Below are 230,686 nucleotides of genomic sequence, written 5' to 3' on the forward strand. Positions count from 1 at the left end.
GCCAAGGCCCTCAAGGCCGTCCCCGGCACCGCGACCTCCGCCGAACTCGACAACGCGGACAGCAACGGCTCCCTCATCTGGGAGGTCGACGTTCTCGGCAAGGACCACAAGAACCACGACGTCACCATCGACGCCGGCAACGGCAAGGTCCTGAACAAGCACACCGACCGCGACGACGACGCCGCCCAGGACGCCGCCGAGACCCAGGCCCTGGTCAAGGCCGACAAGATCGGCCACGACAAGGCCATCGACAAGGCCCTGAAGGCCGTCCCCGGCACCGTCGTCTCCTACAGCCTCGACGACAACGACCGCAACGGCTCCGCCGTCTGGGAGGTCGACGTCCTCGGCAAGGACCACAAGAGCCACGACGTCACCATCGACGCCGCCGGCGGCAAGGTCCTCAACCAGCACGTCGACCAGGACGACCAGGGCGACAACGACGGCGACGACGACTGATCCGGTCATCAGGCCGCCTGCCTGAAGCTCCCCCAGAGCCCGAAGGGGCCGCGCCCGCCACTGTCCGGCGGACGCGGCCCCTTCGTCCGTTCCGGACGCCCCCACCGAGCAGCGCAGTTGCCATGGCGCCTGCTGCCCCCGTGCCGTCGTGACCGGCTCAGCCGGCCACGTCCTCTTCCTCAGGCCAGTCGCCGAGAAAGTCGACTTCCGGCGTGAGCCGCACGCCGGTGCACTCCAGCACCCGATTGACGACGACATCGATGGCTTCGGTGAACCCCGCCGCGCTCGCACCCTCGTCGGCCACCAAGGTGTGGTGCAGGGACGAGACGCGCACCCCCTCGGCAATCGGGCCGCCGAGGGCGAAGCCCGCCCGCCGGATCAGCCAACTCGCACTCACCCTGGCCGAGCCGTCGGGGAAGCGGTTGATCGACGCGCCCTCGTCCCGCAGCCGCCTGGCCTGGGCCGGGGTCAGTTCGGGGCTGAAGAAGACGCTGCCGACCGACCGCCGGTCCGCGCCGGAGCACCCCAACACCATGCCCTTGCCCCTCCGGACGGCCAGCACCGCTCGGGCCGCTTCGATCGGCGGCACCCGGCTGCCGACCGGCACATCGAGCCGATCGGCGACCACGCGGTAGGTGAGGGGAGCGCAGAGCGCGGACTTCCGCAAGGCGAAGACCAGCGTCAGCAGGGTCCATCGGCCGGCCCCCTTGAAAATGCTGGTGCGATGCCCGAGCCCACAGGCCGCCGCGCCCAGCGTGACGCGTCGGCTCAATACCCAGTCCCACGCCGTCACTTCGACCAACGTCTCGGAAATCTCCTGCCCGTACGCGCCGACGTTCTGAACGGGCGTGGCACCGACGGTCCCAGGAATGCCCACGAGCATCTCCATACCGATCAGCCCACGCCGAACGACGGTGTCGACCAGTTCGTGCAAGGAGTGGCCGGCCTGCACCTCGACCAGGGTCCGCCCGTCGGCCACCTCCCCCATGAACCGGACGCCCTGCGTGTTCATCCGCAGCACCGGCGACGAACAGCCCGCGTCGGAGACCAGCACATTGGTGCCGTCCCCCAGACAGGTCGGCACGCCCGGGAAGTCTGCGGCGAGTGCGACGAACTCGGGTAAGTCGGCCAGGTCTTGAAGATCGACGAAGACCGCCGCCGGGCCGCCGATCCCCAGGGTCGTCTTCCGGGCAAGCGGTAACCCGTGCGTCACTCGCATGGACATCGCGTCCCCCCAGTGGTGTTGAGCGTCTGGTGTTGAACGTCTGGTGTTGAACCTTCCGTTGCGGCCCGGCCGGTCTCCGACAGCGATGTCGTCGGCGGCAAGCGCACTGCCCAGCGTCACTGCACCGCATTAGCCGTCCGTTAGTCGAACGCCAACCCGATCTTCGAAGCTGGTGATCGTCCGGGAGCGAAACGAGAGAACAGAGCAACAGGAGTACACGATGAACACCGCCACCAACCGCCTCCGCGGCCGCGCCGGCCGCCGCTTCGCCGCCGCCATCGTCGCCGCGGCGGCACTGGGCCTGGGGGCAACAGCCTGTGGACCGGACTCCGGGACTGCGGGCGCCGCCGGCTCCTCGGACTCTTCGACCGCGTCCGACTCGCAGCACGCCTCGGACCAGCCCACGGGCGGCTCCTCCTCGGACAACTCCGGCTCGCAGGGCCAGGACGGCGGCAAGTCCACCACGGCGCCGTCCGCCACCGCCGGGGGTGGCGTCGCCGAGGCCGGTAACCACCGCACGATCGTCGGCACGCTGGAGTACCTCGCGCCCGGCAAGCTGATCGTCAAGCCCGAGGGCGGCGGCACGGATCAGGCGTTCTTCGTCGCCAACGCCACAAAGATCCTCGGCGCGGCCTCGATCTGCTCCGACGACCCCGGCAGCGTGTCCCTCGGCGACGACGGCTACGGCACCTCGAAGTGCACCGTGGACCAGTTGGAGAAGGCCGCGAAGACCGGCAGCGTGACCGTCCGCGTCACCATGAACCCCAAGTCCGGCGCCGGCGAGACGGTCGAGGAGAAGTACCACCCGTAGGCCCGCGCACCACGCGCCACCGCCACGCGCCACGCGCCACGCGCACCCGGAGCCTTGATCGAGCAGGAGCCGGGGGCGAAGCGCCTGCCATTCTCGAAATCCGGGCCCGCCGCCGGCCCGAACGCCCTGACCCGTGGCGGGATATGGGCGACCCGAGGTGAGACAGAACGAACGCACCGAAGGGTGCCCGATCCACTCGGGCACCCTTCGGTGCGTGGAGGGCCGCCACACATCGATACCGCCCACTCATGGCCGGCCTCCCCCTCGATGAGCAGTCCTCAGCAAGCGCCGAATCGCGAATCGACGGCCGACAACTCGGCTCGCCGTCCCAACGCTTCGGCGCAATGGTGGCGATGGTCGCCCCGGGGGACGGTCGTGCGTGAGTTGCGCCGCGGCCGGCTTCGACGAGCACCCGGCATCGGCTGGCCACGCCCTGTGCGCACACCGATCCACAGTTGATCAAATCGCTGTAAAGTACACCCCGGCGCATCTAAACCACTGATAATTTACGGTAGTTGGACCTACACGCACCGGAACTCACACAGCAGCTTCACCACGGGGGACGAAGGACAGTGAGCGGTACCACAGAGATAGATCCGAGAGCGTTACGCTCGGCAGCAGCACCCGCCTCAGACATGAAGTCCGGTATGAGCACGGGACGCAAACAGCTGGAATCCGGACACCACGGAATCATGGCGAGTGGCCAGGGATTCACCTACCTCACGCAAGTCCAGCTGGCCCTTGAATCCTGGATGGGACGTCTGGACGACATAGGCAAAGAGAGCGGCGAGATATCCGAGCTGCTCAAGGCCACCGCAAAAAGCCATGAGAGTAACGACGAATCGGTCGCGCAAAGCTTCAGCGCACCAGCGTCCGGAATCGACGGGGGCTCGGGGCAGGTCCACACCAAGCCCGCCCATACCGCCATGGCTCCCGGCCTCATCGGGTCCGAGAATTCCACCACGCCGGTCCGTACGCGTGAGGAATGGACGGCCGATGAGATGCAGAATGCCAAACCGGCCGCTGGGGGCGTGTACCAGGACCCGCGAGAGGCCATTCGCATCCCCTCCGTAGAGGGTGGCCCAGGTCCGCGCCCGGAGAGCAGCATCCCCTCGGTAGAGGGCGGCCGAGGTCGGGACGCAGGCATCAGCATCCCCTCCGTAGAGGGCGGCCCAGGCCGGAACCAAGGCATCAGCATCCCCTCCGTAGAGGGCGGCCCAGGCCGGAACCAAGGCATCAGCATCCCCTCCGTAGAGGGCGGCCCCGACACAGAGGGCTCTCTCGGCAGGTCGATCTCCCGTCCCAACCCGTTCGGTTGATGCCCCATGGTCACGATGCGCCAGCTGCAGAGCTACAAGTCCGAGCCCAGCCATAGGGCCAGTGAAGAGTGGGGCGTCATGATGAGCCGCTGCTCGAATTACATGGACTGGGTCGATACCGTCATCCGCCGCCCCCTCCAAGGCTCCTGGAAAGGCCGCGACGCCAACGCCGCACAGGGCCGCATGGACAGGCTGGGACAGAACTTCCAGTACGCCGCCCAGCAGACCAGCCTCATCCGCACAGCCCTGGACGGCGCAGCGACCGGGCTGGCGGCCGAGCGCCGCAAGCTCATCGAGGCACTGGAGGAGGCCGAGTCCCGCAAGTACACGGTGCATGACGACGGCACCGTCGAATATTCCGGCGAGGGCACCGACGATCCCCACGCGGGCGGAAACACCGGCCCGGACCCCAATATCCACTGGGCCCAGGAGATCCAGGAACACATCACCCAAGCGGTGAAGAGGGCCACCGAGATAGATCAGGAGTACGCAAGCACAATAAACCGCCTCCAAACAGGCCGCGGACTGACAATCGACGACCGCATGTGGCTCGACGCGGCCCGCGACTCCAAGGCGGTCAGGAAGGCCGCCGGCCGTGATCTGGGGCTCGACTCCATTCCCAAGAAGGGAACGAAGCCCAAGGACGTCAATTCCTGGTGGCGGGGCCTCAGCCACGAGGAACAGCAGGAGTACCAGGCCCTCTACCCGGGGCAAATCGGCGCGCTCGACGGAATCCCCTCAGACGTCCGTGACGAGGCCAACCGCGGCCGCCTGCGTCAGTCCCATGCCGACACGCAGATGAAGCTCAACCAGCACCTCCAGGACGAGCCGGACAAGTGGATAGCTATCGACCAGAGCGTCCGCAGGCCGAACCCGGAGTGGGAAGAATGGGACGAGAAGCGGAAAACCCTTCAAGGGCTTTCCGACGGCACCGACGCCATCCAGTCGAATCTGGACAAGGGTGGCGAGAAGGGCCTGCCGGACGGGTATCTCCTCGGCTTCGATGACAAGGGGATCGGCCGCGCGATCGTCGCCCGCGGCAATCCGGACACCGCCGACCACACCGCCGTCTACGTCCCTGGTACCGCGACCAATGTCCCCACCATCGGAGGCGACCTCGACCGCTCCGACGCGCTGTGGCGGGAGACTTCGAAACTCAGCGAGGGCCAGAAGGTCTCGACCGTCACGTGGCTCGGTTACGAAGCGCCCCAGGAGATCATGGGTGACGCCAGGGAGAGCGACAAGGCGAACGCAGGCGGGCCACTCCTGAATCAATTCATCGACGGCACCCGCGCCACCCACGACGGCGACTCCCCCAGCCATACGACGCTGGTCGGCCACAGCTACGGGTCCGTGGTGATCGGCTCGGCAGCACGGCAGGGAGACGTCCACGCCGACGACATCGTGGTCGCAGGGAGCCCCGGGATGCAGGTCGGCCGGGCCAGCGAACTGGACGTGGACAAGGGCCACGTCTGGAACGAGACAGGCACCAACGACTGGGTCCCCGAACTCGGCGGCGCCACACCTCATGCCCCCCGCGAGTGGCGGTGGTGGGGCGAGTACGACGGGGTGACCCCGGACCAGGATCTGTTCGGCGCGAACCAGATGGAGACCGACACCAGCAGCCATACCGACTACTGGAATTACAAGGACGAGGCGCAGACGGACCCCTCAGAAAGCCTCCGCAATCAAGCCCGCGTGATCGCGGGCCAATATGACGAGGTGTCACGAGATGACTGAGGCGCTTCAACGCTACCGACGCAGGCTTCCCGCACCACGACTGGCGTGCGGTCTCCTGCTCGCTCTATTGCTCAGTGGATGCTCACTGTTCGGCGGAACCGACGCGGAGGACCTGCAGACCATGAAGCCCGAAGCGGCAGAGCAGACGGCCGGCGAGGTCTCTCACGGCCTCCTCGAACTCACCGCCGTTCGCGGCCAGACGGGCTCGCCCGGCGCTCTCATCACGACCATCGACAGCGCGGAGAACACCTTCCACACGAATGACGCGTGGTCGATCGCCGATGCCTCACCCGACGAGCTGCGCAGCGGCATGAAAAGGCTCGTCGACAAGATGCCTGCGGCGGGCTGGGAGATCGAGAGTTACGAGCCTGCGAACTCCGAGGCCAAGCAGCCTCAGCTTCGAGCCGTACACGAGAAGACCGGATACAAGGTCTTCGCCGAGCTGCTGATCAGGAGCGAACGCAAGAACGCGAACCGCCACCCGAGCGCATCGCGGAAGGATCTCATCAGCTTCACCGTCACCTCCCCGGCCTACCAAGCGCCCGGAGGGACAAAAATCGACGACCACGCCTACGCCCCAACAGCGCCGCAGGTGGTGGCGGAGCAGCTCCCCGGCGCCACGCCCCATCCCGGCTCCACCCCATTCGGCTGACCTCCGATACCCCTCATCGGTCGGCCTTCAGGGCCGAATGTCGCTCGCAAAGGATCAGCCATCTTTGCGGCTCATGGGCAGGCGCCAAGTGCTCCCGCTCGTCACGGCCATCTCGGTCGTGGACGGCACGGCTCAGCCCCGACGTCGGGTCCGTCGGGGCTGCCAAATCCACTGCGCTGGGTTCGGATGCACCATGCGCCCGGTCTGGCAACAGCACCCCGCCAGGCCGCGCGCACCGGGCACGCAGCACGACGTGTGACTGCGTTGTGAGTTCAGGGCCGCATTCGCTGACGTTTGCCTGGGTGCATGGCCGTTCTCCGGCCCCGGGAAACCCGCAGCGCGTACGGCCGTGAACGCAAAAGGGGTGCCCGATCCCCTCGGGCACCCCTTCTGACCAGCTAGTTCGCTGACCTCGGCGGAGGCTGTGGGATTTGAACCCACGGTGGCGTTGCCGCCACGACAGTTTTCAAGACTGTTCCCTTAGGCCGCTCGGGCAAGCCTCCCCGCGACACCGGCGGGCGGTGTCGCGGGATCAGCCTAGCGCGTCACTTGTCGCCCGTGCGCTGCCCGAGGGTTACTTCGGCCGTCTGCTCCTTGCCGCCGCGCTTGTAGGTGAGGGTTACCTGGTCCCCGGGCTTGTGCTGCCAGATCTCGCTGATCAGGGTGGGGCCGCTGTCGATCACCGTGTTGTCGAGCTTGGTGATGGTGTCGCCCGGCTTCAGGCCCGCCTTGGCGGCAGGGCCGTTCGGGGTCACCGCGTCGGAGCCGTCGTTGCCCGTCTGGGCGATGGTGGCGCCGTTGCCGGTGTCCTTCATGGCGACCTGGACGCCGATCTGCGGGTAGATCGGCTTGCCCGTCTTGATGAGGTCCTGGGCGACCCGCCGGGCCTGGTCGATGGGGATCGCGAAGCCCAGGCCGATGCTGCCGGACTGCTGGGGCTCGCCCATGCCGCCGCCGCTGCCGGCCGACTGGATCGCGGAGTTGATGCCGATGACGTTGCCGCCGGCGTCCATCAGGGGGCCGCCGGAGTTACCGGGGTTTATCGATGCGTCCGTCTGCAGGGCGCTCATGTACGAGGCGCTGGTGCCGCCGCCGTCGCTGGAGGCCACCGGGCGGTCCTTGGCGCTGATGATGCCGGTGGTGACCGTGCCGGAGAGGCCGAACGGGGCGCCGATCGCGATCGTGGCGTCGCCGACCCGGACGTTGGAGGACTTGCCCAACGGCAGAGGGTTGAGCGCGGCCCCCGAGGCGTTCTTGAGCTTGACGACGGCGACGTCGTAGCCCTGGGCCCGGCCGACGACCTCGACGTCGTACTTCTTGCCGTTGGAGAACGTCGCGGTGAGCTTGCCGCCGCCCTCGGCCGCGCCGGCGACGACGTGGTTGTTGGTGAGGATGTGGCCCTGCTTGTCGTAGATGAAGCCGGTGCCCGTGCCACCCTCACCGGTCGCACCCTGCGCCTCGATCGTCACGACGCTGGGCAGCGCCTTCTGCGCTATCCCCGAGACCGAGGTGGGTTTGCGGTTCAGCGCCTCGGGGTCGCCGGATGCGGTCACCGTCGTCGAGGTGCCGTCGTCGCGGCCCGCGGCCCAGAAGCCGATGCCGCCGCCGACTCCGCCCGCGACCAGCGCGGCGGCCAGGACGGCCGCGATCAGTCCGCCGTTGCGCTTCTTGGGCGGCCCACCGGGCGTGCCCCAGGGGTCGCCGCCCCCGTAGGGCGGCTGCGTGCCCCAGCTGCCGCCGGACGAGCCGTGTCCGGCCGTCGCGTAGGCGGGAAGCGGGGCGCTGGGCTCACCCGGGGCGCCGGGGGCGCCGGGACCGGTGGCGTGCGGATGCCCCCAGCCCGGGGCGCCGGAGGCAGACGATCCGCCGGGCGTCGTCGGCATCCGGGCCGTGTCGGACGCTGCGCGGTCGGCACCCGGATACGCGGCCGCCGGCATACCGCCACCAGGGGCACCGTGGGCACCGGCGGCGTTCGGTGCGAAGTCCGGCGGCGGGGGCGCCGCGGGAGGAGCGGACGGCGCGGGCGGGGCATCCGGAGTCTGGGCGCCGGAGGCGGACGCGGGGGCGCTGTCCGATGCCTGCGGCCCCGTCGGCGGCTTGGCCTCCGACGGGCCGGGGGCTCCCTCGTTCTCGGTGCTCACAGCTCTCTCCTCAGCTTCACGACTGTGCCGGCCGACGGCCCGGGGCCTCGTCCGGTTCCTTTGTCCACAGGGATGCGGAACCTGGTACTCCAGGATTGGGGATCCCGGCGATACAGGCGAGTCTCGGTCTCCCAGCCTTTCCCACGCCGCGTCAGGACGCCGTAAGCCGAGGCTGTGACTGTGACCTCATCCTTTATGCCGGACAAAACCGGCGCATCCTCGGTAGTGCGCATCACCCACCGGCCGGGCGGCCCGGAGGTGGTGGGTGGCACGATAACGCGGTGACCTATGCACGCCCCGCCCAGGACGCCCGTCCGGGTCCTTCCGCCATTTCTGTCGTAGCCCATCGAGGTGCCTCCGAGGAGGCTCCGGAACACACGCTTGCCGCCTATCGCAAGGCGATCGAGGACGGCGCGGACGCGCTGGAGTGCGACGTCCGGATGACCGCCGACGGCCAATTGGTCTGCGTCCACGACCGGCGGGTGAACCGCACCTCCAATGGCCGCGGTGCCGTCTCCGCCCTGGAACTCGCCGACCTGGCCACGCTCGACTTCGGCTCCTGGAAGGCCGGCCCGGACGACACCGAGGCCCCCGACCGCCAGCACGAGGACCCCGAGCGCACCTCCGTGCTGACCTTGGAGCGGCTGCTGGAGCTGGTCGCCGACGCCGACCGGCGGGTCGAGCTGGCCATCGAGACCAAACACCCGACCCGCTGGGCCGGTCAGGTGGAGGAGCGGCTGGTCGAGCTGCTCGGCCGGTTCGGGCACACGAAACCGGCCATGGCCACCGATCAGCCGCCGGCGGTCCGCGTCATGAGCTTCTCGGCACGCTCCCTGCACCGCGTACGCGCCGTCGCGCCGGACATTCCCGGCGTCTACCTCATGCAATTCCTGACCCCGCGCTTCCGCGACGGCCGGCTGCCGCCCGGGGTGGGCATCGCGGGCCCGGGCGTACGGATCCTGCGCGCGCACCCCGACTATGTCGAGAAGGCGCATCGCGCGGGCCATCGCGTACACGTCTGGACGGTGAACGAGGAGGCCGACGTCGAGTTGTGCCGCGAGTTGGGCGTCGACGCAGTTATTACAAATCGCCCTAAACAGGTACGTAAGCAACTCGGCTTTAGCTAAAGGTCATCACAGGGTGTGCACCGGCGCATTCGGCCTGTATCCGATTGTGTCGAGTGCGTCACTGCATGTCGTCTGGCCGGTTTCCGGTCCAGTCCATTGGGGCATTCATCCCGTGGCGTGGGGCAAAGGAGGTCTCGGGGGTGACGTTGGTGGTGGCACAAGAGGTGCCGACGTCGTCGATCATGGCCGTACCCCATGGTGCAGTGGGTGTAGGCATGGCCAGGCGGCGCATGCGAGAAGAGCTGTTGGCAAGTGGAGTTCAGGACACGGTCGTCGATGACGCGGTCCTTATCCTTTCGGAACTACTGAGCAATTCGTGTCGGCATGCGCGTCCGATATACGAGAACGGCTCACCGGATTACGTAACGGACCCCGCGGACCCCTTTTCCTCCGGGTCCATCCGGGCCTCGTGGCAGATCGACGGACACGGCAGACTGACCGTCGCGGTCACCGACGGCGGCGGCCCGACCCGACCGATTCCGGCCACTCCGTCAATAACAGCGCGTGGCGGCCGAGGTCTGGCGATCATCAGGTCGCTCGCGAAGGACTGGGGAGTCCGCGAATCCGTTCCGGGCGAGGTGACGGTCTGGGCCGTCCTCACCCTGGCGGACGCCTTCGCCACACGTCTGGACCTGTCATCCGCGCTACCGCCCTCACTCGTGGCGGGACTTGCCTCCGGCCTGCCGCCGGAACTGGCCTTCGCGGACTTCGACGACCCGATGTAGCACGCCTGCCCCGGAGTCGTCGGGCGCGCGCGTCCGTCCCGGAGTGCCGGTCCGTGTGGCTCCGCACACCGCGCAGCCACACCGCGCAGCCACACGCAGAGGACGCGGGACGTTCACAGGACGCAGCGCTGTACGCGCACAGGGGCACACGTTCGCCTGACCACCCCTGCCGTACGGCCCGCCAGACTCCGAGCCGGTACGACAGGGCACCGGCGATTGCTCCTTCCGAGGGAGCCCGCGAGCGGCAACTCCGGTGTGGACGCGCCCGCCTGACGGCTCCCGCACACCCACGGGCGGCCCGGCTCCTCTAGGCTCGCGCCGAAACGCGTCCGTACGCCCAGGAACGACCAGGAGACACCGTCGCATGGCCAAGAAGCGCCGCCCCCAGACCCAGGCCGCAGCACACGGCACAGCCGCCGATGGGAACTACCCGGTCGTCGGCGCCCGGGAGCCCTGTCCGTGCGGCTCCGGCCGCCGTTACAAGGCCTGTCACGGCCGGAACGCCTCGCACGCCGTCACCGAGCTGGTGCAGCGGCCCTTCGAGGGCCTGCCCGGCGAATGCGACTGGGTGGCGCTGCGCGAGCTGGTGCCCGCCGCCACCGTCGAGCTGACCCTCAAGGACGGGCTGCCGGAGGGCGTCCCGTCCGTGACCCTCGCGACGGTGCTGCCGATGGCCTGGCCCGCGCTGCGCCGCGACAACGGCACCGTCCTGCTCGGCCTGCAGAACGACACCGCCTCCGGCGACATCAGCCGCGACCTCGCGGACACGCTCCAGCGGGCGCTGGCCGCCGAGCCCGGCACTCCGGTCACCTCCCGCCGGCCCTCCGCCGACGGACCGCGACTGCAGGATCTGCTCGACCCGGGCGCGGCTTTCGAGCCGACCGTGCACAGCGGCTTCGAGTTCTGGGTGGAGGACGCCGAGAACGCCACCGGTGATGTCGCCGCCTCCCTGGAGCGGGCCAACGCCGCGGCCATCCCGACGGCCCGGATCGCCGGCCTGGAGGGGGCGTACTGGTGCGAGGCCCCGGAGAAGAACCACCTGCGCTGGGTGACGTCCTACCCGGAGGAGCAGCTGCTGGACGCGCTCGCCCGGCTGCACGCCGCGGGCACCGCCTCGCTCGGCGAGGGCACCCGTCTCGTGGGCTCGTTCCGGGCGCACGGCCTGGTCGTGCCGGTCTGGGACCTGCCCTCGGCGATGACTGCCGAGGAGGTCGCGGGGCCGGCCGCCGCGTTCGCCGAGCGGCTCACGAAGGCGCTCGCCTCGGACGCTCCGCTGACCCCGGAGGAGCGCAGGTCGCGTGGCGGGCTGACCAACCGCCAGGTCACCCTGAGCTGATCGCGCGGCTCCGGGCGCCTGGGAAGTGAGCCCTGTCACAACTCCCTTACCAGCCGGTAAATAGGCGTCCGGAAATCCACGATCGAATTTGCGAACCGCCGATCTCTTGTTACGGTTCTAAAAGCCCGGTCGCTGGTGCATCCCCCGTCGCCAGCGACCGGGCGTTTCCATGCCCGGAGCCGGACGTCCTTCCCGGCCGGGCCGCCTCGCGGCCGCCGTGCCCGCCCCTGCGCCGCACCGCTGCACTCGCCGCGTGAACCCCCGTCCGATCGCCGGGGGATTGCCTGTCGGCACGCTCGGAGCCGACGCCGCCCGTCCGCGCTTCCCGGCCCGGCGGCCTCCTGATCACCGCTTTCACCGGCCCGGATCGGTGCCGCGCTACGCGGAGTTGCTCCCCGTGCGCAGCAGCAGCCGCTCGCCCGTCGCGTCGGCGAACTCCGCGACCGCGCCGTACGGCACCCCGCGCTTGTACACGGTCGCGCCGGTCGGCGTCTCGCACATCCCCGGCTGGTCCGCCACCGCCACCGCGCAGTGCACCTGGAGGGTGCTGTCGTCCGGCCGCAGCAGTGTCAGCACGGCGCGCAGCGGGTCACCCGTACGGTTGCGGTAGTACGTACGCGCCCAGGTCAGGCCGTCCTCGGCGAGCACACAGGTCTGCGCCTGGACCCGCTGGGGAGAGGTGAGTTCGGGGCCGCAGCGGGAGATGCGCCGGTCGTCGGAGAGCAGGGGCAGGCCCAGGTCGGCGAGGGCGCCGTCGCGGGCGTCACGGTTCGCGGCGGAGCCGGGATCGCCGCTGTCGCTCAGGGCCCGGGACCCGGCGGGCTTCCCGGCATGCCCGGTCTTTCCGGCCTTTTCGGCGTGCACGGAATGTCCCGACTCGCCGGGCGGGACGGCGTCTTCGGCCGTTTCGGCCCGCGCGCCCGGCGTGAGGGTGCCCGCCGGGCCTGCGGTCGCCGCGGCCAGCGGGATGGCGATGGCTGCAACGGCTGTGCCGGCGAGCGCGATCATGCGGAGCTTCGGGGCGCGCTGCAAGGGGACCACCTGCGATTGATGTGCCACCGGTGGCGGCTTGACGGTCCGCCGAACCTACCGGGAGGTGGGGGTGGTCCCCGGGCCGCAGACACCCGTTTCCCGTAGTGGTCCGCGCCGCTCACACCCGGACGGGTGAACCGCCCGCGTGTTCTTTCCGGCCATGCCGCTCAACTCTCGCGGCACGGCCCGGCCCGGATGTGGTCCGGATGGCGTCCGGCACGCGTCAGTACGCGAGCCGGCTGCCCCCGTCGGGTGCGCTGGTGCTCGCCGTGACCAGCGCGTCGACGATCGTGGCGACCTTCGGCAGCCAGGGCGCGGCCGGGGTGGCGGCCGGCGGCCGCTCCCAGTGCACCGCGCCGGCACCGATCTGCGACGGCGGGAGCATCACATAGCCGCCCTCGCCGTGGAAGCGCAGCGAGCTGGGCACCCAGTCCCGGGAGTGCAGCAGCTCGCCCAACTCCGGGAGGTCGTACGGCGATACGAGCAGCGACCAGCGGGTGGGCGTGGCCACCACGGGGCCGAGGCGGACGCCGAAGTGGTCCAGGGCCGCCAGCGCGCGGGCGCCGGCGACGGCGGGCAGGCTCACCGCGCAGGGCGCGCTGCCGCCGGTGGCCAGCACGATCGGGGCGTCCGGGCGGTTCGTCCACCACCAACGCACCATTCGCGCGTCGGTCGTGGCCGCCAGGAGGCCGGGGTCGAAGGGGTGCGCTCCGGGCACCACACAGTCGGGGTCGGGACAGCTGCACTCTCTTGCGCCCCGCTCTCCGAGGCCGAGCCGACCGCCGGCCGACTGCCGGCCTCCGGACCGCATTCCCACACCCGGGAGCACCGGCCACTGCCACTCGGTGGCGCAGTGGAGCGCCGCACCGAGCAGTGCCGACCTTCCGCCGCGCCGAAACAGGGGCTTGCGTCGCCTTCCGAGGATCTCGCGCATGAGCGCTCGTTCCTTTCCGTTAACGCCGAGGGCTATGTCCATCGCACTACATACCGGTTCATGCCGCTATGTGGCGTTTCATGCGACCTGGTCAAGCAACCCGGGGTCGAACACGCCACGTGGATCATTGGTCACCGCGTGTACAAAAGCAGCGCATCACGCCGTACGCCGAGCGTGGAACGTGGCGGGGGGTGGCGCGCGCATGGCGCTTGCTGTGCGGTGGTGCAATCCCGCCACTCGGGAGTGCGTCGCGGTCGTCGTCGTGTGAGACGTCCGCGCCCGCCGGAGGGTTCCGGTGCGGCCCCAACTGGCCCCGCACCTTTCCGAGTACGTACCCGCCACTGTGGATATGACGCGCTGTCGATCGCCGCCAGTCGACCTCAAATTGACGGTTGGGGGGCTATTTTCAGGCCAATCTACAGACCTGGTTGACACCGCAAAGCCCTTCGGGACAATGCTGGACATCACGTCGTCGGTGCGTGTAGATGTGGAGACATTGATAGCGGAGCAGCATGACATGGGGGTTTGCAATGCTATTGAGGAAATTGAGCGGTCGAACAAACCGCACAACATCACTCAACAAAACGCTTCACTCCCAACCAAATTCTGCTCTGACCTGCGGCAATACTAGATACAACGATAGCCGCCGGCCATGACCTCCTCCCACGTGCCGAAAGTGGCTGGAATCGAACCAGGACTTCCCACCCCCGCGCACACTGCCGATCCGCTTGCCGCAAACGGCGCGGATTCCCCGGATACCTCAGGCTCTTCAGCGGCCTCCGAGGCCGCCGCGGATGCCCGCTCGGACGCCGCCGGCGACCTCACACCGGACATCTCGCCCGTCGATCAGCTCGCCGCCGTCCAGGACCGGCTCGCCGGCTGGCTCTCCGACCTCACCACGCTGCACGACCTGACCGAACAGCTGGCCCGCACCCGCACCTTGGAGGAAGCCCTCCACGAGATGCTGCGGGCCGGCGCCTCCCTGGTCGGCGCGCGGCGCGGCCTGGTCGTCCTCGAACCGGCCGACGGCCTCGGCCCGGAAACCTCGCTCGGCCTCGGACTCGGCCACGCGGACATCGGCCACATCGAGACCATCCCGCGCCGTGCCCTGTCGTACGCGCGGATACTGGACGGCCTGCCCGAGCCGGGCGCGGGCGACGACGTCCGCACGGGAGGCGACGCCGACCCCCGTACCGAGATCGCCGAACCCGACATCCCCGGCGAGAAGGACCTCGACCCCCGCCTGCGCGAGGTCGCCGCCCGCCTCGGCTACGCCGCCAGCTACGCCGTCCCGATCACCGCCGACCCGATCGGCAGGATCGGCGCGGCCGTCTGGCTCTACGACGAGCCCGCCGAGCCCACCGAACGGCAGCGGCACCTCATCGGCCTCTTCCGCGCCCACGCCTGCGAACACCTCGCCCGGCTCCTCGAACTCCACCGCAGCCAACAGGTGGCCCGGACGCTCCGCGAGGAGTTGCTGCCCAGCCGGCTGCCGCGGGTACCGGGCGTACGGCTCGCGGTACGGCACAGCACCGGCCCTCGCGGCGGCGGTGACTGGTACGACGCGCTGCCGCTGCCGGACGGCGCGCTGGGCCTGGCCGTCGGATCGGTCACCGGCTCAGGACCGAGTGCGGTGGCCGCCATGGGACGGCTGCGCGCCTCGCTGCGCGCGTACGCGGTCATGGAGGGCGAGGATCCGGTCGCGGTGCTCTCCGACCTCGAACTGCTGCTGCGGCTGACCGAGCCGGCCCGCAGCGCCACCGCCCTGTTCGCCTACGCCGAGGCGCCGCCCGGCGCCCCTGGCGGACCGCCCGCGCCCCCCGTGCCGGCAGGCACCCCCGCCCCCCGCAAGCTGGTGCTGGCCGGGGCCGGCCACTGCCCACCGTTGATCATCGGCGATACGCGCACCGAGTTCGTCGAGACCTCGCTGTCCGCACCGTTGGGCATGCTCGCCTGCTGGGAGGCGCCGAGCGTGGAGATCGGCCCGGCACCCGGCGAGACCCTGCTGCTCTACAGCGACGGTCTGCTGCACCGCACCGGCGATCCCATGGACCGCGCCTTCGCCCGGCTGCACGCCGCGGCCGCGGGCGTACCCAAGGGGAGCCGCCACGACCCGGACGCGGTCGTCGACCACATCCTGCGCACGATGCTCCCGCAGGGCCTGGACGAGCCCGACTCGGAGGAGGACGTGGTGCTCCTGGCCGCCCGCTTCGACGGCTAGCCGGGGCGGCCGTGGACCCTATGGCCGGATCGCCGGAGAGGTCACACCTTCCTGCCCCTGGACCGCATTCGATCCGCACATACGATGGAAGGCGGTTCAGTCTTAATAGGAGGCATCGTGACCGACGAGCTCACACCGGAGACCCCGGACGAGGACGAGCAGCCGATCAAGCAGCGCAAGAACGGCCTGTACCCGGGCGTGTCGGACGAGCTCGCGGAGTCCATGAAGAGCGGCTGGGCGGACACCGAGCTGCACGACCTGCAGCCGATCGAGCAGGCCCCGAACGCCGCACGGCGTCGGGCCGCCCTGTCCGCGCGCTTCCCCGGCGAGCGCCTGGTGATTCCCGCGGGCAACCTCAAGACCCGCTCCAACGACACCGAGTACGACTTCCGCGCGTCGACGGAGTACGTCTACCTCACCGGCGACCAGACCGACGACAGCGTCCTGGTCCTTGAGCCGCGTGCCGGTGGCGCCGAGGGCCATGACGCGACGATCTACCGCCTGCCCCGCTCCGACCGCGAGAACGGCGAGTTCTGGCTCAACGGCATGGGCGAGCTGTGGGTCGGCCGCCGCAACAGCCTCCAGGAGTCCGAGGCGCTGCTCGGCGCGCCCTGCAAGGACGTGCGCGAACTCTCCGAGGCACTCACCGAGGCCACCGGCCCGGTCCGCGTCGTGCGCGGGCACGACGCCGGCATCGAGGCCGCGCTGACCGACAAGGTCACCGCCGAGCGCGACGAAGAGCTGCGGGTGTACCTCTCCGAAGCACGCGTGATCAAGGACGAGTTCGAGATCGGCGAGCTGCAGAAGGCCGTCGACTCCACCGTCCGCGGCTTCGAGGACGTCGTGAAGGTCCTCGACAAGGCCGAGGCGACCAGCGAGCGCTACATCGAGGGCACGTTCTTCCTGCGCGCCCGCGTCGAGGGCAACGACGTCGGCTACGGCTCCATCTGCGCCGCGGGCCCGCACGCCACCACCCTGCACTGGGTCCGCAACAACGGCGAGGTCCGCTCCGGCGACCTGCTGCTGCTGGACGCCGGCGTGGAGACGAACAGCCTCTACACCGCGGACATCACCCGCACCCTGCCGATCAACGGCCGCTACACCGACCTTCAGCGCAAGATCTACGACGCGGTGTACGAGGCCCAGGAAGCGGGCATCGCGGCGGTCAGGCCCGGCGCGAAGTACCGCGACTTCCACGACGCGTCGCAGCGGGTGCTCGCCGAGAAGCTCGTCGCCTGGGGGCTCGTCGAGGGCCCGGTCGAGCGGGTACTGGAACTGGCACTGCAGCGCCGCTGGACCCTGCACGGCACCGGCCATATGCTCGGCCTGGACGTCCACGACTGCGCCGCGGCCCGCACCGAGGCGTACGTCAACGGCACTCTGGAGCCCGGCATGGTGCTGACCGTCGAGCCCGGCCTGTACTTCCAGGCGGACGACCTGACGGTGCCGGAGGAGTACCGCGGCATCGGCGTCCGGATCGAGGACGACATCCTCGTCACCGAGGACGGCAACCGGAACCTCTCGGCCGGCCTGCCGCGCCGCTCCGACGAGGTCGAGTCCTGGATGGCCGGCCTGCTCGCGAAGTAGACGGGCGGCAGCACGCCCGTAGCCGCGCCACAGACGGCCGGTGGCCCCTTCTGGGGACCACCGGCCGTCGTGCGTCTCCCGAAGGGTTCAGTCCGCCCTCGGCGGCGTGCCGCCCTTCCTCGCGTAGGCGCCCGCGCGGACCGCCGCCCAGACCGCGGTTGCCGTGGACTCGGCGACGGCGGGGTCGACGGGCCGGCGAGCGATCAGGATCCGGTAGTAGAAGGGCGCGCCGAGGGCCGACATCACCTCCTCCGGGTCCGTGTCCGCGGGCACCTCGCCACGCTCGACGGCCCGCTGCACCATCCGGCCCGCCAGCCGCAGCCGGGCGTCGAAGAAATCCCGCAGCACCGTGGCGGCCTGGGGGTCACGGCCCGCGGCGGAGACCACCGCTTCGATCATGCTCTGCATCCGCGCGTCCGCGTAGAAGGCAGCGATCGAGCGGGCGAGCGTGCGCAGGTCCCCGGGCAGCGTGCCGGTGTCGGGAAGCGGCACCTCGGCACTCAGCTCCGTCAGCAGCTCACAGACCACGCCCTCGACGCTGCGCCAGCGCCGGTAGAGCGTCGCGGGATGCACGCCGGAACGCTGCGCGATCTTCTCCATCGTGAGGGAGGCGTACCCGCCGGAGCCCAACTCCTCGAAGACGGCGGCCATTACGGCCTGCCGGGTCCGGGCCGTGCGGCCTCCGGGCCGGCTCTCGCCCGGGGGTTGGTGCGCTGTCACGGCGGCTCCGTATTGCAGTGCAGGTTCACGCCAAGTATTGTCCGAACAAGATTAACGCGAGCAACTTCGCGTTAATCCTGGTGCGCGCCGGTCTCGCAGGCCCAGGGGACGCCGCGGGGGAGGTCCTCTCGTTGCGAGACCGCGCTGCTCACCTTCCACCGGAAGTGATTTCCGGCCAGCTTTCCGCGGCCGATGTTCACTCCGGGACTGCCCTTCGGCCCGGGTTGCACGCCTCCGTGCGCGGCGATCCGCCGTATCCGGCCGCCCTGGCGCTCAACCTCCGCACCGCTGACGGGCTTTGACGCTGCGTCATGCCGTTGACCGCCTCACGCGACGACACGGCGGGGGCGGCACCTCGCAGCGGACCACGGGCGCCCGGTCGGACTGCCCTCTGCGGCTAGGCATCGGGGGTGCCCGCAGGGTTGGCGGTGAGGGCGGGCCGGGCGTCCCCGTCGCCCTCCTGGGGCGGATGCTGCGCGAGCGCGGTCCAGGAGCGCAGAAGCAGGTCGAAGGCGTCGACGACGACGTCGCCCGGGATGCCCTCAGGGGCCAGCAGGCGCTGGATGAGCAGGCCGTCCTCCAGGGCATGGACGATCAGGGCGAGGAACGCGGGGTCTGCGGGCGATTCGACGCCGCGGGCGGCGAACGCCTGCTCCAGACCGCCGGCATGGGCATCACGGGCGAGGAGTTCACGTTCGGCGAGCAGGGGACGCAGCTCCTCGTTCCGCAGCGCGTGCAGGACGAGTTCCATGCGCAGGGCGAGCCATTCGGGCAGGTGGCGAGCGCGGTCGCGGTTCCAGGCCCGGAGCCGGTCGAGGGCGTCGGCGAAGGAGGTGGCGCCCTGGGTGAGGGCACGGACCTCCTCCAGTTCGCGGCGCGTGCGGTGCTGGAGCAGCTCGGCGACGAGAGCGTTCTTGTCCTCGAAGTTCCCGTAGAAGGCGCCGCGGGTGTAGCCGGCGCGCTCGGCGATCTGCTCGACGGATGTGCCGTTGACTCCGCGTTCGACGAACAGCTCGGCGGCGGCGGCCAGCAGGCGCTCACGGGTCTGCTGTCGGCTCTCTTCGCGGGTCAGGCGCTTGCGTTCGGGGCTCACAGCGACATCCTACGGCGCACCCCGGCTGAAATATTCAGTTCCGTATCCAGATCCATGTCTGTATCTTGGTTGTCGGAGCGAGGGGAGAGCTCGATGGAGAAGACCGAGAAGACCGAACTGTGGGCGCTGGAGGCGTCGGAGCTGGCGGAGCTGATGGCATCCGGAGAGGTGTCCGCGGCGGAGGCCGTGGAGGCACACCTGGAGCGGATCGCCACGGTCAACCCGCGGGTGAACGCGGTGACCCGGCTGCTGGAGGACAGCGCCCGGCAGGCGGCGCGGGAGACCGACCGGCGCCGGGCCGCCGGAGAGCGGCTGGGCCCGCTGGCCGGGGTGCCGTTCACGGTGAAGGAGAACATCCACGTCGCCGGATCGGCGACGACGCACGGCGTGCCGTACTTCCGCGACCGGGTGGCGCAGGCGGACGCTCCCCCGGTGCGGCGACTGCGCGCGGCCGGGGCGATTCCGATCGGGCGCACCAACATGCCCGACCTGGCGATCGCCGGAGTGCACACGGTCAGCCAGCTGTTCGGGGACACCGTGAACCCATGGGACCCGCAGCGGACACCCGGCGGCACCAGCGGGGGTGACGCGGTCGCGGTGGCTACCGGCATGGCGGCGCTCGGCCTGGGCAACGACTCCGGCGGATCGGTGCGCAACCCGGCGACGTTCAACGGCGTCGCGGGGCTGAAGCCGAGCTATGGGCGGTTCCCCGCCGACCACCGGATGAACGACCAGGAGCCGGTCCTGGGCCACCAACTCTTCCCCGTGGACGGGCCGCTGGCCCGGTCGGTGGCAGACCTGCGGGCGGCCTACGAGGTGCTGGCAGGGACCGACCCGCAGGACCCTCGGGCGGTCCCGGCCCCGCTGTACGGGCCGCGGCCGGACGCGCCGGTGCGGGTCGGCGTGGTCACCGACCCCGGCGGCCGGGGCGACGTCCACCCGGACGTGCGCGCGGCGATAGAGGCGGCGGCAGCAGCCCTGGAGGACGCCGGACACCCCGTCGAGGAGGTGGAGGTACCGCACCTGCAGGACGCCCTCGACGGCTACGGCGCACTGCTGCGGACCGAGTTCACCCTGGCCTGGCCCGTGCTCAGGCGACTGCTCACCGACGACAGCGCCCGCCACATCGAGCTGGACACGCAGCGCCACCCCGCCGTCGGCCTGGAGGAGTACATCCGGCAGACCGGCGTACGCCTCGGCGTCCAGCGCGCCTGGGCCCGCTTCTTCGAGCGCTGTCCGCTGCTGCTCGGGCCGGTGTCCACGCAGCCGGCGCCGGCGCCCGTGGTGCCACGGACCCCGGAGGAGCGCGACGCGATGATGACGCCGATGCGGCTGCTGACCGCGACGACGTATGTCGGGGTGCCGGCCGTGGCCGTGCCCACCGGACTCGCGGCCGGGCTGCCGCAGGGCGTCCAGGTCGTGGCGGGGATGTACCGCGAAGACCTGTGCCTGGACGCGGCACAGCGGATCGAGGAGCGCCTCGGCGTACTCGCCCCGCTCGATCCGCGCCCGCACCGGTTCGACGGAGCGGAGAGGGTACGGGGGTAGCGGGGTAGGGGCGAGCAACCGAGGTCGGCACGACTGCCCGCTGGTTCAGCAGCTCAGGGCCCGGTTCCCCTGGCTCTACCGGTCATGACGCCATCGGCAGTGCCGCGCCCTCGCGCCACTTGAGGATCTTGTCGAAGCTGACGACCGCGCCGCGGCGGCCGGTGCGGTTGCGGTAGCGGACGTGGTCGGTGAGGGCCTCGATGAGGAAGAGGCCGCGGCCGTCCTCGGCGTACGGGGAAGCCTGCGCGGGGGCCGGGGCCGGCAGCGGGGCAGGGCCCTCGGCCGCCTGGCCGGTGGGCGGGGACTGCGGGCGGCTGAAGCCGGGGCCGGAGTCGGTCACCTCGATGCGGCAGGTGTCGCCGTCGATGAAGGCCGTGACGCGATAGTCCTCGGTCGCGGCGTCCCCGCCGTGCTCGACGGCGTTCGCGCAGGCTTCGGACAGGGCCACCGACAGGTCGTAGCAGATGTCGGGGTCGACGCCCGCCGCTTCCATGGTGCCCAGCAGCAAACGACGGGCGAGCGGCACGCTTGCCGCCTCGCGCCGCAAGTGGAGGGACCACCAGATGCTCATCGCTCCAGCCTCCTGGCCGCGGCTCGACATACCGATACGTATTGCCGCACCGTATGGTCCGTAAGCGTGTCCGGGATGTGACACCGCTCATTCGGCGGATGCGGCACCAAGCGCACCGGTGTAGGCGCACTCTGCGGCGCGCGCCCCCGTGCGCCCCGCCGGGCGCCGATGCGGCCCCCGCACGCGGCGCTGAGCGGCGCCCTGCCGTAGGCAGCCGAGGGGCTCAGTGGGATGATGACGCCGCCATGACTGCCTCGCCAGCCCCCACAGCGCGCGCAGCTGCCGATCTACGGCTGCTGCGTGCCGCGGTGTTCACCGCGGTCTGTGTCGTGCTGTCCGCGGCCGGGCACATGGCTGCCTCGTTGACCGCCGTCCCCCTGTGGACCCTGGGTGTCGCCGCTGCCGCCGTGTTCGCGGTCGCGGCCCCGCTGGCCGGGCGGGAACGGTCGCTTCCGGGGATCGCCGCCGGACTGGCCGTCGGTCAGGTGGCACTGCACGCGCTGTTCGCGATGAGCCGGCAGCCGGCGTCCGCCGTGGCGGAGACCGGCGGCAAGGGCGTCGCGGGCCTCTCCGACCACGCGGCGATCAGCATGGCCCGGCATGCGGTCTGCGGCCTGGGCAGCGGCCGGCTGGACGGCGACGAAGCGCGCCGGATCCTCGGCTCGGGCGGCTTCGACACGGCCCTGGCGGCCGGCTCCGCCGGACACGCCGGGCAGCGGATGCCGACCGGGATCGCCGCCGACCCGGCCATGGCGCACTGCCTGCTGCCGTCCCTCCCGATGCTGCTCGGACACCTGCTCGCGGCGCTCGCCCTCGGGTGGCTGCTGCGCCGGGGCGAGGCGGCGCTGTGGCGGCTGGTCCGGCTGTCGGCTCCGGCAGCGCGTGAGGTCGCCGCGCAGGCGCTCATCGGCGCGCTGCGCGGGGCGCTCACGCTGGTCGGCGCCCTGATCGCCGGGCTGGACACGGCGCACGACAGTGGGATGCGCGCCCCCGTTTCGTACGGGGATGACAAACCGGGCCCGCAGCACCTCACGCTCCACCACAGTGTCGTCAGGCGGGGGCCACCCACCCTGGCCCTCGCGGCCTGACGACACGCGAAGCACACCCCCACAGGACGGGTACGGGCTCTCGCGCCGTCGCCGCATGCGCGCCAGAGCAACTCATCCGAACCGTTCTCCTGTCTGTGGAGTGTTTTCTACATGTCGAAGATGTCGCACCTCTCGCACCCGGCGCCTGCCCGTACCTCGGCCGACCCGGCCGACGGCCCCACGGTCCCCGCGCGCCGGTTCGCCCGCCGGCTGCCCGTCGTGGGCGCGATCGCCGCGGGCGGCGTGCTGCTGCTCGCCGGCCCGGCCTTCGCGCACGTCAGCGTCCAGCCCGAAGCGGCCGAGAAGGGCGGCTACGCCACCGTCAATTTCAAGGTGCCCAATGAGCGTGACGACGCCTCGACGGTGAAGCTCGAAGTCAACCTGCCGACCGACCACCCGCTGGCGTCCGTCATGCCGCAGCCGGTGCCCGGCTGGAAGGTGGAGGTCACCAAGTCCAAGCTCGACAAGCCGCTGGAGATGCACGGCGAGAAGATCAACGAGGCGCCCTCGAAGATCACTTGGACCGCGGACGGCAAGGGTGTCGAGCCCGGCCAGTTCCAGCAGTTCCCGGTCTCCGTCGGCCAGCTTCCCGAGGACGCCGACCAGCTCGTCTTCAAGGCCCTCCAGACGTACGACGACAAGGAGGTCGTGCGCTGGATCGAGCCGGCGAAGGAGGGCGGCGCGGAGCCGGAGAACCCGGCGCCGGTGCTGAAGCTCACCGCGGCGACCGGCGACGGCCACAGCGCCGGCGCGGCCGGCGAGGACGCCAAGGGCGGCGAGGACGGCGGCAAGCACACCGCGGCCGCCGAGGACATGGCCGACAGCGACACCACGGCACGCGTGCTGGCCGTCGTCGGCATCGTCGTCGGCCTCACCGGAGTCGGCTTCGGCGTCCTCGCCGGCCGGCGCCGCAGCTCCTGACCTGCGACCGGGCCGATGCCGACGCGCGCCGGCCCGGCGCCCCATCCCCTGGTTATACGGATATCTCTGCAATGCGTAGAAGGACCATGCTGGCGTCCGCCCTGGCGGCGGCCGCAGCCCTCACCCTGACCGCCTGTGGCACCGAGGACGGCAAGCCCGCCGCCGATGTCTCCGGCTCGACCTCCCGGCCGATCGTCACGCTCGACAGTCCGCTGGAGAAGCCGGACCTTCAGCTGACCGACTCCGACGGCGAGAAGTACGACCTGTTGGAGAAGACCAAGGGCCACCCGACGATCATCTACTTCGGCTACACCAACTGCCCGGACGTCTGCCCGCTGACGATGGCCAACATCGCCGTCGCGGTGAAGCAGCTGCCGAAGGCGGAACAGGACGACCTGCGCGTCCTGTTCGTCACCTCCGACCCCGAGCGCGACACCCCCGCCGCCCTCAAGAAGTGGCTCGCCGGCATCGACGCGGACTTCACCGGTCTGTCCGGCTCGTTCGACGCCATCCAGCAGGGCGCGCGCAGCGTGAACATCGGCATCGAGAAGCCGGTCAAGAAGAAGAACGGCGATGTCGTCTCGACGCACGGTGCCCAGGTCCTGATGTCGTCCCCCAAGGACGACCGGATCCACTGGATGGGCATGCAGGAGGCGACCGCCGACAACTACACCAAGGCACTGCCGAAGATCATCAAGGGACAGAACCCGTGAACCGCCGTACAGCCCTGACCGCCGCTCTCGCTCTCACCGCAGGTCTCACGCTCGCCGGCTGCGGCGGAGGCGACGACGAAGCCCCGGAACTCGAGGTCTCCGGCGCGTACATGCCGCAACCGATCACGCAGGACATGGCCGGCGCGTTCCTCGTCGTCAAGAACACCGGGGGCGCGGCCGACAAGCTCACCTCGGTCACCAGCGACCTGTCCAAGGACATCACGATCCACAAGACGGTCGGCAGCAAGATGGAGGAGGTCCCCTCCCTGAACGTGCCGGCCGGCGGTGAGCTCACGCTCGCCCGCGGCGGCAACCACCTGATGTTCATGGGCCTGAAGAACAAGCCCACCGAGGGCGACACCGTCACCATCGAGCTGCACTTCGCGAGCGCCGACCCGATCAAGGTCGACGTCCCGGTGAAGTCGGTCTCGTACGCGCCGAAGAAGTAGCGGCGGTGGACGCCACGGCTGCCGAGCAGAAGTAAGGGAGCACCACTATGGCCATCACCGGCTCCTGGCCGCGGCGGTCCGCCGCGCTGCGCCTGCTGGTCCTCGCGGCGGCGCTGCTGGGCGCGCTGCTCGGCGGCGCGGCCCCGGCCGACGCGCACGCCGCGCTGACCGGCAGCACTCCCGCCCAGGGGTCGGTGGTGGACCGTGCCCCCGAGCAGGTCACGCTCACCTTCTCCGAAGGTGTCGCGATGGGCGACGACTCCATCCGGGTCCTGGACCCCCAGGGCAAGCGGGTGGACCGCGGCAAGCTGCGCAACCTGTGCAGCGGCAGCGTCGTCAAGTTCGGCGCCGGACTCCCGCCGGGCCTGGCCGACGGCACGTACACCGTCGCCTGGCAGGCGGTCTCGGCGGACAGTCACCCCGTCTCCGGCGCCTTCACCTTCTCCGTCGGCGCACCCTCCAAGACCACCGCCGCGGTTCCCCAGCAGGAGGCCGGCGGCGGGCTGGTGGGCGCGCTCTACGGCATCGCGCGCTACCTCGCCTACGCCGGTTTCGTGCTGCTGGCCGGTGGCGCCGCCTTCATCGTGGCCTGCCGTCCGGCCGCCGCCCGGGTCCGCTCCGTCCAGCGCCTGGTCGTCCAGGGCTGGGCCGTGCTGACCGCGACCACCATCGCGATGCTGCTGCTGCGCGCCCCGTACACCGGGTCCGGCGACCTCGCCGACGTCTTCGATCTCGGCGGTCTCCGGCAGGTCCTGGCGACCAAGCCGGGCGCGGCGTTGGTCTCCCGGATCCTGCTGCTCGCCGCCGCGGCGCTGTTCGTGGCGGTGCTCTTCGGGGCGTACGCGCGGGCACAGGAGCCGGAGCAGGGGGAGGACAGCACGGAGGCGGCCAGGCGGCGCACGGACCTCACGAGGGGGCTGGGCATCGGCGGAGTGATCGTCTCCGCCGGGCTCGCCGCGACCTGGGCGATGGCCGAACACGCCTCGACCGGTCTGCAGACCGCCGTCGCCATGCCCGTCGACGTGCTGCATCTGCTCGCCGTCGCCGCCTGGCTCGGCGGGCTGGCCGCCCTGGTCGTGTCCCTGTACTGGGGGCCGGCCGTGGAGCGCGCCGCCGTCCGCCGCTTCTCGCGGATCGCGTTCGGCTCCGTGGTGGTGCTGGTCGTCACCGGCATCTACCAGTCCTGGCGGCAGGTCGGCAGCTGGGACGCCCTCACCGACACCTCTTACGGGCGGCTTCTGCTGCTCAAGGCGGGCCTTGTCGTGGTGCTCGTCGGCATCGCCTGGGTGTCCCGGCGGTGGACGGCCCGGCTCTCGGAGCTCCGTACGGAGACCACGGAGGCCACCGAGGCCACGGAGGCCACGGAGGCGGCGACGAACGCGGCCCCGGGCCTGTCCGAGGCGGCGCCCTCGCCCGCTTCCGCAGCCGATCCGGAGCCCGAGCCCAAGCGCACCCCGGTGGCGGTCACCGTCCCGTCCGCGTCCACGAGCGGCTCCGGGACGGACGAGGCGTCCGACGCCGCCTCGGGCTCCACGTCCGACGCCACCTGCGTCTCCGCGTCGGACGACGAGGTCGACCCCTACCGCGCGGCCCAACTCGCCCGCCAGCAAGCCGCGTTGAGCACCGCACGCACCAAGCGCATCCGGGACGCCGATCCGCAGCGGCTGGGGCTGCGGCGGTCGGTGCTGGCCGAGGCTTCGGTGGCAGTCGTGCTGCTCGCGGTGACCACCGTGCTGACCGCCACCGAACCGGCCCGCACGGAAGCCGCGGTCAAGGCCGCCGAGGCCGGGCAGTCCGCCGACGCCAACCAGCCGCGGGTGCTTTCCATCCCGTTCGACACCGGCGGCCCGCGGGGCAAGGGCACCGCGCGTATCGACCTCGACCCCGGGCGCAGTGGCAGCGCCAACGAACTGCATCTGCGGATCTCCGATCCGTCGGGGGCGATCATGGACGTCCCCGAGGTGAAGATCTCCTTCACCCTGAAGACCAAGAAGCTCGGGCCGCTCCCGGTCGCTCCCGACCACCTCAGCGAGGGCCACTGGAGCGCGAGCGGCGTCCAGCTGCCGGTCCCCGGGAAATGGCAGCTCTCGCTGCTCGTGCGGACGTCCGATATCGACCAGGTGACCGAGACCAGGAACGTGAAGATCGACTGATGAGCAAGCAGGCCCCGGGCAGGAAGTCGCCCGGCAAGAAGATCCCCGAGCCCGGCCGCGGGCCGCGCCCCGGGCCGGCCGCCCCGGCGACCGCCGACCGGGCCGCCGCCCCCGCACCGGACGGCGCCGACGTACCCACCGTGGAGCTGTCCCGCCGCCGCCTGCTCGGCACCGTCGGTGCCGTGGGCGCGGCCGGGCTGGTCGCGGGCGGCGCCGGTGGCGCCCTCGCGGTCACCGCCGCGCGCGACGACGCCCCCGCGGCGCTCACGAGCATCGGCTCGACCGAGGTCGCCTTCCGCGAGGAGCGCGCCGCGCACCAGGCGGGCATCACCACCCCGCTGCAGGCCAACGGCCACCTCCTCGCCTTCGACCTGGCCCCCGGCACGGACCGCAAGGGCGCGGCCGCCCTGCTGCGCCGCTGGTCACGGACGGCCGAGGAGCTGATGGCGGGCCGGACGCCGGACGCCGACACCGCGGTCGCGCTCGACGCGGGCCCCTCCTCGCTGACCGTCACCTTCGGCTTCGGCCACAGCTTCTTCGGGCGTACCGGCCTGCAGAAGAAGCGCCCGGTACAGCTCGACCCGCTGCCCGACTTCTCCGCCGACGCCTTGGACCCGGGCCGCGGCAACGGCGATCTGTGGATCCAGATCGGCGCGGATGACGCCCTGGTCGCCTTTCACGCGCTGCGCGCGCTGCAGAAGGAGGCTGCGGGACGGGCACGGCTGCGCTGGCAGATGAACGGCTTCAATCGCACCCCGGGCGCCACCGCCCACCCCATGACCACCCGCAATCTGATGGGGCAGGTCGACGGCACCAACAATCCCCGGCCGTCGGACTCGGACTTCGACGCGCGCATCTTCGTGGGGCGCGACACCGACCAGGAGTGGATGCGCGGCGGCTCCTTTGCCGTCGTCCGCCGGATCCGGATGCTGCTGGACGACTGGGAGAAGCGGTCACGCCGCGAACAGGAGCGGGTCATCGGCCGCCGCAAGGACAACGGTGCGCCGCTGACCGGCGGCTCGGAGACCACCCCGATGCGGCTGGACGAGACCGGCGCCGACGGACTCCCGGTCATCCCGGCGAACGCGCACGCCAGAATCGCCGCACCGGAGTCCAACCAGGGCGCGGCGATGCTGCGCCGCCCGTTCTCCTTCCACGACGGGTTCCGCGACGACGGCGCCCCGGACGCGGGTCTGCTCTTCATCTGCTGGCAGGCCGATCCGCTGCGCGCCTTCACCCAGATCCAGCGCAAGCTGGACCGCGGCGACGCGCTGTCGCCCTTCCTGCGGCACGAGGCGAGCGGTCTGTACGCGGTGCCGCCCGCCGCGGCGCCCGGGGACTACGTCGGCCGCCCCCTGCTGGAGGGCTGAGGAAAGTGGCCGCTGGGCCGGGAAACGGCTCGGTATCGTGACAGGGCAGGGAGATCGGCGGGTTGCCCCCGCAATGACGCGAGGGAGTCCTTTGTGATGTCGGCCAGTCGCTATACGTATCTCGGCCCCGCGGGCACGTTCACGGAGGCCGCCCTGCGCACGCTTCCCGAGGCGGCCACCCGGGAGCTGGTGCCGATGGTGTCGGTGCCGGCCGCCCTGGACGCGGTGCGCAGCGGTGAGGCCGCCGCCGCCCTGGTGCCGATCGAGAACTCCGTCGAGGGCGGGGTGACGACCACCCTCGACGAGCTCGCCTCCGGCGAGCCGTTGATGATCTACCGCGAGGTGCTGCTGCCGATCGCCTTCGCGCTGCTGGTGCGTCCCGGTACCGCCCTGCACGACGTGAAGACGGTGACCGGCCATCCGGTCGCCCAGCCGCAGGTACGCAAGTGGCTGGCCGCCCATCTCCCGGAGGCGGTCTGGGAATCCGCGGCCTCGAACGCGGACGGCGCGCGGCTGGTGCAGGAGGGCCGCTACGACGGCGCCTTCGCGGGCGAGTTCGCGGCCGCCACGTACGGTCTGGAGCCGCTGGTCTCCGACATCCACGACGCGCAGAACGCCGCCACCCGGTTCGTGCTGGTGGGCCGGCCGGCCCGGCCCGCGTCGCCGACCGGCGCGGACAAGACATCGGTCGTGCTGTGGCTGCGCGAGGACCACCCAGGCGCGCTGCTGGAGCTGCTGCAGGAGTACGCCGTCCGGGGCGTCAACATGATGCGGATCGAGTCCCGGCCGACCGGCGAGGGCATCGGCCGCTACTGCTTCTCCGTCGACTGCGAGGGGCATCTGACCGACCGCCGGGTCAGCGAGGTCCTGATGGGCCTCAAGAGGGTCTGCCAGGAGGTGCGCTTCCTCGGCTCGTATCCGCGGGCGGACAAGGTGACGGCGACCGTGCGCCAGGAGATGACGGACGCGGCCTTCACCGAGGCGTCGGACTGGCTCGGGCGCTGCCTGGACGGGCGGGCCTGACGGGCGGTCCGGCCCGTGGGACCTGCGGCTTTGAGCGGGTCCCAAGGTTGTCCACAAAGTTATCCACAGGGTCCGTTCTCGACCTGTGGGTAAGTCGACACGAGAGTCGGACAGAGTCGACAAATCCCTCTACCGACCCCACACCGCTCCACAGTGCCCCACAGCGCCTCACGAGGTGTCGCGTCAGCACAATTCCCGTGATCAATCCTTTAGGGCTAGTCAATCCCACACGAAAGAGTGTGGGAAGAGGGTTTGGGCAAGGAATCCATAGCCGAGCATTCGAGGGTCGGAATGATCAGTTCCGACTTCCACAGATCTCACACACAGCCTGTGGATAAGAATCCCTCAACCCCCTCCCCCTGTGGAAAACCGAGGCGCCCGGCCCACCCGACCGCCCACCCAACTCCCCGCCCCCGCCCAGTGGATCACTCGTCACGCACGCCGCGAATGCCCCATACCGGGGAATGCCCGCGAATTCCCCGGCGGCTTTCCGTGGACTCCCGGAGGCACCCTTTCTCGCATTCCACCCCGCAGCCACCCCACGCCCACTCAAGAATAAACTTCCCCAAACCGGACAAAGCGGAACGTGGGGGAATATGACGTCGAGGTCCGCGGCCCGTCCCCGGTAGCCTGGTGGGGTGATTGACCTTCGCCTGCTCCGTGAGGACCCCGACCGTGTGCGCGCCTCCCAGCGCGCCCGTGGAGAGGACGTCGCGCTCGTCGACGCGCTTCTCTCCGCCGACGAGCGGCGCAGGTCGTCCAGCGTCCGCTTCGACGAGCTGCGTGCCGAGCAGAAGTCGCTCGGCAAGCTCATCCCCAAGGCTTCCGGTGACGAGAAGGCCGAACTGCTGAAGAAGGCCGGCGAGCTGTCCGCCGCCGTCAAGGCCGCGGACGCCGCGCAGGACGAGGCCAAGGACGAGACGCAGGCCCTGCTGCGCAAGCTCGGCAACCTCGTCCACCCGGACGTGCCGATCGGCGGCGAGGAGGACTTCACCGTCCTCGAAACCCTCGGCACCCCGCGCGACTTCGCGGCAGAGGGCTTCACGCCCAAGGACCACCTGGAGATCGGCGAGCTGCTCGGCGCGATCGACGTCGAGCGCGGCGCCAAGGTCTCCGGCTCGCGCTTCTACTACCTCACCGGTGTCGGTGCGCTGCTGGAGCTCGCGCTCGTCAACGCCGCGATCGCGCAGGCCACCGCGGCCGGCTTCACGCCCATGCTGACCCCGGCCCTGGTGCGTCCGCGCGCCATGGAGGGCACCGGCTTCCTCGGTCAGGCGTCGGAGAACGTCTACCACCTGGAGAAGGACGACTACTACCTGGTCGGCACCTCCGAGGTCCCGCTCGCCGCCTACCACATGGACGAGATCGTCGAGGCGTCCAAGCTGCCGCTGCGCTACGCCGGTTTCTCGCCGTGCTTCCGCCGCGAGGCCGGCACGTACGGCAAGGACACCCGCGGCATCTTCCGGGTGCACCAGTTCGACAAGGTCGAGATGTTCTCCTACGTCGCGCCGGACGACGCGCAGGCGGAGCACCAGCGGCTGCTGGACTGGGAGAAGCAGTGGCTGACCGGCCTGGAGCTGCCGTTCCAGGTGATCGACGTCGCCACCGGCGACCTCGGCGCCTCGGCCTCCCGCAAGTTCGACTGCGAGGCGTGGATCCCGACCCAGGGCAAGTACCGCGAGCTGACCTCCGCCTCGAACTGCGACGAGTTCCAGGCCCGCCGGCTGTCGGTCCGGATGCGCGAGACCGTCAACGGCAAGCAGCGGGTCTCGCCGCTGGCGACCCTCAACGGCACGCTCTGCGCCGTACCCCGCACCATCGTGGCGATCTTCGAGAACCACCAGCTGCCGGACGGTTCGGTGCGCGTCCCCGAAATGCTCCGCCCCTACCTGGGCGGCCGGGAGATCCTGGAGCCCGTCTCCAAGTGACCGCCGCAGGTTCAACGGTGCCCGCCCCGCGGGCGCTGCCGTACAAGCTCATCGCCACGGATCTCGACGGGACGCTGCTGCGGCACGACGAGACCATCTCCGAGCGCACCCGCAATGCGCTCGCCGCGGCCACCGCGGCGGGCGCGGCGCACATCGTCGTCACCGGGCGCTCGGTGCCCTGGACGCGGCACATCCTCGACAGCCTGGACTACCACGGGCTCGCGGTGTGCGGTCAGGGCGCGCAGGTCTACCACGCCGGTGAGCACCGGCTGCTGACGTCGGTGACGCTGGACCGGCAGCTGGCCGGGCTCGCGCTGTCCAAGATCGAGGCGGAGACCGGCCCGCTGCTGCTGGCGGCGAGCCGGGACGGTCTGGAGGGCGAGGTGCTGGTGGCCCCCGGCTACCGCATCCAGGAAGGCCCGCTGCCGAACGTCATGATCGACGACCCGGGTGAGCTGTGGGCGGCGCCGCTCAACAAGGTCTACCTCCAGCACCCGACCCTCGGCGACGACGCCCTGGCCGGGGTCGCGCGCGAGATCGCCGGGGATCTGGTGGGCGTGACGGTCTCCGGCGAGGGCATCGTCGAGCTGCTGCCGCTGGGCCTGACGAAGGCCACCGGCCTGTCGCTGGCCGCCCGCCGCCTGGGCATCACGGCCAAGGAGACCCTGGCCTTCGGCGACATGCCCAACGACATCTCGATGTTCGCCTGGTCCGCGTACGGCGTGGCGATGGCCAACGCCCATGACGAACTCAAGGCCGTCGCCGACGAGATCACCGCCTCCCACGAGGAGGACGGCATCGCGCACGTCCTGGAGCGGCTCTACCCCTGCGCCGCCCCCGCGGGCGCCGAGGGCACGACAGTCTGAAGCCCCTCCACGGGAGGGCTGTGCCTTCGTGGTCCGCAGCGCCTCCCGGGTACGTCTTCCCGGTGATCACCCGGGGTTCGACGTCAATTTCCTTTGCCGCAGGGCACCTTGGACCGCACAGAGCGGTCCAGGACCGACAGGCCGGCACCTGGGCCGCGGGGCCCGCGTCAAGGGCGAGGAGCTCGGTTCACGGAAGGCGGACGCGGCGGCAGGTGTCCGTCCGGGTGCCGTGCAGGGGCCGCCCGTCGGCCACCGCGCGGCAGCATCGCGTCAAGTCCCGTCCGTTCGCCGTCAATGACGCGTCAGCGGGCGGAGGCCGACGGATTTCCCGGGCATAGCGTCAGTGTCGAGCCCCGGCACCTTCTTCCCTCCGGTCGGGGCCACTGTCCTCTGCGAGGAGCATCGCCGTGTCCCACATCCTGTACGCGGAAGATCCCGAGCCTGCCGAACGCCTCCCGGCCGGGCCCCTGTTCGTTCCCGTCCGGCCGGGCCCCGCGGGCTGCACCGCCCGCCTGTTCCGGACGCCGCTCGGTGGCCGTACCGCTGTCGGCTTCACCTCGGCCCAGCGGCTGACCGCGGCGCTCGGCGGCGCCCAGCCGTGGATCAGGCTCTCCGTGTCCGCGCTGCGCGCGCTGGCCGAGCCGGTCGGGGTGGCGGTGGTGACCGTCGACCCCCGGTTCCGCCCCGAAGCTGCCCCCCGGCAGCACCTACGGGCCGTCTGAGGGAGCAGTCACACCATGACTCACCGCACTCTGCCCCCGGCCGGCCCCTCGCCTGTGCCCGCTCCCTCCGCCGGCCGGCCGACCCCGGCCCCGGCCGTCCCGTCAGCCACTACGCCACCGGCCGCCGTCTCCCCGGGGCCCGGCCGGGCGCCCGCCGTCCCCGGACCGCGGGCGGCCGAGCCCGACGCGCCGGCCGCGCCCACGGAGACCGCGCCGCTGTCCGTCTGGCCGACGTCCACGCTGCCTCTCGCCGACGGCGACCTCTCCGTCGGCGGCGTCCCCCTCACACAGCTGGCCGACCGCTTCGGCACCCCCACCTACGTTCTGGACGAGGGCGAGGTCCGGCTCCGCTGCCGGGCCTATCTGCGGGCCTTTCCCGAAGCCGATGTCTTCTACGCGGCGAAGGCGTTCCTCTGCCGCGCCATGGCGCACTGGGTCCAGCAGGAGGGCCTCGGCCTGGACGTCTGCTCCGCCGGCGAGCTGGAGCTGGCCGTCACCACGGGCTTCCCGGCCGAGCGGATCCTGCTGCACGGCAACGCCAAGAGCCCGGCCGATCTACGGGCGGCGCTCCGGCTCGGCGTCGGCCGGATCGTCATCGACAGCACCTCGGAGATCGCCCGGCTGGCCGCCCTCGTCCCGCCGGGCAGCCGGCAGAAGGTGCTCATCCGGGTCGTGCCGGGGATCGCGGCGGGTGGCCACGCCAAGATCCGCACCGGAACCGACGACCAGAAGTTCGGCCTGTCGCTCACCGACGGGTCCGCCCAGCACGCCATTGCCAGGGTGCTGGGGCAGCGGAGCCTCGAACTCGTCGGCCTGCACTGCCACTTGGGCTCGCAGATCACCACCGTCAAGCCGTTCCTCTCGGCCGTACGGCGACTGGTCGGCCTGCTGGCCCGGATCCACGAGCAGCACGGCAGCACCCTGCCGGAGCTGGACCTGGGCGGCGGCCACGGCATCGCCTACCGCCCCGGCGAGCCCGCGCTGGACCTCGCCTGCCTCGGCACGAAGGTCCGGGCCGAGCTGGCCCGCGGCTGCGCGGCGGCCGGACTGCCGGTGCCCCGGCTCGCCATCGAGCCGGGCCGCGCCATCGCGGGGCCCGCGGGCATCGCCCTCTATCGGGTGCTGGCCGTCAAGCAGACCGGCGCGCATCGGTTCGTGGCGGTGGACGGCGGCATGAGCGACAACCCCCGGCCCGCGCTGTACGGGGTGCGCTACGCGCCCCTGCTGGTCGGCCGGCGCACCTCCGCCGCACCCGAACCGGCGACCGTCGTGGGACGGCACTGCGAGGCGGGCGACATCCTCGCCTCCGATGTCGCGCTGCCCGGCGATATCCGCCCCGGTGACCTGCTCGCCGTCCCCGTCGCCGGCGCGTACCACCTCTCCATGGCCTCCGGCTACAACCTCGTCGGACGGCCACCGGTCGTCGCCGTCACCGCGGGCCACGCGCGCCTCCTCGTCCGGCGCGAGTCCCTGGCCGACATCCAGGAGCGGGACATCGGGCTGTAGGGAGGCGGAACGCGGCGGGCCCCGGGGCGGGCCGGTCGAAGGGCCTGCCCTCGACCAGGCCGCCCCGGGGCATGCGCCCGTCTTCGGCCACCTCCCGTCTTGCGTGTACGCTGAACGCATCAGTTGTAGGATGACTGGGCAACCGGACAGAGCGCGTCGCAGGGACCGCAGCATCGCGGGCAGCGGCGCGGGCAAGGACAGAGAGGCGGCCGGACGGCATGGCATTGCAGGCAGCGGGGCGGCAGTCCCTGGTGGACACCGTCGTCGAGGCCCTGCGGTCCCAGCTGGCCGCCGGCGAGTGGCAGGTGGGGGCGCGCATCCCCACCGAACACGCCCTCGCCGAACAGCTCCAGGTCGGCCGGAACACCGTCCGGGAAGCGATCCGGGTCCTCGTGCACGCGGGGATGCTGCGCTCGCGCCAGGGCGAGGGCACCTTCGTGGTGTCCGCAGCCGACCCCGGCGACATCATGCGCGGCGTCCAGCGCGCCGGTATCCGCGACGTCCTGGAACTGCGGATCGCGCTGGAGGCGGAGGCCGCCCGGCTGGCCGCGCTGCGGCACGAGCCCGCCGACCTGGAGCGGATGCGGACCGCCCTGGACGCCCAGGCCCAGCTCGCGGACGCCGCCGGACAGCCCGCCTCCGGCAGCCTCGAGCTCTACGCCGACCACGACATCGCCTTCCACAAGGCCGTCGTCGAGGCCGCGCACAACACCGCGCTCACCGCGACATACGGCTGGTTCAGCAGCTCCGTACGCGAGGCGCTGGTCAGCGCGCTCGACGACCGGGCGATGCCGAAGGTCGTGCACGGTGACCACCGTGCCGTCCTGGACGCGATCGCGGCGGGCGACCCGGAGGCCGCGGAACGGGCCACCCGCGAGCTGCTGGACAAGCCGAAACGGGCCGTGGAAGCCCTGCTCGCCGCCCGCTGAGACGGAGTCCGCAAGACCGCGCACGCACACGGGCACCCTCCGCGCCTCGTCGCACTCCCCGCAGCGGCGCAGCAGCTGCCCGCCGCGCCGGCACACACCCGCACGGCCCCCAGATACACGGCAATCGATTGGCGAGGTACGCACCCATGTCAGGGCCCAGGTTCGAAGCACCCTTGATCGACGCGGAGGAGGAGACGGTCTCGGCACCGGAGGCCACCGCGGTCCGCCGTCGGCTGCGGGAGCACCCGGCCCTCCTCCTCGTCGGGATCGTCCTCGCGGCGCTCAACATGCGGGCCGCGCTCGCCGGCGTCTCACCGCTGCTCGGTGAGATCGGTGCGCACTTCCACCTCACCGCGACCGCCAGCAGCCTGGTGACGACGATTCCGCTGATCTTCATGGGCCTGGGCTCGATCGCCGCGCCGAAGCTGGCCCGCCGCTGGGGCACCGAGGCGGTGCTGTGCGGGGCGCTGGTGCTGCTGTGCGGCGGCATCGTGCTGCGCATCGCCCCGCCGGTGATCGCGCTGTTCGCGGGCTGTGCGGTGGTCGGCACCTCCATAGCCCTGCTGAACGTGCTGATGCCGGGCCTGATCAAGCGCGACTTCCCGGACCGGGCCGCCGGCATGACGGCGCTGTACTCCACCGCGATGATCCTTGGCGCGACCGTGTCCGCCGCGACCGCCGTGCCGCTGGAGAGCGCGCTGGGCGGCTGGCAGGGCTCGCTGGTCTCCTGGGCGCTGCTGGCCGCCGTCGCGGGGGTCGCGTGGATCCCGCAGACCGTTCTCAGCCGCCGCGGCCGGAGTGCCGCGCGCCCCGGCGGCCCGGGGGAAGGCCACCGCGGCAACGCGCCCGCGCACACCGCCGAGAACGGACCGAAGCTGAGCCGTTCCCCGCTGGCCTGGCAGGTCACGCTCTTCATGGGGTCGCAGTCGCTGATCGCGTACGTGACCATCGCCTGGATGCCGACGATCCTCACCGACCACGGCATGGCGAAGGGCGAAGCCGGTCTGGTCTTCGCCTTCAGCACGCTGGTGCAGATGGCCGGTTCGTTCGTGGTGCCGATGCTCGCGGGCCGGATGCGCCGCCAGCGCCTGCTGGGCGTCACCGTCTCCTCGCTGATGGCCTCCGGCGTCGCGGGACTGCTGGTGGCGCCGGCGGCCGGGGCCTGGCTGTGGGCCGCGCTGCTCGGCATCGGGCAGGGCGGCGCGCTGGGCCTGGCGCTGACGATGATGGTGCTCCGGTCCGGCGACGCGCACACCGCGGCCCGGCTCTCCGGCATGTCCCAGACCGGCGGCTATCTCCTCGCCGCGGTCGGCCCGCTCGCCCTCGGCGCGGTCCACCAGGCCACCGGCGGCTGGACCGTCCCCCTCCTGCTCCTCCTCGGCGTCTGCGCCGGACTCGCCCTCCTGGGACTCGGCGCGGGCCGCGACCGCCGGATCGGGGACACGGCCTGAGGTCACCGGCCGCGGGCTGACCCGAGGGGCCCGGTGCGTACGGCAGCGCCCTGTTCGTCGTCGGCTGTTGGTGGTCGGCTGTCCGTCTTCGGCTGGTCATCCTCGGCGATGATCAGGGGGGAGGGCATCCCGTCCGGCTGCGTACTGGCTTACGGTGCCCTCATGAGCGATGTTGAGCGCACCGTTCGCCGGCCACGTCCGCGGTTCTCCCGCACCGGCCGGCTTCTTCTTGTCGCCGGGCTGTGTGTCCTGGTGGTCCTCGCCGTACTCCTCGTGCCCCGGTTGCTGCGCGGCGGGCCGGAGCGGGCGGAGACGCTGACCGTCCCGGAGGGCATGCGGGCCAAGCAGATCTACGCCGCCGCGGACAAGGCCCTCCATGTGGCCGAGGGCACCACCGCGAAGGCGGCCAGGACCGCGCGGCTCGAGCTGCCGGACGAGGCGAAGGGCAACCCGGAGGGCTATCTCTTCCCAGCCACGTATCCGATCGGGGCGGACACCACCCCGGCCTCGCTGCTCTCCTACATGGTCGAAACCACTCACGACCGGCTCGCCGCGGACGGCATCGCCACCTACCGGACCGTCGTGATCGCCAGCATCGTGCAGGCCGAGGCGGACCGGCCGGACGACATGGGCAAGGTCGCCCGGGTCATCGACAACCGGCTCGCCCGGAAGATGCCGCTGCAGATGGACTCGACGATCAACTACGCGCTGGGCCGCAGCACACTCCACACCACCCACTCCGACACCAGGACCGACAGCCCGTACAACACCTACAAGCAGCAGGGCCTGCCGCCCACCCCGATCGACAGCCCCGGGGCGGACGCGCTGAAGGCGGCGGGTGCGCCGCCGGCCGGTGACTGGCTGTACTTCGTGACCGTCAAGCCGGGTGACACCCGCTTCACCGCTGACTACCAGGAACACCTCAAGAACGTCCGGGAGTTCAACGCTCAGCAGCAGAGCGGGGACGGCGAACAGGAGGGGTGAGGCGGGGCGGGCCGCGCCTCACCCCTCCTCACGCCCGCTCACTCCGGCACTCCCTCGCCCTTCCGGCTGCTACTCCTCGCCCGCCAGGGTCAGAGCCTTCAGCCGGCGCCCGGCGTACCAGGTGGCGAGTCCCGTGACAGCCACCAAGAGGCATACGGCGAGAGGCAGTTGCACCTCCGAGGTGATCGCGCCTTCCGCACCGAGCCGCTGCCCCAGCGCCAGCGCCCACTGCTGGACACTGAGCGTCCGCGCGCCGGGGACGAGGTTCCCGAAGAGGGCCTCCCACACCAGGGCGTAGACCAGGCCGAAGACGACGGCGTGCCGTGTGATCGTGCCGAGGAAGAGGAACAGGGCGCTGTAGGCGATCGAGGCGATGGCCGCGGCGAGGGCGTACGCCACCGCGATCTGCTGGCTGTTGCCGTTCAGGACGAAGCCCGCCACCAGGACCGGGACGGCGGAGAACACCACCGTCACGCCGATCGCGACCAGCAGCTTGGTGAAGATGATCGTCGGTCGTCGCACCGGCTTGGCCAGCAGATAGACCACCGAGCCGTCGTCGATCTCCGGGCCGATGGCGCCCGTGCCGGCGATGACGCCGATCAGCGGCACCATCGTGCCGAGCGCGAAGCCGCCCAGGATGCCGCTCGCGGTGGCGTCGTCGGCGCCGGCCAGCATGCGAATGGCGAGGGCGATGACGATGAGCAGGGCGGGCAGCGCGAAGAGGATTCCGGCACGCCGCCGGCCGAGCAGGGCGCGGTAGGTGAGCCGGGCGACGGTCGGGTTGAACAGCGAGAACTTCGGAGGGGTCAGGGAATTCGACGGGGCCGTCGGGGAGGTCGTGGACATGCGTCAGGCTCCTTTCAGGCCTCAGGCCGCTACGAGGTAGGAGAAGACGGATTCCAGCGACTCGTCGGAGGGCGAGACCGTCAGGAGGCGGATGCCGTGGTCACGGGCGACCCGCGGCAGGAGTGCGGTGAAGCGGCCGAAGTCGATGGCCTGGATCCGCAGTGCGCCCTCGACGACGTCGACCTCGATGCCGGAGGTCGACGGGTCGGCGATCAGCGCCCCGGCCAGCGCCCGGTCGTTGTCAGACCGGACGAGATAGCGGTGCGGGCGGTCCGTCATCAGCCGCCGGATCTTGCGGAAGTCACCGGACGCGGCGTGCCGGCCGGCGACCACCACCTCGATGTGCGAGGCCAGTTGCTCGACCTCTTCGAGGATGTGCGAGGAGAACAGGACCGTACGGCCTTCGTCGCCCATCCGCCGCAGCAGCTCCATCAGCTGCATCCGCTGACGCGGGTCCATGCCGTTGAACGGCTCGTCGAGCAGCAGTACCGACGGGTCGTGGACCAGCGCGGACGCCATCTTCACACGCTGCCGCATGCCCTTGCTGTACGTCGAGATCTTGCGGTCCTGGGCGTACTCCATGGCCACGGTGGCCAGCGCCTTGGCCGCCTCGGCACGGCCGAGACCGTGCAACTCGGCGTTGGCCACGACGAACTCGCGGCCCGTGAGGAAGTCGTACATCGCCTCCCGCTCGGGGACGATGCCGAGGTGGCGGTAGATCCCGGCGTTGCGCCAGATGGTGGCGCCGTCGAGGGTGACGGAGCCGCCCGATGGCGCGAGGAAGCCGCCCATCATGTTGATCAGCGTCGACTTGCCGGCGCCGTTGGGCCCCAGCAGGCCCGTCACTCCGGGGCCGATGGTCATGGTGATGTCGTTGACGGCGACGACATTGCCGAACCAGCGCGAGACATGGTCGATGTGGAGGGTGGTCATGGCCGCAGCCCCTTCCTTCCAGGGGTGGTGGTGGGCTGGGGGCAGCGCCCAGCGGTGGCCCGCGGAGAGCGGACGGTCACGGTCGCAGCGGTCGGAGCGGTCACAACCCCGCCTTCCGGTAGCGGCGCATCAGCAGGGCGTAGCAGCCGACGATGACGGTCAGCGAGACGAGGAGATAGACGAATCCGGCGGCGGTGGACGGCCCCAGACCGTTGGGGAAGGAGGTGCTTCCGCCGAGGAGCGCCGACTGCACACCGTCGATGAGCGTGATGGGGGAGAACAACCCGAGCCAGCCGACGGCGGATTCGTTGCCCTGCACTGAGGCGATGCCCTGGACGGCGCTCACGGCGCCGTACGGAATCGTCAGGACGGCGATCACGGCGGCGACGCCGAAGCCGCGGCGCGGCGTGAGGGCCGCGCCGACCAGCCCGATGCCGGCGAACAGCAGCGAGAGCAACGCGACGGAGACGAGCCCCTGCCCCAGGCCCTTGGTCTGGTCGAGGAAGTCCAGCTTCGCCAGCAGGGCCCCGACGTAGAGGACCACCAAAGGAGCGGCGGTCAGGAGGAACAGCGCGCTCGCCATGGCCGCGAACTTCGCCACGACGTAGTCGACGCGTTCGATGGGGCGGGAGAAGTAGAGCGGGACGGTCTTGAAGCGCAGGTCGCGGGAGACGGACTGCGGGGCCTGGGCCGCCAGGTAGAGGCCGATGACGGCCTGGAGGTAGACGGCGTAGCGGGTGTAGTCGACGGGGAGGCTGCCGGCCTTGGTGAACACGGCCACCGCGACGATGATCCCGGCCGGCAGGCACATCACCGCGAAGAGCAGCATCGGCAGCACCTTGGTCCTGGCCGAGCGGCCGAGACCGTAGGCACCACGCAGGCTCTGCGAGAAGAGCGAGCGGCGGGCGTAGGCGCGGCCCTGACGGGGGCCGTCGTAGTGGCGGTAGCCGATGTTGTGGATGAAGGCGCCCGCGGGCGCTCCCTGCGGCGCGACGGGAGCGGAGCCGGGCGTGGACGTGGTGGGCTCAGGCGACATCGGGGGCGCCTCCGTCCTTGGTGGGGTGCGGGGCGCTCGGGGCACCTGCGGGAGCGGCGGGCGTGGCTCCCGCGGCGCCGGGGTGGGGCTGGGTCGGCACCTCGGCAGCCGCCTCGGCGGCGGCGTCCGCGTCGTGGAAGACCTCGGCGATGTGGTGCCTGCGCTGTTCCATCCGGATCAGACCGAGCCCGAGGCCGGCGACGGTGTCCCGCACCAGGTCGTAGGTCTCCTCGCCCGCCGCCTCCACATTCAGCAGGTGCCCGGCGGTGACGCTCCCCGGGCCGGCCGCGTCGGTCGTCACCGCGGCGCCGGCCGCGGTCAGCGCCGCCCGCAGCGCGCCGGCGCCGTCCGGATGCGCGTCGGTGTCCGTGACCTCGACCGCCAGCGAGGCCGTGACCTGCGTGAACTCATCGGTGGAGGAGGAGCGCAACAGCTTGCCGCCGTCGATGACCACGACGTGGTCGCAGGTGCGCTCCAGCTCTCCGAGGAGATGGGACGTCACCAGGACCGATATCCCGAAGTCGGTGTGGACCCGCCGGATCAGGCCGAGCATCTCGTCCCGGCCCGCCGGGTCCAGACCGTTGGTGGGCTCGTCGAGGAACACCAGCTGCGGGTCGTGGACGAGGGCCTGGGCCAGCTTCACGCGCTGCTTCATGCCCGTCGAATAGCCGCCGATGGGGCGGTAGCGCTCCTCGTAGAGGCCGACGTGGCGCAGGGTGTCGGCGGTGCGCTCGCGGGCGGCGGTCGGCGGCAGGCCGGACATCCGGGCCATGTGTACGACGAACTCCGTCGCCGAGACATCCGGCGGCAGGCAGTCGTGCTCGGGCATGTAGCCGACCCGCTCGCGGATGGCGCCGCCGTCCTTCGTCACATCCATGCCGAGGACATGCGCCGTCCCCTCGGTGGCAGGGGCCAGTCCCAGGAGGATCTTGATCAGGGTGGACTTGCCGGCGCCGTTGGCACCCACCAGGCCGGTCACGCCGGGGGCGATGTCAACGGAGAGCCGGTCCAAGGCGGTAACCCGCGGGAACCGCTTGCTCAGGCTTTCGGTCACGATCACAGTCACGGCAACGACGGTAGTGGCGACCGCCAGGCCCGTCGTCAGACCTGGCGGTTGGATATCCCTACCTCTACGGGACTACGGCCCCGTAGGGGAATCATGCCTCCAGCGGTCCTGGGCTCGGGGTTCCGCACGGCGGGCGGTGGCCGCGGAAGCGGAGGGGTCCGGGCCCGGGGAGCAGGGAACCTGTGGATAACGAGCCGGGGATCGGGTGGCGTTCTTCTCGCTCCGTGCACACCCCCTTGACGCAGCCGCCGGTCATTGTCACATTCATCAGTGTCAAGTTACGGGCACGTACCGCGATGGACCGCTTACGGACGGACGGTTGGCGATGGCCTCAGTCACTTCAGCGACCTCGGCAGGAGCCGGCGAACTCACCGCCGAGCTACGGGGATTCCGGGAGGTGCAGCGCCTCGCCTACGCCTGCGCGGAGGCGGTGGCCGCCCAGCTCAAGCCCGGCGTCACCGAGCGCGAGGCGGCGCGGATGCAGCGCGAGTGGCTGCGCGAGCGCGGGGTGCGGGACTGGTTCCATCTGCCGTTCGCCTGGTTCGGCGACCGCACCGCGTTCGCGAACTTCCGCATCCCCCTCCAGTTCTTCCCCACCCACCGCGAGCTGGAGCCGGGGATGGCCTTCATCCTCGACATGGCACCGGTCCACCAGGGCTTCACCGCCGATATCGGCTACTCCGGCTGCCTCGGCCTCAACCCCGTGCACGACCGGCTGCTCGCCGACCTCGAGGCGCACCGCGAGCTGATCCTGCGCGAGGTGCGCGAACGGCGCCCGCTGCGCGAGATCTATGAGGACGTCGAGCGGCTGATGGTGCGGCAGGGGTACGCCAACCGCCACCGCGCCTATCCCTTCGGCGTGATCGCGCACAAGATCGACCGGGTCAAGGAGCGCCGCTGGTCACCCACCCTTTTCGGCTTCGGCACCCAGTCCCTCAAGGGCCTCGCCTCCGACGCGCTGCACGGCCACCGTGACGGCTGGTCCCCGCTGTGGAGCCCGTACACCTTCTCCGACCACCCGCCGCAGCCGGGACTGTGGGCGGTGGAACCCCACCTCGGATTCCGGGGCACGGGCGCGAAGTTTGAGGAGATCCTGGTGGTCACGGACTCCAAGGACCCGCAGGAGAGCGCCTTTTGGCTGGACGACGATCTGCCGCATGTGCGGCGTTGGCAGGAGGAGAAGGCCGCATGAGCACCGGACGTGAACAGGGTCGTGGGCAGGGCCGGCGACAGGGCAAGAGGCAGAACAAGGAGCAGAGCGAGGGGCAGGCGCTCGTGGTCGGTCTCTCCGGCGCCCGGGAGCGCCGGGTGGCCACCGGTGGGGTGGAGCTGTGCGTCGCCGAGCTGGGGGATTCCGCCCGGCCGACGGTGATGCTGGTGCACGGCTACCCGGACAGCAAGGAAGTGTGGTCGGAGGTCGCCCGCGGCCTGGCGGATCACTTCCATGTGGTGCTCTACGACGTGCGGGGCTGCGGCCGGTCCACCGCCCCCAGGCCGCTGCGCGGCGGCTTCACCCTGGAGAAGCTGACGGACGACTTCCTGGCCGTCGCCGATGCCGTCAGCCCCGGCCGCCCGGTGCACCTCGTGGGGCACGACTGGGGATCGGTGCAGGGCTGGGAGTTCGCCACCGCCCGGCGCACGGAGGGCCGGATCGCGTCCTTCACCTCGATGTCGGGCCCGTCGCTCGACCACTTCGGCCACTGGATCAAGCAGCGGATGACGCGTCCCACGCCTCGTCGCACGGCCCAGCTCCTCAGCCAGGGCGCCAAGTCCTGGTACGTCTACATGCTGCACACCCCCGTGCTGCCCGAGCTGGCCTGGAAGGGCCCGCTCGGCAAGCGGTGGCCCGACATCCTGCGCCGGGTGGAGAAGGTGCCGGGCGACGGCTATCCGACGTCGTCGCTGCCGACCGACGCCGCCCACGGCGCCTGGCTCTACCGCGACAACGTCCGTGCCCGGCTGCGCCGCCCCCGCGCCGACGCCTACGCGCACTGCCCGGTCCAGCTCATCACCCCGACCGGCGACGCGTTCCTCTCCCAGCGGCTCTACGACGACCTGGAGCAGTGGGCGCCGCAGCTGGTGCGCCGCACCCTCCCGGCCAAGCACTGGGTGCCCCGCACCCGTCCCGACCAACTGACGGCCTGGATCGGCGAGTTCGTCACCGCCAAGGAGGAGGGCGATCCGACGAAGCAGCTCGTGGCCCGCGGCCCGCACGCCGACCGCTTCGGCGGCCAGCTGGTGCTGGTGACCGGCGCGGCCGGCGGCATCGGCCGGGCGACGGCATTCGCCTTCGCGGAAGCCGGCGCGCGGATCATCGCCGTCGACCGCGATGCGGAGGGCGCGGCGCGGACCGCCGACATGGCCCGGCTGATCGGTGCCCCGCAGGCCTGGGGCGAGGTCGTCGACGTCTCGGACGAGGCGGCCATGGAGAAGCTGGCCGACAAGGTCGACGCCGAATACGGCACCGTCGACGTCCTGGTGAACAACGCCGGCATCGGGCTGTCCGGCTCCTTCATGACGACCTCCTCCGAGGACTGGAAGAAGGTGCTGGACGTCAATCTGTGGGGCGTCATCCATGGCTGCCGGATCTTCGGCAAGCGGATGGCGGAGCGCGGGCAGGGCGGCCATATCGTCAATACCGCCTCGGCCGCCGCCTTCCAGCCGTCCAGGGTCCTGCCCGCCTACAGCACGTCCAAGGCGGCGGTACTGATGCTCAGTGAGTGTCTGCGCGCCGAGCTGGCCGGCCAGGGCATCGGTGTCTCGGCCATCTGCCCCGGGCTGGTCAACACCAACATCACCGCCACCTCCCGCTTCACCGGAGTCTCGGCGGACGAGGAGAAGCGCCGGCAGGCCAAGGCCGCGCGGCTGTACGGCATGCGCAACTATCCGCCGGAGAAGGTCGCCGACGCCATCCTGCGCGCGGTGGTCCGCAACCAGGCGGTGGTGCCTGTGACCCCCGAGGCCCGTGGCGCGCACCTGATGTCCCGCTTCACCCCGCGAGCGCTGCGCGCCCTGGCCCGGATGGAGCCACCGCTGTAGCGCGGCGGTCCCCTTCGCAGTCCCCCGCTGCCTCGGGCCGGGCGGCCCGTCCCGGGGCGCCCCGGGCTCGGAGGTGGGGGGACCGGCGCCGGTGGTGGCGAAACGACTGCATCCGCGGCGGTCGTACCATCCCTCGCAGGAAGGGCCGCCGCGCACGGCCGTCGCCTGTCCGGCGTCATCGCCTGGCGCACGGGCCGCGGCGGGCGCAACCGGCCGCGCGGACCTCTCGTAGGACGCGGCCAACCGTAAGGAGCACCGCAGTGACCGAGCAGCCGCCGTCGGCCGAATACCGCATCGAGGACCTGGCCCACCTCAGCGGCGCCACGGTCCGCACCATTCGCGCCTACCAGGACCGCGGTCTGCTCCCCCGCCCGGAGCGCCGCGGCCGCGCCAATGTCTACGGCGACGCCCACCTGGCACGGCTGCGGCAGATCGCCGATCTGCTCGACCGCGGCTACACCCTCGCCAGCATCAAGGAGCTGCTGGAAGCCTGGGACGCGGGGCGGGGCCTCGGCGGGGTCCTGGGCCTGGTCGCCGAGATCGACGGCCCGTGGACCGACGAGGAGGCGTCCCGCATCAGCCGTGCCGAGCTGGACTCCACCTTCGGCGGCACGTCCGACGACGCGGCGGTGTCCGAGGCCGTCGACCTGGGGGTGCTGGAGCGCATCCCCGGCCGCGACGACGAATTCCGCGTCCCGAGCCCGCAGGAACTCGCGGTCGCCGCCGAACTGCACTCCGCGGGCGTCCCCCTGCCCGCGATCTCCGGCCATCTGCGCGAGCTGCGCGGCCAGGTCGAGCACATCGCCGCCCGCTTCCTGGACTTCACCACCGAGTACGTCTTCCAGTCGTTCCTCGACCACCCGCCCACCGAAGCCGCAGCGGTGGAGGCAGCTTCCCTCGTCCGCCGGCTGCGTCCCCTCGCCCAGCAGACCGTCGACGCCGAACTCGCCCGCGCCATGCGCACGTTGGCCACCCGGTACCTGCGTCACCACCTCATCGAAGGGCTCCCGTCGGACGTTGAGGGGGAGCCGGGCGGAGCGGTGTACGCAGGGGCCTCCGGTCCCGGGGCGCTACGGGGCGATGGCGGGCCGACAACAGCAACAGAGACCACGACAGCAGAGACAGCGATAGCCGCGGCGGCAGGGCGAGAGGATCGACAGGATCGCGGGACGGTCCCGGGCCATGCCGGGGCCGAGGCCCCCGGGGCGTCAGCGCAGGGCGGTCCCGTGGCGGAAACTCCGGCCGCGGGCCCCGGGCCCCTGCCCGGCTCCGAGCCGGTGGTGCTGCCCGCCGAGGCCGTGCGTGCCGTGCGGGATCTCGTGGGCGCGCAGAACACGGCAGCCTTCATCGCGGCCGCGGCACAACGCGAGGTACACGCACGCGCAATGGACGCCCTGACCTCGGCAGCCCGCACCGAGTCCTGATCCTGCCCGGAGACGAGGCCCAAAGCGTCCCCGTGAGGCACTCAGCGTTCGGTGAGGCATTGCCCTAAGGTGCGGCACGTAAGCCTCCCCCTCACCCGGGAAAGCGCAGAAATTCCGGCGGTACGCGGCTGGTGAGCCAGACCCCGTTGGCGCTGACCCGGAACTCATGGCCCGCCCCGTACATCGCGCCCGCGTCGACCGTCAGCACGACGGCCCGGCCGCGCCGGGCGCCCACCCGCGTCGCGGTCTCCCGGTCGGCCGAGAGATGCACGGCGTGCCGGGCCATCGGCCGCAGCCCCTCGTGCCGGATGACCGCGACGGTGCGGGCGACCGTGCCGTGGAACAGATGGGCGGGCGGTTCAACCGGCGGCAGACCCAGGTCGACGCGCACGGAGTGACCTTGGTTGGCGCGAATCCGGTCGCCCTCGATGGCGTAGCGCTGCTTGTCGTTCTCGGCGACCACGGACTCCAACTCGGCCCGGGTGAAGCGGAAGCCGTGCCGGCCGGCCGCCGCGATCAGCTCCGCCACGGGCACCCAGCCCTGGGCGTCGAGGGTGAGACCGATCCGTTCCGGATCGTGGCGAAGATGCTTCGCCAGATACTTCGAAATGCGCACGGAGCGCTGGACGTTCATGCTCCCAGGGTGGCGCGTGGGGTGCCGCAGAGCATCCGAATTGCGTACGGCGCAGGTCAGAGCCCCGGAGCCCCCCACACCGGGAACCACCGCGCAAGATCCTTCTCGACGGTCAGGTCGTCCGCCAGCATCGCCCGCACCTGAAGCTCCAGTGCGCTGTCACGCTTCTCGCCACCGTGGGAGTGCGGCGCGAAAGGGTAGAACGTGCCGCGCTTGTAGAGGTAGACCAACGCCAGTGGCCGCTGCCGGTCGTCGCGGAAGCCGACCAGCGAACACAGCAGCTGCGGTCCGAAGCCGGAGTCCGCCAAGGACGTGTTGACGGCGTGCAGGTCGTTGACCAGACCTGCGGTGTCCTCCGGCGGATGGCGGACGAGTAGCCAGGTGTAGCCGTACCCGTCCTGGGTGAACTCCACCGAACCGTCCAGCAGCGAGCGTGCCTCCTCCTGGATGCGCGAGAAGGCCCCGCCCTCGACGCTCGCGAAGCACACCGAACCCAGCCCGGTGGGCACAAAACCGGCTGCGGCCTGCAGGGTCACCGCGGCGGACGGCAGCGCGAAGAGCTGGTCGAGGTCGGGGCGTACCGGCTTGCTGCGGCCGAGGATGGCGTCGAGGAATCCCATGCGCGACGTACTCCTTGATCGATTGTTCCGCCGGGCCCGGTGACGCGGCGCGGAAGACGCCCGCCCTCACGGCCGCCCCAGCTGCGTCGCGATGCGCGCCAGCTGGTCGAGCCGCTGTTCCAGGGTCGGGTGGGAGGAGAGCAGCCGGCTGAAGCTCTGCTTGCTGAAGGCCGGGGCGAAGTAGAACGCGTTGAACGGCTCGGCCTTGCGCAGGTCCCGGGTGGGGATGCGCGCGATCTGCCCGGTGACCTTCGTCAGGGCGGACGCCAGCGCCGACGGACGGCCGGTCAGCATCGCGGCGGCCCGGTCGGCGGACAGCTCCCGGTAGCGGGACAGCAGCCTGGTCAGCAGGAAGCTGATCGCGTAGACGACCACGCTGACGGCGGTGACGATCAGGACGGCGATGGCCGCGTTCTGGTCGCGGCTGTCGCGCCCGACACCGCTCCACAGGGCGGCGCGGGTGATGATCCCGGCCAGCACGCCGAGGAAGGACGCGATGGTCATCACCACGACATCGCGGTGCGCGACATGCGAGAGTTCGTGGGCGAGCACACCCTCCAACTCCTCCGGCTCCAGCCGCCGCAGCAGCCCGGTCGTGGCGCACACCATCGAGTTCTTCTGGTTGCGGCCGGTCGCGAAGGCATTGGGCACATCCGACTCGGCGATCGCGACCTTCGGCTTGGGCATGTCCGCCAGCGCGCAGAGCCGGTCGACGGCGCCGTGCAGCTCGGGGGCCTGCTCGGGCGTGACCTCGCGCGCCCCCATGCTGAACGCCGCGATCCGGTCGCTGAACCAGAACTGCGCGACGAACAGCGCGCCCGCGATGAGCAGGATCACCACCCACGCGCCCTTGAGCAGCACCACCAGCACGCCGACGACCACCACGTACAGAAGCCCGATCAGGAACATCGTCGTGACCATGCGGGAGGTCAGCCCGCGGTCGGGGGCGAATCGGGTCCGGGCCATGGCATCCTCCGCAACGCCGCGATGTCGCGCAGTGCGCCGGACCCGGCTCGCGCGCTCACCTCACCCGCGCGCCGCGCCCTGCACACTGCGCCGCTGCACCAATTCTCCCTCTTGTTCCCTATATATGGGGTAAAGCCCAGGCCAGCGGGCTATGAGGCGGGTCTGTCGGCCGGGCGACACACCGACGGGCGCCCCACCGGCCGCGAAGCCCGCCGCGCGGGCCGTCCGCCCGCCTGCCGGCCGAACGGGCGGTGCGCCTACTCGCCGGCCAGCTGGGCCGCCCCTTCGGTGGCGATCCGCTCGAAGACCGCGAGATCGGCCTCGAAGACGGAATCGGCGATCGGCCAGTGAAGGACGAGTTCGTCGAAGCCCAGCTCGGCGTAGGCGCCCGCGAAGTCGACGAAGGCGTCCACCGAGTCCAGCGGCCGGTCCGGGGTGAAGCCGGACAGCATGATCTTGCGCAGTTCGCCGGGCTCCCGGCCGAGTTCCGCGCACGCCTTGCCCAGGCGCTCGATCTGCCCCCGGACCGCGTTCCGGGAGTCGGCCGACGTGCCGCCCTGGGCGACGACCTTGGGATCGCCCGTCGTCACCCATGCCTGACCGTGGCGCGCAGCCAGCTTCAGGCCGCGCGGTCCGGTGGCCGCCACCGCGAACGGCAGTCGGGGCCGCTGCACGCAGCCGGGGATGTTGCGCACCTCGTCCGCGGAGTAGTGCGTGCCCTCGTGGGAGACGACGTCCTGGCTCAGCAGCTTGTCCAGCAGGGGCACGAACTCGGCGAAGCGGTCAGCCCGTTCCCGCGGCGACCACTGCTCCTGGCCGAGCGCGGTGGCGTCGAAGCCGTTGCCGCCGGCGCCGATGCCGAGGGTGATCCGGCCGTCGCTGATGTCGTCGAGGGAGATCAGTTCCTTGGCGAGGGTCACCGGGTGCCGGAAGTTCGGGGAGGTGACGAGGGTGCCCAGGCGCATCCGCGACGTCGCGGCCGCGGCCGCCGTCAGCGTCGGCACGGCGCCGAACCACGTCTGGTCACGAAAGGTCCGCCAGGAGAGGTGGTCATAGGTGTACGCGGTGTGGAAGCCGAGCTCCTCGGCGTGCTGCCACACCGCCCTTCCGCCTTCGGACCAGCGGCGGACGGGGAGGATCACGGTGCTCAGTTGCATACCTCCGAGCCTACGGCGGCGCGGGCGCACCCTCGCCGCCTCGCCTGACGGCACCTGGCCGAAGCCCGGGCACGGCGGCCGTCTGCCCACGCCACCGGTCGCCGCGGCACCGTGCGCCACGACGCATGAAAGCTCATGCGCGCGCCCCACCGCACGCCTGTGCACCCTCGTACGGGAAGATGGCCCGGTGACTGATGCCTCTGCCACGCCACCCCGGGCGCCCGAGCCGGCCGTTGCGCCCCGGCTGATCGCCACCGACCTCGACGGCACGCTGCTGCACGACGACAAGACGGTTTCCGACCGGACGATCGCCGCGCTCGCCGCCGCGGAGCGGGCCGGCATCGAGGTCTTCTTCGTCACCGGCCGCCCGGCCCGGTGGATGGATGTGGTCAGCGACCATGTGCACGGCCACGGTCTGGCGATCTGCGCCAACGGCGCGGCCGTCGTCGACCTGCACCGCGGCCGCCGCATCGTGGAGGTCAGCCCGCTGGAGCGCGCGGTCGCCATCGACGTCGTGGACATCCTCCGCAGCGCCGCGCCCGGCACCTCCTTCGCGGTCGAGCGCACCGGCGGCATCCACTACGAACCGCACTACCCGCCCTTCCACCGCGACCCGGCCGCGGTCATCGCCCCGGCGGAGAAACTCCTCGCCGAGGACTTCGCACCGCCGCCGGCTCCGGACACCACCGGGATCGACGCGACCGGCATCGAGGTGACCGGCATCGACGTGGGTGAGGGCGACGCGGGTCGGATCGGCGCCGACGCGCTCGGTGGCGTGAACGGCGCCGCGCCCGGCCCCGCGGCCACGGGCGTCGACGACATCTCGGATACCCTCACCGCCCCCGCGCGCGGGAGTGCCACCGCGCAGGACGCGGCCGGCGGCACCGAAGCCGCTGTGTTCGTCAGCAGCACCTCCGGCATCGACACCCCTGCGGGCCACATCAACACCACGGGCCCCAACCAGCCCGTCCTCAAACTGCTCGCGCACCACCCCGAGATGGACCCCGACGCCTTCCTCGCACTGGCCCGGTCGGCCGCAGGTGGTCTGGCGTCCTTCACCCGGTCCAGCCCCACCGCCCTCCTGGAGATCAGCGGTCCTGGCGTCAGCAAGGCCGGCACTCTCGCCCGCTGCTGCGCGGAGCGCGGTATCGCCCCCGCCGAGGTGGTCGCCTTCGGCGACATGCCCAACGACATAGAGATGCTCACCTGGGCCGGTACCGCGTACGCCATGGCCAACGCCCATCCGGACGTGCTGGCGGCCACCGACCACCGCACGGAGTCCAACAACAACGACGGTGTCGCCGCCGTCATCGAGCGGATCGTTCAAGGGCGTTGAGCCCGCGCAGGCGCCGGCGCCTCACAGCCCCTGACCCGGCCGGGGTGAGGGACCCGGCCGGGCGCACGGCACCTCGCGGGTAGCCCCGGGCGCGCCGATCCGCAACGCGGACCCACACGTCCCCGCGCGTCAGAGCCGTACCCCGTGCCGCCGCAGCCACGGCACGGGATCCACACCCGACCCCAGGCGGGGCGTCCGCCGCACCTCGAAGTGCAGGTGCGGGCCGGTGGAGTTGCCCGTGTTGCCCGACAGCGCGATCCGGTCCCCGGACCGCACCCGCTGACCGGGCCGCACCATCGCCGCGGACAGATGCGCGTACTGCGAGTACAGACCGTTGCGATGCCGGAGGACCAGGCTGATCCCGAAGCCGTCCCCGCAGGTCAGGCTGGTAACCCTGCCCGAGCCCACGGCTCTTACCGAGGTACCGACGGGTACCGCGAAATCCTGCCCGGTGTGGCCGCCGGCCCAGCGGGTGCCCGCGCCACCGAAGGGCGCGGAGAGTTCGTAGCGCTCCACCGGGCGCGTCCACCGTCCGCGCGGGGCAGCCGCCCGGTCGCCGGAGCCCGCCTCGGTGGACACCGCACGCGGCAGCCTGCCGCAGGACCCGTCGCGCAACGCCTGCTGAGAGAGCGCCTGCAACGTGCCGCGCGCCGCGAGCAGTCCGGTGTCGGCGTGCGTCCGCTCCTCCTGGAGACGGTCGGTGCGGGCGGTGAGGGCGGCGGTGCGGTTGGCCGCCGTCGCGCTGTCCTCCGCCATCACGCGACTCTCGCGGCCCGCGCCACGCAGCCGCGCGGCCAGTGTCCCCTCCCGCTCCTCCGCCTCCTCGAGCACCGCGGCCAGTGGCCTGCGCGCTTCGGCCCCCGCCTGGCGCACGGTGTACGCGATCATGCTGCCGGTGCGGTACTGCTCACCCGCGATCGCACCGGCCGACCGGCGCAGTGCGGCGACCAGCCGCTGCTCCCTGAGCAACGCGGTCCGCAGCCGATCATGCTCGGCCCGCTGAGCCCGCGCCGCACGATGCCCCTCGGCGTACGAGCGGCTCGCCCGGCGCGCCACCTCGCCCAGCCGGATCACCTCCAGGCTCACATCGGCCAGCCGCCGACCGGGAACACGCGCCGCCTGCCGTGGGGCGGACAGCTGCGGTTCCGCGGCGGGCCGCCCGCCGGGCGCCACCGGGCGGCCCGGCCCGCGGCCCTGGCGATCGACGCGTGGGCCGGGGAGCCGGCCTCCGGCCTGCACGCCGCTCCCTGAGGTGTCCCTGGTGGCCGGCCCGGTGGGATCGAGCGGGCCATCGGCCCCAGAAGGCCCGGCAGGGCCGGTGGGTGCTCCGGAGAAGCGTGCGCCCGCACCGAGCACCATCGACACGACGAGGGCAAAGGCCCCCACCGCGCACATCGCGCAGGCCCCGGCCATACGGCCGCGCCGTACGCGCCGGCGGCGCAGGAGCCCGGCGAGGCGGCGGAGGCGGCCGTGTCCGCCCCCACCGGGACGACCGGGCCGGCCGCGGCGCCGGGCCTCGGTGCACCTCCGTTTTCGCCACCATGGGTGTCTCCACGCAGATGAACACATAGACAGATAATTGCCCGAAATGGCAGCGAACTGCCTGATTCAGTGCTCCGAGGTGCCGTCCAAAGCCCCGAACGGCCCAATTCCGCACCCGCCCGGCGCCGACCCGCAGCCCCCGATCCCCCGGCCGCCGGCAGCGCGCCCCCCCTCAGAGCGGCGCTTCCCAGATCACCCGCGTCCCGGCCCCGCCCTCGCCCAGGCCGGGGCCGTACGTACTCGATCCCCCGAGCGCCTCGGCCCGTCGGGCCAGGTTCTTCAGGCCGCTGCGGCGACCTCCGGCCGGGATTCCGACGCCGTCGTCGGCGACCGACAGCCGCACGCCGTCGGCCCCGTCCGGCAGGGTGACCGTCGCGTCGACGGTCACCTCGATCCGGGTGGCCTGCGCATGCCGGAAGGCGTTCGACAGCGCCTCGCGCACCGCCGCGATGAGATTTTTCCCGGTCAGTTCGCCGACCCGGGAATCGACCGGGCCGACGAAGTGCGCCGACGGCTGGAAGCCGAGCGGTACGGCGGCCGTGCCGATCTCCCGCAGCACCCTGGTCCGCAGGCCCGACGGCGCCTCCACCGGCCCCTGTTGCAGCGCGAAGATCGCGGTACGGATCTCCTGGATGGTGACGTCCAACTCGTCGACGGCGGTACGGATGCCCTCGGTCACCTCGGGCACCACGGCCTTGCGCTGGGCGCTCTCCAGCATCATCCCCGTCGCGAACAGCCGCTGGATGACGAGGTCGTGCAGGTCCCGGGCGATCCGGTCGCGGTCCTCGAAGACGGCCAGCCGCTCCCGGTCCCGCTGGGCGTCGACGAGTACCAGAGCCAGCGCCGCCTGGGCCGCGAACTGGGTGGCCAGCGTCCGTTCCGCACCGGTGAAGGGACGGGCGCCGCGGTGGCGCGGCGTGGCGAGCGTGCCGAGCACCCGGCCGTCGCTCTTGAGCGGCAGCATCATACTGGGGCCGAAGCGCGGCGCGATCGGCGTGATCATGCGCGGGTCGCTCGCCGAGTCGTCGACGAACACCGGCTCCCCTGCCAGGAGTTGCTCGGCCACGGGGCTTTCGGGCGGAATCCGCGTGCCCAGGATCCCGGCGGGATCGTCCGCCGATGCGGCGACGATCTCCAGGCCGCCTTCGTCGTCGGGCAGCAGCACGATGCCCGCGGCCGAGTCCGCCAGTTTCCGCGCCTGCTCCGCCACGACCGCGAGCGCGTCGTCCATATCGCCGCCGGCGAGGAGTTCGGTGGTCACCGCGACCGAACCGTCGATCCACCGCTCACGCTGCCGGGTCAGCGCGTAGACCCGGGCGTTGCCGATGGCGATACCCGCCTCGGTGGCGAGCACCCGCACCATGTGCAGGTCCTCCTCGCTGAACTCCCCGCCGCCGCGCTTCTCCGTCAGATAGAGATTGCCGAAGATCTGCCCCTGGACGCGGATCGGCACTCCCAGGAAGGTCCGCATCGGGGGGTGCCCCGACGGCAGCCCGGCAGAACGCACGTCCTGAGCGAGGTCGGCGAGCCGCAGCGGCTTCGGGTCGTGGATCAGCGCGCCGAGCAACCCCGTGTGACCGTCGGGCAGCGCGGCGATCCGTTCACGCTCCTGCGGGCTCACGCCGTACGTCACGAAGTCCGACAGCCCCTCGCCGGCGTCGTCGATGATCCCGATCGCGGCGTACCGGGCGTCGGCGAGCTCGGCCGCCGTCTGCGCGATCCGGTCGAGGGTGACATGCAGGTCGAAGCCGGCGCCGACCGTACGCATCGCCTCCAGCAGCTGCGGTAGCCGGGCGGTCAGCTCCAGGGACAGCCCCCGCAGACTTCGGGTGGCTTCGGTGGCGACTTCCATCGGGTCGGAACCCGTGCCGCCGCCCGTGCCCGTCGGATCCGAGGGTCCTTCCGTGACTGCCATGCCCTGAGCCTAATAAGGGCCCATTTCTGACGAAAGTCCAGTTATGCGGGGAGCGCCGGCACGGGGACGGACGTGGAGTCCGCCGGACCGCCCGGTGCCGTGGGGAGGCCGTGGGCCGCGTCCACCGCCCGTTCGCGCTCCAGCATCCGCCGGAACGGGCCGTCGGCGACGGCCAGCTCCGCGTACCCGCCGTGCTGCACGGCCCGGCCGCCGTCGAGCACCAGCACCTCGTCGACAGCGTCCAGACCGGTGAGCCGGTGGGTGATCAGGACCGTCGTACGCCCCTCGGTCGCGGCCAGCAGGTCGGTGGTCAACGCGTCGGCGGTGGCCAGATCGAGGTGCTCGGCGGGCTCGTCGAGGACAAGCACCGGGAAGTCCGCGAGCAGCGCGCGGGCCAGCGCGAGCCGCTGCCGCTGACCGCCGGACAGCCGGGCGCCGTGCTCCCCGACCATCGTGTCCAGACCGTCGGGCAGCCCACGCACCCAGTCGGCGAGCCGCGCGCGGCCGAGCGCGTCCCACAGATCCCGGTCAGCGGTGGCCGCCGGTTCGTGGGCGTCCGACGGATGCTTCGCCGCGGGCGCCGGGCGTCGTCGGGCGAGCTTGAGGTTCTCCCGCAGCGAGCTGTCGAAGAGATGCGCGTCCTGGGCGCACAGCCCCACCAGGCGACGGACCTCGTCCCCGGCCATCGCCTGGGCGTCGGTACCGCCCAGCGTGTACGTCCCCGCCTCCCGGTCGAGGAAGCGCAGCAGCACCTGCGCGAGGGTCGTCTTGCCGGAGCCGGAAGGACCGACCACGGCGAGCCGCCGCCCCGCCGCCAGGGTGAACCCGACACCGTCCAGCGCGGGCTCGACCTGCCCCGGGTGGCGCGCGGTCAGATCGGCCACCTCCAACGGGAACGGAGAATCCGGAGCAGCCACCGGGGCGGCCGGCTCCGACACCGGCTCCGGCGCGTCCAGCACCTCGAAGACCCGCTCGGCGGCACGCCGGGTGCGCTGGCGGTACTGCACGGCGAGCGGCAGCCCCGTCACCGCCTCGAACGCGGCGAGGGGGGTGAGGACCACCACCGCCAGCGTGACCCCGTCCAACCGGCCCGCGTGCACCGCCTGGACGCCCACCACCGCGGCCGCCGCGACGGTCAACCCGCACAACAGCGCGGAAAGACCGGCGCCGACGCCGGCCGCTCCGGCCGAGCGGGACGCGATCCGGGTCAGCTCACGGTCCGCCCGCCGCACCGCGCCGACACGGCCCACGACGGCACCGGCGACCGTCAACTCGGCCGTTCCCGTGAACAGTTCGACGACGCGAGTGGCGAGTACACCACGGGACGGCGCCAGTTGGCGCTCCGCCCGACGGGCCAACGCACCCGACAGCACCGGCACGCCCGCGCCCGCGAGCAGCAGCCCGGCGGCGAGAATCGCGCCGGCCTCCGGCAGCAGCCACGCGGTGAAACCGACAGCGCCCGCACCGACCAGCACGGCCGCTCCGACCGGCAACAGCCAGCGCAGGAAGTAGTCCTGGACCGCGTCCACATCGGCCACCAGCCGCGACAGCAGATCGCCGCGGCTGCGCTCCTTGAGCCCGGCCGGCGCGAGCCGCTCCAGCCGGCGGAACACGGCGACCCGTACGTCGGCGAGCATCCGGAAGACCGCGTCGTGAGCGACGAGCCGCTCGGCGTACCGGAAGACGGCACGCCCGATACCGAACGCCCTGGTCGCGGTCACCGCCACCGCCAGATACAGCACCGGCGGATGCTGGGCGGCCCGCGAGATCAGCCAGCCGGAGGTCGCCATCAGGCCCACCGCGCTGCCCAGCGCGAGGCTGCCGAGGAGCAGGGCGAGCGCGAACCGCGACCGACGGGCACGGGCGGTGCGCCGCAGTCGGTTCAACGCCGAACCGCGGGCAGGGACCACGGCATCTTCCGGGCCGTCGGTGACGTCCACGGGGGAGGTGGGGTCCGTGCCCGCCGCCGGGCCGGCTTCCGGACGGGGCTGCGGCACCGGCCCGGCCTCGACAACGACATCGGCCCGGGTGCCGGCCTCGCCGACACCGACCCCGACACCGGCTTCGGCTTCGGCTTTGGCGGAAGGCGCCACCGCCGGGCCCTCCGGATTCTCCGCGCCCGCCGGGTCCGGCAGCCGCACCGTGCGGTCGGCCACCGCCAGCAGCGCCGGCCGGTGCACGACCAGCAGGACCGTACGGCCCACCGCGAGCCGTCGGACGGCCGCCACGACAGCTTCCTCGGTCTCGCCGTCCAGGTTCGCGGTCGGCTCGTCCAGCAGCAGGATCGGGCGGTCGGCGAGGAACGCGCGGGCGAGGGCGAGGCGCTGGCGCTGGCCTGCGGAGAGGCCCGCACCGGCTTCACCGAGGCGGGTCGCGGGACCGTCGGGCAGGGCGTCGATGAAGTCCAGGGCCCCGGCGTCCGCCAGAGCGGTCCGCACCGCGGCGTCGTCCGCGTCCGGGCGGGCCAGCCGCACGTTCTCGGCGATGGTGCCCGCGAAGAGGTGCGGATGCTGCGGCACCCAGGCGATCCGCTGCCGCCAGCTCTCCGGAGCGAGGGACGCGATGTCCTGGCCGTCGACGAGGGCCCGGCCCTCGGACGGTGCGGTGAAACCCAGCAGCACGCTCAACAGCGTGGACTTGCCCGCGCCTGAGGGCCCGACGAGAGCGACGGTCTCCCCCTCCCCGACCTCGAACGAGGTGGCGGGGAGCGAGGCACCCCTGCGCCCGGGGTGGCGGACGACCAGCCCCTCGACTGCCAGGGCGGTGCCCTCGGGAGCCGGAGCGGTGCCGGGTGTCGGCAGCGGCGTCTCCAACACCGCGAAGATCTCCTCCGCGGCCGAGAGCCCCTCGGCCGCGGCATGGTACTGAGCACCCACCTGCCGCAGCGGCAGATACGCCTCTGGCGCGAGGACCAGCACCATCAGCCCGGTGTAGAGGTCGATCTGACCGTGCACCAGGCGCATCCCGATACCGACCGCGACCAGCGCGACGGAGATCGTCGCGAGGAGTTCCAGGGCGAAGGAGGAGAGGAAGGCGATGCGCAGCGTACGGAGCGTGGCCTGGCGGTATTCGCCGGTGATGGCCCGGATGGAGGCGGCCTGCGCCTTGGCGCGCCCGAAGACCTTGAGCGTCGGCAGGCCCTCGACGACATCGAGGAAGTGCCCGGACAGGCGGGAGAGCAGCCTCCATTGACGGTCCATCCGCGCCTGGGTGGCCCAGCCGATCAACACCATGAACAGCGGAATCAGCGGGAGCGTGAGGACGATCGTGAGCGCCGAGATCCAGTCGCCGGTGACGATCCTGACCAGCACCGCGATCGGGACCACGATCGCCAGGCCGAGCTGCGGGAGGTAGCGCGCGAAGTAGTCGTCCAGGGCGTCGATGCCGCGGGTGGCGAGGGTGGTGAGTTCGCCGGTGCGCAGCTCCAGGGTGCCGTCGGACGCACCGTCGGCCCCGGCTCCCGGGCCCCTCTCCGCATCGGCGGCGTCCGGCCCGGTCTGCGGGCGGCGGAGGCTCGCGCCGGGACCGAGCCGCGACACCCGCTCGATCAGCCGGGTCCGCAGCTCGGACTTGACCGCCGCGCCGGCCCGGTGCGCGGCCAGTTCGGTGAGCCAGGAGACCAGCCCCCGGCCGAGGGAGACCGCGGCGAGCAGGCCGACCGGAGTGGTCAGGTCACCGAGCGCGAGGTCGTGCTGGAAGGCACCCACCACGAGCTCGGCGATCAGCATGGCTTGGCCGACGACCAGGCCCGCTCCGGCAAGCCCGAGCACCACCACCGCGACGAGGAAGACGCGGGTGGCGCGGGCGTATCGGAGGAGCCGGGGGTCGACCGGTTTCACGTGAAACCTTCCATCCTGCCGGGCCCGCCCCGAGGGGCGGACACGGCTACCGGGAGTCGTTCAGACAGGCCTTAGTGGGCGTCGGCGATGTGCTGGGTCCCGATCCGCTTGCGGAAGACCCAGTACGTCCACCCCTGGTAAAGCATCACGACCGGCGTGGCGATGCCTGCGCCCCACGTCATGATCTTCAGGGTGTAGGGGCTGGACGAGGCGTTGGTGACCGTGAGGTTCCAGCTCTCGTTCAGCGAGGACGGCATGACGTTCGGGAAGAGCGTCAGGAACAGCATCGCGACCGCGGCCACGATGGTGATCCCGGAGAACGCGAACGCCCATCCCTCACGGCCGAGTTGATTGGCCCCGATCGCCGCCACCAGCGCGACCACCGCGACGATCACCGCGATCAGGCTGGTGCCGTCCCCCTTGTCCACCTGTGTCCAGGACAGGAAGCCGACCGCGAGCACGGCGGTGACCAGCCCGAGGACGGCCGCCATCCTGCGCGCCCGTTCCCGGATGTCGCCCAATGTCTTGAGCGAGGCGAACACCGCGCCGTGGAAGGTGAACAAGGTCAGCGTCACCAGGCCGCCGAGGATCGCGTACGGGTTCAGCAGGTCGAAGAGGCTGCCCACGTACTCCTTGTGGGCGTCGATCTTCACGCCGCGCACGATGTTGCCGAACACGACACCCCACAGCACCGCGGGCACCAGCGAGGCCCAGAAGATCGCCTGTTCCCAGTTCCGCTGCCAGCGCTCCTCGCTCCGCTTGGCGCGGTATTCGAAGGCGACCCCGCGCACGATCAGGCAGACGAGGATGAGCAGCAGCGGCAGATAGAACCCGGAGAAGAGGGTGGCGTACCACTCGGGGAACGCCGCGAAGGTCGCGCCGGCCGCGCTGAGCAGCCAGACCTCGTTGCCGTCCCAGACCGGGCCGATGGTGTTGATCAGTACGCGCTTCTCCCGGCGGTCCCGGGCGAGCAGCTTGGTGAGGACGCCGATTCCGAAGTCGAATCCTTCGAGGAAGAAGTACCCGGTCCAGAGGACGGCGATGAGAACGAACCAGACGTCGTGGAGTTGCACGGTCGCCTCCTAGTACGAGAAGGCCATCGGCCGGTCGGCGTCCGTGGGGTCGCCGCCGATCTTGGTGGGCGGGTTGAGGTCGGAGTCGGAGAGCTCCTGGGGCCCTGCCTTGATGTACTTCACCAGCAGCTTCACCTCGACCACGGCGAGAATCGCGTAGAGCGACGTGAAGACGATCATCGAGGTGAGCACCTCACCCTGCGAGACCCCTGGTGAGACCGCGTCGGAGGTGCGCAGCACGCCGTAGACGACCCAGGGCTGCCGTCCCATCTCGGTGAAGATCCATCCCCAGGAGTTGGCGAGGAGCGGGAAGCCGAGCGTGACGAAGGCGAGCGACCAGTACCACTTGGTGAGGCGGGGGCCGAGTTCCCTGTTCTTGGTGAGCGCGAGGCGCGGTGGCTCCTCGTCCCCCGTACGCAGTCCCGGCGCGAGCCAGAACTTCTTGCGGGTGAGCCAGAGCCCGGCCAGTCCGATGGCGAAGGACGACATGCCGAAGCCGATCATCCAGCGAAAGCCCCAGTACGCGACGGGGATGTTGGGCCGGTAGTCGCCGGGCCCGAACTTCTGCTGCTCGGCCCTGTTGACGTCGTTGATGCCGGGGACCGGCGAGGAGAAGTCGTTATGGGCGAGGAAGGAGAGCACGCCGGGGATCTCGATGGCGACCTTGTTGTGTCCCTTGTCGACATCGCCGTAGGCGAAGACCGAGAACGGCGCCGGCTTCTCGGTTTCCCACAGAGCCTCGGCGGCGGCCATCTTCATCGGCTGCTGCTTGAACATCACCTTGCCGAGGGAGTCACCGCTGATCGCGGTGAGCACGCCGGCGATGACCAGGGTGACCAGGCCCAGCCGCAGCGACGTCCGCATCACCTTGACGTGCTTCTTGCGCATCAGGTGGAACGCGGAGATGCCCACCATGAACGCGGCGCCGGTGAGGAAGGCCGCGGTCAGCGTGTGGAAGACGACGACGAGGGTGGTGTCCTGCGTCAGCACCTTCCAGAAGTCGGTGAGCTCGGCGCGGCCGTTGGCGGCGTTGTACTTGTAGCCGACCGGGTGCTGCATCCAGGAGTTCGCCGCGAGGATGAAGTACGCGGACAGGATGGTGCCGATCGAGACCATCCACATGCAGAAGCAGTGGATCTTCTTGGGCAGCTTGTCCCAGCCGAAGATCCACAGTCCGATGAAGGTGGACTCGAAGAAGAACGCGATGAGGGCCTCGAAGGCGAGCGGGGCACCGAAGACGTCACCGACGAACCGCGAGTAGTCGGACCAGTTCATGCCGAACTGGAACTCCTGGACGATGCCGGTGACGACACCCATCGCGATGTTGATCAGGAACAGCTTGCCCCAGAACTTGGTGGCCTTGAGGTACTTCTGCTTGCCCGTTCGCACCCATGCGGTCTCGAGTCCGGCCACCAGAGCGGCGAGGGAGATCGTCAGGGGGACGAACAGGAAGTGGTAGACGGTCGTGATGCCGAATTGCCATCGCGCCAGAGTCTCTGGCGCCAACGCCAGTTCCACGTCGTTCTCTCCTTACGTCGCCGTTGCACTACGGCACGTTGCCCCTTTTTGTGCAGGACGAAGCAGCACAAAAGCAGCACGCTTGTGAACGCGTTCACATTCACAAGCAATTATCTCCCACGGTCCCGGAACCTTGCACAGGGGGGGGTACGTGACAGCGGTCACGCAGGAATCCATGGCACGCACCCCCTTCCCCCGAGCTTCAACATATTGTTGAATTCGGCGCCATGGAGATTCGCTTTTCGTGGCCTGCGGGCCAGCTGACCGCCACCCTCGACGACACGCCGACCACCACGGCCCTGGCCGCCGCCCTGCCGCTCCAGGCCACCGCCCACACCTGGGGCGAGGAGGTCTACTTCGAAACCGGGCTCACCCCCGCGCTGGAGGCCGGCGCCCGTCAGGTCGTCGAGCCCGGCACGGTCGCCTTCTGGACCGAGGGCAACGCCCTCGCCCTGCCCTACGGCCCCACCCCGATATCCCTGGGCGACGAATCCCGCCTCGCCTCCCCCTGCAACGTCCTGGGCCGCATCGACGGTGACCCGCGCCTGCTCGCCACCGTCCGCAACGGTGACCCCATCCGGGTGGAAAAAGCCTGAGGCCGCAGGTCAGCGACGGCTGACCCACGGCCTCGGGACCGCGAGGGGACGCTCAGAGCGCCTTGCGGAACTCCTCCGCGGCCTGCAGGAACAGGTCCATCGCGGCGCTCTCGCCGATCGTCACCCGCACTCCTTCACCGGCGAACGGCCGCACGACGACCCCGGCCCGCTCGCACGCCGCCGCGAAGTCGGTCGTGCGGTCACCCAGCCGCAGCCACACGAAGTTCGCCTGCGAGGTCGGGACCGTCCAGCCCTGCCCCTCCAGGGCGTCGGCCACCCGGGACCGCTCGGCGACCAGCCCGTCGACCCGCTCCAGCAGCGCCGCCTCGCTGCGGAGCGAGGCCACCGCCGCCTCCTGCGCCAGCTGGCTCACGCCGAACGGCACGGCCGTCTTGCGCAGGGCGGCGGCCACCGGCTCGTGGGCCACCGCGAAGCCGATCCGCAGCCCCGCCAGGCCGTACGCCTTGGAGAAGGTACGCAGCACGCACACGTTGGGGCGGTCGCGGTAGAGCTCGATGCCGTCCGGCACCTCGGGGTCGCGAATGAACTCGCGGTAGGCCTCGTCCAGGACCACGAGAACATCACTGGGCACCCGGTCGAGGAAGGACTCCAGCTCGGCCCGGCTCACCACGGTGCCCGTGGGGTTGTTGGGATTACAGACGAAGATCAGCCGGGTGCGCTCGGTGACCGCGGCGAGCATCGCCTCCAGGTCGTGCACCTCGCCCGAGGTCAGCGGCACCTGCACAGGGGTGGCCCCGGAGACCCGGGTGACGATCGGGTACGCCTCGAACGACCGCCAGGCGTAGATCACTTCGTCACCGGGCCCGGCCGTCGACTGGACCAGCTGCTGGGCGACACCCACCGATCCGGTGCCCGTCGCCAGATGCTCCACCGGCACCGAGAAGTGCTCGGACAGCTCGGCCATCAGGGCCGTGCAGGCCATGTCGGGGTAGCGGTTGAAGGAGCCCGCGGCGCTCACCGCACTCTCCAGGACACCGGGCAGCGGCGGATAGGGGTTCTCGTTGGAGGACAGCTTGTAGGCGACGGGACCGTCGGCCGCCGCCGGCCGGCCCGGCTTATAAGTGGGGATGCCGTCCAGCGCAGCACGCAGCTTGGGGGTCTTCTCGCTCACCGCAGGTCCTCCTCGACAATCCCGCTCGACTCCAATACTGCACACCTTATGAGGATTGCCCCGTCCGGCGGCAGCCCCCGGCCCTACAGTCGGGCCGCGACACAGCTCACGGCCCCGCCGGAGCGCCAGGCGCACACGGCTTGGGGAGCGCTTCGCCCGGTGTCGCGCGCCGGTGGCTCGCGCCGTGGCGCGCGTCCCTCGTGAAGGTGACTTGAGACCTCTTCGAGACCTGGGGCGATCGACAGGCAAAGCCGTCGAATCACACCTTAAACGATCTTCGTACAGGGCAACTGCCTGCACTTTGAAGGCAATTGACGGTTTCTCACCTTGCAGAAACGTGCCTCTGAGTAGGTACCGGAGAAGCCCCTCGACTTGCCCTGCCGAGCCCTACTATCGGCTCGCCATGACAGCAGCAGGGAAGCACCAGGTGAGCCGGTCTACCGGTCGCCGGCTGGGACGCGCGGGCATCCGGGACGTGGCCGCCGCAGCCGGTGTATCGATCACGACTGTCTCCGACGCGCTCAACGGCAAGGGCCGGCTTCCGGATGCCACCCGTAGCCACGTCCGCGAGGTGGCCGAACGGCTGGGCTACCGCCCCTCCGCCGCCGCCCGAACCCTCCGTACCGGCAAGTCCGGCCTCATCGGCCTGACCGTGACCACGTACGGGGATGAACCTTTCACCTTCACCGAATTCGCCTACTTCGCCGAGATGGCCAGAGCCGCCACCTCCGCCGCGCTGGCCCGTGGCTACGCGCTCGTCATCCTGCCCGCGACCTCCCGCCACGACGTGTGGTCCAACGTCGCCCTGGACGGCACGGTCGTCATCGACCCCGCCGACGGCGACCCGGTCGTCACCGAACTCGTCCGGCACGGCATTCCCGTCGTCTCCGACGGGCGGCCGGGCGGCAGCCTCCCCGTCACCGGCTGGGTCGACAACGACCACGAAGCGGCCGTCCTCGGCCTGCTCGACCACCTGGCCGACGCCGGCGCCCGCCGGATCGGCCTGCTCACGGGCAACACCACCGACACCTACACCCGGCTGTCGACCACCGCCTACCTGCGATGGTGCGAGCGCGTCGGCCAGGAACCGGTCTACGAGTCCTACCCGGCGCACGACCCGCGCGCGGGCGCCGTCGCCGCCGACCGGCTGCTGGCCCGCCCGGACCGGCCGGACGCCGTCTACGGACTCTTCGACCCCAACGGCACCGACCTGCTGGCCGCCGCCCGGCGCTACGGCCTGCGCGTCCCCGAGGACCTGCTGCTGGTCTGCTGCAGCGAGTCCACGGTCTACGCCACCACGGAACCCCCCATGACCACGCTCTCCCTCAAGCCGCGCCGCATCGGCACCGCCGTCGTCCAGATCCTCATCGACGCCATCGAAGGACTCGACAACGGCCGGCCCGTCGAGCAGGTGATACCGACCGATCTGATCGTCCGTACCTCGTCCCAGCGACGGTCCCCCCGGACGACCGTGATCCCCCCGCGGGGCCCGGCGGGCGACTGAGCGTGCCCCCGCGAGCGGAGGAGTGGGCGTATCGGCGACGGCCGGGCGCCTCCTTCACCCAGGAAAAAATATGGCGATCCCGGGACAAATCATCCGGGAATGCCGGGCTCCGGCCGATTGACCACCCCCGGGTGCGTCACAACCCGCGAGCGGCATTCCTATGATGGGCGCACGACACCGCGGACCGCCGTCGACCAGGCAAAGGTCCGAGAGGTGCACGGCGGCGCGATGGTGGAGGGGTCGATGACTCAGGGGGCCAGTCAGGGACCCATGGTGTGGACCATGGCGGGACAGACACCGGCGTCCCCTCCACCGCCCTTCCCGCCCGCCGGTGCGCCGGCCGGGCCGCCTCCGGTGCCGTCGGCCGACCACCCCCTCCAGCAGCCCGCGGGCCCTCCCGCCGCGCCCCCTGCCGCACCCCCCGCCGTGCCGCCCGCCGCCCAGCCGGTGGACCTGCCGGAGGAGTACACCCCGACGGCCCGTGACCTCCCGGTCATCGGGGCCGACCGTACGGACACCCTCATCGACCAGCCGGCCGTCGGCCTGCTCCCGGAGGCCGAGACCGCGCTCGACCCGGAATCGACCGAGAGCATGGGCCCGCTGTACGTCGTCGGCGACGTACACGGCTACTACGACGAGCTGCGCGAGGCACTCGCCGCCGAGGGGCTGATCGACGCCGACGGCAGCTGGGCGGCCGGCAATGCCCGACTGTGGTTCCTCGGCGACTTCACCGACCGCGGCCCGGACGGCATCGGCGTCATCGACCTCGTCATGCAGCTCTCCGCCGAGGCCGCGGCAGCCGGCGGCTACTGCAAGGCCCTCATGGGCAACCACGAGCTTCTGCTGCTGGGCGCGAAGCGGTTCGGCGACACCCCCGTCCAGTCGGGCGCCGGTACGGCCTCCTTCCAGGCCGCCTGGCTGCTCAACGGCGGCCAGAAGTCCGACATGGACCGCCTGGAGGACCACCACCTCCAGTGGATGGCCCGCCTGGACGCCGTGATGGAGGAGGACGGGCATCTGCTCGTGCACTCCGACACCACCGCCTACCTCGAATACGGCGACTCCGTCGAGGCCGTCAACGACACCGTCCACGACGTGCTCACCCGCAGCGACGCCGACGAAGTGTGGGATCTTTTCCGTAAGTTCACCAAGCGCTTCGCCTTCCGCGACGAGACCGGTTCGCAAGCTGTGCGCGAACTGCTGGACGCCTATGGCGGAACGCGCGTCGTGCACGGCCACAGCCCCATCCCGTATCTGCTGGGTGAGGTCGGCGGGGAAGAGGGCGAGAAAGACGCTGTCACCGTCGACGGCCCGCACGTCTACGCCGACGGCCTCGCCATCGCCATGGACGGTGGCGTCACGATGGCCGGAAAACTGCTGGTCGTTCAACTTCCGCTGTCCGACTGAGCGTTATTCGCGCAGGTCTGCGCCGGGCCGAGGGAGTGCGGCGGCCCGGCGGCCGGGGTGCGGTCCGGCAATGGACTGGCTCATTTTCCGGAAACACCCTGTAACCCCGTGCCAAAAACGCTCTACCATCGGTCTATCCGTAGCAGGCTCTCCTCCGTTTCCGCCCACCGCCCGGCCACGCCGGCTCGTACGGCCCTACGGAGCATCGGGGGATGCACATGAACAGCGCTTCGCACCTGCTGAATGAGGACCGCGAGGAATTCGCGCGGATCCTTGATGACGCACTGCGTACCGCCGAATACCGCCCGGACCACCTCGCTTCCGGCGCGGCCGACGCCCTCAACACCGAACAGCTGCGCACGATGGCCCTGAGCGCCACGAGCGCCATCGCCGCCTGCGCGACGGCCGAATACCAGCGCTATGTGGAACTCCGCACCGCATTGCGGGCGGCCCCGTCCACAGCGCCGACTGTCGCGGCGGACGACCGGGAGGAGGACGACGCGGCGTCCGGGCAGGAGCACGTTCCGGCCACGGCCGTGATCGAGGCCCCCGAAACGGCCGGCGCGGGACTGGCCGCCATGGTCGCCGTCCTCGCACCGGTCCTCGCCGGTATCGCCGCCATCCTCTTCCTCCTCATCGGCTACGTCCTGCGCGCCTTCGGCCCGGACCCGGCCGCGGCGCGGCCACTGATCAGCGTCGGCTGGATCTTCGCGGCGCTCACCGCCGCGGGCGCCCTGGTCGCCATGGGATGCCTCGTCGTCACGGCCCTGCGCAACGGTTCCTCGTCCGCGCAGGACGCGAGAGAGGGCGCGGACGAAGAACTCCACCGCGCACACGACGAGTGGCGGCGCGTCCTCCTGGAGCGCGGCCTGCTGCCGTTCCTCCGCGAGGCACTCACCGACACCGCACCGGGCGGACCGGACCGCGACCCCGCCCATTACGTCCCCCGGCCCCACTCCGAGCCCAAGAGCCGCATCCCCACCCTGGGCTACTCCCGCCCCGACTTCACCAGCCCCGACAACGGCTCGGCCTCTCGCCCCCGCCACTCCAGCCCGGGCTTCACCAGCCCCGAATACGGCGGCTCCGACCACGCCCCCGAGTGAACGACCGGGCACGGGGACGCAATACGCCCGACCGCCCTGGGCAGCAGGCCCAACTTCCTCAGGAATTCGTCCTGATCGAAGTAGCGGCGGTGGCTGACGATCTGCCCGTTCTCCGCCGTGGCGACGTCACAGCGGTGGCCGCATTCCCTGGACACAACTGCGGTGGCACGCATGCCCATTTTCCCACACAGCGGGCCAAAGGGAACTTGACCGCCAAACCTCCAACTGACGGGCAACATACGGCGCTTTAATGTCAATTCGGGCCTACGCTGGAGAGGCAAGGTGTGATCGACGGCATTGGCCGCCGTCGGCGTGATCCGCCGCGTCTCCCGTGAAGAAGATCGCACCCGGAATTCTTCGGGGTCGACTGGGGGTCCCCATGCAAAAAGCAGCGCATGCAGCGCAGTCAGTGCGACAAGCTCAACGAGTGCAGCCCGCTCCATCAGCGCAGCTAGCGGATTCCGTTCAGCAAGCGGAATCCGTTCAGCAGGTGCAATCCGTTCAGCAAGTGGACCGCTACGTGCACGAGAGGCGCGCCACCGACCAGATCTTTGTCGGCTGGGCCATCTACTTCTTCCTCCTGTCGTGGATCACTCTGGGCATCTACCCCCTCGTGATCTTCTACCGCCGGCTGGAGCGCTCGGACCTCTTCAGAGACCGTCGCCTTCACTACTACGGCGCCGTCATCGATTCGTCGAAGCAGTACGCCGAGGAGCGCGGCATGTCCGATGCCACGCACGATGACCTGCACGATCTGGAGCACTTCGTCAAAGCGCGCTTCGCGGACGAGCACCAACCGCTGAGGGCGGGACTGTCGCTCTTCCTGAGCTTGATCACACTCGGCGTCTACGGGTTCATCGCGACCTACCGGCTGATGCGTTTCTGGTGGCAGATCCAGCTCACCGAGCAGGATGTCGACGACAAACTCAGCGTCATCTGGAAGAAGCTCGGAATCGTGCGGTATCCGATCACCTTCGAACCCGTACCGGCGCTGAATCGCAGCTTCGGTCTGCACCTCCTCCTGTCCCTCGTCACGCTCGGGATCTACGCCGCTGTCTGGAGCTACCGGCTCCACACCGACCCGGAGAAGGTCTATCCGGAGTTCCACTCCGCCGAGGACACCGTGCTCAACGCCCTTCGGAACGCGCCGTAGGCAGCCACGAGCCAGCGCCGCCACGGAAGCGGAAGCCTCCGGTGCGGCGCTCGTTCGTCTCGTATCGCCCTTGGCGGGTGAGGGCGCCAGGCCATCCTCAAAGACGCCGAACAGCTTGTGCCTCTGCTCGTTCCACCGAGGCACGCCCGTGGGTGTGAACCAGCGCCAGGTGAAACAGCGCCGGGGCCAGTGGAGCCCACCGGTGGATTCGGTCCGGACGCAGCAGATACTTGGCCACCTCCGCAGAGCGAAACGGAACGTAGTCGACCGTTTGGTGCTCCCATCTGTCGGCGACGCCTCTGCTCATGCGTGCCTGAAGTCCGTCGCGGGACAGGTCATGCAACTTCGCGGAGAAGTGGGCACTCCAGTGGCGTCTGTCGACATCCAGCACGAAGGCCAAGAGGGCCAGGGAGTACTCGTGCGGCTCCAGCGACAGCTCCTCCCGCATGCCACGGCGTGCAACCGCGTACAGGTCCGGTGCGTTCCTGCCGGATGAGTCGATGTGCCGGGACAGCCCCTCATTCACGGAGGAGTTCCATACTCCGGGTGCCATACGCACGCGATCGCTTCGCTGACTGACAACCACCATGTCATCGGCTGTCACCACGGCAACGTTGACCGCGAAGCTGCACTGCAGGAAGGCCGGCGCCATGAGCGGCTTGTCCGGATCGAGGTAGCGGGACCGCGGTGTGGTGCCATCGGGCAGTCGGCGGTCGAGCTGCTGGGCCGCGAGGAACGTGTAGTAATCCGTCGGGCGCAGCCGCAAGTGGACTTCCGGCTGTTCGTCGAGGGCAGTCCTGGAGACGTCGAAGGACTCGACGGCATAACGAGAGCCGTTCCACACCGGCGTCCGGCCCTCTGCCCGGAGCTGTGTGCTCTCGGCCTCGATCTCGTCACGCCAGCCGGCCATCTCGGAGGGCAGCGCTATCTCATCGTCCAGCACCTGGATGTGCATAGCCTCGCCAACGATCGTGGACTCGCCGTCCCCCTCCACAATCAAGGCCGAGGTGTGGAGCGGCCCCAGCGAGAAGGTCGTCCACGCGCGGCTGGGCTCCTCTCGAAACCGAAGGCTCCGAACCGCACTCGACGAGCGCCTGCGAACCTTGAACCAGGCATCTTGCAGGGGCTGTTGGAACAGAGTTGCGAACACCATGCCCAAGACGGCGCCGACCACTCCGTTGGCCAAGTCGATTCCTCCCATGCCTGGGAGGTTAGACAGAGTGATCAAGTACGGGGCAGCCTTGCCTCTTTCGTTACTTCGGGCCTCGTGGGCAACACGATTGCCTGGCGTCGCGTCGTGTCTCCCTCCGCGCGGAGCTGCCCCCGCCGCAGCGCACCCACGACCGTTGCAAACCCCGAGGGGCCCCGACTCCATCAGGGCCCCTCGGTGTGAGTCGGTCAGATCCCGGCGATCAGTCCGCGAGCGGCAGGTAGACGCGATTGCCCGCCGCCGCGAACTCCTTGGACTTCTCGGCCATCCCGGCCTCCGGGTCGATCGCCAGGTCGCCACCGTGTTCGCGGCGGATGTCCTGGGAGATCTTCATCGAGCAGAACTTCAACAAAATACCCACATGCTAGATTGCCCGACGAGACAGGGGCAGCGACGCGAGGGGGATCAATGGCCGCAAGGGACGAGGTAGTTACCAGGCTGCGAGGTACGCCAGCCGACCTACCAACCGTGGCGGACGTCCAGGCCATGCTGGCAGCCAACCCAGCCATGAAGTGCGTCGTCTGCTACGCGCGCATCTCCTTCGACGGACGAGCCAAGGACGCGCACGGCATCGAAGATCAGCACCGTGAGCTGAGTGCCAAGGCCAAGGCATTTGATTGGCTCGTCGTGTACCGGTACACGGACAACGACAAGAGCGCGAGCAAAGAAGAAGTCGTCCGCGACGACTTCGAGCAGATGCTCGTAGATCTGACGGCGGGCCGGACCCCGGAGGGCTACCCCGTCCACGGTGTCATGGCGATCAACGATGACCGCTTGTACCGGAGGCCCGGCGACTGGGAACGGTATCTCCGTGCCTTCACATCGCACCCCGACCGCGTCTATTTCGACTCCAACGGGCCCCAGGACCTCTACGCCGAGGGGTTCGAGGTCAAGGGCTTGGTGGGCGTCGCCATGTCCCTCGCCGAGACCCGGAAAAAGCAACGGCGCAGCCGGACCAGCCACCACAACCGCGCGATTCGCGGGCAGTCGGTAGCGGCATGGCGCCCGTTCGGCTGGGACGACGACAAGATCAGCCTTCGCCCGGACGAGGCGGAGGCGATCCGCGATGCCGTGCGCGACCTCCTGGCCGGCGCTTCCATCAGCGAGATCACCACACGCTGGAAGGAAGCCAAGTTCATCACCAGCAGGGGCAACCTGTTTCAGTACCAGACTGTGAAACAGGTGCTACTCAACCCGCGGCTCTGCGCGTATCGCGCGATCAAGGACGAGCTGGTTCGTGATGAGGACGGGCAGCCCATCGTGGGCGAATGGGCACCGATCATCACCCCCAAGGAGTGGTTCGCCGTCGTTGCGACCATCCGGAAGCGAGGCCGGGGCAGCGGTCAGCCGCGTGGCGGTCTTGTTCACAAGTACCTGCTCACCGGGATTCTGCGATGCGGCAGCGTGAGCGATGACGGAGTCATCTGCAACAACAAGATGATCGGCATCAAGGCCAACGACTGGCTGAGCTACAAGCACGCATACATGTGCAAGAAGACTGTGGACGGCGGTTGCAACAAGACGTACAAGCGTGGCGATGAGACCGACAAGCACACAGAGAAACTAGTCCGGGCCAAGCTCAAGCAGGACGCCGCCGCCGCCGCTCAGGAGGTACCCGACTGGACTCGGGGTGAAGAGTTGAACGCCGCCACGGCGAGGCGGAACGCCCTTGAGCAGCGTTGGCAGTCCGGACAGATCGATGATGAGACGTTCTTCCGCAACCTCCCCGCCCTTGATTCGATGGTGAAGGAGTTGCGAGCCGACCATGCAAAGCACCTCGCCACGGTGGCCGCAGCCGAAGCCGCGACAGTCGATGTTGACGTGGAGTGGAACGGGAAGACACTCACCCAGAAGCGAGAAATGATCAAGGGCGTGCTGCACGCGATCATTGCTACGCCTAGCGGCAAGGGCCGGAAGCCGTTCGACGTTGACCAGCTCAGGCCAGTGTGGCGGTCTTCCGAGTAAGGACCACGCCAAGGATTTCCCCCATGCGGCGAAGCTGAGCGTCACCGAGTGGTGGAGCATCGCGCAGGCAGCGTTCAATCCAGGCGTCCACAGCGGCTTCATCGCACGTCATCGAAGGCGTGCGGGTTTCGGTCGTGCTAGTCACTGCCACAGCTCTCCTTCAGTCTTGGTGCGGTCGGCGGCTTGTCGGGCTTGGTGGATGTCGTGGCGTGTCTGGGCTGCCAGGAGTTCTTCGCCGGGGCGGTAGCCGGAGGTGAGGTAGGCCCAGGAGGATTCGGTGAGGAGAGTGGTGCTTCCCTCGGGCTGGTCTTGGCCGGCCTCGGTGTGGGCTTGTGCGGTGCGCCAGGCTTTTCGTACGTCGCGTAGGGCGCCGAGGGTGGTGGAGTAGCGGCGGGATTTGGTGGAGAAGTGGCCGCGGAATCCGAGCATGTGCGCCCATTTCCAGAGCTTGAGGTCCGCGAATTCTGGGAGGTGTCCGAGTGCCCAGGCGGTGCGGATCATCTGGCGGACGTGGCGCTGTACGCGGAGGTTCGGGAGGGGTTCGGCCTGTCCGGTGCCGTCGCAGTCGGCGCACAGGTCCGGCAATCCGTCGGGGCCCCGGTAGCCACGTCCGCCGCAGGGGGCGCAGATGAGGGAGCGGTCTACGGTGCCGGAGTCTTCGGCGCTTTTGGTGGCGTACTTGGCGACGTAGCCCGCGACGGCCTTGTCAGTGAGTTCGCCGTCCCCAAGTGCAGTGATCTCGCGGACATCGAGGCGGTCACCCCAGCGGATTTCGCGGTCTCCAGTGTGGTCGGAAGCCACGGTGAGACGGGCGCGCGTGTCCTTGTTGGCGGTCTCATCGGCTGCATTGGTGACTGTGGCGTTCTCGATCGCAGCCTTGAGGGCGTCGATGGTGGCCCAAGGGGGCGGGGGCTCGGTGCTGCCTTCGGGGCCGTCAAGGCGGATCACAGCGTGGAAGTGGACGAGGCCGCGCTGTTGGTATTCGGCGACCTTGGCGAAGGAGATACGCAAGGCGGCGTTCAGGGCCTTTTGCGTCATGTTGAGGTAGGCGGCCAGGGCGCGGCGGATGTAGGTGGTGGTCCGTGCCCACAGGGCACCTGCGTGGGCGTTCCAGAGCACGGCGCCCGTGTAGTCGTAGCTGGACGGGCGCAGGGGCGTGCCCAACTCCGGTGCGTCTTTGTCGTGTTGGGTGCCGCATGCGCAGCGGGGCTTGTTGGCGCGGATGTTGTGGACGGGGCCGAAGGAGGGGGCGGTGAGGGTGGCGAAGACGCGGGGGTGGGTGCGGACGGTTTCAGGGACGGTCTTGCCGCCGGAAAGGCCGGCTTTGATCAGGTGGTAGGTGTCGGCGGCGTAGACGCGGGAGCAGGACGGGCAGCGCGAGGCGCGGCGGTTGCCGCAGGTGGTCAGGAGGCGGCCGGTCGGTTCATCAGCGGTGCTGTAGGAGCGCAGGACGGTACGGGTGGCGGCATCAAGGGTGGTGGTGTGGCCGACGAGGTTGACGGGCCGGGTGCATCCGGCAACGCGGTCCACCTGTTCGGTGACGCGGTCGAAGTCGTCGAGGTTGGCCAGTTCGATCAGGTCCCGCACGGCGAGGCTCTTCACGTGGCGCAGGTCGAGCATGCGGGGCATGGGGCTGTCCTTTCCTTTGGGAAGGGGGCCCCGAGCAGCACCGGACAGGGGTGTGGTGCTGCTCGGGGCATGGCGAACCGAGCCCGGTAGGGCAGGGCGGGGGAAGTTGCCGGGAGGCCGGCAGAGGGTCAGGCGGTCAGCGCCTGGTGTGCAGCGGCGGCCAGCGGGAGGCCAACGCCGAGTCGGGCTTTGAGCTGGGCGGCCGTGATGGGCTCGCTGTGCTCGGCCTGGTGGGATGCCGCGATCTTGCGCGCTTCCTCCAGCAGCGGAGCAGGCACCGGAGCCGAAGCCACAGGGTCCTCTACCGCTCTTGCCGCAGCCACGACCGGAGCCGGGGCCGGGGCCGGGGCGGGAGTCGGCTCGGGCACAGGGGCCGGAGCCATGTCCGCAGGTTCCGGAGCCGGAGCCGGTTCGCTAACCGGGGCCGGGGCCGGGGTGGTGGCGGCGGAAGCCGGGGCCGGGGCCGGCTGTGTCACGGTGTGGAAGTGGCGCAGGAGCTGGGGACCGACTGCTCCCCAGCCGAGGAGGAGCAGGGGTGCTACCGCGTCCACAGCGGCGCGGCCCCAGTGGTGGGCGATGAGGGGTTCGGCGATGTTGAGGGCCAGGGTCAGCAGTCCGGACAGGTGCATCAGCCGGGAGGCGGATTTCATCTGTTCGGCCTGGATGCCGCGCAGGGAGAGGTAGCGCAGGGCGACCAGGAGACCGACCACCGACAGATCCACCATGGGGGCGATCAGCGGTGCGACGGGGCGGGGGACGCCCAGGCGCAGGGCCAGGGACCAGACGTTGCCGAAGGAGAAGACGAACGCCAGGGCAGCGATGACGGCCATAATCACGGTCACGGTGCGCTGGGTGATCCGGTCCTCAGACATCAGGGTTCACCTCCTTCCAAGTGCTGTCCGATCAGGGGGTCTTGGTGAGCATGGCCCTCTTGATTGCGCTGCCGGGGAGCTGTGCGTTCAGGAGGTCTGCCGGGTTACGGGTCAGGTGGGCGGTGTTGGTTGCGATCGACGCGGCGTGTGCGTCGTCCACGAGCGGAGTGCGCAGGCGGGTGAAGCCGGGGCGTCCCTGCAAGGCCATGGAGGCGACGCCGACGTAGGCGGGGTCTTGCAGGTTGACCGGGTTGGCGTCGGGCCAGTTGCGGATGTCGTCGCCCAGGGCGGCAACGGAGGCTTCGGCGGTCTTCTGGGCGAAGCTCAGGCCCACCGGGCACACGTCCCGAATGAACGTCGGGATCGCGTCTCCGGTGCTCTTCTGGGTGGCGAGGATGACCACGATGCCGACGCTGCGACCCTTCTTGACCAGGTCCTCCACGAGCCGGGCGTTCTCCGCAGCCAGGCCGGCCAGCTTCTTGGTCTCGGCGTCGCCGCCCTTGTAGTCACGGAAGTAGGTGTGCGCCTCATCGATGATCAGCACCGTGAGCGGCCAGTTCGCCGAGGGGCCGACCTGCCACATGTTCTTCACGCCCAGGACTGCCTTGATACTGGCCGAGCGGTCGCGGCGCAGCTGCACAAGCCGCTTGAACAGCTCGTTAGCCGCTTCCAAGTCGTCGCCAACGAAGTCGAACAGCCGGTGCATCAGATCGGCGTAGTCGCCCTCATAGGCGGCCGATACCTTGCCGTCCGCTACCGCGAACTGGATCTGCGGCGCGGGTGCGCAGTCGCAGATGAACCGGTTGATCAGCGAGGTCTTGCCGTAGCCGGGCAGGCCGGCCACCGTCACCCCGGGCACATTGCTCAGCGCCACCGTCACCGGCTGGGCGTACTCATCCACCCCTAGATGCCACGTCGCCAGTTCCTCCGGCACCTCACCGGTAGGGACATGCTCGGTTGGGGTGGTCAACGGATCGACACGTACGCCACGGATGACGACCTGCCCAGGCCCGTCCGGCAAGACAGAGACACGCACGCAGCGCCAGGCATCAGCGAGGAACGGCGCGGCCTTTTGGAACTGCTCCAGGCTGACCTTGGGCAGGCAGTTCGCCCGCGCCACGACCCCGAACCGGTCCGGCTTGACCTTCAATGCCGGAGTGAGCACCCGCGGCTTGGGCGGCTTGTCGGCGTCGGCGGTAAAGGCGGCCAGAGCGGTGGGCATCTTGTCCGTGACGGACAGTCCGGCCATCTGCGCGAAGCGCTTCCAGCTCCGCCGCACACGGATCGCCTGACGCATGCTGGCCCGCATCATGCTGTCGGCTGCGATGTAGCGGCCCAGCCACACGGCGGCTATGACCGTGAAGACGGTCAGCACCAGCACCGCCACCACCGGGGCGTAGGTGGCGAGTTCGTTCACTGTCATGGCTACTTCCGTTCTTCGTAGAGGAAGCCCCACAGGGCCATTTCAAGCTCGCCCCACTCGAAGACGTGGGACAGCGACGGGTAGCCATGGGCGACCAGCAAGGCAGCTACCTGGTTGATCAGCTCTTCACTGAAACGGGGGTCGGGGGTGGGGGCTGGGACCGGATAAGCCCGATCCCAGCCCGGAATGAAGTCCCTCACTCGCCCGGCTCCGGCGCCTGATCCAGCACCAGAGCGGCGGCGCGGTAGGCCACGCCCGAGGACACCTGACCGTTGAACAGGTTGGCCCAGGGGTTGGCGACCAGGTCCACGGTCTTGACCGGCATACCGGGCTTGAGACCGTCGGGCAGACCCGACTGCGGAACGGTGACCTTCAGCGCCTCAGCGCGCTCACCCTCCATCAGGAAGATCATCACCGTGTACAGCGGGGAGCCGGTCTCACGGTCAACGGCGCGCTCGCCCTTCTCCTGGTCCGTCCACTTCGCCACCGGCAGAGCACCAGCCATGAGCTGGGTCTCGGGCAGCAGTCCGACGCGGATGCTCGTGCGAGCCATCTGTTTCTCCCTTTCGTTCGCCGGCCGCACCGTGCGGCTGGCGTGACACAAGTAGCACCTCGAACGCTCTAGAGCAGTCAAGAACGAATCAGAGCGATCCAGAGCACTTTTTATCTGAGGGTGCCCGTTCGGGCGGTGGATGGTGGGGCCGAGGGTGGGAGGGAAGCGCGGCCGCTTGCCGTGGCTGGATCACGGCAGGCGCGGCGGTCCCGGAGTACTGCAGGCTGTCCAGACCGGTCTAGAGCGGGCTACTCTCGCGGTATGAGCATGCCGACAGACCACCCGTTGCCGCCGTACCAGCTGGCGGCCGGCAAGCTGCGCAAGCAGATCCAGGAAGGGAAGCTGAAGCCTGGTGACCGGCTCCCCTCCTCACGGGAGCTGCGCACGGAACTCGGCATCGCGAACGCCACCGTCCACAGCGCGCTACGGGTGCTGCGGGATGAGGGGCTGGTCTACTCCGTCCCCAATCGCGGCACCTACGTCAGCGCCCCCGGCACGGACCAAACCGGCGAGTTCAAGATCGAGCACACCGCGCCCGCCTGGTACAGCGCAGCCAAGGAGCAGGCCGCCTCCGGCAATGAGGCGGCCTCCTCTCCCGTGACCGACGCCCTGGCGCAGACCTTGGAGCAGTTGAACCAGGTGGCAGCGGAAGTCGCAGCTCTCAAGCAGCACGTCGCGACTCTTGAGGACAAGGTCGATCAGCTAGAGCGGAAAGACGCTCGCTGACCCGACCGGCACGCTCCCGCACCTGCGTCATCTCCCGATTCAACTGCGCAGCCGTCTGGGCTATCTCGGCCAGCAGCTTCAGATCCGTCTCGTTCACCGCGCACATCCCCGTCTCGCCTGTCATTTCGTCTCCACCCCAGTTAGCGCCCATGCCCTTACCGCCCCGCTCACCGAATCCGCCCTGTGAGGTAACGGAAACGGCACAACCGCCCTGGTAAGCGCCGTGGTAAGCCCCCGGAAGCCCTGGTAAGCACAGTCCCGCTCACCACACACCGGCGCTCGGCCTCGCATCTGGCACCACCTTGCAGGCCGCGCACAACAGCCCCAGCGGCATTTCCCGCCCAGCGGCCGGCACCCTTGCGGAAACCCGTCATGCGGGAAGCAATCCGCACCCATGTCCCGCACGGCGGAACCCTTCTGCACGCACCGCTCCCCGCGTACATGGCGCACTCCTCCACTTCCTCGGGCCCACACGCGAGCAGGCACCCCGGCCGATCCTCACCACACCAACCGGTCCCGGATTTCCCCAGTCCGGCATCCCGCGCCGCTCCGGCCCCTCTCTGACCAGCACATCACCGCTGTCGGACACCTCCTCGTAAGGCCAAGCCATCGGCCGCACTCGCCGCTCCCTTCTTTGTCCTCACTAGGACCAAGTGCGGAAAACAGGCCCCATGTGACATGTGTGGCGCAAGTCACAGCAGCTAGTCCTCTCCGTTCGAGGTGTCGTCCGAAGCGAGATTCATGGTCCGGAGATTCGCCGGTTGGGCCAGCCGGTGATCGTCGGCTATGTTGCGCCGCTTCCCGCGCAGTTCTCCGGGGCTACATACAGAGAAAGGGGATCGAAAAAGCGCCGGATGTGACACCGCCCCGAAAAAGTGACCTGGATCACCCTCCCTCGATTCCGTCTTCCTTGGCACGAACACCGCTGCGGGCAATCCCTTCACGGAAGGCGGACACCTCCATCTGTGGACAACGTTTCGGCGGCCGGCAGAGCGAGGAGCGGAGCCCGGAACGGGCAGCGCGCAGCGCACAACCCGTGCGGCAACCGGCCGGGAGCACACGCATCTTGTGCAGGGAGTCGCGGACAACTCGAACCGCGCTCGCTGGAAGTCGGCATGTAGGAACTCTCTTCCGGAATGCCTGTGGATAGATTTTGACGATCTGCCAGACAGACCCGCATGAATCAGCTCAATCCAGGGCAATCAGGGGTGCTGGCGGCATGGGCGAGGTAGCAGCGACGGAACGCTTCGCAGAAGCGGCCAAGGAGGAGCGGCAGCCGAGCTGTTCAAAGTTTCTTTACTGGATCAAGGCGGCCCGCTACGCGGGCCGCGCGCGCTGGCGGCCGAAGGCCGCCGACGCTCCTGTCTACCGCCCCGCTCCGGCAGCCCCCGGCAGCTCAGCGCGCAAGGACAGCGAGCATTCCGACAGACCCCGCGAAGCAACCCGACCAGCCCGAAGCAGCACCACCAGGCCGACACCACGACGCGATCCACGCAGGCACCACGACCAGGCGCACGCGACCAGCAACCAGGCCGCGCCGAATCCGCGGTGATGCCCCGCAGTTCCCGGGCCAATCCAAAACAGAGCAGCGTGGCGCAGGCCGGATCGGGCGTGCGTGGCACACGTGACGGGTGCTTCCCACAGCGCGAGCGCATCGTGGCTGACTTTCCGTGGCTCAGGCGGAACAACCCACCAACCCCTACCGCCCGTCCACCCCGCCGCCTCACCAGTCCGAACAGCCTCACCACTCCCTCTCGCCACCCAACAGAGGCGAAGCCGCCCGAACGTGCGCACGACAACAGCCCCGGTACCATCGGCACCAGGGTTCTGAAGAGGAACTCTCCGACCGGACCGCCCGCGTGCTTCCAGGCTCAGGGGGCGGTCCGGTCTCAGTTGTCGTCAGGCCGGCATCTCCGGCGAGGCCGGATCAGTCAGCAAGTCCACCGCCGACAACGGTCACGTTGCGCAGTTCGCGGTAGAGGCGCGAGGCAAGCAACCCTCGGAGATTCGGGTCACCGAAGGGCAAGAGCGAATCATGCTCGTGCGTCCTCCAACCGTCGGCGGTCAGCGTGTAGGGCGTGCCGGAGACGCCCCACAGGCGAGGCGTCCACACCCTGAGCACGAGGACCTCCGTGCTCCTGAGGTGCGGGCATTCCTCCATGGACAAGCGGACATGGGCATCGCACAACGGCGGCATGGCCGTCAAGGATCGCTCCGGCCAGGTCGGCGGGTCCTGGGGCTTACGCCAGTCCAGGAACAACCAACCGTCCTTGTTCTTGGACGCCGGGCCCCCACACACCTGGCACTTCATCGCATACATGGCGATGTACTGGCGCCCCGGATGCATGCTGTCGAACTGCGGCCGGCCCACACCGCGTGCCTCCTCGATCCGCCCCCACAACACGTCACCGCTGCCGGCACGGTCTTCCGGACACTCATTCCTGTAGCCCAGCCTTGGCTCACCTCGCCCAAGCTGAACCACCAACTCATCTTCGAATCCCGCCACTTCACCAGACCATGAAGCGACATACGGCACCATCGACGGCTTACGAATGGGGCACTCAGCCACTTGCCTCTCCCTCGCCATCCGCGCTCCCTTGTTCCTCGTTCTGCCCACCGGCAAATCTCCCCTCCTCATGCAGGCCCTCCAGCGCCGAGCGCAGCAGTCCCAAGGCGTCAAGCAAGTCGAGGCAATCGCTGCGGTCCCGCGCGGTCCGGCACACCAGGGATGTCGCCGCCTCGACCTCACCGGCAGTGAACCCCCGCGCCAGCGGCAGGAAGTCGACCGGAACATTCGGCCTCACCATCAAGCCCCCACCCGTACGTCACGGCTGGTCCGGGACCACTCAGCGATGCTCAACGCCTTGGGCGGCGTGGCTATGGTCATGCCGCGTTCCTTTCGATCAGGCCAAAGGGAGTCGGGTGGGGCGCCGGCCCCTCTCGGGGGTGAGGGACCGGCGCATTGCCTGCCCGGCCGATTGCCAGGGCGTTCGGGCAGACACCGTGGCCGCCGACCTGCCCCTACGAGCGCGGGATGCCAGAGGGCGGACAGCGGAGTTTGGTGACCCGGCGGCCGGGCGGGAGAAGGGAGGGTTCACCGCCCGGCCGCCGGGGGCTAGAGGATGCTGCGGAGTCCTCAGTGGAGAGACGCCCAAGCGCCATGTGTCGAGGTAGGGCCCTGTGACCAGTGATGACGGCCGATCACGGCACACCTCCGTCCGGGTCCACCGCATCCAGCAGGATGCGCACGTTCTGAGCCATCGCCACCATGGGCAAGTCGGTATAGCCGTACAGAGCTTCGGTGAGCTCCTTCACGGCCAGGGCCACACCCTCACAAGCGCAGGCACAAGGACGAGCCCTCACGATCGGCACCAGCACCGCCGCATGGGCCCGCAGCTTTGCCCGTAGGCGCCCATCCAACGGCCGAGTGGGATCCAGCACCGCGCGGACACTCTGACGGGGCACCGTCCAGTCCCAGCGCATCAGCGGACCTCCCCACTGGGCCCGATACCGTCCGACTGCGTTTCGAACGGCTCCGCGCCCGGCTGAGAGACAGGGACAGGGGCGGCCTGGACGGATGTGTCTGCGATCTGCACGCCCAGCAGGCCGAAGGTAGCGAGGGAGCCGAGACCCCAGACAACGGACAGCACACCGTCAACTGTCGGCTTCGGAAGCGCATGCCGGCCGCTCATCCGTCCGCCCCCTGAGCACCGGAGTTCTCCAGGAGGAACCGCAAGGTGTAGCCGAGACGCTGCACCTGCGACGCGGCCGACTGCAACCCAGAGCCCAGCCCCCGACACACCTCGTACGGAACCGAGTCCAGCTTGGCCCGCTTCCCGTACCACGCCGCCGTGCCATGGTTCAGACCGTCAATCCGAGCCGCCGCCAGCGGCCTCAGCACCTCAATGTGCTTCAGCAGTACCTGATGCAACTCACACAGCTCTGCGTACGGAGGCAACGCCGAAAACTCGGGGAGCGCCCGGACGATGGCGGTCTTGACCTCATCAACATTTGCCGAGCGCTCGGTAGCTTCCTTGAGGAGGTTGTCCAAGCGAACCGGGGCTTGCTCACGCTCACTCGATCCCAGGCTCTGCGTTCCCATGGCTGCACCCCTTGATGGCGTCGACCAGTCCCATGTAGCTGACACCGTCAAGGGAACCGCGATGAGTTGGAGCTCTCCACAGCATCCATGAGGCAGTCTTGATGCACATCAGATGCACCGTGGTGCACCCCCGCCTAGCAGGCGATGAAAGCGGGAAGGGGCCCAGCATGGGTCTTGCTGAACGGCGAAAAGTCCTGGGCTACAGTCAGGAGTCGTTTGCGCATGCCCTCGGCGTTGACCGCACGACGGTCGGCCGCTGGGAGAACGGAAAGACCGCACCTCAGCCGCCGTTACGACCGAAGCTGGCCGAGATACTGCAAGTCGACCTCGCCGAACTTGACGCCCTGGTGGCCCAGCCACAAGCCACCCCCCAGGAGCCCGCAGGGTCGGCGCCAAGGGCTCACAACGGTTCAGGGGACACCGACGACATGATCCGACGCGAATTCCTGCGTGCGATTGCCATAACCGGTGCTCTTGCCGCGCTACCCGATGACGAAGCCGACGCGAACAGCGAGGCAGTGCGCCGAGGCGCCTCCACTGACTTCCTGCGCATGAACAGCCACCTCTGGCAGGTCTACCAGCTCGCTCGCGCAAAGAGGTCTGTGTACCCCATCGTTCGTGAGCAGTTGGCAGCCCTCAACGAGTCGATGCATGGACGCTCACCCTCAGAGGTCCAGGTTCTCTGCGGAGCTGCCGGCGACCTCTTCCAGCTAGCCGGAGAACTGGCCTTCGACAACAACCGCTACGCAGACGCAGCAGCGTCCTACACACTCGCCGCATCAGCTAGCAAAGACTCAGGGTCGTTCGACCTCTGGGCATGCGCACTCGTCCGGCATGCATACGTCGATGTGTACGAGCACCGGTATAGAGAAGCCGCCGGAATTCTGTCGGCCGCCGAGAGGGTCGCCAAGCGCGGCGATAGCTCCCTGTCGACACGCCACTGGGTCGCCTCTGTACAGGCCGTGGCCCATGCCGGCCTTGGCGACTTGAATGGCTGCGAACGCGCTCTAGACGAAGCAGACAAGGTGCAGGAGCTTGCTGGCCCAGGCCACAACGGCGGGTGGTTGCGCTTTGACGGATCGCGGCTAGCAGAGGACCGCGGGGCGCGCTACGTGCAGCTTGGACGGCTCGACCTCGCCGAGAAGGCTCTGCAGAGCGCCCTTAAGCAAGAAGCCCTCGCTGAAGGCCAGTCGTTCCGACGCCGAGGCGCCGTGCTTACCGACCTCGCTGCGATCGGAGCAAAGCGGCGTGACCTTGAGCAAGTAGTCACGTTCGGCGGCCAGGCCGTACAACTCGCCAGGGAATCTTCCTCCGGCTACGTCGCCCGTAGACTCCGGGACCTGCGAGCCGAATTTGGCCCCTTGGTCCGCGATGGGCGCGTGGCCGAGCTGGGAGCCGAGATCGACGCACTGAGCACTGTGCGAGGAGAGGGGTAGAACATGTCACAGACCGAGGGCGCCCGGCTGTTCCGGGAAACGTGGATCGCTGGCGTACGCGAGCACTTCCCCGGCGAGCCGAAGGCCGGCTATGTCACTCCCTGGGAGGACACCCCCGACTGGGAACGCCAGGCTGCGGCTGCCGTATACGAGCAGGTCCGACAGTTTCTCGAAGTGAGCGCGGGCCACGCGTCGAGACTGACACGCGAGCAAAAGGGCCGGTTCGTCGCGACGTGCTGGACAGCCCAAATGTTCAAGCACTTCGAGGACCCGAAGCCCGGCTACGTCGCCGACTGGCCCGAGCTGCCGGACTGGCAGAAGGAAACCGACTCCGACATCTTCGAGGCCATCGACAAGTCCTTGGGCTGACGGTCTGACGTCAACCTTGAGCACGCACGAGGCTGACGCCATAGTGCTTTGACCGGCAACGTTTGCCGGGTTGGCGGTGCATGGCGCCAGGACCGCTCGGATGCGGGTGAGCGTAAGGGCCGCTGGCCGCGATCGGCGGAGGCTGAGTCCGGGGATCGCCCAACTATGCGGGCGAACGAGGAATCGCTGCGGCATGTGATCCATCAGTTCAACGAGATCGGCCTAGCTTGCCTGGCCGGTCGGTGGGCTGGGACGTCTCTGAAGGCGATTCCTGCGGTAGGTGCAGGGGCTCGCCACCGGATCGGATGATCTTCCGCGCACAACCTATTGCGTGATCGGGCGAATGCATAGCGTGTTCACCGGGTGGGGTCGAGGGACCCCACGAAAGGGAGCACATCAATGACGCCGAAATCCACCGACATCACACCTGCGGAGAAGAGCTACTGGGTCCGCTGGCTGCCGAACGCTCTACCCGCCGCCGGCTACGTCACCCTGAAGAACTCCTCCGACCAGAGCTTCGACGTCACCAAGATCAAGAGCCCCGACTACAAGGACATCTCGATCTATCAGACCGTCGTCGACAGCGAGAGCTCGAAGATGGTCAAGGTCGACAAGTTCACCATCCCCGCCAAGGGCGAGTTCGCGCTCGTACCGGGCAAGTACCACATCATGTTCCAGAAGCCGACTCACCTGATCACCCCGGGCGACAACGCCCGCGTCATCTTCTTCCTGAGCGACGGCAAGGTCTTCAAAATGCGGATGCCCGTCCGTACCTCCCCCGAGCTGTACTGACCCGCCGACGCCACCAGGAGACCCCAACATGACCGCATACCACCTCGACCTCGGCAACAACCACGCCGAAGCGCTCGACTCCGTCACCAAGCTCACCCTCATCAACAACGACCTCGATATCGACGCCTTCCTCACCTCCAACCCCAACGCCCCCGTACCCCTGTGGGGCAACGTGGTCCTCACCCGCGGCGACGTCCGCCACCCGGCCACCACCACCTGGGTCGAGGACGTCGAGAACACCGACACCCACCAGGACGTCGTCCTCATCGCCGGAGACCCCGCCAACCCCGCCTCCCGCCGCATCCGCCTCACCGACGCCTGGGCCAGCGCCAGTTACCACCTCGACGAGGACGACGACCCCGACGCCTTCCTCATCAGCTTCGCCGACATCACGATCGAGAAGTAACAGCGCAGCGGACCAAGTGTCCGCAGAAGGACCCGGCCAGACGGGCACGTGGCGCGGTGGCCGCCGTCGTTCTCTCGATCACGGTGAGAAGGGGCCTGCCTCCTCACTCAGGCGTCCCCGAGCACATATGCCCGGGGACGCTGAGACGTCAGAAGATCAGTCAGCAATAGGCAGGTAGACCCTGTTGCCCGATGCCGCGAACTCCTTCGACTTGGCGAGCATCCCCGCTTGAACCTCATCATCGCTGGTCACAGCGAGATCAGGGGCAAATTGCTCTGTGATGCTTCTACTAATCTTCATGGAGCAGAACTTCGGGCCGCACATCGAGCAGAAGTGGGCCGTCTTCGCCGGCTCCGCGGGCAGCGTCTGGTCGTGGAAGGACCGGGCGGTGTCCGGGTCGAGGGCCAGGTTGAACTGGTCCTCCCAGCGGAATTCGAAGCGGGCGTCGGACAGCGCGTCGTCCCATTCCTGGGCGCCGGGGTGGCCCTTGGCGAGGTCCGCCGCGTGAGCCGCGATCTTGTAGGTGATGACGCCGGTCTTGACGTCGTCGCGGTCCGGTAGGCCCAGGTGCTCCTTGGGCGTGACGTAGCAGAGCATCGCGGTGCCCCACCAGGCGATCATCGCGGCGCCGATACCGGAGGTGATGTGGTCGTAGGCAGGCGCGATGTCGGTGGTCAGCGGGCCGAGCGTGTAGAACGGCGCCTCTTCGCAGATCTCCTGCTGGAGGTCGATGTTCTCCTTGATCTTGTGCATCGGGACGTGTCCCGGGCCTTCGATCATCGTCTGGACGCCGTGCCGCTTGGCGATGGTGTTCAGCTCGCCGAGGGTGCGCAGCTCGGCGAACTGCGCCTCGTCGTTGGCGTCCGCGATGGAGCCGGGACGCAGGCCGTCACCGAGGGAGTAGGTGACGTCGTAGGAGGCGAGGATCTCGCAGAGTTCCTCGAAGTGGGTGTAGAGGAAGGACTCCTGGTGGTGCGCCAGGCACCAGGCGGCCATGATCGATCCGCCGCGCGAGACGATGCCGGTCTTGCGGCGGGCCGTGAGGGGCACGTAACGGAGCAGCACACCGGCATGCACCGTCATGTAGTCGACGCCCTGTTCGGCCTGCTCGATGACGGTGTCCTTGTAGATCTCCCAGGTCAGCTCCTCGGCCTTGCCGTCGACCTTCTCCAGTGCCTGGTAGAGGGGAACGGTGCCGATGGGGACGGGGGAGTTGCGCAGCACCCACTCGCGGGTGGTGTGGATGTTGCGGCCGGTGGACAGGTCCATGACCGTGTCGGCGCCCCACTTGGTAGCCCAGGTCATCTTGTCCACCTCCTCCTCGATCGAGGAGGTGACGGCGGAGTTGCCGATGTTGGCGTTCACCTTCACCAGGAAGTTCTTGCCGATGATCATCGGCTCGATCTCCGGGTGGTTGATGTTGACCGGCAGCACCGCACGGCCGGCCGCGATCTCGTCGCGGACGAACTCCGGCGTGACGTTCTCGCGGACGGCGACGTACTCCATCTCCGCGGTGATCTCGCCGCGCTGCGCGTACGCGAGCTGGGTGACCGCCGCGCCGTCCCGGCCGCGGCGCGGCTGCCGGGGCCGGCCGGGGAAGACCGCGTCGAGGTTCTTGAGGCCGCCGCGCGGCGAGGTGTGCTTGAGGCCGTCGTCCTCGGGCCGCAGCGGACGGCCCGCGTACTCCTCGGTGTCACCGCGGGCGATGATCCAGTTCTCCCGCAGCGGCGCGAGGCCGCGTCGGACGTCGGTTTCGATATTGGGGTCGGTGTACGGCCCTGACGTGTCGTAGAGCGTCACGTCCTTGCCGTTGGTGAGGTGCACCTTCCGGACCGGGACCCGAAGGTCGGGCCGCGAACCGGAGACATAGCCCTTGTGCCAGCCGATCGTCGGCTCGGCGCCGTCGCCGGAAAGGCCACCGGCACCGTTTTCGGGCGTGCGTGCATCCTGCAGAGTCATGTAGACCCAACTCCCTACGCCGGCATTACCCGGTAACAGGTTCGGCGGTCGACGCAGCGATCTTCCGTGGGTTGCGTCCCGGCGTCTGCCGGACGTCCCGCGGAGGTCAGCGCCCTCTCAGCCCGGTGCTCCGAGCTCCCGCGATTGCAAAGTGCCACCACGGTAGCGGCCGATGTGGCGTGGTGGCCAGGGGGCCCCTGCGTTCTTGCGATGATCGGGCGGTGAGCAGCCAGGAGCCCCATACGCATAGCCACGCGCACGGCCACGCGCCTGCCGCGCCCGTATCCCGCCATCTGCGGAAGGTCATCGCGGCCGTTCTGATCCCGTTCGCCGCCGCGGTGGTCGTCGGTCTGGCCGTGCTCTGGCCGGGCGGCGCACCGGCGCACAAGCCGTCCGGTGTGGGCTTCGACCAGCCCACGGAGCAGGCGACGGTGCTCAAGGTGGACAAGGTGAACTGCGCCGATGTCAACGCCGAGCAGCAGCCGCAGCCCACGCCACCGCCGGGGCAGCAACCGGGCGGAGGATCGACGACCGGCAAGGACTGCGACCAGGTGACGATCAAGGTCACCACCGGCGAGAACGCCGGGCGGACCTTCCAGACGGTGGTGACGCCGGACGCCTCGCGGCACTACACGACCGGGCAGGACGTGGTGGTCGCGTACTCCCCCAACGCGCCCAAGGACCTGCAGTACTCGGTCAGCGACGTCGACCGGAGCTTCCCGATGTGGGTGCTGGCCGGGATCTTCGCGCTCGCGGTGGTGGCCGTGGGACGCCTGCGCGGAGTGCTCGCGCTGGTGGCGCTGCTGGCGAGCTTCGGCGTGCTGACGCTGTTCATCCTCCCGGCCATCCTGCAGGGCTCCAATCCGCTGGTGGTGGCGGTGGTCGGGGGCAGCGCGATCATGCTGATCGCGCTGTACATGTGCCATGGGCTGACGGCCAGAACATCGGTGGCAGTGCTCGGGACGCTCGCCTCACTGCTGCTGATCGGCCTGCTCGGGTCGGTGTTCATCGGCTGGGCACTGCTGACCGGCAACACCGACGACACCACCGGACTGGTGCACGGCCTGTACCCGGACATCGAGATCCGGGGCCTGCTGCTGGCGGGGATCATCATTGGTTCGCTGGGTGTGCTCGACGATGTGACGGTGACCCAGACCGCCGCGGTCTGGGAGCTGAAGGAGGCGAATCCGTCGGCGGGTTGGCGCACGCTCTACAGCGCGGCGATGCGCATCGGACGGGATCACATCGCGTCCGTCGTCAACACCCTGGTGCTGGCCTACGCGGGCGCCGCCTTGCCTTTGCTTTTGCTGTTCTCGATCGCACAGAGCGACGTGGGGACCGTCGCCACGAGCGAGGTGGTGGCGGAGGAGATCGTGCGCACGCTGGTAGGCAGCATCGGGCTGGTCGCCTCGGTGCCGCTGACGACGCTGCTCGCGGCGATGGTCGTCTCCGCGGACCGCAAGGGGCACAGCGCGGCAGCACCGGGCGCCGAACCGGATGCCGGCTCCTCCGCGCCAGGGGCTGCCGACGGCTTCGGGGCGCGGCAGAGCGCCGCGCGGGGCCGGTCCGGACGGCGCGGGTCGCGGGGCAGGCGACGAAAGCAGTGAGAGGGCCGGCACGGCCCGGTCGCCGGGGAAGTGCGGTCGGCGTGGTCGGCGGGGCATGACCGACTGGGCCGGCCCTTCGGGGGTCAGCCGGCCGGCGCCTCCGTGAGGATCCGGTCCAGTACGGCCTCCAGCGTGTCGAAGACCTCTTCCTTGCCGAGCGGTACCAGCCGGTCCGTGCGGTCCAGGAAGGCGACCAGCGGGGGCGCGCTGACCCGGAACAGAGCCTTCTCGGCGCCGACCTGGAGACTGATGAAGATGTCGCTGAGGTGCTCCGCGGAGGACGGTTCGATGCGCACATCGCCCTCACCGGACGGCCGGCTCAGCCCGTCCAGAAGCAGTTCGCGGCTGAAAGCCCATGTCACGGGCACATCGCCGGGGAGATCGAAGGTGAGCCGGACGGCGTACGGATCGGCGCTGTCGAAGTCCAGCTCCACCGGGATCCGGAACGCGAGCTCCTCCGAGACGAGGAAGCTCATGATCACTTCTGCCTGAACTGTGTCGGTCATCAACCACTGCCCCGCACTTGATCGGAGATGGCCGGGAATCGTCCCCCGAAGCCCTATTGACGCCATCGTCTGTCACGTGCAAGCAGATCACAAGGAGTGAGTTTTCAGATACTGATAGAGAAGGCGAGTGTCGTTAGTGTCGCCTCCGCCATTTTCCGTAGTCGGTTCGTCACGTTACGCAATCGATGCAGCTCGGCCACGGGAAGGGAAACAGCCAAGGCGGCAGCGGCAGCGCCGACCTGGATGGGGATCGCCGCGCAGACGGTGCCCAGGGCATATTCCTGATGCTCGAAAGCGACTTGGCCGCGACGCACCGTATGCAAACGGTGCAGCAGATCGTCCTCTGATCGCACGGAAAATGGCGTTATCGACTGCACCGGATATCGGGACAAATGCTCCTTCCGGGAGTTTTCGTCCAACTGCGCGAGCAGGCACTGGCCGATCGCATGTGCGTGTGCGGTGGTGCGGAAGTCCACCCACTCCTCAACCGGCGGCCGGCCCGGCTCATCGGTCACCGCCACGACCTCCACTTCACCCTCGCGGTAGACGGCGAAGTAGACGGCGGCGCCCAATTCCCGTCCGGCGAGGGCCAGCGCCTCGGCGATATGGGCGCGCTGCCGGCGCCGGGCACCGACCTGGCCGATGGCCTCGGCCGCCTCCCCGAACACGAAGACGCCGTTCTCGCGGCGCAGATATCCCTCGTGGGTCAGGGTCCGCAGCAGGTGATAGGTCGTCGGGAGGGGAAGCCCGATCTCCCGGGCGAGTTGCTTTGCGGGCGCTCCGTCGGGGTGCGCGCCCACGGCCTCCAGTAGACGGAGTGCGCGCTGCACCGATCCGATCAGCGTGGGGTGAGAAGCGGATTCGCCGTTCACAATTGCCAACGCCAGCCCCCAGGTTCTGTCCCCATGGGGCACGGAGCCCCGTCGCGGGACCCTCTCCCGCGCCGCGCGCGTCTCCCAGCGCCCCGTCGGCGACGCCCCTTCGGCCGCCGCTCCCGGTATTTTCCGGAACTTCACCGTCCGGAAGACGCCTGCGCTTCGCACTCTAGCCGGGCCGATCGGAGCCGTACGCCAAATGGCTTGCGAGTTAACTCGCCTGGCGCACTTGTTGACCGTCCGTGACACGACGGAGCGGTGCAGGGTCGCCTCGTGAACGGCGAAGGACATCGGGGGAAAACGCGGAACGCCCCACTCCGGGTGACGGGTTGGGGCGTTCGGTGAGGACGTGGGGGCGCCGTTGGTGAGGGCGCGGGCCGTGGTGAGGGCGGCCCGTGGGGGGCAGGCGTGCCTGGGGCGGGCGGCGCCTATCGGAACGGGCGCGGCCTGTGCTGCGGGTCGGACGAGGGCTCTACCACTCGCTCTTCGACGAGGACGAGGAGGACGAGGAGGACGAGCCGCTGAATCGGCGTACGAGGTAGATGACTCCGGCGATCAGCGCTGCCGCGATCAGGACCTTGAACAGCAGGCCGATCAGGAAGCCGACCGCGGAGGCGATCAGTCCGCCGAAGACGACGATGAGGATGACGGGCACCACGACCCAGGTGACCCACCACGGAAGCCCTGCGAATATCCCCTTACCAGCCACTGCTCTGCCCTGCTTTCTGTCTGTCTCGTCGACCTGTCGCGTCGATCTGTCGCCTGGATGGCACCGTTCACGTACCGCGCGTCCGCCGCGTCGCGTCTCCGGTTCCCCCTTCACCGTCGATGCTAGGGCGCCGCCCGCCGCTGTGGGGGCCTCGCAGCCCCGGCCCGTCCCTGACCCTTCCCCTACGGGTCGTGGGGCCCGGCCCTCAGCTCTCGGGCGGAGAGAAGACCACCATCACCCGGAGGTCCTCGCTGATGTGGTGGAACTTGTGGGCCACCCCGGCCGGCACGTAGACCACGCTGCCGCGCGCCACCGACTGCGTCTCCATCCCGACCGTGATCGCCGCCCGGCCGCTGACCACGAGGTACACCTCGTCCTGGGCGTGCGGCTGCTGCGGGTCCGTGCTGCCGGCGTCCAGCGCGTACAGACCGACCGACATGTTGCGTTCCCGGAGGAACTGCAGATACGCGCCGTCATTCGCGGCCCGCTCCGCTTCCAGTTCTTCCAGTCTGAAAGCCTTCATGCCGTTCGCACCCCTCGATGATTCAGACTCGTCTGCGACGATCTCACCATGAAGAATTTTCTGGTCAAGACGCTCGCCAACGCCGCGGCACTCGCCGTAGCGGTCTGGCTGCTCAAGGACATCACGCTGACCGGCAACAACACCGGTCGCACGATCCTGACACTGGTCCTGGTCGCGTTGATCTTCGGGCTGGTCAACTTTGTCGTCAAGCCCGTGGTGAAACTGCTCTCCTTCCCGCTTTTCATCCTCACGCTCGGCCTGATCACTCTGGTCGTGAACGCGCTGATGCTGCTGCTCACTTCCTGGCTCGCCGAGAAAGCCGATCTCGCCTTCCGTGTGGACGGCTTCTGGACCGCGGTGCTCGGCGGCGTGATCATTTCGATAGTTTCCTGGGCAATGCACATGATCCTTCCCGACAATGACTGACCAGCCGCAGGCTCCTTTCCGCGTCTGCTTCGTCTGCACCGGCAACATCTGCCGTTCGCCGATGGCCGAGTCCGTCTTCCGCGCCCGGGTCGCGGAAGACGGGCTGGCCGGCCTGGTGGAAGTCGACAGTGCGGGCACCGGGGGCTGGCACGAGGGCGACGGCGCCGACCCGCGCACCGTTGCCGTGTTGCGCGCGGCCGGCTATGCGCACGAACACACGGCGAGGCAGTTCCAGGCCGCCTGGTTCGACCACCTCGACCTGGTGATCGCGCTCGACTCCGGTCATCTGCGCGCGCTGCGTCGCCTGGCTCCCACCGCACGGGACGCCGCCAAGGTGCGACTGCTGCGCTCCTACGGGGCCGCAGGCGCGTCGAACAGCACAGCAGGATCGGGTGAATCGGGCGAAATGGCAACAGACCTGGATGTTCCTGATCCTTACTACGGCGAGTTCGCCGGCTTCGAGGAATGCCTGGAAATGGTCGAGGCGGCGAGCGACGGTCTGCTGGAAGCGGTCCGCTCGACAGTCACGGCGGACACGGCGAACGCCCCGGAGTCACGCACCTCCGGGATCGACGACTCCGGCAATGCCAATTGCCCGTCATTGCCGGCAAACCACCACGCATGACCACCAAACTGACCCATCGCCACCGAAATACTCGCAATACCCGTAACACCTGAAACCCCGTAACACCCGCGGTCCCCGTGCCATCGGTGACGCCGATGATGCCGATGCCCCCTTGGCGCCGGGCGCACCCGCAGTTCCCAGAAGCAGGAGAGCGCATGACGGGCGATGGCACACGCGTCGTACGAGCGGGACTTCCCGAGCCCGCGGCCTACGAGCCGACCCTCCCCGGGCCGGTCTTCGCGGCCCACTACCACCTTCCCGGCGACGCCGTCGGCCCGTATACGTACGGGCGCGAGTCCAACCCCACCTGGACCCTTCTGGAACAGGCCATCAGCGACCTCGAATCGCCCGGTGAGCCCGCCCGGAGCATCGTCTTCGCCTCGGGTATGGCGGCGATCAGCGCCGCCCTCTTCTCGCAATTGCGCACCGGGGACGCGGTGGTGCTCCCCAACGACGGCTACCAGCTGCTGCCTGCCGTCCGTGCCCGCCTGGAGAGCTACGGCATCGAGGTGCGCACGGCGCCGACCGCGCACGACGCGCAGCTCGATGCGCTGGACGGCGCCCGGCTGCTCTGGATCGAGACGCCCTCCAACCCGGGCCTGGACGTCTGCGACATCCGGCGGCTGGCCGACGCCGCGCACGCCCAGGGCGCCCTGGTGGCGGTCGACAACACCCTCGCCACCCCGCTCGGCCAGCGCCCCCTGGAGCTGGGCGCCGATCTCTCGGTCGCCAGCGGCACCAAGGCCCTGACCGGCCACGGTGACGTGCTGCTGGGCTACGTCAGCACGCGCGACGCCGCGCTGGCCGATTCCGTACGGCTGTGGCGCAAGACGATCGGCGCGATCCCCGGCCCCATGGAGAGCTGGCTCGCGCACCGCTCGCTCGCCACCCTCGCGCTGCGCGTACGCCAGCAGGCGGCCGGCGCCTTGGCGCTCGCGCAGGCCCTGGCCGACCGCCCCGAGGTCACCGGGCTACGCCACCCCGGGCTGCCGTCCGACCCCTCCCATCAACTCGCCCTGCGGCAGATGCGCTCCGGGATCTTCGGCTGTGTGGTGTCGTTCACGCTGCCCGACAAGGCGCATGCCGAACGCTTCATGGCCGCGCTGACGCTGGTGGACGACGCGACGAGCTTCGGCGGTGTGCGGTCCACCGCCGAACGGCGCGGCCGCTGGGGCGGTGACGCCGTCGCGGAGGGATTCATCCGCTTCTCGGTCGGCGTGGAGGAACCGGCGGACCTGGTGGCCGACGTCCTCCGGGCACTGGACACGGCGGCGCGACCGGCCTGACGGCACTCCCCGGCCGGGCTGCCGGCACCGCCTGCCCGACCTCGTCGCGTCCTCACCCGGCCGTCACGCGTGCACGCGTAAATGGGCCGGCAGGGTATCCCCCCTCGTCACCCTGCCGGCCGCGGTTCACCACAACGAACCGCTCTCACAAGGCTAGTTGACTCAGCGTCAGTGTCCAATCACGCTAGCGACACAGCCCTATCGACATATTTATGGTGGGGCCGCGACCAGGCATCCCAGGGGCGCAGGAGGTACCCGATGGATCTGGCTCTGCTGCGCACCTTCGTCACGGTGCACCGGGCCGGCTCCTTCACCCGCGCCGCGGCGTTACTTGGCCTCTCCCAGCCGGCGGTGACGGGCCAGATACGTTCCCTGGAGCGCCAGTTGGGGCGCCCGCTCTTCCTGCGCAACGCCCGCGGCGTCACCGCGACCACCATCGGCGACGAACTCGCGCACAAGGTGGCGCCCCACCTCGACGCGCTCACCGCGATCACCGAGGCCGACCTGGACGAGGACTCCGCCACCCGCACACTGCACCTGGCCGGGCCACCGGAGTTCACCGCGGAGCGCACACTGCCCGCGCTGGCGCCGCTCGTCTCCCAGGGACTGTCCCTGCGCACCGCCTTCGGCCCCTCGGAAGAGCTGCTGGCAGGGCTCGCCGCCGGGCACCACGACCTGACCGTCACCACCGCCCGGCCGCGGGGTGGCCTGCTGACCTCGACGCCGCTGTGCGACGAGGAGCATGTGCTGATCGCCGCGCCGCGCTGGGCGGCCCGGCTGGGTGGCCCGGCGGTCCTCCGGGCCAGAGGGGTGCGGCTCCTCGATCCCGTACCGCTCGTCGAGGTCCACGAGAGTCTGCCGCTGATCACCCGCTACTGGTCCGCCGTCTTCGAGGCCAAGCCCGCCGCCTCCGCCACCATCGTCGCCGGTGATCTCCGCGCGGTGCTGTCCTGCGTCGTGGCGGGCGCGGGAATCGGCGTGCTGCCCCGCTACCTGTGCACCGGCGCGCTGGACAGCGGTGAGATCGTCACCCTCCTCGACCCACCGGTGCCGCCGCTGCGCACGTACTTCCTGGCCGTACGCACCGGGACGCTCGGCCTGCCGCACATCGCGCGGGTGCACGAGTGGCTGTTGCGGACGGCGACCGACTGGTGAGAGGGCCGGTGTCCAGGTGACGGGCCGCGTCGGATTGTGGGGCGGGCGGCGCATTGAGTGGTGAAGCGGCGCGAAGGGGGCGTGTGGCACCATCTCGGGCGGCGTGGGTTTCACCCGGCCGTGACTGCGGCATCTGTCCCCTATGACCGTACGGCCAGTCGTGAAACGCACCGCCCGCGCGATTCTGCTCGACGGCGCGGACCTCCTTCTGATCAAGCGCACCAAGCCGGGCCACCGCCCGTACTGGATCACCCCGGGCGGTGGCGTGGAGCCCGAGGACTCCACCGTCATCGAGGCGCTCCACCGCGAGGTGGACGAAGAGCTGGGCGCGAAGATCAAAGATGTGGTGCCGGTCTTCGTCGACACCGTCGAGCACTTCAGCGAGGGCGGGGTGGACGGCGTGAAGGTGCAGCACTTCTTCGTCTGCCGACTGGACTCGATGGACCCCTCCCGCCGGCACGGCCCCGAGGTCGAGGAACCCTGTGGCGAGTACGAGATCGTCCGGGTGCCCTTCACCCGGGTCGGGATCGCCTCCGTGGAGGTCGTACCGCTGTCGCTGCGGCACTACCTCGACGGCAACATCGAGGGCGTACGCGCCATGCACGCCCCCGACCTCGGCTGACGGAGCAGGGGACCGGCGGACCGGCGGACCGGCGGACCGGAACGACGGTCGGCGGCCGCGATGCGCCCGCCGGCCGCTACCTCAGCTGAACCACCCGCGGAATTCGGGATCACCCTCCGCGGCCCGCCGGGGCTGAGCGCGCGCGAGCACCCGCTCGACCCGGTCGAGAAACGCCCCGTTCAGCTCCGCGGCGAAACCGTCCGGCGCAGGGGCCCGCCGCGCAGCTCGTGCGCCGACGGAGGCGTCAGCAGAGGCATCGATGGAGGCGTTGACTGAGGTGTCGCCGGAGCCATTGGCAGCAAGCTCACCGAAGGCGGGAACGCGCGCTTCGAAGGGTGCGCCGTCGTACGCCGGCGCGTCACCGGCCTCCCGGTGCGGGTCGTCCCAGGCTTGCTCGTCCTTGCGCTCCACACGCCGGAACGGCGCGCGCCCGGGGGCCTCCTCCGCAGCGCCGAAGAAGTCGCCGCCCTTGCGCTTGTAGTCATCCGTCCCCCAGGCCCGCGCCCCACGCTGCTGCGCCGGGACCTTCTGCAGATGCGGGATGTGCTTGGAGCAGTGGATGTACGCCTCTTCGATCCCGACCATCACCCACAGCTGGGCACGCCGCCCGGGGACCGGGTCGACCGGCAGGCCGGGGTGGCTCGCCCGCATCTCCTCGTCCATCACCACACGCGCCCGGCCGTTGATGTGCAGCCCGATGCGGTTGCGGGTGAAGTCGACCATCAGGAGGCCCAGGCGCGGGTTCTCCGACATGTTGCCGACGGACGCCATGACACCGTTGCCGCGGTACTCCGGGTACGCCAGCGTCCGCTCGTCCAGCACCTGCACGAACCCGGCCGGCCCGGCCCGGAAACTCGCATCGCATTCGCCGTGCCGGTCGGCCGTGGACAGGAAGAACATCTCCTGGCGGGCCACGAACTCCCGCATCCGGTCGTTGAGATGATCCAGCACCTGGTCCCCGTAGAAGCGGTCGGCGCGCTCGGTCGTACCGAGCCTCTGCTGCACCAAGTGCTCGCCGTCGCTCCCGGGCCGCTCTCCCTGCCGCATGCCCCGCCCGTCCCCTGTCCGACCGTAGTCGCCCTGTGCTGCCAAGACCTCAATCCCCTGCCGAGACCAGCTCTTCGATGGAGTCATGCCGTATGCGAGCGGTCGGGATGCCGACCCCCACCAACGCGTCCACACCGCTGCGGATCAGCCCGGGCGGCCCGGAAAGGTAGGCGTCGTACTCACGCCACGGCCCGTATTGGCGTACGGCGTCCGGGAGTTGGCCGCTGACGCTGTTGGTCCCGCTGCGCGCCGGGCCGGAGGCCACGACCGGGCGGACCGAGAGCCAGGGGTGGGTCTGCTCCAGGCGCAGCATCGTGTCGATGTCGTACAGGTCGTGGTCGCTGCGCGCGCCGTAGAAGACCTCGACCGGGCGTCGGGTGCCGTGCTCGGCGACATCCTCGACCAGGGCCTTGATGGGCGCGATGCCGGTGCCGCCACCGACGCACAGCAGGCCGTTCCTGGTGGAGTGGTCGACGGTCATCGAGCCGCCCGGTGCGCCGAGGCGGATGACATCACCGGGGCGGGCGCGGTGGACCATGGCGTTGGACACCCAGCCCGCCGGAACTGCCTTGACGTGGAACGAGAGCAGCCCGTCGGAGCGGGGCGCGGAGGCGAACGAGTAGTGCCGCCAGATGCGCGGCCACCACGGGGTCTCCACGCTGGTGTACTGCCCGGCGCGGAAGGGGTACGGCTGGTCGGGGCGGACCGTCACCACCGCGATGTCAGGCGTGCGCAGCTCGTGCGAGACGACCTCGGCCTGCCACCACGCGGGGGCGACGGCCTCGTTCTCGGCAGCCGCGTCGATCATGATCTGTGAGATCGCGGTGTACGCGCGCACCCACGCGGCCTCCGTCTCCGCGTCCCAGGTCGACGTCGCATAGCGCGAGAGCGCGCCCAGCAGGCACTCGCCGACCGCGGGGTAGTGGTCGGGCATCGTGCCGTACTTCCGGTGGCCGCGCCCGAGGTGCGAGAGGTACTCGGTGAGCGTGTCGGCGTCGTCGGCGTGCTTGGCGGCGGTGAGCAGCGCCTTGAAGAGCCGGTCGCGCTGGGTGTCCATCGAGGCGGGGAACAGCGCCCGCAGATCGGGATGCTGGACGAAGAGCAGCGCGTAGAAGTACGAGGTCACCTTGTCGGAGATGGGCTCGATCTCGGCCATGGTGCGGCGAATGAGAATCGCGTCGGGCGAGGCGGGAGACGCGGCGGAGACCGATGCGGTCAAGGAGTTCAGCGTGGGCTCCGCGGCGCCCGAGCGCTCCGGGACCGAGGTGCGTTCCGGTGCCGAGGGACGCTCGGGGGCCGCAGCGCGCCCGGGGGAGTGGGGGGCCTCCGGGGCGGCCGGTCGCCGTGTGCGGTCCGGCCGCGGGATGGGAGTGAAGGCCGGGGGTGCGGAGGCTGCCGGGGGCGCGGAGGCGGCGGTCGGTCGCTGTGCGCGGTCCGGTCGCTGCACGGGGGTGAAGGCCGGGGGTGCGGAGGCTGCCGGGGGCGCGGAGGCGGCGGACGGTTCGGCGGCCGGCGCGAAAGCACCGGTGGCTCCTGCGGCATGCGCGGGTTCGTGTACCGGCTCGGGTTCACGGCCGGACTCACGACCGGGGTCACGGTCCCAGGGCGCCGAGGTCTCGTCGCCGTGGGATGCGCCGTACCCGGGGTGCGGCTGCTCGGTGTACAGGGCGGCGCGGGGCTGCCCGGCGGGAGCGGCACCCGCGGGCGAGGAACCCTGGTGCGCGCCGGCGGCCGCCTGACGCTCCGCGTCCGTCTGCGCCTGCGCCTGCGAAGTCGAGGGCTGCGACGGGCCGTACGGCGAAGACTGCGACTGCGGCGAGTGGTGCGACTGGGAGTGCGGCTGCGGGGACGGGGCCTGCGGGGACTGGGCTTGTTGGGACGGGGCCTGCTGGGAGTGCGGCGTCTGTCGCGCGTCCCGGAGAGTCTCCGGCTCGCGCTCGCGCGCGGCGGCGGTACCTACCGGCCGTATCGGGTTGACCGGCCGGCTGGGTATCCGTTCCCGGTCGTCACGGCCCGCCTGGCCCTGCGGGTCGTTCGGGTCGTTCTGTTCACTCCGGTCGTCCTGGTCCTGCCGGCCGTCCTGGCCGTGCTGCCGCTCCGGCTGATCCTCGGAGGGGCTTTTCGACGGAGGAGTGAACCAACCCCAATTGCCACTGCTGCCGCCAGAAGAGCCGCCATCGGCCGACGTGGTGGTCGGAGCGTCCATGGTCTGCCTCGCCTCGAACGTCTTTCGGTTGTCTTCGCACTTCCGTGGATCGGAAGTGCCCGGAATTCCCCCGCCTGCCCCCGGAATCCTCATCGGCTCACGCTATTCCGGCAACATCCTCCAAAGCGGACACATCTCACGTCCCTACAACAATCGGCGCAGATGCCGCCTGCGCAGCATGCCACCCCGGTTCATCGCATCGGACAAATTAGTCGGAAGTCCGGATGCGGGGCCCGCTCGCCGCTAGGCTGACGGGTTTTCGCCTGGCTGCGCGCACACCCTCGGAGCCTGGCCCCATCTGAACCGGACTCGACCATACCGGCAGTAGTTGAAACCACAAGCCCTGATCTGCGAACACTCCACACGGGCCCCGTGATAACAGTGATCCTCCCCACAGAGCGGCTTTTCCGTACACACAGCGGACGAATCCGCCGCCGAATGCTCTTTATTACCGGCCAGTACGAACGAGTGCGTATGCATCGCGCAGATCGCGGCCCGCGTACGCGAATGAGGCCACGTCCCTGACGTGGTGATCGGCATTCACTGCCACGGACGCCGGAACCGCGGCGAAAAGATCAACATCCGACATGGAGTCGCCGTACGCCACGCAGTCAGCCCGGGTCAACCCGTACTGCGCGCAGAGTTCATCGGCGATCCGCACCTTCGCGGCCGAGGAAAGGATGCCGGCCGGCTCCACCCGTTCCATGATCGGCACCGCCGGCCAACGCGATCCGTGTGCTGTATCCGCACCCCACGCCAGCAGGCGTTCCACAAAGAATCCCGGCGACAGCGAGATCACCGCGCACCGTTCACCACGTGCACGGATATCCGCCCAGACCTCCTGGATTCCGAGCAGCCACGGAGCGTTTTCAAAAGCCGCCGCCACTTGCGGTTCGGTGAGCTCCGCCCCCCACAGATCGCACGCGCGTTGCGCGAATTGCGGCGGCGTCAGCTCGCCCGCGGCGAACCCACGCTCCAGTTCGGCGATCTCCCGGTCCAGGCCGAGCTGCCGGGAGATCTCGATGGCGGCCGCGGACCCGTGGAGCAGGGTCCCGTCCATGTCGAACAGATGCAGCTTCCCCATGGGGGGAGCCTAGGGCTGGGGGAGGGGGTCGGGAGGGACGGGGTTGGGAGGCGGGGGTTGGCTGGCGGGGGTTGGGAGGCGGCCGGGCGACGTACTCAACCGCGCGTACTCGCGGATACTCCCGCCGACAGATGTCCGACGCCGCCCCGCGCGCCATCGTGAGACCCATGCAGCAGCTCAGCCGCCCCGCACGCCGGGCCTTCCTCGTCGTCCATGTCGCCGTATCCGTCGGCTGGTTCGGGCTCACCCTCGGGCTGCTCACGCTGAGCATCACCGGGTACACCACCCGCTCCCCCGAGATGGCGGAGATCGCCTACCGCGCGATGAAGATCTTCGGTGACTGGCTGGTCGTCCCCGTTGCCCTGGCCTCGCTGCTCAGCGGGCTGGTGCTGTCCCTCGGCACACGGTGGGGCCTGGCCAGACACCGCTGGGTCTACACCAAGTTCTGGCTGACCCTCGTCACCGTGCTGCTGTCGGTCTTCTCGCTCCGCCCGGGGATCAACCGTCTCGCGGCCGAGGCCGCCGCCGGGGCCCCGGTCGCCGACATCAATCTCGTCGTCGCTCCCTCAGTCGCCACCGCCACCTACCTCTTCATCACCGCGATCTCCCTCCTGAAGCCGTGGGGCCTGACCAAACGCGGCAGCCGACTGCGCGAGACGCAGTCGGCCGGGGCCCGCGGTGTCGGGGCTGTGCGGAGCAGTTGAGGGGTACGGGGTGGAAGTGGGGAGCCGGCGAACCGGTCGTCGGGGGGCCTTCGGCGGACCGGTCGTCAGGGGCGAAGAGTGGCGGCGTCAGCCGAGTTCGGCGTCCGCTGCCGCCGCCGTGGCGATCCGGTGGTCCTGCTCCGGGGCGCCGCCACCGAAGCCGATCGCCCCGACCAGGCGGCCGTCCCGGTGCAGGGGCACCCCGCCCGCGATGAAGAGCAGGGGGCGGTCCAGCGCCGTCGGCAGGGTGTGGAAGAGCCCGTCGGGACGGACGAGGTCGACGAGGTCGGCGGTCGGTGCGTCCAACTGGAGCGCGGTGTACGCCTTGCGGTTGCTGGTCTCGCCGGAGATCAGCACCGCCTCGTCGTCCCGGCGGAAGCCGAGCAGATGACCACCCGCGTCCAGAACGGTGACGGTGCCACGTACTCCGAGCCCCTCGGCTGCCCGGCGGGCGGCCTCGATGAGCGCATCGGCGTCACGCGTGGTGAGCGGGCGAACGGTGGGGAGTTCGGTGGACGCGGTAGCGGCGGAGGTGGTGGAGGGGGCGGTGGTGCTCATGGTTGGGCTCCTGGGGAGGGTTGAGGGGGATCGAACGGGGGCGTTTTCAGGGGACGCGAGGCCCGCTGGTTCGTGTTGTGTGCCGGCCCGCTCGGTGATGCGCGGGGCCGAGTGATCGGCATGGCTGGGAGGGCTCCGCGTGGCCCAGGAAGCCGCCCGAACGGGGCTCCGTGGGACGGGGGATTCGCTTCCGCCGGGTAGGGCACGGGCCCCGTACGTCCACCGGGATGTCCACAGGGACGTCCACCGGGACGTCCATGAGGCCCAAGCCCGCTTTCCCACTGCCGGCACGGTCAGCTCCGTGCCGCCGGGACGGGCTCCTCCGTGACCACGGCAGGGGTGCCACTTGCCACCACCTGGTTGCGGCCGGCGGTGCGCCGCTCCAGGGCGGACGCGAAGATCGCCACACCGAGTGCCACGACGGTCATCAGCGCACCGACCCAGTTCGGAGCGGTGAAGCCGAGACCGGCCGAGATGACGATCCCGCCGAGCCAGGCCGCCAGCGCGTTGCCGAAGTTGAAGGCCGCGATATTGCCCGCCGAGGCGAGCGTGGGGGCGGCAGCGGCCTGGTCCATCACCCGCTTCTGCAGCGGCGGCACGGTCGCGAACCCGAAGATGCCGATGAGGGCGATGGTGATGGTCGCGGCCACCTTGTTGTGCGCGGTGAAGTTGAACGCCGCCAAGGCGAGCGCCAGCCCCGTCAGTGACACGTACAGCATCGGCATCATGGCGCGGTCGGTGAAGCGGCCGGAGACCAGGTTTCCCCCGACCATTCCGAGACCGAAGATGGCCGTCAGCCAGATGACGGAGGACGGCGCGAAGCCGGTGACCTCGGTCATCATCGACGCCAGGTACGTGACGGCCGCGAAGACCCCGCCGAAGCCGAGAACCGTCATGAGCATCGCCAGGCCGACCTGCGGGTTGCGGAAGACCGCGAGCTCACTGCCGATACGGGAAGCGGCCTTGGCCTGGTGTGCCGGGATGAGCTTGAGGATGCCCACCAGGCCGATCACGCCGAGAGCGGTGATCGCGAAGAAGGTGGTACGCCAGTCGAACTCCTGGCTGAGCATGGTGCCCGCCGGGACACCCACGACGTTGGCGACGGTCAGGCCGCTGAACATCAGCGAGATGGCGGTGGCCCGCTTCTGCGGCGCCACCAGGTCAGCGGCCACGAGGGCGCCGATGCCGAAGAACGCGCCGTGCGTGAAGGCCGAGACGATCCGTCCGGCCAGCATGATCCCGAAGTTGGGCGCCAGTGCCGTGAGCAGGTTGCCCACGATGAACAGGCCCATCAACAGCACCAGCATCTGCTTGCGGGTGAATCGTGTGCCGAGCGCCGTCATCAGGGGCGCTCCGACGACCACGCCCAGGGCGTAGACGGTGGTCGCGTAACCGGCGAGCGGGATGGAGACGCCGAAACCGGCAGCCATGTCGGGCAGCAGGCCCATGACCGCGAACTCGGTCGTTCCGATCCCGAAGGCGCCGATGGCGAGCGCCAGGAGTGCGAGTGGCATGACGGATCCCTTCAAACGATTGCGTCCGTCGCTTACAAGCGTCGACAATAATTGCAGACGCTGGTTACATGCAAACGCGGGCTATTTCGAAAGTGCCCTATCCTGGTGCGTACGACCTATGAGGAGGTCTTCGATGACGCCGCAGACGCACGAGACGCCGCAGGTGACAGCCGTTCCAGACCTCCGGTCCGACGCGGGACCCCGAACGGCTCAGGAGCACGACGGGGCTCCGACTCGTGCCCTTGCTACGACTCCGGCTCCGGCTTCGGCCTCGACTCCCGTTCCGGCTCCGCCTTCGGCTTCGGCTGTGTCCGAGGGCGCCTCCCCCGGCTGCCCGCCCTCGCGGTCCGGGCCTGCACGCGGGCTCGCCCAAGGCTGGTGCGCACTGTCCGCCCTGCACGGCCGGATCGAGTCACACATCGAGCGCGCGCTCCAGGCCGGGCACGAGCTCAGCGTCCGGGAGTTCTCCGTCCTCAACGTGCTCAGCGAGCAGCACGACGGGCCCGGCGGCCACCTGCGCATGAACCAGGTCGCCGACTCCGTCGTCCTCAGCCAGAGCGCCACCACCCGCCTGGTCACCCGGCTCGAAGAGCGCGGGCTGCTGTCCCGCTACCTGTGCCCCGACGACCGGCGCGGCATCTACACCAACGTCACCCCGGACGGCCTGGCCCTCCTCGGAGAGGCCCGCCCCACCCACGACAACGCCCTCCGCGAGGCCCTCCAGGAGGCCGCAAGGCGCCCGGAACTGGCACCGCTTGTCACGGCGGTGGAGACGCTGGCGCCGTCCACATAGGGGCGGGGCAGGACCCGACTCCCTGGCCGCTGACGCAGGGGGGCGGGGCAGGCGCAGTCAAGACGAGCGGGCGGGCGCGCGGCACGTTACGGGGGCCGACGAGCAGGGCGGGGCGCGCCCCGCCCTGCCCACCGGACCGTGCTCGACGCCACGTCCACGGCCACGGCCCCGCGTAGGACTGCATGGGCTGCACGGCCGCACCGCCGCACGACCGCACGGCTACACAGCGCATGGGCCGCATCATCACCCCGCTGGGCACGCATAGGGTCGCGCCCATGAGCGATTTCGAGATACGGCGCGCCACCGAGGCCGACTTGCCGGCCATCGTTGCGATGCTGGCCGACGACGCACTGGGCGCGACCCGCGAATCCCCGGACGACCTGACGCCCTATCGCGCCGCCTACGAGGCGCTGGCCGCCGACCCGCAGCAGCACCTGGTCGTCGCCGTCCGGGAGGGACGTACGGTCGGTACCCTCCAGCTCACGGTCATCCCCGGCCTCTCCCGTCGCGGCGCCACCCGCTCGATCATCGAGGGCGTGCGCATCCACGCCGAGGAGCGGGGCAGTGGCCTGGGCACACAGCTCATCGAGTGGGCGGTCGCGGAATCCCGCACCCTCGGCTGCCAGTTGGTGCAGCTCACCACCGACGCGACCCGAATCGACGCCCATCGCTTCTACGAGCGTCTCGGGTTCGAAGCCTCCCACCTGGGGTTCAAGCTCCAGCTCTGACGAGCGCCGGGCGGGCCGCCCGGGCGATGCCGCACCGACCGTGTCAGGCATTCGTCGGCACCCGCCCCTCAATCGCCCGCAAGCCCCCGCCACACGCCGCCGGGCAACCGGATGCGTGCGGTCCCCCGATGCCTGCGGTCCCCGACGCGTAGGGTCCCCGACGCGTAGGGCCGAGGGCTGGACTCGTACGGACTAGGGCTGACGCATGCCGCCGAGGGCTGTCACCAGGGCGGCCCGGCTGGCCCTGCCACGCTCGGACCCGACGGGCCTGCCCTCCGGCCCTCCCCGTCCTTGCACCGCACACCGGACGTCACCCACCCGGCTCGGCTCGGCTCACGGCCGTGGCGCCCGCTCCCGCACCCGCTCCCGATGGGCCTTTTGCCGGCATGCGCCACCGCAGTACCGCGCGGGCCGCCCGGTGCGCGCTGCCCCCACCGGCCTGCCGCACACCTCGCAGCGGGCTTCTCCGCGCCGGGTTTCGTCGCGTTGGGATTCCTCGCGCGGGGTTTCGTTACGCCCTTCCCCCGAATCCGGCAGTTTCGTTACGGCGCTGTCCGGCCGCAGCCCGTCACACATCAGGGCGGTCATCCGGCCCGCAGCCGCCCCCACGGCCCCCGCCCCCGACGACCGCTGCCGCTCCATCGTCATGCATCCGATCAGCAGCGCACGGACGTCCTCCAACCCGACGTCTCCCCTTACCGCTCCTGCCTCTTGCGCCCGAACGAGCAGGACACCCCACGCTTCCTCGAACTCACGCTCGACCCCGGGCGACGCCTCGTCGACCCCACCCCCGCGAGCAGCATCAGCCGCCACGCCGGCCGCTTCCAGCGCATCGCACAGCCCCCTGTTCCGCGAGGCCAACCGCACCACCGCCGCCAGAAAGCGAAAGAACACCCCGCCCGGATCCTCGGCATCGGCCAAGTCCCGTGCGGTATCGGTGAAGAGCTGATGCCGGTCCTCGATCGACGCCCTGAACAGGGCTTCCTTCGAGGGAAAGTGGCGATACACGGTTCCCGCACCCACCCCGGCACGGCGCGCGATCTCCCACAGCGGCACCCCCAACCCCCGTTCCTCGAACGCCGATCGAGCCGCCTGAAGTACCAATGCGCGATTGCGCCGCGCGTCCGCACGCGAGTTGCCGGAGCCGACGTTCTGCACCTGCAAGCCTCCCGAGATCGCAGCACACCCCCATCAAAAACATGCCGATTTTAAACGGGCTGGGCATTCCGATTCTACGAGCGGACCAAAAGATGAGCCGTGAGGGCCACGCGCGGCTGTCGAAAGCTACAAATGCCGATGCCTACGAACGAACTCCGTCACAGCCGGCAGTGACGCAAGAACGCGGGCCAGGGACGGCCGCAAAGGCCACAAGGACAGAGCGGGAGATCAGAACGGGGATCAGAACGGCGTTCCCAAGCGCCCACGCCTGACAGCCTCACGCAACGCCCCGCACTACGTCTCGCGGGAAGCGCGAGAGCGCCAGGGCCAACTGGCTCGGCTGGGTCGCGCCGCGGCACACGGCACACGGTCGACAACCCTCCACGCAACACCCCGGCCCCTCCCCACCGCCGCACCAGCACACCGACAAGAGCCGACATCGCCGCAGCTGGGCACCGCCAACTCCCCTACAGAGTAGGGAACTTGAGGGCCAAATGGGTGACCGGAAGAGCAAGAAGGCGTGGACCGATAAACGCCCCCAAGCACACAACAAAGCTCGCCCGTACCACCCCAACAACCCCAACAACCGCGACGGCCCAACGAATGACCCGCCGTAGCCGCCCCCGCCTCCCGTCCGCACCCAGAAGCCCTCCTAACCGGGGCAAGCATCGCCCTCTCCCCCGGCCGGCGACCGACACCGGAACCGCCTCAGCCATTCCACCGGGTTCGCTATCCGGCCCCTGGCTGCTGCCCGCCCAGTCCCGTCGCCCTGATCGGTCTGGCAGCCAGGCCTTTCTGGCGGCCTAGCTCGCCGGGAGGTCCGGCTGGCCTGGTTGACGTGGTTGCCCGGTTCGGCTCTCCGGAAAGACTGTGGGGCGCTGTGTTTCACGTGAAACACAGCGCCCCACCCAGAACGAGCTGCTCAGCACGAGCCACCCGGCCCCAAGCACCCACCACCCGCACCAATCAGCCGGTATCAACCAGCCGACACAGACCCCGGCAACCCACGACCGCCTCAGCCGGCGGCGACAACCTCATCCCACGCAGCCCCGGCCGCTCCGGCCGCAGCGTCCTCGTCGATGGTTGCGCCCAGCGCCCGCAGACCGGCCGCCAACGCTGCCAGCGACGCCAGCACCACGTCACGGTCCGCCGCACGACCGTAGTGATTCACCCGGATCATTTCCTTGGCGAGTGCGCCGGCCGCCGCCTGCAGCGGCACCGAGCTGTTGGCGGCGAGTGCGGCGGAGACCACCTCGCGAGCATCAAGGCTGGCGGGCGCCCGCAGCGTCGTCGCGGCCGGCGCCGCGTCCTCGTCGCGGATCACATACGGCACCGGCCCACCGAGCACCCGAACCCCCGCGCGTACCGCTGCGGCGGCAGCGCGGTGGCGGGTCATGGCCGCGTCCAGCCCCTCCTGCTCAATGCGATCCACAGCCTGCTCCAGGGCGAGCATCTCCAACTGCGCGGGAGCATGCGGCAGGGCAGTGCGACCGCCGTCGATCCACCGCTCCTTCCAGTCCAGCAGCGACAGGTACGACCGCCGCGGCGCCTGCTCATTGGCAGCGATGCGTTCCCAGGCGCGGGCGCTGACCGACACCGTGGAGACACCGGCCGGCCCGGCCACGGCCTTCTGCCCACCGATCACACACAGGTCCACGCCCCACTCGTCGGTGAGGAGCGGCTCAGCACCCACGGAAGCCACCGCGTCGAGCATCAGCAGTGCCCCATGCTCACGCACCAGGGCCCCGATCTCGGCGACGTGGTTGGTGTTGCCGGTTGCCGCCTCGGCATGCACCAGGCTGACGAAGTCGATCTCCGGATGTTCCCGCAGCGCATCAGCCACCTGCTGGGCATCGACGGCTCCGGTGAAGGGCGCGCTGACAGTGACCACCTGGGCGCCACAGGACCGCAGCCAGCCACCGAACGTCTCACCGTAGGGGCCGGTGATGATGTTGAGCGCCGTACTGCCGGGCCGCACCGCGGAGCGGATGCACGCTTCGAGAGGCAGCAGCGCCTCGCCCTGCATCGTCACGACATCGCAGCGGGTGCGCATCAGCGCAGCGACCTTGTCCTCGATACGCGCGAAGTGGGCTGCGTCGAGCGGCGGCAGGTCGAGCAGAACCGGGGCGTCGGGATTCGCAGTCACGGCAGTCACAGTGGCCTTCCAGCGGTGGCGAGCCGCAGCTCGGGCGGCTCCTGACATCTGGATCGACTGTACGTCCGTGAAGACCGACCGCGCCGTGCGGCCCTGCCACCCAGGCGGCCGCTGAGCGCAGCTCAGACCCGCCAACCCACCGCGTCCACGCCTCCCGGCACCGGTCCAGCCGGCTCGTACGGGCCACGGGTGAAGACGAAGGTGCCCAGATCCAGATGGCTGACCACACCCTCCTCGCTCCGGACCACCCTCAGCGTCTCTCCCGCGTAGTAGCCGTCGAGCCCGGTCCAGGTACCGTCCGCCTCCGCCCGGAACCGTGAGCCGCGCCCGGTACCGGACAACGGCGACAGCTTCAGTCCGCGCTCAGCCGTCAATCGCAGGGCGAACGGGTTCGCGCCCCAGTACCAGGGACCGGTCAATGCCAGCAGGTCCTGGTCGAGCGGCTCGGCCAAGGGACGCCACGGCTCCGGAATCCTGGGCTCGCGGTCGGCCACGATCTCCAGAAGGTCTGTCGCCACCGCGCTGATCGCCGGCCCCGAGGTGCAGTTGGCCAGGGCGATGCCGGCGACATCCTCATCCACATCGACCCACAGCGACGCCAGGAACCCCGGCATCGATCCGGTGTGTCCCGCGAGCCGGCGCCCGCTCCGCGCCGCACCGTCGCCGCCCTCCCCTCGCCCGCTGGTGCGTGCGAGCTGCAGCCCCAGGCCGTAGCCCGCCTCCCAGCTCTCACCCTCCGGCGGCACCGCCGGGGCACGCATCTCGGCGAGGCTCGACTCGCTCAGGACCCGCGCGTCGCCCCGCAGCAGGAACGTCGCCCACCGGCACAGGTCCTCCAAGGTGGACCACAACTGCCCGGCCGGGCCCATCAGCCCGGTGTCGTGTGCCGGTTCGGGAAGCAACGCATCCGCCCATGGGTGCACCGCCCAGCCACCCGCGTGCGGCATCGCCGGCTGCAGCGTCGTACGCCGCATGCCCAGGGGTTCGCACACCTCGCGCCGCAGCACTTCCCCCCAGGGCTCCCCTCCACGCAGCCGCTCCACGAGCGCACCCAGCAGTGCGTAGCCGGGGTTGGAATAGTGGTGCCGACGTCCGGCCGGAAGTCGCTGCGGCCGCTCACCGAACAGATCGGCCGGCTCGGGCCGCAGACCGCCTGCGGTCCGCTCCCACCACGGCCCCTGCGGCTCCGCCACCAAGCCGGAGCTGTGGGCGAGCAATTGGGCGACGGTGGCGGTCGGCAGCGGGGCATCCTCCAGGTGCGTGCCGATCGGATCCTCCAGCCGAAGCATCCCTTCGTCCCGGAGCCTCAGCACCATGACCGCCACAAAGGTCTTCGTGATCGAGCCGATCCGGTACTGCACGTCGCCGTGCGGCACTTCCCCCTCCACCGAGGTACGGGCCCCGGTCCACACCGTTCGTCCGCCACGCACGACCGCCCCCATCATCGACGGCGCTCGCCCCTCGGCCTGACCGATGGCGAGCCTGCGCAGGAGGGCCCGACGCGTCTCGGGCAGCAGCTCGGCAAAAGCGCCGGCCTCCTCCACAGTCGCCCCGCTCCCGCGCGCGTCTCCGGCAGCCGGCTTCCGCTCAGCGACCGGCTGGTCGAGCGGCCCGATCTCGCGAGGCTCGGGCCCGTGGGATTCCGCAGACGGTGCGGTGGTCATGACGCTCCTCAACGGTCGATCCAGCTCGTGAGCAGGCAACCGACTGCCCATCAGAGATCACACCATCTCCCGACCACTGCCTGGACGCCACCACTTCGCGGCTCATCGCCACAACCCGCTGAAGCCGGGGGCACCCCGACACCAGCTCAGGAAGCCGGGCCGCGCGGGATCAGGTCTGTGCCATGTCCACGAAGCGCGAGTAGTGGCCCTGGAATGCCACGGTGATCGTCGCCGTCGGGCCGTTACGGTGCTTGGCCACGATCAGGTCGGCCTCACCTGCGCGCGGGGACTCCTTCTCGTAGGCGTCCTCACGGTGCAGAAGGATCACCATGTCGGCGTCCTGCTCGATGGAGCCGGACTCACGGAGGTCGGAGACCATGGGCTTCTTGTCCGTGCGCTGCTCCGGTCCTCGGTTCAGCTGGGAGAGCGCGATGACGGGGAGTTCCAGCTCCTTCGCCAGCAGCTTGAGGTTTCGGGACATGTCGGAGACCTCTTGCTGGCGACTCTCGGCGCGCTTCGAGCCGCCGGACTGCATCAGCTGCAGATAGTCGATGACCACCAGCTTCAGCTCATTGCGCTGCTTGAGCCGACGGCACTTCGCGCGGATCTCCATCATCGACAGGTTCGGCGAGTCGTCGATGAACAGTGGGGCGGCCGAGACATCGGGCATCCGGCGTGCCAGCCGCGTCCAGTCCTCGTCCGTCATGCTGCCGGAGCGCATGTGGTGCAGCGCCACCCGCGCCTCGGCGGACAGCAGACGCATGGCGATCTCGTTGCGGCCCATTTCGAGCGAGAAGATCACGCTGGGCAGGTTGCTCTTGATCGAACAGGCCCGCGCGAAGTCCAGCGCGAGCGTCGACTTACCCATGGCGGGACGGGCCGCGATGACGATCATCTGGCCCGGGTGCAGACCGTTGGTGAGCGAGTCCAGGTCGGTGAAGCCCGTGGGCACACCCGTCATCTGGCCCTGACGCGAGCCGATCGCCTCGATCTCGTCGAGGGCGCCCTCCATGATGTCGCCGAGCGGCAGGTAGTCCTCGCTGGTCCGCTGCTCGGTGACGGCGTAGATCTCCGCCTGGGCGCTGTTGACGATCTCGTCGACATCGCCGTCCGCCGCGTATCCCATCTGTGTGATGCGTGTGCCGGCCTCGACCAGCCTGCGCAGCACCGCTCGCTCGTGGACGATCTCGGCGTAGTACTCGGCGTTCGCGGCCGTCGGGACGGACTGGACGAGGGTGTGCAGATACGACGCTCCGCCGACCCGCGCGATCTCCCCGCGCTTGGTCAGCTCCGCGGCAATGGTGATCGGGTCGGCCGGCTCACCCTTGGCGTAGAGGTCGAGGATCGCCTGGTAGACCAGCTCATGGGCGGGGCGGTAGAAGTCCTCACCCTTGAGGACCTCGACGACATCCGCGATGGCGTCCTTGGAAAGCAGCATGCCGCCGAGCACGGACTGCTCGGCGTCCAGGTCCTGCGGGGGCACTCGCTCGAAGCTGCCGGCCCAGGAGCCGCCGTCTTCGTCACCGCGGTCCTGGCGGTCACCACGGCCGCGGCTCTTTCCGTCATTGCGGCGGGAGCGGGCGGCCGGCAGCCGGTCGCTCGGACCGGAGTCCGCCCAGGGGTCTTCCATGGACTCGGGAATGCTCACCCCGGCACCTCCTCCCGTCCGCGACGCGGACCTTGCTGTGCTCCTCTTTCTTACGGCACAGCTCTGACAATCGAGACGCCCGACTCCGGCTACGGCGCGTCGAGTTCGGACGATTTCTCACGGCGGAACAGGCTGCGGGTGCCGGACCACGGTAGGCCCGCAGGCACCGTCCGCCAATCTGGTTATCCACAGGCTGTGTGGATGACGGCCCCATAGCTGTGGAGAACCCACCGGATCCTGTGCACGGGCCGGGGGAAACCGCTGTGGACAAGCACACAATTACTCCGTCCCCACCATCCTGACCTGCACTTTTCTCATCCATAGGCTGTGGGGGAGAAAAACTTCCCCAACCTGTTCAAGATCGCGGTAAACACCGCGGAGGAGGTAACTCCACAGAGCGGAAAGTAAGGACTGCACGCCAGTTGCATCTGTTACCTGTGGAAGATTAGATTGAGTGCATGACACAGGCTCCCGCGACGCCGCGGCGCACCGACCGCCGCCACGACCGCGAGATCATCGCTCTCGCCGTGCCCGCCTTCGGCTCCCTGGTCGCGGAACCCTTGTTCGTCATGGTCGACAGCGCCGTCATCGGCCACCTCGGCACCCCTCAGCTGGCCGGCCTCGGCGTCGCCGCCGCACTGCTGACCACCGCAGTATCCGTCTTCGTCTTCCTCGCCTACGCCACCACCGCGGCGGTCGCCCGCCGGGTCGGCGCCGGCGACGTCGCCGCAGCCATCCGCCAGGGCATGGACGGTATCTGGCTCGCCCTCCTCCTCGGCGCCGCCGTCATCGCCGCCGTCCTGCCCACGGCCCCATGGCTGGTCGAACTCTTCGGCGCCTCCGGCACCGCCGCGCCGTATGCCACCACCTACCTTCGCATCAGCGCGCTCGGCATCCCCGCCATGCTCGTCGTGCTGGCCGCCACCGGCGTACTGCGCGGCCTTCAGGACACCAGGACCCCGCTGTACGTCGCCATCGGAGGATTCTCCGCCAACGCCGCCTTGAACGTCGCATTGGTCTACGGCGCCGGCCTCGGCATAGCGGGCTCCGCGTGGGGCACGGTCATAGCCCAGTGCGCCATGGCGGCTGTCTACCTCGTCGTGGTGGTCCGCGGCGCCCGGCGTCACCATGCCTCCCTGCGCCCCCACGCGGCCGGGATACGCGCCTCCGCCCAGGCAGGGGTCCCGTTGCTGGTCCGCACCCTCTCGCTCCGCGCGGTGCTGATGATCGCCACCGCGGTCGCCGCCCGGCTCGGGGACGCGGAGATCGCCGCCCACCAGATCGTGCTGACGCTCTGGTCCCTGCTGGCCTTCGCGCTGGACGCCATAGCCATTGCCGGCCAGGCCATCATCGGGCGCTACCTCGGCGCGGGGGACCGGGACGGCGCCACCGCCGCCTGCCGCCGCATGATCCAGTGGGGTATCGCCTCGGGCCTCGTCCTCGGTGTCCTGGTGGCGCTCACCCGCCCGGTGTTCATCCCACTGTTCACCTCCGACCCAGCGGTCAAGGGCCCCCTGATGACCACGCTTCTCGTCGTGGCGGTCACACAGCCGATCTCCGGCATCGTCTTCATACTGGACGGCGTCCTGATGGGCGCCGGCGACGGCCCCTACCTCGCCGGAGCGATGGTGGTGACGCTGGCCCTGTTCGCCCCCGTCGCCCTGGCCGTCCCCATGCTCGGCGGCGGCCTGGTCGCCCTGTGGTGGGCCATGGCCCTGATGATGGCCGTGCGCATGCTGACGCTCTGGCAACGCACCCGCTCGGGCCGCTGGATTGTGACCGGGGCCTCTCGCTGAACCGGCCCCGTAACCCGCGGCGCGTACCGATAATGTCCCTGTGCGCCCGCTTGCCAGGAAATCCATCCTGCCCTTGACGCTCGTCGTCCTCGGGGCAGCAGCCATGGTGGGCTACGCCACGGAGGAAGCGGAAACGCACAGCGGCAGCGGTGACCGCAGCAGTTTCGGCAAGTCCGGCGAAGCCGGACACGACCCCGAGGACCAGGACCCCCACGCCACGGCTCCGGCCGAGGCCGGCGACGCGTACACCCCCCGCCGCAACGAACAGAACTCCAGGGTCGGCGCGATCTTCGAGAAGGACGACTCCGGCGATCACTTCTGCACCGCGAGTGTGGTGCAGAGCCCGGGCCGGAACATGCTCATCACGGCAGCGCACTGCGCCTTCGACAGTGACGCCGGAGCGCCCGTGGACGATCTCGTCTTCGCCCCCGACTACCGCGACGGCGACGAGCCCACCGGCCTGTGGAAGGTCAAGAAGGTCGTGGTGGACGACCGCTGGGCCAAGTCGAACGACGAGGATCTCGACGTCGCATTCCTCGTGCTCGCCAAGAAAGACGGCGAACAGATACAGGACGTCCTCGGTGGGAACACCCTCGGCATAGACCGAGGCTTCACCAACGAAGTCAAGATCACCGGTTATCCCACCAGCCGCGATACACCGATCTCCTGCCAGAACCGCACCACGAAATACAGCGCCACCCAGCTGCGCATCCGGTGCGAGGACTTCGAGGGCGGCACGAGCGGCAGCCCTTGGCTGGCCGACTACGACCCCAAGAGCCACACCGGCACGGTCATCGGCGTCCTGGGCGGTCACGAGGGCGGCGGCAGCCAAGACGACATCTCGTACGCCGCGTACTTCGACGACGACATCGCCAAGCTCTACCGCCAGGCCCAGGACGAGGACTGACACCGGCCCCCATCCAACGGGCAAGGAGCCGCACGCGGCAAAGGACCGTACCCCGGTGAGGGGTACGGTCCTTCAGCGTTGTGCTGGGGTGCTGCGATTACGCGGCGACGACCTCGACGCCGAGCTTCGCAACGACCTCGGCGTGCAGACGCACGGAGACCTGGTGCGCGCCCAGGCTCTTGATCGGCGAGCCGAGCTCGACACGACGCTTGTCGACGTCCGGACCACCGGCAGCCTTGATCGCGGAAGCGACGTCGGCCGGGGTGACGGAGCCGAACAGGCGGCCCGCGTCGCCGGCGCGAACGGCCAGCTTCACGTTGACGCCCTCGAGACGGCCCTTGACCTCGTTGGCCTGCTCGATCGTGGCGATCTCGCGGATCTTGCGACCGCGACGGATCTGCTCGACATCCTTCTCGCCACCCTTGGTCCAGCGGATCGCGAAACCGCGCGGGACCAGGTAGTTGCGAGCGTAACCGTCCTTGACGTCAACGACGTCGCCAGCGGTGCCGAGGCCAGAGACCTCGTGGGTGAGGATGATCTTCATTTGTCGGTCACCCTTCCCTTATCGCGCGGTGGACGTGTAGGGCAGCAGCGCCATCTCACGGCTGTTCTTCACGGCCGTGGCGACGTCACGCTGGTGCTGAGTGCAGTTGCCGGTGACTCGGCGGGCACGGATCTTGCCGCGGTCGGAAATGAACTTCCGCAGCAGGTTCGTGTCCTTGTAGTCAACGTAGGAGATCTTCTCCTTGCAGAACACGCAAACCTTCTTCTTAGGCTTGCGAGCAGGCGGCTTCGCCATTATCTCTCTCCAGTGAGTTCAAGAAGTTTGTGCTGACGCCCTTGAGGCCCCTGGCCGTTTCGCGGCGCTGTTTCACGTGAAACAGCGCGGAGACGGACCAGCTGTACGGACCTAGAAGGGCGGCTCGTCCGAGTAACCGCCGCCGGAGCTACCGCCCCAGCCACCGCCGCCGCCACCGCCACCCTGCTGGCCACCGCCGGCAGGCGCGTTGGTCGCCCACGGGTCGTCGGCGGGAGCACCGCCGCCGCCCTGCTGGCCGCCACCGGGGCCGCCGCCCCAGCCGCCGCCACCCTGGCCGCCACCGCCCTGCTGACCGCCGCCGAAGCCGCCGCCACCCTGGCCACCACGACCGCTGGTCTTGGTGATCTTGGCCGTGGCGTTCTTGAGGCTCGCGCCCACTTCCTCGACGTCGAGCTCGTAGACCGTGCGCTTCACGCCCTCGCGGTCCTCGTACGACCGCTGCTTGAGGCGGCCCTGCACGACCACACGGGTACCCCGCGTGAGGGACTCGGCGACGTTCTCCGCCGCCTGACGCCACACCGAGCAGGTCAGGAACAGGCTCTCGCCGTCCTTCCACTCATTGGTCTGACGGTCGAAGGTGCGGGGAGTGGACGCGACGCGGAACTTCGCGACCGCCGCACCGGACGGGGTGAAGCGCAGCTCGGGGTCGTCGACAAGATTGCCGACGACCGTGATGACGGTCTCGCCTGCCATTAGGGGAACCTCTCGGCGGGTGTGCTGCTGGCTGCTGGTGTTGCTGCTACTCGGACCCGGTTACCGCTGAACGCTTACGCGGTCAGTGGGTCTCGGGACGGAGGACCTTGGTCCGGAGGACCGACTCATTCAGGTTCATCTGACGGTCGAGCTCCTTGACGACCGCAGGCTCGGCCTGCAGGTCGATGACCGAGTAGATGCCCTCGGGCTTCTTGTTGATCTCGTAAGAGAGACGACGACGGCCCCAGGTGTCGACCTTCTCGACCTTTCCGTTGCCCTCACGGACGACGGAGAGGAAGTTCTCGATCAGCGGGGAGACAGCGCGCTCCTCGAGATCGGGGTCGAGGATGACCATCACCTCGTAGTGACGCATGTAGAACCCACCTCCTTTGGACTCAGCGGCCACGGTCGTTCCGTGGCAGGAGGGTCATGATGCGTTCCGCGCCGAGACCGGCCAGATCATCTGGACAGACATGGGCGCAGACCGTACAGAGTACCTGCCTCAAGCCTTCTGGTTGAAATCCGACCACCGCACCCCCAGTCTGGAACCCAACGGGTGTGAGCGGCGTTACAGTGCGCCGCCCTGTCAGTCGGAGGTGCCGCATGGCACAGGCAGTAAGGACCCAGCGCAATCTGCTCTCGCTGCTGAACAGCGATGGCAAGGCCCATCCGGTCGAAAACACCATGATCGCGGTGACCCTTGTGCTCGGCGCGGTCGCCATCTTCACCACGTTCTCGCAGAGCCTGCACCTGGTCAGCTCCTGGGCCGGCCTCGTCGGAATCGGCACCGGGGCCTGGGGCCAGTTCATCTCCTCGACGACAGGTGAACGCTTCCTGTTGATCATCGGTCTAGGGGCATCAGCCGTGGGCTTCTTCCTCGGTATGGCCCATGGCGGCCTCTTCGGCGGCGTACTCGGTTAGCCCTGGATCCGGGGGCCGTACGGAGCAAGCCCCGTACGGCCCAGACGGGGCGCTCCCCGGTCACAGTAGGCTTCGGCGCGAGAGCCGGAGCCCCGACCATGGGGACACACCTGCCGAGGAGCGCCCCGCATGAGCCTGACCCTGAGGACCATCAGCCGAGAGCAGCATCTGGCTTACATCCAGAGCCTGCCCGCGGCCAGCCACATGCAGGTCCCGGCCTGGGCTGACGTCAAGGCCGAATGGCGGTCCGAGAGCCTGGGCTGGTTCGACGCCAACGGCGAACTGGTCGGCGCCGGACTGGTCCTCTACCGCCAGTTGCCCAAGATCAAGCGCTACCTGGCGTACCTGCCCGAGGGCCCGGTCATCAATTGGTATGCGCCGAACCTGGACGACTGGCTCCAGCCGATGCTGCGCCACCTCAAGCAGCAGGGCGCCTTCTCCGTGAAGATGGGCCCGCCGGTCGTCATCCGTCGCTGGGACGCCGCGGCGATCAAGTCCGGCATCCAGAGCCCGGACGTCAAGCGCCTGCGTGACGTCGAGGCCACCCACATCGAGCCGCGGGCCTTCGAGGTCGCCGACAAGCTGCGCCGCATGGGCTGGCAGCAGGGCGAGGACGGCGGCGCCGGCTTCGGCGACGTACAGCCTCGCTACGTCTTCCAGGTGCCGCTGGCCAACCGCTCCCTGGAGGATGTCCACAAGGGCTTCAACCAGCTGTGGCGCCGCAACATCAAGAAGGCCGAGAAGGCCGGTGTCGAGGTCGTCCAGGGCAGCTACGAAGAGCTGGCCGAATGGCAGCGGCTGTACGAGATCACCGCGGAGCGCGACCACTTCCGCCCGCGTCCGCTCAGCTACTTCCAGCGCATGTGGACAGCCCTCAACTCCGAGGACCCCAACCGCATGCGCCTCTACTTCGCCCGTCACGAGGGGGAGAACGTCGCGGCCGCCACGATGCTGATCGTCGGTGGCCACGTCTGGTACTCCTACGGCGCATCCGCCAACCACAAGCGCGAGGTCCGCCCGTCCAACGCGATGCAGTGGCGGATGCTGCGCGACGCCTACGCACTCGGCGCCACGGTCTACGACCTTCGCGGCATCAGCGACTCCCTGGACGAGAACGACCATCTCTTCGGCCTGATCCAGTTCAAGGTCGGCACGGGTGGGCAGGCAGCGGAGTACCTGGGTGAGTGGGACTTCCCGCTCAACAAGCTTCTGCACAAGGCTCTCGACATCTACATGTCGCGGCGCTGACCGCTCCACCGCATCGTTCGCACCTCTGACACACCCCAGCCACGAGAAAGGTTCCGGGCCCGGCCATGGCGCTCACCCTCTACGTCGACACCGCGCGCTGGCGGGCGCATCAGCAGAGCGTTCTCCAGCAGTTCCCCGGGCTGGTCCCGGTCTGCAAGGGCAACGGTTACGGCTTCGGCCATGAGCGCCTTGCCGATGAGGCGACCCGCCTCGGTGCCGACATCCTGGCGGTCGGTACGACCTACGAAGCTGCCCGCATCAAGGATTTCTTCAGCGGTGATCTGCTCGTACTGACTCCCTTCCGCCACGGCGAGGAGCCGGTGCCGCTGCCCGACCGGGCCATCCGCTCGGTCTCCTCGGTCGAAGGCGTGGGCGGCCTGGTCGGTGCCCGAGTCGTCATCGAGGTCATGAGCAGCATGAAGCGGCACGGCGTCACGCCGGAGGAGCTTCCCAAGCTGGCCGCGGCCATCGAAGACGTCCGGCTCGAAGGCTTTGCCATCCACCTGCCGCTCGACCGCACCGACGGGACCGACGCGGTCGAGGAAGTCATCGGCTGGATGGACCGGCTGCGTGCCGCCAGGCTCCCCCTGCACACCATGTTCGTCAGCCACCTCAAGGCCAACGAACTCGCCCGGCTACAGCAGCAGTTCCCCCAGACGCGCTTCCGCGCCCGGATCGGAACCCGGCTGTGGCTCGGCGATCACGACGCCACGGAGTACCGCGGCTCGGTTCTCGACGTCACCCGCGTGGCGAAGGGCGACCGCTTCGGCTACCGCCAGCAAAAGGCCGCGTCCGACGGCTACTTGGTCGTGGTGGCCGGCGGCACCTCGCACGGCGTGGGCTTGGAGTCGCCCAAGGCCCTGCACGGTGTGATGCCGCGCGCCAAGGGTGTGGCGCGAGCCGGTCTGGCGACCGTCAACCGCAATCTCGCGCCCTACGTATGGGCCGGGAAGCAGCGTTGGTTCGCGGAGCCCCCGCACATGCAGGTGTCGATCCTGTTCGTTCCCAGTGACGCGCCCGAGCCAAAGGTCGGCGATGAACTGGTGGCCCACCTGCGCCACACCACCACGCAGTTCGACCGCGTCGTGGAGCGCTGAGGCGGCCGCACCCCACTCCAGGACCACTGAGGGCCCGGTGCCGCAGGCAATCGCTGCGGCACCGGGCCCTCGGCCTTGACCAGGCTGCGGGTTTCACTCCCGCACGGCTCCCCAGCGCACCTGTGGCGCGCTCTCGAAGTGCGCCGCGTGGCGCGGCGCGTGGTGAGCCCGCCCCAGCACGAACACATCGGGCGTACGGTCCAGCACACCGCCCGAGGGGTCGTCGTCGCCATCCTGGCGGACCACATCGCGCTCCGGCAGCAGGATGTCCCGTACGACCACCGCGCACAGGTACAGGGTCCCCAACAGGTGCAGCATGATGGCCAGTTGGTAGCCGTCCAGGGGTAGCCCCTGGTGCTTGTCACCGTTGCCCGTGTAGGCGAGGTACATCCAGATCCCGAGGAAGTACATGACCTCACAGGTCTGCCAGATCAAGAAGTCCCGCCAGCGCGGCCGGGCCAGCGCGACGAGCGGAATCAGCCATAGAACGTACTGCGGCGAATAGACCTTGTTGGTGAGAATGAAGAGCGCCACGACGAGGAACGCAAGCTGGGCGAACCGTGGCCGGCGCGGCGCGTAGAGCGTCAGGAGAGCGATGCCTCCGCAGCCCACGAGCATCAGCAGCGTGGCGTAGGTGTTGGCGTTCTCCAGCGGGTTTCCGGTCCGCTGGGAGATCAGCAACCAGACCGAGCCGAAGTCGATCGGCCGTTCCTGGCTGAAGGTGTAGAACTTCGCCCAGCCCTCCCGGATGTGCCATCCGGACGCGTCGTGCATGACCATCACCGGCAGATTCACCACGAGCCACGCCACGACAGCACCCGCCACTGCCTTCCCGTACGCGCGCCAGGCCCCCGCGCGCCAGCAGAGGGCCAGCAGCGGCCCCAAGAGCAGGACCGGGTACAGCTTTGCCGCAGTCGCCAGCCCGATCAGGACACCGGCAGCCAGCGGGCGACTGCGCGACCACATCAGCATTGCCGCTGCGGTCAGCGCGATAGCCAGCAGGTCCCAGTTGATGGTGGCGGTAAGTGCGAAAGCGGGCGCCAGGGCAACCAGGAGACCGTCCCACGGGCGCCGCCGATGCGTACGGGCCACACACACCGCGATGACCGCCGCGCACGCCATCAGCATGCCGGCGTTGACCAGCCAGTAGACCTGCTCGCGGTGCTGGATCGTGCCGCCGTCAGGAGTCATCCACGAGGCGACCTCCATGAAGACGCCGGTCAGCACGGGGTACTCGAGGTATTCCATGTCACCGGGCAGCCGGTCGAAATACGGGATCAGCCCGTCCGCGAAACCTCGACCAGCGTAGAGATGAGGAATGTCGGAGTAGCAGGCGTGGATGTACTGGCTCGTGGCGCCGAAGAACCAGCCGCCGTTGTAGCAGGGAAGCTTTTGCACCATGCCGAGCGCGAACATGCCGATGGCGATGAGTGCGATGACCCGGACCGGTGTCAGCCAGCTCGTTCCGAGCAGCGCATGCCGGCCGATGGGCCCTCCGATCAGCTCGCTCCCGGCCGCCGCAACCTCATCCCGCTTCGTCGGCCGTACGGGCTCGTCCTGTCGCACGCTCGTCATGGCCCCATCCTGCCGTAAAGCCCTGACGCGAACGTGGCGAAGCCCCCGCCCGGTTCAGCCGGGTCGAGGGCTTCGTGGTCCACGTTTCACGTGAAACAGTCACCGTTTCACGTGAAACAGGGGTCGATCATTAGGGTTCCGTGGCGCTGGGGCCGCCGAACAACCCGCCATTGCCATTTCCATTGCCCGGATCGGGAGTGGGACTCGTCTCGCCACCGGTGCTACCACCCGGATCACCGGGATCTCCGCCGGTGGTTCCACCGTTCTCCTTGCACCTGATGTCCCAGTCGGAGCAGGTCTCCGTCGGAGTGGGACTCGGGGAGTCGCTCGGGGAAGCAGAGTCGCTGGGTGTCCCGGAAGGCGTCTCGGACGGGTTCTCCGACGGTGTCGGGGACGGCGTGGGGCTCGGCATCCCTTCCTGGTCGAAACGCTGACCGATGGGCTGAGCAGGGGTGAAGCTCTCCTGCGGCACGCCCTTCATCGCCTGCAGCATGTACTCGGTCCAGACTTCGGTCGGCAACGCGCCACCGTGGATCGAGTCGAACCCACCGACACCGTTCATCGAGAGCTGGCGCGGGTTCTTCGGATCCTCACGGAACATCGTGACGGCCGTCGAAAGCTGCGGGGTGTAACCCACGAACCAGGCCGACTTGTTCTGGTCGGTGGTGCCGGTCTTACCCGCGGCCGGCCTACCCAGCCGCTTCGCGTCCTTTGCCGTGCCGTTCTGGATGACGTTCTCCAGCACCTCGGTCACGTTGTTGGCGATGTTGGAATCCATCGCCGACTCCTGCTCGGGCTTGTCGAAGCCCGACACATCTACGCCTCCGGACGTCAGCTTTGTCACCGAGTACGGCTCAACCTTCGTTCCCGAGTTGGCGAAAGTCGCGTAGGCGTCGGCCATACGGATGGCACTCGGAGTGGAGGTGCCCAGCGCGAAGGACGGGTTCAGGTTCTTGTCGAAACTGCCCTCGGAAATGCCGGTGGCCTGCGCCATGTCCCGCACCTTGTCCATCCCGACATCCATGCCGAGCTGAACGAACGGGGTGTTCACCGACTGCTCCATCGCCTTCGTCAGAGGAATGTATCCCCAGCGATGATCGCTTTCGTTTTCCTGATAGAAGGGCGAGTTATCCCGCTTCCGGACGAAATTGCCTTCCGCGTCCTTCACCTTGAGATGATCGTTGCCGTTGTAGCGGCTCGCAGGGGAGATCGGCTGATGGTTGCTGACGCTCGTCCCGTCCTGCATCGCCGCAGCCAGCACGAAAGGCTTCCAGGTGGAGCCGACCGGCACACCGAAGGTGTCGGCGTTGTTGCTGAAGTGGCCCTTGTCGTAACCCTCACCGCCATACAAAGCGACGATCTTGCCGTCTCCCGGCACCACAGAAGCTGCGCCGAACTGGACGTATTTGTCCTTCAGGCGCTCCTTCGGGTCGATGTACCGCTTGTCGACATTCTTGACCGAGTCCTCTAGCTCACGGGTCCTACGCTCGTTGAAGGTCGTCCGGATCGTGTAGCCGCCCTTGTCGAACTGCCGCTCACTGATGCCGTGCTTCAGCACATACTTCTTCGCGGTGTCCATCAAGTACCCGATTTGGCCCTTCTTGCTGGCCACGGGCTCAGGGTCGCGGGGCATCGGGAAGTTCTTCACGGTGTACTTGGCGCGCTCGCTCTTCTTCATGAGCTTGTTCTCGACCTCCCGGTCGAGAATCCAGGACCACCGCGCCTGCGCACGCTTGGTGTTCGAGTCCCGGTCGGAGTGCGGGCCTGTACCACCCGCCGGGTCGTACAGGTCAGCACCCTTGAGCACGGTCGCCAGCAAGGCACTTTCGTCAGGCTCGAGCTCCGCCGCGTCCTTGCCGTAGTACGCCTGCGCCGCCGCCTGGATCCCATAGGCACCGCGACCGTAGTAGCTGGTGTTCAGGTAGCCCTGCAGGATCTCGCGCTTGTCGACCTTCGCGCCCACCTTTATCGAGATGAACAGCTCTTTGAACTTACGTTCAAGCGTTTGCTCCTGGGTCAGGATCGCGTTCTTCACGTACTGCTGGGTGATGGTGGAGCCACCCTGGGTGTCGCCGCCCTTGGCCATGTTGAACAGGGCGCGTGCGATACCCATCGGGTCGACGCCCGAGTCCGACCAGAACGACGCGTTCTCCGCCGCGATGGCCGCGTTCTGCATGTGGCTCGGGATCTCGCCGATGTTGACGTTCTGCCGGTTCGCCTCGCCGTCCCGGGCCATGACCTTGCCGTTGGCCCACAGGTAGACGTTGTTCTGCTGCTTCGCGGCCTTGCTCTCGTCCGGAACGTCCACCACCGCCAGCGCGACGCCGGCTGCTCCGACGATCAGGCCGAGAAAGGTGACCATCAGGCCCGATACCTGTTTCCAGGACGGGACAAAGCGGCGCCAGCCGAAGCGGTTGGCACGCGGATAGTCGATGAAGCGCTTCCTGGCAGGCTCCCCGCCTCCTCGGCCACCCTCAGGGCCGTTTCCGCCACCGCCGGTGCGGCGTCGGCCTCCACCACGGCCGGCGCCACCTCCGCCAGAGGCCATCGCCTCTCTGTCGGGCGCTCGCCGGCGACCGCCGCGCTGTGCGGCCCTGCGAGCCTCGGCCCGGCCACCTGACGGACGCTCCTGGCCGTAGGGGTCGGAATTGGGCACAGGGCCGGCAGCGGAGCCACGTGAGGGCGCCGCGCGGCGCCCTGTTGGCTGCTGCGCGGCGCGTCGGGCCGCGGCACGTCCGCCACCCTGCGGCTGTGGCGATTTGCGACGGTGCTCGCTCATGGAACGAATACTCCTCGGGCAGGCGCGCTATCTCGTCGCCTGAAGGCGGCAGTTGTCTTCAGGTCCCCCCGATGCACGACCCGCTCCTGACGCGCGAGCCGCACTACACCGAGGACAGGGACGCCACAACTAGGTCCACGGTTCCCGGCAGTCTGCATGCCGCACAGACTACGCAGGGCCAAAACCTGCCCAGCGTTGAAATTCACTCCAAATCAGTCAGGTCGCCTGGAGCAAATTGGTGATGTGACGCCGTTCACCGACCCCCCACTTGTTCCAGCCGGGAGAGCGTTCTATCGTCTGGATGTATCGAGTCGATACATCAGGACGACATAAAGAGCGCACGAGGCCAAGGGGGCGGAGGATGAGCAGGCGTTCCGGCATCCTCGAGTTCGCCGTCCTCGGCCTTCTCCGCGAGTCGCCGATGCACGGGTATGAGCTGCGGAAACGGCTCAACACTTCACTCGGCGTCTTCCGTGCGTTCAGCTACGGCACGCTCTACCCCTGCCTCAAGGCGCTGGTCGCGAGCGGCTGGCTCATCGAGGAGACGGGCGGTGCGCCCGAGGGCGTACCCGCCGCGGCACTGACAGGGCGCCGGGCGAAGATCGTCTACCGATTGACCGCAGCGGGCAAAGAGCACTTCGAGGAGCTGCTCGCCCACTCCGGCCCGGATGCGTGGGAGGACGAGCACTTCGGCGTCCGCTTCGCGTTCTTCGGTCAGACATCGCGGGACGTCCGGATGCGCGTGCTGGAAGGCCGCCGTAGCCGGCTGGAGGAGCGCCTCGAAAGAATGCGCACCTCCTTGTCCAGGACCCGCGAGCGGCTGGACGACTACACCCTCGAACTGCAACGTCACGGCATGGAGTCCGTGGAGCGCGAGGTGCGGTGGCTGAACGAGCTCATCGAAAGTGAGCGCGCCGGACGCGAGCAGCGCGCCCCGGAGCCCGCAGAGCGGGACAAGAAGGACCAGTCAGGAGATACGGGCGGCCTGCCCCGGCACCGGGGTGGTTCCCGGCCGGATCCGTCCGATGACACCACCACATGAGGTCCTGCGGTGCAGGTCCTCATCGAGAACACAGGGAGCAACCGGAATGGGTTCGGTTCGCGTAGCCATCGTCGGCGTGGGCAACTGCGCCGCCTCGCTGGTACAGGGCGTCGAGTTCTACAAGGACGCAGACCCGGACAGCCGCGTGCCTGGCCTCATGCACGTGCAGTTCGGTGACTACCACGTGCGTGACATCGAGTTCGTGGCTGCCTTCGATGTCGACGCCAAGAAGGTCGGCCTCGACCTCTCGGACGCCATCGGCGCCAGCGAGAACAACACCATCAAGATCTGCGACGTGCCGAACGCCGGCGTGCAGGTCCAGCGCGGCCACACCCTGGACGGGCTGGGCAAGTACTACCGGATGACGATCGAGGAGTCCGAGGAGGCCCCGGTCGACATCGTCCAGATCCTCAAGGACAAGCAGGTCGACGTTCTGGTCTGCTACCTCCCTGTCGGCTCCGAGGACGCGGCGAAGTACTACGCCCAGTGCGCCATCGACGCCAAGGTCGCCTTCGTCAACGCCCTCCCGGTCTTCATCGCCGGCACCAAGGAGTGGGCGGACAAGTTCACCGAGGCCGGCGTCCCGATCGTCGGTGACGACATCAAGTCCCAGGTCGGCGCCACGATCACGCACCGCGTGATGGCCAAGCTCTTCGAGGACCGGGGCGTCATCCTGGACCGCACGATGCAGCTGAACGTCGGCGGCAACATGGACTTCAAGAACATGCTCGAGCGAGAGCGCCTGGAGTCCAAGAAGATCTCCAAGACGCAGGCCGTCACCTCCCAGATCCGGGACCGCGAGATGGGCGAGGACAACGTCCACATCGGCCCGTCGGACTTCGTGGCCTGGCTGGACGACCGCAAGTGGGCATACGTCCGCCTTGAGGGACGCGCCTTCGGCGATGTGCCGCTGAACCTCGAGTACAAGCTCGAGGTCTGGGACTCCCCGAACTCCGCCGGCGTCATCATCGATGCCCTGCGCGCCGCGAAGATCGCCAAGGACCGGGGAATCGGCGGCCCGATCCTGTCGGCGTCCTCGTACTTCATGAAGTCGCCGCCGGTGCAGTACTTCGACGACGAGGCGCACGCGAACGTCGAGAAGTTCATCCGGGGCGAGGTCGAGCGCTGAGGCGCCCACCGCACCGTCTCTCCGCAGGCCTCCGGGTATTCCACCTGGAGGCCTGCGGGCTGTCTGAGGCTGTGTGAAGCTGAGCCCCATGCATGCTGTGCGCGACCTCCGCGTATTACTCCACCTACGCGACTTCCGGTCCCTCCTGGCCGCACGGCTTCTCTCCCAGGCGGCGGACGGCGTCTATCAGGTGGCTCTTGCCGCCTACGTCGTCTTCTCACCCGAGAAGCAGACCTCGCCCGCGGCCATCGCCTCGGCCATGGCGATCCTGCTGCTTCCCTACTCGCTCCTCGGACCGTTCACCGGGGTGCTGCTCGACCGCTGGCGGCGTCGGCAGGTGCTGCTGTACGGCAACCTGCTGCGGACCGCGCTGGCCACGGTGACAGCGGCACTGATCATGGTCCAGGTCCCCGACTGGCTCTTCTACGCATCGGCCCTCTCCGTGACCGCCGTGAACCGCTTCGTTCTGGCCGGACTCTCCGCCGCCCTCCCCCGGGTCGTCGACGACGAACAGCGGCTCGTCATGGCCAACTCCCTTACGCCTACGGCGGGAACGCTCGCCGCTACGGCCGGTGGCGGGCTTGCCCTGGCGGTGCGGCTCGCCGGCCCCGACGTGGACGCCATCGTCGTACTGCTCGCCTCCGCGCTCTATTTCTGCTCGTCCGTCACAGCTCTGCGACTGGCTCCGGGGTCGCTGGGACCCGACCCGTCGGAGCTCCAACCCCACCTGCGGGAAGCTGTGTTGAGCACCGTGAGGGGCCTCGTGGAAGGTATGCGGCACGTCGCGGAGCGACGCACGCCGGCACGCGCACTTGCCGCCATGACCACGGTCCGCTTCTGCTACGGCGCCCTGACCGTCACGGTGCTCATGCTGTGCCGATACGCCTGGACCGACAATGATGCGGACGGCCTCGGTCTGCTCGGCGTCACTGTCGGAGTCTCAGGAGCGGGGTTTTTCGCGGCCGCCGTTATCACCCCGTGGGCCGTCGAGCGGGTCACCGCCTTCGGGTGGATCGCCTGTTGCGCCGGCCTGGGCGCGGTGCTGGTGCCCGCCCTCGGCCTCTTCTTCGCGCCGGCGCCGATGCTGACGGCCGCATTCATGCTCGGGCTGGGCACCCAGGCCACCAAGATTTCCACGGACACCGTGGTGCAGTCATCCGTCGACGACGCCTTCCGCGGCCGGATCTTTGCCGTCTACGACGTGCTGTTCAACGTCGCCTTCGTCGGCGCCGCAGCGGTCGCCGCCCTCATGCTGCCGCCAGACGGAAGATCAACTGTTCTGTTGGTCTTCGTGGCCTGCCTGTACGCGGCGGTCTTCGCAGCAATGGTGCGCAAGGGGCGTCGCTGGACACCGCTCTCCTGGAGTTAGGTGTCGAGCCCCTGCGAAGGCCGCTGACGCACCCGATACCTTACGGGCGTCACACCTCAGCCTGGACACTTCAAAATCGGGGGAACACGCATGACCACACCGCATCAAGGCCAGTACCCATACGGCCAGGCGCCGTACGGACAGCAGCCGTACGGACAGAGCCCGTACCCGCAGGCACCCCAAGCACCCCAGGCCCCGTACGGACAGCCGCAGCCCGGCTATGGATATCCCCAGCAGCAGGCGCCCTACGGGCAGCAGCCGCAGCCGGGTTACCCGCAGGCCCCGCAGCAGCCCTACATGCAGGGCGGTTCCCCCGTTCCGCCCTCAAGGCCGTCCCGCGGCCGTTCCCCCATGGCGATATTGAAGGGGATAGGCGTTGTCTTCGCTCTGATCGTGTGCGCGTTCTTCTGGGTGAGCAGTTGGGATGACGCCGACACCGCGGAGGTGGGGGACTGCATGAAGAACAACGGCAACCAGATCAACCCCGACCTCGAGGTGGTCGACTGCGGCACGGCGGAGGCCAAGTACAAGGTGGCGGAGGTCCACACGGACACCACCGACACATCCCTCTGCCCGAAGAGCACCACGGCCTACGGGGAGAGCCAGCACCGCCGGAGGGGTTCCGACACGAGGTTCGTGCTCTGCCTCACCGTCGAGAAGTAGAGCGGGCCGACCCCGTCATCTCGTAGCGGCGAGCCGTGTTTCACGTGAAACACGGCGGTTCACCACCGACCGTTTCACGTGAAACACAGCACCGTCCGCCCTCAGCCTTGGGCGGCCCACCATTCCTTGAGCACGGCCACTGCGGCGTCACGTTCCATGGGGCCGTGCTCAAGCCGCATCTCGAGCAGGTGCTGGTATGCCTTGCCGACCTCAGGGCCGGGGGCGATGCCCAGAATTTTCATGATGTCGTTGCCGTCCAGGTCAGGCCGGATCGCGTCCAGCTCTTCCTGTTCCTGCAGCAACGCGATGCGCTCCTCAAGGCCGTCATAAGCGCGCGACAGGGCGTTGGCCTTGCGCTTGTTGCGCGTGGTGCAGTCCGAGCGCGTCAGCTTGTGGAGCCGCTCGAGCTGAGGACCGGCGTCCCGGACGTAGCGACGAACCGCCGAGTCCGTCCAATCTCCCGTGCCATAGCCGTGGAAGCGCAGGTGCAGCTCCACCAGACGCGACACGTCCTTCACCATGTCGTTGGAGTACTTCAGAGCGGTCATCCGCTTCTTGGTCATCTTCGCTCCCACCACCTCGTGGTGGTGGAAGGACACTCGACCGTCCTTCTCGAAACGCCGCGTCCTGGGCTTACCGATGTCGTGCAGAAGAGCCGCCAGCCGCAGCACCAGATCAGGACCGTCCTCTTCGAGGTCGATCGCCTGCTCCAGCACCGTCAGTGAGTGCTCGTAGACATCCTTGTGGCGGTGATGCTCGTCACTTTCCAGCTGGAGCGCCGGCAGCTCCGGGAGGACCCGTTCGGCCAGTCCCGAGTCGACGAGCAACCGCAGTCCCTTGCGCGGGTGCGGCGACAGGATCAGCTTGTTCAGCTCGTCCCGCACGCGCTCCGCAGAGACGATCTCGATGCGCTCGGACATCGCCTTCATGGCGGTGACGACCTCGGGCGCGACCTCGAAGTCGAGCTGGGCGGCGAAGCGGGCCGCGCGCATCATGCGCAGCGGGTCATCGGAGAACGAGCCCTCGGGGGTCCCTGGTGTCCGCAGAACGCGGGCGGCGAGGTCCTCCAGGCCGCCGTGCGGGTCGACGAACTCCTTCTGCGGCAGAAACACAGCCATGGCGTTCACCGTGAAGTCACGGCGGACCAGGTCCTGCTCGATGGAGTCGCCGTAGGACACCTCGGGCTTGCGCGAGGTGCGGTCGTACGCCTCGGATCGGTAGGTGGTGACCTCGATATCGAACGAGCTCTTCTTACAGCCGACAGTGCCGAAGGCGATGCCGACCTCCCAGACCGCATCCGCCCACGGACGAACGATCTTCAAGACGTCTTCGGGGCGCGCGTCGGTGGTGAAGTCGAGATCGTTACCGAGCCGGCCGAGCAACGCGTCCCGGACCGAACCGCCGACCAGGGCAAGCGTGAACCCGGCCTCCTGGAAGCGGCGGGCCAGGTCGTCCGCGACGGGGGACACCCGCAGCAGTTCGCTCACGGCACGGCGCTGTACGTGACTCAACGCGTTCGTCGACTGCGGAGTCCGGTCGGGCTGCGGGGCGATGTCATTGTTGGCGTTCGGCACAACAGAACAGAGTACGTGCCTGTGCTGCACGAGGCGGCACCCTATTAAGGGGACAGGCATCCGGTCCCCGGCCCACGATCATGTGGCGCAGTCCCCGGCACCACGCCGCAGCGGGCCTCGTTACCATTCGTGGACGCACATTCCGACGACCACTGACGACGACGAGGGACGGGCGAGCGCGTGGCCGAGGCGGCAGGGTTCCAGGGGACTGAACGGCCGCGTGGTCGATGGCTGAGAAGGACCGTGGCACTGCTCACCGGAGTACCCCTGCTCGTGGGGCTGCTCCAGGTCCCACAGGCACCCTCCGCGCACGCGGCTCCGACGGGCTCCCGCACCGTCGACGTCACCATCGATTCGATGACCCCGTCGGCTCCCGCGAAGTCCGACACCGTCACGGTCTCCGGCACGCTGACCAACGACAGCAAGTCCGCGATCACCGATGCGCATGTCGGGATGAGCCGCAGCTCGGCCCTCGGTGGCCGGAGCGCCATCGACACCGCGGCCAAGCGCACCGGCTATGTTCCGGGCGTGGACGGCCAGGAGGTCAAGGGACACACGGAGAAGGTCGCCAGGCTCGATCCCGGTGTGAGCCGCTCCTTCACCCTCAGCGTGCCGGTGAAGGACCTCCACCTCGGCCAGGACGGCATTTACCAGCTCGGCGTCTCGCTGTCGGGCCGCACTCCGGCCGCGCCTTTCGAGCACGTACTCGGCATCGACCGGACTTTCCTGCCCTGGCAGGAGTCGGACGCCGACAAGAAGACGCAGCTCACGTACATGTGGCCGCTGATCTCCTCTACGCATCTCACCGCCGAGACCGACGCCGACGCCCAGCAGACACCGGTCTTCCGCGATGACGATCTCGCTGCGGAGATCGCCCCCGGCGGGCGCCTGCAGCAGATGGTCGCGCTCGGCAAGAACCTGCCGGTGACTTTTGTCATCGACCCCGATCTGCTCGCCACCGTCGACGCGATGGCAAAGACCTACAAGGTCGACGGCCCGGACGGCCCCACAGGCAAGAACCAGGCAGTCGCCAAGCAGTGGCTGACGGACCTCGAAGAAGCGGTGAAGACCCACGAGGTGGTCGCGCTGCCGTTCGCCGACCCCGACCTGGCCTCGCTCGCTCACCACGGTAAGAGCGTGCCCAGGGCTCTCAGCCACCTCGGGCCGGCCACCGAACTCGCCGCGAAGACGGTCGACACGGTTCTCGGCGTCAAGCCGCGCACGGACTTCGCCTGGCCCGTCGACGGCGCGATCGACTCTTCGGTCGTCGATGTCGCCACCTCTGCCGGCGCGCACAACGTCATCACCCGCAGCGACAGCCTGCGCGACCCCGGTGTGCCCTACACCCCGACCGCGGCCCGGCCCATCGGCGGCGGCAATACGGCGGTCGTCGCGGACACGCGGCTCTCCCGCGCCTTCGAAGGCAATATGGCCGATGCCGGGGCAGCGTCCCACGCGGTCCAGGAGTTTCTCGCTCAGACCCAGATGATCGGCCGGCAGAGCCCGGGCCGACAGCGCAGCATCGTGGTCGCGCCGCAGCGCATGCCCTCGGCCAGCCAGGCCCAGGCCATGGCCTCCGCGCTGCGGGCTCTGGAGTCGGGACGCTGGACGCAGCCGCTGGACCTCAGCCGCGCCGCGAAGGCGAAGCCGGATCCGTCAGCCAACCGGCAGGTGCCGAGCGGAGCCACCTACCCGGCCTCTCTCCGCAGGCAGGAACTGCCGACCGAGGCCTTCCGGCAGATCCAGGACACCCAGTCCGCGCTGGACGAGTTCCAGGTGATCCTCGACCAGCCGGAACGCGTCGTCACACCGTTCGGCACCGCCATAATGCGCGAGATGTCGACCTCGTGGCGGGGTGACTCCTCGGGCGCCACGGGTTTCCGGAACTCCGTACGGAGCTACCTCAGCGGTCTGACCAAGAAGGTCAGCCTGATCCAGAAGTCGGACGCGACGCTCTCCGGGCGCAGCGCCACGATTCCGGTGACGGTGCAGAACAACCTCGTCCAGGGTGTCGAGGACATGACCCTGGAACTGAGCTCTTCGCAGCCCAATCGTCTGGACGCGGGCAAGCCTCAGCGGATCAAGGTGGACGGCGGCCACAGCCAGTCGTTCAAATTCGACACCACGGCGAACGCCAACGGTCGAGCCTGGGTGACGGCCCAGCTCTACACATCGGACGGCAAGCCCTACGGTGACCCCATGACGTTCCAGGTGAACGTCACGGAGATCACCGCGACGGTCATGCTCGTCATCGCGGGAGGTGTCCTGCTGCTCGTCCTCGCCGGCGTGCGGATCTATCTTCAGCGCAAGCGGCATGCCGCCGAGAGCACCGAGGACGGGCCCGACGGCGACGACGGCGACGACGGCGACGGCGACGGTTCCGAGGGTGGGGGAGACACGGACGGCGACAACGGCGGCACGGACGGCGATGCGCCCGAGCAGCCGAGTGACCCCACGCCGGACACCGGTTCGGAAAGCCCGGACGCGTCCGGCTCAGGTGAGAAAGTGGACCGTTGATAGATGGCGGGGCCGGATGGCCGGCGACGGATGAGGTGGGGCAGCGATGAATGCGCCGTACGACGGTGACCGCAGCCGGGGCGCCCACGGCGACCCCCCGGGGCCGGTCCCTGCGACGCCCCAGGCCCCCGCGGCCCAGGACCCCTATGTCCAGGACGCCTACCGCAACGATCCGCACCATGCCCAGGACCCGACGGTCCAGGATCCGGTTGCCGATGCGCTCTACGACCGCGCCGCCCACCCGCCGCCGCCTCCCGGCCAGGCCCCGCATCCGCTGTATCAGCAGCCTCCCGCGGCACGGCACACACCCGACCCGCAGTTGTGGGCCTCGCCGCCGCCTCCCGAGCCGCAAGGCCCGACCCGAAACCTTCCGTACGGCGACGACGCGGCGACGACACAGTTCGTAGGGGTCGACGACCTGATCACCCAAGCCGCGGACGAACGCCCGGAGCCCGATGCCTTCGCGCATCTCTTCCGGGACCAGCAGCAGCCTTACGACCCCCAGCGTCCCGCGGGTCCCCCCGTAGCCGGGGACGGTCAGGGGCCCGAGACGGGACCGCAGCCAGGCGCAGCCTCGCCGGAGGCCGCCCCCGTGGCGGCGGCCGGCGGCAAGTCTTCCGGCGGCCGCGCCTCCAGCCTCCTGAAGTCCAGCGCCCTGATGGCCGCGGGCACGATGGTCTCCCGGCTCACCGGCTTCGTCCGCTCGGCGCTCATCGTTGCGGCGCTCGGTGGCGCGGTCCTCGGTGACTCCTGGCAGGTGGCCTACCAGCTGCCCACGATGATCTTCATCCTGACCATCGGCGGCGGCCTGAACTCCGTCTTCGTCCCGCAGCTCGTGCGGGCGATGAAGGAGGACGAGGACGGCGGCGAGGCCTACGCCAACCGGCTGCTCACGCTGGTCGTCGTGATCCTCGGTGCGCTCACGGTCCTCGCGGTGTTCGCCGCACCGTTCCTGGTGAAGCTGGTTTCCTTCGACATCTCGCGGGATCCGGCGGCCAACGAAGTCGCCGTCGCGTTCACCCGCTACTGCGTGCCGACGATCTTCTTCATGGGCCTGCATGTCGTCATGGGCCAGATCCTCAACGCCCGCGGCCGCTTCGGCGCGATGATGTGGACACCGGTCCTCAACAACATCGTCATGATCGCCACCTTCGGCCTGTTCATCGGCGTCTACGGCTCAGCCGAGACCTCCCACATCGGTGTCACCACCATCCCCTCCGAGGGCATCCGCCTGCTGGGCATCGGCACGCTCCTCGGCCTGGTCGTCCAGGCCCTGGCGATGATCCCGTATCTGCGGGACGCGGACTTCAAGCTACGGCTGCGCTTCGACTGGCGCGGCCACGGCCTCGGCAAGGCCGCCAAGCTCGCCAAGTGGACGGTGCTCTTCGTCCTCGCGAACCAGGCGGGCGTCCTGGTCGTCACCCAGCTGTCCACCTGGGCCGGCAACACCGCCGACCAGCAGGGCCACCCGGGCACCGGCTTCATCTCCTACGCCAGCGCGCAGCTGATCTGGAACATGCCGCAGGCGATCATCACCGTCTCCGTGATGGCGGCGCTGCTGCCTCGGCTGGCCCGGTCGGCCCACGACGGTGACACCGGAGCGGTCCGGGACGACATGTCCCAAGGCCTGCGCACCTCGGCAGTCGCCATTGTCCCGATCTCCTTCGGGTTCCTCTCGCTCGGTATTCCGCTGTGCACCCTGGTCTACGGTTCGTCCGGCGCCGGTGTGCCGATGGGCTACATGCTGATGGCCTTCGGCGTCGGACTGATCCCCTTCTCGGTGCAGTACGTCGTCCTGCGCGCCTTCTACGCGTACGAGGACACCCGCACCCCCTTCTACAACACGGTGATCGTCGCCGCGGTCAACGCTGCGGCGTCCGCCCTCTGCTTCCTGGTGCTGCCCGCACGCTGGGCCGTGATCGGTATGGCGGCCTCGTACGGCCTCGCCTACATCATCGGCGTCGGAGTGGCCTGGCGCCGCCTGAGCAAGCGGATGGACGGTGACCTCGACACCGCGCATGTCGTCCGGACCTACGCGCGGCTGGCCGGTGCCAGCATCCCGGCCACAATCATCTCCGGGGCCGCGGTCTACGGCATCATGCAAGCGCTCGGCACCGGGGTTCTCGGCTCGCTCGCGGCCCTCGTGGGGGGTGGCGCCGCACTTCTGGGCGTCTTCTTCGTCGCCGCTCGCAAGATGCGCATCGAAGAGCTGAATGCGCTGGTGGGAATGGTTCGCGCCAAGCTGGGGCGCTGACCGAGCACAACCATCGACCGCCTCCGTGTGTCGTGCATAGTGGCGGACTGTGGGCACAATTGTCTTGGCTCAATGAGCCTGCAACGGATGGGGAGGCAGGAACGACGGTGGCGGAACGGAGCACGGCTGCCGTCGACGTGGCCGACACGAGCGGTGAGGAACCGCTGACCGCCCAGGCGGGTAAGGCCACGGACGACGGTGCGGAGGCCGAGAAGGTATCCGGCAGGGATGAGGACGCCGCGGGCACCGGTGAGAAGCCGGCCGCGGGGCCCGACGCCCAGCCACCGGAACTGCACAGTGGCCACAAGCTCGCCAGACGCTACCGCCTCGAGGAGTGCGTCACCCGTCTGGACGGCTTCAGCAGCTGGCGTGCGGTCGATGAGAAGCTGCGCCGGGCCGTGGGTGTCCACATCCTGCCCGCCGACCATCCGCGGGCCCGCCCCGTGCTGTCCGCGGCGCGTTCCTCCGCGCTGCTCGGTGACCCCCGGTTCGTCCAGGTCCTCGACGCCGTCGAGGAGAACGATCTCGTTTACGTCGTCCACGAATGGCTGCCGGACGCCACCGAACTCTCCACCGTGCTCGCGAGCGGCGCGCTCGAACCGCACGACGCGTACCAGCTGGTCAGCCAGGTCTCCCAGGCCATGGCAGCCGCGCACCGCGAGGGCTTGGCCCATCTGCGGATCACGCCCGGCTCGGTGCTGCGTACGGAATCCGGGCAGTACCGCATTCGTGGTCTCGCCGTCATGGCCGCCCTGCGCGGCATCAGCTGCGAGCACCCCCAGCGCACGGACACCGAGGCGATCGGAGCGCTGCTGTACGCCGCGCTGACACAGCGCTGGCCCTACGAGAACGACGCGTACGGTCTCACCGGCCTGCCGAAGGGTGTCGGGCTGATCGCTCCCGACCAGGTGCGGGCGGGCGTCCACCGCGGGCTGTCCGAGCTGGCCATGCGGGCATTGGTCAACGACGGTGCCACCGCTTCCCGCCAGGAACAGCCGTGCACCACTCCGGAAGAGCTGTCCAAGGCCGTGGCGGCCATGCCGCGCATCCGCCCGCCGGAGACGTCCTTCACCACCCCACCGCCCTACCAGCGCACCGGATTCCAGCAGGGTTCCTACGGACAGCCCACGAGCCGCAACGGTCGGCCCGGCCATCCGACGCAGCCCGTGCCGGCCCCACCGCCCCCGCTGCAGAGCCGTACCGGAAAGGCGCTGAAGTGGTCTGTTTCGGCGCTGCTCATCGCGGCACTGGGGCTCGGCAGCTGGCAGCTGGCGGACACCCTCTTGAAGGGTGAGAAGCAGTCCGATTCGCCGGGCAGTTCCCAACCCGGCGGCGGTGCGGACAAGCCCGCTGCCAAGCCACTCGAGATCGCGAAGGCCACGGAGTTCTCGCCGCTGTCATCGCCCTTCGCCGATGAGCAAGCTCCCAACGCGGTGGACGGGGACCCAGGGACCGCCTGGGTGACCGGCCGCTTCAGGGGGATGGCGAACTTCGGCAACCTCCCGAGCCGCGCCGACGGAAGCGGCATCATCGTGGACCTCGGGAGCGAGAAGAACGTCTCCGGCGTAAAGGTCAGCATGCACCGCCCGGGGCAGACCGCCGAGGTGCTCGCCGCTGATCCGTCCGCGTCGGCCCCGACGTCGCTCGACGCCTTTTCCCAGCGTATCGGCAAGAAGAATAAGGTCGACGGCGAGCTGGCCGCGAGCCTCGACAAGCCCGTACGAACGCGTTATGTGCTGATTCACATCACGGAACTGCCGAGCGACGGCACTCCGGAGTGGTTCCGAGGCGGCATTTCGGAAATCAAGGTCACGGGCAGCTGACACAATGCCCCGTGCGCCCTCCAGCACCCGCTGGAGGGCGCATTGCGTTGGGCCTGCGCGATCAGACGACAGACGCCGTTGAGCAGGCACAACCGGGCCGCCTTGATTGCGCTGGAGGGCCACAGCGCGGCCCTGGACCCACGCACACAAGCTTCCCTGACGAGAATCCAGGTCGCCCTTTTCAGCTACCGCACGCTCTGCCGGTCAGCCGCGAGCATGGGGTTGGGGAATCAGAATTGCGTGCGCAGCCACAAGAAGGAATTTCGCCGCGAACAGACCGCCAGGGATTACCTGACGAATTGGTGTTTTCGCGTCATTTTTGGCCTGCTCATTTACTTTCCGGGCATCACCAGCTTCAATGGCTGCGAGGTTGAGTACCTGTAGCGGGGGGCTTGTGTCCACAGAGAGCAGCGAGGCGTCCACTCCGCCGAGCGACAGCGACCTCCTCGCGAGCCATGTCGCGGGTGACCCCGACGCCTTCGGAGAGATTGTCCGCCGGCACCGCGACCGGCTCTGGGCAGTGGCGCTGCGCACCCTCGGGGACCGGGAAGAAGCCGCCGACGCCGTCCAGGACGCGCTGGTCTCCGCCTATCGCGCCGCTCACACCTTCCGTGGTCAGTCGGCCGTGACGACCTGGCTTCACCGCATCACCGTCAATGCCTGTCTGGACCGCGCCCGCAAGGCCGCCTCCCGGCGTACGTCTCCGGTCGCGGAGACCGAGCGCCTGGAGCAGCTCCTGGAGCCCCACGAGTCCGCCGCCGTGCCCGCCGAGCGCAAGGATCTGCACCGCGAGCTGATCAGTGCCTTGCGCACCCTCCCGGAGGAACAGCGCGCGGCTCTCGTGCTGGTCGACATGCAGGGCTATCCGGTGGCCGAGGCCGCCGCGATCCTCGATGTCCCCACCGGCACGGTGAAGAGCCGCTGCGCACGCGGCCGCGCTCGACTCCTCCCGTTGGTCACCCATCTGCGCACTGACGACGGGGATAACAGACCCGCGGGCCGGGAAAGGAACCGGGCGCAGGGGACATCCGTCCCACCGACGGCAGGGCCGAACGACACAGGTGCCGTGAAGGGCGGAGGTGGGCGAGCGTGACGACGACCGGCACGGGTCAGCACCCGGAGGTCTCCGAGATCTCCGATCTCACGGATGGGCTGCTCTCGCCGTCTCGTACGGCGGATCTGCGTAACCACCTCGCCTCGTGCGCGCTGTGCGAGGACGTCTACGAGTCCCTGGAGGAGATCCGGGGGCTGCTCGGCACGCTCCCCGGCCCGAGCCGGATGCCGGCAGATGTCGCGGGACGCATCGATGCCGCACTCGCAGCTGAAGCGCTACTCGATGCCACGGCTCCTGCCACAGGAACGTTGGTTTCACGTGAAACAACGAGGGACCCTTCTCCTGTTTCACGTGAAACAGGAGAGAGCGTGCCTACCCGCGGCTCGACCTCCACCCGCCCGGCGGGCCGGCCCCGTGGGGTCTCCGGTCCGGGCCGTCAGACAACGGGTGGGCGGTCATCGCGCACACGACGCTGGCCCCGCCTCCTACTCGGCACCGCGGCAGCCGCAGCGGTGTTCGGTCTCGGCGGTCTCCTCGTCCAGAACGCCGCTACCGACGGCGCTCCGGGTAGCAGCCAGGACAGTTCCACCGCGGCCACCGGTCAGAGTGAAGGCGGCACGAGCGCCCTGACCTCGGCGACCCTTGGCTCGCATGTCCATGACCTTCTGAAGTCCAAGGGCACGCACAAGTCGCCGGAGATGGGTACCCGAAGCTCTCCCGAGACCCCGCTGCGCGGAGGGGCCGACACCATCCCGTCGTGCGTGCGCCAGGGCATCGGGCGTACGGAAACTCCGCTCGCGTCCACTCAGAGCCGCTACGAGGGCAAGGATGCCTTCCTCGTCGTCCTGCCCCACCCGTCCGACCCGTCTCAGGTCTCCGCGTATATCGTCTCTTCCTCCTGTATCTCCGCCACGCCGCCGGCTCCTGGCAAGGTCTTGCTGAGCCACTCCTACCAGCGAGACTGAGCGGCCGGCAGTGCACTGTGGGATTGCGGGAATGCTCGACCCGTAGGATCCGTTGGGTGGGGTGAGAGTTCCGAGACAGCCCCATCAAGCAGTCGGCAGAGACAAGGAAGACACCCGTGAGCGACGTCCGCAACGTGATCATCATCGGCTCCGGGCCCGCGGGCTATACGGCAGCGCTCTACACCGCCCGCGCGTCCCTGAAGCCGCTGGTCTTCGAAGGTGCTGTCACCGCCGGAGGCGCGTTGATGAACACCACCGACGTGGAGAACTTCCCCGGGTTCCGCGAGGGCATCATGGGTCCCGACCTGATGGACAACATGCGCGCCCAGGCCGAGCGCTTCGGCGCCGAGCTTGTGCCGGACGACATCGTCTCGGTCGACCTCTCCGAAGAGATCAAGACCGTCACGGACACCGCGGGAACGGTTCACCGCGCCAAGACCGTCATCGTCACCACCGGCTCTCAGCACCGCAAGCTCGGTCTGCCCCGCGAGGACGAGCTGTCCGGCCGCGGCGTTTCCTGGTGTGCCACGTGCGACGGGTTCTTCTTCAAGGACCAGGACATCGCCGTGATCGGTGGTGGCGACACCGCGATGGAGGAGGCCACCTTCCTCTCCCGCTTCGCCAAGTCCGTCACGATCGTCCACCGCCGCGACACCCTGCGAGCGAGCAAGGCGATGCAGGAGCGTGCCTTCGCCGACCCGAAGATCAAGTTCGTGTGGGACAGCGAGGTCGCGGCGATCCAGGGCGAGAACAAGCTCTCCGGCCTGACCCTCCGCAACCTCAAGTCCGGCGAGACCGCCGAGCTGCCGGTGACCGGCCTGTTCATCGCGATCGGCCACGACCCGCGCACCGAGCTGTTCAAGGGCCAGCTGAACCTGGACGACGACGGCTACCTCACGGTCGAGGCGCCCAGCACGCGTACGAACCTGGAGGGCGTCTTCGCGGCCGGTGACGTGGTCGACCACACCTACCGTCAGGCGATCACCGCGGCCGGCACCGGCTGCTCGGCCGCCCTCGACGCCGAGCGGTTCCTCGCCGCGCTGACGGACAGCGAGTCCCCCGAGCCGGAGAAGACTCCTTCCGCCTGATCCCGGACCTCCCCAGCTTTTTCACCACCCACCAGTAAGGAGATTGCCATGGCCGGCGCCACGGTGACCGTGACGGACGACAACTTCGAAGAGGTCGTCCTCAAGAGCGACAAGCCCGTACTCGTCGACTTCTGGGCCACCTGGTGCGGTCCGTGCCGCCAGGTCGCCCCGTCCTTGGAGGCCATTGCCGCCGAGCACGACGAGATCGTCATCGCCAAGCTGAACACCGACGAGAACCCGGCGACCACCGCCAAGTACGGCGTCATGTCGATCCCGACCATGAACGTCTACCAGGGCGGCGAGGTCGTGAAGACCATCGTGGGTGCCAAGCCGAAGGCCGCGATCGAGCGGGACCTGTCGGACTACCTCGCCTGAGTCACGCGTCACGTTTCACGGGAAACGGGCCCGCCCCTTCATGAGGGGCGGGCCCGTTTCTTCGTTCCATCGCGCCATTCGCTACAGCGGTCGGAGGGCAGGTTCCTTCTGGACGGCCCCCAGCAAACGGTCGAGGGCCAGCTCCACGTCTTCCTTCCACGAGATCGTCGCTCGCAGCTCCAGCCGAAGCCGTGGGAAGCGTGGATGGGGCCGTACGGTCTTGAAGCCGACCGCCAGCAGATGATCGGCGGGCAGCACGCAGGCCGGCTCGGTCCAGCGAGCGTCCCCGAAGGCCTCGATGGCTTTGAAGCCCCGCTGAATGAGGTCCTTGGCGACGGTCTGCACCATCACGCGGCCGAGACCCTGGCCCTGGTACTCGGGTAGCAGCGACGCGGTGAGCAGTTGCACCGCGTCCGGAGACACCGGGCTGGTGGGAAACGCCGTGGACCGCGGCACATAGGCCGGAGGGGCGTACATCACGAAGCCTGCAGGCTCATCGTCGACGTAGACGACGCGTCCGCAGGATCCCCACTCCAGCAGCACCGCCGAGATCCAGGCTTCCTTTTCCAGTTCGGGTCGGCCCGCCTTTACTGCGGCTTCGCCGCTGACGGGGTCGAGTTCCCAAAAGACGCATGAGCGGCAGCGCTTTGGGAGATCCGGAAGGTTGTCCAGCGTGAGCGGTACGAGTCGACGGCCCATGAAGCCAGGTCCTCACTTCCCTCGCCCGCCGCACCTCGAAGCGTCGTCAGCGACGCCTGCTCTCTGAGCAGACCCCCGACAAACCCTCCCACCGCTGCGAGGCCGAAACCTACGGCCAACAGTCCGGTGCGGCTCACCGATCGCATGGCCTCTCCTCGATCTGAGGTATTTTCTCCGTGGATGGGCGCCATACCCGATCGCATCGTATCCACCCTTTACGGGCACCGGTACCGCCAGAGAGCAAAGGGCGGGCCGTGTTCCGGTATGAACTCCGGAACACGGCCCGCCCTGAAGCAGCAAGCGGTGAGCTCACGCCTCGCCGTCGATCTCCTCGGCCAGCGACTTCCCCAGTACGCGCCCCTCGCCGGGAGCGAGGCTGCCGAGGATGCGCTCGAGATCGTCTATCGAAGCGAACTCGACGACGATCTTTCCCTTCTTCTGCCCCAGGTCCACCTTCACCCGGGTCTCGAAACGATCCGAGAGGCGGGAGGCCAAATCGGTGAGAGCGGGCGACACCCGGTTACCTGCCCTGGGCCCCTTCGCCTTGCTCGCGCTCTTGGGGTTCGACCCCATCAGCGTCACGATCTCCTCGACCGAACGCACCGACAGCCCCTCCGCCACGATGCGGCGCGCGAGGTGGTCCTGCTCCTCCGGGTCGTCCACCGAGAGCAGAGCACGCGCATGCCCCGCGGAGAGCACACCCGCAGCAAGCCGCGACTGAACGGACGGAGAGAGCTTCAGCAGACGCAAGGTGTTGGAGACCTGCGGGCGCGATCGCCCGATGCGGTCGGCCAACTCGTCATGCGTGCACTTGAAGTCCTTCAACAGCTGGTCGTAGGCCGCTGCCTCTTCCAGCGGGTTGAGCTGCGCCCGGTGGAGGTTCTCCAGGAGTGCATCGAGCAGCAGCTTGTCGTCGTCCGTGGCTCGGACGATGGCGGGGATCTTCTCCAGGCCGGCCTCACGGCAGGCGCGCCAGCGACGCTCACCCATGATGAGCTCATAGCGCTCCGGTGCGGTCTGACGTACCACCACCGGCTGGAGCAGGCCCACCTCCTGAATGGAGGTGACCAGTTCCGCGAGGGCGTCTTCGTCGAAGACCTCACGCGGCTGCCGGGGGTTCGGGGTGATCGCGTCGAGGGGAACCTCGGCGAAATGCGCGCCGGCGACCTCCGATGCCGTCTCGCTCGACGTCCCCTGCTCCGGCAGTTCCTCCGTTTCACGGGAAACACCGTGTGCCGAAATTCCAGCGACCTTCGCCGCTGCGACGCCCCGCTCCGGAGACAAGACCGGTACGGCCGTCGGTGACGTCGCTCCTCGACCCACCACAGGCCCGGCCTGGTCCGTGCTCTGCGGTGCCGCGGGGATCAGCGCACCGAGCCCACGGCCCAGTCCTCTACGTCGTTCACTCACTGAGTCCCCTCCGACATGCTGTGCTGTGCTTCGTAGTTGACGCTGAGGCCTTGGCCCCCGGTCTGGGGAGCCCCGCGCATCGCGATCTCTCGGGCCGCTTCGAGGTACGAGAGCGATCCACTGGATCCCGGGTCATAGGTGAGCACTGTCTGCCCATAGCTCGGCGCCTCTGAGATGCGCACGGAGCGGGGGATGCTCGTACGGAGCACCTCGTTTCCGAAGTGGCTACGCACTTCGTCGGCGACCTGGGAGGCCAGCCGGGTGCGTCCGTCGTACATGGTGAGCAGGATGGTCGAGACATGAAGCTTGGGGTTGAGATGACCCCGCACGAGGTCCACGTTACGCAGGAGCTGCCCCAGCCCCTCCAGCGCGTAGTACTCGCACTGAATCGGGATGAGCACCTCGGCGCCCGCGACCAATGCGTTGACCGTCAGCAAGCCCAGCGAGGGAGGGCAGTCGATGAGGATGTAATCCAGTGGCTGCTCGTACGCCTGGATGGCGCGATCCAGGCGACTCTCGCGTGCCACCAGCGAGACCAGCTCGATCTCCGCGCCGGCAAGGTCGATGGTGGCGGGCGCGCAGAACAGGCCCTCCACATCAACCACTGGCTGCACCACGTCCGAGAGTGGCCTGCTCTCCACCAGGACGTCATAGATGGACGGGACTTCGGCGTGGTGGTCGATCCCCAACGCCGTCGACGCATTGCCCTGGGGATCGAGGTCGATCACCAGAACCCGTGCCCCATGCAGGGCGAGGGAGGCCGCCAGGTTCACCGTGGTCGTCGTCTTCCCGACCCCGCCCTTCTGGTTGGCCACCACCATGACCCGGGTCTGCTCAGGTCGTGGCAGCCCCTCGCCCGCCCGGCCGAGTGCCTCCACCGCCAGCTGAGCGGCACGACCGATCGGGGTGTCGTCCATCGGGGGCGGCGTTTCACGTGAAACGTCGTCCCCGAACGACTCGCTGCGGGGACCGGGGACCGGATCGGTCATCGGTCCCGCGATGTTGGCGTCGGACCGCACGGATTCACTCTCCTCGACATCAGGCTCGCAATGTGCAGAGCCTGCCATGCTTTCGGTGTCGTGAACCAGTGAGGTCCGTTCTCCTGTGGATGAATCCACTTCTGTGGATACTTCCCTGACCCTCGTGGGCTTACGGTCACGCGGCGCGGCAGCCGCCCGACCACGACTGATAATCCCTTGCAGCAGAGAACGACGTTTCACGTGAAACACGATGCCAGCGTCGCGCCCGATTAAGCCGCGACACTCCGCCTTGTCCCGTTTTGATAGCGTTTGAGTAATTCACAGCTCGCGCCGTGCGACTGACGCCACACCCATCACAGCGGTGCCGGCCAGCACCTTTCCGGCATTCGAGCCTCAGCGGCGGCGCCCTCTCGACGCACGGCTGACTCGTGCGGCCTTCGCCCGCTTGGCGGCAAAGCGCACACCACCCGGGCTCTCGCCCACCTCGACCCGGACCACCGTCGACGGCGGATCCACGATGCCCTCACCGACGTGCACCACCGAGGTCTCCACCACACCGAGCTTACTGAGGGCGGCTCGCGCCCCCTTGAGCTCTTCCTCGGCGGCATCGCCCTTGAGTGCCAGCATCTCGCCGTAGGGACGCAGCAGGGGAACGCCCCAGCCGGCCAGACGATCGAGCGGGGCGACGGCCCGCGCTGTCACCACATGCACCTGAGGAAGCTTGCCCATGACCTCTTCGGCTCGCCCCCGGACCACCGTCACATGATCCAACCCCAGCAGCTCGACAACTTCCTGCAGGAAGTTGGTCCGCCGCAGCAACGGCTCCAGGAGCATGATCTTCAGGTCCGGTCGCACCAGAGCCAGCGGAATGCCGGGCAGACCGGCTCCCGAGCCCACGTCACAGACCGAGACGCCCTCGGGCACGACCTCGGAGAGGACCGCGCAGTTCAGCAGGTGCCGCTCCCACAGCCGGGGCACCTCACGCGGGCCGATGAGCCCTCGCCTCACCCCCGCGTCCGCCAGCAGCTCGCCGTACCGCACGGCCTCCGCAAAGCGCTCACCGAATACCTCCTGCGCCGCCTTCGGCGCGGGAGGGAGCTCCGCTGCTTCCTCCGTCACGGGAACCGCCCCTTCCACTGGACTGCTTTTGCTGCCGGGAGCCCGGGTTACGCCCCGGGATAACACAGAACGCTGACAAGATTTGGCCCCGCCTGCGAGCAGACGGGGCCAAAGACAATCTGGAGCGCTGAGAGGTCAGGCCGGGAGGACGACCACTCGGCGCTGCGGCTCCTCGCCCTCGGACTCGCTGCGCAGTCCGGCCGCCGCCACGGCGTCGTGGACCACCTTGCGCTCGAAGGGCGTCATCGGGTCGAGCTTCACGGGCTCACCGGTGCCCTTGGCTTCCTCGGCCGCCTTCGCGCCGATCTCCGCCAGCTCCTCGCGCTTCCGCGCCCGGAAGCCGGCGATGTCCAGCATCAGACGGCTGCGGTCGCCCGTCTCTCGGTGCACAGCGAGCCGGGTGAGCTCCTGCAGCGCCTCCAGCACCTCACCGTCCCGGCCCACCAGCTTCTGCAGGTCCCGGCTGGTCGAGTCGCTGATGATCGACACAGCGGCACGGTCGGCCTCGACATCCATGTCGATGTCGCCATCGAGGTCGGCGATGTCCAGCAGACCCTCGAGGTAGTCGGCCGCGATCTCGCCTTCCTGCTCCAGGCGACTCATGGTGTCGGTGCCCTTGGTGGCAGGGGTCGTGTCCGTCACGAAAGGACTCCTTCTTACTTCTTGGACGGGTGCTTGGGGCGCTGCTGGCCCTTGCGCTGTCCGGACTTGGCGTTACCGGAGCCGGAAGCGGAGCTGCCCTTCGCGGGGGTGCCGCCCTTCGACTCGCTGTCCTGCGCGGTGCTGCCCTGCGGGGCCTTCTTCTCCAGCGACTGCTTCTTCGAAGCACCCGATCCCTGCGCACCGGCCCGCGTACGGCCCTGCGCTCCGGCGCTCGACGTGCCCGTGCCGGCGGTGTGGTGGCGCTTGGACTTCGGCTGACGCTTGGGCTGCTGGCGGTTCTGGCGCGCCTCCTCGACGGCCTTCTTCGCCTCGACCTCGGCCGGGTCCTCGACCAGCTTGCCCTTGGCACGCAGGCGGTCCTGGCGCTCCGTGAAGGCCTTGCTGCCGGGGGTGGGGTTACGGCGGATGACGAACATCTGCTGGCCCATGGTCCACACGTTGGTGGTCAGCCAGTAGACGAGGACACCGACGGGGAAGTTGATGCCGAAGACGGCGAACATGATGGGGAAGACGTACATCAGCATCTTCTGCTGCTGCATGAACGGCGTCTTCACCGTGAGGTCGACGTTCTTCGTCATCAGCTGGCGCTGCGTGTAGAACTGCGACGCCGACATCAGAACGATCATGATGATCGTGACGACCCGGACGTCGACCAGCGAAGCACCCAGGCTCTGGATCTTCTCGGCGCTGTCCAGGAACTTCGCGGCCAGCGGTGCGCCGAAGATGTGAGCCTTCTGCGCGCTCTCCAGCAGTGGCTGGTCGATGACGCCGACGGTCTTGTTCTGGGCGATGTGGTTCAGGACCTGGTACAGGGAGATGAAGAACGGCGACTGCGCCAAGATCGGAAGACAGCTCGAGAGCGGGTTGGTGCCCGTCTCCTTGTAGAGCTTCATCATCTCTTCGGACTGGCGCTGCTTATCGCTCTTGTATCGCTCCTGGATCGCCTTCATCTTCGGCTGGAGCGCCTGCATGTTCCGCGTTGCCTTGATCTGCTTCACGAAGAGCGGGATCAGGCAGATACGGATCAGTACCACCAGCGAGACGATGGACAGACCCCACGCCGCGCCACTGTCCTTGTCAAAGATGAGGCTGTAGAACGAGTGGAACTGGACGATGATCCAGGAAACAGCGATATAGAGGGGACCGAGGATCGTGTCCACGAATCAGGCTCCTTGGGCGTTGGGCTGAGTCTCGGGCTGGGCGACAGGCTCAGGGACGGTGGGCCCGCCCAGGCGGCTCCTCAGCCGCTGATGCCAAACCGGACGCTTCCGGGGAGGGACGTGGTCGACGCCACCGAGCGACCACGGGTTGCACCGCAGGATGCGCCAGGCTGTCAGCGCAGTCCCTTTCACCGCACCGTGCCGGTCGATGGCGGTGAAGCCATAGTGCGAACACGACGGGTAGTACTTGCAGACCGGGCCCAGCAGCGGGCTGATGGTCCACTGATACAGCTTGATCAAAAGCAGCAGCGGGTACTTCACTGTGCGCTCCCTCCCGGGTCCCGACCGGGGTTCCGGGGGGCGTCCCCCGGGGGATTGCAGCCTCTCGGCACCCCTCCCAGCAGCCGCTGAAGGGCGGCATCCAGGTCGCGGGCCAGCTGTTCGTGGTCCGCCTCACCCGCGCCGGGCAGGGCCCGTACGACAACCAGGCTACCGGCGGGAAGCCGGTCCAGCCGGTCGCGCATGAGGTGACGCAGTCGGCGCTTGACCTTGTTGCGGACAACGGCAACGCCAACGGCCTTGCTCACGACGAAACCCGCACGCGTCGGGGGAACACGTTCCCCCGACGCGTGCGGGTCCGTTGAACCGCTACGAAAATGAACGACAAGGAGCGGGCGCCCGGCCCTGCGTCCCCGGCGTACCGCGGTCGCAAAGTCCTCGCGCCGCCTCAGCCGATGTTCGGTAGGCAGCACGTCATGGACCTAGGTCAGGCTGCTCAGGCCGACAGGCGGGCGCGACCCTTGCCACGGCGGGTCGCCAGAATGGCGCGACCGGCGCGGGTCCGCATGCGCAGACGGAAGCCATGGGTCTTCGCGCGGCGGCGGTTGTTCGGCTGGAAGGTGCGCTTGCTCACTCGGGGGCTCCAGGAATGCTTGTTGTCTCGGGAGAGACAGATGTGGGGCGTCGACTGGCTGTCACCGTGCGCCCACGAGTAGCTCGCAACGCCTAAGTGCACCGCTACACGATCACTAGAGCGCGATCTTTGCCCATCGGAGGCAGGCGGCAGCAGCCATCGACAACTCGACCTGTGCACGGTACGCGCGGCTGCGCCATCCGGTCAAACCGGCTCCGGACACCCTCCAACAGGCCCTTGTCAGGACACACTATGCACAGCCTGTGGACAACAACTTGAATCCCCAGGCCCGGCCTGACTACCGTGGCCGAACTCCGATTCATTCCCGCCCGTCCTGAGAATCACACATTCGCGGGACTGTGAGAGAGCGTGCCCTGTGGCTGATGTCCCTGCCGATCTTGCCGCAGTGTGGCCGCGCGTACTCGACCACCTCCTGCGAGCGGAGGCCGACGGCCTCAAGCCGAAGGACCAGGACTGGCTCAAGCGCACCCAGCCGCTGGCGCTGGTCGCCGACACCGCGCTGCTCGCCGTCCCCAACGAATTCGCCAAGGGCGTGCTCGAAGGGCGACTGGCGCCGCTGATCGGGGAAGCCCTCAGCCATGAGTGCGGACGGCCGATCCGGATCGCGATCACCGTGGACGACTCCGCAGAGGAGCCGCCGGCGCAGTCCGGGTCCGCTGCGCCTCAGCAGCACCAGCAGGCGCAGCACCAGTCCCAGCAGCACCCGCAACATCAGCAGCAGCATCAGTCGCAGCAACAGCACGATGCGTACGACGGCTATGACGGCCGGCACGACAACCGCCATGACAGCCGGCAGGGATACGGACGTCAGGGCGACGATCTGCCCAGCGTCCGGCCCGCCTACCCGGATTACCAGCAGCACCAGCAGCCCCGGCACGAGCCCGGCTCCTGGCCGCAGCACTCCTCCGGCATGGGCGGCGGCCCTCGCGACGACTACGGCGGCTGGCAGCAGCAGCGGCTGGGCGGATTCCCCGAGCGCGACCCCTACGCCTCGCCGCCCCCCTCGCACATACAGCACCAGCAGCATCAGTCGCAGAACGACTACCGCTCGCAGGGCCCCGACCGCTCCGGGCCTCCGCAGCACTCCGACGGCCCGCGCTCCCCCTATGATCAGCCGCGCCGCGACCTCTCCGAGCACCAGGGCCACAACGGGCGCCCCGGCGGCCCGGGGTCCGGACTGCCGGCTCCCAGTGGTGCGCCCAGCCCGCTCGCCGCGCAGCCCGCGCCCGCGACCGGTCCCGGAGAGCCGACCGCCCGGCTGAATCCGAAGTACCTCTTCGACACCTTCGTCATCGGTGCCTCGAACCGCTTCGCGCACGCCGCCGCGGTCGCCGTTGCCGAGGCTCCGGCGAAGGCCTACAACCCGCTGTTCATCTACGGCGAGTCCGGCCTGGGCAAGACGCACCTGCTGCATGCGATCGGGCACTACGCGCGGAGCCTGTATCCGGGCACCCGGGTGCGGTACGTGAGCTCGGAGGAGTTCACCAACGAGTTCATCAACTCCATCCGCGACGGCAAGGCGGACGCGTTCCGCAAGCGGTACCGCGACATGGACATCCTGCTCGTCGACGACATCCAGTTCCTGGCGAGCAAGGAGTCGACGCAGGAGGAGTTCTTCCACACCTTCAACACGCTGCACAACGCGAACAAGCAGATCGTGCTCTCCAGTGACCGGCCGCCCAAGCAGCTGGTCACCCTGGAGGACCGGCTGCGCAACCGCTTCGAGTGGGGTCTGATCACGGACGTCCAGCCGCCCGAGCTGGAGACCCGGATCGCGATCCTCCGCAAGAAGGCGGTGCAGGAGCAGCTGAACGCGCCCCCCGAGGTGCTGGAGTTCATCGCCTCGCGGATCTCGCGCAACATCCGCGAGCTGGAGGGGGCGCTGATCCGGGTCACGGCGTTCGCGTCCCTCAACCGGCAGCCGGTGGACCTGGGGCTGACGGAGATCGTGCTGAAGGACCTGATCCCCGGTGGCGAGGACGCCGCGCCGGAGATCACCGCGACCGCGATCATGGCGGCGACAGCCGACTACTTCGGTTTGACCGTCGACGACCTGTGCGGCTCCTCCCGCAGCCGGGTGCTGGTGACGGCCCGGCAGATCGCGATGTATCTGTGCCGTGAGCTGACGGATCTCTCACTGCCGAAGATCGGTGCGCAGTTCGGCGGCCGCGACCACACGACCGTGATGCACGCGGACCGCAAGATCCGCGCGTTGATGGCGGAGCGGCGCTCCATCTACAACCAGGTCACCGAGCTCACCAACCGCATCAAGAACGGCTGAGGGGGGCCGGCGCCACCCGCCGGCCGCCAGAGGCGCGCCCAGGGCGCTCAGGGACTCGTTCCCGGGGCGCCCTTCGTCGTACGGGCCTGTGCGTGGGCGTACCGCAGCGGTCCGCGGAGCGGTCAGGGAGCGTCTCCGGCACCTCTGCGCCGCCCCGAACCGCTCTCGAAGTCGTCCCGAACCTGTGGAAGCGCACCGCCGCTGTTCGATTCCGTGCCGGGTCACGGCCTCCCTCCACAGATTGGGCAAGAATCTTCCCTCCACACCCTGGGGAGGGGAAAGTTATCCCTGTGGGATCCACAGGCAGGTGTCCTGACGGGGCATCGGGCAAGGTCAGCAGCATGTGGATTTGTGGCCAACCTTGATCCACAGGCTGTGGACGAAGAATCCGTCCACAGGGGGAGGATCGGCTTGTCCACCGGCTGCCCACAGGCAGGGCGGTGTTGTCCCCAGCTTCTCCACACCCCTGTCCACTGTTCGGCAACACAACACCCCCTCTCACCGGGCCGAGTGAAAGCGGTCACACCAAGGTGGTGGGTTGGGCTGTGGGGAACGTGGGTAAACCTGGGGACGGCGCTGGGGAGAAGTACCCCTCGCCTGTGCATCGGGTGTGCAGAACTTTCGGCGGTCCACAGAACCGCCCGCTTATCCACGACCGCCACCCACAGGGCCGGTGGACAAAAAATCCGTGTTGACCTGCGCAAAGGCAGTTGTCCACGGTTTCCACAGCCCCTACTACTACGACCACGGATATCTACCGGGGAACTCGCTTCGAAACGGGGCCTGTGCACAAGTTGGCCAGGGAGCGTCCCGGACGGGTCGAGTCGACTTGACCCCGAGCCGCACCGACTGTCGGTGGCGTACGTCAGACTGGTCTCCGGCAACTCAGCCGACGACGAAAGCCAGCAGGGCGAGAGCCAGCAACAGCAGGAGGCGGTTTCCGGTGAAGATCCGGGTGGAGCGCGATGTACTCGCGGAGGCGGTGGCCTGGGCGGCCAAGAGCCTCCCGGCCCGTCCGCCGGTGCCCGTCCTCGCGGGCCTGCTGCTGAAGGCGGAGGAAGGCACCCTGAGCCTGTCGGGCTTCGACTACGAGGTCTCGGCGCGGGTCTCGGTGGATGCCGAGGTCGACGAGGAGGGCACCGTCCTGGTCTCCGGCCGGTTGCTCGCCGACATCTGCCGTGCCCTCCCCAACCGCCCGGTGGAGATTTCCACCGACGGTGTACGCGTGACCGTCGTCTGCGGCTCCTCCCGGTTCACCCTCCACACCCTGCCGGTGGAGGAGTACCCGACCCTGCCGACGATGCCCACCGCCACCGGCACGGTGCCCGGTGAGGTCTTCGCCGCCGCCGCCGCCCAGGTGGCCATCGCCGCCGGCCGTGACGACACCCTGCCGGTGCTCACCGGTGTGCGGATCGAGATCGAGGGCGACACCGTCACCCTCGCCTCCACCGACCGCTACCGCTTCGCCGTCCGCGAGTTCCTGTGGAAGCCGGAGAACGCCGACGCCTCCGCGGTCGCGCTGGTGCCCGCCAAGACCCTGCTGGACACCGCGAAGTCGCTGAGCAGCGGCGACACCGTGACGCTGGCGCTGTCCGGCTCGGGTGCCGGTGAGGGGCTGATCGGTTTCGAGGGCGCCGGACGGCGGACGACGACGCGTCTGCTGGAGGGCGACCTTCCGAAGTACCGCACCCTCTTCCCGACCGAGTTCAACTCGATCGCCGTGATCGAGACCGCCCCGTTCGTCGAGGCCGTCAAGCGTGTGGCGCTGGTGGCCGAGCGGAACACCCCGGTGCGGCTGAGCTTCGAGCAGGGTGTGCTCATCCTGGAGGCCGGTTCCAGCGACGATGCACAGGCTGTGGAGCGGGTGGACGCGGAGCTGGACGGCGACGACATCTCGATCGCGTTCAACCCGGGCTTCCTCCTGGAGGGCCTGTCGGCCATCGATTCCCCGGTGGCCCAGCTGTCCTTCACGACGTCCACCAAGCCCGCGCTGCTGAGCGGCCGGCCCGCCAAGGACGCCGAGGCGGACGACGCGTACAAGTACCTGATCATGCCGGTGCGACTGTCCGGCTGAACCGGTCGGCAGCGTGGTCCGGCCGGCTCGGTGGAGCCCTTGGGGCGACTGGCCGACGGGGTTCTGATGAGCGGCTGAGCCCACAGGTGTGCACGCACCTGCGGGCGTAGGCTCGGACCGGGTACGAACAGCAACGACTACGTGCAAAGAGGGTCTTTGATGGAGCTCGGTCTCGTCGGTCTCGGCAAGATGGGCGGCAACATGCGCGAGCGCATCCGCCGCGCAGGCCACACCGTCATCGGATACGACCGCAACCCCGACCTGGCCGATGTGGACAGCCTCCAGGAGCTTGTGGGCAAGCTCAAGGGTCCGCGAGTGGTCTGGGTCATGGTGCCGGCCGGTGCCGCCACCCAGGCCACGGTCGACGAGCTGGCCGAGCTGCTCTCGCCGGGCGACATCGTCGTGGACGGCGGCAACTCGCGCTGGACCGACGACGAGAAGCACGCCGAGGAGCTCAAGGCCAAGGGCATCGGCTTCGTCGACTGCGGCGTCTCCGGCGGTGTCTGGGGCCTGGAGAACGGCTACGCGCTGATGTACGGCGGCGACCAGGACGACGTCGCCAAGGTGCAGCCGATCTTCGACGCGCTCAAGCCCGAGGGTGAGTTCGGCTCGGTGCACGCGGGCAAGGTCGGCGCGGGTCACTTCGCGAAGATGGTCCACAACGGCATCGAGTACGCGATGATGCAGGCCTACGCCGAGGGCTGGGAGCTGCTGGAGAAGGTCGACTCCGTCACGGACGTGCGCGAGGTCTTCCGCTCCTGGCAGGAGGGCACGGTCATCCGCTCCTGGCTGCTCGACCTCGCCGTCAACGCGCTGGACGACGACGAGCACCTGGAGAAGCTGCGCGGGTTCGCCGCCGACTCCGGTGAGGGCCGCTGGACGGTCGAGGCCGCGATCGACAACTCCGTCCCGCTGCCGGCGATCACCGCCTCGCTCTTCGCCCGCTTCGCGTCCCGTCAGGACGACTCTCCGCAGATGAAGATGATCGCCGCGCTGCGCAACCAGTTCGGCGGCCACGCGGTCGAGAACAAGAAGTAGCAGATCGTTTCACGCAGCAAGACAGTACGCAGCAAGCAGTACACGGCAGTTCAGCAGCCGGGGGAGGTCGGCGAGTAGCTATGCACGTAGCGCATCTGTCGCTCGCCGACTTCCGCTCGTACGCCCGGGTCGAGGTCCCGCTCGACCCGGGCGTCACGGCGTTCGTGGGCCCCAACGGCCAGGGCAAGACCAATCTGGTCGAGGCCATCGGCTATCTCGCGTCGCTCGGCAGCCACCGCGTCTCCTCCGATGCTCCGCTGGTGCGGATGGGAGCCGAGCGGGCGATCATCCGGGCTGCCGTCGTCCAGGGCGAGCGGCAGCAGCTGGTGGAGCTCGAACTCAACCCGGGCAAGGCGAACCGCGCCAGGATCAACCGGTCGTCGCAGGTCAGGCCGCGCGATGTGCTGGGAATCGTCCGGACGGTGCTGTTCGCGCCGGAGGATCTGGCGCTCGTCAAGGGCGATCCCGGTGAGCGCCGGCGGTTCCTGGACGAGCTGATCACCGCGCGCTCGCCGCGGATGGGCGGGGTGCGCTCGGACTACGACCGGGTGCTCAAGCAGCGCAACACCCTCCTCAAGACGGCGGCGCTGGCCAGACGGCACGGCGGACGGCAGATGGATCTGTCGACGCTGGACGTGTGGGACCAGCACCTCGCGCGGGTGGGCGCGGAGCTGCTGGCGCAGCGGCTGGACCTGATCGCCGCGCTGCGGCCGCTGGCGGACAAGGCGTACGAACAGCTGGCGCCCGGTGGCGGGCCGCTGGCGCTGGAGTACCGCGGGTCGGCGGGCGAGTCGATGGCCGACGCGACGACCCGCGAGGAGCTGTACGGCGTGCTCCTGGCGGCGCTGGGCGAGGCCCGTAAGAACGAGATCGAGCGGGGCGTGACGCTGGTCGGCCCGCACCGCGACGACCTGGTGCTGAAGCTGGGGGAGCTGCCGGCGAAGGGATACGCCAGCCATGGCGAGTCCTGGTCCTACGCGCTGGCGCTGCGGCTCGCGTCGTACGACCTGCTCAGCTCGGAGGGCAACGAGCCGGTGCTGGTGCTCGACGATGTCTTCGCGGAGCTGGACGCGCGGCGCCGCGAGCGGCTCGCCGAGCTGGTGGCGCCGGGCGAGCAGGTGCTGGTGACGGCTGCGGTGGACGACGACGTGCCGGGGGTGCTGGCCGGCGCGCGGTTCGCGGTCGCCGACGGCAGTGCGACGCGGGTGACGCGGTGAGCGGCGAGGAGCTGCCCGAGCGCGGGGAGCCGGGTGCCGAGGTGCCCAAGCCGCCGGAGCTGTCCGGAGTGGATCTGGCCCGCCAGGCGCTGGTGGCGGCCAAGGAGCAGGCGCGGGCGCGGGGCGCAGCCGCGCAGCAGAAGAAGCAGGCCAGACGCGGTGGGCTGCGCTCCGGCGCGCGTGCGGACGGCCGGGATCCGCTGCCGCTGGGGGCGGCGATCAACCGGCTGATCACCGAGCGCGGCTGGGAGACCCCGGCGGCGGTCGGCGGCGTGATGGGGCGCTGGCCGCAGATGGTGGGCCCCGAGGTGGCGCAGCACTGCGAGCCGCAGAAGTACGACGAGGATGCCCGGGTGCTGACCGTGCAGTGCGACTCCACGGCGTGGGCGACGCAGCTGCGGCTGCTGGCGCCGCAGCTGGTGGCGCGGCTGAACCAGGATCTCGGCCAGGGGACCGTCAAGCTGATCAAGGTGCTGGGGCCCGGCGGCCCCGCGCGGCGCTACGGCCCGCTGCGCGCGCCAGGCAGCAAGGGCCCGGGCGACACCTACGGCTGAGCCACCTGACAGACCTGATCACCGTTGTCCACGGGAGTGTCGGGTGAGACCCCGCTCACCGTAGTCGGAGGTTGACAGTCCGAAGCGCTGAGTGCCCGCGTGAGCGTCCTGGGGCCCCTTCTCGAATATGGGGAGTCGGCGGACGTCAGTTCAGGGCGGCACATGACGACTCAGGTGCCTGCAAACCCCCATGGATGTCGGCGCTACCGGTAGACTGGGGGCAATCCCGCCCACTCGCGGAACATGTCGAACGACGTAGCCGCTCCCGCCTGTCTTCCCTGGGGTGTCCCCCGCAGGCGCGGAAGGGCTCGTGCTGTGCCAGAAAGGGCGCTTCGTGGCCGACTCCGGCGACCTCAACGAGAACAACACGGCTTCCACAGAAGAGGAGGTTCCTGCCGGTGTCATGGGCGACTCCTCGGTGGAGAAGTCGTATGACGCCAGCGCGATCACTGTCCTCGAAGGCCTGGACGCGGTTCGCAAGCGCCCCGGCATGTACATCGGCTCTACGGGCGAGCGGGGTCTGCACCACCTCGTGCAAGAAGTCGTCGACAACTCCGTCGACGAGGCCATGGCCGGCCACGCCGACACGATCGACGTGACGATCCTGGCCGACGGCGGCGTCCGCGTCATCGACAACGGCCGCGGTATCCCGGTCGGCATCGTGCCGTCGGAGAACAAGCCGGCCGTCGAGGTCGTGATGACCGTGCTGCACGCAGGCGGCAAGTTCGGCGGCGGCGGTTACGCGGTCTCCGGTGGTCTGCACGGCGTGGGTGTCTCGGTCGTGAACGCGCTCTCGCAGCGGGTGGCGGTCGAGGTCCGCACGGACGGCTACCGCTGGACGCAGGAGTACAAGCTCGGTGTGCCGACGGCGCCGCTGGCCAAGCAGGAGGCCACGCAGGAGACCGGCACCTCGGTGACGTTCTGGGCCGACGGCGACATCTTCGAGACCACCGAGTACAGCTTCGAGACGCTGTCCCGGCGCTTCCAGGAGATGGCGTTCCTCAACAAGGGTCTGACGATCGCGCTGACGGACGAGCGCGCGGACCATGTGGACGAGGAGGGCAAGCCCCTCTCGGTGCGCTACCACTACGAGGGCGGCATCGTCGACTTCGTGAAGTACCTGAACTCCCGCAAGGGTGAACTGGTACATCCCACGGTCATCGACGTGGAGGCCGAGGACAAGGAGCGGATGCTCTCGGTCGAGATCGCGATGCAGTGGAACACCCAGTACAGCGAGGGTGTCTACAGCTTCGCGAACACCATCCACACGCATGAGGGCGGTACGCACGAGGAGGGCTTTCGGGCGGCGCTGACCGGGCTGATCAACCGCTACGCCCGCGACAAGAAGCTGCTGCGCGAGAAGGACGACAACCTCACGGGTGAGGACATCCGCGAGGGTCTGACGGCGATCATCTCGATCAAGCTCGGCGAGCCGCAGTTCGAGGGCCAGACGAAGACGAAGCTCGGCAACACCGAGGCGAAGACCTTCGTGCAGAAGGTCGTCCACGAGCACCTCACGGACTGGCTCGACCGCAACCCCAACGAGGCCGCGGACATCATCCGCAAGGGCATCCAGGCGGCGACGGCCCGGGTCGCGGCGCGCAAGGCGCGCGATCTGACCCGCCGCAAGGGTCTGCTGGAGACGGCGTCGCTGCCGGGCAAGCTGAGCGACTGCCAGTCCAACGACCCGACGCAGTGCGAGATCTTCATCGTCGAGGGTGACTCCGCCGGTGGCTCGGCCAAGTCCGGCCGTAACCCGCAGTATCAGGCGATCCTTCCGATCCGAGGCAAGATCCTCAACGTCGAGAAGGCCCGGGTCGACAAGATCCTGCAGAACAACGAGGTCCAGGCGCTGATCTCGGCCTTCGGCACCGGAGTCCACGAGGACTTCGACATCGAGAAGCTCCGCTATCACAAGATCATCCTGATGGCGGACGCCGACGTCGACGGTCAGCACATCAACACCCTGCTGCTCACCTTCCTCTTCCGCTTCATGCGGCCGCTGGTCGAGGCCGGGCACGTCTACCTCTCCCGTCCGCCGCTCTACAAGATCAAGTGGGGCCGGGACGACTTCGAGTACGCGTACTCCGACCCGGAGCGGGACGCGCTCATCGAGATGGGCAAGCAGGCCGGCAAGCGGATCAAGGACGACTCGGTCCAGCGGTTCAAGGGTCTCGGTGAGATGAACGCCGAGGAGCTGCGCATCACGACCATGGACACCGACCACCGTGTCCTGGGTCAGGTCTCGCTGGACGACGCGGCCCGTGCGGACGACTTGTTCTCGGTGCTGATGGGTGAGGACGTCGAAGCACGGCGTTCGTTCATCCAGCGCAACGCCAAGGACGTCCGTTTCCTCGACATCTGAGCCCTGTCGGCCCGTACAACAGCCGCAGCTCGAAAGGACTTTGAACCAGCATGGCCGACGAGAACACCCCTGTGACCCCTGACGGCGTGACCGCCGAGGGCGCGCCCGCCGCCATCGAAGGCGTGGGCATGCGCGTCGAGCCCGTCGGGCTCGAGACGGAGATGCAGCGCTCCTACCTCGACTACGCGATGTCCGTCATCGTCTCGCGTGCGCTGCCCGACGTGCGGGACGGCCTCAAGCCGGTGCACCGCCGCGTGCTGTACGCGATGTACGACGGCGGCTACCGCCCGGAGAAGGGCTTCTACAAGTGCGCCCGCGTCGTCGGCGACGTCATGGGCACGTACCACCCGCACGGCGACTCCTCGATCTACGACGCCCTGGTGCGTCTGGCCCAGCCGTGGTCGATGCGGATGCCGCTGGTGGACTCCAACGGCAACTTCGGTTCTCCGGGCAACGACCCGGCCGCGGCCATGCGGTACACCGAGTGCAAGATGAAGCAGCTGGCCATGGAGATGCTCCGGGACATCGACGAGGAGACCGTCGACTTCCAGGACAACTACGACGGCCGTAACCAGGAGCCGACGGTTCTGCCGGCGCGCTTCCCCAACCTGCTCATCAACGGCTCGGCCGGCATCGCGGTCGGTATGGCCACGAACATCCCGCCGCACAACCTGCGCGAGGTCGCCGCCGGTGCGCAGTGGGCGCTGGAGCACCCCGAGGCCACCAACGAGGAGCTGCTCGACGCGCTCATGGAGCGCATCAAGGGCCCCGACTTCCCCACCGGCGCGCTGGTCGTGGGCCGCAAGGGCATCGAGGAGGCGTACCGCACCGGCCGTGGCTCGATCACGATGCGCGCGGTGGTGGCGGTCGAGGAGATTCAGAACCGCCAGTGCCTGGTGGTGACGGAGCTTCCGTACCAGACCAACCCGGACAACCTCGCGCAGAAGATCGCCGACCTGGTCAAGGACGGCAAGATCGGTGGCATCGCCGACGTCCGTGACGAGACATCCTCGCGCACGGGCCAGCGGCTGGTCATCGTGCTCAAGCGGGACGCGGTCGCCAAGGTCGTCCTCAACAACCTCTACAAGCACACGGACCTGCAGTCGAACTTCGGCGCGAACATGCTCGCCCTGGTCGACGGCGTCCCGCGCACGCTGTCCCTGGACGCGTTCATCCGCAACTGGGTCGCCCACCAGGTCGAGGTCATCGTCCGGCGGACGAAGTTCCGGCTGCGCAAGGCCGAGGAGCGGGCCCACATCCTGCGCGGTCTGCTCAAGGCGCTGGACGCGATCGACGAGGTCATCGCGCTGATCCGGCGCAGCGAGACGGTCGATGTGGCGCGCGAGGGCCTGATGGGCCTGCTGGAGATCGACGAGATCCAGGCCAACGCGATCCTGGAGATGCAGCTGCGCCGGCTGGCCGCCCTGGAGCGCCAGAAGATCACCTCCGAGCACGACGAGCTGCAGCGGAAGATCAGCGAATACAACGCCATCCTGGCCTCCCCGGAGCGCCAGCGGCAGATCATCAGCGAGGAACTGGCCGCGATCGTCGAGAAGTTCGGCGACGACCGGCGCAGCAAGCTGGTGCCCTTCGAGGGCGACATGTCCATCGAGGACCTGATCGCCGAGGAGGACATCGTCGTCACGATCTCCCGTGGCGGCTATGTGAAGCGGACGAAGACCGACGACTACCGCTCGCAGAAGCGCGGCGGCAAGGGCGTCCGCGGTACGAAGCTGAAGGAAGACGACATCGTCGACCACTTCTTCGTCTCCACGACCCACCACTGGCTGCTGTTCTTCACGAACAAGGGCCGGGTCTACCGAGCGAAGGCGTATGAGCTGCCGGACGCCGGGCGGGACGCGCGCGGTCAGCATGTCGCCAACCTGCTGGCGTTCCAGCCGGACGAGCAGATCGCGCAGATCCTGGCGATCCGGGACTACGAGGCCGTGCCGTATCTGGTGCTCGCCACCAAGGCCGGCCTGGTGAAGAAGACGCCGCTCAAGGACTACGACTCGCCGCGTTCCGGCGGTGTGATCGCGATCAACCTGCGCGAGCAGGAGGACGGCACGGACGACGAGCTGATCGGCGCCGAGCTGGTGTCGGAGGCCGACGACCTGCTGCTGATCAGCAAGAAGGCGCAGTCGATCCGCTTCACCGCCACCGATGAGGCGCTGCGGCCCATGGGCCGTGCGACGTCCGGCGTGAAGGGCATGAGCTTCCGCGAGGGGGACGAACTGCTCTCGATGAATGTGGTCCGAGCAGGTACGTTCGTCTTCACCGCCACCGACGGTGGTTACGCCAAGCGCACTCCGGTCGACGAGTACCGCGTCCAGGGCCGAGGCGGCCTGGGCATCAAGGCCGCCAAGATCGTGGAGGACCGGGGTTCGCTGGTCGGCGCGCTGGTCGTCGAGGCAACCGACGAGATCCTCGCGATCACGCTGAGCGGTGGCGTGATCCGTACGCGGGTCAACGAGGTACGCGAGACCGGGCGTGACACGATGGGCGTCCAACTGATCAACCTGGGCAAGCGAGATGCCGTGGTCGGCATCGCACGGAACGCCGAGGCCGGTCGTGAGGCCGAAGAGGTCGACGGGATCGAGCCCGACGAGACCGACGCGGCCGAGGGAACCGAGCCCGCAGCCGAGGGCGAGCAGCCCGCGGCGGAGTAGCACGAGGAGTAGTCGTGAGTGGAGCCACGGGCGCTGCGGCGGGTGGACCGGGAGAAAGCAAGAACTCCCCGTCAGGACCCGCGACCGTGACGGACAACAGCGCCCGTGGCTCCGCCGCGTCCGGCGGCCCCCGGGACGAGGGCTCCTACGAGGGGGGAACCGTGACCGATACGCGCCAGCCGCAACCGCAACCGCAGGCTCAGGGCGGTCAGCAGCCGTACCAGCCGCCCCAGGCGTACAGCACGGGCGGAGGCAAGGCCGGCGGACAGTCGGTGCGTCTGCCGCGCACCGGAGCGCGTACGGCGCCGCGCACCCGCAAGGCCCGCCTCCGGGTGGCCCGCGCCGATCCCTGGTCGGTGATGAAGGTCAGTTTTCTGCTCTCCATCGCGCTGGGCATCTGCACCGTCGTGGCCGTCTCGGTGCTGTGGATGGTGATGGACGCGATGGGCGTCTTTTCCACCGTCGGCGGCACGCTCAGTGAGGCGACCGGCTCCGGGGACGGCGGGGGCTTCGATCTCCAGTCGTTCCTTTCGCTGCCGCGGGTGCTGCTGTTCACAGGGATCATCTCGGTGATCGACGTGGTGCTGGCGACGGCACTGGCCACGCTCGGCGCCTTCATCTACAACCTGTCGGCGGGCTTCGTCGGCGGGGTGGAGCTCACCCTCGCCGAGGACGAGTGAGGCCCTGCTGGGAGCCCGTTCCGGGTGCTGCGGGAACCGATTTTGGGAACGCCTCTGAAGTGCGCTAATCTTTCGGTGCAGCGAACGCGCGGCTATAGCTCAGACGGTTAGAGCGCTTCCCTGATAAGGAAGAGGCCCCAGGTTCAAGTCCTGGTAGCCGCACTGCACAATCGGCCCGGCCGGAGATTTCTCCGGCCGGGCCGATTCGTTGTGCCGGGCCGCGAGTTGGGTGTGTGCCGGGCCGCGAGCGGGGGCGGTTGCCGGGTGCGGGCTAGATAACCGATCGGTATCGGTCGGTGTGTATCATCGGCCACCATAGGTCCCCTACGTCAACGAAAGACGAGGTCGCGCGGTGAAGAAGCTTCTCCTGGTCGCACTGGCCGCCATCGGCGGGCTCCTCGTGTACCGCCAGATCCAGGCGGATCGCGCCGAGCAGGATCTGTGGACGGAGGCGACCGACTCCGTGCCCGCAGGTTCGGGTGTGTGAGACCCAACGCGCAGCACATTGCGTACGAACCCCGGTTGCCCCTAGGCGACCGGGGTTTCGTGCGTCCGGGGCGGGGAGGGCGCGTGGTGTGGTGCTGCACCGGGGTGGCCGGTGGGCGCCGGGCGTTGGCCGTTGCAGGACCGTAACGGCCCCCACTCTTGAATTTGCTAAAGCACACCATTAGATTGCAGCAGCAAAGTTCATATGTGTGATGTGACATGTGGGACCAAGGGGGACGAGGGGACATGGCACGACGACCACGCAGGGGGGCGGTGGCGCTGCTCGGCGGGCTGCTGCTGGCCCTCGCCACGGCGCCGCTCCAGGCGGTGGCCGCACCGGCAGCGCCCGCGGCGCCGGCCGCCGACGGCACCGGGATGGTGATGGTGCTGGACTCGTCCGGCTCGATGGCCGAAAAGGACGGCTCCGGAAGCACCCGGATCGCCGCCGCCCGCAAGGCCGTCGGCACGGTCGTTGACGCGCTCCCCGACGGCTACCCCACCGGACTGCGGGTCTACGGCGCCGACAAGCCCAAGGGATGCGACGACACCCGGCTCGCCCAGCCCGTGTCACCCCTGGACCGGGCAGGCATGAAGCGGGCCGTCGCCGGGGTGACTCCCAAGGGGGACACCCCAATCGGGCTGTCGCTGCGCAAGGCCGCCGCCGACCTGCCCAAGGCCGCGGCCGGCTCGATCGGCAAGCGCACGATCCTGCTGATCTCCGACGGCGAGGACAACTGCAAGACGCCACCCTGCCGGGTCGCCGCCCAACTGGCCGCCTCCGGCGTCGACCTGCACATCGACGCCATCGGCTTCCAGGTGGCAGGCGCCGCACGTCAGCAGCTGGAATGCCTGGCGAAGGCCGGCAACGGGCAGTACTACGACGCCCCGGACGCCGCGTCGCTCGCCCGCCAGCTGCAGCGGGCCGGCCAACTCTCCGCGGACGGCTACCGCTTCAAGGGGGAGAAGGTCCGTGGCACCGCCACCCAAGGCGGCGCGCCCACCATCGCCCCGGGGCAGTACCTCGACACCATCGGGCCCAACGAAGAGCGCTTTTACGCCACCGATCTCGACGCCCCCTCGACGGCCAACTTCTCGGCGACCGTGGTGCCGCAGCCCGGGGCGGCCGTCGACTCCCTCGACACCTTGCGTACGAGGATCGCGTACGGCACCAGCAGTGCCTGCGACTCCACCTCGGAACTGTTCGGACAGCAGGAGGGCGCGACGCCGCTCACCTCGGGCGTCAGCCGGATTCCCTCGGAGAGCGGCACCAACGGCTGCGACAAGGCCGGCCGGTACTGGCTCGTCGTCGAGCGCAAGGCCGCCAAGGGCTCGGACGCCACACGTTGGCCGCTGGAGCTGACCTTCGACGTCGAGGCCCCGCTGAAGAAGGGCGTCACCCCCGCCCAGTCGGAGCCGGAGTACGGCGCGGGCGGCAAGGACGCCACACTGCCGACCACCGTGCCCGAGGACGTCACCGGCGGCACCGGCTTCAACGACGCCCGTCCGCTCGCCCAGGGCGTGTGGCGGGACAAGATCCTTCCCTCGCAGACCCTTTGGTACAAGGTCCCGGTCGGGTGGGGACAGCAACTGCGCTACGACGTGGAGTTCGCCAACGAGCCGACGGTCAAGGGCTATGGCGCCGGCAGCTCCTACGCGGGCACCCAGGTCTACACCCCCTCGCGGACCCCGGTCGGCAGCGGAACCGGTGAGTTCAGCGCGCAGGTCCCCTACAACGGCCGGCTGGCGTCGCTGAGCATGGGGACGGTGCCGGTGGCGTGGACCAACCGCTACGAGAGCCACCCCAACACCCTTCCCGTGCACCGCAAGGGCGACTTCTACATCGCGGTGACCCTGGGTGCCAAGGCAGCGGAGATCGCCGAGAACGCCCGGATCGGTGTGGTGCTGCGGGTCGCGGTGCTCGGCAAGGAGAGGACCGGTCCGCAGGCCGGCGCGGCCGCCGTCAAGGCAGGGGCGGACGCGGACCTGGCCGGGCCCTCCGCGGCGGACGGTGCCGGCGGCGGGGCAGGATGGGCGGCGGGCCCCGTGGTGGCGGCCGTCTCCTTCGGTGCGGGCGGCCTGCTGCTCGCGGGGCTGGCGGTGGCCTACCTGCGGGCCCGCAGGAAGCAGCATCCGGACGGTGGGAACGGGGATCCGATGAGAGGTGGCTCGTGGTGACGGGGCGGACAGCACACAGGGGTCTGGCCGCGCTGGCGGCGCTCGCGGTGGTAGCGCTCATGCCGGGGTCGGTGGCCACGGCCGCGGAGCCGCCCGCCTACCGTCCGGCGGACGGCGCCAAGGCCACGAAGGGCACCTCCAGTGCCGCGGACGCGCCCCAGATCACGCCCGGCCTCTACACCGACGTCATCGAGCGAGGGGAGACGCATTACTACGCGGTCACCCTCGACGCCAAGTCCAGCGCCTACTTCTCCGCGGTCGCCGCGCCCGAGCCCGGCACCAAGGTGGCGGACTCCGGCGACCGCCTGACCGTCAGCGTCCAGGACAGCAGCGGCAACACCTGCAGCACGGACGCCACTCCGACCTTCCACGGGGGCGACACGGCCTACCCCATCGCCGACTACGCCACCCGGCGCATCGGCAGTGACCGGACGCAGTGTCAGGAGGCGGGCCCCTACTACCTGGTGATCGGCCGCGAGGGGTCGGCGACCTCCGGGCCCGACCGCTGGCCGATCGAGGTGGGCTATCTCAGCGAGCCCGCGCTCAAGGGCAGCACCCCGGGGCAGCCGGGCGAGGGCAGCTGGAGCACCGTCACGCCCGCACCCCCCACGGCCACCGGCAAGCGCACGGCCAAGGGCGGCACGGGTTTCAACGACGCCGGGTCGGTCGGCGCCGGCGTCTGGAAGGACCGGATCACGCCCGGCGAGACCCGCTTCTACCGGGTACCGGTCGACTGGGGTCAGCAGCTCAATCTGCGGGCCGAGCTGCCGAACGCCAAGACCGGGTCCACCGAGTACGTCTCCGACGCGCTCGGGCTGAGCGTCTACAACCCGGCGCGTGGTGCGGTCAGCGACGACAACTTCGTCTCGTACGACGGCAAGCCCGCCGTCGCGAAGGAGTTCACCGCGCCGGTCGCCTACGGCAACCGCTTCCACACCTCCGACGCGATCAGCGCGATGCGGTTCGCGGGCTGGTACTACCTCGAAGTGACCCTGCACCCGGATGCGGCGCAGTTCTTCCCCAAGGGGGCGGACCTCACCCTCCGTGTGGATGTGCGCGGTACGCCGAAGCAGGGGCCGGGCTACGCCGGACCGGCGAGCGACTTCTCCGTGACGCCCGACGAGCGGGAGATGGCCGACAAGGGCCAGAGCGAGCAGGAGGCGGCGCAGAGCGGCACGCTGCGGACGGTGGCCTACGCCGGGATCGGCGTGGGCGTCGTGCTGGTCACGGGCCTCGCGGTCTGGACCGTGGTGGCGCGGCGCAGGTCCGCGGCGCCGGGCGCGCCCGGCGCCGACACCGGCGCGGTTTCCGGAGGCGGCCCACAGGCGCCGGCCGACGGGTCGTGGCCCGGGCAGCAGTTCCCCCGGCAGGGCGGGCAGACGCTGCAGGACCCGGGCGGGCAGGCGACACAGGACCGTCAGTTCGGGCCGCCGCGGGGCTGGTAGCGGCGCGGCGGCCGGCCGGTGGGGTTCCTGGCCCCGGACCGGCCGGCACGCCCGTACGGGCCGCGTGACGGCTCAGGAAGCCATCAGGGCCCAGACTCCCACCGCGATGCACAGCAACGCGACGATCAGCACCGGGACCGCGACCTTCGGGGGTGGTCCCGGTTTCCTTTCCGGCGAGGCGACGGCCCGCACCGCGGGGGTGTGCGCGCCGAACGGGGCCTGCCCGGGGGCCGGGTACTGACCGGCGGTGTACGGGCGGGTCGCCGACTGCTCCGGGCGGACGGCCGCCGTGGGCTCGTACGCCGGGATCGGGGTCGGCGGCGGGGTGGTGGGCGGGGACGGGATGTGGTGTCCGCCCGGCATCGGGGTCGGCGTCGGTGTGGGCGGCGTGCTCGGCTGCTGCGGCGCGGAGAACGGTTGCTCCGGAGGCGCGAGCGGGAAGCTGCCGGTCTCGGACATCGACGCCGGGCCGGTGGTCGCGCCCGGCCCGGGGGCGGCGGTACCGTCCGCGGCCGTGAGGGGGCCGTCGGGGCCGAAGCCCGCCGGCAGCGGCCCTATGTGGTCGAAGACCTCGACGATCTCGTCCTCGATCGTCGCTTCGGGCAGCAGCTCGACCGCCGACAGGATCGCCTTGCGCGCCCCGGTGGCCGTCTTGAACCGCGCTTCGGGGTCCGGGTGCAGCAGCGTGGCCAGCACCTGCCACAGCGGCTCGGGGACGCCCTCCGGGGCGTGCGGGATGCCGTGCTGCGCGAAGCGCCGGATCAGTGCCTCGGAGTCCGGCTTGGTGCCGGTGATCAGGTAGAGCGCCACCAGGCCGACCGCGAAGAGGTCCGCCGGGAAGTCCGGCTCGGCACCCAGCATCTGCTCGGGCGCGAAGTAACCGGGTGTCCCCATCACGTAGTTGGTCTCGGTGAGCCGCGGCTCACCCTTGCGCATCGAGATGCCGAAGTCCGACAGCCGCAGATGCGGTCGGCCGGTGCCGGTGGCCTCCAGCAGGATGTTCGCCGGCTTGATGTCGCGGTGCACCACGCCCTCCGCGTGCACCGCCGTCAGACCGGCCAGCAGCTGGTCCAGCAGGGTGCACACGAAGCGCGGCGGCAACGGGCCGTAGTCACCGATCAGATGGGCCAGCGATCCGCCGTTGACCAGGTCCATGGTGAACAGGACGTTGTCGTCGTCAGCGGCCCAGCTCGCCGGGGCCAGCACATGCGGATGGTCGATGCGCAGCGCCTGTTCGCGTACGAAGCGCAGCAGTGTGTGCGCGTCGCTCTGCTGCAGCACCTTGGCCGCGACATAGCGGCGGCGCCGGTGGTCCCAGGCGCGCCAGACCGCGCCCACACCGCCTCGGCCGATCGGATCGATCAGCTCGTACCGAGCGGCGAAGATCTCACCCATTGCGCCCCGTTCGCTTTCCGGCTCCGCGAGCTCCGCTGCGGAACATCCCGCTATCCCTGGTGCGCCTCGTAGTGGGCGACCGCGTCGGCGGTGCGACCGGCACCGTAGACCCTGAGGAACTCTGCCAGCTCGGGGTGAGTCGGGGCGAGGGTGTTCGCCGCATCGATGATGTCCCCCGCGTCCGAGACCGAGCGCAGCAGCGACTGGATCTCCCGCACCACGCGCCGCACGGTCGTCGCGCCCGTCGACGAGGTGGCCTGCGCGGTGTTGTTCAGCACCGAGCCGCCTGCCGTCTTCTTGATCTCGTCCATGCGGTCGGTGGCCTCGGCGGCGCTCGCACTGCCGTCGGCGACCTGCCCGGCCAGTTCCTGCAGTGCCTGCACGCGCTGCACGACGGCCGGGTTGCCTATCTTCGCGCGCTGCCCGCTCATCAACTGGGACAGCATCGGGGCGGACAGACCGAGCACAGAGGCAAGTCGCGCCTGGTTGAGACCGAGATCGTCGATGAGACGGCGGAACAGTGCGCCCAGAGGCTCCCCGTACCAACTGCGCTGCAGTTCCCGGGCCCGCGCGGTGGCTTCCTGCTGTGCTGCGTCCATGCCGTCTCCCCATCTCCCCGATACGCTTCGCTGCCGCGAATCTCGCGAAGCATCCTACGGAGAGCAACCGCGCCCGGCGATACCCGGTCGGGAAAGCGGCCGGGCACCGGGTACCCTGGTGCGCGAAGGGGCCTTAGCTCAGTTGGTAGAGCGCTGTCTTTGCATGGCAGATGTCAGGGGTTCGACTCCCCTAGGCTCCACCTTCAAAAAGGCCCTCCGACCAGCTGTTAAGGCTGGTCGGAGGGCCTTTTTCGTGGAACCTCCGCGGACCCGGGGCTGCGCGGAGGTTTTCTCGGTGGGATGTCGGGAGAGCGGGTCCGGGGCGTTCACCGGCCGATGTACCGCGGCGGGTTACGCGCGTGCCGGGGACACACCCACCTCCCGCGGGCGCCACAGCAGCGCCGCGGCCGCGAGCGCGGCGCTCACCACGGCGAGCCCCACCGCCAGCATTTCCGGCCAGGCGTCGGCATCACCCAGGACACTGCGCAGCGGGCCCACGAGGCCCACCCGGGACAGCGCGTGCAGCATGATGACGCCGACGGCCGCGGTCGCGCTCGCCGTCCAGGCCAGGGCCGTGTCCCGGACCGCGAGCCAGCCGGCCAGCAGCAGGTAGACCACGGTGATGGTCATCGAGAGACCGTTGCCCCCGTCCTGACCGGGCGCCTCGCCCACCGGCAGGTGGCTCAGTCCGCAGGCGGCCAGTGCCACGGCCGCGGGCCAGCGCAGCGTGGACCGCAGCACTCCGCCGGTGTTGTAGTCCTGCCGGTACGACGCGCCTACGTGGCCGCGGTCGGAGCGGTCGTGGTGGCTCCGGGCGGTCGTCTGCGGGGGGTGCGTCGGGTAGGGCGTCGTGGTACCCCACATCACGCGCTGGCCCTGGGTGGTCGCCTGTGCGGAGCCGGCCGGGTCAGGGGGCGCGTGTTCGGGCTGGAGTGGGACGGCCCAGGTGCCCGCCATCGGGTCGCCACCGGGGAAGGACCGGTCATCGTCCTGGCTCTCCGCCGACCCGCTGTGGTCGTCGGTGCGGCCGAACAGCGAGATCAGTTCCGCGACCTCTTCGACCGACCGGCCGATGGCCGCTGCGCGCAGGGCCTCGTGGCATGAGTCGGCCGTGCGCGGATCGTTGAGCAGGGCGACCAGGGGTCCCACCTCGCTCACCGGACGGGTGACTGCCGCCACGCGCAGTGCCTCGTCGGCGGAGTGGTAGTCGTCACCGTTGCGCTTGAGGAGTGCTACCAGGGCGGCGACCTCCTCCAGGGGGCGGTTGGTGGCTGCCGCCCACACGAGCGTGCGGACGGAGGTGGCTTCCGGGGTCGCGTGCGGGCGGGTCTCGTCGGGGTCTGTCGTGGACAGGTCGGCGTCGCCGTTGCCGAGAAGTGCTTGTTCGGAGGACATCGAGGACTCCACTGAACGAGGGGGAGCGCCAAACACCGGAGGCGCTGACACTCAGCGAGCGTTGAGCATGCTGATCCTCAGCCAACTGCCCCCATGGCCGCCCGCGCCATTCGAAAAGGCCATCCGGTGGACGCCACGCCGAACCGCCGGGCGCGTCGCGCTTCGCCACGCCCGGAGAATCCGATACGGCGACAGAGGGCGGTCGTACGGCGGATGGTGTCGACCCGTCAGCAATTCGGCGGGGGGCGGGGCGTCGCCTCGCCACGGCGAGCTGACGGTGGTCGGCCGGTTCGCTGCCCATTTGTGGATCACGATTCGAGGGCCGGCCGTGTCGTGGACGTCCCGCGCCCGCTGCTGTACTCGAGAGGCGGACGAGCCCTTCGGCGGCCGGTACGCCGTGGCCGGGTGTCCGGCCGGCTCCAGGGTTGCCGCGGTGCTCACGGAGACCGCGTGAACGGCCCGCCATGGCCCTGCCGTCATGAATCCGAGGACCGGCCTGCGGACCACACCGACGCGCCTTGTACGGGGCCGCGACTCGCCGTCCTTCGCGCGCTGAACGCCGACGGGCTGCTCGCTTCCGACCTCAAGGGCGGAGGCGAGCGGGTAGCCACCGGTTCCCTGAACCCATGGCACGGGCCGGGCCCGCCACCCGATCGAGGGGTGGCGGGCCCGGCCCGTGCCATGAACGTGGTGCCTGCCTCAGGCCGTGTTGCCGCGGCGCCGTTCGTCCGACTCCGACTCCGCCTGCTTCGCCTGGACCTCGGGGTCGAGGGACGCGCCCTCGCTCCCGTCGACGGCGTTGAGGTGGGCCCGGTCGCCGACCTCGGTGGGCGCCGGCGGCTCGACCAGCCAGTCGGGGTTGGCCTGCTTGTCCCACCACTTCCAGGCGGCGACCGCGCCGCCCGCCAGGATGCCGACCACCGCGAGCCGCTTGGCCAACTTGCCCGCGCGAGCCCGTCGGTTGTGCTTCTTGACGAGTTTCTCGATCTCGCGGGCCGTCACCCCACCGCGCAGCGCGGCGAGCGCCGCGGTGCCACGGGCGACCGCCTCGTCGCGTACCGGCTCGGCGGCGGCGCGAGCGGTGCCCACGGCGCTCTCCAGTCGCGGCGCGGTGTAGTCGGCGGCCTGCCGCGCGACCGCCTTGGTGCGGTGCGCGGCACGGTGGGCGGCGGCGTCGACCCTGGGAGGCAGCGCGCCCCGGGCGTGCTCGAGGCGCGGCTGCAGATGAGCGTCGTACTGGGTCCGGGCCTGCTGAGCGGCCTCGGCCACCTTCGGAGCCACGCGGGTGCGGGCCTCATGAGCGGCTTCGGCCACCTTGGGGGCCACGCGGGTGCGGGCCTCATGAGCGAAGTGCACGGCGGTGTCCTTGGCCGTACCGGCATAGGGAGCCACCACCTCCGCGGCGTGCCGCACGCTGTCCCTGGCCGTACCGGTCGCGGCGCGCACGCTGTCCTTGCGGGTCACGGGATCCTCCTCCTCGGTGGCGTGTCCGGGGCTTTGGGGGTTGGTCCCCCATGTCTGCTGTGTCGCCTGTCCACCCGATTGAAGATCATGCCTGCTCACGTTCCGTACGGCATGTGTGAGCGGGCATCCGGGTCATTGGGGACCTTCCGGAGCCTTGTGATGACAATGCCACGATTTGCCGCCCGACGCCCCGCTACCGACCGACCGGAGGCAGGAAAGAAATCTGTACGACGTCGTCCGGGGGCGCAGGCCGAACGACGGGCGGGCGTGACCGTGCGAGGATCGGGAGCCGTCAGCGAAGACTTATGGAAGGTAGACCGTGGCTGAACAGCTCTACGCCACCCTGAAGACCAACCAGGGCGACATCGAGATCCGGCTCCTGCCGAACCATGCACCGAAGACGGTCAGGAACTTCGTCGAGCTCGCCAAGGGCGAGCGGGAGTGGACCAACCCGGAGACCGGCCGGAAGACCACGGACAAGCTGTACGACGGCACGGTCTTCCACCGGGTGATCGAGGGCTTCATGCTCCAGGGCGGCGACCCGCTGGGCAACGGCACCGGCGGCCCGGGCTACGAGTTCGCCGACGAGTTCCACCCCGACCTGGCCTTCAACAAGCCCTACCTGTTGGCCATGGCCAACGCCGGTCCGGGTACCAACGGCTCGCAGTTCTTCATCACCGTCTCGCCGACCGCGTGGCTGACCGGCAAGCACACCATCTTCGGTGAGGTCACCAACGAGGCGAGCAAGAAGGTCGTCGACGCCATCGGCACCACGCCGACCAACCCGCGCACCGACCGCCCGGTGCAGGACGTGGTCATCGAGACGGTCGTCGTCGAGAGCCGCTGAGCAGGTCCGGTTCGCCCGGTCCGCACGGGATTCGGCCCGGCCCGGGCCCGGAGCGCGGACCGAAAGCGACCCGCCCAGGGAACCAATACGCCCCGCCCGGTCGTACTCCGGGCGGGGCTGTGCGTTGATACGCCCCGACGGAGAAGAGGACGAGGGAAGCGATGGACCAGGTGCCAGGCAGCCCGCAGGAGCCGCAGAACGCACACGGCGACAGCCTGCCCGGCTGTTACCGCCATCCGGACCGTACGACCGGCATCCGCTGCGCCCGCTGCGAGAAGCCGATCTGCACCGACTGCATGGTCAGTGCATCGGTCGGCTTCCAGTGCCCGGACTGCGTCCGCGGTGGCGGCGGCACCGGGCACACGGCGCAGGCGTCGGTGCCGCGCACGATCGCCGGCGGCACCATCGCGGCCGACCCGCGGCTGATCACCAAGATCCTGCTGGGTATCAACGCCGCCGTCCTCATCGCCGTGCTGGCGACGGGCGACGAGCTCGTCGACCGGCTCGACATGCTCGGCCTCGCCTTCGACCCGAACCGCGCCCAGCTCGCCGGTGTCGCCGACGGCGAGTGGTACCGCCTGGTCAGTGCGATGTTCCTGCACCAGCAGCTGCCGCACTTCGCCTTCAACATGCTGTCGCTGTGGTGGCTGGGCCCGTCGCTGGAGGCGGCGCTCGGCCGCGTCCGCTTCATCGCGCTCTACATGCTGTCCGGTCTGGGCGGCAGCGCCCTGTCGTATCTCCTCGCCGCGCAGAACCAGCCCTCGCTCGGTGCCTCGGGCGCGATCTTCGGTCTGCTGGGGGCGACCGCCGTGCTGATGCGGCGGATGAATTACGACATGAAGCCGGTCCTGATCCTGCTCGGCCTCAACCTGGTCTTCACGTTCCTGTGGCCGAACATCGCCTGGCAGGCCCATGTCGGTGGCCTGGTGGTCGGCGCCGCGGTGGCCTTCGGGATGGTGCACGCCCCGCGCGACCGCCGGACGCAGGTGCACATCGCGACCTGTGTCGTGGCGCTGTTGGCCGTCGTCGCGGTGGTGTGGGTGCGGACCGTCCAGCTGGTCGGCTGACCCTCCGGCCGACGGGCTGAGAGGGCCCCCGTCCCGCTCCGCCTGGTGGGGATGACCAGGACGATGGGGCCCTCCGCCGCATGTTGTCCACAGTGCGTGGCGGATCTTGTGCAAGCTGTGGGGAACACCCGTTCCGTACCCCGCTGACCTGCGTTTCCCCAGGAAGAACAAGGGAAGACGGGGTCTGGTGGTTGCCGCCGCCGATCACACCGGCGTCAACCTCCAGAGGGTTATCCACAGATCTTCTGAAGTTTTCCCCGGCTGTGGATAACCGTGTGGATGGCCTTGGGCAGGGCTTGCGCTACTTCCACTGGGTGGATACGCCGAAGCCCACCGCGATGAAGCCGAAACCGCACACGATGTTCCAGTTGCCCATGTCCTTGATCGGCAGATCACCCTCGGACACGTAGAACAGGACGATCCAGGCGAGTCCGATCAGGAACATCGCCAGCATCAAGGGTGCGACCCAGCTGCGGCCCGACGTCATCTTCAGACTGGTGGTCTGCTTCGCCGGCGGCGGCGTGAAGTCGTCCTTCTTGCGGATCCGTGACTTCGGCACGAGGAACTCTCCTGTCGATGTGCTGCTCCCCCATCCGACGGGGGCTGTACGGAATGGGAGCCGGGTGGGAAGCGGCGGGGATCGGTTCCTCGCCCGGGCGTCCGTTAGCGTAGTGCTTCCGCGGCGTCGTAAGGAGTAAGGGTACGTTGAGCAATTCCGCTGACTCCTCCGGCCGCCCCGCCCGTTTTCGGCTGCGGCCCGTGCGCCTTCTCACACTCACCGTGTTCGCGCTCGCAGGTCTGCTGTTCTGGCTGAGCTTCGACACCGCGCGCGGCACCAATCTGCGCTCGGACGACTCCATGCTGCGGCTGTCCGACCTCATCCAGGAGCGCAGCCACAAGAACGGCGCCCAGGACGACCGTAACGCGGCCCTGCGCGAGGATGTCGACGCGCTCGCGCAGCGCGACAACGGCAGCTCCGAGGCCGATGACGCCAAGCTCAAGGCGCTGGAGGAGAACGCCGGCACCAAGAAGCTCAGCGGCCCCGGCGTCAGCGTCACGCTCACCGACGCCCCGCCGAACGCCACCGCCAAGATCCCCGGTCTGCCCGAACCGCAGCCCAACGACCTGGTCATCCACCAGCAGGACCTGCAGGCCGTCGTGAACGCCCTGTGGCAGGGCGGCGCCAAGGGCATCAAGGTCATGGACCAGCGGCTGATCTCCACCAGCGCGGTGCGCTGCGTCGGCAACACCCTGATCCTCCAGGGCCGGGTGTACTCCCCGCCCTACAAGGTCACCGCCGTCGGCGACCGCGAGGCACTGAACCGCGCGCTGACCGCCTCCCCCGCAATCCAGAACTACCTGCAGTACGTGAACGCCTACGGTCTCGGCTGGAAAGTCGACCAGCACGAAGCGGTGACTCTTCCCGGCTACTCCGGCACAGTGGAGCTCCACTACGCACAGCCTGTGAAGCCGTAACCCGCCCGCCGCGGGACGGCGGGGAGGGGCGGAGCCGCATGACGGTGCGGTGGATCGTCAGGACGTTCAGCGAAATCTGCGTCACCCTCGGCACCCTCATCGTCCTCTTCGTCGCCTACGTGCTCTTCTGGACCGGCGTACGGGCCGACAGCGCCATGGACGGCGAGATCGGCGAGCTGGAGCACCAGTGGGCGGCGGCCGGACCGGTGGCAGGCGGCCCGGAAGGCGGCGGGACCGGCGAAGCGGCCCCCGACGGCACACCGGGGGACACCGCGGACGCCCCCGACAGCCGCCCGCACCGCCCCGTCTACCGGGACGGGCAGTCCTTCGCGGTCATGTACATCCCCCGCTTCGGCGCGGACTGGGCCAAGCCCGTACTCCAGGGCACCGCGGCCGGCACCCTCAAGCGCGGCCTCGGCCACTACGACGGGACCGCGCGGCTCGGCGCCACCGGCAACTTCGCGGTCGCCGGACACCGCAGGACCTACGGGGACCCCTTCAAGGATTTCCCCGAGCTGCGGCCGGGCGACGCCGTCGTGGTGAGCGACGGCACGACGTGGTTCACCTATCGCATGGACAAACGGCCCTACACGACGCTGCCCGGAGACATCGGGGTGATCGATCCGGTACCGCGGAAATCCGGCTACAACGGCCCGGGCCGCTATCTCACGCTGACCACCTGCGAGCCCGAATGGGGCCACAGCCAGCGCCTGATCGCCTGGGCACACCTGGATTCCACCCAACCCGTGGAACAGGGAAGGCCATCGGCTTTGACCGGCTGACCCTCCGGCGCCCGCTCTCTCCCCTTAGTCTGGTGGGGCAATCGTCATCGTCAACGGCATCGGCAAGGGGACAGCGACAGCATGTACGGCTGGATCTGGCGGCATCTGCCGGGCAACACATGGGTGAAGTCGCTGATTTCACTCCTGCTGGTGCTGGCGGTCGTCTACGTGCTTTTCCAGTACGTCTTTCCGTGGGCGGAGCCGCTGCTCCCCTTCAATGACGTCACTGTCGACGAAGGGATGGCAGCCTCCCGATGACCGCACGCATTCTCGTTGTCGACAACTACGACAGCTTCGTCTTCAACCTCGTCCAGTACCTCTACCAACTGGGTGCCGAATGCGAGGTGCTGCGCAACGACGAGGTCGCCCTCAGTCACGCCCAGGACGGCTTCGACGGCGTCCTGCTGTCGCCGGGGCCCGGTACGCCCGAGCAGGCCGGTGTCTGCGTGGACATGGTCCGGCACTGCGCGGACACCGGCGTCCCCGTCTTCGGCGTCTGCCTGGGCATGCAGTCCATGGCGGTCGCCTACGGCGGCGTGGTGGACCGTGCGCCCGAGCTGCTGCACGGCAAGACCTCCCTCGTCACGCACCAGGGCGGTGGCGTCTTCTCCGGCCTGCCCACCCCCTTCACCGCCACCCGCTACCACTCCCTGGCCGTCGAGCGGGACACCGTCCCCGACGAGCTGGTCGTCACCGCATGGACCGAGTCCGGCATCCCCATGGGCCTTCGGCACCGCGAACTCCCGGTGGAGGGTGTGCAGTTCCACCCCGAGTCGGTACTGACGGAGTGGGGGCACAGGATGCTGGCCAACTGGCTGGTGGAATGCGGCGATGAGGGGGCCGTGGAGCGCTCGACGGGGCTTGCCCCGGTGGTTGGCAAGGCCGGCGCGTGACCGCCCTGCGCCCAGAGCGTGAAGGGAGACCCTACGAGCCGTACGTGCCCTCCCAGCAGTACGCGCCACAGGGTCAGCACGAACCACCGGATCCGTACGCGCAACCCGAGGCGTTCGAGGCTGCCGTCGGACAGCTCAGCGACCCGCTGAACGATCCGCTGCCCGGCCGGTCCGCCCCGGCGCAGGCCGCCTCCCACGACCCGTATGCGGAGGCCGCCCAGCCGGTGCGGGAGGCCGCGGAGGTAGGCCAGGAGCCGGCGCGGCAGGGATCACCCTGGTTCCGTCCGCATCTGGAGCCGGAGCAGACCGCCCAGCAGCCTCCTGGGCGTCCGTCCCTCGGGGGAGCGGGGACGCCCGGCCCGCCGGCACCGCGGCGACAGCAGCGCCCCGTGCCCGGGCAGGCCGGCTCCCACCAGGGCTCCCCCTCGGGCTACGAGTCCTACACCGCACCGGCCGAGCCAAGGGCGGAGACGCCCGCCCCATCAGAGACGTACACGCGCCGGAAGCCGTCTGCGCCGACCGCGGCGCCGGCGCCGTCCCCCACCCCGTCGCCGGTATCCGACCAGGCGTGGGACGACGAGACGATGGCGCTGCGACAGGCCGAAAAGCAGGGCGCCGGGCGGGACGCAGACGCTGTTTCACGTGAAACCGATGCCGCGCCCACACCAGGTGGCCGTGCGGCCCGCCGTAAGGCCGCGCAGGAGGCCGCCAAGCGAGGCGGTAAGCACGGTCGCCACGGGGCCGGGGCAGCCGCCGCCGCAGCGGCCGCTGAACGGACGTCGGCAGCGGCCCCGACCTCCCGGCTGGAGGCCCGTCGCGCCGCGCGAGCGGCCAAGGACAGCCCCAGCTTGATCATCAGCCGCGCGGTGGGTGAGGTGTTCATCTCCCTCGGCGTGCTGATGCTGCTGTTCGTCACCTATCAGCTCTGGTGGACGAACGTCCTTGCCGAGCAGGAGGCGGGCGGCGCCGCCAACACCCTCCAGAACGAGTGGGACCACGGCGGCCAGGAGAAGAAGAACCTCGCGGCCGGTGAACGCTTCGCGATCATGTACATCCCGAAGCTGGATGTGAAGGCGCCGGTGGCCGAGGGCATCGACAAGCACACGGTGCTCGACCGCGGCATGGTCGGCCACTACGACAAGAGCAGCGGGATCAAGACGGCGATGCCCTGGGACAAGAAGGGCAACTTCTCGGTGGCGGGCCATCGCAACACCCACGGTGAGCCGTTTCGCTACGTCAACAAGCTCACCAAGGGCGACAAGATCGTCGTGGAGACCAAGACCTCGTACTACACGTACGAGATGGAGAGCATCCTCCCGCAGACCTCACCCGGCAACACCAGCGTGATCGGCCCTGTGCCGCCCGGTTCGGGGTTCACCGGCCCGGGGCGCTACATCACGCTTACGACCTGCACCCCGGAGTTCACCAGTACCTATCGGATGATCGTCTGGGGCAAGATGGTCGAGGAGCGGCCGCGGAGCAAGGGCAAGCCGGATGCGCTCGTCAGCTGAGCGAACGTAAAAAGGGGACTACGCGGTGACTGTCACCGGACACGACGAGGACACCGACCGGTCCCCGTCGTCACCCAAGCCGCGCCGTGTGCGGAGGATCATCGCCTCCGTCGTCAGCGTCATTGGCGAACTATTGATCACGGCCGGACTGATCCTGGGCCTGTTCGTCGTCTACTCGCTGTGGTGGACCAACGTCCTCGCCGACCGTGAGGCGCACGAACAGAGTGATCAGATTCGCCGGCACTGGGCGGACGACAGCCCCAAGGGACCGGGCGACCTGGACACCAAGGACGGCATCGGCTTCCTGCACGTACCGGCGATGAACAGCGGCGAGGTGCTGGTCAGGAAGGGCACCAGCGCCAAGGTCCTCAACGAGGGTGTGGCGGGCTACTACACCAAGCCGGTCAAGTCCGCGCTGCCGAAGGACAAGAAGGGCAACTTCGCGCTGGCCGCGCATCGCGACGGGCACGGCGCGCAGTTCCACAACATCGACAAGCTCAAGAACGGCGACGCGATCGTCTTCGAGACCCAGGACACCTGGTACGTCTACAAGGTCTACTCGACCCTGGCCCAGACCTCGAAGTACAACGTGGACGTTCTCGACGACGTCCCCAAGGAGTCCGGCAAGAGCAAGGCCGGCCGCTACATCACGCTCACGACCTGCACCCCGGTCTATACCTCGACCTACCGCTACGTCGTCTGGGGCGAGCTGGAGCGGACCGAGAAGGTCGACGCGGACCGCACCCCTCCCAAGGAACTGCGCTAGCCGGCCGTCGCCGGCCCGGCGAGCTCCTCCCACGACCGCGTCTGCCGGCCCTCACACCGGCACGACGACCGCACGTACGACAGAGCCCCGGCCGCCCATTGCGGGCCACCGGGGCTCTGTCGTACGTGCGTCGTGCGGAAGGCTAGCTGTCGCCCCCGAACGGTCCGTCGAAGATGCCGCCGTCATCCCCACCGCCGCCACCCAGGGTGGTCAGCGTCACGGTGGTGGTCTTGGGGTCGGACGGGGTCGGCGCGGCCGGGTCCTGCGTGGCCACCCGGGCGTTGTCTTCCTGCGAACTACCGTCGGCGAACTGGATGTTGGTGAAGCCCGCTTGCTGGAGGATCTGCTTCGCGTCCTTCACCTTCTGCCCGACAACGCTCGGGACCGGTGTCTGGGCCCCCGCCTTGCCGACGGTCAGGGTGATCGTCGAGCCCTTCTTGACCTGGGTGTTGGCCCCCGGGTCCATGGCGGTGACCTTGCCGACCTGAGCCGGGTCGGTCACTTCCTGTTCCTGCTTGTTGACCTGGAGGTTTTGGTCCCTCAGCTGCTTCTGCGCCGCCTCGAAGTCCTGTCCGATGACGTCCGGCACCGAGACCTTCGGGGCCGCCTCGGCGATGGACAGGGTGATCGTGGTGTTCTTGGGCTTCTTGGCGCCCGGCTGCGGGTCCTGGTCGGCCACGCGGCCGGGTTCACGCTCGGACACCACGCGCTGGGTCTCGACCTCGAAACCCTTGTCCTCGAGCTCCGACCTGGCCTCGTCCAGGGTCAGACCCTTGACGTTGGGAACGGTGACCTTGACGGCACCCGTGCACATCGTGACGGTGACCGTCTCGTTCTTCTCGATGTCCTCGCCGGACTTCGGTTCCTGCCGGGTGACCTGGCCCTTCTTGGCGTTGTCGCAGGGCTCGCTGCCGCCTTCGACGACCTTGAAGCTGCCGTTGACCCCGCGCTCCTTGGCCTCCTTCAGCGACTTGCCGATGAGGCTCGGCACCGGCACCGTGCCGCCGGTGTTGCCGCCGCTGAACATCGCCTTGCCGATGAAGATCGCACCGACCAGGACGAGTACGGCCGCGAGCACGAGCAGGATCGTCGACAGGTTGCTCTTCTTGCCGCCGCCCCGCCGCCGGTCGCCCCGGTCGTCATAGCCGTAGCCGTCGTTCGGGTTCATCGGCGGCATCATCGAGGTCTGGCCCGCAGGATCCTGCGGACGCAGCATCGTGGTGGGCTGGTCCTGGTCGTAGCCCCCGGCGCCCATGGCGGAGGTCGCGGCGACCGGCTGGCCGTCCAGGGCCGCCTCGATGTCGGCGCGCATCTCGTCCGCCGACTGATAGCGGTAGTCGGGGTCCTTGACCAGCGCCTTGAGGACGATGGCGTCCATCTCCGGCGTGATCTCGGGGTCGAAGTTGCTCGGCTTCTGCGGCTCCTCGCGGACATGCTGATAGGCCACCGCGACCGGCGAGTCACCGACGAAGGGCGGCCGGACCGTGAGCAGCTCGTAGAGCAGACAGCCGGTGGAGTACAGGTCGGAGCGGGCGTCGACCTGCTCGCCCTTGGCCTGCTCGGGCGAGAGGTACTGCGCGGTGCCGATGACCGCCGCGGTCTGCGTCATGGTCATCCCGGAGTCGCCCATGGCGCGGGCGATGCCGAAGTCCATGACCTTGACCTGGCCGGTACGCGTCAGCATGACGTTGGCCGGCTTGATGTCGCGGTGGACGATGCCGGCCCGGTGGGAGTACTCCAGCGCCTGGAGGACGCCGATGGTCATCTCCAGGGAGCGCTCGGGCAGCAGCTTCCGGCCGGAGTGCAGCAGCTCACGCAGCGTGGACCCGTCGACGTACTCCATGACGATGTACGGGATCGAGACCCCGTCGACGTAGTCCTCGCCGGTGTCGTACACCGCGACGATCGACGGATGGTTCAGCGAGGCGGCCGACTGGGCCTCACGGCGGAACCGGGCCTGGAAGGACGGGTCACGGGCGAGGTCCACCCGGAGCGTCTTCACAGCTACGGTGCGGCCCAGGCGGGTGTCATGCGCGAGGTAGACCTCGGCCATCCCACCGCGGCCGAGCACCGAGCCCAGCTCGTACCGGCCGCCGAGGCGACGCGGCTCTTCCATAAGCTTCTCCAGCCCTCTCCGTCAGTCCCGACCGCACCGGTGTGTGGTCCGGCGGTGTGCTGTTCGGGCATACGGTACCCGGCACTCAGCACCGGCTCGGGCCGCAGCCGCAACCTGATATCCGACCGGTATTGGCATGACCCGAGTCACTTCTTGCCTTCGAGTACCGCCTCCATAACGCTCTTGGCGATGGGAGCGGAGAGCTTGCCGCCCGCGATGTCGTCGCGGATCGTGTCGGAACTCTCAATCACGACGGCGACCGCGACGGGCGTGCCCTTGTCGGTCTTCGCGTACGAGATGAACCAGGCGTAGGGGTTGTCCTTGTTGTCCTCGCCGTGCTGCGCGGTACCGGTCTTACCACCGACGGTGACGCCCGCGATCTGGGCGTTGGTTCCCGTGCCGCTCTTGACCACGGTCTCCATCATGTCCTGGACCTTCTGGGCGTTCTCCGGCTTGAGCGGCTCGCTCATCTCCTGCGGAGTGTGCTGCTGGACCACGTTGAGGTTCGGCGCGACCAGCTGCTCGACCATGTACGGCTTCATCAGCTTGCCGCCGTTGGCGACCGCCGAGGCGACCATGGCCATCTGCAGCGGCGTGGCACGGTTGGAGGCCTGACCGATACCGGCCATCGCGTTCTGCGGCCGGTTGTCCGAGGGGTAGATGCTCTCCGCGGCCCGGACCGGAGTGTCGATCTTCGAGTTGTTGAAGCCGAACTTCTCCGCCTCGGCCTTCATCTTCTTGTTGCCGAGGTCGGCGCTGATCTTGCCGAAGACGGTGTTGCAGGACACCCGCAGCGCCTCGCGCAGGCTGGCGTTCTCGCAGGGGATGTTGCCCTCGTTCTTCAGCTCGACGCCCGAGGTGTCGGGGAGCGTGTAGGGCAGCGGCGACTCCGTCTTGGAGTCGGCGTCGGAGTAGAGACCGTTCTCCAGCGCGGCGGAGGCCGTGACGACCTTGAACGTCGAGCCGGGCGGGTAGGTCTGGCGCAGCGCCCGGTTGAGCATCGGCTCGTCCGGGTTGTTCTTCTTCTGCAGACCGTTGTACGCCTCGGCGTCCTTGTCGCTCATGCCGGCGAAGGTCGACGGGTCGTAGGACGGCGTGCTGGCCAGTGCCAGGATCGCGCCGGTCTCCGGGTTGATCGCGGCGACCGCGCCCTTCTTGTTGCCGAGCCCCTCGAAGGCCGCCTTCTGTGCCTTGGCGTCGAGGGTGGTGACGACGTTGCCGCCCTCCTGCTTGCCACCGGTGAGCATGTCGACGGTGCGGCTGAAGAAGAGCTTGTCGTCGGTGCCGGACAGGATGCCGTCGTTGAGCTTCTCCAGCTGGTTGGCGTCGAAGGCCTGCGAGGCGTAGCCGGTGACCGGCGCCCACATGGGGCCGTTCTTGTACGTCCGCTTGTACTTGAAGTCGCCGCTGTCGGTGGTCGTGGAGCCGGTGATGGCCTTGCCGTCGACGATGATGTTGCCGCGCGGCGTGCTGTAGCGCTCGATCGCGACACGCCGGTTGTGGGTGTCGTTCTTGAGCTCGTCGGCCTGGACGAACTGCACCCAGTTGACGCGCACGAGCAGAGCGAGGACGAGCAGGCCGCAGAAGATCGCGACCCGGCGCAGGGGCTTGTTCACGGGCGGACCACCTGAGTCATCTCAGCGTCGGTGGACGGGGCGGGGGCGGGGGCGGGCCGGCGCGCGGTGTCGCTGATGCGGAGCAGGATCCCGACCAGTGCCCAGTTGGCGATCACGGACGAGCCGCCCTGGGCGAGGAACGGCATGGTCATACCGGTCAGCGGAATGAGGCCGGTCACACCGCCGGCGACGACGAAGACCTGCAGCGCGAAGGCGCCGGACAGGCCCACGGCCAGCAGCTTGCCGAACGGGTCACGGGCGGCCAGCGCCGTACGGATCCCGCGCTCGATCAGCAGGCCGTAGAGCAGCAGGATCGCCATCAGGCCGCCGAGGCCGATCTCCTCGCCGACTGTGGCGAGAATGTAGTCACTCTTGGGCGCGATACCACCGATGAGGCGGGAGTAGCCCTGGCCGAGGCCGGAGCCGAGGATGCCGCCGGATCCGAAGGAGTACATCGCCTGTGCGGTCTCGGTGACACCGCCGTTGGCCAGTTCCAGCGGGTTGAGCCAGTTGTGGACTCGCGTCTGGACGTGCGACTCGAAGGTGGCCACCGCGACGGCGCCGCCCGCGCTGAGCAGCAGACCGAAGACGATCCAGCTGGTGCGCTCGGTCGCGACGTACAGCATCACGACGAAGAGGCCGAAGAAGAGCAGCGAGGTACCGAGGTCGGTCTCGAACACCAGGATCATCAGGCTCAGCGCCCAGATGACGATGATCGGGCCGAGGTCGCGGCCGCGCGGCAGATACATGCCCATGAAGCGGCGGCTGGCCAGCGCCAGCGCGTCCCGCTTCACCATCAGGTAGCCCGCGAAGAAGACCGCGATGACGATCTTCGCGAACTCACCGGGCTGGAGCGATCCGACGCCGGGGATGGTGATCCAGATGCGGGCACCGAACTTCGCCGGGAAGAACACCGGCAGGATCAGCAGGACCAGCGCGACGACCATGGAGATGTAGGTGTAGCGCTGCAGGACACGGTGGTCCTTGAGGAAGATCAGCACCCCGAGGAAGAGCGCGACGCCGAGCGTGGACCACATCAGCTGGCCCGGCGCCATCGCCCCGCCGAGCTGGTCGGTGGTGATCTGCGGCTCCTGGTCGAGCCGCCAGATGAAGACCAGGCCGAGGCCGTTGAGCAGGGTGGCGAGGGGCAGCATCAGCGGGTCGGCGTACGGCGCCCACTTGCGGACGACGAGGTGCGTGACGCCCGCGAGGAGGCCGAGGCCGAGGCCGTAGCCGATGACGCCGGCGGGGACCGAGCCGTCCTTGGCCAGACCGACGTTGATGTACGCGAACACCGCGATCAGCACCGCGAAGATGAGCATCGCCAGCTCGGTGTTGCGGCGGCTCGGGGCTCCGATGGTGCCGATGGTGGTGGTGTTGGTGGTACTGCTCATAAGATGTACGGCCCCCTACGCCCTCACTGCTGGGTGCTGCAATTCTTTTCCAGCTTCTGCTGCTCCTCGGAGGGGGCCTGGCTGGTGGTGGGTGTGGGAGTGGGAGTGGCGGTCGGGGACGCCGCGAGTGCGCCCGGCAGCGACGAGGCGCCGGCCTTGGGCTTGTCGCTGGTGTCGCCGGTCTTGCTGTCCGCCGTACCGGCCGTTCCGCCGGCGTGCTTGCCCTTCTCCTGGGCGGCCTTCTTCCGCGCGGCCTCGCGCTCGGCGGCCTCCCGCGCGGCGGCCTCCCGCTGCTCCTTGCTGCGGCAGGCGCCGGCCTGCTTGCCGAGCTCGGTGACCTTCTCGGTCGCCTGGGTCCGGCTGTCGACCGCGATCGTCTCCTTGACCTGGTTCCGCTGGTACAGCGGTAGGTACTTGAGTTCGATCTCGGGGTGATCCTCATCGACGTCGTCGAGGTTGATCCACGCCAGGTCCTGGCTGATACCGCGGTAGAGCGCGACGTGGTCGTCCTTGGCGCCGACGAAGTACTGGGTCTGGGTCCAGCGGTAGCCGGCGTAGAGACCGCCGCCGACGACGGCCAGCGCGAGGGCGATGAACAGCGACCGCTTGAGCCACCTCCCGCGCCCCCGGGGCTTGAGGAAGTCCTCGTCGGTGAACGCGCCGAACGAGCCCTGCGGGGGCCCGCCGACATCGTGCCCGCCGCTTCCGGGCGGCCCGAAGGCGCCTCCGGGCGGCCCCGGGGGGCCATCTCTGCGGCCCAGTTCGGCGGCGCGGGCCGCCGGCGTCTGGAGGGTGCTGGGGTCGCTGAGCTGGTTCTGGTTCTCGGCGACGGCACCCACGATGACGGGAGTGTCGTTGAGCTGGCCGGCCAGCGTGTCAGTGCCGTCGACGTCCAGGACATCGGCGACGATGCAGGTGATGTTGTCGGGTCCGCCGCCGCGCAGCGCGAGCTGGATCAGCTCCTGCACGGTCTCGTGCGGCCCGTGGTAGCCGGCGAGGGTCTCTTCCAGCGTCTGGTGGCTGACGACCCCCGACAGCCCGTCCGAGCAGATCAGGTAGCGGTCGCCGGCCCGCACCTCACGGATGGAGAGGTCGGGCTCGACGTGATCGCCGCTGCCCAGCGCGCGCATCAGCAGCGAACGCTGCGGGTGCGTGGTGGCTTCTTCCTCGGTGATCCGGCCCTCGTCGACGAGCCGCTGCACCCAGGTGTGGTCCTGCGTGATCTGGGTGAGCACACCGTCGCGCAGCAGGTAGGCGCGCGAGTCACCGACATGCACGAGGCCCAGCCGCTGGCCGGTCCACAGCAGGGCGGTCAGGGTGGTGCCCATGCCCTCCAGCTGGGGGTCCTCCTCGACCATGACCCGCAGCTGGTCGTTGGCGCGCTGCACGGCCGTACCCAGGGAGGTGAGGATGTCCGAACCCGGCACGTCGTCGTCCAGCTGGACGAGCGTGGAGATCACCTCGGAGGAGGCGACCTCACCGGCGGCCTGGCCACCCATGCCGTCGGCGATCGCGAGCAGACGCGGACCGGCGTAGCCGGAGTCCTCGTTGCCCTCCCGGATCATTCCCTTGTGCGATCCGGCGGCGAAGCGCAGTGACAGGCTCATGCGCACCTCACCCGTCGGTTCGGGGTACATCCGCACGGTGCCCACCCTCCGGTCGGGAGCACGCTGGGGTCCGCCGGGTGGACCGCCGCGGCTCGCTCGCTCCGCTCGCTCATTGTCGTACTACTTCCGCAGCTCGATGACGGTCTTGCCGATGCGGATCGGGGCTCCCAGCGGAATCGGTGTCGGGGTCGTCAGTCGGGTCCGGTCCAGGTACGTGCCGTTGGTGGAACCGAGGTCCTCGACGATCCACTGGCCGTCACGGTCCGGGTAGATCCTGGCATGCCTGCTGGACGCGTAGTCGTCGTCCAGCACGATCGTGGAGTCGTGCGCACGGCCCAGAGAGATGGTCTGGCCCTGGAGGGCGACGGTAGTGCCCGTCAGCGTGCCCTCGGAGACCACCAGCTTCGTGGGGGCGCCTCGGCGCTGACGGTTGTTGCCGCGGCCGCTTTCCTGGCGGCGCTGCGGTTGCTGCTGCGGCGCAGCCTGACGCTGCGTACGCGGTTCTTGCCCGCGCCGTGCGGCGCCGCGTTGTGTGACACGCGTGCCGAACAGATCGCTGCGGATGACCTGAACGGCCACGATGACGAACAGCCACAGTACGGCGAGGAAACCCAACCGCATGACCGTGAGGGTCAGCTCTGACATTGCCCCCGCTTCACCCTTCGGCTTGCCGGTAAACGATGGTGGTACTGCCCACGACGATCCGTGAGCCGTCGCGGAGATTAGCGCGAGTGGTGTGCTGCCCGTCCACCACGATGCCGTTCGTGGAGCCCAGATCCTGGATCATGGGGGGCGTTCCGACCCGGATCTCACAGTGACGCCGGGAGACTCCCGGGTCGTCGATCCGTACGTCCGCGTCGGTGCTGCGGCCCAGAACGAGCGTCGAGCGCGAGATCTGATGGCGGGTGCCGTTGATCTCGATCCAGCGCCTGGTCTGCGCGTAGGGCTGCGGTCCTGCGCTGGGCGGTGCCGTACGGGGTACGGGCTGCGCGCCGCCGGGAGGCGGGGACGAGGGCATGGGGGGCGGGCCCACGTGACCTCCGCCCGGCTGGCCGCCACGCGGCGCCACGGAGGCGCGCTGGGCGGCGGCTGCCTGGCCCGGTTCCTGGGAGGAGCTGGAGGCGAGGGTGCGGCTGCGCACGCGGTACAGGCCGGTGTCGAGATCGTCGGCCTTCTCCAGGTGCACCTTGACCGTGCCCATGAAGGTGTAGCGCTGCTGCTTGGCGTAGTCGCGGACCATGCCGGAGAGCTCGTCGCCGAGCTGCCCGCTGTAGGGGCTCAGCCGCTCGTAGTCAGGGGTGCTCAGTTCGACGATGAAGTCGTTGGGGACGACCGTGCGGTCGCGGTTCCAGATGGTGGCGTTGTTGTCGCACTCGCGCTGCAGCGCCCCGGCGATCTCCACCGGCTGCACCTCGGACTTGAACACCTTGGCGAAGGTGCCGTTGACGAGACCTTCGAGCCGCTGCTCGAAACGCTTCAGTACTCCCACGGGGCACCTCCTTCCTCAGTCTTCGTCGGGGTCGTCCTGGTACTGCTTACTGATCGTATCCACGCGTGGGGAAATCGGCTGGTTCCCCTTTCCCGCCTGGAGGACGAGTGTCGCCCCTCACAGGGTTGCCCGGTGCTTCCTTCTCCTTGCCCACTGCTTGTGCACTGCGATCGTAGAGGTGCCCCGCAAACAGTGTCCCGCAACCGCCGACCTCTCCTGCCGGGCGGGGGGCCGGAGCCCGCGCGCCCGGTCCGCCGGGAAGGGACGCGCCCCTGGTGGCGGACACCGTGAGTGTGAACCCTGGGGGAGGTGCTCGGCCAAAAGCACGTGATCGGCGGCACGAGGACCGCATGCCGGCTGCGGGGCGGGGACCGGGGGAAAGGCGTGTGAAGGCACCCTCGACAGCGTGCTAATGTTCTGCATGTCGACAGGCGCTCGCACAAGACCCGGACGGAACAGCCCGGATCGCGTGAGAGAATCGATCGGCAACACCCATGCGCGGGTGGCGGAATAGGCAGACGCGCTGGATTCAGGTTCCAGTGCCCGAAAGGGCGTGGGGGTTCAACTCCCCCCTCGCGCACAGATGAGACCCCTGGTCTCCGGAGAAATCCGGAGACCAGGGGTTTTCTCGTTGTGTCCGCAGACTTTGCGTGTCGGGCCGGCGGGCGAGCCCGGCCAGGCCCCGCCGGGCGTCATCGCTGTGGAGAGTTCCGGCTACGAAGGCACCGGTCGTTTGCTGCTGAGGGCTGCGTCACATTTGGAGTGGCGGCTGGTGGTGGCCGACAGCGGCGGGGGTGTGTGAGGCGTCCCATGGTGGGAGTGCGCGGCGCACGGCGCGTGCGGGGCGGACGTCGCGCGGGCCGGGGGCCGACGTTCTCCCAGGAGTCGGCGCCTTCGGGGGGAAGACGCGCGAGCCCCGAGGTCGTGGGACACGGGCATGGCTCCGTGTCCCTTCTCTCCCCGGGGCAGGCGCGGTGAGCCGGCGCTGCGGCCGTCAGGCGGCCAGGCGCGCGACAAGGGCCTTGGCCTTGTTCGTGGCGTCCGCGTGCGCCTTGTCACGGGATGCCTCGAACTTCGGGATGAGCTCGGCCATCGCCGGGTTGTTGGGGGCCATCGTCAGCTCGGGAACGATGAATTCCAGGTCGAACCCGAAGCTGTCGGCCAGCACGGACTGCAGGTAGTTCTGCACGTACTCGAAGTTCTCCCGGGGGGTCCCCGGCGCGTACGAGCCACCGCGGCTGGCGACGACGGTGACCGGGGTGCCCTTGGCGCTCGGCTCGGCGCCGACCGTGCGGCCCATGATGATCACCTGGTCGAGCCATGCCTTGAGCGTCGAAGGAATCGTGAAGTTGTACATCGGCGCGCCGATGACGATCGCGTCCGCCTGCTCCACCTCTTCGGCGAGCTGGGTGCGCAGTGCGAAGGCGGCCTGCTGCTCCGGGGTGTGCGTGGCGGGGTCGGAGAAGGCGGCGGAGGCGCCGGCGCCGTCGAGGTGCGGCACCGGGTCGACTGCCAGGTCGCGGTGGATCACGGTGCCGTCGGGGTGCTGCTCCTCCCAGGTCTTGCGGAAGGCCGCGGTCACCGAGCGAGAGGCGGAGCCGCCCTCGGGGAAGACGGAGGAGTCGATGTGCAGAAGCGTTGCCATGGGATCGGTCCTTCGGTTCGCGGCCGGACGGTGCGGGCACGCTGGTTAATTTCCGTACGTCACTATTCTTACCATAGGAACTTACTTTTCTGCAGTACCCAACGGAAGCGCTGTACTCTGGGGGCATGGCGGACCACGGCGAGGCGATGTGCAGGAAGGTCGACGACGGCATGGCCCGCGTCTTCGAGCTGTTCGGGAAGCGCTGGACCGGCTTGATCGTCGCGACGCTGATGGCGGGGCCTGTGCACTTCGCCGATCTGCGGCGGGCGATCCCGGGCATCAGCGAGCGCATGCTGTCCGACCGCCTCATGGAGCTGGCGGGGACGGGCCTGGTCGTGCGCGAGGTGGATGCGGGTCCCCCGCTGCGCGTGGCCTACCGGCTCACGGAGGCCGGCCTGGCCATGGACGCGTCGCTCAAGGAGCTGGGGCGGTGGGCCGAGACCTATCTCGCCGACGGGGGGCAGTGTCCGGAGCGGTTCCGGAAGTAGGGCTCGGGTCGGCCGGGTCGCGTAGGTGCGGCTCGGTCAGCCGTGCTTCTCCTGGGCCGTGTTGTAGCGCAGCAGGTACGTCGCGAAGCGGTCCAGGTCGGTCTCGTCCCAGTCGGCCAGACGCTCGTGGAAGGCCTGGCGGCGGCTCGCGGTGACGTTCGCGAGCACCTGCGCGCCCTTGGTTGTGGGATGCAGCACCTGTACCCGCTGGTCGTCCGGGTCGACGCGACGCTCCACGAAGCCCAGTTTTTCCAGCGCGGCGATCTGCCGGCTGACCGTCGACTTGTCGAGAAAGTAGTGCGCCGCGAGGTCCGTGGCACGGCATCCCTGCTGGTCATCGAGGTGGGCGAGCAGGGTGTAGGAGACCAGCGACAGTTCCGGGTGCATGCGGGCAGCGGTCGCGCGGGCCCGCCGGGCGAACGCGGTCATCTCCTGCTGAATGGTCTCGACTGACTCGTCGCGGTGGGCCACGGCGTTGCCTTTCGTTGAAGTAGTTGTATAGTACAACGTGGATTGAGAGTTGTATTAGCCAACTACTGGCGACAGCTGAGACGACTAGCTGAGAAGGCCTGCCCCATGAGTCCGGTCCGTCATCCCGATCACCACAGTGGTGCCGTGCGCGATCACCGAAGCGACGAGCGCAGGCCCCATCGCGAGGAGCTGAGCGCATACCGCGGCGAGTCGCGAAACGGCCACAGAAGTGACCCGGCGCGTGATCAGCGTGCCGAGTACCCCGGCGTGCAGCGGGGCGCACACCGCTCCGGACACTCCGCCAGGCTGCGCCACGTCCTGACGCACCTGATCACCCCGCTGCTGATGTGCATCGGCATGGGCCTGGCCTATCTGGGCGCGTTCGCGAACCCGCAGCCGCACCACTTGCCCGTCGCGGTCGTCGGCTCGGGCCAGAGCGCCCAGCTGCTCGCTCAGTCGATCAACGACAAGTCGGGCGGCGAACTGGCGGTGCGGACGGTCGGCGACCGGGCCGCCGCGGTGGAGCAGCTCAAGCACGAGGACATCTTCGGCGCCTATGTGGCGAACGCGGGGGGAGCCAAGGCGGGCGGTCCGGGGGCGGACGAACGGGCGGCCGGTGCCGCGGAGAAGCCGGCGCCGGAACTGATCGTGGCGACCGCCGGGTCCGACACCAGCGCCTCCGTGGTGCAGAAGGTGTTCACCCCGATCGCGGCGCAGCAGGGCGCACCGCTGAAGGTCACGGACGTGGCGCCGACCGCCGAGGACGACCCGACGGGCCAGGGCATCTTCTTCCTCCTGGTCGCGATCAGCATCGGCTCGTACGCCTCGGTCGCGGTGATCGGCGGCGCCGGGGCCGTGCTGCCGCTCCGGCTGAGGGCGATGCTGGCGGTCGGCACGTCCTTCGTGGTGAGCCTCATCGGGACGGTGTTCGCCGGCCCGGTCTTCCACCTCGTCGACCATGGCCTGTGGGGGTTGTGGGGCATGGCCTGGCTGTACTCCGCGGGCATCCTGCTGATCGGTACCGGCCTGCACACCTTCCTCAAGCGCTGGACCACCCTCGGTGTGATGACGCTGTTCGTGATGCTCAACTTCACGTCCTCCGGCGGCATCTTCCGGCCCGAGATGCAGCACGGGTTCTTCGCGGCCCTGCACTCCTTCTGGAACGGGGCGGGCTTCGTCGAGGGTGTCCGCAGCCATGTCTACTTCGCCGGCCACGGCCTGACCGGGCATCTCGTGACGCTGGCGTGGTGGCTGGTCGTCGGGCTGCTGATGGTCGGCGTGGCGGCTGTGGCGGAGCGCCGGCGCCGTACCGCCGAGACGAACGCGGCCGCCAACGCCGCGGCGGTTGCGGCGGCCGCGGTGGCGGCGACGGTTCCGGAGCCGTCGGTGGGTCCCGAGCGGGAGGCGGTTCCCGGGCGGGCGACGCCTGCCGAGCGGGAGGCGGGCGAGCACGGCGCGGAAGTTGAGGAGGAGACGGAAGAGGAGATGGAAGAGGCGGTGGGGGTGTAGCCGGGCGGCTTGTGGCCCGTCGGTAGGGGCGTCTGTCCGGTGTGGGGCCCGGGCGGGCGCCCGTTTGCGTGGGGTGGTGCCCGGGGTACGCGGGGCCCACCAACCGTCCCGACCGTTGGGAAAAGAGTTATCCACAGCCCGGAGCCGGGTGGCGGATCTCTCGATAACGTCATGGTCAGGCGAAGCCGGAAACGGCCGGCGGGCCGAATCGAGGCAGTTCGTGAAGGGGGAGGTGGCTCGCGATGACGCGTGTGCCGCACGTAACGGGATTCGCCGGGCCCAAGGCGGAGGGGCCGTCGCCCAAGGCGGCGGGCCGGGCCCTGCGGGAGCGGGTGTCTCGCTCGGAGCAGGCGGCGCTGCCGGCCGCGACCGGACGGCCGGACGCGGTCGCGGCGGTCGAACTGTCCAACGTCGGACGCCTGCCGGAGCTGACGCCGATACGGGTCGGGCGGATGGCCGCGAGCCCGTTCGCCTTCCTTCGAGGGTCCGCCGGCTTGATGGCGCACGACCTGGCGGCCGGCCCCGTGACGGGCGCCGGCGCGCAGATCTGCGGCGACGCGCACGCCGGCAATTTCGGCCTCTACGGTGACGCCCGCGGCGGTCTCGTGATGGATCTCAACGACTTCGACGAGACCCTGAACGGCCCGTGGGAGTGGGACGTGAAGCGGCTGGCCGCGTCGCTGGTGCTGGCGGGCCGGGAAGCGGGCGCCGGGGAGGACAAGTGCCGGAAGGCGGCGCGGGATGCCGTGGGCGCCTATCGGCGCACGATGCGGCTGCTGGCGAAGCTGCCCGTCATCGAGGCGTGGAACGCCATCGCCGACGAGGAGTTGGTGTCCCACACCGATGCCCGGGACCTGCTGGGCACGTTGGAGCGGGTGGCGCAGAAGGCGCGTAAGAACACCAGCGCCAAGTTCGCGGCCAAGGCGACCGAGCAGTCGCCGGACGGCGGGCTGCGGTTCGTGGACGCTCCGCCGGTGCTGCGGCGGGTGTCGGACGAGGAAGCGGCGGCGGTGGCCTGTTCGCTCAGTGGCTATCTGGAGACGGTCCCCGAAGACCGGATACCGCTGCTGGCCCGGTACGCCGTGCACGATGTGGCCTTCCGTGTGGTGGGGACGGGCAGCGTGGGCCTGCGTTCCTATGTGGTGCTGCTGTTGGATCACCAAGGAGAGCCACTGGTGCTCCAGGTGAAAGAAGCGCGTGGCTCGGTGCTGGCGCCGTACGTGGAAAAGGCGGGCTTCGCTCCGCAGCCGGTGACCCATGAGGGGCGGCGAACGGTGCTCGGCCAGCGGCGTATGCAGGTCGTCAGCGACATCTTGCTGGGTTGGACGACGGTGCCGGACATAGCGGCGGGCGATGTACTCCCCGCGGGCGGGCCGGGGGCACCGACGGGTGCGAGCGACGACCGGCGTGAGGGCCGGCCCTTCCAGGTCCGGCAGTTCAGGAACCGCAAGGGAAGCGTGGATCCGACGGAACTGGCCGACGATCAGATGGACGACTACGCCCGGATGACCGGCGCCCTCCTGGCGCGGGCACATGCGCACAGTGCCGACCCTCGGCTGCTGGCCGGCTACTGCGGCAAGGGGGAGAGCCTGGACGAGGCGCTGGCGGACTTCGCGGTCGCCTACGCGGACCGAACGGAGGCCGACCACGCCGACCTGGTCGCGGCAGTGAAGAGCGGTCGAATCGCCGCGGAGATGGGGGTCTGAGGGGGCGGGGACGCAAGACATGTGCGCCCGGCGTTCCTCGGCGAGGCTGCAGCTCACGGCCCAGGGTGTCCGAGGGGAGGCGAATGGCTGCGGAGAGTGTCGGCTGATATGGGCCGTACGCTGACCGGGTGACGAACTCGCACGCGGAGAACGCGCAGGACGGCCAGGACCGACCGGACGCACCGGACGCGCTGGGCACAGCGGATGCCTCGGCCGCCCCGCAGGCATCGGACGCCCGCGGCGGCGGTCAGGACGGCGCGCCCGCCGGCCAGGACACGCCAGGCGGTCAGTACGGCCACGACAGCGGTCAGGGTGACCAGTCCGTCGGTGGTGACAGGGGTGCCGAGGGTGGCGGTGACGTCGCCGAGGGTGCTGCCAGTACCGGGGCTGCCGCTCAGGGCGGTGAGGAGGCCGGCCCGGTGATCGCGGGCGCGCCGGGTGATCAGGCGGCCCAGGACGAGGCGACCCGGCGGCTGGCGAAGGCCGTGCTGGCGGCCGAGCAGGCGCTGATCGAGTTCGAGATCGCGGTGGAGACCTTCCGGGTGGAGGTCGAGAACTTCTCCCGGCTGCACCACCAGCGGCTCGGCCCCATGTACGCGCGGCTGGACGAGCTGGACGCGCAGATCGCCGAAGCCGTGGCGGCACGTACCGGCGCGCCCGAGGACATCCGAAAGGCGCGGGAGGCACGGGCATCGGTGCTGCCGATGCCGGACGTGGAGGAGCTTTTCCACGGCTGGATCGGGTCGGAGGGGCTGTTCCCCGAGTCGCAGGCCATGCTCACCGAGCAGCCGGTGCGGCCGCCGCAGAAGGTCCGTCCCAGCGAGGAGGCCCGCAAGGTCTACCGCGATCTGGTGCGCAAGGCTCACCCGGACCTGGCACGGGACGACGCGGAGCGGGCGCGGCGGGACGAGTTCATCGCACGGGTCAACGCGGCGTACGGCCGCGGCGATGAGGCGGCGCTGCGGGAGCTGGTCCGGGAGTGGGAGGCCGGACCTGCGCCGGTCGAGGAGCGGCTCAGCGAGAGCGAGGAGCTGTACGCGCGGCTGGAGTGGCTGGCCGAGCGTAAGGAGCTGCTGGCTGCTGTCGCGGCCGAACTGGAGGAGAGCGCTATCGGCGCGATGATCAAGATGGCGCCCCAGGACCCGGACGCGCTGCTCGAGGAGATCGCCGAGAAGCTGCTCGCCGACGTCGCGGAGCGCGAGGCGTACCTCGCGCAGCTGGTCGGGTAGCGTCGAGGTATGCGATTTGGTTCTCTGCCCACGGTCGGTGTCGACGCTCTCACGTCGGAGGACTTCCTCCTGGACGTCCGGGAGAACGACGAGTGGGAAGCAGGGCACGCCGAGGGCGCGCTGCACATCCCGATGAGCGAATTCGTCGCCCGCTACGGCGAGTTGACCGAGGCGGCCCCTGAGGACGGCAAGGTCTATGTGCTGTGCCGGGTCGGCGGTCGCTCGGCGCAGGTCGCGCAGTACCTGATCCAGCAGGGCCTGGACGCGGTCAACGTCGATGGCGGCATGCAGGCATGGGAGGCCGCCGGCCGCCCTGTGTCGGATGGCAAGGGCGGGGCCGGGACAGTCATCTAGCGGGACCGTCGGCCGGCGTCGTCCGGCCTCTGCTGCCGGCCGGATGCCGAAGGCCGAGCCGGCGGCGGGTCGACCCGCAGGTGCTGAGCGGCTGCGGGAGCGGGCCAGTAGCCAGGTGCCGGGTGCCGATCCCGTACGCCGGCGCCTGGGCGTCGGCGCCTGTGCGTCGACGCGGTACGCCGAACGCCGGCCTCTTGCCCCCGTCGGCGGTGCCTGGCCGTGTCGCCCGGCGTAGCAGCCACACGTGGCTCGGGTCCTTCTCGTTCCTTCCTTCTCCCTTCTCCTTCTTCCGGGCGTCTCAGCTCAGGGGGTGCGCCGCCAGCAAGTCGCCGAGAGCCTCCTCGTGGGCGGCGGCGGGGCCGAGGGAGAGTTCGAGTTGCTTGGCCCAGGCGTGGAAGCGGTGCAGGGGATAGTCGGTGTCGGCGCCGAAGCCGCCGTGCAGGTGCTGGGCGGTCTGGACGACGCGGCGGACGCCTTCGGAGGCCCAGATCTTGGCGACCGCGACGTCCCCGGCGGCGGGCAGCGCACCGGCCGCGTCGGTGGTGATGCGCCAGGCGGCCTGCCAGAGCGTGGCCTCCATGGCACGCAGATCGATGAAGCGGTCCGCGGCCTGGACGGCGACCGCCTGGAACGTGGCCACCGGGAAGCCGAACTGTTCGCGCTTGCTGGTGTAGTCGCTGGTCATGGAGAGAACACGTTCGCCGAGGCCGAGAGCCTGCGCGCAGGTGCCGACGGTGAGGATGTTCCGTAGCGACTCCCAGGCGGCAGGGTCGGTGATCATCTCCCGGGGCTCGATGCGCACGGAGTGCAGTCGGACCTCGGCGTAGCGCTCCCCGCTGGTGGAGATCTGGTCGTCGAGGGAGACACCGTCATCGTCGCGGGACACGAGGGCCACAGCGGCATGGCCGTCGGGGGTGTGGGCGGGAAGGAGAATCCGGTCGGCGGTCGGCGCCCAGGGGACTGCGGTCTGGCTCCCGTCGAGGATCCACTCGGCCCCCTCCTGCCGGGCCTCCACGGAGAGTTCGGCCGAGTCGTGCCCGGTGCGGCCCGCTGTTGCCACGGTCACGACGAGATCGCCGGTAGCAATGCGAGGCAGCACTTCGGCGTGGAGCTCGGCAGTCCCGTAACGCTGAATCGCGAGTGCGGCCGCGCCCGACTCCAGCAGCGGTACCCGTGCCAGCACCTTGGCCGACTCGCGCAGTACAAGGCAGAGGGCGATCGCGTCCAGGCCCGCTCCGCCGTGTTCGGGTGCGACCGTCAGGCTCAACAGATCGGCGTCGGCGAGCTTGCGCCACAGCGCGCGGTCGAAGTCGTCGGCAACGGCTCCTGCCGCGAGCGCAGGGCTGGGGACGCCATCAGGAGCGACCCCCGAGAAGACGGCCTCCGCTGCTTCGACGGCGGCCTGCTGCTCCTCGGTGAAGGTGAAGTCCACTGGTCTGTCCTCCCACGCGGCGCCTCGATCTGACGAAGCGTCAAGGTAGAACAGGTTGCAGGAATTGGGAATGGTGCCGACGGAGGAATAGCCGAGGGAGGAATAGGTGAGGTGGGTGAGGATGGGCAGGCGTGCCGGCCGTGGCCGTGGGCGGGCTTGGGCGGGCTTGGGCGTGGGTGGTGCCGGTAAACGGGAGTCCGGCGTGAGGGTGGTGCACGTCGGCCGGCGGGCCAGGATGAAAGGTCCCCGCGCAGAGAAAGCAGCGGATGGGGACCCGCCGGCGACCGGCAGTGAACCGCCTGCGACTGGTGAGGCGAGGCGCTCCCGTAGGCGACGTCATGCTGGTCGGGCCGGTCGGGCAGGCGACGTGGGTGGTGAGGTCGCCTGCCGGTGCCTGTTCAGCGGTCGAAGTCCAGCTCCACCTTTTCCGTGACCGGGTGTGACTGGCAGGCCAGCACGTACCCGGCGTCGACCTCCTCGGCCTCCAGAGCGAAGTTGCGGTCCATGCGTATCTCGCCGGATACCAGGAACGCCCGGCAGGTTCCGCACACGCCGCCCTTGCAGGCGTACGGCGCGTCCGCGCGGTTGCGCAGCACCGTCTCCAGCAGCGATTCCCCGTCCTGCACCGGCCAGTTGCCGGAGCGGCCGTCGAGGGTGGCCGTCACCGTGCTGTGGGCGGGCACGGATGCGGTCGTAGCGCCCGGGGTGGTGGTGCCGTCGGCGACATGGAAGATCTCTTCGTGGATACGGCCGCGGGGCACCCCCAGTGCCCGAAGTGCCTGTTCGGTGCCCTGGACGAGGCCGTAGGGCCCGCAGAGGAACCAGCCGTCCACCGACTCGACCGTCAAGAGCGCGGGCAGCAGGGCACGCAGTCGCTCGTCATCGAGCCGGCCGGACGGCAGGCCGGCCTGCTGCTCCTCGCGGGAGAGGGTGGTGACCAGCTGGAATCGCTGGGGATAGCGGTCCTTGAGGTCGGCCACCTCCTCGAGGAACATCGTGGAGGCCGCCGTGCGGTCGCTGCGGATCAGGCAGAAGCGGGCGTCCGGCTCCCGAGCGAGCAGGGTGGCGGCGATGGACAGCACGGGGGTGATCCCGCTGCCGCCGACGATCCCGACGAAGTGCCCGGGCCGGGGTTCCAGGGTGAACCGGCCGGCCGGGGCCATCACCTCGACGGTTTCGCCGACCATCAGCTCCTTGAGCGCGTACGTCGAGAAGGCGCCCTCTTCGACCAGGCGGATCCCCACCCGCAGCACGGGCTCATCGGTGGCAGGGGTGCTGATGGAGTACGTCCTGCGGATCTCCTGGCCGTCGACCGTTCTGCGCAGCGCGATGTGCTGCCCAGGGGTGTGCCGGAAGGTGTCGCGCAGCTCGCGTGGGACCGTGAAGGTGACGGCCACCGCGTCGTCCGTGAGCCGCTCGATCTCCCGGACCCGGAGCGGGTGGAACATCACAACTCCTTGAAGTGGTCGAAGGGTTCGCGGCAGGACTCGCAGCGACGCAGTGCTTTGCAGGCGGTGGAGGAGAAGCGGCTCAGCAGGGTGGTGTCGGTCGATCCGCAGTGCGGGCAGCGGATGGTGAGATCGACGGTGACCGGCCCGTTCGCCGGGCCGGTGGGCCGCGGCGGTGCGATGCCGAACTCGGCCAGTTTCCGGCGGCCTTCTGCGGTGATCGCGTCGCTGGACCACGGCGGGCTGAGGACCGTACGGACCTCGACCTCGGGTATGCCGTGGTCGTGAAGCACGCGCTCGATGTCCGCTGACATCGCCTCGATGGCAGGGCAGCCCGTGTAGGTGGGCGTGAGACACACCTCGACGCGGCCGGGTGCCGCCAGTTTCACGTCGCGCACCACGCCGAGCTCGGCGAGAGTGAGCACCGGCAGCTCCGGGTCGGGAACCGAGCCGGCGAGCGCGCGCAGCTCCTCTTCGAGGGCGGTCGTGGTCACCATGTCGCCCCCGGGTGACTGCGGTGGAGGTGTTGCATCTCGGCGAGCATCCGGCCGAACGGCTCGGTGTGCAGACCCTGGCGGCCTGCACCGGCCGTCCAGGCGCCCCGCTGCGGCCCGTCCGGGACGGTGAGGGTGGCACGGCTCAGGATGGCGGTGATACGCGTCGTCCACTCGTCGTGCAGCGTGGGCAGGGGGACGTCCAGGCCGTCCACCGGCTCGAACAGCTCCCCGGTGAACTTCCACAGGGCGTCCACCGCTCGCTGCATACGGGCGTGGCTCTCGTCGGTGCCGTCCCCAAGGCGCAGCGTCCACTGCTGGGCGTGGTCGCGGTGGTAGGCGACCTCCTTGACGGCCTTCGCTGCCAGGGGCGCCATCTCGCCCGTGCCCGGGGCGAGATGCTCGAAGAGCAGCTCCTGGTAGGTGGAGAAGTACAGCTGGCGGGCGATGGTGTGCGCGAAGTCGCCGTTGGGCTGTTCGACGAGCTGGAGATTGCGGAACTGCCGTTCCTCACGCAGATACGCCAGCTCGTCCTCGTCGCCGGCCAGGGAAAGCAGGATGCGGGCCTGGCCGAGCAGGTCCAACGCGATGTTGGCCAGCGCGACTTCTTCCTCCAGGACCGGGGCATGGCCGGCCCACTCCCCCAGCCGGTGGGAGAGGATCAGGGCGTCGTCCCCGAGGGCAAGGGCCGGGGTGACCGTGACGTTCATCAAAGGTGCTGCACCCCGTCCGGGATCTCGTAGAAGGTCGGGTGACGGTAGGGCTTGTCACCGGCCGGCTCGAAGAACGCGTCCTTCTCGTCCGGGGACGAGGCCGTGATCTGTGCGGAGGGCACCACCCAGAGGGAGACGCCTTCGGAGCGGCGGGTGTACAGGTCGCGGGCGTTACGAAGTGCCATTTCGGCGTCCGGGGCGTGCAGGCTGCCGGCGTGGGTGTGCGACAGGCCGCGCCGGCTGCGCACGAACACCTCCCACAGGGGCCAGTCGGTGGAAGCCGCGCCCTTCCCGGCGGTCTCCGCGGTGGATCGCGCGGGGTGTGGTGTCGTCATCGGGTCGCCTCCCCCTGCTTGGCCGCATGTGCCGCGGCTGCGTCGCGCACCCAGGCGCCGTCCTCATGAGCCTGCCGGCGGCGGTTGATCCGCTCTTCGTTGCAGGGGCCGTTGCCCTTGAGCACCTCGCGGAATTCATCCCAGTCGATCGGGCCGAAGTCCCAGTGGCCCCGTGCCTCGTTCCACGTCAGGTCCGGGTCGGGGAGCGTGAGCCCGAGGGCCTCGGCCTGCGGGACGCAGATGTCCACGAAGCGCTGGCGCAGTTCGTCGTTGGAGTGGCGCTTGATTTTCCAGATCATGGACTGCGCGGAGTGCGCCGACTCGTCGTCCGGCGGGCCGAACATCATCAAGGACGGCCACCACCAGCGGTCCACCGCGTCCTGCGCCATGGCGTGCTGGGCCTCGGTGCCGCGGCTGAGCGCCAGCAGGAGTTCGTAGCCCTGCCGCTGGTGGAAGGACTCCTCCTTGCAGACGCGGACCATCGCGCGGGCGTAAGGACCGTACGAACACCGGCACAGAGGGACCTGGTTCGTGATCGCGGCGCCGTCCACCAGCCAGCCGATGGCTCCGACGTCGGCCCAGGTCAGGGTCGGGTAGTTGAAGATCGAGGAGTACTTCTGGCGGCCGGAGTGCAGCTTGTCGAGCAGCTCCTCGCGGCTGGTGCCGAGGGTCTCGGCGGCGCTGTAGAGATACAGGCCGTGGCCCGCCTCGTCCTGCACCTTCGCCATCAGGATCGCCTTGCGGCGCAGTGAGGGGGCCCGGGTGATCCAGTTGGCCTCCGGCTGCATGCCGATGATCTCGGAGTGGGCGTGCTGTGCCATTTGCCGCACCAAGGACGAGCGGTAGGCGTCCGGCATCCAATCCCGCGGCTCAATGCGCTCGTCCGCGGCCACGGTGGCGTCGAATACCGCCTCGCGAGCCGTATCTTCCGGCGCGATCGTCGTCATGTGGTGCCCCCTCGCTCCCGACCGACCGATCGTTCGGTTCAATGGTGAGTGGGCGGACCGCGGGTGTCAAGCCTGTGGATAACTCGGTGAAGGGTGTGCCCCGTGCGGCCGCCTAGGTACGGTTCCGTGGCGGAGTCAGCCGAGTGGATTCTGGGAACGGGGCGGGAATGCAGTCATACGGGGACGAAACGCGGCCATTGGCTGCGCTCTCGCTACCCTCGCGGATCGTCATAGGCACGGCAGGCTGCGTTTTCGCCGTGGTCGTCGCGATACATCTGGCCATGATGTTTCTGCATGTCGCGCCGTCGAACACGCTGAGCAAACAGCAGGGCACCTTGATCGGCGACTATGTCTATCCCGAGTACGAGCAGAACTGGAAGCTGTTCGCACCCAACCCCCTCCAGCAGAACATCGCTGTTCAGGCCCGGGCGCAGGTGCGTACCGCATCGGGGGAGGCTCGGACCACCGGCTGGACGGATCTGACCGCGCGTGACGGGCACGCCATCCTCCACAACCCGCTCCCCAGCCACGCCGAGCAGAATCAGCTGCGCCGGGGCTGGGAGTTCTACCTCAACTCGCACAACGCGCAGAACCGCTCCACCGGGCCGCGCGGCGAGCTCTCCGAGCGCTATATCCGCCGCATCGTGATGTCCCGGCTCGGTGCCGAGTGGGCCGGGGGTGGCAGGGCCGAGCGCGTCCAGGTCCGCTCGATGACGACTCCTGTCAGCCCGCCGTCGTGGAGCACCGAGAAGATCAGCGAGAAGCCCGTGTACCGCGTGCTGCCCTGGTGGCAGGTCACCGCAGACGACCTGCCCGAGGGGGCGACGAACCCGTGACTTCACCGACGCCGCAGCAGCCGCAGCACACACAGCAGCCGCACACGCCGGAGCCGAACGAACCCCAGGAGCCGCCGCAGTCGCAGGAGTTGGCACCTCAACAGGGGGCGCCACCTCAGCAGCGGGCGGAGGAATCTCAGGAGTCGGCGGCCGGGACTCCGTCGGCGCCTGCCCCTGCTCCTTACGAAGAGACTCGTATCGAGCGCGCGATAGGCCGCGGTTTTCTCAAGGCCAGTAGCCGTGCGATGGCCCCCTACCAAACCGCCGTCATCCGCATCGGTTTCGCCGCGACATGGCTGCTGTTCCTGCTCCGGGAATGGCCCAACCGCCGAGTTCTTTACGGGCCTGACAGCCCCTGGGACCTGGAAATGGCGCGCCGGCTCCTCGACGGCAACCACGCCTTCTCGGTGCTGCCCTGGTCGGACGGCATCGCCTGGTTCGAGTGCGTCTACCTGGTCGCCATCGTGGCGAGTGCGCTGCTGATGCTGGGCTGGCGCACCCGCACCATGTCGGTGCTGTTCATGATCGGTGTGCTCTCCCTGCAGAACCGCAGCATCTTCATCGGCGACGGCGGCGACAACGTCATCCACCTGATGTCGATGTATCTCGTGCTGACCCGGTGCGGGCAGGTGTGGTCGCTGGACGCGCGACGTGCGAAGCGGGCTGCGGCCGCGGCGAGGGAGGCCGGATCGCACACAGGCGCAGACGCTGCCTCCGGCCCCGACGCCGCCGCGCGCCCCTCCCTCGACGTTCCCGGCGTCATCCTGTGGACCGTCCTCGGCCTCGCACTGGCCGTGGCCCAGCTGCTCGGCAGCTACGGCCTCACCTGGTTCGAGCACGGCCCGTTCCCGCACGTCGGCTGGGGCCTGACGCTGTGGTTCCTGTGGGGGACGCACGGCGTGTGGTGGTGGGTGCAGCGGTATGCCCCCGGGGAGCCGCGCATCGTCCTGGACACCCTCGCCAAGCTCGCGCACAACGCCGCCCTGCTGGTGATCGTGGTCGAGGTCTGCCTGATCTACGCCACGGCCGGCTGGTACAAGATCCAGGGTTCGCGCTGGCAGGACGGCACCGCCGTCTTCTACCCGATGCACCTGGACTACTTCTCGCCCTGGCCTGCGCTGTCCGACGCCCTGGGCAGCAACGGTCTGATCGTCATGCTCATCACCTACGGCACGGTGATGGTGCAGGTCGCCTTCCCGTTCACGCTCTTCAACCGCCGCCTGAAGAACGTTCTGCTGGTCGCGATGATCTGTGAGCACCTCTCGATCGCGTTCCTTCTCGGGCTGCCGTTCTTCTCGCTCGCGATGATCGCTGCGGACGCGGTGTTCCTGCCGACGAACTTCCTGACCTGGCTCTCCGCACGGATCTCCGACCTGCGCGACCGCCTGTTCCGCCGCGGCGGATCCCCCGCTGCGGCCGAGGGTCCCACGGGCCCTGAGCCGGAGGCCCGTACGCACAGCGGGGGCGGTGGCCATACGCTCGTGGGGTGAGCAGCGAGAACACCGCCCAGGGCGGCGAGCGGACCGCCCCCGTGGATCAGACCACCGCCCGGGGCGGCGACGGCAGCGTGGCCGACGCGGCCGGTGCCGCCCTTGTGGTGGCCCCGGCCGGCGAGGCGGTCCAGTACGACGAGGGGTACGGGCCCAAGGTCGGCGTCGGCCCGCACCCCGAGCCCTGGCCGCAGGGTGAGCACTACGACCCCGAGCTGCTCGCGCACGGTGACCGGCGCAATGTCGTCGACCAGTACCGCTACTGGACGCGCGAAGCGATCGTCGCGGACCTCGACACCCGCCGCCACGACTTCCATGTGGCTGTCGAGAACTGGGGCCACGACTTCAACATCGGCTCGGTCGTCAGGACCGCGAACGCGTTCCTGGCCAAGGAGATCCATATCGTCGGGCAGCGTCGCTGGAACCGCCGCGGCGCGATGGTGACCGACCGCTACCAGCATGTGCGGCATCACCCGGACACCGAGGACCTCACCGCCTGGGCCGCCGCCGAAGGGTTGCCGATCATCGGGATCGACAACCTCCCCGGCGCGGTGCCGCTGGAGACGACCGCGCTGCCCCGGCGCTGCGTGCTGCTGTTCGGCCAGGAGGGCCCGGGACTGACCGAGGAGGCGCGCCGCCACGCCTCCGTCGTGTGCTCGATCGCGCAGTTCGGATCGACCCGCTCGATCAACGCGGGTGCCGCGGCCGCCATCGCCATGCACGCCTGGATCGGCCGCCATGCGCACATCGAGGCGCCGCCCGGCCTCTGAGGCCCGAGAAAGTCGCCGGCGCGCTCCCGCCGGGCAACGAGGCGACAGGGCAGGTGCTACGGCGCGCTGTGCGGGCCCGGCACCAGGCATTCAGGCATTGCCGGGCCCCGCCATGAGCACTTACGCCGGCTTGCGCACCTCCACCGTCCGGAAGCGGTTCGCCACGAATGCGCCGTCGCACAGCGCGGCATTGGCCGACGGGTTACCGCCCGAGCCGTGGAAGTCGGAGAAGGCCGCCGTCTGGTTCACATAGACGCCGCCGGTCAGGTTCAGTGACAGCTGCGCGCACTCCTCCAGGCAGGCATCCTCGATCAGTTGCTCCACCTCGGGGGAGGTGGTGTACGCGCCGACCGTCATGGCGCCCTGCTCGCGAATGGTGCGCCGCAGCAGCTCCACCCCGGCGGCCGCGGAGTCGACCGCCACGGCAAAGGACACCGGGCCGAAGCACTCCGACAGATAGGCCGCCTCCGAGCCCGGCTCGGCGCCGTCCAGCTTGACCATCACCGGCGTACGGACGGTCGCGTCGGGGAACTCGGGGTTGGCCACGGCGCGGGACTCCAGCGCCACCTCACCGAGCCCGGATGCAGCCTCGATGCGCTCCTTGACCTGCGGATTGACGATCGCGCCCAGCAGGGCGTTGGCACGTGCGTCGTCGCCGAGCAGCCCGCTCACGGCGCCCGCGAGGTCGCTGACGACCTCGTCGTACGACTTCGGGCCGGCGTCCGTGGTGATGCCGGTGCGCGGGATCAGCAGATTCTGCGGGGTGGTGCACATCTGGCCGCTGTACAGCGACAGCGAGAAGGCCAGGTTGCTGAGCATGCCCTTGTAGTTGTCGGTGGAGTCGATGACGACGGTGTTGACGCCGGCCTTCTCCGTGAAGACCTGCGCCTGCCGGGCATGCGTCTCCAGCCAGTCGCCGAAGCCGGTCGAGCCGGTGTAGTCGATGATGCGGACCTCGGGGCGGACGGCCAGCGTTTTGGCGAGGCCCTCGCCCGGCCTGTCCACCGCCAGGCAGACCAGATCGGCGGGGAAGCCGGCGTCGGCGAGCACCTCGCGCGCCACCTTGACCGTCAGCGCCAGCGGCAGCACGGCGCGCGGATGCGGCTTGACCAGTACCGGGTTGCCGGTGGCCAGCGAGGCGAAGAGGCCGGGATAGCCGTTCCACGTCGGGAAGGTGTTGCAGCCGATCATCAGCGCGACACCGCGCGGCACGGCGGTGAAGGTCTTGGTCAGCTCCAGCGGATCGCGCTTGCCCTGCGGCTTGGACCACGCTGCCTGCTCGGGGGTGCGGGTCTGCTCGGCGTACGCGTAGGCCACCGCCTCCAGGCCGCGGTCCTGCGCATGCGGGCCGCCCGCCTGGAACGCCATCATGAACGCCTGCCCGCTGGTGTGCATCACGGCCTGGGCGAACTCATGGGTGCGTGCGCTGATCCGCGCGAGGATCTCCAGACACACCGCGGCCCGCGCCTCGGGTCCCGCGGCCCGCCAGGCGGGCATCGCGGCACGCATGCTCGGCAGCAGGACGTCCACATCCGGATGCGGATAGCTGATGCCCAGCTCCGGTCCGTACGGCGAGACTTCCTCGCCCACCCAGTCGTCCGTCCCGGGCTGGTCGAGGTCGAACGGCTTGCCGCGGAGCGCCTCGAAGGCGGCCAGGCCCTCGGGTGCGGAGTCCTCGCCGTACGCCTTCGGGTGCTCGGGGTGGGGGGACCAGTACGCGCGGCTGTTGATCGCCTCCAGCGTCTGGTCGAGGGTCGGGCGGTGCTTCGCGATCAACTGCGCTGCGGTCATTTCGGCGGCCATCGATGACCAACTCCTCGTCGAGCCGGGCGGAGAGCGGATGGGGCGGAAAGCAGGGGTGCGGAATGCGAAATGCGGCGGTGCGGGAAGAGCTACGGGCAAGGGCTGAGGGACGAAAGCGTGAGTGGTGCGGTCGAGCGGCGGCCGGCGGGAGCGGATGGGGCGGACAGCGGTCGTGGAACTGGGAGTGAACAAGCCGACGGAGTTAGAGTAACCGAACGATCGGTCGGGGCAAGAGGGCCCGGCAAACCTGTGGACAATTCGGTCGGGGAGGATCTGTCGGCATGACGGCAATAGAGACCAGCGGCACCGTGGCAGTGGTCGGCACCGGCACAATGGGGCAAGGAATCGCGCAGGTGGCGCTGGTCGCCGGCCATCGCGTACGCCTCTACGACGCGGCACCGGGGCGTGCCGGGGAGGCAGCCGCGGCCCTCGTGCGGCGGCTGGATCGGCTCGCTGAAAAAGGCCGGATCACAGCGCAGGAGCGGGACGCGGCGCGCGACCGGCTGTCCCCCGCAGCCGACCTCGCCGACCTGGCCGACGCCGCGCTGGTCGTCGAGGCGATTTTGGAGGAACTGCCTGCCAAGCAGCAGCTGTTCACCGCCCTGGAGGAGATCGTTCCGGCGGACTGCCTGCTGGCCACCAACACCTCCTCGCTGTCCGTGACCGCCGTCGCCGGTCCCCTGCGGCACCCCGGCCGGTTCGTGGGCCTGCACTTCTTCAACCCCGCGCCGCTGCTCCCGCTCGTGGAGGTCATCAGCGGATTCGCCACCGACGAGGCCGCCGCCACCACCGCGTACGACACCGCCGCGGCCTGGGGCAAGACGCCGGTGCGCTGCGCGGACACCCCCGGATTCATCGTCAACCGCATCGCCCGCCCCTTCTACGCCGAGGCGCTGCGGGCCTACGAGGAACGGGCCGCGGACCCGGCGACCATCGACGCCGTGCTGCGGGAAGGCGCCGGTTTCAAGATGGGCCCGTTCGAGCTGACCGACCTCATCGGTCAGGACGTCAACGAGGCCGTCACGCACTCCGTGTGGACGTCGTTCTTCCAGGACCCGAAATTCACACCGTCCCTTGCGCAGCGGCGGCTGGTGGAATCCGGGCTGCACGGCCGCAAGGCCGGGCGCGGCTGGTTCGACTACGCCGAGGGCGCCGAGCGGCCCGCGCCGCAGACCGCCGCCGCGAGCCCCGCTCCGGAGAGCATCGGCCTGCACGGCGAGCTGCCCGGCCCGGCCGCGGTACTGCGCGAGCTGATCGAGGAAGCCGGCATCAAGATCACCGGCGAGCGTGCGACCGGTGACCGCGCAGGTGTCATCCGGCTGCCGGGCGGGGCTGCTCTGGCCCTGACCGGCGGAGCCCCGGCGACGAGCGCGGCCCATGGGCGGTGTGTCCGCTTCGATCTCTCGCTCGACTACCGCGCCGCGACCCGGATCGCCCTCACCGCTTCGGAGACCGCCTCCGCGGCGGATCTCGCCGAGGCGGCCGGGCTGTTCCAGGCCCTCGGCAAGCAGGTCAGCGTGATCCGGGACGTGCCGGGCATGATCGTGGCCCGCACGGTCGCCATGATCGTCGACTTCGCCGTCGACGCCGTGGCCCGGGAGGTCGCGAGCCCCGAGGACATCGACACCGCCATGCGGCTGGGCGTGAACTACCCCGGCGGCCCCCTGGAGTGGGCGGAGCGCCTCGGCGCCAGGTGGGTGCGGGATCTGCTGGACTCCCTGGACCATCAGACCGCCGGCGGCCGCTACGCACCCTCCTGGGCACTGCGGCGCCGTGCGGAAGTGCAGGGACAGGTGCTCTAATCATGACCATGGCCAAGCGCGACACCTACACGCCCGATTCGCTGCTCGCGGTCGCCGTGGAGGTGTTCAACGAGCGCGGGTACGACGGCACCTCCATGGAGCACCTCTCCAAGGCGGCGGGCATCTCCAAGTCCTCGATCTACCACCACGTGCGCAGCAAGGAAGAGCTGCTGCACCGGGCGATAAGCCGGGCCCTGGACGGGCTGTTCGGTGTGCTGGAGGAGCCCGGCGCCGTCGAGGGGCGGGCGATCGAGCGGCTGGAGTACGTCACCCGGCGCGAGGCCGAGGTGCTGATGGACGAACTGCCCTATGTGACGCTGCTGTTGCGGGTGCGCGGAAACACGGACAGTGAGCGGTGGGCCATGGAGCGCCGCCGCGAGTTCGACCACCAGGTCGCCGACCTGCTCAAGCGGGCGGCCGACGAGGGGGATCTGCGGGCCGACGTCGACATTCGGCTGGCCACCCGCCTGCTCTTCGGAATGATCAACTCGGTCGTGGAGTGGTACCGGCCCGGGCGCGGGGGCGCGGCCAGCCGGGACGAGGTCGCCGAGGCCGTGGTGCGGACGGCGTTCGCGGGCCTGCGCAGGTCCTGAAGGACCCGGCCGCCCTGGGTCGAGGGCAGAGCCTCACCCGGTCGTCGTACGGGTGCGTCACGTACGGCTGTGGGGCAGGTAGGGCTGCGCCAGGTACGGCTGCATCACATAGGGCCGCGGGTCACTGCTGTTCCGACCCGGGCTCCGTCCCGAGGTCGGTTTCCTCGAAGACCAGCAGGGTGCGGGTGCTGAGTACTTCCGGGATCGACTGGATCCGAGTGAGGACCAGCTCCCGCAGCTCCCGGTTGTCCTTGGTGTGGACCAGTAGAAGTACATCGAAATCGCCGCTGACCAGCGCGATGTGGGTGGCTCCGGGCAGGGCCGTGAGCTGGGCGCGTACGGTGCGCCAGGAATTCTGCACGATCTTCAGCGTGATGTAGGCGGAGGCGCCCTGACCTGCGCGTTCCTGGTCGACGCGGGCGCCGAAGCCGCGTATCACGCCGTCCTCGATCAACCGGTTGATCCGGGCGTAGGCGTTGGCTCGCGAGACGTGCACGCGCTCGGCGACGGAGCGTATCGACGCCCTTCCGTCGGTCTGCAGCATGCGCAGGATCGAGCGGTCGATGGTGTCCAGAGGGCGCGCGGCGGGCGGGAGCGGTGCGGGCGCCGCCGGTGGCTGGCCGCCGGGATTGGCCATCTGTTCGTCCGGCATGTGGTCCCGCCTCCCCTTTGTGGACACCCTGACTTCATCACAAGCTGTGGAGAACCGTTTGTCCACAGGCTGGGCCCGCCTGTAGCCAAAATGCATCAGCGACCGAACAATCGGTAGGGAAGGGCTACCCGCCCCGACCATGTCCCATCCTGCCCACCCGTCGCCCGCCCCCCACCCCATTGAGGCGCTCCGCGCCACCCCTTCGATTCGAGGAGGTGCTCGTCATGACGGTCCTTGAGCAGCCCGGCAGCAGCAGGAACAAGAGCGGCCTGTCCGGCCCGCCGCCCGCCTGGCGGCCGCGCGTCGACCCGGCGCCCCTCCTGCCCGACGCCGAGCCGTACCGCCTGCTGGGGACGGAAGCCGCGCGCCGGCTCGACCCCGGGCTGCTGACGCGGCTCTACGCCCAGCTGGTGCGGGGCCGCAGGTTCAATGCGCAGGCCACCGCCCTGACCCGGCAGGGGCGGCTGGCGGTCTATCCGTCCTCCACCGGGCAGGAAGCCTGCGAGGTCGCCGCCGCGCTGGCGCTCGAGGACCGGGACTGGCTCTTCCCCAGCTACCGCGACACCCTCGCCGCCGTGGCCCGTGGCCTCGACCCCGTGCAGGCGCTGACCCTGCTGCGGGGCGACTGGCACACGGGATACGACCCGCGCGAGCACCGCATCGCCCCGTTGTGCACCCCCCTCGCCACCCAACTCCCGCACGCGGTCGGCCTGGCGCACGCCGCTCGCCTCAAGGGCGACGATGTCGTCGCCCTCGCGATGGTCGGCGACGGTGGCACGAGCGAGGGCGATTTCCACGAGGCGCTGAACTTCGCGGCGGTCTGGCAGGCCCCGGTGGTCTTCCTCGTCCAGAACAACGGCTTCGCGATCTCCGTACCGCTCGCCAAGCAGTCAGCCGCGCCGTCCCTGGCCCACAAGGCGGTCGGCTACGGCATGCCCGGCCGCCTCGTCGACGGCAATGACGCCCCCGCGATGCACGAGGTCCTCACCGAAGCGGTGCAGCGGGCCCGCAGCGGCGGCGGTCCCACCCTGGTCGAGGCCGTCACCTATCGCATCGAGGCCCACACCAACGCCGATGACGCCACCCGCTACCGCACCGATTCCGAGGTCGAGACCTGGCGGGAGCACGACCCGATAGCCCTTCTGGAGAGCGAGTTGGAAGCGCGTGACCTGCTGACGGAGAAGTTCCTCAGGGACACGCGGGACGGCGCGGAGCAGCTGGCGGCCGCGCTGCGGGACCGGATGAACCAGGACGCCGAGCTCGACCCCATGGACCTGTTCACCCACGTGTACGCAGAGCAGACCGGGCAACTCCGGGAGCAGGCAGTGCAGTTGCGGGCCGAGCTGGACGCGGAGGCCGCCGGCCACACCGAGGAGCCGGCCACCGCCGCCGAGTCCGCCGAGGGGAACCGACCATGACGACCATCGCTCCGGCGACCGCGCGCAAGCCCGCCACCATGGCGCAGGCGCTCACCCGCGCGATGCGCGACGCCATGGCCGAGGACCCGACGGTCCACGTCATGGGGGAAGACGTCGGCGCCCTGGGTGGCGTCTTCCGGGTCACCGACGGCCTGGCCAAGGAGTTCGGCGAGGACCGCTGCAGTGACACGCCGCTCGCCGAGGCCGGCATCCTGGGCACCGCCGTCGGCATGGCCATGTACGGGCTGCGGCCGGTCGTGGAGATGCAGTTCGACGCGTTCGCCTATCCGGCGTTCGAGCAGCTGATCAGCCATGTCGCGCGGATGCGCAACCGCACCCGCGGCGCCATGCCGATGCCCCTGACCATCCGCATTCCCTACGGCGGCGGGATCGGCGGGGTCGAGCACCACAGCGACTCCTCCGAGGCGTACTACCTTGCCACCCCCGGCCTCCATGTCGTCACCCCGGCAACGGTCGCCGACGCCTACGGGCTGCTGCGCGCCTCCATCGCCTCCGACGACCCGGTCATCTTCCTCGAACCCAAGCGGCTGTACTGGTCCAAGGCCGACTGGTCGCCCGACGCCCCCACGGCCGTCGCCCCCATAGGCCGCGCCGAGGTCCGCCGCCGTGGGGACAGCGCCACACTGATCACCTACGGCCCTTCGCTGCCGGTCTGCCTGGAGGCGGCCGAGGCGGCCCGGGCGGAGGGCTGGGACCTGGAAGTCCTCGATCTGCGCTCGCTGATGCCGTTCGACGACGAGACGGTCTGTGCCTCCGTGCGGCGTACCGGACGAGCCGTGGTCGTCCATGAGTCGACCGGGTTCGGCGGGCCGGGGGGCGAGATCGCGGCGCGGATCACGGAGCGCTGCTTCCACCATCTGGAGGCGCCGGTTCTGCGCGTCGCCGGATTCGACATCCCGTATCCGCCGCCGATGCTGGAGCGGCACCACCTGCCGGGCGTGGACCGGATTCTGGACACCGTCGCCCGCCTCCAGTGGGAGTCGGACTGGACCGAGGGACGTGGTGAGTGATGGCCGTGGTCCGTGAATTCACGCTTCCCGATCTGGGGGAGGGGCTCACCGAGGCGACGATCGTGCACTGGATGGTCGAGGTCGGTGAGGTGGTGGCCATCGACCAGCCGGTGGTGGAGGTCGAGACCGCCAAGGCGCTGGTGGAGGTGCCGTGTCCCTATGGGGGCGTGGTGACCGCCCGTTTCGGTGAGGAGGGTGCCGAGGTTCCGGTCGGAGCGCCGCTGGTCATGGTCGCCGTTGGGGCGGTGCCGGATGACCTGGAGGCGGGCGGGCCGGCCGCGGGCTCCGACGAGGCGGGAGCGGGATCGACGCCCTCAGGACAGGCGGACTCGGGTTCGGCCGACTCCGCGTCGGCGGGCTCGGGATCGGCCGACTCGGGATCGGGCAATGTGCTCGTCGGGTACGGCACGAGCGCGTCCGTGGCGCGGCGGCGGCGCATCCGGCCGGGGGAGGGCGCGGGCCCTGCGCCGGGCGGGACGCGGCCTCACGGGCCGGCGGAGGCCGGGCGGGAACGGGAAGGTGCGGCCGCTGGTGATTCCACGCACTCGGGGACGGCCGTCGGAACGGCGAACACCGCTGCTGCCGTGTCTGAGGGTTCGGCAGCGGTTGCCGGGACCGCCGCGACTGTTGGGCCCGCCTCGGCTCCCGGGGCGGCGGAGTCGGTGAGTCCGGAGGCAGCGGCCGCCGGGAGCCGTACCGCGGCCGTCATCTCGCCGCTCGTGCGGCGGATGGCGCGGGAGCACGGCCTGGATCTGGGAGAAGTGAGGGGAAGCGGGCGGGAGGGACTGATCCTCCGTACGGATGTCGAGCGTGCCATCCGTGGACAGCAGGAGGCGGCCGGTGCTGCCGGAACGGTTGCGACGGCCGCTGCGGACACGGGCACGACGGACGCGATCGGTACGGGCGTGCCGGACACGGTTGGGGCCGGGTCCCGCACAGGCGCCAGGACTGCCCCCGTCTCCGGCCTCGGGGGCGTCTCCGGGCCCGCGTCCGGGAGCCGGGTCGGGACCGAGCCGGGCGCGGAGCGGATCCCGCTGCGTGGGATGCGCGGTGCCGCCGCCGAGAAGTTCAGCCGCAGCCGACGGGAGATCCCGGACGCGACCTGCTGGGTGGACGCCGACGCCACCGAACTCCTCGCCGCCCGCAAGGCGATGAACGTGCCGGGCGCCCCCAAGGTGTCTCTGCTCGCGCTCCTGGCCAGGGTGTGCACGGCCGCGCTGGCGCGGTACCCGGAACTCAATGCGACCGTCGACACCGAATCCCAGGAGATCGTTCGGCTGCCCGCCGTCCACCTGGGCTTCGCGGCGCAGACCGATCGCGGCCTGGTGGTGCCGGTGATCCGGGACGCCCATGCCCGTACGGCGGAGCAAATGTCCGACGAGATCGCCCGGCTCACCGACACCGCGCGCAGCGGCGGTCTGTCCCTCGCCGAGATGACGCACGGCACCTTCACCCTCAACAACTACGGCGTCTTCGGGGTCGACGGCTCCACACCGATCATCAACCATCCCGAGGCCGCGATGCTGGGTGTCGGCCGGATAACCGCCAAACCCTGGGTGCACGACGGTGAGTTGGCCGTCCGTCAGGTGGTGCAGCTCTCCTTCACCTTCGATCACCGGATATGCGACGGCGCCACGGCGGGCGGCTTCCTGCGATTCGTCGCCGACTGCGTGGAACAGCCGGCGCTGCTGTTGCGGGCGCTGTGACTGCGGCGGCAGTGGTCGGGGCGGCAGTGATTGCTGGTTCGGCTGCTGTTGCTTGCGGGTCATGCCGCCGGTCAGGGTGCCGCCGGTCAGAGTGCCGTTGGTCAGGGTGCCGTTGTTGGGGGTGCTGATCTAGTGGGGGACGCTGACCTGGTTGGGGCCCTGCCGTTGCGCACGCTGCCGTTGCGTACGTCTGGTGTTGTGGCAGGTGGAGCCGCTGAGGGGGCTGTTGCTGTTGCTCCTGAGACTGCTGGGGTGGCTAGTGCTCTTGGTCGGGGGCGGGGCTGGGGCTGGGGCTGCGGGACTGTTGTGAGTTCTGGCTGATCTGGCTGGGAGGGGGAGCCGGCAGCTGAGCTACGGCGGCGGCAACTGCGGGCGCGTTGACTGCGAGGCCGGGTGACCGCTGAGCGAGGCGGCTCGTGGAGTTCTGGAGAAGGCAGCGAGCGGGGCCCGAGGGGAGATGGCCGGTGTGATCGACGGTGAGTGATAGGCCCGTGAGCGCGGGCCGCCGTGAACCTGTGGCCTAAAGGCGGTCGCGGTGGACGGGCCGACGGGCCGACGGGCTGGCGGGTTGGCGGGCCGACCGGTTGACGGGCTGGCGGGCATGGGGCCTGTGGGCCTGAGCGCCGGGCGGTCGTGCGGGATTGCGGCCCTGTCTCCTGCGGCTCTGTCCCCCTGCTCCACTGTCCCCCCGGCCCCCTGCCTCCTGTCCACCCTGCACCCCTGCCCCCCGGCCCCATCTCTCTCCCCCCCCCCCCCCCCCGCAGCTCTGTCCCCTTGCGGGCATGAGGTCCCGCGGGCCTCAGGTCGCTGCCCTGAGAGCATGCGGCCCGCCGTCGGCGAAGCGATTCGGCGGTCTCTGTGTCCCCGCTGCGCGCTCTGTGTGTCCTGGTGACGGGTCTGGCGGGCTGGGCCGTGGGGGCTTGGTGAACTGCTGTCGGGCGGCGTGACTCGGGACCTCTCCGTGGCAGCGGGGCCTCGGTGACCGCTCTGTAACCACGGTGACTCGGTGGCCCCTGTGTCAGGACGGCGCTCCCGGCGATACTCATGGGGTGAGCGACCACACCGACTACGACACCATCGTGCTGGCCGGGGGTGCGGCTCGTCGGCTCGGCGGGGCGGACAAACCCGCGTTGTCCGTCGGCGGCCGCCCCCTGCTGGACCGCGTGCTCGCCGCGTGCCCGGATGCGGCGGTGACGGTCGTTGTCGGACCTCGGCGTGCGACCAGCCGCGCGGTTGTCCGCGCCTTGGAGGATCCGCCTGGTGGCGGCCCGCTCGCCGCGCTGGACGCCGGTCTGCGGCAGACCACCGCCCCGACGGTCCTTGTCCTCTCCGCGGATCTGCCATTCCTGACGGCCGCGACCGTACGCGACCTGGTGACCGCGGCGACGCAGCCGGCCGATGAAGCGGCAGTCGGCGAAAGCGCCACGCCCGGCGAAGAACCCAAGCGTGGCGAATCCCCCACGCCTGCCGAAGACCCCACGCTGCGCGAAGACACCCCGCCTGCCGAAGAGCCCACGCTGCCCGAAGACACCCCGCCCGACGCCCGCACCGCGCGTCACCCCGCCACCGCGCCCCCCGCCGGCACCACGCCCGACGCCCGCACCGCGTCTCACCCCGACACCGCGCCCCGCGAGGGCGTCACGCCCCCCGCCGGCGTCACGCCCCACGCTGACAGCCCCTCCAACCCCGCCGCCCCCCTCAGTAGCACCACGCCCCCCGACGGGGCGATGCTGCGGGACAGGACGGGGCGGGACCAGCCGTTGGTGGCCGCTTATCGGGCTGAGCCGTTGCGCCGGGAGCTGGAGCGGTTGCGTGCCGCACACGGGAGCCTGGCCGGGCTGCCGCTGCGCGCGCTGACGTCCCGATTGACGCTCGCACGTGTCCCGGATGCCACGGCCACGGCATCCTTCGACTGCGACACCTGGGAAGACATCAGCGCGGCGCGCGCCCGGATCAGGGAGCATGGAAACGTGTTGGACGAATGGATCACCGCAGTCAAGGCCGAGCTGGGCATCGAACTCGATGTCGACACGCCGGTACTTCTCGATCTCGCGCGGGACGCGGCACATGGTGTGGCTCGCCCCGCCGCCCCGCTGACGACGTTTCTGATCGGCTTCGCTGCGGGCCAACAGGGCCGTGACGTGACGGAGCTGGCCGCCAAGGCCGCCGCGCTGGCCAACCGGTGGGCCGCGGAGAGCACCGAGGGCGGCCGGCCGGACGGTCCCGCCGGCACCACGGACAGCGAAGAGAAGACCGCTCCATGACCGACGGGGATTTCGACGCCGCGCTCGCTGACGCGCTCGCGCTGGCCAACGGTCGCGGAGCGGCGCGGGTACGTCCAGCGGCCTCCCGGGGGCCGTACGAGAACAACGGCTCTGCCAAGGGCAGCGAATCCGGCACGTTCGACGTGTGCGATGCCCTCTGGGGGCCCACCTCCGGAAGCACTTCAGCCTCCCGTGGCAATGCCGGCTCCCGCAGCGCAGCGTCTGGGAGCGCGTCCGCCTGCGGCAGCGCTTCCCACGGCCCCGGCGGCCCCCGCAACCCCGCGGACGCCCAAGAGGCCACCCACCCCCACCAAGCTCCGCACCCCGGCCAGGCTCCGCACCCCGACCACTCGGCGGAATCCGCCCGGCCCACGCGCTCCACCCACGACGCCGACCCCGCCGCAGCCGACCGCCACACCCCCGCCCCCGGCACCACCCCCGCCCGCGGCGCGCACCGTTCGGAGGACCCTGCTGCCCCGTGGGGTGCGGCCCGTGAGATCGCCGGGCGTGCCGCGGCGGGTCCGCCCGCCCCCGAGACCTCGCTGCTCGGGGAGGCGCTCGGCCGGACGCTGGCCGCGCCGCTCGCCGCTCTCACCGATCTGCCGTCCTTCGACACCTCGGCGATGGACGGCTGGGCGGTCTCCGGCCCCGGCCCCTGGCGGCTCGACCCTCCGGCGGGCGACCGGGCCGAAGACGGGGCAAAGGGCCGTGCCACGAGCCCCCCCGCCCAGGACGCGGCCGACGTCACCGAGCAGGCGGAGGACCGCCCCGTCGACCCCGGCGCCCCGTCCCCGGCCGGTTCACACCCCGGCATCCTGGCCGGTCACGCCCCCATCGACGTGCTCCCAGACGGTCATGCGATCCGGATCGCCACAGGCGCGCGCGTGCCCGGCAACGCGACCGCCGTGCTGCGCAGCGAGCACTGCGAGGTACGGGGTCTCGGGGACGGCCGGGCGCGGCTGTTCGCCCTCCGGCCCCCGTCGCCCGGCCAGGACATCCGCCCGCGCGGCCAGGAGTGCCGCCGCGGGGACCAACTCCTGCCCGCGGGCGCCCTGGTGACCCCGGCGGTCCTCGGACTGGCCGCAGCGGCCGGCTACGACGAGCTGACCACCTACCCCCGCCCGCGCGTCGAAGTGCTCATTCTGGGCGACGAGTTGCTGCAACACGGGCTGCCGCAGGAGGGCCGGATCCGGGACGCGCTCGGCCCGATGCTCGCGCCGTGGCTGCATGCGCTGGGCGCCGAGGCGGCGCCGCCCCGCCACCTCGCGGACGACGCCGACTCGTTGTACGCGGCCATCGCCGGATCCACCGCCGACGTGATCATCACCACCGGCGGCACCGCGTCGGGGCCCGTCGACCACGTCCACCCCACCCTGCGCCGCCTGGGCGCCGACGTGCTGGTGGACGGTGTGGAGGTACGCCCCGGGCATCCCATGCTGCTCGCCCGGATCACCCCGCACCGCCACCTCGTCGGCCTGCCGGGCAACCCGCTCGCCGCCGTCTCGGGCCTGCTCACCCTCGCCGAGCCGCTGCTGCGTACGCTCGCCGCCCGGCGCCCGGCCACGGCGTACCCCACCCCGCTGGCCGGAGCGGTCCACGGGCATCCGCACGACACCCGGCTCGTCCCGGTGGCCTACCGGGACGACGATCAGCACGGTGTGGTGGCGGCACCCCTGCACTACAACGGGCCCGCCATGCTGCGCGGGATCGCCGCCGCCGACGCGCTCGCCGTGATCCCGGCCGGTGGCGCGGACCGCGGCGCCGAGGTCGAGCTGCTGGATCTGCCCTGGTCGGCCGGTGCGGCGGGAGGCTGGGCCACACCGGATACGGCGTACGGCCCGGCCGGTGCCTCCGACTCGTCCGCGCCGTGGCCGCCTTCCGGGGCGCATTCCGCGGGCTCGGCGTTCCCCGCGCACCCCACCGGAGGCACCGCGTGAAGCTCCCGTCCCAGGACGCCGCCGCACGCGAGATCCCCGAGGACCGCTCGCGCCGGGTGATATTGCCGCGCCGCACCCCCATGGGGCCGTTGCGGCAGGTCTGCCGCCGGCTGCTGATGGCGCTTGCCGTCCTCGTCGCGACGGTCTTCATCGTCTGGCTCGACCGGGACGATTACCACGACAACGCCAATGGCAGCGTCGACTTCCTCGACTGCGTCTACTACGCGACGGTCACCCTCTCGACCACCGGCTACGGCGACATCGTCCCCTACGGCGACACCGCACGGCTGCTGAACATCCTGCTCATCACGCCCCTGCGGGTGCTCTTCCTGATCATCCTGGTCGGGACCACACTGGAGGTGCTGACCGAGCGCACCCGTGAGCAGTGGCAACTGAAACGCTGGAGAAACGCCTTGCGCGACCACACCCTCATCGTCGGCTTCGGGACCAAGGGCCGCAGTGCCGCCCAGACTCTCTGCGCCACGGGCCTGAGCCGCGACCGCATCGTCATCGTCGACCCGAGCGCCAAGGTGATCGACGCCGCGGTGGCCGATGGCTTCGCGGGCGTGGTCGGCGACGCGACCCGCAGCGATGTGCTGCTGAGGGCCGAGATTCAGCGCGCCCGGCAGGTCGTCATCGCCACCCAGCGCGACGACACCGCGGTACTGGTGTCGTTGACCGCGCGTCAGCTGAACAAGAAGGCCAATATCGTCGCCGCGGTGCGCGAGGAGGAGAACGCCCCGCTGCTGCGGCAGTCCGGCGCCGACTCGGTGATCACCTCGGCCAGCGCGGCCGGACGGCTGCTGGGGCTCTCCGTCCTCAGCCCCAGCGCGGGCACGGTCATGGAGGATCTGATCCAGCAGGGCAGCGGCCTGGACCTGGTGGAGCGGCCGGTGGTGAAGGCGGAGGTCGGCAAGTCCGTCCGGGACACCGATGATCTGGTCGTGTCCGTCCTGCGCGGCCACCGCCTCCTCGGTTATGACGACCCGACGGCCAGCCCGTTGCAGACCGCGGACCGCCTGATCACGATCGTGCGGGCGGCCGCGACGGACGAGCAGGACCTCCCGGGCAGGCAGTCGGGCCGTCCCCACGGGCCGACGCCCGGCAATGGTGTCTCCCCGATGCGCCGGGCGGGCGAGTAGCGGCACGGACGTGATCCGGGCGGACGCTCGGCGACCCGGCCGGCACCCGGGCGGACGAGTGGCCGCCCGGGTCTGCCGCGCCCGTCATCCTCGTTACGGTGTCCGGGAGTTGGTCCCGTGTCCTATTGGAGTTCACTGCCGCACGGCCCGGCGGTCGACCGCCGTGATCGCCGCTCCCGCTGCGCTTGCCGCCCCCGCCCCGTCGCCCCACGGGCGGACGGCGAGTAGCCTCGCGCCCATGCGAGCGATCACTATCCCCGAGCCCGGTGGCCCCGAAGCACTTGTCTGGGCGGACGTGCCCGATCCGCAGCCCGCCGATGGTGAGGTGCTGGTCGAGGTCGTGGCCAGCGCGGTGAACCGTGCCGACCTGCTCCAGCGTCAGGGGTTCTACGACCCTCCCCCCGGCTCCTCCCCGTACCCCGGTCTGGAGTGCGCCGGCCGGATCGCCGAGGTCGGCCCGGGCGTCAGCGGATGGGCCGTGGGCGACGAGGTGTGCGCGCTGCTGTCGGGCGGCGGCTACGCCGAGAAGGTCGCCGTACCCGCCGGCCAGGTCCTGCCGGTGCCGCCGGGCCTGGACCTGATCCAGGCCGCCGCGCTGCCCGAGGTGGCGTGCACGGTCTGGTCGAACGTCTTCATGATCGCGCACCTGCGGCCCGGCGAGACGCTGCTGGTGCACGGCGGCTCCAGCGGTATCGGCACGATGGCGATCCAGCTGGCGAAGGCCGTCGGTGCGCGCGTGGCGGTCACCGCCGGCGGTCCGGAGAAGCTGGCGCGCTGTGCGGAGCTGGGCGCGGACATCCTCATCGACTACCGCGAGCAGGACTTCGTCCAGGAGATCCGCAAGGCGACCGACGGCAAGGGCGCGGACGTCATCCTGGACATCATCGGGGCCAAGTACCTGCAGAAGAACGTCAAGGCGCTGGCGGTCAGCGGACGACTGGCGATCATCGGCATGCAGGGTGGCGTGAAGGCGGAGCTGAATCTCGCGGCCCTGCTGTCCAAGCGTGCCGCGATCACCGCCACCGGGCTGCGTGCCCGGCCGCTGAGCGAGAAGGCGGCCATCGTCGCCGCCGTGCGCGAACACGTCTGGCCACTGATCGGCAACGGCCAGGTCCGGCCGATCGTGGACCGCACGATCCCGATGGCGGACGCCGCCGAGGGGCACCGTGTGGTGGACGCGAGCACGCATGTCGGCAAGGTCGTGCTGACGGTCTGACGCGACGAGGCGCGCCGCATGGGGCGGGTCCACGGGTCCACGGGCCCCCCGCCCGCCCCTCTCCGCGGCGGGCCTCAGCAGCCCCTGCGGGGCCGTCGGTCGCCCTCCCGTTGCGCCGGTTGGCCCTACCGAGGAGCCTCGGCCCGCTGGCTCGCTCGAACGACCTGCCCGAGATGCCGGAATTCTGGCGAGATGTGACGCTGGACACGTCACTCGACGGCTCGGTACGGAGGGGGCAATGGTCGTGGCTCCACGATTCCGTTCGCGCATCGCCACCAGCCTTCTGGTGGTCGCTGCGGTCCTCCCCCTCCAGGTGGCGGCAACCACCGCCACAGCCTCCGACCAGCAGAGGACACCGGTCGATCGCCCCCCGCACCTCGGTCATCCGCAGCAGTCGTCGGACAGCCGCCCGGTGGACCTGCCGCTGGCCGGCAGCAGTGCAGGAGTGGGCCGGGGCCACCCCGGTCGGCCGGGGCCACCCGCGGAGTTCCCGGACGACTTGGACACCTTCCCGGAGATGCCCGACTTCCCAGAACTGCCGGACCTGCTCCCCGATTTCCCGGACCCGCCGTCGAACCTCCCGGGTCTACCGCAACCGCACCCCTCCCAGCCGCCGACGGCCGAGCCGTCGCCGCCGGACTCCGCACGGGAGCCGGACGCGGACCGTGACCTCCCCGACGCGGAGAGCCCGGAGCCGTCCCAGCCGGCCGGTTTGCCCGAAGCCGACGGTGCGCAGATCCCGCCGGACCCCGCAGGGCCGTCACCCGCACCGTCGCCGTCAGCCTCCTCGTCAGCGCCGGCGAAGGCCGCCCCGGTGAAGCCTCCGCGCCGTCCCGAGGCGGGGGAACGGTTCGCAGCGCCGGGGTCGCCGCGGCAGACGCCCGGGGGGTCCGAGGGGCAGGGCGACACCACGCAGGAGGGCCTCGAAGCAGGCCCGGCGGCGGAGGGTAGTCCGTACACCTTCGAAGCGCCGGAAGCCCGAGTCGAACGCGTCCTCCCGATGGGCACCGGCCTTGCTCTCACCGGACTCGGCCTGGCCTTTCTCGGCCTTCGGCTGCGCCGCCGCTGACTGCAGCTGTTTCACGTGAAACAGCCTCCGTCCACGAAGGCGGGCGGCCGACACAAGCGGCCCCCGCACCTCTCCGGTGAGCCTGCCCTGCCCGCCCCGACCGGGCCGCTCGCACGGGTGTACAAAGATTGCGCGCACAATGACTTCGCTCCGACGCGGTGGATCACCCTCCCCTGGGGGCACCACGTTTCTTGAGGACCGATACGAGAGAATGGCGGCATGGATATGCCGATGAACGAACGGTCGCAGGAGAGCCCGCACGTCCTGGTTGTCGGCCCGGATGGCATGGCGCTCGGTAGCGCCGGCTCCGGTGGCTCCGGCAGCGGGGACGAGGGTGACGAGAGTCGCGAGGTGCCGGTGACGGAGATGGTTGAGCAGCCTGCGAAGGTCATGCGCATCGGCAGCATGATCAAACAGTTGCTGGAAGAGGTGAAGTCCGCTCCGCTGGACGAGGCGAGCCGGGTCCGGCTCAAGGACATCCACGCAACCTCGCTCAAGGAGCTGGAGGACGGGCTGGCGCCCGAGTTGGTGGAGGAGCTGGAGCGTCTCTCCCTGCCCTTCACCGAGGACTCGGTGCCGACGGAAGCGGAACTGCGCATTGCCCAGGCCCAGTTGGTGGGCTGGCTCGAAGGTCTTTTCCACGGCATCCAGACCGCGCTGTTCGCCCAGCAGATGGCGGCCCGCGCCCAACTCGAATCGATGCGCCGTGCGCTGCCGCCCGGTGCCGGGCCGCTCGAAGGCGATGAGGAGCACCCCGCCCACGGCGGTGCCCGCTCCGGCCCGTACCTCTGAGACCTGACGGTTCGGCCGACCGCCTGCCGCGCGCACGAAGGCACGCGCACAAAGGCACGCGCACGAAGACTCCCGTACGAAGACTGAAGGACGGCGCGGAACAGCGAAGCGGAATGCGGAAGGGCCGGCACGCAGTGCGTGCCGGCCCTTCCGTGCGTTACCGGGCCTGATGGCCTGTGCGTACCGGGCCTGACGGCCTCCGTCGGATCAGCCGCTACGACCGGTCGAGATGGTCAGCTCGATGGTGTCGTTGCTGCTCGGGTACCACCAGCTGATGGCCGACGGGGTCTGATCCGTGACGGTGTTCTTGCCCCAGATCGAGCTGTCCTCTTCCTTCACGATCTTGTACTTCCAGCCCGCGGCCTCGATGCACGCCTTCACCGAGTCCAGGTTCTTGTAGCGGAAGGACGGGAAGAGGATCTTGCCCTTGTCGCTGTAGCTCTTGGTGGGGCTGGTGCACTCGGACGACAGGATCGTCGCGGTCTTGTCCTCCGGCCGCACACTCGCGCTGGGCGAGGGCGTGTAGGAGTACGGAGTGTAGGTCGACGTCGGGGTGTCGTCGGTGCCCTCGGTGCCGCTGGAGCCGGCGCTCAGACCGATGCCGATGGCGATCGCGGTGACCACGACCACGCCGACGATCGCCGAGACGACGATCACCGGGGTGTTGTTCTTCCGCCCACCGGGACCGCCGCTCGCCGGCATCGAGGCCGTCACGGGCGCCGGGTTGTACTGCGGCGGAGCCTGGAAGCCGCCGCCATGGAAAGGCGTGGGCGTCGGGGCCGGCGCCGGCGTCGGGTAGGCGTTGTTCGGCGGCGGCGGCGGCGGAGGTGTCGAGGGCCCGAAGGCGGCCTGCGTCGGCTGGTATGGCTGCTGGACGTTCGGCGGCGCCGGCGTGTGCGGGTTGCCGCTCGCGGTGGGGAATACCGCGGAGGAGACCGACGAGCCGCTGGTGCGTGCCCGCGGCCCCTCGCCGATGATCAGCGGGGTCGCCCCGGACTGGGCCGACCCTGCGATCCGCAGACACTCGTCCTGCATCGCCTCGGCGGTCGGGAACCGCTCGTTGGGGTTCTTCTTCAGCGCCCGTGCCACCAGGGCGTCCACGGCCGGGGGCACCGAGCGGTTGATGCTCGACGGGACCGGGGGCTCCTCCTGCACATGCGCGTAGGCGATGGCCAGCGGGGAGTCGGCGTCGAAGGGCAGCTGCCCGGTCAGCAGCTCGAAGAGCATGATGCCGACGGAGTAGAGGTCGGAGCGGGCGTCCACGCCGCGGCCCAGCGCCTGCTCGGGCGAGAGGTACTGCGGAGTGCCGACGACCATGCCGGTCTGCGTCATGGACGTCACGCCGGACTGCATGGCGCGGGCGATGCCGAAGTCCATGACCTTGACGACATTGCGCTTGGTCATCATGACGTTGCCCGGCTTGATGTCCCGGTGGACCAGGCCCATCTCATGGCTCGCCTCCAGGGCGGCGAGCACATCGGCGGTGATTTTCAGCGCCTTTTCCGTGGGCATCGCGCCGTGCTTGGCGACATCGGCGTCGAGTTCCGAGCGCAGCGGCTGCCCGGAGACGTACTCCATGATGATGTACGGCACCATGCCGCCGTCGAGCTCGTCCTCACCGGAGTCGAAGACCGAGACGATATTGGTGTGCGTGAGCTTTGCCACCGCCTGCGCTTCGCGACGGAAGCGCTCGCGGAATGCCTGTTCCCGACCGAGTTCGGTGTGCAGGGTCTTGATCGCGACTTCGCGGTCCAGCACGCTGTCATAGGCGAGGTGCACGGAAGCCATTCCGCCCGCGCCGAGAAGATCACGAAGCTGGTAGCGTCCGCCGCCGACCGAACGGCCCTCGAATTGGCCTTGAGCGCCGTCCTGGCTCATCGTTCCGCTTCCCCCTAGGCGCACTACCCGCACGTATCGCGATCAAATTCTGGAATTCCGCAGCCAAGTCTGCCCCAGGCCCCGGACACGTCAAGCTGTGTGCCCGTTCCGTGACCAGATGTGCAAGATCCCGTCACGGTGGTGAGACGTTTTGGGGCTCTTCATACCCCTGGGGAACTTGCGACACCGAGTGCCCGGAAGGTTTGATGGCCGGTCCACTTCGGACCGGCGGGTGCCGCGGAGCCTGTAGCGTGCTCTAGCGAAGACCGAGACCTTACCGCTCTCACGCGGACCGAATCGACGGCGAGGACCGATGGCACCGACGCAGAGCCCCCAGGGCCCGTCCGATCCTGACGCCACCGGCTCCAATATCCCCGACGCACCGGAGATGTGGGGCAACGGCGGACTGGTCGGCGACGGCCGCTACCGGCTCACGCACCGGCTCGGCCGGGGCGGCATGGCGGAGGTGTTCGCCGCCGAGGACGTGCGCCTTGGCCGTACCGTCGCCGTGAAGCTGCTGCGCGCCGACCTCGCCGAGGACCCGGTGTCCAAGGCCCGCTTCACGCGGGAGGCACAGTCCGTCGCCGGCCTGAACCACCACGCGGTCGTCGCGGTCTACGACTCCGGCGAGGACTACGTCGGCGGCAACACCGTGCCGTACATCGTCATGGAGCTGGTCGAGGGCCGCACCATCCGCGATCTGCTGCTCAACGCCGACGCCCCGCCGCCGGACCAGGCGCTGATCATCGTCTCCGGTGTGCTGGAGGCGCTGGCCTACAGCCACCAGCACGGCATCGTGCACCGTGACATCAAGCCCGCGAACGTCATCATCACGCACAGCGGCGCCGTCAAGGTCATGGACTTCGGCATCGCCCGCGCCCTGCACGGCGCGGCGTCCACGATGACGCAGACCGGCATGGTCATGGGCACCCCCCAGTACCTCTCGCCGGAGCAGGCGCTCGGCAAGACCGTCGACACCCGCTCCGACCTCTACGCCACCGGCTGTCTGCTGTACGAGCTGCTCGCACTGCGGCCGCCGTTCACCGGCGAGACCCCGCTTTCGGTCGTCTACCAGCATGTTCAGGACATGCCGGTGCCGCCGTCCGAGGTCGCCGAGGCGGTGCCGCCGGAGCTGGACGGCCTGGTCATGCGGTCGCTGGCCAAGGACCCCGATGACCGCTTCCAGTCCGCGGAGGAGATGCGCGGGCTGGTGCAGTACTCCCTGCAGATGCTGCACGAGCAGGGCGGGCACACCGGCACCTGGAACACCGGCCCGGTCTCGATGCACGAGGGCGGCAGCACGCCGGCCATGGGCACCGCCGCCACCACCGCGCTGCCGCACCCCGATTCGGGATCCACGGCGGCGAGCCCGATCCTGCCGCCCGGTATGCGGGCGGACGACGGTGGATTCGAGGGCGGGCAGCGGCCCGGCAAGGGCGGCCGCGGAAAGATCTGGCTGATCGCGGCGCTCGCGGTGATCGCGATCGCCGTCGGTGTCGCCTTCGCGCTCCAGAACGCCAACAGCGGCAACACCGACCCGGACACCACCAAGTCGCCTTCGCCGAGCCAGTCGAAGGAGGACAAGACCTCCGAGCCGCCCACGGAGGAACCGTCCACGCCGCAGACCCAGCCGGGCGGTACGGGTGGCGACTCCGGCACGTTCACCGAGCCGCCGAGCACGCCGCCCACCACCCCCTCGACGTCCTCGCCGCCCACCTCGGAGCCGCCGACGTCCGCGCCGCCGACCTCCGTGCCGCCCACCGACGACACCGCCGGTGGCACCACCGACGGCGGGACCTCGGACGGCGGGACGACGGACGGCGGCACCTCCAGCGGCACCGACGCCGGCACCACCAGCGGGACGGACAGCGGTACGACCACCGGGGCCGACGGCGGCCCGCTCGGTACCAGCGGCTGACGGCAGGAACGACATGGCGGGCCGGGCTCCGGATCATCGGAGCCCGGCCCGTTTTCCGTTCGACGGCCGCCGGCTCGGCCGACGCCGGTTCAGCCGGTGAAGGCGTCCTGGACCCGTGCGTATTCGCGGGTCCACCACACCGCCAGCGCGGCCGCGGCCGGGAACTGCGGATCGGTGCGACGGTCGCCCAGGCGGTATCGCCAGGTGAGCATCCAGAAGTCGTTCAGCCGCTCCCACCAGACCCGGTGCACGGCGGCGGCGAGTTCGTTCGGCCCTGCCCCGCAGGCGCTGCGGTAGGCGCCCGCGTACGCCGCGACCTTGGCCAGGTCGAGAGTGCCGCAGGGGCGGACGAAGAAGATCGCGGCGGCGCGTACCGCCTCCTCGGCGCGCGGCTGGACGCCGAGCCTGTCCCAGTCGACGATGGCGGCCGGCTCCCCGCCGCGGTAGAGCACGTTCAGCGGGTGGAAGTCGCCGTGCACCCAGCCCGCAGCGGGCTCCGCACCGGGCGCGGGGCGCCGGTGGGCCTGTCGCTCCAGCAGCGCTCTGCGCTCAAGCAGCCGGTGCTCCGCCAGCTCGTCGAAGCTGGTGCGCGGGCGGGCGAGACGGGCCAGTGCCAGCAGTTCGTCGATCATCTCGAAGGTTCGCGCGGGGTCGGCCGCGGCCTCCGCGTACGGCGGGCGGGGCGGGTGCGGGGCGTCCGCCATCACCTGTTCCAGGGCGGTGTGCACCAGGCCGAGCAGCGCGCCGAGCCTGCGGGACCGGTCGCCGGTGAGCGCGGCGCCGCCGAGATGCCCGCCTTCGATCCAGGGATGCAAGGCGTAGCAGCGGCCGTCCAGCACGGTGACGGTTCGGCCGTCCTCGTCGGCGACCGGCGGCGCGACCGGCAGGCCGAGGGCGGCGAGCCTGCGGGTGGCCCGGTGCTGGCGGGTGAGAGCGCCGAGGTCGCCGTCGAGGTGGTGCTTGAGGAAGTAGCGCCCGTGGGTGGTGGCGAGGAAGTAGCCGTGGTTGAGCAGGCCCTCGGCGACGGGTTCGCACGACAGCGGCTCTTGGGCGCCGGGGTAGCGGCGCAGCAGGGATCCGAGGGTGTGCCCGTCGGGCGTGGCCGCCGTCCGGGCTACAGATGAGCGCAGCACGCGCCAGATGTTAGATCACGTACATGCCGCGAAGCGGGCTTACCGGAAGGCGTTACGCAGAGTGCGCATATCGGGAGGAGGGCCCGTCCGAGAGGCGGTGCACCGTCACGAACTGCGGCGCGAGGCGCAGGAACACCGGATCGTAGGGCTCGCCGTCCGCCAGCAGCGGGGGGTGCCCGAAGAGGGCGCGCTCGCCCGTGCCGGGATCGTGCACGCGGGCGGTGCCGGTGACCTGTACGGACCAGGTGTCGCACGCGTCGCTGTGGGCGTTGTCGGCCTGGTAGGCGACCACGCTGCCGTCCAGCGCCTGGTGGTAGTCGTGGCCGCGGTGCAGCCGCAGGGTCAGCCGCCCGTCGAGGACGAGATGCCGGGTGACGGCGGTGAAGGGCAGCGCCCGCCGGCTCGCCGAGACCCGCCCGTAGGCGGTCCGGCCGAGCAGTTCGATGGCGTACTTGTCGTCGGTGGGCATCTCCTCAGACTGCACGGGCGGCCGGACCGGCAGTAGGGACAGCAGCCCCGAGAAGTCGGGACCTTGGTCCCGAATACCCGTGGCGCCGTGCATTCGCGTCGCCGAAAAAAATCATCAGGAGCGCGGCCGGCACCTCTTCGGTGCCTGGTCAGCGCCTTTCCGCCTGCATTCGCGCGACATACGCGGCGGCCTGCGAACGGCGTTCCATACCGAGCTTGGCGAGCAGGGCGGAGACGTAATTCTTGATTGTTTTCTCGGCGAGATGGAGTCGTTCGCCGATGGCCCGGTTGGTCAGTCCCTCGCCGATCAGATCGAGGATCCTGCGCTCCTGGTCGGTGAGGTTCGCGAGGGGGTCGTCGCCCTTGGGGCCGTCGCCGTCGCGCAGCCTTTCCAGCACCCGGGCGGTCGCCACCGGGTCCAGCAGAGACTTCCCGGCGGCGACGTCGCGGATCGCGGAGAGCAGCTCGTTACCCCGAATGGCCTTGAGGACATACCCGGACGCACCGGCCATGATCGCATCGAAGAGGGCCTCGTCATCCGCGTACGAAGTGAGCATCAGGCATTTGATCTCTTCGTCCTGTGAACGGATCTCCCGGCAGACCTCCACGCCGCTGCCGTCCGGGAGGCGGACGTCGAGCACGGCGACGTCCGGACGGGTCGCAGGGATCCTGACCAGGGCATCTGCGGCGGTGCCTGCCTCTCCGACCACCTCGATGTCCGCTTCCGCGGACAGCATTTCGTGGAGGCCGCGCCGGACGACTTCGTGGTCATCGAGTAGGAATACCGTGATTTTTCCGTCTTCGCGCACGGCCTCAGTCTCACACACCAACCCTTCCCGTGCTCCAGGTCACCGATATAACGTGCCGTTGTCCCGGCGGCCTGCAACGCTGTGACCAGGAGTTGTTCCCAGCCCTCGCGATTTACTTGGAAATCCAAGCAAAATCGCAGGTCAGCGCCGTTTCCACTTAGGCTTTGACAATGGGTAACGTGCAATGAGCAGGCCACTGCCCGGGACGCTTTGTTCCACCCGGATCCGGCCGCGTTCGCACACACCCCGTGCGCCGTATCGGATACCGGGTGAGCCGCAATACGGCCACCGGCGGACCCCGGGGGCCGGACAGACGGAGGAGCAGCACGTGACCGTGGAAGGCACTGCCCAGCGGAAAACCACCCGCGCCGGCAGCAAGCGCACCACCGCCAAAAAGGCGTCGCCGGCCAAGAAGGCCGCGACCGCCAAGGGCGCGGAAACCGGCCCTGCGGACCGGCGTGACCAGGCGGAGCAGGATCAGCTCGTACAACTGCTGACCCCGGAGGGTAAGCGGGTCGAGCACCCCGATTACGCGATCGACCTTTCCCCCGAAGAACTGCGCGGCCTCTACCGCGACATGGTGCTGACGAGGAAATTCGACGCCGAGGCGACGACTCTCCAGCGCCAGGGCGAGCTGGGCCTGTGGGCCTCGCTGCTGGGCCAGGAAGCAGCTCAGATCGGCTCCGGCCGCGCGCTGCACGATGACGACTACGTCTTCCCGACCTACCGCGAGCACGGCGTGGCCTGGTGCCGTGGCGTCGACCCGACGAACCTGCTGGGCATGTTCCGCGGGGTCAACCACGGTGGCTGGGACCCCAACAGCAACAACTTCCACCTCTACACCATCGTCATCGGCTCGCAGACCCTGCACGCGACCGGCTACGCCATGGGCGTGCAGAAGGACGGCGCGGACTCCGCGGTCATCGCGTACTTCGGTGACGGCGCCTCCAGCCAGGGCGATGTCGCCGAGTCCTTCACCTTCTCCGCGGTCTACAACGCCCCGGTCGTCTTCTTCTGCCAGAACAACCAGTGGGCGATCTCCGAGCCCACCGAGCGGCAGACCCGCGTCCCGCTCTACCAGCGCGCCCGTGGCTACGGCTTCCCGGGCGTTCGGGTCGACGGCAACGACGTGCTGGCCTGTCTGGCGGTGACCAAGGCGGCGCTGGAGCGCGCCCGCACCGGCCAGGGCCCGACGCTGGTCGAGGCGTTCACGTACCGCATGGGCGCGCACACCACCTCCGACGACCCGACGAAGTACCGGGCCGACGAGGAGACGCTCGCCTGGGAGGCCAAGGACCCGATCCTGCGGCTGCGGACGTATCTGGAGGCGGAGGGCCTGGTCGACGACGCCTACCTCGCCTCGATCGACGAGGAGAGCGAGGCCCTGGGCAAGCGGGTCCGCGACGTCGTACGGGCGATGCCCGACCCGGACACCATGGCGATCTTCGAGAACGTCTATGCCGACGGGCACGCGCTCGTCGATGAGGAGCGCGCGCAGTTCGCCGCGTACCAGGCGTCCTTCGCCGACGCCGATGCCGCCGCGGAGGGGAACTGACCATGGCAGTCTTCGAGAAGATCACCATCGCCAAGGCGATCAACGAATCGCTGCGGACCTCCATGGCGGCCGACAGCAAGGTCCTCGTCATGGGCGAGGACGTCGGCAAGCTCGGCGGCGTCTTCCGCGTCACGGACGGGCTGCAGAAGGACTTCGGCGAGGACCGGGTGATCGACACCCCGCTCGCCGAGTCCGGCATCGTCGGCACCGCGATCGGCATGGCCCTGCGCGGCTACCGCCCCGTCGTGGAGATCCAGTTCGACGGCTTCGTCTTCCCCGCCTACGACCAGATCGTCACCCAGCTCGCGAAGATGCACGCGCGGGCGCTGGGCAAGGTCAAGGTGCCCGTCGTCATCCGCATCCCCTACGCGGGCGGTATCGGCGCCGTCGAGCACCACTCGGAGTCCCCCGAGGCGCTGTTCGCGCATGTCGCGGGCCTCAAGTGCGTCTCCCCCTCGAACTCCTCGGACGCCTACTGGATGCTCCAGCAGGCCATCGCCGGCGACGACCCGGTCATCTACTTCGAGCCCAAGCGCCGCTACCACGACAAGTCGCGGCTGGACACCGAGGCGATCCCCGACCCGCTGCACGCGGCACGTGTCGCGCAGGCCGGGTCGGACCTCACCCTGGCCGCCTACGGTCCGATGGTGAAGGTCTGTCTCGATGTCGCCAAGGTCGCGGCGGAGGAGGGCAAGTCGGTCGAGGTCGTGGACCTGCGCTCGCTCTCCCCGATCGACTTCGACACCGTCCAGGCGTCGGTCGAGAAGACCGGCCGGCTGGTCATGGTCCACGAAGCCCCGGTCTTCCTCGGGACGGGCGCGGAGATCGCCGCCCGGATCACGGAGCGATGCTTCTACCACCTGGAAGCCCCGGTCCTGCGGGTCGGCGGGTTCCACGCTCCGTATCCGCCGTCCCGGTTGGAGGACGAGTACCTTCCGGGACTGGACCGGGTGCTCGACGCCGTTGACCGCGCGTTGGCGTACTGAAGGGCTTGAGGAGAGTCGTGACCATGACCGCAACTGATCAGCGCTTCCGTGAGTTCAAGATGCCCGACGTGGGCGAGGGGCTCACCGAGGCGGAGATCCTCAAGTGGTACGTCCAGCCGGGCGACACCGTCACCGACGGCCAGGTCGTCTGCGAGGTCGAGACCGCCAAGGCCGCCGTCGAGCTGCCCATCCCCTTCGACGGGGTGGTGCACGAGCTGAACTTCGGCGAGGGCGTCACCGTCGACGTCGGCACCGTCATCATCTCGGTGGACACCGACCCGGGTGCCGGGCCCGCCGAGGCACCGGCGCAGGCCCAGCAGGCGGCCGCCCCGCCGGTCGCCGAGGCCGCCGCGGACGAGGCGGAGCCGCAGGGCAGGCAGGCGGTACTCGTCGGCTACGGCGCCGCGCCGTCCTCGACCAAGCGCCGGGCCCGCAAGCCGCAGGCGGGGGTGCCGGCGCAGTCGGAGCCCGTGACCGCCGGGCTTCAGGCGGAGCTGAACGGGCGGGCGGCACCCGCCCCGGTGGCACCCGCCCCGGCCCCGGCAGCGCCCCAGGCGCCCGCCGTGCCCGCCGGCCGGCCGTTGGCCAAGCCGCCGGTGCGCAAGCTCGCCAAGGACCTCGGCATCGATCTGACCGCCGTGATCCCGACCGGGCCCGAGGGGATCATCACCCGCGAGGACGTGCACGCGGCCGCCGCCCCGGCGCCGGCTCCTTCGGCGGCCACGCCGTCCGCCGCCGAGGCGCCCGCACCGGACACCGCCGCCATTGTCGGCACTGTCGACGTGGCCGCCCGCGAGCGCCGGGTGCCGGTCAAGGGTGTCCGTAAGGCCACCGCGCAGGCCATGGTGGCCAGTGCCTTCACCGCGCCGCACGTCACGGAGTTCATCACCGTCGATGTGACCCGCACGATGAAGCTCGTCCAGGAACTCAAGCAGGACCCGGACATGGCCGGGCTGCGGGTCAACCCGCTGCTGCTCGTCGCCAAGGCGTTCCTCGTCGCCATCAAGCGGCACCCGGAGGTCAACGCCTCCTGGGACGAGGCCAACCAGGAGATCGTCCACAAGGACTACGTCAACCTCGGGATCGCGGCGGCCACCCCGCGCGGGCTGATCGTCCCGAACATCAAGGACGCGGGCGTCAAGACGCTCCCCCAGCTCGCCGAGGAACTGGGCGAGCTGGTGGCGACGGCTCGCGAGGGCAAGACCTCTCCGGCGGCGATGGCCGGCGGCACGGTGACGATCACCAACGTCGGTGTCTTCGGCGTCGACACCGGCACGCCGATCCTCAACCCGGGGGAGTCGGCGATCCTCGCCTTCGGCGCGGTCAAGCTCCAGCCCTGGGTGCACAAGGGCAAGGTGAAGGCACGTCAGGTGACCACTCTGGCTCTGTCCTTCGACCACCGTCTGATCGACGGCGAACTGGGATCCAAGCTCCTCGCCGACATCGCGGCGGTGCTGGAACACCCCAAGCGGCTGATCACCTGGGGCTGATGAGGCCCCCGGGATGAGCCGCCCGCGTAATGGTGGCCCGCTTGCCGTGTGCAGGCGGGCCACCGGCGCGTTCGAGCGCGGAACCGGCGCGTGACCGGCGCGTGGCGGTCCGGCGCGCGGTGTGCGGTGCGCGCAACCACCGTCGTGGGGCCGCTCAGCCCCGGATGAGTTCCACCGCGCGGCTGAAGTGCGCCACCGGGCCGGTCGGGCCGGTCCGTTCGGTGGGCGCGGCGCCGCGCGCGACGGCGGCGCCCGCCCACAGCGCCGCGACGATCAGAGCCACCACCACGGTGTTCCGGGTGCGGCGGCCTGCGGTCGTCCTGGGCTGCATGCTCAACTCCCCTTGGGTGACGAAGCCTTTCCGGCTTCCTGTCTCCATTCAGCCACGGGATCCGGGCCGTTCCGTACGCGTCAGGTACGGACTCGCATCAGACTTGAGTCTGACCCGTCCTCCCCCTTGCGGCAGAGGCGACCCTCGGGGCGGGCGCCGATCGGTGGGTTCTTCCTGGCGGCGGAGGGACACGGCGGCGGCATCGGGCAGGGACGAGCGGGCACCGTCGAGGCACAGTAGCCGGGTGCTTGGGCGGGCCGATGCGGAGCCGGGTACCCGGCTCCGCGCCGGTCCGCGGCCCCGACTGTCCGTATCGCGGAATGCTCCGCCGTACGCATACCTGTTGTATCTATCCTGTGCGCATGTCCTCAGCCCCGACCCGCACCGCCGCCAGGGAATCCGCCACCGCCGACCGGCCCGCCAAGCAGGCCACCAAAGCGCCACCCGCCGCCGAGCGGGTCTACGCGCACATCAAGGACGCCGTCCTGGAGCGGCGCTACGAGGGCGGCATGCTGCTCACCGAGGGTGAGCTGGCCGAGGCCGTGGGCGTCTCGCGCACGCCGGTGCGCGAGGCCCTGCTGCGGCTGGAGGTCGAGGGGCTGATCAAGCTCTACCCGAAGAAGGGCGCACTGGTGCTGCCGGTCTCCGCGCAGGAGATCGCCGATGTCGTCGAGACCCGGCTGCTGGTGGAGAAGCACGCGGCGGCCAAGGCGGTGCCCGCGGGCGAGGCGCTGATCAGCGAGCTGACCGAGCTGCTGGAGACGATGCGGCAGCAGGTCGAGTCCGGCGATCTGGCCGCCGTGTCCGTCACCGACCGCGCCTTCCACGCGGCCATCGTGCGCAACGCCGGCAACCAGATCCTGGACCGGCTCTACGAGCAGCTACGGGACCGGCAGCTGCGGATGGGGGTCGCCGTGATGCACGCGCACCCCGACCGGATCGCCAAGAACCTCGCCGAGCACGCGGAGATCCTCGACGCGCTGCGGGCCGGTGACCCGGACGCCGCGACCGACGCCGTACACCGGCACGTCAGCTGGGTCCGCAACCTGGCGCAGGGGGACGTGCGATGAGCGGCGGCACACCGGCAGGCGGCGCCTCGGCGCGCCTGCTGCCCTCGGACCCGCCCGGCGGCCGTACGGCCATGGCCGTCTGGGGCATCGGCGTCGCCGTCTACTTCGTCGCGATCACCTACCGTACGAGCCTCGGCGTGGCGGGGCTGGACGCGGCCGAGCGCTTCCACATCAACGCCTCGGCGCTGTCCACCTTCTCGATCCTGCAACTGCTCGTGTACGCGGGGATGCAGATACCCGTCGGCCTGATGGTCGACCGGCTCGGGCCCAAGAAGGTGCTGACCCTCGGGGTCGTGCTCTACACGCTCGGTCAGTTCGGCTTCGCGCTCTCCGAGTCGTACGCCATGGCGCTCGGCTCGCGGGCGTTGCTCGGCTGCGGTGACGCCATGACCTTCATCAGCGTGCTGCGGCTGGGCTCCCGGTGGTTCCCGGCGCGGCGCGGGCCGATGATCGCGCAGATCGCCGCGCTCGTCGGCATGGCGGGGAACCTGATCTCCACGCTGGTGCTCGCCCGGTTCCTCCACAGCTTCGGCTGGACCCCGACCTTCGCCGCCAGCGCGGTGGGCGGTCTCGTGGTCCTGGTGTTGCTGCTGCTCTTCCTCAAGGACCACCCCAAGGGCTTCGAACCGCCCCCGGCGTCCTCCGAGCACACCGGCGCCGCGTTCGTCCGGCGGCAGATCACGGAGGCATGGCGGGAGCCCGGTACCCGTCTCGGGATGTGGGTGCACTTCACCACCCAGTTCCCGGCAATGGTCTTCCTGTTGCTGTGGGGGCTGCCGTTCCTGGTCGAGGCGCAGGGCCTGTCCCGCGGCACCGCCGGGGAACTGCTCACCCTCGTGGTGCTGTCCAACATGGCCGTCGGCCTGATCTTCGGCCAGATCATCGCCCGCCACCACGCCGCCCGCCTGCCGCTGGCCCTCGGCACCGTCGGCACCACCGCGCTGATGTGGGTGATCACGCTGGCCTGGCCGACTGCGCACGCGCCCATGGGACTGCTGGTCACACTGTGCGTGGTGCTGGGCGCCTGCGGCCCCGCCTCGATGATCGGCTTCGACTTCGCCCGGCCCGCGAACACGCCGGAGCGGCAGGGCACCGCCTCCGGCATCGTCAACATGGGCGGATTCACCGCCTCGATGACGACCCTGTTGGCCGTGGGTGTGCTCCTCGACGCGACCGGCGACAACTACCGGATCGCCTTCCTGTCCATTTTCGTCCTGGAAGCGGTCGGCGTCTCGCAGATTCTGCGGCTGCGACGGCGGGCGGCACGGCGCGAGCGGGAGCGTCTGGTGGTCAGCCGGGTCGAGGCTGTGCACGTTCCTGTGTGACCGCTCCTGGCCCGGTCGGTGGGCCCCCGGCTGACGGGATCCACCGGGGCGCCCGGTGCGGCTGTCCGCGGTCCTCGGGGGGCGCCTCTGAGGGCGGCCAGGCTCAGCGGCAGGCCGTTGCCGGCGTTTCACGTGAAACCGGATCCACCCTGCCCTGAGCCTCGGGGCGCGCGCTCTCGCATGCTCATGTCGGCCGTGCGGGACCGCCCGCCCTGAGGCTCTCCGCTACGGCGTGACCGCGAAGTTGTCCAGGATCGCCGCGGCCAGCTGAGGGTCGCCGTCGATCTTGATCTGCTCGGCGACGGCCGCCGGGCGGGTCCGGCCGCAGGCCAGCCGGACAAAGGTCTCCCAGTCCAGCGCGAGCGTCACGGTCGGGCCGAGCGAGACGCTGCCGTCGACCGTGCCCTTGCCCTCGGCGTCGACCCGGACCGTCCGCATGAACTCCACCGGGCCGCTGACGTCGAAGACCACCGCCGAGTCCGCGGGCGCCTGGGCCCGCTTGGCGACGATGACGGGCAGCGCCTTCATCAGGAGATCGCGCGTCATATGCGCGCCGGGCGAGTCGAGGTTGCCGGGCTTGTCGAGCACCCGCCGCAGGTCCTGCTCATGCACCCAGACATCGAACGCCCGCTGCTGGAGCACGAACTCCAGCGTGCGCTCCTCGCCGAGCGGGCTGCGCGTCAAGGCGTCCGGTTCGCGGGACTCGTTGCGCAGCTGCCGGGAGCGGCGGATGACGGTGTACTCCAGCTCGCTGAGCATCTCCGGCGCGGTGTGGTGCCGCCGGACGTCGACCTGCACCTCCATGCGGCGGGCGAACTCGCTGCGCACGTGGTAGAGATCGCGCGGCAGGGTGTGGATCGGCCGGGGGTCGCCGAGCATCTCGCACTCCACGCCGATGACGTGCGAGACGACATCGCGGACGGACCACCCGGGGAGGTCTGTCGCCCAGCTCCATTCGCCTTCGACGAGCGGTGTCACCAGCTCGGCTATCGCTTCTATGGAGTGTGTCCAGGCATCGATGGCGGTTTGCAGGCTGGGATGGACGGTCACGGGACCCCTCGGACGGTTCGTACGCGGGCTGCTGTCTGTGCAGTTAAGTTACGCTGCGCACGGGCACCCCGGCAGTGCTTTCGGGTGACCATCGTAGGCTGATGTTTGACGGCGGACCGGCTCGAAAGCTTAGGCGGTGGTACTGTGCGCGCCTCGTTGATCCAGATCAGGGTGGACCCGGCGGAATCGGTCAATTCCCGGCGGACGCGGGTGGCTTCGCTCGTACGCGAGCAGAGCGCGGCGGACCTCGTGGTGCTCCCCGAACTGTGGCCGGTCGGTGCCTTCGCGTCCGATCTGTTCGCCGCGGAGGCCGAACCGCTCGACGGCCCGACACATGACGCGATGGCGTCGGCCGCGCGGGACGCCGGGGTCTGGCTGCACGCCGGATCCGTCATCGAGCGGGACGCGGACGGCACGCTGTACAACACCTCGCTGGTGTTCTCCCCCGACGGCCGGCTCGCCGCGACCTACCGCAAGATCCACCGCTTCGGCTTCGACCAGGGGGAGGCCACCCTGCTGGGCGCCGGCGACCGGACCGTGACGGTCGGCCTGCCGGAGACCACGCTGGGCCTGGGCACCTGCTACGACCTCCGGTTCCCCGAGCTGTTCCGGCAGCTGGTGTCGGACGGCGCGCAGCTGCTGGTGGTCCCGGCCGGCTGGCCGGCCCGGCGCCGTGCGCACTGGTCGCTGCTGGCGCGTGCCCGCGCCGTGGAGAACCAGTCCTATGTGCTGGCGTGCGGCACCGCGGGCACGCACGCCGGTGTCGAGCAGGCCGGCTACAGCGTCGTCGTGGACCCGTGGGGCGAGGTGCTCGCGGAGGCCGGCCCGGACGAAGAGGTGCTGACCGTGGACCTCGACCCGGCCAAGGTGGCCAAGACCCGGGCGGACTTCCCGGTGCTGCGCGACCGCGTCCTCGGCCTCGACCGGCCGTAGTCGCGGCGTCGGCCGGCTGCGCCCCTGGCTCGACCGGCCGTGACCGCGCCCTCGGCCACGAGAATGCGTCGGGCCCGCCTTGGTGGGGCGGCCGTCCCCTCGCCCGCCGGCCGGATGTCAGTCCTCTCCGTGCTCCCGCTCCGCCAGCCGGATCACACACACCGCGACCGCGATCAGCAGCGGCGGCTCGGCGTCCTCATGGACGATGTTGACCGCGTAGGTGTCGCGCACCGTCAGCCAGCGCCGCGAGATCTCGGCGAGCAGCTCGCCGTCGTACTCGATCGCGAACTCCCGGTCCAGGATCTTGCCGCTGACGTCCAGCTCGGTGCCGTCCACCAGCTCCACGCGGTAGTGGTTGCGCAGCAGTGACAGCCGCTTGCGCTTGACGGTGGCGAGCGGCCTGTCGTCCCGCTCGATGGTCATCGCGTCCCGAAGGCTGAGCACCTTCTTGCGGATCGTGATCAGCACCCGCCCCTCGAGGTCCTTCAGCTCGAAGGTCTCCCGCAGCCGCAGCGCCTTGCCGTCCACGAGGAAGGCACGCCGCCCGTGGTCGTCCTCGATCCAGTAGTCGTCACCGATGCCGAAGATCCGGTCGCGTACGAGGAATTTCATGGGTGAGGTGTTCCCCGGGGCCCCTGCGGAATGCGCACGCGGCGGGGTGACGTTGAATGTGCACATGGCTTCACGTGCGCGCGTCCGGGCCCCCGAGCTGATCGGCAAGGGTGGCTGGCTGAACACCGGCAACAAGGATCTGACCCTCTCCGACCTGCGAGGACGCATTGTCATCCTCGATTTCTGGACCTTTTGCTGTGTGAACTGTCTGCATGTTCTCGACGAGCTGCGGGAGCTGGAGGAGCGGCACCGCGACACCGTCGTGATCGTCGGTGTGCACTCGCCGAAGTTCGTGCACGAAGCCGAGCACCAGGCCGTCGTCGACGCCGTCGAGCGCTACGGCGTCGAGCACCCCGTGCTGGACGACCCCGAGCTGGCCACCTGGAAGCAGTACGCGGTGCGGGCCTGGCCGACGCTCGTGGTCATCGACCCCGAGGGCTACGTCGTCGCCCAGCACGCGGGTGAGGGCCACGCCCACGCCATCGAGAGGCTCGTCGAGGAGCTGGAGGCCGAGCACGGCGCGAAGGGCACGCTGCGGCGCGGCGACGGCCCGTACGTCCCTCCGGAGCCGGTCGCCACGGACCTGCGCTTCCCCGGCAAGGCGGTGCGGCTGCCGGCCGGCACCTTCCTCGTCTCGGACACCACCCGCCACCAGCTCGTGGAGCTGGCACCGGACGGCGAGCGGGTGCTGCGCCGGATCGGCGGCGGCGAGCGGGGACTGGGCCCCGACGCCTTCAACGAGCCGCAGGGACTGGCCCTGCTTCCCGACGGCCGTGTCGCCGTCGCCGACACCGTCAACCACGCCCTGCGGGTCTTCGACCCCGAGAGCGGCACCTTGAAGACCGTGGCCGGCACCGGCAAGCAGTGGTGGCAGGGCTCGCCGACCTCGGGTCCGGCCCGCGAGGTGGACCTCTCCTCGCCCTGGGACCTCGCCTGGTGGCAGGACCGGCTGTGGATCGCGATGGCCGGTGTGCACCAGCTGTGGACGTACGACCCGGCCACCGAAACCGTGGAGGTCGCGGCCGGCACGACCAATGAGGGGCTGGTGGACGGCCCGGCCGCCGAGGCATGGTTCGCGCAGCCGTCCGGGCTCGCCGCGGCCGGCGACCGGCTCTGGGTCGCCGACTCGGAGACCAGTGCGCTGCGGTGGGTGGAGCGGGCGGAGAGCGGCGACGGCTTCGTCGTCCGGACGGCCGTCGGCACCGGCCTGTTCGACTTCGGCCACCGGGACGGCGCCGCGGGCCAGGCGCTGCTGCAGCACCCGCTGGGCGTGACCGCGCTGCCCGACGGGTCGGTCGCCGTCGCCGACACCTACAACCACGCGCTGCGCCGTTTCGACCCCGCGAGCGAGGAGGTGACGACGCTGGCGACGGATCTGCGCGAGCCCTCGGCCGCGGTCCTCGTGGACGGCGACATCGTGGTGGTGGAGTCGGCCCGGCACCGCCTGACCCGGCTGCGTCTGCCCGAGGAGGCCGTACGCGTCGAGTCGGTGGCGCACCGCACTCAGCGCGCGGCCACCGAGGTGGCCCCCGGCGCGCTGCGGCTCGATGTGGTCTTCCAGGCCCC

Annotated in this window: 199 protein-coding genes, 4 tRNA genes, 1 pseudogene and 1 riboswitch (2 of these 205 running past the window's edge); of the genes and pseudogenes, 114 read left to right on the plus strand and 90 right to left on the minus strand. The window is 69.7% G+C overall.

The window, feature by feature from the left end:
• Nucleotides 1-456: the 3' portion of a PepSY domain-containing protein gene (locus tag ACH4FH_RS03565; protein WP_398554075.1), read on the plus strand. The gene continues 228 nt to the left of window position 1, outside the view; 456 of the gene's 684 nt are visible here — the last part of the coding sequence; the start codon falls outside the window, past its left edge; its stop codon occupies nt 454-456.
• A gap of 157 nt (nt 457-613) precedes the next feature.
• Here the strand turns inward: ACH4FH_RS03565 and ACH4FH_RS03570 are convergent, their stop codons facing one another.
• Nucleotides 614-1,681: a UDP-N-acetylmuramate dehydrogenase gene (locus tag ACH4FH_RS03570; RefSeq protein WP_398554076.1), complete on the minus strand. Its 1,068-nt coding sequence runs from the start codon at nt 1,679-1,681 to the stop codon at nt 614-616.
• 220 nt (nt 1,682-1,901) lie between these two features.
• Here ACH4FH_RS03570 and ACH4FH_RS03575 point away from each other — a divergent pair, with 220 nt between their 5' ends.
• From ACH4FH_RS03575 to ACH4FH_RS03585, 3 genes are all read left to right on the plus strand, one after another.
• A complete protein-coding gene (locus tag ACH4FH_RS03575) occupies nt 1,902-2,492 on the plus strand; it encodes a hypothetical protein (protein ID WP_398554077.1) in 591 nt (196 codons plus the stop codon).
• Between the two features lie 1,334 nt (nt 2,493-3,826).
• Complete coding sequence (locus ACH4FH_RS03580; RefSeq protein ID WP_398554078.1) at nt 3,827-5,551, plus strand: alpha/beta hydrolase; 1,725 nt, start codon at nt 3,827-3,829, stop codon at nt 5,549-5,551.
• Entirely contained in the window at nt 5,544-6,203 is a 660-nt protein-coding gene (locus ACH4FH_RS03585; protein WP_398554079.1) for a hypothetical protein, read from the plus strand. Before ACH4FH_RS03580 ends, ACH4FH_RS03585 begins: the two co-directional genes overlap by 8 nt.
• A 416-nt stretch (nt 6,204-6,619) precedes the next feature.
• Here ACH4FH_RS03585 and ACH4FH_RS03590 read toward each other — a convergent pair.
• Both ACH4FH_RS03590 and ACH4FH_RS03595 read right to left on the minus strand, forming a co-directional pair.
• Nucleotides 6,620-6,706: transfer RNA gene (locus tag ACH4FH_RS03590), tRNA-Ser, on the minus strand.
• Between the two features lie 42 nt (nt 6,707-6,748).
• Nucleotides 6,749-8,344, minus strand: coding sequence for a trypsin-like peptidase domain-containing protein (locus ACH4FH_RS03595; RefSeq protein ID WP_398554080.1), 1,596 nt, complete (start codon nt 8,342-8,344; stop codon nt 6,749-6,751).
• 281 nt (nt 8,345-8,625) lie between these two features.
• On the opposite strand from ACH4FH_RS03595, the gene ACH4FH_RS03600 reads away from it, so the two are divergent.
• Entirely contained in the window at nt 8,626-9,471 is an 846-nt protein-coding gene (locus tag ACH4FH_RS03600; RefSeq protein ID WP_398554081.1) for a glycerophosphodiester phosphodiesterase, read from the plus strand.
• A gap of 58 nt (nt 9,472-9,529) precedes the next feature.
• Here the strand turns inward: ACH4FH_RS03600 and ACH4FH_RS03605 are convergent, their stop codons facing one another.
• Nucleotides 9,530-9,655: a hypothetical protein gene (locus tag ACH4FH_RS03605; protein WP_398554420.1), complete on the minus strand. Its 126-nt coding sequence runs from the start codon at nt 9,653-9,655 to the stop codon at nt 9,530-9,532.
• Here ACH4FH_RS03605 and ACH4FH_RS03610 point away from each other — a divergent pair.
• Nucleotides 9,612-10,196 carry an ATP-binding protein gene (locus ACH4FH_RS03610; protein WP_398554082.1) on the plus strand — a complete coding sequence of 195 codons (585 nt, stop codon included), beginning with the start codon at nt 9,612-9,614 and terminating at the stop codon, nt 10,194-10,196. The genes ACH4FH_RS03605 and ACH4FH_RS03610 overlap by 44 nt on opposite strands.
• Nucleotides 10,197-10,560: 364 nt before the next feature.
• Nucleotides 10,561-11,532, plus strand: a complete 972-nt coding sequence (locus tag ACH4FH_RS03615) for a DUF5926 family protein (protein WP_398554083.1) — start codon at nt 10,561-10,563, stop codon at nt 11,530-11,532.
• A 378-nt stretch (nt 11,533-11,910) separates the two neighbouring features.
• On the opposite strand, the gene ACH4FH_RS03620 is transcribed toward ACH4FH_RS03615, so the two are convergent.
• Together ACH4FH_RS03620 and ACH4FH_RS03625 are read right to left on the minus strand one after the other, a co-directional pair.
• On the minus strand, nt 11,911-12,573 hold the full coding sequence (locus ACH4FH_RS03620; protein ID WP_398554084.1) for a hypothetical protein: 663 nt from the start codon (nt 12,571-12,573) through the stop codon (nt 11,911-11,913).
• Nucleotides 12,574-12,787: 214 nt separating this feature from the next.
• Nucleotides 12,788-13,498 (minus strand): bifunctional DNA primase/polymerase, encoded by a 711-nt coding sequence (locus ACH4FH_RS03625; RefSeq protein WP_398554085.1) that lies wholly within the window; start codon nt 13,496-13,498, stop codon nt 12,788-12,790.
• 652 nt (nt 13,499-14,150) lie between these two features.
• Between ACH4FH_RS03625 and ACH4FH_RS03630 the strand changes: the two genes are divergently transcribed.
• Nucleotides 14,151-15,719, plus strand: coding sequence for a PP2C family protein-serine/threonine phosphatase (locus tag ACH4FH_RS03630; protein WP_398554086.1), 1,569 nt, complete (start codon nt 14,151-14,153; stop codon nt 15,717-15,719).
• Nucleotides 15,720-15,836: 117 nt separating this feature from the next.
• A complete protein-coding gene (locus tag ACH4FH_RS03635) occupies nt 15,837-17,306 on the plus strand; it encodes an aminopeptidase P family protein (RefSeq protein WP_398554087.1) in 1,470 nt (489 codons plus the stop codon).
• 87 nt (nt 17,307-17,393) lie between these two features.
• Here ACH4FH_RS03635 and ACH4FH_RS03640 read toward each other — a convergent pair whose 3' ends face one another.
• A complete protein-coding gene (locus tag ACH4FH_RS03640; RefSeq protein WP_398554088.1) occupies nt 17,394-18,026 on the minus strand; it encodes a TetR/AcrR family transcriptional regulator in 633 nt (210 codons plus the stop codon).
• A 397-nt stretch (nt 18,027-18,423) separates the two neighbouring features.
• Nucleotides 18,424-19,119, minus strand: coding sequence for a TetR/AcrR family transcriptional regulator (locus ACH4FH_RS03645; RefSeq protein ID WP_398554089.1), 696 nt, complete (start codon nt 19,117-19,119; stop codon nt 18,424-18,426).
• A gap of 93 nt (nt 19,120-19,212) precedes the next feature.
• Here ACH4FH_RS03645 and ACH4FH_RS03650 point away from each other — a divergent pair, with 93 nt between their 5' ends.
• A complete protein-coding gene (locus ACH4FH_RS03650; RefSeq protein WP_398554090.1) occupies nt 19,213-20,667 on the plus strand; it encodes an amidase in 1,455 nt (484 codons plus the stop codon).
• Between the two features lie 82 nt (nt 20,668-20,749).
• Here the strand turns inward: ACH4FH_RS03650 and ACH4FH_RS03655 are convergent, their stop codons facing one another.
• The gene (locus ACH4FH_RS03655; RefSeq protein ID WP_398554091.1) at nt 20,750-21,238 is read right to left on the minus strand and encodes an ATP-binding protein; all 489 of its coding nucleotides are present in this window, start codon (nt 21,236-21,238) and stop codon (nt 20,750-20,752) included.
• Nucleotides 21,239-21,483: 245 nt separating this feature from the next.
• Here ACH4FH_RS03655 and ACH4FH_RS03660 point away from each other — a divergent pair, with 245 nt between their 5' ends.
• The 14 genes from ACH4FH_RS03660 (at nt 21,484) to mltG (ending at nt 37,341) form a co-directional block, all read left to right on the plus strand.
• Complete coding sequence (locus ACH4FH_RS03660; protein WP_398554092.1) at nt 21,484-22,326, plus strand: hypothetical protein; 843 nt, start codon at nt 21,484-21,486, stop codon at nt 22,324-22,326.
• A gap of 120 nt (nt 22,327-22,446) precedes the next feature.
• Complete coding sequence (locus ACH4FH_RS03665) at nt 22,447-23,247, plus strand: YcnI family protein (protein WP_398554394.1); 801 nt, start codon at nt 22,447-22,449, stop codon at nt 23,245-23,247.
• A gap of 71 nt (nt 23,248-23,318) precedes the next feature.
• Complete coding sequence (locus ACH4FH_RS03670) at nt 23,319-23,960, plus strand: SCO family protein (RefSeq protein WP_398554093.1); 642 nt, start codon at nt 23,319-23,321, stop codon at nt 23,958-23,960.
• Entirely contained in the window at nt 23,957-24,409 is a 453-nt protein-coding gene (locus ACH4FH_RS03675; protein WP_398554094.1) for a copper chaperone PCu(A)C, read from the plus strand. Before ACH4FH_RS03670 ends, ACH4FH_RS03675 begins: the two co-directional genes overlap by 4 nt.
• Nucleotides 24,410-24,456: 47 nt before the next feature.
• A complete protein-coding gene (locus tag ACH4FH_RS03680) occupies nt 24,457-26,562 on the plus strand; it encodes a copper resistance CopC/CopD family protein (protein ID WP_398554095.1) in 2,106 nt (701 codons plus the stop codon).
• Nucleotides 26,562-27,932: an iron uptake transporter deferrochelatase/peroxidase subunit gene (gene efeB, locus ACH4FH_RS03685; RefSeq protein ID WP_398554096.1), complete on the plus strand. Its 1,371-nt coding sequence runs from the start codon at nt 26,562-26,564 to the stop codon at nt 27,930-27,932. Before ACH4FH_RS03680 ends, efeB begins: the two co-directional genes overlap by 1 nt.
• 96 nt (nt 27,933-28,028) lie before the next feature.
• Complete coding sequence (gene pheA / locus ACH4FH_RS03690) at nt 28,029-28,955, plus strand: prephenate dehydratase (protein ID WP_398554097.1); 927 nt, start codon at nt 28,029-28,031, stop codon at nt 28,953-28,955.
• A gap of 638 nt (nt 28,956-29,593) precedes the next feature.
• On the plus strand, nt 29,594-30,883 hold the full coding sequence (serS, locus tag ACH4FH_RS03695; RefSeq protein WP_398554098.1) for a serine--tRNA ligase: 1,290 nt from the start codon (nt 29,594-29,596) through the stop codon (nt 30,881-30,883).
• Between the two features lie 17 nt (nt 30,884-30,900).
• Nucleotides 30,901-31,749 carry an HAD family hydrolase gene (locus tag ACH4FH_RS03700; protein ID WP_398554099.1) on the plus strand — a complete coding sequence of 283 codons (849 nt, stop codon included), beginning with the start codon at nt 30,901-30,903 and terminating at the stop codon, nt 31,747-31,749.
• A 407-nt stretch (nt 31,750-32,156) separates the two neighbouring features.
• Nucleotides 32,157-32,471: an SAV_915 family protein gene (locus ACH4FH_RS03705; RefSeq protein WP_398554100.1), complete on the plus strand. Its 315-nt coding sequence runs from the start codon at nt 32,157-32,159 to the stop codon at nt 32,469-32,471.
• 15 nt (nt 32,472-32,486) lie between these two features.
• Nucleotides 32,487-33,977, plus strand: coding sequence for a diaminopimelate decarboxylase (gene lysA / locus ACH4FH_RS03710; RefSeq protein WP_398554101.1), 1,491 nt, complete (start codon nt 32,487-32,489; stop codon nt 33,975-33,977).
• A gap of 218 nt (nt 33,978-34,195) precedes the next feature.
• On the plus strand, nt 34,196-34,906 hold the full coding sequence (locus ACH4FH_RS03715; protein ID WP_398554102.1) for a FadR/GntR family transcriptional regulator: 711 nt from the start codon (nt 34,196-34,198) through the stop codon (nt 34,904-34,906).
• 146 nt (nt 34,907-35,052) lie between these two features.
• Nucleotides 35,053-36,357 carry a CynX/NimT family MFS transporter gene (locus ACH4FH_RS03720; RefSeq protein ID WP_398554103.1) on the plus strand — a complete coding sequence of 435 codons (1,305 nt, stop codon included), beginning with the start codon at nt 35,053-35,055 and terminating at the stop codon, nt 36,355-36,357.
• Nucleotides 36,358-36,519: 162 nt separating this feature from the next.
• Nucleotides 36,520-37,341 (plus strand): endolytic transglycosylase MltG, encoded by an 822-nt coding sequence (mltG, locus tag ACH4FH_RS03725; protein WP_398554104.1) that lies wholly within the window; start codon nt 36,520-36,522, stop codon nt 37,339-37,341.
• A 69-nt stretch (nt 37,342-37,410) separates the two neighbouring features.
• Here mltG and ACH4FH_RS03730 read toward each other — a convergent pair whose 3' ends face one another.
• The 4 genes from ACH4FH_RS03730 to ACH4FH_RS03745 all read right to left on the minus strand — a co-directional run bounded on the left by ACH4FH_RS03730 (nt 37,411) and on the right by ACH4FH_RS03745 (nt 41,249).
• Nucleotides 37,411-38,130 (minus strand): ABC transporter permease subunit, encoded by a 720-nt coding sequence (locus ACH4FH_RS03730; RefSeq protein ID WP_398554395.1) that lies wholly within the window; start codon nt 38,128-38,130, stop codon nt 37,411-37,413.
• 78 nt (nt 38,131-38,208) lie between these two features.
• Nucleotides 38,209-39,120, minus strand: a complete 912-nt coding sequence (locus ACH4FH_RS03735) for an ABC transporter ATP-binding protein (RefSeq protein WP_398554105.1) — start codon at nt 39,118-39,120, stop codon at nt 38,209-38,211.
• A gap of 100 nt (nt 39,121-39,220) precedes the next feature.
• Nucleotides 39,221-40,156: an ABC transporter permease subunit gene (locus tag ACH4FH_RS03740; RefSeq protein ID WP_398554106.1), complete on the minus strand. Its 936-nt coding sequence runs from the start codon at nt 40,154-40,156 to the stop codon at nt 39,221-39,223.
• Entirely contained in the window at nt 40,146-41,249 is a 1,104-nt protein-coding gene (locus ACH4FH_RS03745; protein WP_398554396.1) for an ABC transporter ATP-binding protein, read from the minus strand. The genes ACH4FH_RS03740 and ACH4FH_RS03745 overlap by 11 nt, the downstream gene beginning before the upstream one ends.
• 298 nt (nt 41,250-41,547) lie before the next feature.
• Between ACH4FH_RS03745 and ACH4FH_RS03750 the strand changes: the two genes are divergently transcribed.
• From ACH4FH_RS03750 to ACH4FH_RS03760, 3 genes are all read left to right on the plus strand, one after another.
• Entirely contained in the window at nt 41,548-42,414 is an 867-nt protein-coding gene (locus ACH4FH_RS03750; RefSeq protein WP_398554107.1) for a M24 family metallopeptidase, read from the plus strand.
• Nucleotides 42,411-44,261, plus strand: a complete 1,851-nt coding sequence (locus ACH4FH_RS03755) for an SDR family oxidoreductase (protein ID WP_398554108.1) — start codon at nt 42,411-42,413, stop codon at nt 44,259-44,261. Before ACH4FH_RS03750 ends, ACH4FH_RS03755 begins: the two co-directional genes overlap by 4 nt.
• A 260-nt stretch (nt 44,262-44,521) precedes the next feature.
• Nucleotides 44,522-45,685 carry a MerR family transcriptional regulator gene (locus ACH4FH_RS03760; protein WP_398554109.1) on the plus strand — a complete coding sequence of 388 codons (1,164 nt, stop codon included), beginning with the start codon at nt 44,522-44,524 and terminating at the stop codon, nt 45,683-45,685.
• A gap of 91 nt (nt 45,686-45,776) precedes the next feature.
• On the opposite strand, the gene ACH4FH_RS03765 is transcribed toward ACH4FH_RS03760, so the two are convergent.
• The 4 genes from ACH4FH_RS03765 to ACH4FH_RS03780 form a co-directional block, all read right to left on the minus strand.
• The gene (locus ACH4FH_RS03765) at nt 45,777-46,319 is read right to left on the minus strand and encodes an RNA 2'-phosphotransferase (protein WP_398554110.1); all 543 of its coding nucleotides are present in this window, start codon (nt 46,317-46,319) and stop codon (nt 45,777-45,779) included.
• Between the two features lie 56 nt (nt 46,320-46,375).
• A complete protein-coding gene (locus ACH4FH_RS03770; RefSeq protein WP_398554111.1) occupies nt 46,376-46,939 on the minus strand; it encodes a hypothetical protein in 564 nt (187 codons plus the stop codon).
• A 66-nt stretch (nt 46,940-47,005) separates the two neighbouring features.
• Entirely contained in the window at nt 47,006-47,905 is a 900-nt protein-coding gene (gene htpX, locus ACH4FH_RS03775) for a zinc metalloprotease HtpX (RefSeq protein WP_398554112.1), read from the minus strand.
• 257 nt (nt 47,906-48,162) lie between these two features.
• The gene (locus tag ACH4FH_RS03780) at nt 48,163-49,062 is read right to left on the minus strand and encodes an LLM class flavin-dependent oxidoreductase (protein ID WP_398554113.1); all 900 of its coding nucleotides are present in this window, start codon (nt 49,060-49,062) and stop codon (nt 48,163-48,165) included.
• 187 nt (nt 49,063-49,249) lie between these two features.
• Here ACH4FH_RS03780 and ACH4FH_RS03785 point away from each other — a divergent pair, with 187 nt between their 5' ends.
• Nucleotides 49,250-50,398: an HAD hydrolase family protein gene (locus ACH4FH_RS03785; RefSeq protein ID WP_398554114.1), complete on the plus strand. Its 1,149-nt coding sequence runs from the start codon at nt 49,250-49,252 to the stop codon at nt 50,396-50,398.
• 129 nt (nt 50,399-50,527) lie between these two features.
• Here the strand turns inward: ACH4FH_RS03785 and ACH4FH_RS03790 are convergent, their stop codons facing one another.
• The 5 genes from ACH4FH_RS03790 to ACH4FH_RS03810 form a co-directional block, all read right to left on the minus strand.
• Nucleotides 50,528-51,637, minus strand: coding sequence for a peptidoglycan DD-metalloendopeptidase family protein (locus ACH4FH_RS03790; RefSeq protein WP_398554115.1), 1,110 nt, complete (start codon nt 51,635-51,637; stop codon nt 50,528-50,530).
• A gap of 475 nt (nt 51,638-52,112) precedes the next feature.
• Nucleotides 52,113-53,792 carry a GAF domain-containing sensor histidine kinase gene (locus ACH4FH_RS03795; protein WP_398554397.1) on the minus strand — a complete coding sequence of 560 codons (1,680 nt, stop codon included), beginning with the start codon at nt 53,790-53,792 and terminating at the stop codon, nt 52,113-52,115.
• A 104-nt stretch (nt 53,793-53,896) separates the two neighbouring features.
• Entirely contained in the window at nt 53,897-57,694 is a 3,798-nt protein-coding gene (gene cydD, locus ACH4FH_RS03800) for a thiol reductant ABC exporter subunit CydD (RefSeq protein WP_398554116.1), read from the minus strand.
• 71 nt (nt 57,695-57,765) lie between these two features.
• A complete protein-coding gene (cydB, locus tag ACH4FH_RS03805) occupies nt 57,766-58,767 on the minus strand; it encodes a cytochrome d ubiquinol oxidase subunit II (RefSeq protein WP_398554117.1) in 1,002 nt (333 codons plus the stop codon).
• Nucleotides 58,768-58,776: 9 nt separating this feature from the next.
• Nucleotides 58,777-60,285: a cytochrome ubiquinol oxidase subunit I gene (locus ACH4FH_RS03810; RefSeq protein WP_398554118.1), complete on the minus strand. Its 1,509-nt coding sequence runs from the start codon at nt 60,283-60,285 to the stop codon at nt 58,777-58,779.
• A gap of 227 nt (nt 60,286-60,512) precedes the next feature.
• Here ACH4FH_RS03810 and ACH4FH_RS03815 point away from each other — a divergent pair, with 227 nt between their 5' ends.
• Nucleotides 60,513-60,881 carry a cyclophilin-like fold protein gene (locus ACH4FH_RS03815; protein ID WP_398554119.1) on the plus strand — a complete coding sequence of 123 codons (369 nt, stop codon included), beginning with the start codon at nt 60,513-60,515 and terminating at the stop codon, nt 60,879-60,881.
• A gap of 52 nt (nt 60,882-60,933) precedes the next feature.
• Here ACH4FH_RS03815 and hisC read toward each other — a convergent pair whose 3' ends face one another.
• Entirely contained in the window at nt 60,934-62,013 is a 1,080-nt protein-coding gene (gene hisC, locus ACH4FH_RS03820; RefSeq protein WP_398554120.1) for a histidinol-phosphate transaminase, read from the minus strand.
• A 403-nt stretch (nt 62,014-62,416) separates the two neighbouring features.
• Between hisC and ACH4FH_RS03825 the strand changes: the two genes are divergently transcribed.
• The 4 genes from ACH4FH_RS03825 to ACH4FH_RS03840 all read left to right on the plus strand — a co-directional run bounded on the left by ACH4FH_RS03825 (nt 62,417) and on the right by ACH4FH_RS03840 (nt 67,180).
• Complete coding sequence (locus ACH4FH_RS03825; protein WP_398554121.1) at nt 62,417-63,517, plus strand: LacI family DNA-binding transcriptional regulator; 1,101 nt, start codon at nt 62,417-62,419, stop codon at nt 63,515-63,517.
• Between the two features lie 228 nt (nt 63,518-63,745).
• Nucleotides 63,746-64,924 carry a metallophosphoesterase gene (locus ACH4FH_RS03830; protein ID WP_398554398.1) on the plus strand — a complete coding sequence of 393 codons (1,179 nt, stop codon included), beginning with the start codon at nt 63,746-63,748 and terminating at the stop codon, nt 64,922-64,924.
• Between the two features lie 212 nt (nt 64,925-65,136).
• Nucleotides 65,137-66,027, plus strand: coding sequence for a hypothetical protein (locus tag ACH4FH_RS03835; protein WP_398554122.1), 891 nt, complete (start codon nt 65,137-65,139; stop codon nt 66,025-66,027).
• 520 nt (nt 66,028-66,547) lie between these two features.
• On the plus strand, nt 66,548-67,180 hold the full coding sequence (locus tag ACH4FH_RS03840) for a DUF4234 domain-containing protein (RefSeq protein WP_398554123.1): 633 nt from the start codon (nt 66,548-66,550) through the stop codon (nt 67,178-67,180).
• Between the two features lie 97 nt (nt 67,181-67,277).
• On the opposite strand, the gene ACH4FH_RS03845 is transcribed toward ACH4FH_RS03840, so the two are convergent.
• Entirely contained in the window at nt 67,278-68,381 is a 1,104-nt protein-coding gene (locus ACH4FH_RS03845; protein ID WP_398554124.1) for a hypothetical protein, read from the minus strand.
• 211 nt (nt 68,382-68,592) lie between these two features.
• Entirely contained in the window at nt 68,593-68,751 is a 159-nt protein-coding gene (locus ACH4FH_RS03850; protein WP_398554421.1) for a hypothetical protein, read from the minus strand.
• Between the two features lie 107 nt (nt 68,752-68,858).
• Here ACH4FH_RS03850 and ACH4FH_RS03855 point away from each other — a divergent pair, with 107 nt between their 5' ends.
• Nucleotides 68,859-70,355 carry a recombinase family protein gene (locus ACH4FH_RS03855; RefSeq protein WP_398554125.1) on the plus strand — a complete coding sequence of 499 codons (1,497 nt, stop codon included), beginning with the start codon at nt 68,859-68,861 and terminating at the stop codon, nt 70,353-70,355.
• A 141-nt stretch (nt 70,356-70,496) separates the two neighbouring features.
• Here the strand turns inward: ACH4FH_RS03855 and ACH4FH_RS03860 are convergent, their stop codons facing one another.
• The 4 genes from ACH4FH_RS03860 to ACH4FH_RS03875 all read right to left on the minus strand — a co-directional run bounded on the left by ACH4FH_RS03860 (nt 70,497) and on the right by ACH4FH_RS03875 (nt 74,832).
• Nucleotides 70,497-71,984, minus strand: a complete 1,488-nt coding sequence (locus ACH4FH_RS03860) for a replication initiator (RefSeq protein ID WP_398554126.1) — start codon at nt 71,982-71,984, stop codon at nt 70,497-70,499.
• Between the two features lie 128 nt (nt 71,985-72,112).
• Nucleotides 72,113-72,856 carry a DUF2637 domain-containing protein gene (locus ACH4FH_RS03865; protein ID WP_398554127.1) on the minus strand — a complete coding sequence of 248 codons (744 nt, stop codon included), beginning with the start codon at nt 72,854-72,856 and terminating at the stop codon, nt 72,113-72,115.
• Nucleotides 72,857-72,887: 31 nt separating this feature from the next.
• Nucleotides 72,888-74,243 carry an FtsK/SpoIIIE domain-containing protein gene (locus tag ACH4FH_RS03870; RefSeq protein ID WP_398554128.1) on the minus strand — a complete coding sequence of 452 codons (1,356 nt, stop codon included), beginning with the start codon at nt 74,241-74,243 and terminating at the stop codon, nt 72,888-72,890.
• A gap of 232 nt (nt 74,244-74,475) precedes the next feature.
• Nucleotides 74,476-74,832 carry a hypothetical protein gene (locus tag ACH4FH_RS03875; RefSeq protein WP_398554129.1) on the minus strand — a complete coding sequence of 119 codons (357 nt, stop codon included), beginning with the start codon at nt 74,830-74,832 and terminating at the stop codon, nt 74,476-74,478.
• 261 nt (nt 74,833-75,093) lie between these two features.
• Between ACH4FH_RS03875 and ACH4FH_RS03880 the strand changes: the two genes are divergently transcribed.
• Nucleotides 75,094-75,558: a GntR family transcriptional regulator gene (locus ACH4FH_RS03880; protein WP_398554130.1), complete on the plus strand. Its 465-nt coding sequence runs from the start codon at nt 75,094-75,096 to the stop codon at nt 75,556-75,558.
• Nucleotides 75,559-77,485: 1,927 nt separating this feature from the next.
• On the opposite strand, the gene ACH4FH_RS03885 is transcribed toward ACH4FH_RS03880, so the two are convergent.
• From ACH4FH_RS03885 to ACH4FH_RS03895, 3 genes are all read right to left on the minus strand, one after another.
• The gene (locus ACH4FH_RS03885; RefSeq protein WP_398554131.1) at nt 77,486-78,127 is read right to left on the minus strand and encodes a hypothetical protein; all 642 of its coding nucleotides are present in this window, start codon (nt 78,125-78,127) and stop codon (nt 77,486-77,488) included.
• Nucleotides 78,120-78,365: a hypothetical protein gene (locus ACH4FH_RS03890; RefSeq protein WP_398554132.1), complete on the minus strand. Its 246-nt coding sequence runs from the start codon at nt 78,363-78,365 to the stop codon at nt 78,120-78,122. The genes ACH4FH_RS03885 and ACH4FH_RS03890 overlap by 8 nt, the downstream gene beginning before the upstream one ends.
• 881 nt (nt 78,366-79,246) lie before the next feature.
• On the minus strand, nt 79,247-79,660 hold the full coding sequence (locus ACH4FH_RS03895; protein WP_398554133.1) for a DUF6415 family natural product biosynthesis protein: 414 nt from the start codon (nt 79,658-79,660) through the stop codon (nt 79,247-79,249).
• Nucleotides 79,661-79,827: 167 nt separating this feature from the next.
• Between ACH4FH_RS03895 and ACH4FH_RS03900 the strand changes: the two genes are divergently transcribed.
• From ACH4FH_RS03900 to ACH4FH_RS03915, 4 genes are all read left to right on the plus strand, one after another.
• Nucleotides 79,828-81,096, plus strand: coding sequence for a helix-turn-helix transcriptional regulator (locus tag ACH4FH_RS03900; protein WP_398554134.1), 1,269 nt, complete (start codon nt 79,828-79,830; stop codon nt 81,094-81,096).
• Between the two features lie 3 nt (nt 81,097-81,099).
• Nucleotides 81,100-81,465 carry a hypothetical protein gene (locus ACH4FH_RS03905; protein ID WP_398554135.1) on the plus strand — a complete coding sequence of 122 codons (366 nt, stop codon included), beginning with the start codon at nt 81,100-81,102 and terminating at the stop codon, nt 81,463-81,465.
• A gap of 399 nt (nt 81,466-81,864) precedes the next feature.
• The gene (locus ACH4FH_RS03910) at nt 81,865-82,257 is read left to right on the plus strand and encodes a copper chaperone PCu(A)C (protein WP_398554136.1); all 393 of its coding nucleotides are present in this window, start codon (nt 81,865-81,867) and stop codon (nt 82,255-82,257) included.
• A 28-nt stretch (nt 82,258-82,285) separates the two neighbouring features.
• The gene (locus tag ACH4FH_RS03915) at nt 82,286-82,663 is read left to right on the plus strand and encodes a hypothetical protein (RefSeq protein WP_398554137.1); all 378 of its coding nucleotides are present in this window, start codon (nt 82,286-82,288) and stop codon (nt 82,661-82,663) included.
• A gap of 156 nt (nt 82,664-82,819) precedes the next feature.
• Here the strand turns inward: ACH4FH_RS03915 and thiC are convergent, their stop codons facing one another.
• Entirely contained in the window at nt 82,820-84,622 is a 1,803-nt protein-coding gene (gene thiC / locus ACH4FH_RS03920; protein WP_398554138.1) for a phosphomethylpyrimidine synthase ThiC, read from the minus strand.
• Nucleotides 84,617-84,774, minus strand: a riboswitch (TPP riboswitch). (Overlaps the previous gene by 6 nt.)
• A gap of 69 nt (nt 84,775-84,843) precedes the next feature.
• Here thiC and ACH4FH_RS03925 point away from each other — a divergent pair.
• Complete coding sequence (locus ACH4FH_RS03925) at nt 84,844-86,229, plus strand: YibE/F family protein (RefSeq protein ID WP_398554139.1); 1,386 nt, start codon at nt 84,844-84,846, stop codon at nt 86,227-86,229.
• 83 nt (nt 86,230-86,312) lie between these two features.
• Here the strand turns inward: ACH4FH_RS03925 and ACH4FH_RS03930 are convergent, their stop codons facing one another.
• The 4 genes from ACH4FH_RS03930 to ACH4FH_RS03945 all read right to left on the minus strand — a co-directional run bounded on the left by ACH4FH_RS03930 (nt 86,313) and on the right by ACH4FH_RS03945 (nt 88,842).
• Nucleotides 86,313-86,735: an SsgA family sporulation/cell division regulator gene (locus tag ACH4FH_RS03930; protein WP_398554140.1), complete on the minus strand. Its 423-nt coding sequence runs from the start codon at nt 86,733-86,735 to the stop codon at nt 86,313-86,315.
• A gap of 104 nt (nt 86,736-86,839) precedes the next feature.
• The gene (locus ACH4FH_RS03935; RefSeq protein WP_398554399.1) at nt 86,840-87,610 is read right to left on the minus strand and encodes an IclR family transcriptional regulator; all 771 of its coding nucleotides are present in this window, start codon (nt 87,608-87,610) and stop codon (nt 86,840-86,842) included.
• A gap of 472 nt (nt 87,611-88,082) precedes the next feature.
• Nucleotides 88,083-88,319 carry a DUF5326 family protein gene (locus ACH4FH_RS03940; protein ID WP_398554141.1) on the minus strand — a complete coding sequence of 79 codons (237 nt, stop codon included), beginning with the start codon at nt 88,317-88,319 and terminating at the stop codon, nt 88,083-88,085.
• A gap of 205 nt (nt 88,320-88,524) precedes the next feature.
• Entirely contained in the window at nt 88,525-88,842 is a 318-nt protein-coding gene (locus tag ACH4FH_RS03945) for a cupin domain-containing protein (protein ID WP_393893003.1), read from the minus strand.
• Nucleotides 88,843-88,890: 48 nt separating this feature from the next.
• Between ACH4FH_RS03945 and ACH4FH_RS03950 the strand changes: the two genes are divergently transcribed.
• From ACH4FH_RS03950 to ACH4FH_RS03970, 5 genes are all read left to right on the plus strand, one after another.
• On the plus strand, nt 88,891-89,268 hold the full coding sequence (locus ACH4FH_RS03950; protein WP_398554142.1) for a phage holin family protein: 378 nt from the start codon (nt 88,891-88,893) through the stop codon (nt 89,266-89,268).
• Nucleotides 89,261-89,893: a low molecular weight protein-tyrosine-phosphatase gene (locus ACH4FH_RS03955; protein ID WP_398554143.1), complete on the plus strand. Its 633-nt coding sequence runs from the start codon at nt 89,261-89,263 to the stop codon at nt 89,891-89,893. Before ACH4FH_RS03950 ends, ACH4FH_RS03955 begins: the two co-directional genes overlap by 8 nt.
• Nucleotides 89,894-90,048: 155 nt before the next feature.
• Nucleotides 90,049-91,179, plus strand: a complete 1,131-nt coding sequence (locus tag ACH4FH_RS03960; protein ID WP_398554144.1) for a cystathionine gamma-lyase — start codon at nt 90,049-90,051, stop codon at nt 91,177-91,179.
• A 258-nt stretch (nt 91,180-91,437) separates the two neighbouring features.
• Entirely contained in the window at nt 91,438-92,334 is an 897-nt protein-coding gene (locus tag ACH4FH_RS03965) for a LysR family transcriptional regulator (RefSeq protein ID WP_398554145.1), read from the plus strand.
• Between the two features lie 142 nt (nt 92,335-92,476).
• Nucleotides 92,477-92,956 carry an NUDIX domain-containing protein gene (locus ACH4FH_RS03970; RefSeq protein WP_398554146.1) on the plus strand — a complete coding sequence of 160 codons (480 nt, stop codon included), beginning with the start codon at nt 92,477-92,479 and terminating at the stop codon, nt 92,954-92,956.
• Nucleotides 92,957-93,037: 81 nt separating this feature from the next.
• Here ACH4FH_RS03970 and ACH4FH_RS03975 read toward each other — a convergent pair whose 3' ends face one another.
• From ACH4FH_RS03975 to ACH4FH_RS03985, 3 genes are all read right to left on the minus strand, one after another.
• Nucleotides 93,038-94,003, minus strand: coding sequence for a pyridoxamine 5'-phosphate oxidase family protein (locus tag ACH4FH_RS03975; RefSeq protein WP_398554147.1), 966 nt, complete (start codon nt 94,001-94,003; stop codon nt 93,038-93,040).
• Nucleotides 94,004-94,052: 49 nt separating this feature from the next.
• Nucleotides 94,053-95,669: a globin domain-containing protein gene (locus ACH4FH_RS03980; protein ID WP_398554400.1), complete on the minus strand. Its 1,617-nt coding sequence runs from the start codon at nt 95,667-95,669 to the stop codon at nt 94,053-94,055.
• Nucleotides 95,670-96,657: 988 nt separating this feature from the next.
• Nucleotides 96,658-97,293 carry an HAD family hydrolase gene (locus ACH4FH_RS03985; RefSeq protein ID WP_398554148.1) on the minus strand — a complete coding sequence of 212 codons (636 nt, stop codon included), beginning with the start codon at nt 97,291-97,293 and terminating at the stop codon, nt 96,658-96,660.
• A gap of 167 nt (nt 97,294-97,460) precedes the next feature.
• On the opposite strand from ACH4FH_RS03985, the gene ACH4FH_RS03990 reads away from it, so the two are divergent.
• Nucleotides 97,461-97,997: a DUF2269 domain-containing protein gene (locus ACH4FH_RS03990; RefSeq protein WP_398554149.1), complete on the plus strand. Its 537-nt coding sequence runs from the start codon at nt 97,461-97,463 to the stop codon at nt 97,995-97,997.
• 87 nt (nt 97,998-98,084) lie between these two features.
• Here ACH4FH_RS03990 and ACH4FH_RS03995 read toward each other — a convergent pair whose 3' ends face one another.
• Both ACH4FH_RS03995 and ACH4FH_RS04000 read right to left on the minus strand, forming a co-directional pair.
• The gene (locus ACH4FH_RS03995; protein ID WP_398554150.1) at nt 98,085-98,555 is read right to left on the minus strand and encodes a heme-binding protein; all 471 of its coding nucleotides are present in this window, start codon (nt 98,553-98,555) and stop codon (nt 98,085-98,087) included.
• A gap of 293 nt (nt 98,556-98,848) precedes the next feature.
• Nucleotides 98,849-100,069 (minus strand): MFS transporter, encoded by a 1,221-nt coding sequence (locus tag ACH4FH_RS04000; protein ID WP_398554151.1) that lies wholly within the window; start codon nt 100,067-100,069, stop codon nt 98,849-98,851.
• A 307-nt stretch (nt 100,070-100,376) separates the two neighbouring features.
• Here ACH4FH_RS04000 and ACH4FH_RS04005 point away from each other — a divergent pair, with 307 nt between their 5' ends.
• Together ACH4FH_RS04005 and ACH4FH_RS04010 are read left to right on the plus strand one after the other, a co-directional pair.
• Nucleotides 100,377-100,862, plus strand: a complete 486-nt coding sequence (locus tag ACH4FH_RS04005) for a MarR family winged helix-turn-helix transcriptional regulator (RefSeq protein WP_398554152.1) — start codon at nt 100,377-100,379, stop codon at nt 100,860-100,862.
• Nucleotides 100,863-101,137: 275 nt separating this feature from the next.
• A complete protein-coding gene (locus tag ACH4FH_RS04010; RefSeq protein WP_398554153.1) occupies nt 101,138-101,590 on the plus strand; it encodes a GNAT family N-acetyltransferase in 453 nt (150 codons plus the stop codon).
• Nucleotides 101,591-101,923: 333 nt separating this feature from the next.
• Here the strand turns inward: ACH4FH_RS04010 and ACH4FH_RS04015 are convergent, their stop codons facing one another.
• From ACH4FH_RS04015 to dnaB, 4 genes are all read right to left on the minus strand, one after another.
• Nucleotides 101,924-102,748, minus strand: coding sequence for a TetR/AcrR family transcriptional regulator (locus ACH4FH_RS04015; protein WP_398554401.1), 825 nt, complete (start codon nt 102,746-102,748; stop codon nt 101,924-101,926).
• A 1,015-nt stretch (nt 102,749-103,763) separates the two neighbouring features.
• Nucleotides 103,764-104,903 (minus strand): pyridoxal-phosphate-dependent aminotransferase family protein, encoded by a 1,140-nt coding sequence (locus ACH4FH_RS04020; protein ID WP_398554154.1) that lies wholly within the window; start codon nt 104,901-104,903, stop codon nt 103,764-103,766.
• 122 nt (nt 104,904-105,025) lie between these two features.
• Nucleotides 105,026-106,567, minus strand: coding sequence for a serine hydrolase domain-containing protein (locus tag ACH4FH_RS04025; protein ID WP_398554155.1), 1,542 nt, complete (start codon nt 106,565-106,567; stop codon nt 105,026-105,028).
• A gap of 169 nt (nt 106,568-106,736) precedes the next feature.
• The gene (gene dnaB / locus ACH4FH_RS04030; RefSeq protein WP_398554402.1) at nt 106,737-108,197 is read right to left on the minus strand and encodes a replicative DNA helicase; all 1,461 of its coding nucleotides are present in this window, start codon (nt 108,195-108,197) and stop codon (nt 106,737-106,739) included.
• Nucleotides 108,198-108,673: 476 nt separating this feature from the next.
• Here dnaB and ACH4FH_RS04035 point away from each other — a divergent pair, with 476 nt between their 5' ends.
• The gene (locus ACH4FH_RS04035; RefSeq protein WP_398554156.1) at nt 108,674-110,011 is read left to right on the plus strand and encodes an MATE family efflux transporter; all 1,338 of its coding nucleotides are present in this window, start codon (nt 108,674-108,676) and stop codon (nt 110,009-110,011) included.
• A 40-nt stretch (nt 110,012-110,051) separates the two neighbouring features.
• On the plus strand, nt 110,052-110,918 hold the full coding sequence (locus ACH4FH_RS04040) for a trypsin-like serine peptidase (RefSeq protein WP_398554157.1): 867 nt from the start codon (nt 110,052-110,054) through the stop codon (nt 110,916-110,918).
• A gap of 97 nt (nt 110,919-111,015) precedes the next feature.
• Here the strand turns inward: ACH4FH_RS04040 and rplI are convergent, their stop codons facing one another.
• The 4 genes from rplI to rpsF form a co-directional block, all read right to left on the minus strand.
• Complete coding sequence (gene rplI, locus ACH4FH_RS04045) at nt 111,016-111,462, minus strand: 50S ribosomal protein L9 (RefSeq protein ID WP_398554158.1); 447 nt, start codon at nt 111,460-111,462, stop codon at nt 111,016-111,018.
• Between the two features lie 18 nt (nt 111,463-111,480).
• Nucleotides 111,481-111,717 (minus strand): 30S ribosomal protein S18, encoded by a 237-nt coding sequence (gene rpsR / locus ACH4FH_RS04050; protein WP_003978893.1) that lies wholly within the window; start codon nt 111,715-111,717, stop codon nt 111,481-111,483.
• Between the two features lie 111 nt (nt 111,718-111,828).
• The gene (locus ACH4FH_RS04055) at nt 111,829-112,431 is read right to left on the minus strand and encodes a single-stranded DNA-binding protein (protein ID WP_398554159.1); all 603 of its coding nucleotides are present in this window, start codon (nt 112,429-112,431) and stop codon (nt 111,829-111,831) included.
• An 82-nt stretch (nt 112,432-112,513) separates the two neighbouring features.
• A complete protein-coding gene (gene rpsF, locus ACH4FH_RS04060) occupies nt 112,514-112,804 on the minus strand; it encodes a 30S ribosomal protein S6 (RefSeq protein WP_003978891.1) in 291 nt (96 codons plus the stop codon).
• Nucleotides 112,805-113,034: 230 nt separating this feature from the next.
• Here rpsF and ACH4FH_RS04065 point away from each other — a divergent pair, with 230 nt between their 5' ends.
• From ACH4FH_RS04065 to ACH4FH_RS04075, 3 genes are all read left to right on the plus strand, one after another.
• Nucleotides 113,035-113,352 carry a hypothetical protein gene (locus ACH4FH_RS04065; protein WP_398554160.1) on the plus strand — a complete coding sequence of 106 codons (318 nt, stop codon included), beginning with the start codon at nt 113,035-113,037 and terminating at the stop codon, nt 113,350-113,352.
• A gap of 129 nt (nt 113,353-113,481) precedes the next feature.
• Nucleotides 113,482-114,600, plus strand: a complete 1,119-nt coding sequence (locus ACH4FH_RS04070; RefSeq protein WP_398554161.1) for a lipid II:glycine glycyltransferase FemX — start codon at nt 113,482-113,484, stop codon at nt 114,598-114,600.
• Nucleotides 114,601-114,665: 65 nt separating this feature from the next.
• Nucleotides 114,666-115,697 (plus strand): alanine racemase, encoded by a 1,032-nt coding sequence (locus ACH4FH_RS04075; protein WP_398554162.1) that lies wholly within the window; start codon nt 114,666-114,668, stop codon nt 115,695-115,697.
• 93 nt (nt 115,698-115,790) lie between these two features.
• Here the strand turns inward: ACH4FH_RS04075 and ACH4FH_RS04080 are convergent, their stop codons facing one another.
• Together ACH4FH_RS04080 and ACH4FH_RS04085 are read right to left on the minus strand one after the other, a co-directional pair.
• Nucleotides 115,791-117,272 (minus strand): glycosyltransferase family 87 protein, encoded by a 1,482-nt coding sequence (locus tag ACH4FH_RS04080; RefSeq protein ID WP_398554163.1) that lies wholly within the window; start codon nt 117,270-117,272, stop codon nt 115,791-115,793.
• A 130-nt stretch (nt 117,273-117,402) separates the two neighbouring features.
• Nucleotides 117,403-120,051, minus strand: coding sequence for a transglycosylase domain-containing protein (locus tag ACH4FH_RS04085; protein WP_398554164.1), 2,649 nt, complete (start codon nt 120,049-120,051; stop codon nt 117,403-117,405).
• 361 nt (nt 120,052-120,412) lie between these two features.
• Between ACH4FH_RS04085 and ACH4FH_RS04090 the strand changes: the two genes are divergently transcribed.
• The 4 genes from ACH4FH_RS04090 to ACH4FH_RS04105 all read left to right on the plus strand — a co-directional run bounded on the left by ACH4FH_RS04090 (nt 120,413) and on the right by ACH4FH_RS04105 (nt 124,254).
• Entirely contained in the window at nt 120,413-121,093 is a 681-nt protein-coding gene (locus ACH4FH_RS04090) for a PadR family transcriptional regulator (protein ID WP_398554165.1), read from the plus strand.
• A 46-nt stretch (nt 121,094-121,139) separates the two neighbouring features.
• A complete protein-coding gene (locus ACH4FH_RS04095) occupies nt 121,140-122,222 on the plus strand; it encodes an inositol-3-phosphate synthase (RefSeq protein ID WP_398554166.1) in 1,083 nt (360 codons plus the stop codon).
• A gap of 88 nt (nt 122,223-122,310) precedes the next feature.
• The gene (locus tag ACH4FH_RS04100; protein ID WP_398554167.1) at nt 122,311-123,591 is read left to right on the plus strand and encodes an MFS transporter; all 1,281 of its coding nucleotides are present in this window, start codon (nt 122,311-122,313) and stop codon (nt 123,589-123,591) included.
• A 90-nt stretch (nt 123,592-123,681) separates the two neighbouring features.
• Nucleotides 123,682-124,254 (plus strand): hypothetical protein, encoded by a 573-nt coding sequence (locus ACH4FH_RS04105; RefSeq protein ID WP_398554168.1) that lies wholly within the window; start codon nt 123,682-123,684, stop codon nt 124,252-124,254.
• Nucleotides 124,255-124,355: 101 nt separating this feature from the next.
• On the opposite strand, the gene ACH4FH_RS04110 is transcribed toward ACH4FH_RS04105, so the two are convergent.
• Nucleotides 124,356-125,828, minus strand: coding sequence for a CCA tRNA nucleotidyltransferase (locus ACH4FH_RS04110; RefSeq protein WP_398554169.1), 1,473 nt, complete (start codon nt 125,826-125,828; stop codon nt 124,356-124,358).
• A gap of 243 nt (nt 125,829-126,071) precedes the next feature.
• On the opposite strand from ACH4FH_RS04110, the gene ACH4FH_RS04115 reads away from it, so the two are divergent.
• From ACH4FH_RS04115 to trxA, 8 genes are all read left to right on the plus strand, one after another.
• Nucleotides 126,072-128,345: a DUF6049 family protein gene (locus tag ACH4FH_RS04115; RefSeq protein ID WP_398554170.1), complete on the plus strand. Its 2,274-nt coding sequence runs from the start codon at nt 126,072-126,074 to the stop codon at nt 128,343-128,345.
• Between the two features lie 46 nt (nt 128,346-128,391).
• Complete coding sequence (murJ, locus tag ACH4FH_RS04120; RefSeq protein WP_398554171.1) at nt 128,392-130,599, plus strand: murein biosynthesis integral membrane protein MurJ; 2,208 nt, start codon at nt 128,392-128,394, stop codon at nt 130,597-130,599.
• 107 nt (nt 130,600-130,706) lie between these two features.
• Nucleotides 130,707-132,422: a protein kinase family protein gene (locus ACH4FH_RS04125; RefSeq protein ID WP_398554172.1), complete on the plus strand. Its 1,716-nt coding sequence runs from the start codon at nt 130,707-130,709 to the stop codon at nt 132,420-132,422.
• Nucleotides 132,423-132,500: 78 nt separating this feature from the next.
• Nucleotides 132,501-132,806, plus strand: a complete 306-nt coding sequence (locus ACH4FH_RS04130) for a hypothetical protein (protein WP_398554173.1) — start codon at nt 132,501-132,503, stop codon at nt 132,804-132,806.
• Nucleotides 132,781-133,515: an RNA polymerase sigma factor SigM gene (gene sigM / locus ACH4FH_RS04135; RefSeq protein WP_398554174.1), complete on the plus strand. Its 735-nt coding sequence runs from the start codon at nt 132,781-132,783 to the stop codon at nt 133,513-133,515. Before ACH4FH_RS04130 ends, sigM begins: the two co-directional genes overlap by 26 nt.
• Entirely contained in the window at nt 133,512-134,441 is a 930-nt protein-coding gene (locus tag ACH4FH_RS04140) for an anti-sigma factor family protein (protein ID WP_398554175.1), read from the plus strand. The genes sigM and ACH4FH_RS04140 overlap by 4 nt, the downstream gene beginning before the upstream one ends.
• Before the next feature lie 116 nt (nt 134,442-134,557).
• Nucleotides 134,558-135,529, plus strand: a complete 972-nt coding sequence (gene trxB / locus ACH4FH_RS04145; protein WP_398554176.1) for a thioredoxin-disulfide reductase — start codon at nt 134,558-134,560, stop codon at nt 135,527-135,529.
• A gap of 48 nt (nt 135,530-135,577) precedes the next feature.
• Nucleotides 135,578-135,904 (plus strand): thioredoxin, encoded by a 327-nt coding sequence (gene trxA / locus ACH4FH_RS04150; RefSeq protein WP_030075727.1) that lies wholly within the window; start codon nt 135,578-135,580, stop codon nt 135,902-135,904.
• Nucleotides 135,905-135,985: 81 nt separating this feature from the next.
• On the opposite strand, the gene ACH4FH_RS04155 is transcribed toward trxA, so the two are convergent.
• The 9 genes and pseudogenes from ACH4FH_RS04155 to rpmH all read right to left on the minus strand — a co-directional run bounded on the left by ACH4FH_RS04155 (nt 135,986) and on the right by rpmH (nt 142,848).
• Nucleotides 135,986-136,603, minus strand: a complete 618-nt coding sequence (locus ACH4FH_RS04155) for a GNAT family N-acetyltransferase (protein WP_398554177.1) — start codon at nt 136,601-136,603, stop codon at nt 135,986-135,988.
• 309 nt (nt 136,604-136,912) lie between these two features.
• A complete protein-coding gene (locus ACH4FH_RS04160) occupies nt 136,913-138,013 on the minus strand; it encodes a ParB/RepB/Spo0J family partition protein (RefSeq protein WP_398554178.1) in 1,101 nt (366 codons plus the stop codon).
• Nucleotides 138,010-139,080 carry an AAA family ATPase gene (locus ACH4FH_RS04165; protein WP_398554403.1) on the minus strand — a complete coding sequence of 357 codons (1,071 nt, stop codon included), beginning with the start codon at nt 139,078-139,080 and terminating at the stop codon, nt 138,010-138,012. Before ACH4FH_RS04165 ends, ACH4FH_RS04160 begins: the two co-directional genes overlap by 4 nt.
• A gap of 306 nt (nt 139,081-139,386) precedes the next feature.
• Nucleotides 139,387-140,112, minus strand: coding sequence for a 16S rRNA (guanine(527)-N(7))-methyltransferase RsmG (gene rsmG, locus ACH4FH_RS04170; protein WP_398554179.1), 726 nt, complete (start codon nt 140,110-140,112; stop codon nt 139,387-139,389).
• A 135-nt stretch (nt 140,113-140,247) separates the two neighbouring features.
• On the minus strand, nt 140,248-140,715 hold the full coding sequence (locus ACH4FH_RS04175; protein ID WP_283781230.1) for a R3H domain-containing nucleic acid-binding protein: 468 nt from the start codon (nt 140,713-140,715) through the stop codon (nt 140,248-140,250).
• 53 nt (nt 140,716-140,768) lie between these two features.
• On the minus strand, nt 140,769-141,935 hold the full coding sequence (gene yidC, locus ACH4FH_RS04180; RefSeq protein ID WP_398554180.1) for a membrane protein insertase YidC: 1,167 nt from the start codon (nt 141,933-141,935) through the stop codon (nt 140,769-140,771).
• A gap of 3 nt (nt 141,936-141,938) precedes the next feature.
• Complete coding sequence (gene yidD / locus ACH4FH_RS04185; protein WP_398554181.1) at nt 141,939-142,256, minus strand: membrane protein insertion efficiency factor YidD; 318 nt, start codon at nt 142,254-142,256, stop codon at nt 141,939-141,941.
• Between the two features lie 62 nt (nt 142,257-142,318).
• Nucleotides 142,319-142,687 (minus strand): annotated as a pseudogene (gene rnpA / locus ACH4FH_RS04190) (ribonuclease P protein component); the annotation flags it as partial.
• 23 nt (nt 142,688-142,710) lie between these two features.
• Nucleotides 142,711-142,848, minus strand: coding sequence for a 50S ribosomal protein L34 (gene rpmH, locus ACH4FH_RS04195; protein ID WP_030354375.1), 138 nt, complete (start codon nt 142,846-142,848; stop codon nt 142,711-142,713).
• Between the two features lie 376 nt (nt 142,849-143,224).
• Between rpmH and dnaA the strand changes: the two genes are divergently transcribed.
• From dnaA to ACH4FH_RS04255, 12 genes are all read left to right on the plus strand, one after another.
• Nucleotides 143,225-145,150 carry a chromosomal replication initiator protein DnaA gene (gene dnaA / locus ACH4FH_RS04200; RefSeq protein ID WP_398554182.1) on the plus strand — a complete coding sequence of 642 codons (1,926 nt, stop codon included), beginning with the start codon at nt 143,225-143,227 and terminating at the stop codon, nt 145,148-145,150.
• Between the two features lie 943 nt (nt 145,151-146,093).
• Nucleotides 146,094-147,224 (plus strand): DNA polymerase III subunit beta, encoded by a 1,131-nt coding sequence (dnaN, locus tag ACH4FH_RS04205; protein ID WP_398554183.1) that lies wholly within the window; start codon nt 146,094-146,096, stop codon nt 147,222-147,224.
• A 159-nt stretch (nt 147,225-147,383) separates the two neighbouring features.
• On the plus strand, nt 147,384-148,262 hold the full coding sequence (gene gnd / locus ACH4FH_RS04210) for a phosphogluconate dehydrogenase (NAD(+)-dependent, decarboxylating) (protein ID WP_398554184.1): 879 nt from the start codon (nt 147,384-147,386) through the stop codon (nt 148,260-148,262).
• Nucleotides 148,263-148,342: 80 nt separating this feature from the next.
• Nucleotides 148,343-149,479 (plus strand): DNA replication/repair protein RecF, encoded by a 1,137-nt coding sequence (recF, locus tag ACH4FH_RS04215; RefSeq protein WP_398554185.1) that lies wholly within the window; start codon nt 148,343-148,345, stop codon nt 149,477-149,479.
• Nucleotides 149,476-150,033, plus strand: coding sequence for a DUF721 domain-containing protein (locus ACH4FH_RS04220; protein ID WP_398554186.1), 558 nt, complete (start codon nt 149,476-149,478; stop codon nt 150,031-150,033). The genes recF and ACH4FH_RS04220 overlap by 4 nt, the downstream gene beginning before the upstream one ends.
• Before the next feature lie 334 nt (nt 150,034-150,367).
• On the plus strand, nt 150,368-152,398 hold the full coding sequence (gyrB, locus tag ACH4FH_RS04225) for a DNA topoisomerase (ATP-hydrolyzing) subunit B (RefSeq protein WP_398554404.1): 2,031 nt from the start codon (nt 150,368-150,370) through the stop codon (nt 152,396-152,398).
• Nucleotides 152,399-152,448: 50 nt separating this feature from the next.
• Complete coding sequence (gyrA, locus tag ACH4FH_RS04230; RefSeq protein ID WP_398554187.1) at nt 152,449-155,067, plus strand: DNA gyrase subunit A; 2,619 nt, start codon at nt 152,449-152,451, stop codon at nt 155,065-155,067.
• 14 nt (nt 155,068-155,081) lie between these two features.
• Nucleotides 155,082-155,747, plus strand: a complete 666-nt coding sequence (locus ACH4FH_RS04235) for a DUF3566 domain-containing protein (RefSeq protein WP_398554188.1) — start codon at nt 155,082-155,084, stop codon at nt 155,745-155,747.
• Nucleotides 155,748-155,835: 88 nt separating this feature from the next.
• Nucleotides 155,836-155,909 (plus strand) — tRNA-Ile (locus ACH4FH_RS04240).
• Nucleotides 155,910-156,099: 190 nt separating this feature from the next.
• Nucleotides 156,100-156,234 (plus strand): DLW-39 family protein, encoded by a 135-nt coding sequence (locus ACH4FH_RS04245; protein ID WP_003958712.1) that lies wholly within the window; start codon nt 156,100-156,102, stop codon nt 156,232-156,234.
• Between the two features lie 245 nt (nt 156,235-156,479).
• On the plus strand, nt 156,480-158,408 hold the full coding sequence (locus tag ACH4FH_RS04250; RefSeq protein ID WP_398554189.1) for a VWA domain-containing protein: 1,929 nt from the start codon (nt 156,480-156,482) through the stop codon (nt 158,406-158,408).
• Complete coding sequence (locus ACH4FH_RS04255; protein WP_398554190.1) at nt 158,405-159,853, plus strand: hypothetical protein; 1,449 nt, start codon at nt 158,405-158,407, stop codon at nt 159,851-159,853. The genes ACH4FH_RS04250 and ACH4FH_RS04255 overlap by 4 nt, the downstream gene beginning before the upstream one ends.
• A gap of 72 nt (nt 159,854-159,925) precedes the next feature.
• Here the strand turns inward: ACH4FH_RS04255 and ACH4FH_RS04260 are convergent, their stop codons facing one another.
• Both ACH4FH_RS04260 and ACH4FH_RS04265 read right to left on the minus strand, forming a co-directional pair.
• A complete protein-coding gene (locus ACH4FH_RS04260; RefSeq protein ID WP_398554191.1) occupies nt 159,926-161,248 on the minus strand; it encodes a serine/threonine-protein kinase in 1,323 nt (440 codons plus the stop codon).
• A 50-nt stretch (nt 161,249-161,298) separates the two neighbouring features.
• Nucleotides 161,299-161,847 carry a helix-turn-helix domain-containing protein gene (locus ACH4FH_RS04265; protein WP_393893054.1) on the minus strand — a complete coding sequence of 183 codons (549 nt, stop codon included), beginning with the start codon at nt 161,845-161,847 and terminating at the stop codon, nt 161,299-161,301.
• 127 nt (nt 161,848-161,974) lie between these two features.
• Between ACH4FH_RS04265 and ACH4FH_RS04270 the strand changes: the two genes are divergently transcribed.
• Nucleotides 161,975-162,047 (plus strand) — tRNA-Ala (locus ACH4FH_RS04270).
• A 151-nt stretch (nt 162,048-162,198) separates the two neighbouring features.
• On the opposite strand, the gene ACH4FH_RS04275 is transcribed toward ACH4FH_RS04270, so the two are convergent.
• Both ACH4FH_RS04275 and ACH4FH_RS04280 read right to left on the minus strand, forming a co-directional pair.
• Nucleotides 162,199-163,242, minus strand: coding sequence for a hypothetical protein (locus tag ACH4FH_RS04275; protein ID WP_398554192.1), 1,044 nt, complete (start codon nt 163,240-163,242; stop codon nt 162,199-162,201).
• Nucleotides 163,243-163,941: 699 nt separating this feature from the next.
• On the minus strand, nt 163,942-164,706 hold the full coding sequence (locus tag ACH4FH_RS04280; RefSeq protein WP_398554193.1) for a DUF5324 family protein: 765 nt from the start codon (nt 164,704-164,706) through the stop codon (nt 163,942-163,944).
• Between the two features lie 319 nt (nt 164,707-165,025).
• Between ACH4FH_RS04280 and ACH4FH_RS04285 the strand changes: the two genes are divergently transcribed.
• Together ACH4FH_RS04285 and ACH4FH_RS04290 are read left to right on the plus strand one after the other, a co-directional pair.
• A complete protein-coding gene (locus tag ACH4FH_RS04285) occupies nt 165,026-165,553 on the plus strand; it encodes a peptidylprolyl isomerase (protein WP_398554194.1) in 528 nt (175 codons plus the stop codon).
• Between the two features lie 161 nt (nt 165,554-165,714).
• A complete protein-coding gene (locus ACH4FH_RS04290; protein WP_398554195.1) occupies nt 165,715-166,620 on the plus strand; it encodes a rhomboid family intramembrane serine protease in 906 nt (301 codons plus the stop codon).
• Nucleotides 166,621-166,921: 301 nt separating this feature from the next.
• On the opposite strand, the gene crgA is transcribed toward ACH4FH_RS04290, so the two are convergent.
• Nucleotides 166,922-167,179: a cell division protein CrgA gene (crgA, locus tag ACH4FH_RS04295; RefSeq protein WP_393893059.1), complete on the minus strand. Its 258-nt coding sequence runs from the start codon at nt 167,177-167,179 to the stop codon at nt 166,922-166,924.
• 146 nt (nt 167,180-167,325) lie between these two features.
• Here crgA and ACH4FH_RS04300 point away from each other — a divergent pair, with 146 nt between their 5' ends.
• From ACH4FH_RS04300 to ACH4FH_RS04325, 6 genes are all read left to right on the plus strand, one after another.
• Nucleotides 167,326-168,096 carry a DUF881 domain-containing protein gene (locus ACH4FH_RS04300; protein ID WP_398554196.1) on the plus strand — a complete coding sequence of 257 codons (771 nt, stop codon included), beginning with the start codon at nt 167,326-167,328 and terminating at the stop codon, nt 168,094-168,096.
• A gap of 38 nt (nt 168,097-168,134) precedes the next feature.
• Complete coding sequence (locus ACH4FH_RS04305) at nt 168,135-168,878, plus strand: class E sortase (protein WP_398554197.1); 744 nt, start codon at nt 168,135-168,137, stop codon at nt 168,876-168,878.
• Nucleotides 168,879-168,959: 81 nt separating this feature from the next.
• Nucleotides 168,960-169,136 (plus strand): hypothetical protein, encoded by a 177-nt coding sequence (locus ACH4FH_RS04310; RefSeq protein WP_393893062.1) that lies wholly within the window; start codon nt 168,960-168,962, stop codon nt 169,134-169,136.
• On the plus strand, nt 169,133-169,771 hold the full coding sequence (locus ACH4FH_RS04315; protein ID WP_398554198.1) for an aminodeoxychorismate/anthranilate synthase component II: 639 nt from the start codon (nt 169,133-169,135) through the stop codon (nt 169,769-169,771). Before ACH4FH_RS04310 ends, ACH4FH_RS04315 begins: the two co-directional genes overlap by 4 nt.
• Before the next feature lie 44 nt (nt 169,772-169,815).
• The gene (locus ACH4FH_RS04320; protein ID WP_398554199.1) at nt 169,816-171,282 is read left to right on the plus strand and encodes a class E sortase; all 1,467 of its coding nucleotides are present in this window, start codon (nt 169,816-169,818) and stop codon (nt 171,280-171,282) included.
• A gap of 25 nt (nt 171,283-171,307) precedes the next feature.
• Nucleotides 171,308-172,048 (plus strand): class E sortase, encoded by a 741-nt coding sequence (locus ACH4FH_RS04325; protein WP_398554200.1) that lies wholly within the window; start codon nt 171,308-171,310, stop codon nt 172,046-172,048.
• Nucleotides 172,049-172,190: 142 nt separating this feature from the next.
• Here the strand turns inward: ACH4FH_RS04325 and pknB are convergent, their stop codons facing one another.
• From pknB to ACH4FH_RS04355, 6 genes are all read right to left on the minus strand, one after another.
• Nucleotides 172,191-174,164, minus strand: coding sequence for a Stk1 family PASTA domain-containing Ser/Thr kinase (pknB, locus tag ACH4FH_RS04330; RefSeq protein ID WP_398554201.1), 1,974 nt, complete (start codon nt 174,162-174,164; stop codon nt 172,191-172,193).
• 146 nt (nt 174,165-174,310) lie between these two features.
• The gene (locus tag ACH4FH_RS04335; RefSeq protein ID WP_398554202.1) at nt 174,311-175,780 is read right to left on the minus strand and encodes a peptidoglycan D,D-transpeptidase FtsI family protein; all 1,470 of its coding nucleotides are present in this window, start codon (nt 175,778-175,780) and stop codon (nt 174,311-174,313) included.
• Entirely contained in the window at nt 175,777-177,174 is a 1,398-nt protein-coding gene (locus ACH4FH_RS04340) for an FtsW/RodA/SpoVE family cell cycle protein (protein WP_398554203.1), read from the minus strand. The genes ACH4FH_RS04335 and ACH4FH_RS04340 overlap by 4 nt, the downstream gene beginning before the upstream one ends.
• Before the next feature lie 23 nt (nt 177,175-177,197).
• A complete protein-coding gene (locus ACH4FH_RS04345; protein WP_398554204.1) occupies nt 177,198-178,781 on the minus strand; it encodes a PP2C family protein-serine/threonine phosphatase in 1,584 nt (527 codons plus the stop codon).
• Nucleotides 178,782-178,901: 120 nt separating this feature from the next.
• Nucleotides 178,902-179,426 carry an FHA domain-containing protein gene (locus tag ACH4FH_RS04350; protein ID WP_398554205.1) on the minus strand — a complete coding sequence of 175 codons (525 nt, stop codon included), beginning with the start codon at nt 179,424-179,426 and terminating at the stop codon, nt 178,902-178,904.
• 10 nt (nt 179,427-179,436) lie between these two features.
• Nucleotides 179,437-180,270: an FhaA domain-containing protein gene (locus ACH4FH_RS04355; RefSeq protein WP_398554206.1), complete on the minus strand. Its 834-nt coding sequence runs from the start codon at nt 180,268-180,270 to the stop codon at nt 179,437-179,439.
• 496 nt (nt 180,271-180,766) lie between these two features.
• Between ACH4FH_RS04355 and ACH4FH_RS04360 the strand changes: the two genes are divergently transcribed.
• Nucleotides 180,767-180,850 (plus strand) — tRNA-Leu (locus ACH4FH_RS04360).
• 414 nt (nt 180,851-181,264) lie between these two features.
• Here ACH4FH_RS04360 and ACH4FH_RS04365 read toward each other — a convergent pair.
• Nucleotides 181,265-181,915 (minus strand): FMN-dependent NADH-azoreductase, encoded by a 651-nt coding sequence (locus ACH4FH_RS04365; protein WP_398554207.1) that lies wholly within the window; start codon nt 181,913-181,915, stop codon nt 181,265-181,267.
• 125 nt (nt 181,916-182,040) lie between these two features.
• On the opposite strand from ACH4FH_RS04365, the gene ACH4FH_RS04370 reads away from it, so the two are divergent.
• Nucleotides 182,041-182,403 (plus strand): winged helix-turn-helix transcriptional regulator, encoded by a 363-nt coding sequence (locus tag ACH4FH_RS04370; protein WP_398554208.1) that lies wholly within the window; start codon nt 182,041-182,043, stop codon nt 182,401-182,403.
• Between the two features lie 36 nt (nt 182,404-182,439).
• Here ACH4FH_RS04370 and ACH4FH_RS04375 read toward each other — a convergent pair whose 3' ends face one another.
• Entirely contained in the window at nt 182,440-182,874 is a 435-nt protein-coding gene (locus tag ACH4FH_RS04375) for a MarR family winged helix-turn-helix transcriptional regulator (RefSeq protein WP_398554209.1), read from the minus strand.
• 345 nt (nt 182,875-183,219) lie between these two features.
• On the opposite strand from ACH4FH_RS04375, the gene ACH4FH_RS04380 reads away from it, so the two are divergent.
• The 4 genes from ACH4FH_RS04380 (at nt 183,220) to ACH4FH_RS04395 (ending at nt 187,672) form a co-directional block, all read left to right on the plus strand.
• Nucleotides 183,220-184,383 carry an ABC transporter permease gene (locus ACH4FH_RS04380; RefSeq protein WP_398554405.1) on the plus strand — a complete coding sequence of 388 codons (1,164 nt, stop codon included), beginning with the start codon at nt 183,220-183,222 and terminating at the stop codon, nt 184,381-184,383.
• Between the two features lie 242 nt (nt 184,384-184,625).
• Nucleotides 184,626-186,089 carry a DUF2252 domain-containing protein gene (locus tag ACH4FH_RS04385; protein WP_398554210.1) on the plus strand — a complete coding sequence of 488 codons (1,464 nt, stop codon included), beginning with the start codon at nt 184,626-184,628 and terminating at the stop codon, nt 186,087-186,089.
• Between the two features lie 128 nt (nt 186,090-186,217).
• Complete coding sequence (locus tag ACH4FH_RS04390; protein ID WP_398554211.1) at nt 186,218-187,318, plus strand: J domain-containing protein; 1,101 nt, start codon at nt 186,218-186,220, stop codon at nt 187,316-187,318.
• A gap of 9 nt (nt 187,319-187,327) precedes the next feature.
• Complete coding sequence (locus ACH4FH_RS04395) at nt 187,328-187,672, plus strand: rhodanese-like domain-containing protein (RefSeq protein WP_398554212.1); 345 nt, start codon at nt 187,328-187,330, stop codon at nt 187,670-187,672.
• Between the two features lie 298 nt (nt 187,673-187,970).
• Here ACH4FH_RS04395 and ACH4FH_RS04400 read toward each other — a convergent pair whose 3' ends face one another.
• From ACH4FH_RS04400 to paaA, 6 genes are all read right to left on the minus strand, one after another.
• Entirely contained in the window at nt 187,971-189,104 is a 1,134-nt protein-coding gene (locus tag ACH4FH_RS04400) for an acyl-CoA dehydrogenase family protein (RefSeq protein ID WP_398554213.1), read from the minus strand.
• A 398-nt stretch (nt 189,105-189,502) separates the two neighbouring features.
• On the minus strand, nt 189,503-190,552 hold the full coding sequence (gene paaE, locus ACH4FH_RS04405; protein ID WP_398554214.1) for a 1,2-phenylacetyl-CoA epoxidase subunit PaaE: 1,050 nt from the start codon (nt 190,550-190,552) through the stop codon (nt 189,503-189,505).
• Nucleotides 190,552-191,049 (minus strand): 1,2-phenylacetyl-CoA epoxidase subunit PaaD, encoded by a 498-nt coding sequence (gene paaD / locus ACH4FH_RS04410; protein ID WP_398554215.1) that lies wholly within the window; start codon nt 191,047-191,049, stop codon nt 190,552-190,554. Before paaD ends, paaE begins: the two co-directional genes overlap by 1 nt.
• The gene (paaC, locus tag ACH4FH_RS04415) at nt 191,043-191,756 is read right to left on the minus strand and encodes a 1,2-phenylacetyl-CoA epoxidase subunit PaaC (protein ID WP_398554216.1); all 714 of its coding nucleotides are present in this window, start codon (nt 191,754-191,756) and stop codon (nt 191,043-191,045) included. Before paaC ends, paaD begins: the two co-directional genes overlap by 7 nt.
• The gene (paaB, locus tag ACH4FH_RS04420) at nt 191,756-192,094 is read right to left on the minus strand and encodes a 1,2-phenylacetyl-CoA epoxidase subunit PaaB (protein WP_398554217.1); all 339 of its coding nucleotides are present in this window, start codon (nt 192,092-192,094) and stop codon (nt 191,756-191,758) included. Before paaB ends, paaC begins: the two co-directional genes overlap by 1 nt.
• Entirely contained in the window at nt 192,091-193,041 is a 951-nt protein-coding gene (gene paaA, locus ACH4FH_RS04425; protein ID WP_398554218.1) for a 1,2-phenylacetyl-CoA epoxidase subunit PaaA, read from the minus strand. The genes paaB and paaA overlap by 4 nt, the downstream gene beginning before the upstream one ends.
• 257 nt (nt 193,042-193,298) lie before the next feature.
• Between paaA and ACH4FH_RS04430 the strand changes: the two genes are divergently transcribed.
• From ACH4FH_RS04430 to ACH4FH_RS04440, 3 genes are all read left to right on the plus strand, one after another.
• On the plus strand, nt 193,299-193,877 hold the full coding sequence (locus tag ACH4FH_RS04430; protein ID WP_398554219.1) for a DUF5819 family protein: 579 nt from the start codon (nt 193,299-193,301) through the stop codon (nt 193,875-193,877).
• A complete protein-coding gene (locus tag ACH4FH_RS04435; RefSeq protein WP_398554220.1) occupies nt 193,874-195,367 on the plus strand; it encodes an HTTM domain-containing protein in 1,494 nt (497 codons plus the stop codon). The genes ACH4FH_RS04430 and ACH4FH_RS04435 overlap by 4 nt, the downstream gene beginning before the upstream one ends.
• A gap of 104 nt (nt 195,368-195,471) precedes the next feature.
• Nucleotides 195,472-196,137 carry a TrmH family RNA methyltransferase gene (locus ACH4FH_RS04440; RefSeq protein WP_398554406.1) on the plus strand — a complete coding sequence of 222 codons (666 nt, stop codon included), beginning with the start codon at nt 195,472-195,474 and terminating at the stop codon, nt 196,135-196,137.
• Nucleotides 196,138-196,257: 120 nt separating this feature from the next.
• Here the strand turns inward: ACH4FH_RS04440 and paaN are convergent, their stop codons facing one another.
• A complete protein-coding gene (paaN, locus tag ACH4FH_RS04445) occupies nt 196,258-197,940 on the minus strand; it encodes a phenylacetic acid degradation protein PaaN (protein ID WP_398554221.1) in 1,683 nt (560 codons plus the stop codon).
• 281 nt (nt 197,941-198,221) lie between these two features.
• Between paaN and ACH4FH_RS04450 the strand changes: the two genes are divergently transcribed.
• A complete protein-coding gene (locus tag ACH4FH_RS04450) occupies nt 198,222-199,742 on the plus strand; it encodes a 3-hydroxyacyl-CoA dehydrogenase (protein WP_398554222.1) in 1,521 nt (506 codons plus the stop codon).
• Nucleotides 199,743-199,744: 2 nt separating this feature from the next.
• On the plus strand, nt 199,745-200,335 hold the full coding sequence (locus ACH4FH_RS04455; protein ID WP_398554223.1) for a TetR/AcrR family transcriptional regulator: 591 nt from the start codon (nt 199,745-199,747) through the stop codon (nt 200,333-200,335).
• A gap of 121 nt (nt 200,336-200,456) precedes the next feature.
• Here the strand turns inward: ACH4FH_RS04455 and ACH4FH_RS04460 are convergent, their stop codons facing one another.
• The gene (locus ACH4FH_RS04460; protein WP_398554224.1) at nt 200,457-200,987 is read right to left on the minus strand and encodes an Lrp/AsnC family transcriptional regulator; all 531 of its coding nucleotides are present in this window, start codon (nt 200,985-200,987) and stop codon (nt 200,457-200,459) included.
• A gap of 224 nt (nt 200,988-201,211) precedes the next feature.
• Between ACH4FH_RS04460 and pdhA (ACH4FH_RS04465) the strand changes: the two genes are divergently transcribed.
• From pdhA (ACH4FH_RS04465) to ACH4FH_RS04505, 9 genes are all read left to right on the plus strand, one after another.
• Entirely contained in the window at nt 201,212-202,405 is a 1,194-nt protein-coding gene (gene pdhA / locus ACH4FH_RS04465; RefSeq protein ID WP_398554225.1) for a pyruvate dehydrogenase (acetyl-transferring) E1 component subunit alpha, read from the plus strand.
• A complete protein-coding gene (locus ACH4FH_RS04470; protein WP_398554226.1) occupies nt 202,402-203,436 on the plus strand; it encodes an alpha-ketoacid dehydrogenase subunit beta in 1,035 nt (344 codons plus the stop codon). The genes pdhA (ACH4FH_RS04465) and ACH4FH_RS04470 overlap by 4 nt, the downstream gene beginning before the upstream one ends.
• Nucleotides 203,436-205,142 carry a dihydrolipoamide acetyltransferase family protein gene (locus ACH4FH_RS04475; protein WP_398554227.1) on the plus strand — a complete coding sequence of 569 codons (1,707 nt, stop codon included), beginning with the start codon at nt 203,436-203,438 and terminating at the stop codon, nt 205,140-205,142. The genes ACH4FH_RS04470 and ACH4FH_RS04475 overlap by 1 nt, the downstream gene beginning before the upstream one ends.
• 1,013 nt (nt 205,143-206,155) lie before the next feature.
• Nucleotides 206,156-207,406 carry an NTP transferase domain-containing protein gene (locus ACH4FH_RS04480; RefSeq protein WP_398554407.1) on the plus strand — a complete coding sequence of 417 codons (1,251 nt, stop codon included), beginning with the start codon at nt 206,156-206,158 and terminating at the stop codon, nt 207,404-207,406.
• On the plus strand, nt 207,403-209,343 hold the full coding sequence (locus ACH4FH_RS04485; RefSeq protein WP_398554228.1) for a molybdopterin-binding protein: 1,941 nt from the start codon (nt 207,403-207,405) through the stop codon (nt 209,341-209,343). The genes ACH4FH_RS04480 and ACH4FH_RS04485 overlap by 4 nt, the downstream gene beginning before the upstream one ends.
• Nucleotides 209,340-210,485 (plus strand): potassium channel family protein, encoded by a 1,146-nt coding sequence (locus ACH4FH_RS04490; RefSeq protein WP_398554229.1) that lies wholly within the window; start codon nt 209,340-209,342, stop codon nt 210,483-210,485. Before ACH4FH_RS04485 ends, ACH4FH_RS04490 begins: the two co-directional genes overlap by 4 nt.
• Before the next feature lie 238 nt (nt 210,486-210,723).
• A complete protein-coding gene (locus ACH4FH_RS04495) occupies nt 210,724-211,701 on the plus strand; it encodes an NAD(P)H-quinone oxidoreductase (RefSeq protein ID WP_398554230.1) in 978 nt (325 codons plus the stop codon).
• A 244-nt stretch (nt 211,702-211,945) separates the two neighbouring features.
• The gene (locus ACH4FH_RS04500; protein ID WP_398554231.1) at nt 211,946-212,770 is read left to right on the plus strand and encodes a hypothetical protein; all 825 of its coding nucleotides are present in this window, start codon (nt 211,946-211,948) and stop codon (nt 212,768-212,770) included.
• 219 nt (nt 212,771-212,989) lie between these two features.
• A complete protein-coding gene (locus ACH4FH_RS04505) occupies nt 212,990-213,562 on the plus strand; it encodes a bacterial proteasome activator family protein (protein WP_398554232.1) in 573 nt (190 codons plus the stop codon).
• A gap of 207 nt (nt 213,563-213,769) precedes the next feature.
• Here the strand turns inward: ACH4FH_RS04505 and ACH4FH_RS04510 are convergent, their stop codons facing one another.
• Nucleotides 213,770-215,440, minus strand: a complete 1,671-nt coding sequence (locus ACH4FH_RS04510; protein WP_398554233.1) for a protein kinase — start codon at nt 215,438-215,440, stop codon at nt 213,770-213,772.
• Between the two features lie 313 nt (nt 215,441-215,753).
• Here ACH4FH_RS04510 and ACH4FH_RS04515 point away from each other — a divergent pair, with 313 nt between their 5' ends.
• Nucleotides 215,754-217,358: a protein kinase gene (locus ACH4FH_RS04515; RefSeq protein WP_398554234.1), complete on the plus strand. Its 1,605-nt coding sequence runs from the start codon at nt 215,754-215,756 to the stop codon at nt 217,356-217,358.
• Nucleotides 217,359-217,447: 89 nt separating this feature from the next.
• On the opposite strand, the gene ACH4FH_RS04520 is transcribed toward ACH4FH_RS04515, so the two are convergent.
• From ACH4FH_RS04520 to ACH4FH_RS04530, 3 genes are all read right to left on the minus strand, one after another.
• Nucleotides 217,448-218,491 (minus strand): phosphotransferase, encoded by a 1,044-nt coding sequence (locus ACH4FH_RS04520; RefSeq protein WP_398554235.1) that lies wholly within the window; start codon nt 218,489-218,491, stop codon nt 217,448-217,450.
• A 52-nt stretch (nt 218,492-218,543) separates the two neighbouring features.
• A complete protein-coding gene (locus ACH4FH_RS04525) occupies nt 218,544-218,960 on the minus strand; it encodes a pyridoxamine 5'-phosphate oxidase family protein (protein ID WP_398554236.1) in 417 nt (138 codons plus the stop codon).
• A gap of 148 nt (nt 218,961-219,108) precedes the next feature.
• Nucleotides 219,109-219,768 carry a response regulator gene (locus ACH4FH_RS04530; protein ID WP_398554237.1) on the minus strand — a complete coding sequence of 220 codons (660 nt, stop codon included), beginning with the start codon at nt 219,766-219,768 and terminating at the stop codon, nt 219,109-219,111.
• Nucleotides 219,769-220,096: 328 nt separating this feature from the next.
• Here ACH4FH_RS04530 and pdhA (ACH4FH_RS04535) point away from each other — a divergent pair, with 328 nt between their 5' ends.
• Genes pdhA (ACH4FH_RS04535) through ACH4FH_RS04545 form a run of 3 tightly spaced genes read left to right on the plus strand, consistent with a single transcriptional unit; the run spans nt 220,097 to nt 223,799 of the window.
• Nucleotides 220,097-221,323, plus strand: coding sequence for a pyruvate dehydrogenase (acetyl-transferring) E1 component subunit alpha (pdhA, locus tag ACH4FH_RS04535; protein ID WP_398554238.1), 1,227 nt, complete (start codon nt 220,097-220,099; stop codon nt 221,321-221,323).
• A 2-nt stretch (nt 221,324-221,325) separates the two neighbouring features.
• Nucleotides 221,326-222,309 carry an alpha-ketoacid dehydrogenase subunit beta gene (locus ACH4FH_RS04540; RefSeq protein ID WP_398554239.1) on the plus strand — a complete coding sequence of 328 codons (984 nt, stop codon included), beginning with the start codon at nt 221,326-221,328 and terminating at the stop codon, nt 222,307-222,309.
• Nucleotides 222,310-222,332: 23 nt separating this feature from the next.
• Entirely contained in the window at nt 222,333-223,799 is a 1,467-nt protein-coding gene (locus tag ACH4FH_RS04545) for a dihydrolipoamide acetyltransferase family protein (protein WP_398554240.1), read from the plus strand.
• A gap of 154 nt (nt 223,800-223,953) precedes the next feature.
• Here ACH4FH_RS04545 and ACH4FH_RS04550 read toward each other — a convergent pair whose 3' ends face one another.
• The gene (locus ACH4FH_RS04550; protein WP_398554241.1) at nt 223,954-224,130 is read right to left on the minus strand and encodes a hypothetical protein; all 177 of its coding nucleotides are present in this window, start codon (nt 224,128-224,130) and stop codon (nt 223,954-223,956) included.
• A gap of 362 nt (nt 224,131-224,492) precedes the next feature.
• Here ACH4FH_RS04550 and ACH4FH_RS04555 point away from each other — a divergent pair, with 362 nt between their 5' ends.
• On the plus strand, nt 224,493-225,200 hold the full coding sequence (locus ACH4FH_RS04555; protein WP_398554242.1) for a GntR family transcriptional regulator: 708 nt from the start codon (nt 224,493-224,495) through the stop codon (nt 225,198-225,200).
• Nucleotides 225,197-226,525, plus strand: coding sequence for a nitrate/nitrite transporter (locus ACH4FH_RS04560; protein WP_398554243.1), 1,329 nt, complete (start codon nt 225,197-225,199; stop codon nt 226,523-226,525). The genes ACH4FH_RS04555 and ACH4FH_RS04560 overlap by 4 nt, the downstream gene beginning before the upstream one ends.
• A 225-nt stretch (nt 226,526-226,750) precedes the next feature.
• Here ACH4FH_RS04560 and ACH4FH_RS04565 read toward each other — a convergent pair whose 3' ends face one another.
• On the minus strand, nt 226,751-227,575 hold the full coding sequence (locus tag ACH4FH_RS04565) for a maleylpyruvate isomerase family mycothiol-dependent enzyme (RefSeq protein WP_398554244.1): 825 nt from the start codon (nt 227,573-227,575) through the stop codon (nt 226,751-226,753).
• A gap of 144 nt (nt 227,576-227,719) precedes the next feature.
• On the opposite strand from ACH4FH_RS04565, the gene ACH4FH_RS04570 reads away from it, so the two are divergent.
• Entirely contained in the window at nt 227,720-228,508 is a 789-nt protein-coding gene (locus tag ACH4FH_RS04570; protein ID WP_398554245.1) for a carbon-nitrogen family hydrolase, read from the plus strand.
• 117 nt (nt 228,509-228,625) lie between these two features.
• On the opposite strand, the gene ACH4FH_RS04575 is transcribed toward ACH4FH_RS04570, so the two are convergent.
• Nucleotides 228,626-229,120, minus strand: a complete 495-nt coding sequence (locus ACH4FH_RS04575) for an LURP-one-related/scramblase family protein (protein WP_398554246.1) — start codon at nt 229,118-229,120, stop codon at nt 228,626-228,628.
• A gap of 64 nt (nt 229,121-229,184) precedes the next feature.
• Between ACH4FH_RS04575 and ACH4FH_RS04580 the strand changes: the two genes are divergently transcribed.
• On the plus strand, nt 229,185-230,686 hold the 5' portion of the coding sequence (locus ACH4FH_RS04580) for an NHL domain-containing thioredoxin family protein (RefSeq protein ID WP_398554247.1). Its footprint extends 307 nt past the window's final position; the window shows 1,502 of its 1,809 coding nt (coding positions 1-1,502); it begins with the start codon at nt 229,185-229,187; the stop codon falls past the right edge of the window.

Origin of the sequence: Streptomyces sp. NPDC017993, assembly GCF_044328065.1 — a bacterium.
In the GTDB taxonomy this organism is placed as follows: Bacteria; Actinomycetota; Actinomycetes; order Streptomycetales; family Streptomycetaceae; genus Streptomyces.

Excerpts from the sequence above, each read along its gene's own strand:
- ACH4FH_RS04505 (WP_398554232.1), top strand. The coding sequence starts at position 212,990 with ATGGATATGCCGATGAACGAACGGTCGCAGGAGAGCCCGCACGTCCTG.
- ACH4FH_RS04575 (WP_398554246.1), bottom strand. The coding sequence starts at position 229,120 with ATGAAATTCCTCGTACGCGACCGGATCTTCGGCATCGGTGACGACTAC.
- ACH4FH_RS03965 (WP_398554145.1), top strand. The coding sequence starts at position 91,438 with ATGGATCTGGCTCTGCTGCGCACCTTCGTCACGGTGCACCGGGCCGGC.
- ACH4FH_RS04155 (WP_398554177.1), bottom strand. The coding sequence starts at position 136,603 with ATGGGCCGTCGACTCGTACCGCTCACGCTGGACAACCTTCCGGATCTC.
- pheA (WP_398554097.1), top strand. The coding sequence starts at position 28,029 with ATGTCGGCCAGTCGCTATACGTATCTCGGCCCCGCGGGCACGTTCACG.
- ACH4FH_RS03860 (WP_398554126.1), bottom strand. The coding sequence starts at position 71,984 with ATGCCCCGCATGCTCGACCTGCGCCACGTGAAGAGCCTCGCCGTGCGG.
- ACH4FH_RS03660 (WP_398554092.1), top strand. The coding sequence starts at position 21,484 with ATGACTGCCTCGCCAGCCCCCACAGCGCGCGCAGCTGCCGATCTACGG.
- ACH4FH_RS04095 (WP_398554166.1), top strand. The coding sequence starts at position 121,140 with ATGGGTTCGGTTCGCGTAGCCATCGTCGGCGTGGGCAACTGCGCCGCC.
- ACH4FH_RS03910 (WP_398554136.1), top strand. The coding sequence starts at position 81,865 with ATGACGCCGAAATCCACCGACATCACACCTGCGGAGAAGAGCTACTGG.
- ACH4FH_RS03835 (WP_398554122.1), top strand. The coding sequence starts at position 65,137 with ATGCACATGAACAGCGCTTCGCACCTGCTGAATGAGGACCGCGAGGAA.
- ACH4FH_RS04290 (WP_398554195.1), top strand. The coding sequence starts at position 165,715 with ATGGACCAGGTGCCAGGCAGCCCGCAGGAGCCGCAGAACGCACACGGC.
- ACH4FH_RS04515 (WP_398554234.1), top strand. The coding sequence starts at position 215,754 with ATGGCACCGACGCAGAGCCCCCAGGGCCCGTCCGATCCTGACGCCACC.
- ACH4FH_RS03880 (WP_398554130.1), top strand. The coding sequence starts at position 75,094 with ATGAGCATGCCGACAGACCACCCGTTGCCGCCGTACCAGCTGGCGGCC.
- ACH4FH_RS03795 (WP_398554397.1), bottom strand. The coding sequence starts at position 53,792 with ATGGAAGTCGCCACCGAAGCCACCCGAAGTCTGCGGGGGCTGTCCCTG.
- ACH4FH_RS04070 (WP_398554161.1), top strand. The coding sequence starts at position 113,482 with ATGAGCCTGACCCTGAGGACCATCAGCCGAGAGCAGCATCTGGCTTAC.
- ACH4FH_RS04165 (WP_398554403.1), bottom strand. The coding sequence starts at position 139,080 with ATGGCAGGCTCTGCACATTGCGAGCCTGATGTCGAGGAGAGTGAATCC.
- ACH4FH_RS04340 (WP_398554203.1), bottom strand. The coding sequence starts at position 177,174 with ATGAGCAGTACCACCAACACCACCACCATCGGCACCATCGGAGCCCCG.
- ACH4FH_RS03715 (WP_398554102.1), top strand. The coding sequence starts at position 34,196 with ATGGCATTGCAGGCAGCGGGGCGGCAGTCCCTGGTGGACACCGTCGTC.
- ACH4FH_RS03665 (WP_398554394.1), top strand. The coding sequence starts at position 22,447 with ATGTCGCACCTCTCGCACCCGGCGCCTGCCCGTACCTCGGCCGACCCG.
- ACH4FH_RS04000 (WP_398554151.1), bottom strand. The coding sequence starts at position 100,069 with ATGCCACTCGCACTCCTGGCGCTCGCCATCGGCGCCTTCGGGATCGGA.
- ACH4FH_RS04265 (WP_393893054.1), bottom strand. The coding sequence starts at position 161,847 with ATGGACGCAGCACAGCAGGAAGCCACCGCGCGGGCCCGGGAACTGCAG.
- ACH4FH_RS03585 (WP_398554079.1), top strand. The coding sequence starts at position 5,544 with ATGACTGAGGCGCTTCAACGCTACCGACGCAGGCTTCCCGCACCACGA.
- sigM (WP_398554174.1), top strand. The coding sequence starts at position 132,781 with ATGGCTGCGAGGTTGAGTACCTGTAGCGGGGGGCTTGTGTCCACAGAG.
- ACH4FH_RS04560 (WP_398554243.1), top strand. The coding sequence starts at position 225,197 with ATGAGCGGCGGCACACCGGCAGGCGGCGCCTCGGCGCGCCTGCTGCCC.
- ACH4FH_RS03930 (WP_398554140.1), bottom strand. The coding sequence starts at position 86,735 with ATGACCGACACAGTTCAGGCAGAAGTGATCATGAGCTTCCTCGTCTCG.
- paaE (WP_398554214.1), bottom strand. The coding sequence starts at position 190,552 with ATGTTCCACCCGCTCCGGGTCCGGGAGATCGAGCGGCTCACGGACGAC.
- ACH4FH_RS04090 (WP_398554165.1), top strand. The coding sequence starts at position 120,413 with ATGAGCAGGCGTTCCGGCATCCTCGAGTTCGCCGTCCTCGGCCTTCTC.
- ACH4FH_RS04065 (WP_398554160.1), top strand. The coding sequence starts at position 113,035 with ATGGCACAGGCAGTAAGGACCCAGCGCAATCTGCTCTCGCTGCTGAAC.
- ACH4FH_RS03575 (WP_398554077.1), top strand. The coding sequence starts at position 1,902 with ATGAACACCGCCACCAACCGCCTCCGCGGCCGCGCCGGCCGCCGCTTC.
- ACH4FH_RS03815 (WP_398554119.1), top strand. The coding sequence starts at position 60,513 with ATGGAGATTCGCTTTTCGTGGCCTGCGGGCCAGCTGACCGCCACCCTC.
- mltG (WP_398554104.1), top strand. The coding sequence starts at position 36,520 with ATGAGCGATGTTGAGCGCACCGTTCGCCGGCCACGTCCGCGGTTCTCC.
- ACH4FH_RS04275 (WP_398554192.1), bottom strand. The coding sequence starts at position 163,242 with ATGTCCTCCGAACAAGCACTTCTCGGCAACGGCGACGCCGACCTGTCC.
- paaB (WP_398554217.1), bottom strand. The coding sequence starts at position 192,094 with ATGACGACACCACACCCCGCGCGATCCACCGCGGAGACCGCCGGGAAG.
- ACH4FH_RS04395 (WP_398554212.1), top strand. The coding sequence starts at position 187,328 with ATGCGATTTGGTTCTCTGCCCACGGTCGGTGTCGACGCTCTCACGTCG.
- ACH4FH_RS03955 (WP_398554143.1), top strand. The coding sequence starts at position 89,261 with ATGACTGACCAGCCGCAGGCTCCTTTCCGCGTCTGCTTCGTCTGCACC.
- rplI (WP_398554158.1), bottom strand. The coding sequence starts at position 111,462 with ATGAAGATCATCCTCACCCACGAGGTCTCTGGCCTCGGCACCGCTGGC.
- ACH4FH_RS03990 (WP_398554149.1), top strand. The coding sequence starts at position 97,461 with ATGCAGCAGCTCAGCCGCCCCGCACGCCGGGCCTTCCTCGTCGTCCAT.
- ACH4FH_RS04010 (WP_398554153.1), top strand. The coding sequence starts at position 101,138 with ATGAGCGATTTCGAGATACGGCGCGCCACCGAGGCCGACTTGCCGGCC.
- rpsR (WP_003978893.1), bottom strand. The coding sequence starts at position 111,717 with ATGGCGAAGCCGCCTGCTCGCAAGCCTAAGAAGAAGGTTTGCGTGTTC.
- ACH4FH_RS04370 (WP_398554208.1), top strand. The coding sequence starts at position 182,041 with ATGGCGGACCACGGCGAGGCGATGTGCAGGAAGGTCGACGACGGCATG.
- ACH4FH_RS03780 (WP_398554113.1), bottom strand. The coding sequence starts at position 49,062 with ATGCAACTGAGCACCGTGATCCTCCCCGTCCGCCGCTGGTCCGAAGGC.
- paaD (WP_398554215.1), bottom strand. The coding sequence starts at position 191,049 with ATGGTGACCACGACCGCCCTCGAAGAGGAGCTGCGCGCGCTCGCCGGC.
- ACH4FH_RS03720 (WP_398554103.1), top strand. The coding sequence starts at position 35,053 with ATGTCAGGGCCCAGGTTCGAAGCACCCTTGATCGACGCGGAGGAGGAG.
- ACH4FH_RS03995 (WP_398554150.1), bottom strand. The coding sequence starts at position 98,555 with ATGAGCACCACCGCCCCCTCCACCACCTCCGCCGCTACCGCGTCCACC.
- ACH4FH_RS04105 (WP_398554168.1), top strand. The coding sequence starts at position 123,682 with ATGACCACACCGCATCAAGGCCAGTACCCATACGGCCAGGCGCCGTAC.
- ACH4FH_RS04365 (WP_398554207.1), bottom strand. The coding sequence starts at position 181,915 with ATGGCAACGCTTCTGCACATCGACTCCTCCGTCTTCCCCGAGGGCGGC.
- pdhA (WP_398554225.1), top strand. The coding sequence starts at position 201,212 with ATGACGGTCCTTGAGCAGCCCGGCAGCAGCAGGAACAAGAGCGGCCTG.
- ACH4FH_RS03970 (WP_398554146.1), top strand. The coding sequence starts at position 92,477 with ATGACCGTACGGCCAGTCGTGAAACGCACCGCCCGCGCGATTCTGCTC.
- ACH4FH_RS03875 (WP_398554129.1), bottom strand. The coding sequence starts at position 74,832 with ATGGCTCGCACGAGCATCCGCGTCGGACTGCTGCCCGAGACCCAGCTC.
- ACH4FH_RS03770 (WP_398554111.1), bottom strand. The coding sequence starts at position 46,939 with ATGGGATTCCTCGACGCCATCCTCGGCCGCAGCAAGCCGGTACGCCCC.
- ACH4FH_RS04035 (WP_398554156.1), top strand. The coding sequence starts at position 108,674 with ATGACACAGGCTCCCGCGACGCCGCGGCGCACCGACCGCCGCCACGAC.
- ACH4FH_RS04085 (WP_398554164.1), bottom strand. The coding sequence starts at position 120,051 with ATGAGCGAGCACCGTCGCAAATCGCCACAGCCGCAGGGTGGCGGACGT.
- ACH4FH_RS04495 (WP_398554230.1), top strand. The coding sequence starts at position 210,724 with ATGCGAGCGATCACTATCCCCGAGCCCGGTGGCCCCGAAGCACTTGTC.
- recF (WP_398554185.1), top strand. The coding sequence starts at position 148,343 with ATGCACGTAGCGCATCTGTCGCTCGCCGACTTCCGCTCGTACGCCCGG.
- ACH4FH_RS04315 (WP_398554198.1), top strand. The coding sequence starts at position 169,133 with ATGACCGCACGCATTCTCGTTGTCGACAACTACGACAGCTTCGTCTTC.
- ACH4FH_RS04080 (WP_398554163.1), bottom strand. The coding sequence starts at position 117,272 with ATGACGAGCGTGCGACAGGACGAGCCCGTACGGCCGACGAAGCGGGAT.
- ACH4FH_RS03630 (WP_398554086.1), top strand. The coding sequence starts at position 14,151 with ATGACCTCCTCCCACGTGCCGAAAGTGGCTGGAATCGAACCAGGACTT.
- ACH4FH_RS03905 (WP_398554135.1), top strand. The coding sequence starts at position 81,100 with ATGTCACAGACCGAGGGCGCCCGGCTGTTCCGGGAAACGTGGATCGCT.
- murJ (WP_398554171.1), top strand. The coding sequence starts at position 128,392 with ATGAATGCGCCGTACGACGGTGACCGCAGCCGGGGCGCCCACGGCGAC.
- ACH4FH_RS04450 (WP_398554222.1), top strand. The coding sequence starts at position 198,222 with ATGACGGCAATAGAGACCAGCGGCACCGTGGCAGTGGTCGGCACCGGC.
- ACH4FH_RS03670 (WP_398554093.1), top strand. The coding sequence starts at position 23,319 with ATGCGTAGAAGGACCATGCTGGCGTCCGCCCTGGCGGCGGCCGCAGCC.
- ACH4FH_RS03655 (WP_398554091.1), bottom strand. The coding sequence starts at position 21,238 with ATGAGCATCTGGTGGTCCCTCCACTTGCGGCGCGAGGCGGCAAGCGTG.
- ACH4FH_RS03975 (WP_398554147.1), bottom strand. The coding sequence starts at position 94,003 with ATGCGGCAGGGAGAGCGGCCCGGGAGCGACGGCGAGCACTTGGTGCAG.
- ACH4FH_RS03755 (WP_398554108.1), top strand. The coding sequence starts at position 42,411 with ATGAGCACCGGACGTGAACAGGGTCGTGGGCAGGGCCGGCGACAGGGC.
- thiC (WP_398554138.1), bottom strand. The coding sequence starts at position 84,622 with ATGACTCTGCAGGATGCACGCACGCCCGAAAACGGTGCCGGTGGCCTT.
- ACH4FH_RS03950 (WP_398554142.1), top strand. The coding sequence starts at position 88,891 with ATGAAGAATTTTCTGGTCAAGACGCTCGCCAACGCCGCGGCACTCGCC.
- ACH4FH_RS03615 (WP_398554083.1), top strand. The coding sequence starts at position 10,561 with ATGGCCAAGAAGCGCCGCCCCCAGACCCAGGCCGCAGCACACGGCACA.
- ACH4FH_RS03890 (WP_398554132.1), bottom strand. The coding sequence starts at position 78,365 with ATGGTGAGGCCGAATGTTCCGGTCGACTTCCTGCCGCTGGCGCGGGGG.
- ACH4FH_RS04260 (WP_398554191.1), bottom strand. The coding sequence starts at position 161,248 with ATGGGTGAGATCTTCGCCGCTCGGTACGAGCTGATCGATCCGATCGGC.
- ACH4FH_RS03915 (WP_398554137.1), top strand. The coding sequence starts at position 82,286 with ATGACCGCATACCACCTCGACCTCGGCAACAACCACGCCGAAGCGCTC.
- ACH4FH_RS04380 (WP_398554405.1), top strand. The coding sequence starts at position 183,220 with ATGTGCATCGGCATGGGCCTGGCCTATCTGGGCGCGTTCGCGAACCCG.
- ACH4FH_RS04305 (WP_398554197.1), top strand. The coding sequence starts at position 168,135 with ATGACGGTGCGGTGGATCGTCAGGACGTTCAGCGAAATCTGCGTCACC.
- ACH4FH_RS03895 (WP_398554133.1), bottom strand. The coding sequence starts at position 79,660 with ATGGGAACGCAGAGCCTGGGATCGAGTGAGCGTGAGCAAGCCCCGGTT.
- ACH4FH_RS04475 (WP_398554227.1), top strand. The coding sequence starts at position 203,436 with ATGGCCGTGGTCCGTGAATTCACGCTTCCCGATCTGGGGGAGGGGCTC.
- ACH4FH_RS03580 (WP_398554078.1), top strand. The coding sequence starts at position 3,827 with ATGCGCCAGCTGCAGAGCTACAAGTCCGAGCCCAGCCATAGGGCCAGT.
- ACH4FH_RS04460 (WP_398554224.1), bottom strand. The coding sequence starts at position 200,987 with ATGCCGGACGAACAGATGGCCAATCCCGGCGGCCAGCCACCGGCGGCG.
- ACH4FH_RS03650 (WP_398554090.1), top strand. The coding sequence starts at position 19,213 with ATGGAGAAGACCGAGAAGACCGAACTGTGGGCGCTGGAGGCGTCGGAG.
- ACH4FH_RS04510 (WP_398554233.1), bottom strand. The coding sequence starts at position 215,440 with ATGAGCCAGGACGGCGCTCAAGGCCAATTCGAGGGCCGTTCGGTCGGC.
- ACH4FH_RS03735 (WP_398554105.1), bottom strand. The coding sequence starts at position 39,120 with ATGACCACCCTCCACATCGACCATGTCTCGCGCTGGTTCGGCAATGTC.
- ACH4FH_RS04310 (WP_393893062.1), top strand. The coding sequence starts at position 168,960 with ATGTACGGCTGGATCTGGCGGCATCTGCCGGGCAACACATGGGTGAAG.
- rpsF (WP_003978891.1), bottom strand. The coding sequence starts at position 112,804 with ATGCGTCACTACGAGGTGATGGTCATCCTCGACCCCGATCTCGAGGAG.
- ACH4FH_RS03845 (WP_398554124.1), bottom strand. The coding sequence starts at position 68,381 with ATGGGAGGAATCGACTTGGCCAACGGAGTGGTCGGCGCCGTCTTGGGC.
- ACH4FH_RS03740 (WP_398554106.1), bottom strand. The coding sequence starts at position 40,156 with ATGTCGCCTGAGCCCACCACGTCCACGCCCGGCTCCGCTCCCGTCGCG.
- dnaB (WP_398554402.1), bottom strand. The coding sequence starts at position 108,197 with ATGGAAGACCCCTGGGCGGACTCCGGTCCGAGCGACCGGCTGCCGGCC.
- ACH4FH_RS03605 (WP_398554420.1), bottom strand. The coding sequence starts at position 9,655 with ATGATCGACGACGTCGGCACCTCTTGTGCCACCACCAACGTCACCCCC.
- gyrA (WP_398554187.1), top strand. The coding sequence starts at position 152,449 with ATGGCCGACGAGAACACCCCTGTGACCCCTGACGGCGTGACCGCCGAG.
- ACH4FH_RS04540 (WP_398554239.1), top strand. The coding sequence starts at position 221,326 with ATGGCAGTCTTCGAGAAGATCACCATCGCCAAGGCGATCAACGAATCG.
- ACH4FH_RS04055 (WP_398554159.1), bottom strand. The coding sequence starts at position 112,431 with ATGGCAGGCGAGACCGTCATCACGGTCGTCGGCAATCTTGTCGACGAC.
- ACH4FH_RS03985 (WP_398554148.1), bottom strand. The coding sequence starts at position 97,293 with ATGGGGAAGCTGCATCTGTTCGACATGGACGGGACCCTGCTCCACGGG.
- lysA (WP_398554101.1), top strand. The coding sequence starts at position 32,487 with ATGACTCACCGCACTCTGCCCCCGGCCGGCCCCTCGCCTGTGCCCGCT.
- ACH4FH_RS04025 (WP_398554155.1), bottom strand. The coding sequence starts at position 106,567 with ATGACCACCGCACCGTCTGCGGAATCCCACGGGCCCGAGCCTCGCGAG.
- ACH4FH_RS03750 (WP_398554107.1), top strand. The coding sequence starts at position 41,548 with ATGGCCTCAGTCACTTCAGCGACCTCGGCAGGAGCCGGCGAACTCACC.
- ACH4FH_RS04175 (WP_283781230.1), bottom strand. The coding sequence starts at position 140,715 with ATGAGTCGCCTGGAGCAGGAAGGCGAGATCGCGGCCGACTACCTCGAG.
- ACH4FH_RS03900 (WP_398554134.1), top strand. The coding sequence starts at position 79,828 with ATGGGTCTTGCTGAACGGCGAAAAGTCCTGGGCTACAGTCAGGAGTCG.
- ACH4FH_RS04345 (WP_398554204.1), bottom strand. The coding sequence starts at position 178,781 with ATGAGCCTGTCACTGCGCTTCGCCGCCGGATCGCACAAGGGAATGATC.
- ACH4FH_RS04550 (WP_398554241.1), bottom strand. The coding sequence starts at position 224,130 with ATGCAGCCCAGGACGACCGCAGGCCGCCGCACCCGGAACACCGTGGTG.
- ACH4FH_RS03680 (WP_398554095.1), top strand. The coding sequence starts at position 24,457 with ATGGCCATCACCGGCTCCTGGCCGCGGCGGTCCGCCGCGCTGCGCCTG.
- ACH4FH_RS04485 (WP_398554228.1), top strand. The coding sequence starts at position 207,403 with ATGACCGACGGGGATTTCGACGCCGCGCTCGCTGACGCGCTCGCGCTG.
- ACH4FH_RS04250 (WP_398554189.1), top strand. The coding sequence starts at position 156,480 with ATGGCACGACGACCACGCAGGGGGGCGGTGGCGCTGCTCGGCGGGCTG.
- ACH4FH_RS04470 (WP_398554226.1), top strand. The coding sequence starts at position 202,402 with ATGACGACCATCGCTCCGGCGACCGCGCGCAAGCCCGCCACCATGGCG.
- ACH4FH_RS03945 (WP_393893003.1), bottom strand. The coding sequence starts at position 88,842 with ATGAAGGCTTTCAGACTGGAAGAACTGGAAGCGGAGCGGGCCGCGAAT.
- ACH4FH_RS03570 (WP_398554076.1), bottom strand. The coding sequence starts at position 1,681 with ATGTCCATGCGAGTGACGCACGGGTTACCGCTTGCCCGGAAGACGACC.
- ACH4FH_RS03865 (WP_398554127.1), bottom strand. The coding sequence starts at position 72,856 with ATGTCTGAGGACCGGATCACCCAGCGCACCGTGACCGTGATTATGGCC.
- ACH4FH_RS03825 (WP_398554121.1), top strand. The coding sequence starts at position 62,417 with ATGACAGCAGCAGGGAAGCACCAGGTGAGCCGGTCTACCGGTCGCCGG.
- ACH4FH_RS03625 (WP_398554085.1), bottom strand. The coding sequence starts at position 13,498 with ATGCGCGAGATCCTCGGAAGGCGACGCAAGCCCCTGTTTCGGCGCGGC.
- ACH4FH_RS03960 (WP_398554144.1), top strand. The coding sequence starts at position 90,049 with ATGACGGGCGATGGCACACGCGTCGTACGAGCGGGACTTCCCGAGCCC.
- ACH4FH_RS04385 (WP_398554210.1), top strand. The coding sequence starts at position 184,626 with ATGACGCGTGTGCCGCACGTAACGGGATTCGCCGGGCCCAAGGCGGAG.
- efeB (WP_398554096.1), top strand. The coding sequence starts at position 26,562 with ATGAGCAAGCAGGCCCCGGGCAGGAAGTCGCCCGGCAAGAAGATCCCC.
- gnd (WP_398554184.1), top strand. The coding sequence starts at position 147,384 with ATGGAGCTCGGTCTCGTCGGTCTCGGCAAGATGGGCGGCAACATGCGC.
- trxA (WP_030075727.1), top strand. The coding sequence starts at position 135,578 with ATGGCCGGCGCCACGGTGACCGTGACGGACGACAACTTCGAAGAGGTC.
- paaN (WP_398554221.1), bottom strand. The coding sequence starts at position 197,940 with ATGGCCGCCGAAATGACCGCAGCGCAGTTGATCGCGAAGCACCGCCCG.
- pknB (WP_398554201.1), bottom strand. The coding sequence starts at position 174,164 with ATGGAAGAGCCGCGTCGCCTCGGCGGCCGGTACGAGCTGGGCTCGGTG.
- ACH4FH_RS04555 (WP_398554242.1), top strand. The coding sequence starts at position 224,493 with ATGTCCTCAGCCCCGACCCGCACCGCCGCCAGGGAATCCGCCACCGCC.
- ACH4FH_RS03830 (WP_398554398.1), top strand. The coding sequence starts at position 63,746 with ATGGTGGAGGGGTCGATGACTCAGGGGGCCAGTCAGGGACCCATGGTG.
- ACH4FH_RS04100 (WP_398554167.1), top strand. The coding sequence starts at position 122,311 with ATGCATGCTGTGCGCGACCTCCGCGTATTACTCCACCTACGCGACTTC.
- paaC (WP_398554216.1), bottom strand. The coding sequence starts at position 191,756 with ATGAACGTCACGGTCACCCCGGCCCTTGCCCTCGGGGACGACGCCCTG.
- paaA (WP_398554218.1), bottom strand. The coding sequence starts at position 193,041 with ATGACGACGATCGCGCCGGAAGATACGGCTCGCGAGGCGGTATTCGAC.
- ACH4FH_RS04350 (WP_398554205.1), bottom strand. The coding sequence starts at position 179,426 with ATGTCAGAGCTGACCCTCACGGTCATGCGGTTGGGTTTCCTCGCCGTA.
- ACH4FH_RS04455 (WP_398554223.1), top strand. The coding sequence starts at position 199,745 with ATGACCATGGCCAAGCGCGACACCTACACGCCCGATTCGCTGCTCGCG.
- ACH4FH_RS03765 (WP_398554110.1), bottom strand. The coding sequence starts at position 46,319 with ATGAACGTCCAGCGCTCCGTGCGCATTTCGAAGTATCTGGCGAAGCAT.
- ACH4FH_RS04525 (WP_398554236.1), bottom strand. The coding sequence starts at position 218,960 with ATGCCCACCGACGACAAGTACGCCATCGAACTGCTCGGCCGGACCGCC.
- ACH4FH_RS04075 (WP_398554162.1), top strand. The coding sequence starts at position 114,666 with ATGGCGCTCACCCTCTACGTCGACACCGCGCGCTGGCGGGCGCATCAG.
- htpX (WP_398554112.1), bottom strand. The coding sequence starts at position 47,905 with ATGGCCCGGACCCGATTCGCCCCCGACCGCGGGCTGACCTCCCGCATG.
- ACH4FH_RS04545 (WP_398554240.1), top strand. The coding sequence starts at position 222,333 with ATGACCGCAACTGATCAGCGCTTCCGTGAGTTCAAGATGCCCGACGTG.